Source organism: Streptomyces sp. KR80, assembly GCF_052245555.1.
GTDB lineage: Bacteria > Actinomycetota > Actinomycetes > Streptomycetales > Streptomycetaceae > Streptomyces.
Genome location: NZ_JBQQCD010000008.1, coordinates 1 through 229,895, shown reverse-complemented (window position 1 = coordinate 229,895; position 229,895 = coordinate 1). Strand labels below are relative to the sequence as shown.

Sequence of the window (229,895 nt, the reverse complement as noted above, 5' to 3'; positions counted from 1 at the left end):
TCAGTCATCGTCGTCATCCTCGTGGTCGGGCCGGGAGGACGCCGATTCGAGGGCCTTACGGGTACTCGGCCCGTAGACGCCGGGAGGGTCGTCCTTGATACCTGCCCTGCGCTGGAACCTGCGAACCCGCCTCGTGACGTCCTCGTCGTACACGCCGTCCGCGGGGCTCATCCACAACCGTTTCTGCAACTCGACCACTTCGGGCCCGTGGTCGCCCTCCTTGAGTACGGGCGGCACCGCCTCGCCACCGCCGACCGATCCGCCGGAGGACACGTTGCCGGTCTCCCCGCCGTCCGTCGGGTTCCCGCCTCCCGCCGGAGGTTTCGGTTCCTTCGACGCCCCGCCGCCGCCGGCGCCGCCCGTGTCCTTGTCCGTCTCGGCGCTGCTGCTCGCGGTCGCCGCGGACGCAGTGGGTGTCCCGGCATCGGCGGATCCGGAGGGGGTGCCGGTCTCCTCGACATCGAGCGAGGTGTCGTTGGTGGCCACCTGAGTGGGATTGCGCGGCGTGCTCTCGTCGCCGGACCTGGTGTCGTCGTCGCTCAGTCCGGTCGTGAGCAGGAAGACTCCTAAGACGGCGAACGCGACGGCAGAGGCCGTCATCGCGGCCTTGCGCCGACCCCGGCCGCGGGGGCCTTCGTCGCCGCCCGGCTCCACGACCGTCTCCGCAGCCCATGCCGGTTCCGGCTCGGCTTCGGTCTTCCGTGCCGTTCCGCCATCGCGCCGGGCCCCGGAGAGCGATGGAGAGGTCCTGCGAACCGATCTCTCCGGCATCGTCCGTGGCCGAAAGGGATCAAAGGCCGCCGCTACCGCCTCTTCCGCGGTCCGCGGCGCACACTCGCACCCCCGGTGAGCGGTCGCCCCACACATGGAGCACTTCTTTGCCGCCACCGCGGTCCTCCTCAGGGGAAATTGCTCCTTGGTCGGCCACAGATTATGGGGAAGAAAGAGCCCGCTTACAAGCGCATGAAGCATGGGTGTACAGGTTCGGCACGCATTTCACGAAGCGCGGAGATGTCGGTTTTCTGGCTGCCGGTGTCGATATTCGACCGTCGCCGAATTTCAGCAACAAGGTTGTTTAAATTCCCGCACTCCGGCATCTCGATGTGCGCCCTCGATCGCCTCTCGGTTCCGCTCGCTCCGACGTACTGGGCGCGCGGTGAGCCTGACCCGGGCGCGTCGGGGAACCCGGTACGCCTGCGGTCGACGGCGCCCTGAACAGCGAGGAGGCCCGATGCGTACCAGCGCGGAGAACCATCACCGGGGCCGACGGGACCCGCGGCCCGACCCTGCCCGTACGAGCCCGTCACCGGCCTCACCGTGGCGACCGCCGCCAGCCCGCTCCTCGTCGCTGGAGGAGCCCATCGACGTTCTCGACGCTCCGCCGACGGCCCGTACGGCGGTGGCATGGATCCCGCCCCCGGAACTGTGGCCGCCGATCCAGGACATCCGCCGGGAGTACGACCCGCAGATCCACCGCTGGCCGCCGCACGTCAATCTGCTCTTCGGCTTCGTGCCGGAGTCCGACTTCGAGCAGGCGGCCCCGCTGCTCGCCGCGGCGGCGACCGAGACGACGGCCTCCACCGTCCGGCTGGCAGGGCTGCGCACCTTCCGGCACCCGAACTACGTCACCGTATGGCTCGACCCGGCGGCGGCCGGCAAGGCACCGTGGACGGACCTGCACCGCGCTCTGCAGCGGCGGTTCCCGCGCTGCAACGGGCGCGCCAAGGGCTTCACCCCGCATCTGTCCCTGGGCCGGACCCGGGATCCGCGGCGGGTCACCGCCGACTGCGCCGCCCGGCTCGACGCCATGACGGCGACGGTCGGGGAGTTCGTCCTGCTCTCGCGCCGGGCCGACGAGCCGATGCGGCCACGGGCCACGGTCGCTCTGGGCACGGGCGAAGTCCACTGGCTGTCCCGGCCCGGCCCCTGGCGCACCGCCCCCGGAAGGAGCGGCTCGGGATCCCCGGGCGGCTCGTACGTCCGCCATGCGTTACTCGACCACCTCACGGTGAATGGGACTCCGACTCTTCACGTTCTGAAAAACCCCTGGTCGGTATCCGGGCCAACGCTTCTCCACGGAGATCGCCGGAGATAATCACCTCGATTCCCCCCGGCGTGGCCGGCAGAGCAATTCCTCTCCGAGTTCCGGTACGCGCCTGGGGCCGCCGCGTCTGCTCGCTGATCCACGCCCCACCGCAGGCGAAGCCGTAGGACTCCGGCGTGGCAGCGATGAGTTTTCCGGGTCGGCCGGGTCTGATCAGGTGTACGCACACGCGGCGCCGGCCGCATGTCGACACCGCCATCACCTTGGAGGGAGAAGACAATGAGCAAGCTGGTCGTATCGACGTTCGTGTCCCTGGACGGCATCATGCAGGCCCCCGGCGGCCCGAACGAGGACCTCGAGGGCGGCTTCGAGCACGGCGGCTGGTCGGTCCCGTACTTCGACGAGGACCTGGGCCGCATCATGGTCGAGCAGTTCGCCGGGATGGAATCCCTGCTGCTGGGGCGCAAGACCTACGAGATCTTCGCCGCCCACTGGCCGCACATCACCGACGAGAAGGACCCGGTGGCCACCAAGCTCAACGCCATGCCCAAGTACGTGGCATCACGGACCCTGGACAAGGTGGAGTGGCACAACTCGCACCTGCTCCAGCGCGATTCCCAGGGGGACGTGGCCGAAGCCGTCGCCCAGCTCAAACAGCGCTCCACCGGCGAGATCAACGTCCAGGGCAGCAGCGACCTCATCAAGACCCTGCAGCGGCACGATCTGGTCGACGAGTACCGGCTGCTGATCGAACCGGTGGTTCTCGGCACCGGCAAGCGGCTCTTCGCCGACGGGACCGCACCCGCCGCGATGAGGCTCACCAGCACCCGGCCGAGCAGCACCGGGGTCGTGTACTGCACCTACGAGCGGGTGGGCAAGCCCAGTTACGGCACCTTCGATCTGGAGAACTACCCCGAGAAGGCACGAGAGGTGAAGATCGTCGACGAGACGGCATCGGACTAGAACTCGCGGTCGCCCACGCGCGGGTCGCGGGCGACCGCACCTCGGCACGGGCGTCCCCGGACCCGGGATGGGCACGGCTTCGATGCGGTCCGCAGGAGGCCGTGGTGGCCCCGTACCCGCGCGTGAGCGGGGCACGGGGCCGTGCACCGGAAGCTGTGTCATCGTCAGGACGTGAGTACCGGCTCCTTCATGGGGACCTCCGGCGCATCCGCCACGTCCGCACCCCGCTCGTCCGTATCACCCGCGGCAGCGCCCTCGACGTGCTGCTTCGGGCGGACCGGCAGCGCGAACATCGCCAGGAAGATCACGGCCAGGAATCCCGCCACCCACCACAACGAGTGCTGGAAGGCGTCGGTGAACGCCCGGCCCACCGCACTGGGTACCAGCCGGTCCTCCTCGATCGTGCCGAAGAAGACGACCGAGACCAGCGCCAGGCCCAGCGCGTTGCCCATCTGCTGCGTGGTGTTGATCAGGCCGGATGCCGAACCGGCGTGTTCCCGCGGCACCTCCGACAGCACCGCGTCCGTCAGCGGCGCCACGATCAGGCCCATGCCCACGCCCATGACCACCAGCGGCAGGGCCATCTGCCAGGACGCGATGGACGTCCCGTACCGCCCGGCCTCCCAGATGTAGAGCAGCAGACCGCACCCCATCGTCAACGCGCCCGCCTGCAGCACCTTCCGCCCGAAGCGCGGCACCAACTTCTGTACGGACACGCCGGCCGCCGTCGACACCGCCAGCGAGAACGGGATCCCCGTGCCGCCGGCGCGCAGCGCGCTCCAGCCCAGGCCGACCTGCATGTACAGCGTCCAGACCAGGAAGAAGATGCCGCACACGACCCCGAAGGTGAGCTGCACCGCGATGCCCGCCGCGAAGCTCTTGACCCGGAACAGGGACAGCTCGACCAGCGGCGAACCGTCCTTCCGCGTCTTGTACTTCTCGTACGCCACGAAGACCGCGAAGACCACGAGCCCGCCCGCCATCAGGACGTACCCCCACAGCGGCCAATCCAGCTCGTACCCGCGGGTGAGCGGGTAGATCACCATCAGCAGGCCGAGCGTGACCAGGACGACGCCGACAAGGTCGAGCCGCAGGGCCCGCGGCGTCTTGGACTCGGCGATGAACGTCACGCCCAGCAGCAGGCCTGCGAGGCCGACAGGCAGGTTGATCAGGAAGATCGGCCGCCACTCGAGGCCGAAGAGGTTCCACTGGGTGAGCAGTGCGCCCAGCATCGGCCCGGACACCGCGCCGAGCCCGACGACCGCGCCGAACAGTCCGAAGACCTTGCCGCGTTCGTGCGCCGGGAACGTGGCGTGCACGATGGCGAGGACCTGCGGCACCATCAGGGAGGCCGCCGCGCCCTGCAGGACGCGGGACGCGACGAGCATCTCGGGGTTGGCGGCGAAGCCGCAGAGGGCGGAGGCGAGCGTGAAGCCGCCGATGCCGATCAGGAAGAGCCGCTTGCGGCCGTGGATGTCGCCGAGCCGGCCGCCAGTGATCAGGCCGGCGGCAAACGCGAGGGCGTACCCGGCCGTGATCCACTGGATCTCGCTGAACGAGGCGCCGGTGTCCTTCTGGATGCTCGGGATCGCGATGTTGACGATGGTCACGTCGACGAGGTCCATGAACGCCGCGGTCATCACGATCGCGAGCGCGAACCACCGCCGCCGGTCCGTCCCGGCCTGCTGCCGCTGAAGGGATGGTGAAGTCATGCCCGGAACGGTAGAGGCAATGTAGGACAGATCATGTCCTACTCGGATGCCATTCTGGACTCCCTGACGGACACTCCGGCACGGCTGCTGACCCTGCTCTCGCTCCTCCAGACGCCGCGTGAATGGTCCGGCAGCGAACTGTCGCTACGTCTCGGCGTCAGTCGCCGTACCATCCGCCGGGATGTCGACCGGCTGCGCGAGCTGGGCTACCCGGTGCAGGCCACGATGGGCGCGGAGGGCGGATACCGCCTGGTCGCGGGCAAGGCCATGCCGCCGCTGGTGCTCGACGACGAGGAAGCGGTGGCCATTGCGGTCGACCTGCGCGCGGGCGCGGGCCACGCGATCGAGGGCGTGGAAGAGGCGTCCGTACGGGCGCTGACCAAGCTGGAACACGTGCTGCCGTCCCGACTGCGGCGCCGGGTCGCCACACTCCAGGCCGCGACGATCCCGCTGACGTGGACGGGGGACGGCGCGATTGTCGACCCGCACACGCTGACGGTGATCGCGGCCGCGGTCACCGGGCAGGAACGGCTGCGGTTCGGCTACCGCTCGGGGGAGGGCGCGGAGAGCCGACGGCAGGTCGAGCCGTACCGGCTGGTGTCGACGGGTCGCCGCTGGTACCTCGTCGCATACGACCTCGACCGGGCCGACTGGCGTACGTTCCGGGTCGACCGGGTCACCGATCCGCTCCCGACCGGGGCCAGGTTCGCGCCACGGGAGCTGCCGGCGGGGGACGCCGCGAAGTTCCTTGCCCGGTCCATGTCCCGGCAGCAGCCGGAGCTCGGCCTAGACGTGACGTTCGAGGCGCCCGCCGCCTTCGTGGCGGCCCGGCTGCCGGCCTCACTGGGAACGCCGGAGCCGCTGGGGGACCACCAGTGCCGGGTACGGGCCACCGTGTCGGACTCCCTGGAATGGCTCGGGCTCCGACTCGCCCTGGTGGACTGCGAGTTCCGGATCCACGAGCCGTCATCCCTGGCGGAGTACCTCCACCGCCTCGCCGCCCGCCTGACCCGCGCGTCCGCGCCATCCGGCGCCGTCAGCGAAGCCGACGGGAGGCGCTGAAACGACAGGCGCCCGCCTCGGCCAAACGGACGAGGCGGGCGCCTGTCATGCATGCCCTCGAAGCAGGTTCTGTGTGTCCGAGGGGGGACTTGAACCCCCACGCCCGATAAAGGGCACTAGCACCTCAAGCTAGCGCGTCTGCCATTCCGCCACCCGGACGAGGTGGACCGCGGTCTCCCGCGGCGACATCCACCACGATACCAGGGGTTCGCCGGGCCTTTCACCTGCGTATCCCCCCGGGATGCGGACCGATCGTGCACATCCTGACACATACAGTAAGGAGCTGCCGGGCCCTGGCGGTCTCATCGCGGGCGCGCCCTCTCCCCGCCGTCCACCATGACGGACCCGCCGACCGGGATTCCCCCGCTGACGCGACCGGCACGGCATCGGCCGGCCTGCGGCCCCCCGGGCGCTACGCCGCCGCCGGCATGAGGTGGTAGTCGGGGAAGTTGCCGGGTGGCCGCTCGCCCGCCGGGCCCTGGGTCACCGCGCGTACGAGCAGCTCGCCGCCCACGAAGGCGCCCCGCCAGGACGCTCCGAAGCCGCCGAAGAGCTCGTCCCGGTCGCCGCGCGAGCGCGGCTTGCCCAGACCCACCTTGAAGGCGCGCACCTCCGAGGCGAGACGCCGCGCGGTCTGCTCGCTGTCGCAGGAGAGGGTCGCAACCAGCGCGCCGTTGCTGGCGTTCATCGCCGCCAGCAGCTCCGCCTCGGTGTCCACCAGGACGATGGTGTCGACCGGGCCGAAGGGCTCGGCGTGGTGCAGGGGCGAGCTGGGCGGCGGGCCCAGGAGCGTGACCGGCGGGAGGTACGCCGAGGTGTCCTGGCCCGGGAGGAGGCGGGCGTCGGCCAGGCTGCCACGGTGCAGCGGCACGGCTCCCCGGTCGATGGCCTCGGCGACCTGGTCGCCCAGCTCCTTCGCCTTGGCGGCATTGATGAGCGGGCCGAAGTCCAGCTCGGGCAGCGGATCGTCCGGGGAGGCGACGGCGAGCGGGTGGCCCAGGCGTACGGAACGTACGGCGGGAAGATAGGCCGCCAGGAAGGCGTCGAAGAGCGAGCGCTGGACGACGAAACGCGGATATGCCGTACAGCGCTGCTTGCCGTAGTCGAAGAGCTTGGGGATCACGGCTGCGAGCGCACCCCAGTCGCTGTACTCCCAGATCCCCCAGCAGTTGAGCCCCTCCTGCTCCAGAATGTGCCGCTTGCCGAGGTCCGCGACGGCGGTGGCCACCCGCCCGCCGGTGTCCCGGCCGCCGACGAACGACACGCAGCCGATCTCGGGTGAGCGGACCAGCGCCTCCGACAGCTCGCCGCCGCTGCCGCTGACCAAGGTGACGGGGACACCCTCGCGGTGGATGAGGGCACAGGCGAGGGTGAGGCACGCCGAGCCGCCGTCTGTCGGCGTCTTGGCGATGACCGCGTCTCCGGCGAGGGCCTGGACGAGCATGGCGTGGACGAGCACGCTCATCGGATAGTTCCAGCTCGCGATGTTGCTGACCGGCCCGTCGAGCGGGGCGCGGTCGCCGAGCATGGACTCGATGTGGTCGAGGTACCACCGCACTCCGTCGATGGCCCGGTCGACGTCGGCCTCGGCGAGCCGCCAGGGCTTGCCGATCTCCCATACGAGGAGGAGGGCGAGGAGCTCGCGGTGCTCGGTGAGGGCGTCGAGGGCAGCGGCGATACGGGCCCGGCGCTCCGCGAGCGGTACGTGCCGCCAGGCCCGGTGCTGGTCGAGGGAGGCGCGTACAGCCTGCTGGGCGGTGGCGGCGTCGAGCCGGGGCGGCCCGGCGATGGGGGTGCCATCGACAGGAGTGACGGCAGGCAGCGGGCGGCCGTCGGCCTTCCAGCCGGCGCCCCAGAGATTGAGCACGCGGTCGTCCCGGAAAGCCTCGGGGGCGGCTGCGAGGCAGCGCTGCCAGGCCTCGGACCAGGCTGTTCCGGGCTTGAGGGTGAGGGTGGTTGCCATCGATGTCTCCGCTCTCGTTGCACAGACGGGGCGGGCGAGTGACGCGGCACCGGTCACGGCTCGGACTCCGCGCCAACTATGAGTGAGCTCACTCGAGCGGCGATCCGATTTCGCACGAGCGCCGCGGTCTCCGAGGGCGTCCTGCCCACGGGCACGCCGGCGGCCTCGAGGGCGGCCTTCTTCGCCCGGGCGGTGCCGGATGAGCCGGAGACGATGGCGCCGGCGTGCCCCATGGTTCTGCCCTCGGGTGCGGTGAAGCCCGCCACATAGCCGACGACCGGCTTGGTGACGTGCTCGGCGATGTACGCAGCGGCCCGCTCCTCCGCATCCCCGCCGATCTCGCCGATGAGCACGATCAACTCGGTGTCCGGGTCTGCCTCGAAGGCGGCGAGAGAGTCGATGTGGCCGGTGCCGGTCACCGGGTCGCCGCCGATGCCGACGCAGGTCGAGAAGCCGATGTCCCGGAGCTCGTACATGAGTTGGTACGTGAGCGTCCCGGACTTGGAGACGAGCCCGATCCGGCCCGGGTCGGGTGCGATGTCGGCAGGGATGATGCCGGCGTTGGACTGGCCGGGGGTGATCAGGCCGGGACAGTTGGGGCCGATGACCCGGGTGCCGCGCGCCCGGGCGTACGCCTGGAAGGCGACCGCGTCGTGGACTGGGATGCCTTCGGTGATGACGACGGCGAGAGCCAGCCCTGCGTCTGCTGCCTCGATGACCGCGGACTTGGCGAAGGGCGGGGGGACGAAGACGACGCTCACGTCCGCGCCGGTCTGGTCGAGCGCGTCCCCCATGGAGCCGAACACCGGAATGCGGTGGTCGTCGAAGGCAACGGTCCGGCCGGCCTTGCGCGGGTTGACCCCGCCGACGATCCGGGTGCCGGCGGCGAGCATCCGGGCGGTGTGCTTGCGTCCCTCGGCGCCGGTCATGCCCTGGACGACGACCTTGCTGTCCCTGGTGAGGAAGATGGCCACGGTGTCCGCCTCCTAGCGGGCTGGTGCGGTTGCCAGTTCGGCCGCGCGGCGGGCCGCGCCGTCCATGGTGGTGACCTGCTGTACGAGGGGGTGGGCGAGCTCGTCGAGGATCGCGCGGCCGCGGGCCGCGCTGTTGCCGTCCAGCCTGACGACGAGGGGCCGGGTGAGCCGGACCGAGTCCAGCGCGCGGACGATGCCGTCCGCGACGGCGTCGCAGGCGGTGATGCCGCCGAAGACGTTCACGAGGACCGACTGCACCGCCGGATCGGCGAGGATCACGGCCAGCCCGTCGGCCATCACCCGGGCCGATGCGCCGCCGCCGATGTCGAGGAAGTTGGCGGGCTGCGCACCGCTGCCCGCCACGACATCGAGGGTGGACATGACCAGCCCCGCGCCGTTTCCGATGACGCCGACCTCGCCCGCGAGCTTGACGTAGTTGAGGCCCTTCGCAGCGGCCTCTGCCTCCAGCGGGTGCAGGCCGTCGTGGTCCGGCTCCTCGCCCCAGCGGCTCTGCCGGAAGCGGGCGTTGTCGTCGAGGGTCACCTTGCCGTCCAGCGCCACGAGGGCGCCCTCGGGCGTCCGTGCCAGCGGATTGACCTCGACGAGGAGGGCGTCCTCCGCCACGAGGACGGTCCACAGTGCCTGCAGGATCGGTACGGTCCCGTCAGGCAGGCCCGCGGCCCGGGCGATCTCCACAGCCTTGGCCTCCGTCACGCCCTCGTCCGGGTCGATGCCGATCCGGGTCACGGCTTCGGGCCGGGCCGCCGCGACCTCCTCGATCTCCATGCCGCCCGCCGCGGAGGCGATCGCGAGGAAGCGCCCGGCGCCCCGGTCGAGGACGTAGGAGACGTAGAACTCCTGCTCCGCGTCGACCGGCCGGGCCAGCATCACCCGCCGGACCATGTGCCCCTTGATGTCCATCCCCAGCATCTGGCGTGCCGTCAGCTCGGCCGCGGCCGGGTCGGCGGCGGGCTTGACCCCACCTGCCTTGCCGCGCCCGCCCGTCCTCACCTGTGCCTTGACGACCACGCGCCCGCCGAGCCTCGTCGCTGCCGCGCGGGCCTCGCGTGCCGTGGCGACGACCTCGGCGTCCGGCACCGGGACGCCGTAACGGCCGAGGAGTTCCCTGGCTTGATATTCGAACAGGTCCATGCCCGCTCCTCAGATCGCAGCGCCGGTACAAGCCGTGTCGCACACCCCTGGACATCGCCCCGCCGATGCGGGATAACAAGCTTCATACAGTATTCGTCGACTGTATGCAATGTACCGCTCCAGGCGGTCGGAGACCGACGAAGGGACGAGCATGGCCATGCCCGACGACAGCAACGACCTCATATCCGGCGGGCACTTGGTCGCCAAGGCACTCAAGGCGGAGGGCGTCAACGTCATCTACACCCTCTGCGGCGGCCACATCATCGACATCTACGACGGCTGCGTCGACGAGGGGATCGAAGTCGTCGACGTACGTCACGAACAGGTCGCCGCCCATGCCGCCGACGGCTACGCACGGATCACCGGCAAGCCCGGCTGTGCGGTCGTCACTGCGGGCCCCGGCACGACCGACGCCGTCACCGGCGTCGCGAACGCCTTCCGCGCCGAGAGCCCGATGCTGCTCATCGGCGGACAAGGGGCGCACACCCAGCACAAGATGGGGTCCCTCCAGGACCTGCCGCACGTCGACATGATGGCGCCCATCACGAAGTTCGCCGCCACCGTGCCCGACACCGCTCGCACCGCCGACATGGTCTCCATGGCCTTCCGCGAGTGCTACCACGGCGCCCCCGGCCCGTCGTTCCTCGAGATCCCGCGCGATGTGCTGGACGCCAAGGTGCCGGTGGCGAAAGCCCGCGTCCCGAAGGCCGGTCACTACCGGGCCTCGACCCGTACGGCCGGGGACCCGGAGGCGGTCCAGAAGCTGGCCGAGCTGCTCGTGCGAGCCGAGAAGCCCGCGATCCTGCTCGGCAGCCAGGTGTGGACGTGCCGGGCCACGGACGCGGCCATCGACCTCGTACGTTCCCTCAACGTGCCCGCATACATGAACGGCGCGGGCCGCGGCACCCTGCCGCCCGGCGATCCGCACCACTTCCAGCTCTCGCGCCGCTACGCCTTCGCGAACGCCGACCTGATCGTCATCGTCGGAACGCCCTTCGACTTCCGGATGGGCTACGGCAAGCGGCTGTCCCCCGCCGCGACCGTCGTCCAGATCGACCTCGACTACCGGACCGTCGGCAAGAACCGCGACATCGACCTCGGGATCGTCGGCGACGCCGGACTGATCCTGAAGGCCGTGGCCGAGGCCGCCTCCGGTCACGTCTTCCATGGGCACGGCAACGGCAGGGCGGGCAAGCGCAAGGAGTGGCTGGACGAGCTGCGCGCCGCCGAGCAGACCGCCATCGAGAAGCGGCTGCCGCAGCTGAGGTCCGATGCCTCGCCCATCCACCCGTACCGGCTCGTCAGTGAGATCAACGACTTCCTCACCGAGGACTCGGTCTACATCGGCGACGGCGGCGACATCGTCACCTTCTCCGGCCAGGTCGTCCAGCCCAGGACTCCCGGTCACTGGATGGACCCGGGCCCGCTCGGCACCCTCGGCGTCGGCATCCCCTTCGTCCTGGCCGCCAAGCAGGCACGCCCGGACAAGGAGGTCGTGGCCCTCTTCGGCGACGGCGCCTTCTCCCTCACGGGCTGGGACTTCGAGACCCTCGTCCGCTACGACCTGCCGTTCGTCGGAATCATCGGCAACAACTCCTCGATGAACCAGATCCGTTACGGCCAGGCGCAGAAGTACGGCCTGCAGCGCGAGCGGGTCGGCAACACCCTCGGCGACGTGCCGTACGACCAGTTCGCCCGGATGCTCGGCGGTCACGGCGAAGAGGTCCGCGACCCGGCCGACATCGGCCCAGCGCTGCGCCGCGCCCGCGAGTCCGGCAAGCCGTCGCTGATCAACGTCTGGGTCGACCCGGACGCGTACGCCCCCGGAACCATGAACCAGACGATGTACAAGTGAGGTGACTCCCGTGTCGAAGGCACTCGACGGAGTACGCATCCTCGACATGACGCATGTGCAGTCCGGGCCGTCCGCCACCCAGCTGCTCGCCTGGCTCGGCGCGGACGTCGTCAAACTCGAGGCTCCCACCGGCGACATCACGCGCCGGCAGCTGCGCGACATCCCGGACGTCGACAGCCTCTACTTCACGATGCTCAACTGCAACAAGCGGAGCATCACCCTCAACGCCAAGACCGAGCGCGGCAAGGAGATCCTGACCGAGCTGATCCGCCGCTCCGATGTGCTGGTGGAGAACTTCGGGCCGGGCGCCGTCGACCGGATGGGCTTCGCCTGGGACCGCATCCGGGAGATCAACCCGCGGATCGTCTACGCCTCGATCAAGGGCTTCGGCGAGGGTCCGTACACGAAGTTCAAGGCGTACGAGGTGGTGGCCCAGGCCATGGGCGGATCCATGGCCACGACCGGCTTCGAGGACGGGCCGCCGCTGGCGACCGGGGCGCAGATCGGCGACTCGGGCACCGGAGTGCACGCCGTCGCCGCCATCCTCGCCGCGCTCTACCAGCGCACTCGCACCGGGCGCGGCCAGCGCGTCAACGTCGCGATGCAGCACGCGGTCCTCAACCTCTGCCGCGTCAAACTCCGCGACCAGCAGCGGCTGGCGCACGGGCCGCTCGCCGAGTACCCGAACGAGGACTTCGGCGACGAGGTGCCGCGCTCCGGCAACGCCTCGGGCGGCGGGCAGCCCGGCTGGGCGGTCACGTGCGCGCCCGGCGGCCCCAACGACTACGTCTACGTCATCGTGCAGCCCGTCGGCTGGCGCCCGCTCGCCGAGCTGATCGGCCGGCCCGAGCTGGCCGACGACCCCGAGTGGTCCACGCCCGAGGCGCGGCTGCCGAAGCTCGGCAAGATGTTCCAGCTCATCGAGGAGTGGAGCAGCACCCTGCCCAAGTGGCAGGTGCTGGAGGCCCTCAACGCCCACGACATTCCGTGCGGCCCGATCCTCTCCACCAAAGAGATCATCGAGGACGCGTCCCTGGTCGCGAACGAGCTGGTCGTCGAGGTCGAGCACCCCGAGCGCGGGGCCTTCACCACCGTGGGCTCTCCACTGAAGCTCTCCGACTCCCCGGTCGAGATCACCGGCTCGCCGCTGCTGGGCGAACACAACGAAGAGGTGTACATCGGCGAGCTCGGGCTCGGCGACGAGGAAGTACGGCTGCTCAAGGCGAACGGAGTCATCTGATGCCCTATGACAAGGCGGCCGTACGGGCCGTTCTCGACGCCGCGCGCTCCGAGGGGCGTACCGCGCTCACCGCCCCCGAGGGCAAACTCATCACGGATGCGTACGGCATCCCCACGCCCGCCGAGGGCCTGGCGACGACAGCCGACGAGGCCGTCGCCCTCGCCGACCGGATCGGCTTCCCCGTCGCCATGAAGATCGTCTCTCCGGAGATCCTGCACAAGACCGACGCGGGCGGTGTGCGGATCGGAGTGGCCTCGGCGGCGGAGGTGCGCACGGCGTTCGCCGCGATCGTGGCGGGTGCGCGGGCGTACGACGCGAACGCCCGGATCAGCGGTGTGCAGGTGCAGCAGTTGGTGCCGGCCGGGGGCCGGGAAGTCATCGTCGGCGCCGTCACCGACCCGACCTTCGGCAAGGTCGTCGCCTTCGGGCTCGGCGGGATCCTGGTGGAGGTGCTGAAGGACATCACCTTCCGGCTCGCCCCGGCGACCCGCGACGACGCGCTGTCGATGCTCGACTCGATCCGCGCCGCCGAGGTGCTGCACGGGGTGCGGGGCGGGGGTGCGGTGGACCGGGAGGCGCTGGCCGGTCTGGTCGTACGGGTCTCCGACCTGGCCGCCGACTTCCCCGAGATCGCCGAGGTGGACCTGAATCCGGTCTTCGCCACGGCCGACGGGGCGATCGCGGCGGACGTACGGATACTCCTGACGTACAGCCCCGCACCCGAGCGCCGCCGGCACTCGCGCGAGGAGATCCTGTGTGCGATGCGCCGGCTGATGGAGCCACGCTCGGTCACGGTCATCGGAGCCTCCAACGAGACCGGGAAGATCGGCAATTCGGTGATGCGGAACCTCATCGACGGCGGCTTCCCCGGTGAGATTCACCCGGTGAACCCCAAGGCCGATGACATTCTGGGCCGCAAGGCGTACAAGACAGTGATGGATGTGCCGGGCGAGGTCGACGTGGCGGTCTTCGCCATCCCCGCGAAGTTCGTGCCCGCCGCTCTGGAGGAGGTCGGCCGCCGGGGCATCCCGAACGCCGTGCTCATCCCGTCCGGCTTCGCCGAAACCGGTGAACACGAGCTCCAGCAGCGGATCGTGGACATCGCGGAGCGGCACGGGGTACGGATGCTGGGGCCCAACATCTACGGCTACTACTCGCCGTGGCAGGACCTCTGCGCCACCTTCTGCACCCCCTACGACGTGAAGGGCCCGGTCGCCCTCACCTCCCAGTCGGGTGGCATCGGCATGGCGATTCTCGGCTTCGCCCGGACCACCGGCACCGGTGTCTCGGCGATCGTGGGGCTCGGCAACAAGTCGGACGTCGACGAGGACGATCTGCTCACCTACTTCGGCGAGGACCCGCACACCCGCTGCATCGCCATGCACCTGGAAGACCTCAAGGACGGGCGGGCGTTCGTGGCGGCGGCTCGGGAGACCGTGCCGAAGAAGCCCGTGGTGGTGCTGAAGGCGGGCCGTACGGCGGCGGGCGCGAAGGCCGCGGGATCGCACACGGGTGCGCTTGCGGGCGACGACGCCGTGTACGACGACATCCTGAGGCAGGCCGGGGTCATCAGGGCGCCCGGTCTCTGCGAGATGCTGGAGTACGCGCGGGCACTGCCCGTACTGCCCGCCCCGCAGGGCGACAACATCGTGATCATCACCGGAGCCGGCGGATCCGGAGTGCTGCTGTCCGACGCGATCGTCGACAACGGACTGTCCCTGATGGAGATTCCGCCCGACCTGGACGAGTCGTTCCGACAGCACATCCCGCCATTCGGCGCGGCGGGCAACCCGGTGGACATCACCGGCGGCGAGCCGCCGTCGACGTACGAGGCGACGATCAGGCTGGGGCTCGAGGATCCGCGCATCCACGCGCTGGTGCTCGGCTACTGGCACACGATCGTCACACCGCCGATGGTGTTCGCGGAGCTGACGGCGCGCATCGTCGAGGAGTTCCGGGCCCGGGGCATCGAGAAGCCGGTCGTGGCCTCGCTGGCGGGCGACACCGAGGTCGAGCGGGCGTCGGCGTACCTCTTCGAGCGCGGCGTCGTGGCCTACCCGTACACCACCGAGAAGCCGGTCGCGGTGCTCGGCGCCAAGTACCGCTGGGCGCGGGCCGCGGGACTGCTGGCTCCACCACCACGCTTCAGGCCGCAGCTGACGTAGCCGCATGGGCGAGTCCCAGAAGCGAAGAGAACCGGACAGGGGGCGCTGGCCAGGCTCTTTCACAGCAAGGGGTTCGACATGACAACAACCGACGTCCTCACGTCCGTCTCGTGCAGGGAGGTGACGGACCGCAACGGCCGCGTGTACCGGATCGGTGAGAGCGACCGGGACATCATGGGGCGGCCGCGCTGGACCATGGTGCTGTTCCCGTGGATCGGCATGATGGGCATCAGCTCGGCGGAGTACGCGTTCGCGTCCGCCGAGGACACCCTGCACACGGCCCATCACTGGAACTCGCAGCATATCTTCTGGATGCTCGGCGTCTGGGTGTTCTTCCAGGCCGCCGTGGCGTTCCCGGCCGGGAAGATGCGGGAGAACGGCACGCTGCCGGCCCGCTGGGCGATGGTCCTGGGTGCCGTCGGCACCCTGATGGGCTATCTGTCGCTGGCGTATGCGCCACACGTGATCGTGGCGTACATCGGCTTCGGCGCCTTCAGCGGCATGGGCGCGGGTCTGGTGTACGCGACCTGCGTGAACATGGTGGGCAAGTGGTATCCGGAGCGCAGGGGCGGCAAGACCGGCTTCGTCAACGGTGGTTTCGCCTACGGCTCGGTGCCGTTCGTGTTCCTGTTCACCCAGTACATGGACCTCAGCAACTTCCGGGGTGTGCTCCTCGGCGTCGGTCTGTTCCTGTCGCTGGTCGTGGCGGTGAGCGGCTGGTTCTTCAAGGACCCGCCCAAGAACTGGTGGCCGGAGCAGGTGGATCCGCTCAAGCCGCCGAACGACCCGCGGGCGCGGCGGTCGCTGGAGAAGAACCCGCCGGCGGTCAAGCAGTACACACCCAAGGAGGCCTGGCAGACCGGCCGGGTGGCGCTGATGTGGTTCTGCCTGCTGTGTACCTCGGGCGTGAACATCTTCGGCATCGCCTTCCAGGTGGACTATGGCGACGAGGCGGGCTTCGCCGGCGGCATCGTGGCCACCGCCATGTCGCTGAAGGCGATCGTCAACGGCACCGGGCGCGGCGTGATCGGCTGGCTCTCCGACCGCCACGGCCGCAAGCAGTGCCTGATCTTCGTGTGCATCGTGCTGGGCCTGGCGCAGTACGGGATCATCTGGTCCGGTGAGATGGGCAGCCTGCCGCTGTTCCTGATCTTCTCCAGCATCTCCGGCTTCGGCGGCGGCGCGATCTTCCCGATGTTCGCGGCCATGACCGCCGACTACTTCGGCGAGAACAACAACGCCTCGAACTACGGGATGGTCTACAGCTCGAAGTTGGTCTCCGGCCTGCTCGGCTCCGGCGTGGGTGCGATGGTCGTGGGCGCCTGGGGCCACGTCGGCGCCTTCACGCTGGCCGGCTCGATCTCGCTGTTCGCTGGCTTTGTCGCGGTGTTCCTGCACCCGCCGGGCCGACCGCGGCTCCGGCACATCGCGCCCAACCCGCAGCCGATCAGCCGAGAGGTCATGTGAACGACGCCCGTCCCGGGATCCGCTCAGGCGGGCCCGGGGACGGGCTTTCCGGGTCCGGCGGGACCGGCAGTCCTGAACGCGCGAACGCGCCCCGGTTCAGCCGGAGTTCATCCGGTGGTAGGAGGCGCGGGTGTGCTCGGTGTGGGCGCGCATGATCTCCGTGGCCCGCTGCTCGTCGCGGGCCGCGATGGCGTCGATCAACTCGCGGTGCTCCACCCAGGACTGCTTGCCGCGCTGCCGGGCGACGGGGGTGAAGTACCAGCGCACGCGTCGGCCGACCTGCGCGGCGAGCTCGGCGAGAACGGCGTTCGCCGCCAGCTCCATGACCTTCGCGTGGAAGGCCGCATTGGCGTCCACGACGACGTCCACGGCATCGCGCTCCACGGCCCGTTCGCCCTGCAGGCACAGCTCCTCGAGTTCCGCGATGCCCGCGGTCGTCGCATGGGCGGCGGCGAGCCGGGCGGCCTCGGCCTCCAGAAGGGTGCGCACGGAGAGGAGCTGGTCCGCCTCCTCCTCGGTGGGCTCGTGCACGAACGCCCCCTGGGCGGGGCGGAGATCCACCCAGCCCTCGTTGTTGAGCCGCTGCAGCGCCTCGCGGACCGGCTGCCGCGACACCCCGAGGTGGCCGGCGAGCTCGCTCTCGACGAGATGCTGCCCCGGCTGCAGGGCGCGCGTCGTGATCAGCTCCAGCAGCGCTTCGTATACCCGCTCGCGGAGCGGACCGGGACGTTCGAGCCTGGGCACAGCTCCGTGCGGAAGTCCTGCGGACAGCATCGAGGCCCCCTCGGGGTTCGGAGACAAGCCGGGACTGATTGGCTATCGTCTACAGTCTACCGAGTACGCGGGGACGGCTCGAGGTGTGCCCCTTCGCCGCTCCGCCCCCCGTCAACTCCCCTCGGAATGTGACCGGTCGTGCAGATGGCCGCTGTCCGACACATCCGCCGGACAGCGAGGTACCGTCCACTCGTACGACTGCCGCACAGGACTCTCGTAGAGCAGGGGGGCTCCACTCGTGAATCAGACCGCCGCCGCTCCCGCCGCGATCCGCCGTGCCCGTCCGGAGGAGCGGGAGACCATCAGCCAGTTGCTGGGCGAGGCGTTCATGGACGATCCGGTGAGCGCCTGGGTCTTTCCGGACGAAGCCCACCGGCGCACTGTCCAGCCCCGCTTCTTCGGCGTCTTCCTGGACGCCGCACTGCGCGACGGCTGGGTGGACGTCACCGACGACCTCTCGGCGGCGGCGCTGTGGCTGCCCGTTTCGGCAGGAGCCGAGGACGGGGACGCGGACCGGGACACGGACGGGGGCGACATGGCCGAGCGCATGGCCGCCGCCGACCCGGGCAACGAGCGCACCGCTGTCATCGGCCGGTTGACCGGGGAGGCCCATCCCCACGACCGCGACCACTTCTACCTCCCGGCCATCGTGGTGACTCCCGGCCGGCAGAGCGAGGGCCTCGGCACCGCCCTGCTCACCACGGTGCTGGAGCACTGCGACCGGGAAGGCGTCCCCGCCTACCTGGAGGCGAGCAACGCCCGCAGCAAGGCGCTCTACGAGCGGCTCGGCTTCGCCTTCACGGGCACGAGGGTCGACCTGCCGGGCGGCCCCCCGATGTGGCCGATGTGGCGCGACCCCCGCCCTTGAGAGTCGCACAGCATTCCTCGCCCGAGCGTCACGGACAGGGATCCACGTCCGGATAGGGCACCGCCCCGGAGGTCTTCCACAGCGTCTTGGAGAGCGCGTCGACCCATGTCCCGTCCCGGTAGGAGCGGTCGAGTGTCTTGTTGAGGAACTCGCACATCTGCTGGTCGCCCTTGCGATAGCCCACGCCGTAGCGCTCCTCGCTGAACGGCTCGCCGACGACCTCCAGCTCATTGGGCTTCTCGGCGGCGTAGCCGAGCAGCAGCGCCCCGTCCGTGGTCACGGCGTCGACCTTCTCGTCGAGGAGCTGTTCCACGCATTCGGTGTACGTGCCGTACGGGACCGGCTGGGCCTGATACTTCTCCTCGACGTTCTTGATCGACGTGCTCCCGGCGGCCGAGCAGACCCGCTTGCCCTTCAGATCCTTCGGCCCGGAGATGCTGGTGTCGCCCTTCCGTACGAGCAGTTGCTGACCGGTGACGTAATACGGCCCGGCGAGGCCGACGATCTTGCGGCGCTCGGGAGTGATCGAGTACGTGGCCACCACGAGATCGACGGTCCCGTTCTGCAGGAAGCGCTCGCGGTTCTTCGGCAGGGCCTCGACCCACTGGATCTTCTCCGGCTCGATGCCGAGCTTGCCCGCGATGATCTGCGCCACCTCGATGTCGAAGCCCTCAGGGCGGTCCGATCCGGGCTTCTTGAAACCCACACCGGGCTGGTCGAACTTCACCCCGATTTTGATCTTGCCCGAGGTGTGCAGCCGCTCCATGGTGCTGCCGGCCGGAAACGTGGGGTTCGGCTCGACCCATACGGGCTCATCGGCTTCGGTGTCCGTGCCGCCGCAACCGGTGAGGGTGAGAACTGCGGCGAGGCAAACGGTGATGCCCGCGGCGAAGGCCTTTCTGCGGACGGCCATGTGGTGCTCCAAGCGTGGTGAGGTCGGGCAGCCGACGGGCCGAGGCCTCGTGTGGCTCGATCCCCACCTCGCCTCCCTCCCGCCGAAGCGTGCACTGTACCTGGCGCAGCGCAGCGCCACCGGTATCAGACCGGCCGCCGGCCCTCACATCAGACGCCGACGTCATACCCTTGACCCCACCAAGAGCATACTGTAGACAATATTCTGTCTACTCCACATCGGCAGAGCTCCTCGGCCTCGGTCCCTCAACCGAACGGAGCCTCATGGTGAAAGTCGCAGTTGTCGGCGCCGGAGCCATCGGCGCGTACGTCGGCGCCGCGCTGGATCGCGCGGGCGTCGAGGTGCATCTCATCGCCCGCGGTGCGCACCTCGAGGCCATGCGACGCGACGGCGTGCGGGTCGTCAGCCCGCGGGGGGACTTCACGGCGCGACCTTCCACCACCGGAGATCCCGCCGACGTCGGGCCGGTGGACTACGTGTTCCTCGGCCTGAAGGCCCACTCCTATGCCGCCTCCGGCCCCCTGGTGCACCCGCTGCTCGGCGACCGGACCGCCGTGATCGCCGCTCAGAACGGCATCCCCTGGTGGTACTTCCACGGGCTCCCCGGCCCGTACGCCGGGCATCGCATCGAGAGCGTCGATCCAGGGGGTGCGGTCAGCGCCACGCTGCCACCCCACCGAGCCGTGGGCTGTGTCGTCTACGCCGCGACAGAGCTCGCCGCCCCCGGCGTCGTACGGCACTTGGAAGGAACCCGATTCTCCATCGGTGAGCCCGATGCGACGGTGTCCCGGCGCTGTCTCGACTTCAGCGAGGCGATGCGGGCCGGGGGCCTCAAGTGCCCTGTGGAGCAGGACCTCCGGGACGACATCTGGATCAAACTGCTCGGCAACATCTCCTTCAATCCGATCAGCGCCCTCGCCCGCGCGACCATGGGCCAGATCTGTCGGCACCGCGACACCCGCGCACTGGTCGAGGCCATGATGCGGGAGACCCTGGACGTGGCGGCCGCGGTCGGTTGCCGTCCCAAGATCTCCATCGAACGGCGGATCGCGGGCGCCGAGCGCGTCGGCGACCACAAGACCTCCACCCTCCAGGACCTGGAGAAGGGCAAGCCGCTCGAACTCGACGTGCTGCTCGCCGCGGTCGTCGAGCTCGCCGATCTCACCGGCACGCCCGTGCCCACCCTGCGCGCGGTCCACGCGCTCGCCGATCTGCTCGCCGAAACCAGTGTTCAGCACACTGCTGCCTGAAGGAGCACCCGTGCCCCGTCACCGCGATCGAAAGCCCAAGCAGTATCAGCGCCTCACCCACCCGCTCGTACGGGACGGCAGCGGCGGGTTCCGGCAGGCCGGCTGGGACGAGGCGCTCGACCGGGCCGCAGCCGGCTTCGAGCGCGCCGTGGCGGACCATGGACCCGACGCCTTCGGCATGTTCTCCTGCGCCCGCGCCACCAATGAAATGAACTACGTGGCGCAGAAGTTCACCCGTGTGGTCATGGGCACCAACAACGTGGACTCCTGCAACAGGACCTGTCACGCGCCCAGCGTCGCCGGGCTGTCGGCGGTCTTCGGCTCCGGCGGCGGCACATCCTCCTACGCCGAGGTCGAGGACACGGACCTCATCGTGATGTGGGGCTCCAACGCCCGCTTCGCGCACCCCATCTTCTTCCAGCACGTGCTGAAGGGGATACGGAACGGGGCCCGGATGTACGCCATCGACCCCCGGCGCACCAGCACTGCTGAATGGGCGGAGAGCTGGCTCGGGCTCAACGTGGGCACGGACATCCCGCTCGCCCACGCCATCGGCCGCGAGATCATCCACTCCGGACTCGCCAACCGCTCCTTCATCGAGCGCGCGACGACGCGCTTCGAGGAGTACGCGGCCGAGGTCGAGCCGTGGACGCCGAGCCTGGCCGAGAAGGTGACGGGGGTGCCCGCGGCCGCGATACGGGACCTGGCGCACGGGTACGCAACCGCCGAACGCGCGCAGCTCTGCTGGACGCTCGGCATCACCGAACACCACAACGGCACGGACAATGTGCGCGCGCTGATCAACCTGTCGCTGCTGACCGGCCATGTGGGGCGCCACGGCTCCGGGCTGCAGCCGCTGCGCGGCCAGAACAACGTCCAGGGCGGCGGGGACATGGGCGCCATCCCCAACCGACTCCCCGGCTTCCAGGACATCCTCCAGGCGGAGGCGCGGGAGAAGCTCGAGTCGGCCTGGGGCACGGTCATCCAGCCCCGCTACGGGCTCAACCTGACCGAGATGTTCGAGGCCATGGAGACCGGGGCGCTGCGTGCCGTCTACTGCATCGGGGAGAACCCGGCCCAGTCCGAGGCGGACAGCGAGCAGGCGATGGAGCGGCTGAAGGCGCTCGACCACCTCGTCGTCCAGGACATCTTCCTCACGAAGACCGCCGAGCTGGCGGACGTCGTGCTCCCCGCGACGGCGGCCTGGTGCGAGACAGAGGGGACCACGACCAACAGCGAGCGGCGCGTCCAGCGGGTGCGCAAGGCCGTGGACCCGCCCGGCGAGGCGCGCGAGGACATCGACATCATCTGCGAACTGGCACGACGCCTCGGCCACGACTGGAAGTTCACCGACGCGGAAGAGGTCTGGAACGAACTGCGGTCCGTCTCCCCCGACCACTTCGGGATGAGCTACGAGCGGCTGGAGGAGCACCAGGGAATCCAGTGGCCGTGTCCCGACCTCGGCCGGCTGGAGCCGAGCTATCTGCACGGGCGGCTGTGGGAGTCAGACCCTGCCCGGCGCGGCATGCGCGCCCCCTTCGGCCTCGTCCGGCACGATCCTCCGGTCGATCTCACGGACGAGGCGTATCCGCTCCGCCTGACGACCGGTCGGCGGCTCGACTCGTACAACACCGGTGTGCAGAGCGGCAGTTTCACCTCACCGCTGCGGCGCGGCGAATACGTGGAGCTCTGCCCGGAGGACGCGGAGCGCTACGGCGTTGTGGCGGGCGAGGACGTGCGGGTCGTTTCGCGGCGCGGGGCCGTGGTGGCACCGGTCTGGATCGATACGGGACTGCGGCCCGGGCTGGCCTTCATGACCATGCACTTCCCGGACGAGGTCGACACCAATCAGCTGACGATCGAGGCCAATTGCCCGATCGCCGGCACGGCCGAGTTCAAGGCCTCGGCCATCCGGATCGAAAAACTGCCCGTCGTGCCGGCGACCCCCGGGACGGCGGAGACGGCCCTGTCCACGACGGCTGGAGCGAGGTGACCGTACGAGATGGACCTGCGCTTCGGCGACAGCAAACCGACGGACGAGGAGAAGGCCGCCGTCGACGCGCTGCTCGGGCCGCCCGCGTCCGCCTGGGAGGGCGCGGACCGCACAGACACGGATCTGCGCTGGGCGCGCGGTGGCCGGCAGGCTCGCGACCGCCGCGACCTGCTGCTGCCGGGTTTGCACGCCATCAACGACCGGGTGGGATGGATCAGCGAGGGCGCGCTGGACTACCTGTGCCGACGGCTGACGGTGCCGCCGGCGGAGGCGTACGGAGTGGCCACGTTCTACTCGATGTTCGCGGTCACACTGCGTCCCGCGACGGTGGTGCACGTCTGCACGGATCTCGCGTGCACGAGCCGCGGCTCGGCCGCGCTGTGCGCGGGCCTGGAGACCCGCCTCGGTCCACCGGGCCGGCCCCGCGACGGCGCCGTCTGGCAACCGAGCCCCTGCCTGGGCCTCTGCGAGCGCGCCCCGGCGGCGCTCGCGATCCGCGCGGGCCGCCCCACCACGGGGGCCGCGGCCCGGACACCACGCCCCATCGCCAAGCCCAGTTCGGCACCGCCGAACTCCGCCGCCGGACGACTCGCCGTCGCGGCGGACAGCACTCCCCGCCGCGCCGTCGAGCAACCGCCACACCCGACGGCCGGTTTCGCACCGCCGGACTCCGCCGATGGTCCACCCGCCGCTGCGGCGGAAGAGTTCCCCCCGGCCGCCGGAGGCAAGCCACCGGCCCCCGCCGGAGGGTCCGGGGCGGCAGCCCCGGTTTCGGGAAAGAGCGGGGTCGGGGAAGTCATCCGCCGCGACGACGCGCAACCGGATGACAGCGGACCGGCGGCCATCGGACCTCCGCAGCCGACGGCCAGTTTCGCACCGCCGGACTCCGCCAATGGTCCGCCCGCCGCTGCGGCGGAAGAGTTCCCCCCGGCCGCCGGAGGCAAGCCACCGGCCCCCGCCGGGGGGTCCGGGGCGGCAGCCCCGGTTTCGGGAAAGAGCGGGGTCGGGGAAGTCATCCGCCGCGCACACTTCGCGACAGCCGTGATCGCCCCGGCCACGGTGGAAGCCGTGGCAGCGGCCGCGTCGGCGCCGCAGGACGCGCCAGCGGAGCCGCCCGCCGCGGCTGCCGTGCCGCAGGCGACGGGTGCGGCCGCGCGGGCCGCGGAGCCCGCGCCCCGCGCGGAAGTCCCGCAGGCCGGCGACCCCGGACTCGTCCTGCTGCGTCGGGTCGGCGTCGTCGACCCCGCCAGCCTGGACGACTATCGCGCGCACGGCGGATACACCGCTCTGCGGCGAGCGTTCGCGCTCGGCCCCGCGGCCGTCATCCGCGAGATGACGGACGCCGGGCTTGTCGGGCGCGGCGGGGCGGCGTTCCCCACCGGACGGAAGTGGGAGGCCACCGCCCGGCAGCCCGACTACCCGCACTACCTCGTCTGCAACGCCGACGAGAGCGAGCCCGGCACCTTCAAGGACCGAGTCCTGATGGAGGGCGATCCGTACGCGCTGATCGAGGCGATGACCATCGCCGGCTACGCCACAGGTGCCCGCCGCGGATACCTCTATCTGCGCGGCGAGTATCCGCGCGCTCTGCGACGGCTGGAGCATGCCATCGCCCAGGCCCGAGCCCGCGGCCTGCTCGGCCAGAGCGTGCTCGGCCAGGGCTACGTCTTCGACATCGAGATCCGGCGTGGCGCGGGCGCGTACATCTGCGGCGAGGAGACCGCGATCTTCAACTCGATCGAGGGCAGGCGCGGCGAGCCGCGCAGCAAGCCGCCGTTCCCGGTCGAGAAGGGCCTGTTCGGGAAGCCGACCGCCGTCAACAACGTCGAGACACTGGTGAACGTCCTGCCGATCCTCGAGCGCGGCGCCGAGGCGTACGCATCCATCGGCACCGGGAACTCGACCGGCACCAAGCTCTTCTGCGTCTCGGGGAACATCGTCCGCGCCGGCGTCTACGAGTTGCCGTTCGGGGCCACCCTGCGCGAGCTCTACGAGATGGCCGGCGGTGTGCCGGAGGGCCGCGGCCTGCGGGCGGTGCTGCTCGGCGGCGCGGCCGGCGGCTTCGTACGGCCCGACGAACTCGGCATCCCGCTCACCTTCGAGGGCACCCGGGCCGCCGGGACCACCCTCGGCTCCGGCGTCGTCCTCTTCCTCGACGACACCGTCGAACTGCCGCGCCTCCTGCTGCGCATCGCCGAGTTCTTCCGCGACGAGTCCTGCGGGCAGTGCGTGCCCTGCCGTGTCGGGACCGTACGGCAGGAAGAGGCTCTGCACCGCATCGCCGACCGCACGGGCGCGGCGGCCGCCGCCGACATCGAGCTGCTGCGCGAGGTCGGCCGGGCCATGCGCGACGCCTCGATCTGCGGTCTGGGACAGACCGCCTGGAACGCCGTGGAGTCCGCCATCGAACGGCTGGGGGCCTACCGATGACCGCGATACCGCTTCAACCACCCCGCCGCCTCGTCGAGTTCACGCTCGACGACCGGTCCGTCCGGGTGCCGGAGGGCTCGACGATCCTCGACGCGTGTCGGGCCGAGGGCAAGGACGTACCGACGCTCTGCCAGGGTGACACGCTCACGCCCAAGAACGCCTGCCGGGTGTGCGTCGTGGAGGTCGAAGGATCCCGGACCCTCGCGCCCGCCTGCTCGCGCCGCGCCGAGCCGGGCATGACGGTCCGTACGGACACCGAGCGGACCCGCCACAGCCGCCGGGTGGTGCTGGAGCTGCTCGCCTCGTCGGTGGACTTGTCGACGACGCCGCGCGCGGCCGAGTGGATCAAGGAGTACGAGGCGGAGCCCGAGCGTTTCGGGCCGGCCGCGGCCCGGATGAACGAGGAGCCGAAGGTCGACAACGATCTCTACGTCCGCGACTACGACAAGTGCATCCTCTGCTACAAGTGTGTGGACGCCTGCGGTGACCAGTGGCAGAACACCTTCGCCATCGCCGTCGCGGGCCGCGGCTTCGACGCCCGCATCTCGACCGAACACGACACGCCGCTGCCCGATTCGGCCTGCGTCTACTGCGGAAACTGCATCGAGGTGTGCCCGACGGGCGCCCTGAGTTTCAAGAGCGAGTTCGACATGCGCGCCGCCGGGACCTGGGACGAGTCCCGCCAGACGGAGACCACAACGATCTGCGCCTACTGCGGCGTGGGCTGCAACCTCACCCTGCACGTGCAGGACAATGAGATCGTGAAGGTCACCTCCCCGCACGACAACCCGGTGACCCACGGCAACCTCTGCATCAAGGGCCGCTTCGGCTACCAGCACGTTCACAGCGTTGATCGAAACGAGTGAGACTGATCATGGGACGGGTCACCGAGCGCCGACGCGTACTGCGCATCCGGGGCGAGTCCGTCGGCACGCGCCCGGACACGCTCGTCGCCGAGGAGCCGCTGGAGATCCGGCTGAACGGCAAGCCACTCGCGATCACCATGCGCACGCCCGGCGACGACTTCGCTCTCGCCGCCGGTTTCCTGGTGAGCGAGGGCGTACTGGCCAGCGCGGAGGAGCTGGCGAACATCGTGTACTGCGCGGGCGCGACCGCCGCGGGGGCACCCCTGGGGGCACCTCCCGGCCGAAGGCTGGGGGAGGTAGCTGGGGGAGGCTCGAACACGTACAACGTGGTGGACGTGCAGCTCGCGGCCGGTGTCCCCGTCCCGGACATCACTCTCGAGCGGAACGTCTACACCACGTCGTCGTGCGGTCTGTGCGGCAAGGCGAGTCTGGAGGCCGTACGGACCACGGCCCGCTGGCCGATCGCCGACACTCCCCCGGTCCGGGTCGAGCCCGCCCTGCTGTCCTCCCTCCCCGACCGGCTGCGGGCGGCGCAGCGGGTCTTCGACCGGACCGGGGGCCTGCACGCCGCGGGCCTGTTCTCCGCGAAGGGCGAGCTGCTGGACCTGCGGGAGGACGTCGGCCGGCACAACGCGGTGGACAAGCTGATCGGCCGTGCCCTGCAGTCGGGCGGGCTGCCGCTCTCCCGGACGATCCTGCTGGTGTCGGGCCGCGCGTCCTTCGAGCTGGCACAGAAGGCGGTCATGGCGGGCATTCCGGTGCTGGCCGCGGTCTCGGCCCCGTCGTCGCTCGCGGTGGACCTGGCGGCGGAGACCGGTCTGACGCTGGTCGGCTTTCTGCGCGGCAACTCCATGAACGTGTACGCGGGCGAGGAGCGCCTCGCCCTGCGGGCCGCGGCCACCGGGCGCTGAGGCGCACACCGCCCGCTGCACGGGCCGGAGGACCGGCCGGCGGGGAGCGCCCCCTGCGCCGGCCGGTCCCCGCCGCCGCCCATTTCCCCCGCGTATCGGCCATTGACCCCAACTTCCTTTAAATCTTAAGGAGCTGACAAAGCGTCGGCTCGGGGGACACTCCAAGAGGGGCCGTACTCCGGAAGAGCTGAGTGGCGCAGGGGTGCTTGTCGGGGTGTTACTTGGCACGTACCTTCGAAAGATCAGGACATATGACGTGGGATGTCCTGTTGATCGGCTGAAGGGACGTGTCATGCCGTCATATCTTCGTTCCCCCACAAGAGTCAGAAGAGTCCGATGGCATCGCGTATGGGCGTTAGTCGCCACCGTGGTGCTCATCTCACCAGCGGTTACCGTAAGGGCCGCGGCCGCAGAGGAATCCCGGGCCGCGGCCCGTGCCGACTTCGAGCAACAAGTCCTGTTCAAGGCCTCGCAGGACCCCGGGTACTCCTGCTTCCGCATTCCGGCGATCGTGAAGACCAACAGCGGCACCCTGCTGGCCTTCGCCGAGGGCCGGGTGGACAACTGCGGAGACGCCGGAGACATCGATCTGGTTCTCAAGCGCTCCACGGACGGCGGGCGTACCTGGAGCCGGCTCCAGGTGATCGACAAGGGCGCCGGCGACACCCACGGCAATCCGGCTCCCGTCGTCGACCGCAAGACGGGCCGCATCGTGCTCGCCACCACGTACAACAAGGGCCGCGACGACTCCCGGCCCTGCGACGTGCCCTGCGACCGCCGACCGCATCTGCAGTACAGCGACGACGACGGCAAGACGTGGTCGCGACCCGAGGATCTGACCGCGTCCATCCGGCGACCGGACTGGAACTCCTGGTACGCCACCGGGCCGGTGCACGGCATCCAGCTGGCGCACGGCCCTCACGCGGGCCGCCTGGTGCTGGGCATCAACACCGAGACCCACGACGGCACGCGCATCAGCTCCAACCACGCGGCTCTGGTGCACAGTGACGACGGGGGGCGGAACTGGAAGATCGGCGCGGTGGACACCTGGCCTATAGCGCTCGACGGCACGTTCCGTCAGAAGCCGTCCGAGCTGACCCTGGTGGAACGCGCCGACGGTGCGCTGTACGTGAGCGGGCGCGAGCAGGACGGCACGGACCTCGGCCACCGCACGTACGCGGTGAGCGAGGACGGCGGGACGAGTTTCACCAGGCCGTTCCGGGCGCTCCCGGACTTCTACACGCCCATGGTGCAGAGCTCGGTGCTACGGCTGCGCAGTAGCTCGACCGACGGTTACAGCAGGCTGCTCCTCTCCGCCCCGGCCGACCCGGACCGTCGCCGCACGATGATGATCCGGTCCTCGTACGACGAGGGGGGCACGTGGGAGAGCGTGGACCGGGGCAGGACGGTGACCGCCGACTGGTCCGGCTACTCCGACATGGTCGGCGTCTCGAAGGACGTGGTCGGGCTGATGTACGAGGGCGGGGCGGTCGACGCGCGGGACGAGATCCGCTTCGTCCGGTTCACCGAGTCCTGGCTGGGCCCACGGCGCGGACCGGATCCGACGACCCCGGACCTGGCCCCCAACGCCCGGGGCGCGGCCGTGCTCGGCGGAGCCCCGAGTACAAAGGGCCGGTTCGGGAATGCCGTGGCCTTCGACGGTGCCGACGACGCAGTGCGGCTGCCGTTCCGCAGCTCGCTGCCGCTCGGCGCCGGTGACTTCACCGCGAGCCTGTGGTTCCGCTACAAGGCCACCAGCGGTGACCAGCCGTTCCTCTGGATGGGCGGGGTCGGCAACCGGCCGCAGGTATGGCTGCGCGGCGAGCCGGCGCGTAACCGGCTGATCGCCCTCATCACCACGGTCAACGGCGCGGCACCGCCCGCGACGGCCTGGGTGGCCACGACCGGGGCGCTCAACGACGACCGCTGGCACCACATGGCGCTGCGCCGCACCGGCGGGCGGCTGATCCTGACCATCGACGGGAAGGCGACCTCCGTGCCCGACGTGCCGGGCACGGTCAGCCGGTCCTCGACCTTCGGCGTCCACCTGGGCCAGAAGGCCGACAGCCGCGGTTGGCTCACCGGCTCGCTCGACGAGGTCCGCGTCTACGACCGGGCCCTGTCCGACCAGGAGCTGGAACGGGTCCGCACCTCCAACGCCCCGATCCCCGATCCGCCCGTCCTCTCGCTCCCCCTCGACCGGATCGACCCGCCCTCCTAAAGAAACGTGGACCCGCCCGGCCGGAACCGGTCTCCCGTCCGGGCGGGTCCCGGGATGCCCCGCGATCGCCGGGAACCCGGAACGAGCGGGCGACGTCTAGGACGGTGGACCCAGTGCTCTCCCCGTCCGGCGGTGGGCTGAGTACGACGGCGACAGGACCTCCACCCCCGGGGCCCCGGCACCAGCCCCCGGCCCCCACCGCTGAGCGGCCCCCGCGGCGAGCGGCTCGGCCTGGCGAACCAACACGCTGTAGAGAGCTCGTGACAGACCGGGGTGGATTCGGTGGAGATTCCGCGCGCGGGTACTTACTCAAAAGTCAGCACAAGGGCCCGATCCACCGGCAGCGCGCACACGTCACCGCCTGACCAGCGCATATGCCGTCTTAGCGGGATGGGCCACGGGGCTCCCCTCCTCGCCCGGGATCGGGTACCGTCGCGGCGCTGTGCGGAGCACTTAGGAGCAAGTCGTTGCGCGAGATCACCGTTCCCCCAGTGGCGACGGAGCCTCCCCTCGGAGGCCTGGCCGATTCCGTGTTCGATCATGCCGCGGAGGATCCCGACCGGGTGGCCCTCGGCCATAAGATCGACGGGCACTGGCAGGACGTGACCGCGGCCGAGTTCCGCGACCAGGTGGTCGCCCTCGCCAAGGGTCTGCTCGCCCAGGGCGTACGGTTCAACGACCGGGTGGCGATCATGTGCCGCACCCGCTACGAGTGGACCCTCTTCGACTTCGCGCTCTGGTCGCTCGGCGCCCAGTCGGTGCCGATCTATCCGACCTCCTCCGCCGAGCAGGTCTTCTGGATGATGTACGACGCCGGCGTCTCCGCCGCCATCGTCGAGCACGAGGACCACGCCATGACGGTCGGCTCCGTGATCGACCGGCTGCCGCGGCTCACCCGGCTCTGGCAGCTGGACGCGGACGCCGTGGGCGAGCTGATGGCCGCGGGGGCGCACATCGACGACGAGGTGATACACCGGCACCGGCTCGCGGTGACCCCGGACTCGGTCGCCACCGTGATCTACACCTCCGGCACCACCGGCCGCCCCAAGGGCTGTGTGATCACCCACGCGAACTGCATGACCGAGTCCGACACCCTCATCGCCGGCTGGGAGTCGGTGTTCCGCTCCAAACCCGGCGACGAGGCATCCACCTTGCTCTTCCTGCCGCTCGCGCATGTCTTCGGGAGGATGGTGCAGGTCACGGCGATGCGGGCCCGGGTGAAGCTCGGCCACCAGCCGAACCTTACCGCGGCCGAGCTCATGCCGGACCTGGCGGCCTTCAAGCCGACCTTCATCCTGGCGGTGCCGTACGTCTTCGAGAAGGTCTTCCACGGCGCGCGACGCAAGGCCGAGGCCGACGGGAAGGTCGGACCGTTCGACAAGGCGGTCGATGTCGCGGTCCGGTACGCGGATGCCATGGAGAACAAGGACTTCGGCACCGGGCCCGGCCCGAGCGCCGCGCTGCGCGTCCAGCATCAGCTGTTCGACAAGCTCGTCTACAGCAAGCTGCGCGACGCCATGGGCGGCCGGCTCAAGTCCGCGATGTCGGGCGGCTCGGCCATGTCCCGGCGGCTCGGGCTGTTCTTCGCCGGCGCCGGCGTGACCGTCTACGAAGGCTACGGCCTCACCGAGTCGACCGCCGCGGCCACCGCCAACCCGCCGAACCGGACCCGCTACGGCACGGTCGGGAAGCCGATCCCCGGCACCACCGTGCACATCGCCGACGACGGGGAGATCTGGCTGCACGGCGGGCACGTGTTCAGCGGCTATCTCAACAATCGAGACGCGACCGAGGCGGTCATGCGGGACGGCTGGCTGGCGACCGGCGACATCGGCGCCCTCGACGAGGACGGCTATCTCACGATCACCGGCCGGAAGAAGGAGATCCTGGTGACCTCGGGCGGCAAGAGCGTGTCGCCCATCCCGCTGGAGGAGCGGGTCCGGGCCCACCCGCTGGTCGCGCAGGCCATCGTGGTGGGCAACGACCGGCCGTACATCGCCGCACTGGTGACCCTGGACCCGGAGGCCGTGGACCACTGGCTGGAGATGCGCGGCAAGCCGAAGCTGGGCCCCGCCGAGCTGGTCCGTGACCCGGACCTGGAAACCGAGATCCGGCGTGCGGTGGTCGCGGCGAACACGTTGGTTTCGCAGGCCGAGTCGATCCGTACATTCCGGATCCTCGCGGGGCAGTTCTCCGAGGCGCACGGGTTGCTCACGCCCTCCCTGAAGCTGAAGCGGAAGGCCGTCGAGAAGGCGTACGCGTCCGAAGTGGACGCGCTCTACCACGCCTGATGAGGGCGTGCCGCGGCCACTGACGGGCCATCAGGGCGATCCGGTGCGGATGCGGCCGCGATGCCGGGAATGCGGCTCGGCCGTTGATCGTTGATCGTGGAGTAGCTGTACGACGACACGACGACGTAAGGATCGACGCTCGTGAGCAAGGTCCCCTTCATCACCCTGAACAGCGGCGTCACGATGCCCCAGCTGGGCTACGGGGTGTGGCAGATCCCGGACGACGAGGCGGAGCAGGCGGTGGGCACCGCCCTCGAGGCCGGATACCGGAGCATCGACACAGCCGCCGCCTATGAGAACGAACGGGGCACCGGCAAGGCCCTCGCCGCCTCCTCCATCCCCCGCGAGGAGCTCTTCATCACGACGAAACTGTGGAACAGCGCGTCCACGACGTGGACGCGTGACAACGTCCTGCGGGAGTTCGACGCCTCCCTGGCCCGTCTGGGCCTAGACTACCTCGACCTTTACCTGATCCACTGGCCTCGGCCGATGCGGGATGACTACCTCACCATCTGGCGCACCTTCGAGGAGATCGCCGAGACCGGCCGCGCGAAGGCCATCGGCGTGTCGAACTTCCAGCCCGCGCATCTGCGGCGGCTGCTCGAGGAGACGTCGGTCGTCCCTGCGGTGAACCAGATCGAGCTCCACCCGCGGTTCCAGCAGGCGGAGCTGCGCGCCTTCCACGCCGAGCACGACATCGCGACCGAAGCCTGGTCACCGTTGGGCCAGGGCAAGGGCCTGCTCGAGGTTCCGGTGATCGTGGCGATCGCCCGCAAGCATGGCAGGACTCCGGCCCAGGTGGTTCTGCGCTGGCATCTTCAGCTCGGCACCATCGCGATTCCCAAGTCCGCGACCCCGTCACGTATCAAGGAGAACATCGACGTCTTCGGCTTCGAACTGGACACCGAGGACCTCGCGGCGCTCTCAGCCCTGGATTCGGGTGACCGGCTCGGGCCGAACCCGGACGACTTCGACTACAGCTGACCGCGTTGGGACATCGGCCGGGCGGCTGGTGTGCCAATCGCCGCTGATGGGGCGGTAGATGGAGGAGCGGGGCGCCAACGGGCCCGGCCCGGTTCCGAATTAATTCTTGAGTAAGTTAATTATTGCCTCTATGTTGCGGGTGTGCTTCTGACGCGCACTGCAGGCGCTTCCCCCTCCACCGCGTCGACGGCCGTGTTCGCCACGGTGTTGACACAGGGGCCGATCAGCCGAGTCCAACTCGCCCGCCGGTTGGGCCTGTCGTCCGCTGCCGTCACGAAAGCGGCCAGGCCCTTCCTGGACGCCGGATACCTCCAGGAACTCGCCGCCACCGAACGAAGCGGGCCCGGCGCCGGCCGGCCCGCCAGCCCGCTGGCGGTCAGTCCGGACCGCGAGTACTTCGTCGGAGTGAAGATCACTGCCGACGAGCTGATCGGTGTGCTCTGCGACTTGCGCGCCGGGCCGCGCGTCACCGCGCGCAGGTCACTCTCCGGACGCGGCGTCAGGAGCGTGACCCAGCAACTGGACGGCCTCGTCGAGGAACTGCTGAGCGGCTCGGACACGTACCGGGACCGAACCCGCTCCCTGGGGATCGCCGTCTCCGGGGACGTGGACCGGGTCACCGGCCGGGTCCGGTACTCCCCCTTTCTGGGCTGGCGAGACGTGGCCCTCGGCGAAGCGGTCGCTCGCGCCACCGGGCTCCAGGTCACCGTCGAGAACGATGTGAAGGCCCTGACGGTGGCCGAGCACTGGTTCGGCGACGGCGTGGGCACCGACCACTTCGCGCTGGTCACCGTCGGCGCCGGGATCGGCTGCGGCCTGGTCGTGGGCGGACGACTGCTCGCCGGCTCTTACGGTGTGGCGGGCGAGATCGGGCATCTCTGCGTCGAGACGGCGGGTCCGCCCTGCCACTGCGGCGGCCAGGGGTGTGTGGAGGCCATCGCCGGCACCGACGCGATCGTCGGAGCGGCTCGCACCGCCGCTACGCGGGCCGACCTGACGATGGACCAGGCCACCGAGCTGGCCCGGGCCGGCGACCCGGCGGTCACTGCCGTCTTCGCCCGAGCGGGGCAGGCCATCGGCCTGGGCCTGGCCGCACTGGCCAACCTGATGGGCCCCGAACGGATCGTCGTCTCCGGGGAAGGCCTGGCCGCGTACGACCTGTTGGAGAGCCACATCCGCCGGAGCTTCGCCCAGCAGACCTTCGGCGCTGCCGGACAGAGCCCGTTGCACATCCGTCCCCTGCCTTTCGACGAGTGGGCCCGCGGCGCCGCCGCCGTAAGCATCCAGTCCCGCGTGTTCCCCTGATCCGATCCGTCCGGGTGCCCCCTGCCCCGGCTCAGCGAGGTGTGATCCATGAGGTCGTCTTCACGTGCACTCCCGTACCTGGCCCTGGCCGTCGCGGCGGCCGGGACCGCGCTCGTCCTGCCGCCGGCCTCCGCAGCCGCCGGACGAACCGAGGCGGCGCCCGCGCCCGCGAGCGCCAAGCCCGCCGGTATAGCCGACAAGCCCTATATGGGCTGGAGCAGTTGGAGTCTGCAGTCCACCACGTACCCCGGGGTGAACCCCAAGGGCAAGTACAGCTTTCTCAACGAAGCCAACGTGCTCAAGCAGGCCGACGCCATGGCCGCCGAGCTCAAGGAGTACGGGTACGAGTACGTCAACATGGACGCGGGCTGGTGGATGACCTGGGACTGGAAGCCGGGCTACGACGCGTTCGGACGGCAGAAACCTGACCCACAGCGGTTCCCCCGTGGCATGAAGTACGTTGCCGACCGGATCCACAGCAAGGGCCTGAAGGCCGGCATCTACCTTCCCGTCGGCCTGGAGAAGCCCGCCTACGGCGGCGGGAAGGTGCCGATCCGGAACGCACCGGGGTGCACCACCCGCGACATCGTCCATCCCGACCTGCGGACGACCAACGGCTGGGACAGCTCGTACAAGATCGACTTCTCCCGGCCGTGCGCGCAGAAGTACATCGACTCCCAGGCCCGGCAGCTCGCGGACTGGGGGTACGACTTCCTCAAACTCGACGGGGTCGGCCCCGGCTCGTTCAAGCAGGGTGAGAACTACGACAATCGCGCCGACGTCGCCGCCTGGAAGCAGGCGCTGGCCCGTACCGGTCGCCCGGTCCATCTCGAGCTCTCCTGGTCTCTCGACATCGACTACATCGCGGACTGGAAGCGGCACTCCAACGGCTGGCGGATCGACACCGATGTGGAGTGCTACTGCGAGACGCTGGTCACCTGGACGAACTCCGTCGACGACCGCTGGAAGGACGCACCTGCCTGGGCCCCGCACGCCGGACCCGGCGGCTGGAACGACTTCGACGCGGTCGATGTGGGCAACGGCGCCATGGACGGACTCACCCGGAACGAGCGGCGCAGCTACATGACGCTGTGGGCCATCTCGGCCGCTCCCCTCTACACCGGTGACGACCTGACCCGGCTCGACTCCTACGGCCTGTCGCTGCTCACCAACCGCGAGGTCATCGCCGTGGACCAGCAGGGCATTCCGGCCCGGCGGGTGTCCGTCACGGGCGACCGGCAGGTCTGGGGGATGCGCAATCGGGACGGCTCCTACACCGTCGCCCTGTTCAACCTCGGTGGGGCGTCGTCGAACGTGACGGCCCGCTGGTCGGACTTCGGCTTCTCCGGCAGGGCCTCGGTCCGCGACCTGTGGAGCCATGAGGAACTGGGCAGCCGGAACGACAGGATCTCGGCCACGCTGCCGGCGCACGGGTCACGGCTGTTCAAAGTAACCCCGGAGAACACCCAGTTCGGGGCCACCGCCGACAAGGCCGAGTCCCGTAGTGGCACTCTCCTCGGGCGGGCGAGGATCACGGGCTGAAACAACCCCGTCCCGCGCTGGACGCGGGCAGATGAGAAACCTCCCATGCACGGCTCCGGTCGCGGCGACCTCTCGACCCCTGGCCCCGCTTCGCCGAAGATGTCGCTGCCGCCACCAATCCGCGTACGCTCCCACTCCGAACAATGAGTGGAGCCTGCACGGACGCGGGCGAGCCCGCGTGGAGCCGGGACGGCGGCCGACCGCCCGGCATTTGGAGGAAACATGAGGCCTGCTGATCTCCGCAGCCATCCCCGCCCAGGCCCTGCGGGACCCGATCTGCAGGAGCTGCTGGGCATGGTGGCCCGCGGTGACCAGGAGGCGTTCAGCCGTCTTTACGACGCGGTCGCGGGGCCGGTGCTCGGACTGGTCCGCGGCGTGCTGCGGGACCCGGCGCAGTCCGAAGAGGTGGCTCAGGAAGTGCTGGTGGAGGTCTGGCGGACCGCGGCTCGCTTCCGGCCGGACCGAGGCAGCGCCATGACCTGGGTCCTCACGCTCGCCCACCGCCGCGCCGTGGACCGGGTGCGGGCCGCGCAGGCGACGACGGACCGGGAGCACAGGGCGGCGCTGCTGGCGCAGACCCCCGCCTTCGACGAGGTCACCGAACAGGTGGAGGCCCGGCTGGAGCGGGAGCAGGTGCGCCGCTGCATACGCACCCTCACCGAACTGCAGCGCCAGTCGGTGACGCTGGCGTACTACCGGGGCCTCACCTATCGCGAGGTCGCCGAACTGCTGTCCCTGCCGCTGGGGACCGTGAAGACCCGGCTGCGCGACGGGCTCATCCGGCTGCGCGACTGCCTGGGGGTGAACGCATGACCACCGCGAATCTGCACACCCTGACCGGTGCCTATGCGCTGCATGCGCTGCCCGACGGGGAACGCGAGGAGTTCGAACGGCACCTCGCCGGATGCGCCTCCTGCGCACAGGAGGTCCGGGAGCTCTCCGCCACCGCCGAACGGCTGGGCCTGGCCGCCTCGTTGGTGCCACCGCCGCAGATGAAGGAGCGGGTGCTGTGGCATGTCGCCACCGTGCGGCAGGAACCGCCGTACGTCCCCGGGCAGTTGCGGTCGGGCCGTGCCCGGCGCCGCGGGCGATCCCTGTCCCGCTTCGCGCTGGCGGCATGTCTGGCCGGGGCCGCGGCGCTCGGCGGCGTGGCGGTCTGGCAGCACCAGGCCGCTGAGCAGGCCCGGCAGGAGGCCCGGCAGGCCCAGCGGCAGACCGAGGAGCTGGCCCGGGTCCTCGCCGCTGCAGACGCCCAGGCCAGCAGCGGGAAGCTGGCGGGCGGCGGGACCGGCACGGTCGTGGTCTCCCGCAGCCGGGACAAGGCCGCCTTCCTCGCCGACGGCATGCCCACGCTGCCGGACGACAAGGTCTACCAACTCTGGTTCAGCGACGGCGGCACGATGCGGCCCGCAGGCCTGATGCCGTCCCCGGCCGGGACCGCGGCCGTACTGATGGACGGCCCGGTGGGCGATGCCTCGGCCATGGGCGTCACCGTCGAACCGGCGGGTGGATCCGAGCAGCCGACGACCGACCCGCTGGCCGTGGTGGAGTTCCGTGCCCCGGGTGCGGCCGCGCCGGCCCAGGGCGCATAGGGGTGCCGAATGCGCGTGTCGATCGTCCTGTTCACGGCCGACCTCCGGCTGCACGACAATCCCGTGCTGCGGGCGGCGCTGCGCGGTGCCGACGCCGTGGTCCCGCTGTTCGTCGTCGACGCCGGTGTGCGCAGGGCGGGCTTCGACACTCCCAACCGCCGGGCGTTTCTCGCCGACTGCCTGACCGACCTCGACCAGGGGCTGAGCAGGCTCGGCGGCCGGCTCGTGGTGCGTACGGGCGATGTGGTCGAGCAGGTGTGCCGGGTGGCGGACGAGGCCGGTGCGCGCCGGGTGCACGTCGCGCGCGGGGCGAGCGGCTACGCACTGCGGCGCGAGGCGCGGCTGCGGGCGGCCCTGGAGGACGAGCGGTGCGAACTGCGGGTGCACGACGCGGTGACCACGGCGCTCGCCCCCGGGTCGGTGACACCGTCGGACACCGGTGACCACTTCGCGCTGTTCACCGCGTACTTCAGGCGCTGGGAGCGCGAGCCGCTCCGCGCTGTGCTCGGCGCGCCGCGTGTGGTGCGGGTGCCGGAGCGGATCCGGTCGGACGACCTGCCGTCCCGCCGGGATCTGAAGGGTGTCTCTCCGGGGCTCGCCAGGGGTGGGGAACGGGAGGGACGCAGACGGTTCAAGGCCTGGCTGGCCGGGGCGCTGGACGGCTACGCGGAGCGGCGTGCGGACCTGCCGGCCGACGCGACCTCGCGGCTCTCGGCGCACCTCCACTTCGGCACGCTCTCGGCGGTGGAACTGGTGCACCGCGCGCGGAAGGCCGGTGGTGCGGACGCCGGCGCCTATCTGCGGCAGCTGGCGCTGCGGGACTTCCACCGCCAGGTGCTCGCGGCCCGCCCCCGTGCGTCATGGCAGGACTACCGCACCAGGAACGCCCCTTGGCGCGGCGACACCGAGGCGATCGCGGCGTGGCGGGCGGGCCGGACCGGGTATCCGGTCGTGGACGCCGCTATGCGGCAGCTGCGGTACGAGGGCTGGATGCACCACCGTGCCCGCCTGCTGGCGGCGAGCTTTCTGACCAGGACGCTGCACATCGACTGGCGGGTGGGCGCCCGGCACTTCCTCGATCTCCTGGTGGACGGGGATGTGGCGAACAACCAGCTCAACTGGCAGTGGGTGGCGGGGACCGGCACCGATCCCCGGCCGGACGAGGTCCGGTGCCCGCTGGCCCAGGCCCATCGGTTCGACCCGCACGGCACGTACGTACGGCGTTGGGTGCCGGAGCTGGCCGGGGTGGAGGGCCCGGCCGTGCACCGGCCATGGCGGCTGCCGGAGGAGACCCGCAGCCGCCTCGATTACGCCGAGCCGATCGTGGCGCCGGACGAGGTGCTCGCCCACCACCACGAGGCGCCGTCCGGCGCCTGACCCTCAGACCCCGCGGGCGCCGGGGCGCGGTCGCGGCGGCCGCTGGAGGCGAGGTGGCGGGCGGCACCCGTCAACCGGTGGTGTCCTCCTTCGTCAGCAGCAGTTGCTGCACGTCCAGGTAACGCGACCGGAATCCGGCCTCGGAGTACGCCAGATAGAACGTCCACATCCGGCGGAAGGTCTCGTCGAATCCGAGGGCGGCGACCGCTGCGTCCGTTCGCTGCTCGGTGAAGCGCTCCCGCCACAGCCGCAGGGTCTCCGCGTAGTGCCCGCCGAACGCCTCGCGCCCGGCCACCCGCAGCCGGGTGTGCGCCGCGATGAGCTCCTCCATCACCTCGACCGAGGGGATCCGGCCACCGGGGAAGAGGTACTTCTGGATCCACGTGTGGGTGTTCAGGGAGGCCAGCATCCGGTCGTGCGGCATGGTGACCGCCTGCAGGGCCACCCGCCCTCCGGGGACGAGCAGGCGGTCGAGCGCGGTGAAGTACACCGGCCAGAACTCCGCGCCCACGGACTCGATCACCTCCGCGCTGACGATGGCGTCGTACCGGCCGACGACCCGCCGGTAGTCGCGCAGCAGCACCGTCGCACGGTCCGCCAGGCCCGCCTCTTCGATGCGTCGGCGGGCCAGGTGGTACTGCTGCTCCGACAAGGTGACGGAGACGACCCTGGCGCCGCGCGCTGCCGCGCGGATGGCCAGTTCGCCCCAGCCCGTACCGATCTCCAGCAGCTGGGTGCCCGGTCCGACGGCGGCAAGGTCCAGCAGCCGGTCGATCTTGCGGTGCTGGGCGGCGGGCAGCTGCCCCCATACGGCAGGGAGGCAGGGGAAGACGGCCGACGTGTACGTCATGGTCGGATCGAGAAAGCTCGCGAAGAGCTCGTTCGAGAGGTCGTAGTGGGCGCGGATGTTGCCGGGGGCCTGCTCGAGCGTGTTGCGCTGCGACTCCGGCGGGCGGACGGCCCAGTGCTCGCGCAGCCGCTGCAGGGGAGCAGGGACGAGTGTGGCGATGTGCTCGGCGAACACCGTCAGCACGCCGACGAGGTCGTCGGCCTCCCACTCCCGCGCCAGGTACGACTCGCCGAAGCCGATCAGGCCGCTGGTGCCGATCCGCCGGTGAAAGGCACCGGGATCGTGCACCTGCATCAGCGGGCTCAAGGGGCCGCCGCTGCCGAGGATCCGTCCGCCGGGCAGTCGCACCCGCAGCGGCAGCCGGGCGAACGCCCGACGGACGATCAGCTCGGCCGCCAGGGCCCGTACGCGGGAGCAGCGCGGCACGGTCGCCACGTCCGGCCAGCGCTGCGGGTCCACCGCCGTGGCCGCTGCCGGGGTGTACGGGGTGCTCGAGGACACGGACACGCTCACTACAGGCCCCTCCTGGGCTCGGTGACGGGGACGTGGCTGTGCGGGGCCGAGCCCGGTCATCGGTCATTCGGGGCAGCGGTGCGGATGGATTGGTCGCGGCCGCGGTCTTTCGGGGACGGCCGATTCTCACCCTTCCGGGTGCGGCTTCCGGGGGCGGCTTCGGGGTCCGGGCCTCGGGTCAGCCGGCCGTGCCGCCCACGCCGTGCTCGGCCGCGATCTGCTCGACGCGGTGGGCCAGGTCGAGGTCCAGCTCGGTCACCTTGCCGCCGACGCTGTGGGTGTTCACCGAGACCCTGAGCTTGTTGTACGAGAGCGTCAGATCGGCGTGGTGGTTCAGCGTGTCCTGGACGCGGGCGATCTGCCCGACCATGGCCGCCGCGGAGAGGTGTCCCTCGAAGGTGTAGGTCCGCTCGATCCTGTCCCCGGCCAGTGCCCAGCCCGGAAGCTCGGCGAGCGCGTCCTCGATCTCCTTGCGCGACAGCGGTTCGGGGGCCATGTCGGCTGCCTTCCCTGCGGTGGATGCGACATTCCCAGCGTGCCACCGAGCGGGGTCGGTTTCGCGCCAATGTACTCCCAGGGCGGACCTGCGCTTCCAGGTGACGGGGGTGGCTTCTATGCTCCTGCGCCGGACGGACACGTTACCGGCGGTAGCAGGGGGAAGCATGGCGCGCAGCGGCAGCACCAGACGGACGTTCGTCGTCGGCGCGGCAGCGGCAGGCGGGACGGCGGCACTGGCCGGGCGCGCGGCGGCAGCGCAACGCACAAGCCCCGGCGGCCGGTCCGTTGCCGTGCTCGGCGGCGGTGTCGCCGGACTGACGGCGGCACACGAGCTGGCGGAACGGGGCTTCACGGTCACCGTGTACGAGAAGAAGGCGCTGGGTGGCAAGGCCCGCAGCATGGACGTGCCGGGCAGCGCGAAGGGCGGACGCAAGCCGCTCCCCGCCGAGCACGGATTCCGTTTCATCCCCGGGATCTACCACAACCTGCCCGACACGCTGCGGCGCATTCCGTTCCCGGGCAACGCGGACGGGGTCTTCGGCAATCTGGTCGCGCCGCGGGAGATGATGTTCGCCAGGACCGGCCGCGAGAACATCCGTTTCCCGATTCCCTGGGTCGGCAACCCACCGCCTGTACTCACCCCCGACGAGATCCGGCGGGCGCTGACGGCCCTGCTCGACACGGCGTGCCATCTGCCGCCGCACGAGACCGCGTACTTCGTCAACCGGGTACTGGTCTTCCTCACCAGCTGTGACGAGCGGCGCAACGAGGTGTGGGAGCGCACCCCGTGGTGGGACTTCGTCCGGGCGGCGCAGATGTCCGAGGACTACCAGCGCATCCTGGCCGTCGGCATCACCCGCAACATCGTCGCGACGAAGGCGGAGGAGGCCAGCACCCGGACGGTGGGCACGCTCGGCGAGGCCTTCGTCTTCAACGCGCTGGGCCGGGGTGCTGACGGGCCACCGGACCGGATCCTCAACGCGCCGACCAACGAGGCGTGGATCACCCCCTGGGCCGACCATCTCGCAGGCCTGGGCGTCGAGTTCCGGATCGGCTGGACCGTACGCGAGCTCGCCTTCCACGCAGGAAGGATCGCTGCGGCGATCGTCGACGACCCACAGGGCGTTCGGCGGAACGTGACCGCCGACCACTACATCTCGGCCATGCCGGTGGAGCACGCCCGGCGGACCTGGAACGCGGAGCTGCGGGCCGCGGACCCACAGCTGGCCAGGTGCGACCGGCTGCCGACGGACTGGATGACGGGCATCCAGTTCTATCTCACCGAGCCGACGCCCATCCTGCACGGCCATCTCAACTGCATCGACTCGCCCTGGTCCCTGACGGCCATCGCCCAGGCACAGCACTGGCCGGACCGCGACTTCGGCACCGACTACGGCGACGGCCGCGCCCGCGACTGCCTGTCCGTCGACGTCTCGGAGTGGGACCGGCCCGGCATCCTGTACGGGAAGACGGCCAAGCAGTGCACCCGCGAGGAGGTCGCCCGCGAGGTGTGGGCCCAGCTCAAAGCCGCGCTCAACGACACCGGCCAAACGGTCCTGAGGGACGGCGCGCTCCACTCGTGGTTCCTCGACCCGGCGGTGGACGGCATCGGCACCCCCGATCCGCGCAACGACGAGCAGCTGCTCATCCACCCGACGGGCACCTGGTTCAACCGGCCGTCCTCCCGTACGAAGATCCCCAACCTCTTCCTGGCCGGTGACTACGTCGCCGTGGACATCGACCTCGCGACGATGGAGGGCGCGAACGCGGCGGCGCGCCAGGCGGTCAACGCCCTGCTGGACACGGCGGGTTCGGGGGCCGAGCGGTGCGCCGTGAAGCCCCTCTACCGTGCTCCGGAGTTCGAAGCACTCAAGCGGCACGACAAGTTCCGCTACGGCCTGGGGCTGCGGAACGCCTTCGATCTCGGCTGACGCCGCAGCCTGTGCCCTGATCTCGTCGACGCCCTTCCTGCCGCCCGGCCGTCACCGCGGTTCGGCGGTCGCCATCGCCGCAGCATCCCAACCCTCGGCTCCCTGGGGGCTCCAGGGCCTGGACCCCGTAATTCGATCGTGCGTTCTATTGGAGGGCGTACACTGGCCGCTATGGCGGTCTCTTTGCAGGGTTCTCTCTTCGACGCGGTCGAGGAGCTCGGTCTCGGGTCGCTGGATGCCGCGCGGCGCACGCCGCTGACCCACGGGGCGTGGATCGACGTCCTGCCCGGCTGGCTGCACGGCGCCGATGTGCTGTTCGCGGCGCTGGTCGACGGCGTGCCGTGGCGTGCCGAGCGGCGCCATATGTACGAGCGGGTGGTCGACGTGCCGCGGCTGCTCGCCCACTACGAGGCGGACGATCCGCTCCCCCACCCCGCCCTTGCCACCGCCCGTACCGCCCTGAGCAGGCATTACGCCGCGGAACTGGGTGAGCCGTTCCGCACCGTGGGCCTGTGCTACTACCGCGACGGCCGGGACAGCGTGGCCTGGCACGGCGATCGGATCGGCCGTGGCGCCGCGGAGGACACGATGGTCGCGATCCTCTCCGTCGGAGAGCCGCGCCACCTGCACCTGCGGCCACGGGATGGCTGCGGCTCCACCATCCGGCAGGCGCTGGGCCACGGCGACCTGATCGTCATGGGCGGGTCCTGCCAGCGGACCTGGGACCATGCGATCCCCAAGACGGCCAAGCCGGTGGGGCCCCGCATCAGCATCCAGTTCCGTCCCCGCGGCGTGGCCTGACTCCGTTCCCGCTCAGCCGGCGAACCGCCTGAGCCGGCCGGCGACTTGGGCCGGGCACTTCGGCCGGGCCCGGCTCAGCCGACCCTCCCCCAGCTACCTCCCCCAGCTAACGCTGGGAGGTGCCCCCAGGGTGGGGGGTACCCCCGGCGGTAGTCCCCTGGGCCTGGCGGCCCGGGCGGAGGTACCCCCGGCGTTAGCTGGGGGAGTGCCCCCAGAGGGAGTGCCCTCTCCGCCGACTCGTCCGGCCGGTCGATCGGCACCTGGGGCCCGCACGCCTCGTCGAGCCAGCGCCGCAGGACGCCGTGCAGTTGCTCCGCGCCCGCCAGTTCCTCGCCGTCCGCCACCGGCGGCGACAGCTCCACCGGCCAGAGCAGGAACGGGCGTGACTGACCGCCGCCCAGCCCGCCGTGCGAGCCGATCTGCTCCTCAAAGGCGTGGACCTCACCCGTCTTCGGGTCGTATGCGGAGTTGACCATGATGTCGGCGGCGTGCGGGAAGCCGGCCGTGCGCCGTACGACCGCTTCCGCACCGGGGCCGAAGCGGGCGAGCGGATTCTCGACCCCCTCCCCCATCAGCTCCCCCGTGTCCAGCCGGAGTTCCGCCCCGCCCGCGCCCAGAACCGCCGGGCCGAGCTCCTCGCTCCGTACGAGGACGAATCCCACCCCCGGGTGTTCGGCCAGCGTGCGCAGCAGCGCCGGCTGCCGGGTCTCGATCTCCTCCCGGCTCACCCGCCCGGGCAGCCCGGGGAAGGAGACGAGACCGAGGTTGCCCGAGGCGAGCACGATCGGGCCGGCGATCCGGTCCCGCCGGGGGCGGCGCACCTCCGCCGCGTCCTCGCGCTTCTCCGGGCGGTGCAGTGCCGCGCGTGCCGCGCCCCGCGCCTCCGCCCCGCTCGCCGTCCTCCCGGCCCTGCGCGGCACGGGCAGCCCGCACCCGGCGCGTACGAGGTCCTGGAGGGTGAGGCCGTAGCGGTCCGCGAACGTCGCGCCGGGGCTCTGCCCGTGGTCCGAGAGCAGCACGATCCGGTACTCGCGCGGAGCGTGCTCCGCGACCTTCGCGATCAGCCCGATGGTCCGGTCGAGGCGGGCCAGCACCTGCTCGGCGTCGCGGCTGCGCGGTCCGCAGTGGTGGCCGACCTCGTCGTAGCCGACCAGGTCCGCGTAGACGGCCGTACGCCCGGCCAGCATGTCCCCGATCACCGCCGCGACGACCACATCCCGCTCCACGACCGTCGCGAAGGCCCGGATGAAGGGGTACAGCCCGCCCCGCCCGACCCGGGGCCGCTCGCGCCGGAGCCACGCGCGCGTGGACTGGCCGAGCTCGCGGAGGACCTCGGCGACGAAGGAGCCGGCGGTCCGGGTGGCGTTCGCCGGATCGGAGAAGTACGCGAAGTAGCCCGCGCGGGAGCGGTTCTCCTTGCCGCGCCGGGCCGAGACGGCGAGCACCAGCGCCAGCTGATCGGCCCCGCCGCTGAACAGATTGCCGCGACTCGCCCCGTCACCGGCGAGCAGACCGCGGTCCGAGGTGCGGGCGATCGCCCGGCGCTGCAGTTCGGCCACGCTGCTGGGCCGCCCGCACGCCATCACCTCGCCGCTCTCCTTCTCGTACCAGCGGAAGGCAGGCACGTCGAAGTTCGAGCCGTGCAGGATGCCCAGCTGGCTGGCGCCGGTCTGGCTGGACCAGTCCGTGCGCCACGGGGCGAGTCGGTGGCCGCCGTCGGCGCACCACGCGGCGACCGTCTGCATGAGCGGCGGCTTCGACCGGCCACCGGGCCCCGGACAGGGGCGCTCCCGCACCGCGTCGGCCAGAACGTCGTACCCCACGCCGTCGAGCTGGAGGAAGAGCGCGCCCGGCGCCTTGGAACGGCCCGGGCCGGCGTCGCCGCGCCGCCTGCGCCGGTCGGCGAGCCGGTACAGCCGCCGCCGGTACGCGTCGTCGTCCCGCACGGTGAGAGCCGTGCTGGTGGCGGAGGCGACGGCCGACATGACGGCGGCGACCACGACCGCGGTCTCGGGCTCCACCGCGCCCCCGCTGGTCCGGCACCAGCCGCAGCGCGACCAGCAGCACGGACCCGTTGAGGAAGAACACCAGCAGGCCGAGCACGAAGGCCGGTACGAGCAGCAGCGCCCGGACCAGCACCGGCCAGACGAGGGCACTGAGCAGCCCGAACGCCCCGGCTCCGAGCGCGGCGGTCACCGCGATCCTGGTGGCGCTGTCGCCATCGGCGGACTGGAGCCGGAAGTCGGGGAGGAGCCCGGCGAGCACGAGCATCGTCAGGGTGCTCACGCCCCAGACGACGAGGACGCGCAGCGCGGCCCCGCCCAAGGCCCGCCATCTTCCTTCGACCATGGCGCCCCACCTCGGTGTCTCCACCCGCGCCCGCACGCGGGCCCGCTCCCAGCGTGGCACACCGTGCGGCGCCGCTCCGGAGCCGCCCGGACCGGGGACCGCCAGCCTGCCGTGCCGCCTCGCGGCAGCACCCGGGCCGACCGCGACCCGAGGACCAACGCCTCCCACCGCTCCGGGTCGTTGGCCTCCGCCGTTCCTGACGTCCGGAGCGCTTACGCTCGAGAGTGCGGAGCGCGGGGAGCGACGGAAGGTGGCGCATGCCGGTGGAGGTCACCTGGTGGGGGCATGCCACAGCGACCGTGGCGGACTCCGGGGTCCGGGTGCTCACCGATCCCCTCTTCGTCCAGCGGCTCGCACATCTGCGCCGCCGCCGGGGGGCGCTCCCGCCGCCCGAGGCCGCCGTCGCGGACGTCGCCGTCGTCTCCCATCTGCACGCCGACCACCTTCATCTCCCTTCGCTCTCCCGCCTCCGGCCCGGCACCCTGCTCGTCGTACCGCTCGGGGCGCGGCAGGCGGTGCCCGGGCTGCGACGGCTGTCGGACGATCGCGGACGGCTGCGGGTCGCCGAGGTGGCTCCGGGCGACGAGGTCGCGGTCGGCGATGTGGTCATCCGCGCGGTGCGGGCCGCGCACGACGGGCGACGGCTGCCGTACGGGCCGCATCGGTCGCCCGCTCTCGGCTATGTGGTGCGCGGCCAGGCTCGGACGTACTTCGCGGGCGACACCGGGCTCTTCGACGGGATGGCGGACGAGGTGGGGCCGTGCGATGTGGCGCTGCTGCCGGTCGGCGGCTGGGGTCCGTACCTCGGCCCGGGGCACCTCGACGCGACGCGCGGCCCAGGCGCTGGCCCGCATCGCGCCGTGCAGCGCGGTGCCGGTGCACTACGGCACCTACTGGCCGATCGGCCTGGACGCGGTCCGGCCGCATGAATTCCACGCTCCGGGCGATGAGTTCGTACGGCATGCGGCGCTGCTCGCGCCCGGGGTGGCGGTGCACCGGCTGGGGCACGGGGAGAGCGTGCGGCCGGAGCTCGCGCGGTGATCCGCGATGCGGTGCACGACGTGAGCGATGTGGTGCACGAGGTGATGAGCGCGGTTCCGCCGGAGTCGACTCAGCAGGCGGTGGGTTATCCGTCGCTGTTTCTGCTGGTCGTACTCGGTTCGCTGGTGCCGGTGGTGCCGACGGGTGCGCTGGTGAGTTCGGCGGCCGTCGTGGCTTTCAACCAGACGGCGCCGTTCTCACTGCTGCTGGTCTTCGGGGTGGCGGCACTCGCGGCGTTCCTCGGGGACATCGGGCTCTACTGGCTGGGCAGTCGTGGAGCCGACTCGAGGAATGGCTCGCGCCGGCTGGACCGGCTGCGGGAACGGGCCACGCCGGAGCGGCTGGAGACGGCCCGGCGTAGGCTCGATGAACACGGGGTGGCGGTGCTGGTGGTCTCCCGGCTGCTGCCGGCGGGACGGATTCCGGTGATGCTGGCGTGTTTGCTCGCGCAGCTGCCGATCCGGCGGTTCCTGAAGGGAGACGCGCCGGCGTGCCTGGCGTGGGCCGCGGCGTACGGCCTGATCGGCATCCTGAGCGGGTCGCTCTTCGCCGAGCCGTGGGAGGGCGTGGTGGCGGTGGTGGCGCTGACCGTGGTGATCAGCGCGACGCCGTCGGTGTGGCGGCGGGTGACGTCGCGTCGGGCCGGCGCGAGCTGAGCTGCGCAGGCCTTCCCTACGAGCGGGACTCGGGCCCGTGGGTTCAGCAGGTCGGTAAGTCGCTAAGTCACCAGGTCACCAGGTCACCAGGTCGGCAATCAGCCGGCGTCGGCTGCTCACGCGTCCCGTCCGCCGCTGACGCCCGGCGCGCTGTCCTGCGGCGCACCGCCCTGTGGAGTGTTGTGGTGCGTCGAGTTGTCGTGCGTTCCTGCGAACTCGCCGAAGACCGCTGCGAGCCGTCGCAGCGCCTCCCTCACATGCGGCAACGCCAGCGGATCCGGCGCGGCGAGCGCCGCAAGCCGCTCCTCGTCGGTGGCGCCCAGCAGCGTTCCGGTGGACAGCCGTACGCGCAGCGAGTCCGGGCCGTCCCCGAAGCGGTGCCCGCCCGGCACCGGCTCACCGATGCGCTGCGTGAGGTGGTCCTCGAGTTCGACCGAGTCCGTGATTCCGCGGGCGGAGAGCGCGGGGCGCAGCGGGTCGAGGTCGACGTAGAGCTGACTGCCCGCCTGGGGCGGTCGGCACAGGACGCCCGCGCGGGTGACGACATCGAGGACGGCGGAGGCGAGGGCGGCGTGCAGCCGGGCGGAAGCGAGCACCCGGGCCCGTACCGGCTCGGGCTCGGTCAGGGCGAAGGCCATGGCGGCGGCGACCGGTCCGGCGAGCACGGCCCGCAGTCCGGCCATGGCGTCCAGCGTCGCGGCGTGCAGCTCGGCGCCGCGCCGGGTACCGGGGAAGCGGGCGATGGCGGCGGGCCAGCCGTGCGGCAGGAGGGCGGAACCGAGATCGGCGATCACGACGACGTCCGCCGGGAGCATCTCGGCGGGGCTCAGCAGGACGGTGTCGCCGTCATGGTGCACGGTGTCGCGGTGGGTCTCGTCGCTGACGATCAGCAGGCCTTCGGCGACGGCCGCCTCGCACACCTCGTGCATCAACTCCGGTGGCGGAACGGTCCCGGAGGGGTCGTCGGCCACGGACAGCACCAGGCCGCGCGGGTCACCTCCCTCTTCGCGCACCCGGCGTACGGTCTCGAGGAGCGCGAAGGGGTCGGGGACGCCACCGCACTCGGCCGGGGTGGGCGCGTGGTACGCGTGCCGGCCCAGCAGCCGGACCTGCGGCACGTACCACGCGGCGCACGGCCGGGAGAGCAGTACGTCGCCGCCGGTGGCGGCGAGCAGAGCGAGAAGCAGCGGTTCGGCTCCCGGCGCCGCCGTGACGTGGGAGGTGTCGGTCATGAGCCCGCGCCGGGACCAGTAGCCGCAGGCCGACTCGAGCACCGCGGCGTCGCCCCCGACGGGCTCCTGCTCCCTCCCGGCCGCGGCGGCGAGCTGCTTCGCGAGCTCCGGGAGCACCGGCAGCCCGGGCGAGGACGCCGGGGGCCCGAACGGAGCCGGCCCCCGCCCCTGCGCTGCGGTCCGCTGCATCCCCTACCTCCAACGGCTCGATCCGGCCACCCTCCCCCAGCCCACCATCCCAGAACAGCGGAGCGCGGCAACAAGACGACACGGGCCGTGCCGAAGCCCAGGCACCGGTCGCCGAAGAGCGGCCCCACGCCGTCCTTGCGGGACCGGCGTGGCACGACCCGCCGAGGTGCCGGCATGGTGGCCGGGCACTGGTCGGCGGACGGCCGCCGCGAACCGCCGCCTCCGGGAGACCGCACCCGACTGCGGTCGCGCCCGCCGGCGCAACGCTCGCGGGGCCGTGCCACCGCCTCGCGCTCGACCGCGCCCGCCGCGCCAGGCGTTGGCCAGAGCCGCCGCACGCCGTGTGGGCGTGCGGCGGAAAGCGCACCCGCAGCGGTTACCGTTGGCTCATGGCCGAGACGTCGGAGTTCGGAGCGGAACTGTCGGACCTCCGCAGCCGGATCGAGGAATTGCGGTCGGCGCGCTCGCTGCCTCCCGAGGAGCGCGGCGCCGCCCTCGACGCTGCCCTGTTCGAACTTCAGCACGTCGCCGAGGTGCTGTGGCCCCGTTACGAGGAGCTGGCCGCGGCGGTGCAGCGCAACGGCGGCCGGCGCGACGAGCCGGAGGTCCGGCTGCTGCGCGGTCTGTTCCAGCGGCTGCCGCTCCCGGTCGCGCTGGTCGACCACACCACGGTCGTACGGCGGCTGAACGTCGCCGCGGTCGAGCTCTTCGGCGTCCGGACCGGTTACGCCACCGGGCGCGCCCTCACAGGCCAGCTGGCGCACGACGGGCGGGCCGCGTTCCGGTCCCAGGTGGCCGCGGTGGCCCGCGGCGAAGGCGACCGCAGTCTGGAGGTGCGGCTGTTGCCGGTGGACGGCGCCCGCCACCGGGACGGCGGCGCGCTGCGGGCCACGCTGACCGCGCTGCGCCCCCCAGGTGAGCCCCGACCTGCCGTCCTCGTCGTGTTCCAGGACGCGGCGAGCACCGACGCGCCCGACCGGGGGCCCGTGCCGCAGGCCAAGCCCGCGTCGCAGGGCGTCCCCCCGGCCGCCGCCGCCACGACGTCGCCGGCGGACGGCGAGCGGGCCGAGCCGCGTCCCCGTGTGGCCAAGGCACCCCGGCCCGACCTCGCCGAGATCTCCCGCCACGCCGAGTTGATGGACCTGCTCGACGACATGACGGCGGAGCTGCTCCGCATCGAGCCGGCCGGGCGGGCCACCGTGCTGGACGGCGCTGCCCGGCTGCTGTACACCCGGTTCGCCGACTGGGTGATCGCCGACCTCGCCGAGGGTCGTTCCGGGGAGGAGTCCGGCGGCTGGCCCCTGCGCCGGATCGCCGTGCTCGGCCCCGACCACGAACAGCAGGCGTCCCTGATACAACAGGCTCCCGCCGACTGCCCGCTGGTCGTGGACGCGGTCCGGGACGGCGTCTCGGCGTTGCGCGTCCGCCCGGACGACCCGGACGCCTTCGGCCATGACGCCTCGGGGGCGTCCGTCCTCGTACGGGCCCATGTGACGTCACTGCTGTGCGTGCCGCTGTGCCTGCCGCCTTCTTTCGGGGAGACGACGCCCCCGCTCGGGGCGCTCACGCTGTTCCGTACGCGGGGGCGGCGGGCCTTCGAGATGGCGGAGGCCGGGGTGGTCGACCGGATGTCACGGCATCTGGCTGTGGCGCTGCGTCAGGCGGGGCGCGAGGCCCCGCCCCTCCCGACGTAGCCTGTTTCCCGGGGTCTTCGCGGCCGGCGTCAGTTCGAATCGGCCATCACCTGGTCGCAGAGCGATGCGCAGGTGCGGCTGATCAGCCGTGAGACGTGCATCTGAGAGATGCCGAGCTGTTCGGCTATCCGGCTCTGCGTCATGTCGCAGAAGAATCGCATGTACAGGATCTGTCGCTCGCGCTCCGGCAGTCGGCTGAGCTTCGGCTTCAGTGCCTCCCGGTCGATGACCAGGTCGTAACCGGACTCCTGGTCGCCCAGCGTGTCGACGAGCGAGTAGCCGTCCTCCGAGCCGGGCAGCTCGGCGTCGAGCGAGAGCGGGGTGTAGCTGTCGAGGGCCTCCATGCCGATGCGGACTTCGTGTTCGGTCATGCCGGTGTGGTCGGCGATCTCCCGGATGCTGGGGCCGCGCCCGTCGAGCGAGTGGGACAGCTCGCGGTGGGCGAGGCGTACGCGATTGCGCAGTTCCTGGACCCGGCGGGGCACGTGCAGGCCCCACATGTGGTCGCGGAAGTGGCGCTTGACCTCACCGACGACGGTGGGCACGGCGAAACTCTCGAACGCCGTGCCGCGCTCGGGGTCGTAACGGATCACCGCCTTCACCAGTCCTAGGACGGCTACTTGTTCGAGATCTTCGAGGGACTCTCCACGGTTGCGGAACTGGCGGGCCAGTCGCTCGGCCATGGGTATCCAAGCCTCCACGACCTGCTGCCTCAGTGCCTCCTTCTCGGGCCCGTCGGGCAGGTGGGCGATTTCCTGGAACTCGGCCGAGGTGTCAGGCGCGTCGTCGTGGGGGTGCTTCGCTGAGGGGCGCTTGGCCTGTACTCGTGCGGTCGTCATGGGGAACAGCTCCCTGGACGGCGGTCTGTATTCACCACAGGAGCGGTTTGCGCCGGTGCCCGGGACAAGACGCACCCGGGGCGAGCGCAGAGCCGCTGCTCCCGCGGGCGTGCCTTCGGTCCGAAGCACGGTGTTCGCTTGCCCGAGCGGACAGGGGACAAACTGATCACGGAGCGGGCCCCGTGGGTTTTCCCGGGGGCCGCCTCGCCATCTGAGGTGTCCGAAATGCCGGGCGGGTCTCCATCTACGGTAATCCCGCCGGACCGCTACTGCATCCGAGCCATGGGGCGCTGATCAGGCGCTCGTGGCGGCCTCGTCGCGTGCGCACGACGCACCGGCCGCCCCGCGGGGTGATCCGCGGCGCGGCCGGTGGCTGGTGCGGTGGCTCGTACGGGTCTCGTGCGGGCTCGTGGGGTGGCCGCTCAGGCGGGCCAGGTGCCGGTGAGCCGGCGGACGCCCGTCGCGCCGCCGCGCTGGACGGTCGCCCGTACACCCGCGCTGATCGCGCCCTGAAGGGCCGCGGCGGGCAGCAGCTCACGCCAGGTGGCGTCCTCGTCGGTGGCCTTGGGCGCCTGGTCCTGGCCCGGAAGATGCTTCCAGACGGCCTTGAAGATCGCGCCGGCGATCATGCCGCCGATCAGGCCGGCCACAGTGGCCAGCACTTTGTAGATCACCCTGCCCACGGCTCAGCTCCTCCCGCCGCCCAGGCGGCGGGACCTGCCGCGCCTGCCACGGACGACCAGCACCGCGACGAGGGCCAGTCCGGCCACGACGGCGGCCGGTGCGGGCCGGCGCCGCCCGGTGTCCGCCGCTTTCGACGCGACGGCCCGGACCGGTGCGGGGGTCTTGTCCTGCACCCGGTGGGCGGCGTCGGACGCGGTGTGCCGGACCTGCTCCCTGACGTCCGCGGCCTTGTGCTGCACGCGGCTCTTCACGTCGGCCTTGGCCGCCAGCTGCTCCACCGTTGCCGCCAGCCGCTCGCGGGCCTCGATCACCTGGCCGCGCATCTCCTCGGGGGTGTGGCTCATCGGTGCGCCCTCTCCCTGATCTCTTCGACGTCTGCTCTGACTCCGCTGATCGCCTGTTCGGGCTTCAACGGTGTGGCACGGCGGGTCACCCACCTGCCGAGCAGAGCGAGGACGGCCGCCACGAAGAAGAGCATTCCGGTCAAGATCAGAGCGGCGGCCCAGACCGGGATCGCCACGGCGAAGGCGGCGATGACCGTAGCGACCAGGGCCTGGAGGCCCAGCAAGGCGAGCAGTCCGGCGCCGCCGAACAGCCCGCCGCCGAGGCCGAGGCGCTTGCCCTTGCTGGTCATCTCCGCCTGCGCGAGCCGCAGCTCACTGCGGACCAGCTCGGACAGCTGTTCGCTGGCCTGCTTGACGAGCACGCCCACCGACTGCTGCCCGTTCGGCGTGGCGGCCATCCGCTGTTCCGCACCTACGGCGGGCTGCCCGGGCGCCGAGCGGCCGGCCTTCTCCGCACGGGCCCGGTGCTTGGTGCGATGCAGGGTGTGGGTCACCTGGTCTCGCCTCCCTCGTGCACGGTGAACGACTGGACCTTGATCAGCCGCCCGGACGGGCGGCCTCGTGGCGCCGACGGTGTCAGTACGAGTTCCTCGTACCGGCTGAGTGCCAGAACGATGCCGAGCATCGCCATCGGTATGAGTAGGGCGAGCAACACCATGGGATTCGTCCTTCCCTGGGCGCCCGCCGGGCTCATGCTGAAGGCGGCGGGTCTGCGGACCGAGTGACCCGGCCCGCACAGATCAAACGTTTCCGGGTGATCGGGCCCGGGGCACTCCCCCAGCTACCGCTGGGGGAGGAACGTCCACCCGAAGACCGATGGCCCACCACGACTCCGGGGACTCCGGGGACACGGCTCGGGCCCGGGTTCGTTGACGTTCCCGGGCCCGAGCCCCCTGCTCCCAACTCACGGCCGCTCGGCCGAGCTCCGGGTCCCCTGTCCCGCACCGTCCAAACACACCTGCGCCATGCGTCTCCTCCGACCCTCTGCTCTCAGGTGCACCGGGACCGGGCGCCCCGCCGGGTCCGCCCGGACACCACCTGCCGGTCGGGATGGCGCCGCAGATACTCCGCCTCCAGCTCCGCCATGCGCGAGCTGTGCGCCACCAGGGCGTCAGCGGATCCGTACAGCAGGGTCTCGTGGCGGGTGCGGTGGATGGTCTCGAGCTCCTTGAGCAGGTGGTGATCGTCGAGTTCGGCCGGATCGACGCCGCCGCCCCGCCGTCGAGGGTCGCCCATCGGGCACTCCTTCCGTCACCTGCGTGAACCGGACCGGCCACGCAGCGCAGCCGTGTTGCTGCCCGAGGGCCGGGTACCCGGTCGGCGCGGCCGACACCGGTCCGCGGGGACCAGTGGGGATCCGTACGGAGGGAGCGTGGTGCAGCTCGCGTCGCCGGCCCGGTCACGGACGAGGCGCTGTTCGCGGCGGTTGCGGCGACCGGTGTGAGCCGGGGGGAAGAGCACAAGGACCAGGAGGTCGAGATGGAGCGAGGAAGCAACCGGCTCAACGTGCACCGGGACGACGAGATGAAGCACGAGCTGCAGGGACTGCTGCGCTCCGGGCACCCCACCCGGTCCGAGGAATGGCACGACCCCGAGCCCGCGGCCGACGACGACCCGGAGGTCGCGGCGGGTCCCGTCCCGGTGCGGGGAGCCGTCGGTGACGCCGAGGCGCTCCGGTTCGAGCTGGCACGGCACCTCGGCCGTACGCCCTTCCCGGCCAAGCGGCGGCAGCTGCTGCAGACCCTGACCGAACGGCACGCACCCGACCGGCTGATCGAGGTGGTCAACCAGCTGCCACCGGACCGGACGTACGGCAATGTGCAGGAGGTGGTCACGGCTCTCGGCCGCCGCACGCGCGCGTGACGGGACGTCCGACGCCGGACCTGCGAGTCCGGGCTCCGGGCCCCTCGCCATGGAGGGGCTCACGTCGGCCGCATAGCCCATCCGGCGACGGGTACAGCGGGCAGCATCACGGACTCCGTACCAACCCAGCACCACCGTACGAGAGAAGGCGAACTGCCATGGCACAGTACGTGAGGGATGTCATGACCCCGGCCGTGACGGCTGTGCGCCCCGACGCGTCGCTCGTCGAGGCGGCCCAGTTGATGCGCGCCCAGGACATCGGAGATGTGCTCGTCGCCGAGGACGGCCGGCTGATCGGGATGCTCACCGACCGGGACATCACGCTCCGCGCTGTCGCCGACGGTGTGGATCCGCTCACGGTGAGCGCCCAGTCGGTGTGCACCCCCGAGCCGGTGACGGTCCGTCCGGACGACACGGTGTCGACGGCGGTGACCCTCATGCGGACCCACGCGATACGGCGACTGCCGGTCGTCGAGAACGACCTGCCGATGGGCATGGTGAGCATCGGCGACCTGGCTCAGGAGCAGGAACCCGACTCCGCCCTGGCGGACATCAGCCGGGCAGCCCCGGACAGCTGGCCGGGCACCTTCCCCACCTGACCGGCCCTGGACGGTGACGACGACCCATCGCACTGCCGTCGGCGGGTAGGCGTCGTGCATGGCTGATCCGACGAGTCGAGGCAGACCCGGCATCCGCACGTTCCTGAGCGTGCAGGACCGCATGCTCTTCGAGCGGGTGGCGTCCCGCCACTGGCCTGGGGCGGAGCCGGTGCTGCCCCGGCTGAGCCGGAGTGCCAACCACGGTCTGCTGTGGTTCGGCATCGCCGCCGGGATGTGGGCGGCGGGCGGCGGACCGGGGCGGCGGGCGGCTGCGCGCGGGGTCGCCTCGCTGGCGCTCGCCTCGGCCACGGTCAACACCCTGGGCAAACAGGCAGCGCGCCGGGCACGCCCCGTCCTGGACCAGGTTCCGCTGATCCGGCGGCTGCGGCACCAGCCGTTCACCACGTCCTTCCCCTCGGGGCACTCGGCATCCGCGGCGGCCTTCGCGGTGGGAGCCGCGATGGAATCGCGCCGCTGGGGAACCGCACTGGCGCCCGTCGCGGCCTCGGTGGCCTTCTCGCGGGTCTATACGGGGGTTCACTATCCGAGCGATGTGCTGGCCGGCGCGACGCTGGGCGCGGGTGCGGCGTTCGCGGTGCGCGGGCTCGTACCGTCGCGGTTCCAGCTGCCGCCGCCGGCCAGGCCGCGCGCCGATGCACCCGCGCTGCCCGAGGGCGCTGGCCTGGTCGTCGTGGTCAATACGGCATCCAGAGCGCTGCCGACCGCCCTCGGGGACCCGATACGGCAGCTGCGCGCGGCGCTGCCGAGGGCGAAGGTGGTGCGCTACGAGGCGGATGCCGGGCCGCTGCGGACGGTGCTGGACGAGGCCGCGCGGGATGCACGGCGGCGCGGTGGAGCGCTCGGGGTCTGCGGCGGCGACGGCACGGTGAACGCGGCGGCGACGACCGCACTGAAGCACGCCGTGCCTCTGGTCGTCGTGCCGGGAGGGACCTTCAATCACTTCGCCGGCGATCTGGGGATCGAGACCGTTCAGGACGCCTGCGCCGCGGTGGCCTCGGGCAGCGCGGTGCGGGTGGACGTGGGCCGGATGACCCCGGAGACCGGGCATCCGGCCCAACCGGTCCACTTCCTCAACACCTTCAGCCTCGGCAGCTATCCGGAGCTGGTGCGCGTGCGCGAGTCCTGGGAGGACGAGCTGGGTGGCCCGTTGGCGAGCCTGCTCGGCGTGGTGCGGGTGCTGCGCACCTCCCGGCCGGTCACCGCCGAGGTGAACGGGCGGCGGCGGTCGATGTGGCTGCTGTTCGCCGGCAACGGGGCCTACCGTGGCGTCGGCGTCGGCGTCGCGCCGGTACGCCGCTACGACCTGGCGGACGGCCTGCTCGACATCCGCATCGCGCACGCCGGGCACTTCGCCCGTACCCGGTTGCTGACCGCGGCCGTCACCGGGGTGCTGAGACGCTCACCGGTGTACGCGTCGGCGCGCTGCCGACGGCTGCGGATCTCGGGGCTGCCGGCGGGCACGGACATGGCGTACGACGGAGAGGTCGGGCCCGCCCCGCCGGCGTTCGTCATCGACACGCTGCCGGAGGCGTTGACGGTCTACCGCCCGGCGCCGGAGTGACCAGCCGGCGCCCGAAGCCATGACCTGTCCGTATCGTGATACGCCACTCTCGAATAACGAGATGCCCGGGATATCCTGGCGACACCTGCTGACGCACAGTCGAGAGGGGAGCCGCCATGCCGGAAACCGCACCGGAAAGGGCCCGAGGGAACGCTCCGGAGCATGCTCGGGGGAATGCGGCGGGGCGGTCGGCCGTCTACACGCACGGTCACCACGAGTCAGTGCTCCGCTCGCACCGCTGGCGCACCGCGGCCAATTCGGCGGCCTATCTGATCGGCGAGCTGCGCCCCGGCCTCTCCCTGCTCGACGTGGGCTGCGGTCCCGGCACCATCACGGCCGATCTGGCGGCGCTGGTCGCACCCGGCAGGGTTGTCGCCGTCGACGCGGCGGCGGACATCCTGGACCAGGCCCGCTCGACCACTGCCGAACGAGGCCTGGAAACCGTCGAGTTCGCCTCGGCCGACGCGCACGACCTGAACTTCCCCGACGACTCCTTCGACGCGGTCCACGCCCACCAGGTGCTCCAGCACGTCGCCGACCCCGTACGAGCGCTGCGCGAGATGCGACGGGTGTGTCGGCCCGGCGGCGTCGTCGCGGTGCGCGACAGCGACTACGCGGCGATGACCTGGTATCCGCAGGTGCCGGGCCTGGACGACTGGCTGGAGCTGTACCGGCGGGTGGCGCGCGCCCATGGCGGCGAGCCGGACGCGGGCCGGAGGCTGCTCTCCTGGGCGCGGCAGGCCGGCTTCGAGGACATCACCGCCACGGCCGGGACCTGGTGTTACGCGACGCCCGAGGAACGCGCCTGGTGGAGCGGCCTGTGGGCGGACCGTACGACACAATCCGACTACGCCCGGCGCGCGGTGGACGGCGGCCACGCCACGAAGGCGGACCTGCAGCGGATCGCGGACGCATGGCGCACCTGGTGCGAACGGCCGGACGGCTGGTTCGCCGTGCTGCACGGCGAAGCACTCTGCCGGTAGCCCGCAGCGGTGTCGTCCCCGAACCGGAGGAAGCGATCTCGTGCCCCGGCGGGGCCAACTAGGCTCGTCCGTATGGAGATCTTGGGAACCACCTTGCGTGTGTGCGTCGACGACCTCGAGGCCGCAGTCGGTGTCTATGAACGCCTGACGGGCAGCCGGGCCCAGCGTTTCCAGCGCGGCGGTGTCTCCGTCGCTGCGGTGGGCGCCTTTTTGCTGATGAGCGGGCCGGAGCACGAACTCGAAGTGCTCCGGAAGGTCGTGGCCACGCTCGCCGTGAAGGACGTGGACGAGGCGTTGGGGGCGCTGACGGAGGTGGGCGCCGAGATCATCGCCGGTCCGCTGCCGACTCCGGTGGGCCGGAACCTGCTGGCCCGCCACCCCGACGGTTCGGTGTTCGAGTACGTCGACCGCGGCGGGCCGGGTCCGACGGAACGTCAGCCGGCCGGCCTGTCACGGTAGTCGTACCGCCGCGGCAGCGGGTGCTCGGCGCGGGCGCGTACCTGTGCCTCGCTCGTCACGGGGCCGTCCCCGGCGACGAGCCGCTCCGCGACCGCGTACCAGGTCTCCTCCAGAGCCTCCCCGCCCGCAGGCAGATCGGCCATCGCGAATCCCGCGTCGAAGACGGCCCGGGCGGCGGGGGCGTCGTCCTGGGCGAGCAGCAGCTGTGCCCGCAGGAGCTGGAAGCGGCCACGCTCGCGGATCCCGGGCGGCATGGACTCCAGCACGTCGCGCGCCTCGGCGGTCCGCCCGCACGCCAGCAGCGCGGCCATGGCCTCGTGCCCGAGCACGGCGAGGATCCGGTCTGGGTGCCCTGCGTCAGGCCTTTCGGGCGCCGCGCCTGCGCCTGATCGTGTGTCGGTGTCGGCGTTCGCTCCCGACTGTGCCGCGACGATACGGACCGCGCGCAGCAGGCGGTCCGCTGCGCGGTCCGGGGCACCCGACTCCGCGTCCGCAACCGCCAGGCAGCGCAAGGCCCACTGCGTCTCGGCCCGGGACAGCGAGCGTTGCCAGCTGCGCGCCGCCTGGGCGCGGTCACCCGCGTGCCACTGGGCGACTCCCAGGTGGTACTCGGCCGACGCGCCGGGCCGGGCCTCCTCCAGAAGAGCCCGCCACGCCGGGGAGACGAGCGAGGTGCCCGGGTCGTTCGCCGGGCCTGATTCCGGCAGTGCACCGGTGAGCAGCAACTGCAGCCAGGGCCGCTGCTCGTCGCCGAGGGTGGACTCATGGAAGGGGGTGCCCGGGAGTTCGTACGCGGCGCGCGCCACTTCGAGCGCGCCCCATCCCGAGCCGGTCGCCAGGCTCTCCTTCGGCTCGTCGTCGACGCTCGGGAGCCACGCGGTGTACGCCGCGTCGACGCGCCGCGGTGCCTGCTGCAGGCGGGTTTCCGCCTCGGCATGGGCCGCGGCCCAGTTCCCGCCGTGGACGGCCGACGGCTCCGCAGTCAGTGGCCCGTACGCCTCGAGCCAGGACAACTCGGCGCCCGCCTCGAGAAGAGCAGCCGCGGGGACGGCCGCGGTGGACCACCGGGCGACGGGGACCGGCCGGTCGTGGGGGTTGCGGATGCGGACGCCGACGTAGAGGAAGTCCGCATCGTCCGGCAGCCATATGTCGACTTGGAACGGCGTGTCGCAGCTCCGCTCCCACTCCCACAGCCGCAGCATCTCCCCGCCGTCGGGAGCGGGCAGCCGGGCGGCGTGCAGCGCGGCGCAGGAGGAGGCGGCGTGGCCGCATGGGCCGACGCTCCACTCGAGTCCACCGGAGAACCAGGCGCCGTTGGGTGCGAGGGTGGCGGACCGGAACACCGAGCCAGGGTCGAGGAGTTCCCGCCCGCTGGGCTTGTGGTGGAGGGAGTGGAGGCGGCCGCCGAGGCCGGGAAGAACCGTGGCTCGCAGCCGGTCGTTCTCGACGACGATGGCGTCGAGGTCGAGGGGGCGGGGGTCGTGGCCGTCGTCAGCGAACTGCCGGGTGGGCAGCCCCGGGCGAAAGTGCTCGTCGACGATCCAAGGGAACTCTCCCGCTGCCCACCGTGGGGGGCTTGTCCCCCAGGCTCCGTCCTGTCGGGGGTCCCCACGCTGGTCGATGCTGTGGAGTGCGTCGAGCGGCTGCAGTGCGGCCAGGGGGTTTTCCCGTCCGAAGGGAACACCGGGCAGGGTCAGTACGGTCCGTCGTACGGTCGTGGGCACGGCAACCTCGCTCCCTCGTCCGGGGGCCGCCGCCTCGCCGGGCGCCCCCCGATGACCATGGAACACTTTCGCGGGCAGACTGAACAGGCCGTCTGTCGGCGGGAGTTGAGCCGATGGTCGAAAACAAGCGGAGGTCGGAGCAGCTAGGTCCTGTCCGGTCGATCAGGCCGGACCGGGCCTAGGCGGTCACCGCAAGGTGGTCGTCAGTGTGGAGCGGGCCGGTCGTCGATCATCTCGGCGGTGATCGCCCAGCGCTCGTGGTCCCGCCACGCGCCGTCGATGAAGAGGAAGTCGGGCGAGAAGCCCTCCAGCCGGAAGCCCAGGCGCCGGACGAGCCGGCGCGACGCCTCGTTGGCGGGCTGGATGTTGGCCTCGAGCCGGTGCAGGCCCAGCGGCCCGAACGCGTACCGCACGACCAGACCGAGCCCTTCGGTCATCCAGCCCCGCCCGGCGGCGTGCACAAAGGCGCCGTAACCCACGGAACCGCACTGGAAGCCGCCGCGGACGATGTTGTTGATGGCGATGCCCGCGGCGATCTTGCCGGTGGTCCGCTCGCAGACCACGAAGCCCTCGTTGGTGGGCAGGGCGAACTTCGCCGTCCATCGCCGGTACTCTTCGGCGTTGGTGGGCATGAAGGCCCAGGGGTGGTGCAGTTCCGCGCTCGCCCGCACGCCCGCAGTGAACTCCTCCTGGTCTTCCGGCGTGATGTACCGGATTCCCACATGGGTCCCTGCGGCGAGAAAGGCGAGGTCGGGCATCGGCCCATCATACGGACCCCTGCGCAGGGCCCCGCCGGCGTTGACAGCCGGTGTCCCCTGTCCGTGTCCGTGGTCCGTGTCCGCGCCACTGTCGGCGTCCGCATCCGTCAGGGGCAGCGCTCCCGAGACGGTACGACCATGACCTTGATCGGCTTGCCCGTGAACACCGCGCCCGCGGCCGGACGGTGGGAGCACACCCGCCAGCCCGAAGGGGAGCGGACGATACGCCCCTGACCGCTGACATCGACGGCATGAACGACGGTCCGGGTGCCGGCCTCGTCGTGGACACGGGACAGCGGTCGGCCACGGAAGTCCGGCATCGGCAGACCCGTCGGCATCGTGGTGTCCCGCGGGCCGGTGCCGGGACAGGGCTCGTCGAGCCTGACCACACCGAGGGTGATCTCGGCCGTGGGCTCGACGGGGCCGGGGCGTGGTTCCTGGGTGCACACCTTCCACTGCTGCCCGACCACCTGCCGGCGGTCCCGTCCGAGGGCGTCGTACGTGCGGGGCTCGGCGAAGCCCGCGGCCCGGGCCGCGGCGCGGGCGGCGTGCACCCGCCTGCCGACCATGTCCGGCAGCGGCCTGGGCCCGGCCGGAACCGTGGGGCCGGGGCCCGCCGCAGCGTGAGGAGGCGTGATGGCAGGCTTTTTGGTGATCTTGACGGTTTCCGTGGTTCTGGGGGGTGCTCCGGACACCGCTGGGGCGAACGTGACGGCGAACGTGGCGACGAGGAGCGGCCCGAGGGCCGCGGCTCCCCTCACTTTCGCCGTCCGAAGAGATAGCCGCCGCACAGGAAGCCGATCAGGGCCGTCATGAGCAGCGCCAGCCACAGCGGCATGACGACCTCGGGGATCAGCACACGTATCTTGGTCTGCCGGGTGTTCTCGAAGATGAAGACGAGGCCGAGCACCGCGACGACGGTGAGCGCGATCCTGGCGGGAGTCATGAGGTCGGCCCAGCGCCCTGCCCCGCGCCCGCCGCCCGGTTTTCTGCCCGTCGAAGTCTTGGCGTTCATGTCCGGGAACCTTCTTCCGGGATCTCGTCCGGCCACCCCCTCGCCTTCAGCATGCGCCTTCCTCGACGGCGGCCGCCCGCGGGCCCGGTCCCTACGGGGACGGCCGTTGATCCGGACGGGTGAGGGGGCCGCCGAGGTGTACGGCGCAGGCGGCCGCGTAGTCGGGCGGGACGGCCACATCGCCCAGGAGCCAGCCCGGCGGATGCACCGGGGCCGCCACGGCCCCGACGTACGTGACGGAGGGGCTTTCGGCGAGGCCGGTCCCGGTGCCCTTCAGATATGCCTCCTTGCGGGTCCAGCAGCGGGCGAAGAAGGCGGGACGAAGGTCGCCGGCCAGCGCCGCGAGCTCGCTGCGCTCCCTGGGATGCAGCGCCGTCGCGACCTCCTCCACCGTCGCGGACGACGGCACCAGCTCGACGTCGACCCCGACCGGGGTGTCCGAGAAGGCGAGCAGCACCAGATCCCCCGAGTGGGAGAGCGAGAAGTGCGGTGCGGTTCCGGCCACCGCCGGGCGGCCGTGCGGGCCGCCGCAGTTCGGGCAGGGTTCCCGGAGCAGCTCGACCCCCGCCGGATCGCTGCCCAGATAGGCGCCGAGCAGCCGCCGCAACGCCACATGGGCGACCCGGTAACGGTCACGGTCCACGTCCCGGTGAAAGCTCCGGACCCGCCGCCGCTCTTCCGTGTCGAGCAGCCGCTCGTCCTCGGCGGCCCACCGGGCCTGTGCGGACACGCCCACGGACCACAGCTGCGGCGGACCCGAGGCCGCCGCCCACGGGCCGGGCAGCGGATCCACACCGAAGCGGCGAGGGAGCAGCGGCTGGGCGACCCGCCCCGGCGCGTCACCGGCCCGTGGGCCCGGCAGCGAGGTGAACGCCCCGGGACCCGGGCCGGACCGGCGGTCACCGTCGCCCACGGCGCCGGCCGGCGGGCCGGCGGCGGTCATCGTCCGGTCTCCTGGTCCATGCCGGACGACGATACCCGCGCGCCTGGAGAGGAGAGACCGGCCGCCTCCAGAGGGGGCACGTCCGGCGCGGTGAAGCCGAAGGTCTGGGCATAGAGCGAGAGTTCCGCCTCCAGCGCCCGGATCATGGTCTCGGCACGGCGGAAGCCATGTCCCTCCCCCGCGAAGGTGAGGTACGTGTGGGGGACTCCCCGCCCTGCCATTTCCGCGATGAATCGCTCGCACTGAGCGGGTGGACAGATCACGTCGTCCAGTCCCTGCAGCAGGAGAAAAGGGGCTGCGATCCGGTCGGCGTGGTGCAGGGGCGACCGGTCGCGGTAGCGCTCCGGGACCTCGGCCGCCGGCCCGACGAGGCCCTCGAGATACTGCGACTCGAAGTCGTGCGTCCCATCGGTGGCCCAACCCAGCAGATCCAGCACGGGGTAGCTGATCGTGCCGCAGGCGTAGACGTCCGTACGGGTGAGGGAGGACGCCGCCGTCCAGCCGCCGGCGCTGCCGCCGCGGATGGCGAGACGCGCGCGGTCGGCGGTGCCCTCCTCGGCCAGCGCCTCGGCTACAGCGGCGCAGTCCTCGACGTCCACCACTCCCCACTGCCCGCGCAGCCGGTTGCGGTAGACCCGCCCATAGCCCGTCGACCCCCCGTAGTTGACCTCGGCGACCCCGATGCCCCGAGAGGTGAAGTAGGCGATCGCAAGGTCGAGCACGAGGGGAGCGCGGCTGGTGGGCCCACCGTGCGCCCACACCACGTAAGGCGGGAGCTCGCCGGCCGGAGCGATGTGGTCCGGACTGTGCGGAGGGTGGATATGGGCGTGGATCTCCCGGCCGCCCGGTCCGGTGAAGGTCCGCATCTGCGGGTCGGGGTAGTACGCCGGGTCGACAGGGTCGTGATGCTCCGCGCCGATCACGCGCGTCCGGCCGGTGGCGGTGTCCAGTTCCACCACCTCGTAGGCGCTGCGGGGACTGGCGGCGACGCCGACGACCCGGGTGTCCTCGGCCGCGAGAGTCGGGGTCCACTCCGTCCACGGTCCTGCCACATCGCAGAGGTCGCCGGTCTCCGGGTCCAGAATCCCGAGCGAGGTGGCCCCACGCCCGTGCACCACGGCGATCAGGCCGGTGGGCAGCGGGGCGAACCAGCAGGAGCCGATCCGCCAGAGCGGCCCGCCGAACTCCTCCGCGCGCGGGCACAATTCGGTGCTCACAATCGTCCCCTGCGCGAACGCGTCGGGATCGATCCGTCGCAGATTCCACCAGCCGGTGATGTCGGTGACGAATATCAGCGCCCCGTCCGACGCCCATTCGACCTGGGCGACGGACTCGGCCGTCCCGGGTCGCTCGCTGCCGCCGACGATCGTCCGGGCCCCGATGAACGTGCCTTCCTCGGTGACCTCCGCGAGCTTGACCACCGTCCGGTCCCAGGGCATCTGCGGATGGTCCCAGGCGATCCAGGCCGCCCGCCGCCCGTCAGGAGAGAGCTTCGGTCCGGTGACGAAGCGGTTCCGGTCGTCCGTGAGTTCCCGGATCCGCTTGCGCTCGTCCGCGGCCGAGCCGTCCAGGGGGACGGCTGCGATGACGCGCCGGACGTCGGTCGGCCCTTCGCCGGTGAACTCCTCCAGCACACACCAGACTTCGCCCCGGTCGGGGTGGAGGTGCGGATCGGCCCAGCGCAGCCCGCCTCCCACCGTCGAGACGGGGGTGAGCGGGCGTGGCTCCGGAGCGTCGGGAGCGTCGGGCTCGAAGGCGTAGAGCCGCTGATCGGCGAAGTCGACGAAGACGACCAGGGGTCCGCCCTCGGCGCGGGGGACGGCGACCCACGGCTGTCCGCCGTACTCGATGACCCTGCTGCGGACGTTCCAAGGTGCGGGCAGGACCGCGTGCACGGTCCCGTCCGCGCGCCGCCGGACCAGCGCCCGCCGGCCGCCCTCGGCCGGACGTGGCTCGGTCCACCACACCTCCTCGCCGACCGTCCCGAGGAACTCCGGCCTCCCGTCGTGGGAGGCGGCCAGCGCGGCGTCGATGGGCGACCGCCAGGTGCCGTACGGGGCCGTGGTCACCATGTCCTCACGCCTCCAGGAAGCTGCTGGTCGTCCCCGCGTCGGCGGCCGGGAAACCGCCGGTCGCCAGGCTTCCGCCCGTCGTGGTGCCGTCCGTCGTGGTGCCGTGCTTCGGGCTGCTGTGCTTCATGAAGTGGTCGAGCACCCGCACTCCGAAGTGCAGCGCCTCGACCGGGACCCTTTCGTCCACGCCGTGGAACAGCGCGGCGTAGTCGAAGCCCTCGGGCAGCTTCAGCGGCGAGAAGCCGTAGCCGGTGATGCCGAGCCGGGAGAACTGCTTGGCGTCGGTGCCGCCCGGCATGCAGTACGGCACGGTGCTCGCACCGGGGTCGAAGAGCTCGACGGCGTCTCGCAGGGCCCGGTACGTCACCGAGTCGACCGGAGCCTGCAGGGCCACCTCCCGGTGCCGGAACTCCCAGTCCACGTGCGGGCCGGTGAGCCGGTCGAGGGTGGCTCGGAACTCCTCCTCGGTGCCCGGGAGCATCCGCCCGTCGATGCATGCGGTCGCGCTCCCCGGAATGACGTTGATCTTGTAACCGGCCTCGAGCATCGTCGGGTTCGCGCTGTTGCGTACGGTCGGCTCGACGAGCGCCCCGGCCGGTCCCAGCTCCGCGATGAGCCCGTCGACCTCCCGGGCGAGGTCCCCGGGGTCGGTGGCGGACAGGTCGGCCTCGACGCCGTACAGCTCCGCCAGCTCGGTCAGTGCGGCACGCACGGTCGGAATCAGCCGGACCGGCCACTCGTACTCCCCGACCCGTGCGACCGCCGCGGCCAGTCTGCTCACCGCGTTCGACCGGTTGACCTTGGAGCCGTGGCCCGCCCGGCCGCGGGCCGTCAACGTGAGCCAGGCCGTGCCCCGCTCCCCCGCCGCGATCGGGTAGAGCCGCATGCCGCCTGCGTGGAAGGTGAACGCCCCCGACTCGCTGATCCCTTCTGTGCAGCCCTCGAACAGCTCGGGGTAGCGGTCGGCGAGGAACCCGGAGCCGTACTCCGCGCTGTCCTCCTCGTCCGCGGTGAAGGCCAGCACGATGTCGCGCCGTGGCTTGATCCCGGTGCGGGCCCAGGCCCGGACGACCGCGAGGACCATCGCGTCCATGTTCTTCATGTCGATCGCGCCACGGCCCCACACCACGCCGTCCCGGATCTCCCCGGAGAACGGGTGCACGCTCCAGTCGGCGGGCTCGGCGGGTACGACATCGAGATGGCCGTGCACCAGCAGCGCGTCTTCCGCCGGGTCGGTGCCCTCGATGCGGGCCACCACATTCGTGCGCCCCGGGGCACCTTCCAGAAGAGCCGGCTCCAGCCCCGCCTCGGCGAGCCGCTCGGCCACATACTCGGCCGCGGGCCGTTCGGTGCAGTCGCCGCCCCCTCGGTTCGTGGTGTCGATGCGGATCAGCTCGGCGGTGAACCGCACCGCTTCGTCGAGCGCCCGGGGGTCGATCGCGTCAGCCATACTGCTCCTCCACAGCGGACGAGACGATGGTCGTGACCGCCTTGAAGCAGCGGATGCCCTCGTACATGGTGTCCGTGGTGTACCCGACCCGGCGCTCCCCGGTGGCCTCCACGCCCGGCACGACTGTCGCCGCACCGGCCAGATGCTCCGCGTCGAACTCCAGCTCCATCGCGAACGGCCCGCCCCTCGCCGGGTCGTGCCGCACCGCGAGCGCGGCGGCCTCCTTGGCGGCTGCCTGGATGTCCGCCGCCGTGCGCGCCGGCGGACGGCACACCGCGGCGTACCGCGAGACGTAGTCCTTGACCGCCACGCCGTGCGCCCGCGGCGCGTACGCCGCGGCGTCCTCGCAGGTGCGGTCGTCGCCGGTCACCAGCACGACCGGCACCCCGTACTCCGCCACCACCAGGGAGTTGAGCAGGCCCTCGCTCGCGCGGGTGCCGTTCACCCACACACCCGTGATGGAGTTGGCCAGATAGGTGTGCGCCAGCACTCCTTCCGTCCCCGCGCCGGTGTGATAGCCGACGAACGCGATGCCGTCCACGTCCCCGTGCTGCACGCCCTCGACCATGCTCAGGGACTTGTGCCGCCCGGTCAGCATCTGAGCGCGCTCATCGAGCCGCTCCAGAAGCAGATTGCGCATCGTCCAATGCGCTTCGTTGACCAGCACCTCGTCGGCACCACCGGCGAAGAATCCGGCGATCGCCGCATTGACGTCGGACGTGAACAGGGAGCGGCAGCGCTGCCACTGCTCACTGCCCGGAAGCACATCGGCAGGCCAGGTGACGCCCGTGGCGCCCTCCATGTCCGCGGAGATGAGGATCTTCATGCCTGTAAGTTACGCGGTCCAACAGGGCTCTGACGCCACCTGTGGAAAACTCGGCACGCCGCCCGGGTCCACACCGCTACACAGGACATCGCCGCAGGTCAGACCGTACGGCCCAGCACGAACCAGCGAGCCGGCAGCTCGATTCGCGTGCCGTCCTCGAGGTATTCAGTCTGTGCGAGCGCTGTGTCGCCCTGCGCCAGCACCTCCAGCCCGGCCTGCCGCAGCAGCCGCGGCACCTCCGCGTCGTCCGCCTCCGCGGGCTTGAGCCCGTGTTTGAAGACCCGGGCGAGCTTCGGCGGCGGACCGTCCGGCGACTGCACCGCACGCTGCAGCACCGCCTTGGACGCTGACGTGAGTTCTGCCACGAAGGCCCGGCCGGCCGTGCCGACCATGCCCGCCACGGCGGCCGCGACACCCGGGCGGTCCTGCGGCTCGCTCTGATGGATGACGGCACGCATATAGACGTTGGTGTCACCGAGCTGCTCGTGGAGCTCCCGTACGTCGTCCACGTCGGTCAGATTGAGCTGCCGGAACTCCGCGACGCTCTCGGAGTCAGCGCGGCGCGCATGCTCGATCGCAGCGGACGAGAGATCCACGCCGATCGCCCGGGGGAACCGGGTGGCCAGGTAGCGGGTCTGGGTCCCGTTGCCACACCCCAGGTCGACAATGGGCAGCGACGGGTCCGCATGCGGTGCGAACCACTCCATGTGCGGAATCGCCGTGACCGACGGATCGGAATCCCAGATCGCCTCGCCCGGAGCATCGGAGGTGTCCCTCCAGTAGCTCTCCCACGCCTCCCTGTACCGCTGCGACACACTCATGGTGCTCCCTGGATCCGACGGTCCGTCACGATCTTCTACCGCCATGGACGGACCTGGGCAAGAGACGCCGACGATCCTTCACCGGCTGTTCGAGCGAGCCCCCTGCGCCGCCGACGGCGGCAGGGCCTGCTCGAACCACACGGTCTTGCCCCGGAAGCGCGAGCTGGTGCCCCACTCCGTCGTCAGCGCGTCCACGACGCGCAGCCCGCGGCCGTACTCCTCGTCGCGGTCGGCGTGGAGCAGCGTGGGCACCTCACGGTCGTCGTCCGACACCTCGCACAACAGCGCGTCCGCGAAGACCAGCCGTAGCGTCACCTGGTCGGTGTGCGCATGCCGTACGGCATTGGTGACGACCTCGCTCACCAGCAGCTCGGTGGGCTCCACGAGGTCGCCAAGACCCCACCGCGCGAGCTGCTCGCGGACCAGCCTGCGCGCCCGTCCGACTTCGCTCGGCTCGAGGGCGAGACGGCAGCTGACCACATGGTCCACCGGGATGCCGTTGAGCCTGGCCATCAGCAGGGCCACGTCGTCCTTCCGCCCGCCGTGGCCCTCGTCCCAGGTGGACACCGCCAAGGCCCGGATGATGGTGTCGCAGGCGGCGTCCATGGACGCGGCGGGGTGGGCGGCCGACTCGCACAGGGCGACCAGCCCCGCCCTGATGTCCTGGCCTCGCATCTCCACCAGGCCGTCCGTGCACAGGATGAGCCGGTCGCCGGGCGCCACGGGCACCGTGGCCGTCTCGAAGGGCACGCCGCCCACACCGATCGGGGCACCGGTCGGCAGCTCCAGCAGCTCGCTCCGGCCGTCCTCGGCGCGGACGAGAACCGGTGGGATGTGCCCGGCGTTGGAGATCAGCAGCTCAGAGCGGACGGGATCGTAGATGGCGTAGACACAGGTCGCCAGGTAGTGCTCGCCCAGGCGGCGCGCCAGGTCGTCGAGATTGCGCAGCAGCTGCGCGGGCGGCAGGTCGAGCGCGGCCATCGTCTGCACCGCGGTGCGCAACTGCCCCATCATCGCCGCCGAATTGAGGCCGTGGCCCATGACGTCACCGACGACCAGGGCGGTACGTGAGCCCGGCAGCTTGATGGTGTCGAACCAGTCTCCGCCCACCCGCCCGAGCCGGGTGCCCGGCAGGTAGCGGGTGGCAGTGTCACAACCCGCCATGCGGGGGGTGACCTGGGGCAGCATGCTGTCCTGGAGGGTCTCGGCGACGCTCTCCTGGTAGGTGTACATGCGCGCGTTGTCGAGGACCAGCCCCGCGCGGGCAGCGAGTTCGGCCCCTGTCGTCCGGTCCATGTCGTGGAACGGCTCCCGCCCGGGGCGCCGTAGCAGGACCATGAAGCCGAGCACCACGTTGCGGGCCTTGAGCGGCGCGATCAGGATCGACCGCCCGTTGATCAGCGGCCGCAGATCCCGCTTCTCGAACTGCGCGGCGATCCTGTCGCCCAGTTCGTCGTCGATCCGCGGGATGAGCACCGGCTCACCCGTGACCATGCACTGGAAGAACGGGGTGTGCTCGGGGAAGGTCATGGCCTCACCGACCGGCACGGTGTCGTCCCAGCGGCCCGGCTCGTCGTTGTGCTCCACCCAGACCCGGTGCCAGACGGTGGTGACGTCGGGCGTCCCCTCGGGGAAGCTCTCTCCGGCGAGAATCTGGGCCCGCAGATGCGTACCCGCGAAGTCGGCGAATCGTGGCACCGCGGCACTGGTGACCTCGCGGATCGTCCGCGCGAGGTCCAGGGAGGAGCCGATGCCGCTGCTGACCTCGTTGAGGAACTCCAGCCGCTCGCGCACGGCGGCGTATTCGAGGTCCTGCTCGGGCGTCGTCGTCCGCCCAGGGGGGAGCGGGGTGACGACCGTATCGCCTCCGACGCCGGCGGCCTGCCCGCCCGGACGGCGTAAGACCCGGCGCGGCACACCCCAGTCCGGGCTGACGGGCACCCGGTGGTGGCGGCTGAACTCCAGGATGGGATAGCCGAGTTCCAGGACCTGCGCCACGATCCGATTGCTCTCCGCGACGCTCATGCTGGGGAGGATCTCGGGAAGCCGGCTGGCCAGCTCGTCGGCGCCGGGGAACTCGGTGTGCAGGGCGAAGCCGGGGGCGATGCTCTCCCCGAGGGGGTCGTCCAGCCCACCCGTGCCGCGGAGACGGCGGGCGTCCGCCGCGAGCACGAGCAGACGCTCGGGGCCCGGGCCGACGAGGGGGTAGGCCCACCAGAGCACGTCCAGCGCGCCCGCTCCCTCCGGCTCGCCGCCGCCGTGCCCGTTGGTGACACGGCAGGGGCCGGTGACCGGCTGGGGGTCGGGGACACCGCGGGCGTCGGTCGTGGAGAAGCGGGCACGGCCCGCGGCGGGATAGGAGCTCATTCCGCTGAGCGAAGCGTCGAGATCGGGGCCGAGCTCCTCGTACGGCCCGTACCCGCCCTGTTCGGCCAGCGCACCGGACACCGGCAGCAGATCGCCGACCGGCACCCCGATGGCCTCCCGCCTGCCGACCCCGAAGAGTCTCGTGGCGCCGGAGCTCCAGTGGGACACCAGGCCGTCGTCGTCCATGACGACAACGGCAAGCGGAATCCTGCCAGGTGCGGCACTCTGCTGCGGCACACGCGGCGGAACACCACGGTCCATGGCGGGGAGGCTCCTTCCCTGTCGCAAGATCTGCGGCACCGTCACCACAGTACGGCCGAGTAGGAGCACCGCGCGGCTCAACGCGAGAAGAGGTGGTGCGCCCCGGTCGCGGCGAGCGCCGCTCCGTGCCGCGAAGTGCGCCGCGGGCAGCGGAGGGCCCCGTCCTTACGCGGGCGTGCGGTCCGGTGGACGCGGCCATCGCTCCTCATCAACGACCGTCCGACGGATCGAGTTTCACGCGCTTTCACCTGCGCGAGGGACTTCGGGTCGAAGCCGTTGGACTCGCGTCGGCGCTCGTGCGGGCGGCGCCGCCGACGCGGGGTCGTGCGGCAGGCTCGGGACGCGAGGAGTCAGTCCTTGTGGCCGAGTTGCAGATCCCGTTCCGTGCGCCCGCCCCGGGCGACCTGGAGGACCGTGGCCACCGGAGGGTAGCCCGCGGCGATCAACGTGTACTCGCCCGCTGAGAGGTCCACGAAGCGGAAGGTTCCGTCGACGCCGGTCGTCAGCGTGTCGACCACGTTGCCCGCCGCGTCGAGCAGGGTGACGCGGGCGTCCCCCACCGGCCGCCCGTCGTGGCACCGCACGGTGCCCCGCAACACCGCGCCGCCCGCCAACTCGACGTCCTGCCGGGTCTCGCACGACGCCTGCACGGTCACGGGCAGCGCCGCCGGACGGAACGCGGGGGCGCCGGCTGCCAGCACATACTCGCCCGCCACCAACTCCGCCATGACGTAACCGCCTTCGCGGCCGCTGCGCGTCGTCGCGACGACCTCGCCCCAAACGTCCGTCAGCGTCACCGTCGCGTCGCGCACCGGGGTGCCGTCGGCGGTGGTCACGGTCCCCACGAGGCGACCCGCCCCGCCGAGGACGACGTCGAGTTCGACCGGTCGTTCCCCGACCGTGACGCTCAGCGCCCGCGGCTGGTGTCCGGCGGCCGCCGCGACGAGGACGAACGCACCCGAGTCCGGTGTGCTCAGTGCGTACCGGCCGTCCTCCCCGGACGCCCCTCGTCCGATCTGCCGTCCGGTGACGTCGATGAGGGTGAGCGCGGCGCGCGGGACCGCGCTTCCGTCGTGGTGCCGGACCGTGCCACAGACCGGCACTCCGGCGCGGTCGGCCCCTCGCTCTCCGGCCGGAGCCGACCGGGCGGGCGGAATGATCGGGGAGTCGCCGGCTCCGGGCTCGTTGTGGGACACCAGGGGTTTCTCCTTGAGGAGGAAGGCGAGCAGAAGGCCGAGCAGGAGCACCGGCACGAGGTACAGGAAGAGGCGCGGCAGTACGTCGGCGTAGGCGTGGACGTAACGGTCACCCAGCGCCGCGTCCATGGCACGGACCAGCTGCGGGGTGATGGTGTCCAGCCCTGGTAGGCCGACCGCAGCCGCGACATCGGCCCCGCCATCGGACCCCGCCCCCGTGCCGGACGGGAGCTCCTTCGGGTGGCCGTCGGCGAGGCGGTGAGCGATGAGCGTCCCGAAGACCGCCGCGCCGACCGAACCCCCGAGCTGCCGGAGACAGGTGCCGGCGCCGGTGGCCGCTCCCAGGTCGGACGGCGCCACCGAGTTCTGCACGGCCAGGATCAGGACCGGCATAACGAGCCCGATGCCGACGCCGAGGACCGCCATCCACCAGCTGTAGTCCCACCGCGGGGTATCCGCGTCGAGCCGGGACAGCAGCCACATCCCGACCGCCGAGACCGCGCAGCCGAGCACCGGATAGGCCCGGTAGCGCCCGGTACGGGCGATGAGATGGCCGGTGGCGATGGAGGCCAGCACGATCCCGCCCATCATGGGCAGCATCAGCAGCCCGGACTCGGTGGCGCCGACGCCGTGGACCAGCTGCAGGAAGGTGGGCAACTGGCCGGCGGCACCGAGGAGGGCGGCCCCGAGGACCGCGCCGATGAGCCCGGTGACGGTGAAGACCGGGTCACGGAATAGCCGCGGCGGCACGATCGGCTCGGGCACGCAGTGCTCCACGACGACGAAGAGCAGTGCCGTGCCGAGCGCGCCGCAGGCGAGCCCGGCGATGACGCGCGAGGTCCACGCGTGTTCCGTGCCGCCCCAGGTGGCCAGCAGGACGAGACAGGCGGTGGACGCGGCGAGGAGGAGTGCGCCGAGGACGTCGAACCGCCGTTTGACGGCGGGCTTCGGCAGGTCGAGCACCAGCGCGACGACCACCATCGTGACCAGTCCGATGGGCACGTTCGGGTAGAAGCACCAGCGCCAGGAGGCGTGGTCGGTGAGGAAACCGCCGAACAGCGGGCCCGCCACCGGGGCGAGCCCGAAGACGGCTCCGATGAGGCCCAGGTAGCGGCCTCGTGCGCGGGGCGGTACGAGGTCGGCGACGATCGTCTGAACACCGATCAGGAGACCGCCGCCGCCGATGCCCTGGACGGCACGGAAGGCGATGAGTTCGTCCATGGTCCGCGACCGGCCGGCCAGCGCGGACCCGATGACGAAGACCAGGAGCGCGAACTGGACGACGCCCTTGCGCCCGAAGAGGTCGCCGAGCTTGCCGTACAGCGGAAGCCCGATGGTGAAGGCGAGCAGGTACGAGGTCGCAGCCCAGGACGTCCGGTCCAGGCCGGGCAGCTCCCCGACGATCTCCGGGAGCGCGGTCACGACGATCGTCTGATCGAAGGCGGCCGGGAGCAGGGTGAGCATCAGGGCGAAGAAGAGCGTCCGCACCCGGCGCGGCCTGAGTTCGGCGGCCTGTGCGGCTCCGGCTGCTCCGGGGCCCGCGTCGTCGTCCAGGTCCAGGTCCGGGGGCGGGGCCTGGGCGGGTGCGGTGGCCGGCTCGCCGCCCTTCACCACTGTGGTCCCGCCCACGTACAGCTCCCCTCGTCGCATCTGCGCCGCCGCCCATTGTTCGCATTACGCAACAACAGCGAGCAAGCACGACGATTCACCTAAGGAACCGCAGGGACAGGTCACCAACTACGTTGCCCCGGGCGCCTTTCGGCGCTCATCAGCGGCTTTCGCGCCGCGCCGGGTGCATCCGGCCCACACCTCCGCTACCGCGAAAACCACTCGATCGGGCTACTCCCCCACCACTCCGGAACGCCTGCTCACTTCTCCACTTCGGCCGCGAGCCGGGCGAGCACCGCATCGTAGATCCGGCCAAGACCCTTGGGCGCGAAGGTCTTCTCGAAGAAGCCGCCGATACCGCCCGCTCCCGTCCAGACGGTGGTGACGACGACCTTGGCCCGACCCTCGCCCGCAGGCGTGACGGTCCACGTGGTGACCATGGAGGAGTTGCGGTCCTTCTCGACGAGCTGCCCGGCGGTCGGCTCGGAGACCTCGAGCAGACAGTCGCGGACCCGCTTGCTGGTGGCCTGGAGCTTCCAGTGCACCAGCGTCCCCTCGCCGTCGCCGCCCTCGCGCACTTCGTACTCGCTGAAGTGCTCGGGCAGCAGCCTGGCGCGGGTGCCTGTGTAGTCGGAGATCGCGCGGAACACCGCCTCGGGGTCCGCCGCAACGATTCGCTCCGTCGTGGCCTCGACCTGCGCCATCGTTCTTCCTTCCCGTCGATTCAGCTGGCCCGCGCCTGCGTTCGGCGGGCGCCACCCAAGCCAACCACCGGCGGTGCGCCTGCCCAAATCGGGGCCACCACTGGCGCAATTCGAACGCACGTTCTAGCATGCCGTGATGTGCAGGGAAAGGGAGGCGCCATGCGCTGGGACGGTCTGAGCAGTGGCAGTACGAGCGCGGCGGCGCCCTCGCTCTTCGGCGTGGACGCGGTGACCCGCACCTTCGACACCCCCGAGTTCCGCGGAATCACCTTCCACGAGATCCGGGCGCGCTCGATCGTCAACCGCGTGCCGGGCGCCTCCCGGCTGCCCTTCGAGTGGACGGTCAACCCGTATCGCGGCTGCACCCACGCCTGCGTGTACTGCTTCGCGCGCAAGACGCACGGCTATCTCGACCTCGACACCGGGACCGGATTCGACTCCCAGATCGTGGTGAAGGTCAATGCGCCCGAGCTGCTGCGCAAACAGCTCGCCTCGCGACGCTGGCAGGGTGACCACATCGCGATGGGCACGAACGTCGACTGCTATCAAAGGGCCGAGGGCCGCTACGGGTTGATGCCCGGCATCCTCGCCGCGCTGCGCGACTACGCCAACCCCTTCTCGATCCTCACCAAAGGGACGCTGATCCTCCGCGACCTCGACCTGTTGCGGGAGGCTGCCTCGGTGACCGAGGTCGGCACCTCCGTCTCGGTCGGCTTCCTCGACCGGGAGCTCTGGCGCACCGTCGAGCCGGGCACCCCGTCACCGGAGCGCCGGCTGGACGTCTGCCGGACCCTCGCCGACCACGGCATCCCCTGCGCCGTCCTCATGGCCCCGGTCATCCCCTTCCTCAGCGACTCACCGGAGCAGCTGCGGGCGACGGTCCGCGCCATCGCGGCCGCCGGCGCGACCTCGGTGACACCGCTGGTGCTGCATCTGCGGCCGGGAGCCCGCGAGTGGTTCATGGCGTGGCTGGGACGGCACCACCCGCACTTGGTGAGCCGGTACGAGGCGATGTACGCGGCCGGCGCGTACGCCCCCACGTGGTATCAGCGCCGCATCACCCGACAAGTCCACGAGTTCGCCACGGAGTTCGGCATCGGCCCCTCCCGCGCGGGAGCGTCCCGTCGCATCGAGCCACCGCCGGCCGCCCCGGAGCCCGCTGTTCCCGAACCGACGCAGCTGACGCTTCTCTGACGGCCCGCCCATGACGGGATATAACGGCCAGTCAGAAAGCTCCGGCCACCGTACGCTGGCGCTCATGCTGCAGATTCGGGAGATGGCCGAGGCGGACATAGCAGCGGTGGCGGCCGTCCGGGTGCGCGGCTGGCAGTACGCGTACGCCGGGCTGATTCCACGGCCGTACCTGAACGGGCTGTCCGTCGCGGAGGATGCCGCCCTGCGCCGCGAGCGCTTCACCGACCGGCAGGACAGGGTCGACAACCTCGTCGCCGAGCGCAAGGACAAGGTCGTGGGCTGGGCCTGCACGGGCCCCTGCCGGGACGAGGACGCCGACCCCGGCGACGGCGAGCTGTACGCCCTCTATGTACTGCCCGAGCATCTGTCCACCGGCGTCGGCCGCGCGCTGCTGGAGGAGTCCCTCGCGCGCGCCACCGACCGCGGTTTCCCCCGGCTGCGCCTGTGGGTGCTCAAGGGCAATGCGCGGGCCCGCCGCTTCTACGAGATCGCGGGGTTCGAGCCCGACGGGACCGAGGTGCCGTACGAGGTCGGCGGAGCCGTCGTGCCCGAGGTGCGCTACGTGCGCCCGCTGGGGGCCGGACCGCGCTGACACAGCGACCGGCCCCGGCTGGGGTAGCCCCGGACGGAGCCTGGGGGAGGCCGGCCACGGGCAAGGGAGGGTCACGGGGTACGGCGACGGGGCAGCCGGGCCAGGGCCGCGGACGCCGCCGCGGCCAGCCGCGGGTGGCCGCGAGCCGCCTCGAGCACCTCGGCCGCGCGGACATCGCCCAGCGCGCCCAGGCCCTCCACGCAGGCGAGCGCGACCCGCCAATGGGGATCGCGGGGCGACAGCAGCCTTTCCAGGGTGGCGATGAGCGCCGGTACGGATTCCGGGGCACACAGCACGGTCAGCAGCCGGACGGGGTGCAGGGCGTACGACGTACGCAGCGAGTTGGTGGCGAGGGCCGCCGCCGCCCGGGCCGTACGTGGGTCGCCGAGCCGGGCCAGCGCGTACGCCGCCGTCGCACAGCGCGGCGGATCGCGGTGGTTGAGGAGCAGCACCAGCGTCTCGAAGGCGCGGCGGTCGCCCGAACAGCCCAGCACGAAGGCGGCGAACTCCCGTTCCTGCAGGGGCCGTGCGGGTTCGGTCAGGGCGCGCGCCAACTCGGCGCGGGCCGGTTCGCCGAGCCCGGAGAGAAGCGCGAACCCGACGCGGTCCGGCTCGGCTCGAGCCGAGTCGGCGGCGGAGCGCTCGGGTCCCGGTGCTGCGCCGGGCCGGTCGGCGGCAGGCCCGCCTCGTACGAGAGCGACCAGGTGCTCGTACTCCGCCTGCCGGCCCACCCTCGCCGCCTCGCCGCGCAGCCGCTCCTCCAGCGCGCGGAATTCCTCTTCCATGTCCAGCACCCTCCCCCAGTGGCCCTCGCCACACCTCCCACCGGCCCACTTCCCCTGGCGCACTCGGTTACTCACGAGTTAAGCTCTGGGGACGAGCACACCCGCTCGGGCGGCCTGGTGACGCAGCCGCCATGTGCAGTCGGTTCTGCACGCAGCACGTAGTACGGCATGGCCTCGGGACAGGGCCCGCCGCTTTTCCCGCCGGGCAGCACTGCCCTCCGTGCGGCAGATCACGCAACTCCCTCCTGCGGTGCGGCTATTCCGCACCCCGGACTGCCACGCACCCGAAATCCCTCAGTCGTCACTCTCCCCGCGGCCCCGCCCGGGGAACACTCTCAGGAGTCTCGCGATGGACCGACTCTCCAGCCCGGATCCCTCCTCCGCCCCCTCCACTCTCGGCACCATCGCCGTCGTCGGCCTCGGCACCATGGGCACCGGCATCGCCGAGGTCCTCGCCCGCGCCGGCCGCGAGGTCATCGGGATCGACATCAGCGAGGCCGCCGCCGTGCAGGCCGTGGCCGCCCTGGACGCCTCCACCGCCCGCGGCGTGCAGCGCGAGCGGATCACCGAGCGTGAGCGGCAGGACGTGCTCGCCCGCTTCCGCACCTTCACCGACCTGCAGGCGGCGGCCGAGGCCGACCTGGTGATCGAGGTCGTGCCGGAGGACTACGACCTCAAGCGCGAGATCTTCACGGCGCTCGACTCCGTCGTCCGGCCCGACACCATCCTGGCAACCGGCACCAATGCCCTGTCAGTGACCCGGCTCGCCGCCGACTCCGCCCGGCCCGAACGCGTCCTGGGACTGCACTTCTTCAACCCGGCGCCCGCGATGAAGCTGGTCGAGGTCGTCTCCTCGGTGCTGACCGCGCCCACCGCCGTCGCGGCGGTCACCTCGCTCGCCCGGGACCTGGGCAAGGAGCCGGTGGCAGTCGGCGACCGGCCGGGCTTCGTCGCCGACGGCCTGCTCTTCGGCTATCTGAACCAGGCCGCCGCGATGTACGAGGCGAAGTACGCGACCCGCGAGGACATCGACGCGGCGATGCGGCTCGGCTGCGGTCTGCCCATGGGCCCGCTGGCCCTGCTCGACCTGGTCGGCATCGACACCGCACGGACCGTCCTGGAGGCGATGTACGCCGCGTCCGGCGACCGCCTCCACGCCCCCGCCCCCATCCTCAAGCAGCTCAGCGAGGCCGGGCTGACCGGCCGCAAGTCGGGCCGCGGCTTCTACACCTACGAGGCGCCGGGCAGCACCGCTGTCGTGCCGGACGCCGAGACCCCGGCCGAGTCCGGTGCGCCGGGCGCCGGCCGTACGGTCCGCAGCGTCGGCGTCGCGGGCTCGGGCACCATGGCCGGTGGCATCGCCGAGGTGTTCGCCAAGGCGGGTTACGACGTCGTGCTCGCCGCTCGTAGCCAGGACAAGGCGGACACCGCCAAGGCGCGTATCGCCAAGTCCCTTGGGCGGTCTGTCAACAAGGGGCGGCTGACGGCCGAGGCGCGCGACGCGACCCTCGCCCGGATCACCACGGCTGGTTCCCTGGAGGCCTTCTCGGACGTGGACCTGGCCGTCGAGGCGGTGGCCGAGGAGCTGGAGATCAAGCAGCAGCTGTTCACCGCCCTCGACAAGATCTGCAAGCCGGGCGCGGTCCTGGCGACCACCACCTCCTCACTGCCGGTCGTCGCCTGCGCGCGCGCCACGTCGCGGCCCCAGGACGTCATCGGAATGCACTTCTTCAACCCGGCGCCGGCGATGAAGCTGGTGGAGGTGGTCCGTACCGTCCTCACCGCGGACGATGTGCACGCCACCGTCCGCGAGGTGTGCGTCAAGATCCGCAAGCACGCGGTGGACTGCGGCGACCGCGCCGGTTTCATCGTGAACGCCCTGCTGTTCCCGTACCTCAACAACGCGGTCAAGATGGTGCAGGAGCACTACGCGTCGCTCGACGACATCGATGCGGCGATGAAGCTGGGCGGCGGCTATCCGATGGGCCCCTTCGAGCTGCTGGACGTGGTGGGCCTGGACGTCTCGCTCGCCATCGAGAAGGTGCTGCACCGCGAGTTCCGCGACCCGGGCCTGGCGCCCGCGCCGCTGCTGGAGCACCTCGTCGCAGCGGGATGCCTCGGACGCAAGACGGGGCGCGGCTTCCGCGAGTATGCGAAGGCCTGACCCGGGCACGCAGTGGGGCGGGCTGCTGGGTCCGGTCAGTCCGCCCCCGCACGGTGTCAGTTCGCCGTGTTACGTTCCCCACATGTCCCAGCCCGTTAAGTCCCCTCGTCCCCAACCCGTCGAAGGCCCGGAGAGCCCCGGCAGCCGCCGCGCAGCGACGCAGCGGCTCACCATGCGCCGCAAGTTGGCGGCCGCGGCGATGGAGCTCTTCGCGACGAAGGGGTACGAGGCGACGACGGTCGACGAGATCGCGGCCGCGGCGGGAGTCGCCCGCCGGACCTTCTTCCGGCACTTCCGCTCCAAGGAAGAGGCGATCTTCCCGGACCACGACGACACCCTCGTGCGAGCGGAGGCGGTGCTCGAGGCGGCGCCGCCGCACGAGCACCCGCTGGACACGGTCTGCCGGGGCATCAAGGAGGTCATGCGGATGTACGCGGCCTCGCCGGCGGTGTCCGTGGAGCGTTACCGGCTGACCCGCGAAGTCCCCACCCTCCGGGAGCGGGAGATCGCCTCGGTCGCTCGCTACGAGCGGTTGTTCACCCGGTATCTGCTGGGCCACTTCGATGAGCGCGCACACCGCGACGGCGACGACGACCCGCTGCTGGCCGAGGTCGCCGCCTCCGCGGTGGTCACGGCGCACAACCATGTGCTGCGGCGCTGGCTGCGCAGCGGCGGCCAGGGGGATGTGGAGGCCCAGCTGGACCATGCCTTCGCGATCGTCCGGGAGACCTTCGGCAGCGGAATCGGCGCTCTGGGCCGACCGGCGGCGGAGCGGGAGCAGTCGGCCGCGGCGTCCGCTGAGGGGGACGTGCTGGTGACGGTGGCCCGTACGGACGCGCCGCTCAGCGAGGTCATGCGCACGATCGAGCAGGCGCTGGCCGCCGGCGGACAGCAGACCGGGGCGAAGTGAGTGCTCCCCCTGCGTGAGTCCGGCGGTGATCTTCCACCATGTGGTGGAAGATCAAGGCCCAAGCGGCTGACCACGCACCGCCCGGGCGCACATCGTCACGCTGTCGCAGGAGAATGCGACCCGAGCGCACACAAATCAACACTGTAGGCAACGGCCGCCCCGGATGGGGCGGCCGTTGTTGCTCATACGTACCTGCGGGATGACATCTGAGAGAAATTATTGGCACGCAGTGTCTTGTCCTATGGCACGCCGTGCCATACGTTGTGAGTGTCCGGGCGGCCGGGCGTGCAGAGATCTCTCGTACGCCCGGCTGTCCCCGCAAGACATCTTGCGCGCCCGGACGCCTGCGTCACAGGCACTCCCCGGCTCCGCTGGTGGGACGGACCCCCACCAGCGCCACCGCACCGCCACAGCACCACCGTGAGCCGAACCGACGGCACCAGTACCACCCATAAGCGACCCGAGCGTTCCCTCAAGCGTTCCGCAACGCTTCGCCGGAGGCCCCAAAGTGAACCAAATCCTGGACGCAATCCTCTCGCCGGACAGCACCGCTGCCGACTTCGCCGCCCTGCCGCTCCCCGAGTCCTACCGGGCGGTGACCGTCCACAAGGACGAGGCGGAGATGTTCGCCGGAGTCGAGAGCCGGGACAAGGACCCGCGCAAGTCCTTGCACGTCGACGACGTGCCCGTGCCCGAGCTGGGACCCGGCGAGGCCCTCGTCGCCGTGATGGCCAGCTCGGTCAACTACAACTCCGTCTGGACCTCGATCTTCGAGCCGCTGCCGACCTTCGGCTTCCTCGAGCGCTACGGCAGGCTGTCGCCGCTCACCAAGCGGCACGACCTGCCGTACCACATCATCGGCTCCGACCTCGCGGGCGTCGTGCTGCGCACCGGCCCGGGCGTGAACGCCTGGCAGCCCGGTGACGAGGTGGTGGCCCACTGCCTGTCGGTGGAGCTGGAGTCGGCCGACGGCCACAACGACACCATGCTCGACCCGGAGCAGCGCATCTGGGGCTTCGAGACCAACTTCGGCGGCCTCGCGGAGATCGCTCTGGTCAAGTCCAACCAGCTGATGCCCAAGCCGAAGCACCTGAGCTGGGAGGAGGCGGCGGCCCCCGGCCTGGTCAACTCCACCGCCTACCGCCAGCTGGTCTCGCGCAACGGCGCCGGCATGAAGCAGGGCGACAACGTGCTGATCTGGGGCGCGAGCGGCGGCCTCGGGTCGTACGCCACCCAGTTCGCGCTGGCCGGCGGTGCCAACCCGATCTGCATCGTCTCCAGCGAGGACAAGGCGGAGATCTGCCGGAAGATGGGCGCAGAGGCGATCATCGACCGGAAGGCCGAGGGCTACAAGTTCTGGAAGGACGAGCACAACCAGGACCCGAAGGAGTGGAAGCGCTTCGGCAAGCGCATCCGCGAACTCACCGGCGGCGAGGACGTCGACATCGTCTTCGAACACCCCGGCCGCGAAACCTTCGGCGCGAGCGTCTACGTCACCCGCAAGGGCGGCACCATCGTCACCTGCGCCTCCACCTCCGGGTACAACCACGAGTACGACAACCGCTACCTGTGGATGTCGCTCAAGCGGATCGTCGGCTCCCACTTCGCCAACTACCGCGAGGCGTGGGAGGCCAACCGCCTGATCGCCAAGGGCAAGATCCACCCGACGCTGTCCAAGACGTACACCCTGGACGAGACCGGCCAGGCGGCGTACGACGTGCACCGCAACCTCCACCAGGGCAAGGTCGGCGTGCTGTGCCTGGCCCCGCAGGAGGGCATGGGCGTGCGCGACGAGGAACTCCGCGCCAAGCACATCGACGCGATCAACCGCTTCCGGAACGTCTGAAAGCGGCGGGGCATGACTGAGCGTCAAAAAGACCGCCCGTGGCTGATGCGGACGTACGCCGGGCACTCCACGGCCGAGGCGTCCAACGAGCTGTACCGGCGCAACCTCGCCAAGGGCCAGACCGGCCTCTCGGTCGCGTTCGACCTGCCGACGCAGACCGGCTACGACCCCGATCACATCCTCGCCCGCGGCGAGGTCGGCCGGGTCGGGGTCCCGGTCTCCCACCTCGGTGACATGCGGCGGCTGTTCCAGGACATCCCGCTGGAGCAGATGAACACCTCGATGACCATCAACGCCACGGCCATGTGGCTGCTGGCGCTCTACCAGGTGGTCGCGGAGGAGCAAGGACTCGACAAGGCTGCCATCGCCAAGCTGTCCGGGACGACGCAGAACGACATCGTCAAGGAGTACCTGTCGCGCGGGACGCATGTCTTCCCGCCAGGACCGTCGCTGCGCCTGACCACCGACATGATCACGTACACGGTGGCCAACATCCCCAAGTGGAACCCGATCAACATCTGCAGCTACCACCTGCAGGAGGCCGGGGCCACACCGGTGCAGGAGATCGCCTACGCGATGTCGACGGCGATCGCCGTGCTCGATGCCGTACGGGACTCGGGCCAGGTGCCGGCGGAGAAGTTCGGTGACGTGGTGGCGCGGATCTCGTTCTTTGTGAACGCGGGCGTCCGCTTCGTCGAGGAGATGTGCAAGATGCGCGCCTTCGGCCGCATCTGGGACAAGGTCACGCGCGAGCGCTACGGCATCGAGAACGACAAGCAGCGCCGCTTCCGCTACGGCGTCCAGGTCAACTCCCTGGGCCTGACCGAGGCACAGCCGGAGAACAACGTCCAGCGCATCGTCCTCGAGATGCTGGCGGTCACCCTCTCCAAGGACGCTCGCGCCCGTGCCGTCCAGCTCCCGGCCTGGAACGAGGCACTGGGCCTGCCCCGCCCCTGGGACCAGCAGTGGTCGCTGCGCATCCAGCAGGTCCTCGCCCACGAGAGCGACCTCCTCGAGTACGACGACATCTTCGCCGGCTCGCACGTCATCGAGGCCAAGGTCGACGCCTTGGTCGAGGAGTCCCTGGCCGAGATCGACCGGATCCAGGAGATGGGCGGTGCGATGGCCGCCGTCGAGTCCGGCTATCTCAAGGCTCAGCTGGTCGCCTCGCACGCCGAGCGCCGCGCCCGCATCGAAGGGGGCGAGGAGAAGATCGTCGGCGTCAACTGCTTCGAGTCGACCGAGCCCAATCCGCTCACCGCCGACCTCGACACCGCGATCATGACGGTGGACCCGGCGAACGAGGCCCGGGTGGTCGCCGCGCTGCACGAGTGGCGCGACAACCGCGACGAGGCCCGCGCACAGGAGGCGCTGTCCGCCCTCAAAGCGGCCGCCGCAGGCGACACCAACCTCTTCGCCGCCACCCTCGAGTGCGCCCGCGCCGGTGTGACGACGGGCGAGTGGGCCTGGGCCCTGCGCGACGTCTTCGGCGAGTTCCGCGCTCCCACGGGCGTCAGCAGCGCGCCCGTGGCCGTGGCCGCCGTGGCGGGCAGCCCGCTCGCCCAGGTCCGCGAGAAGGTGGCCCGGACGGCCGAGGAGCTGGGCAGCGGAAAGCTGCGGCTGCTGGTCGGCAAGCCCGGCCTCGACGGCCACAGCAACGGCGCCGAGCAGATCGCCGTACGGGCCCGGGACGCCGGGTTCGAGGTGGTCTACCAGGGCATCCGGCTCACCCCCGAGCAGATCGTCTCGGCGGCCGTCGCCGAGGATGTGCACTGTGTCGGCCTGTCGATCCTCTCCGGCTCGCACGCCGAGCTGGTGCCCGACGTGCTGGAGCGGCTGCGGCAGTCCGGCGCCGGTGACATCCCGGTGATCGTCGGGGGGATCATCCCCTCCGCGGACGCCCAGGCGCTCCGTGCGGCCGGAGTCGCGGCCGTCTTCACCCCGAAGGACTTCGGTATCACGGAGATCATCGGCCGTATCGTCGACGAGATCCGCACAGCGAATAAGCTCGACCCTCTGGAGGTCCCCGCATGACCGGCCACCCGTCTCCGGCCACCGCCGTCAACCGCTTGCGGCCGCGCCGCTCCTGCCTCGCCGTGCCGGGCAGCAACCCGCGGTTCCTGGAGAAGGCGCAGGGCCTCCCCGCCGACCAGGTCTTCCTGGACCTGGAGGACGCGTGCGCGCCGCTGGCCAAGCCCGAGGCCCGGCACACCATCGTCAAGTTCCTCAACGAGGGCGACTGGACGGGCAAGACGCGGGTCGTGCGGGTCAACGACTGGACGACACACTGGACCTACCGGGACGTGGTGACGGTCGTCGAGGGCGCGGGCCCGAACCTCGACTGCATCATGCTGCCGAAGGTGCAGGACGCCGAGCAGATCGTCGCGCTCGACCTGCTGCTCACCCAGATCGAGAAGACGATGGGCTTCGAGGTCGGCAAGATCGGCATCGAGGCGCAGATCGAGAACGCCAAGGGTCTGGTGAACGTCGACGCGATCGCGGCCGCCTCCCCGCGCGTCGAGACGATCATCTTCGGCCCCGCCGACTTCATGGCCTCCATCAACATGAAGTCGCTCGTCGTCGGTGAACAGCCGCCCGGCTACCCGGCGGACGCCTACCACTACATCCTGATGCGCATCCTGATGGCGGCCCGTACGCACAACCTCCAGGCGATCGACGGCCCCTACCTGCAGATCAAGAACGTCGACGGCTACAAGGCGGTGGCCCAGCGCGCCGCGGCCCTCGGCTTCGACGGCAAGTGGGTCCTGCACCCGGGCCAGGTCGAGGCGGCCAACGAGATCTTCTCGCCCTCCCAGGAGGACTTCGACCACGCCGAGCTGATCCTGGACGCGTACGAGTACTACACGTCCGAGGCCGGCGGCAAGAAGGGCTCCGCGATGCTCGGCGACGAGATGATCGACGAGGCGAGCCGCAAGATGGCGCTGGTCATCTCCGGCAAGGGCCGCGCCGCCGGCATGACCCGTACATCCACGTTCGAGGCCCCGGAGGCGTAAGCACCATGCAGTTCGGACGCACCTACGAGGAGTTCGAGGTCGGCGCGGTCTACCGGCACTGGCCGGGGAAGACGGTCACCGAGTACGACGACCACCTCTTCTGTCTGCTCACCATGAATCACCACCCGCTCCACATGGACACGAACTACGCCGAGAAGACCACGGACTTCGGCAAGAACGTGGTGGTCGGGAACTACATCTACTCGCTGCTGCTCGGCATGTCCGTGCCGGACGTCTCCGGAAAGGCGATCGCCAACCTGGAGATCGAGTCGCTCAAGCACGTGGCCCCGACCTTCCACGGCGACACGATCTACGGCGAGACGACCGTGCTCGACAAGACCCCGTCCAAGTCCAAGTCGGACCGCGGCATCGTCTACGTCGAGACCAAGGGCTACAAACAGGACGGCACCCTCGTCTGCGTCTTCCGACGGAAGGTGATGGTGCCGACCGAGACTTACATCAAGGAGCGCGGCGGCGAGCAGCCCGGCCGGCCCGAGCTGAAGGCACAGGAGAAGTGATGAGCCGTCTCGCGCAGACCCACGGGCTGACCGACATCCAGCAGGAGATCCTGTCCACGGTCCGTGACTTCGTCGACAAAGAGATCCTGCCGGTCGCGACCGAGCTGGAGCACCGGGACGAGTACCCCACCCAGATCGTCGAAGGGCTGAAGGAGCTCGGCCTCTTCGGCCTGATGATTCCCGAGGAGTACGGCGGCCTCGGCGAGTCGCTGCTGACGTACGCCCTGTGCGTGGAGGAGATCGCCCGCGGCTGGATGAGCGTCTCGGGCATCATCAACACCCACTTCATCGTGGCCTACATGCTGAAGCAGCACGGCACGCAGGAGCAGAAGGACTACTTCCTGCCGAAGATGGCCCTCGGTGAGGTGCGCGGGGCCTTCTCGATGTCGGAGCCGGGCCTCGGCTCCGATGTGTCCGCCATCACATCCAAGGGCGTGCAGGACGGCGACGAGTACGTACTGAACGGCCAGAAGATGTGGCTGACGAACGGCGGTTCGTCCACGCTCGTCGCGGTGCTGTGCCGTACGGACGAGGGGCTGTCCCCGGAAGAGGCCGCCGCCAAGCCGCACAAGTCGATGACCACCTTCCTGGTCGAGAAGGAGCCGGGCTTCGGCGAGGTCAGGCCGGGCCTCACCATTCCCGGCAAGATCGACAAGATGGGCTACAAGGGTGTGGACACCACCGAGCTCATCATGGACGGACTACGAATCCCGGCAAATCGCGTCCTTGGCGGACAAACCGGACGTGGTTTCTATCACATGATGGACGGTGTCGAAGTCGGCCGCGTCAATGTCGCCGCACGGGGCTGCGGCGTCGCCCAGCGCGCCTTCGAGCTGGGCGTTTCCTACGCACAGCAGCGCCACACCTTCGGCAAGCCGATCGCTCAGCACCAGGCGATCCAGTTCAAGCTGGCCGAGATGGCTACCAAGGTCGAGGCCGCGCATGCCATGATGGTCAACGCAGCACGCAAAAAGGACTCTGGGGAGCGTAACGACCTCGAGGCAGGAATGGCGAAGTACCTCGCCTCCGAGTACTGCAAAGAGGTCGTGGAGGACGCCTTCCGCATCCACGGTGGCTATGGCTTCTCGAAGGAGTACGAGATCGAGCGCCTGTACCGAGAGGCGCCGATGCTGCTGATCGGCGAAGGAACCGCCGAGATCCAGAAAATGATCATTGGTCGTCGGCTGCTCGAGGAGTACCGATTGCAGGGGTGATTGTCCATCTTGGGGCATGTTCTTCGAGAAGAAGATCACACCCGGCCGTCGGTCTTCGCACACCGACTCGGCTGCTCGCTTGCCCAGTTGCCACGCGTTACCGATAGCATCCCCGGAAAGCCGCCGTCCCCCATCACAGCGCGGCATCATCCGCTACGAAGGTCATCCATGCCCCACAGCCAAACCTCTGCACCACGCGGCCGGGTCCGCCTCGCGCGCGGAGCATCGCCGTGGCTCCTTCCGACTGTGGCCACCGCAGCCCTCAGCCTGTCCCGAGCCCGCCGCTCGGGACGGTGGGCTGCCCTCGCTGTGCCCACCACTGCGCTGGCGGCGGGCATGCTGTGGTTCTTCCGCGACCCCGAGCGCGAGATCGCCCAGGGCCGGGTGATCTCTCCGGCCGATGGTGTGGTGCAGAGCATCATGCCGTGGAAGGACGGGCGCACCCGCGTCGCGATCTTCATGAGCCCGCTGAACGTCCACGTCAACCGCGCGCCGCTGGCCGGCACGGTGACGTCCGTCGAACACATCCCCGGCGGTTTCGTTCCGGCGTTCAACAAGGAGAGCGAGAACAACGAGCGGGTCGTCTGGCACTTCGACACCGAGCTCGGTGACATCGAGATGGTGCAGATCGCCGGCGCCGTGGCCCGGCGGATCGTGCCGTACGTGCCGCAGGGCACGAAGGTGGAGCAGGGCGAGCGGATCGGCCTGATCCGGTTCGGCTCGCGCGTCGACATCTATCTTCCGGAGGGCGTCGACGTGGCGGTCGAGGTCGGTCAGCCCACCATCGCGGGGGTGACTCGCCTTGACCGTGATTGATCCCGAGCCGCAAGCCGGGCCCTCGACCTGGGTTCCCGAGGTCGAGGCCGACTCAGACGAGATGGACGACATGCCGCTCTCCATGCGGTTGTCGATAGCGGACACCCTGACACTCGGTAACGCCACGTGCGGCTTCATGGCGGTGTACTTCACCACCACCGGCGTGCTCATCCCGCACCTGACGGGCAGCGAGGACGGCGGGATCGCCCGGCACAGTGCCGCGACGGCCGTGATGCTGATGCTGCTGGCCTCGGTTTTCGACCTCTTCGACGGGCTCGTGGCGCGCAAGCTGCGCAGCTCGGCGATGGGCGCGGAGCTCGACAACCTCTCGGACCTGATCAGCTTCGGCCTCGCACCGGCGTACTTCGTGCTGGTCTGGGGGATGGTCGCCGACGACGCGCACCAGCGGGTGTCGGCGGTGGCTGCGATCTTGGTGCTGCTGGCGGTGGTGCTGCGGCTTGCGAGATTCTCCTGCGTCACGCTGCGTGACGGCATCTTCCAGGGCATGCCGAGCCCCTTCGGAGCCCTGACGGTCGTCTCGATCGTGCTGCTCGAGCTCCCGTTCATTCCGACGCTGCTGGCGATCATCGGGGTGGCGTGGCTGATGGTGAGCCGGGTCGAGTACCCGAAGCCGCGGGGAATCCTGGCCGTGGCCATGCTCGGCTGGATCGTGGTCAGCATGGGGCTGCTGGCCGCCTGGGCGTTCGACGCCCCCGGCGGGCAGGTGCTCCTGCAGACCGGCTGCGCGCTCCAGCTCGTCACGGGCGCGGTGATCCCGCTCTTCGCCACGGCGCGGCGGGTGAACACCTTCCGCGACAACCGCCGCGAAGCGCGTGCCGCGCAGCTACCGTAGCCGTCTGATCACCGCGAGGGCCCCGAGCCGAAGGCTCGGGGCCCTCGTCGGTTACCGCCCGAGTTCGGCTGCTGCCAGGCGTTCGGCCAGGCGCTCCAGGAGCGGGCCCGCATGCGCGATGCAGACGGCCGGGTCGGGCTCCAGGTCCGTCAGGGCGTACGCGCGGGCGATGCCCGCCGCCGCGAGCGCCTCGTCGCTCAGCACCCGGCGCCCGCACACCGCGACCGCCCGCTTGCCCCGCGCCCGGGCCGCCGATGCGACGCCCGCCGGGGCCTTCCCGTGCAGGGTCTGCTCGTCCAGGGAGCCCTCGCCGGTGATGACGAGGTCAGCCCGCTCCAGTGCCGGGGCGAATCCCAGCACGTCGAGCATGACCTCGATACCTGGGCGGAAGCTCGCGCCGAGACCGACGAGGGCGCCGTAGCCGATGCCGCCCGCGGCGCCCGCACCGGGCGACTGGGCGTACTCGGCGGCGTTCGGCCCGATGGCCTCCTCCAGGACCCGCGCGTAGTGGGCGAGGGCGGCGTCCAGGATGGCGACGTCCGCTTCGCTCGCGCCCTTCTGCGGGCCGTAGACGGCCGGGGCGCCCTTCGGCCCGGTCAGCGGGTTGTCGACGTCGCTCGCCAGAATGATCTCGGTGCCCAGGATCCGGGGGTCGAGGCCGGAGAGGTCGGCCGTGACCAGGTCGCGCAGAGGTCCGCCGCCGGGTGCCACCGGCTCGCCGTCGCGGTCGAGGAAGCGCGCGCCGAGCGCGGCCAGCATGCCCGCGCCGCCATCGGTCGTGGCGCTGCCGCCGACGCCGAAGACGATGGAGCGCGCGCCCGCGTCGAGGGCAGCCCGGAGCAGCTCCCCCGAGCCGTACGTCGTCGCCGTGAGCGGTGCGAAGGTGCCCGCGGGCAGGTGCTGGAGCCCGGAGGCCTCCGCCATCTCGACGACGGCGGTGGCGTCGCGCAGCGCGTAGGCCGCCGTGAGCGGGGTGCCGAGCGGACCGGTCACCCGTACCTCGCGGCGTTCGAACCCGGCGGCGACCGCCGCGTCGACCGTTCCGTCGCCGCCGTCGGCGACGGGCAGCGACTCCACGCGAACGCCAGGGGCCACCCGGGACAACCCGGCGCTGACGTGCTCGGCCACCTGCACGGCCGTCAGCGACCCCTTGAACTTGTCCGCGGCGATCAGGACGCGCCCGGTTACAGATACTGCTGCGTTCGCCACTTACTACCCCTTGCCATCGAACACGCAGTCGCGCCGCTGCGACCCTATCCGAGCACGCACCCGCTGCCCAAGGCAGCAACCACCCGGACCGGGCGTTTTACGGCAGATGCGGACCGCCGGGACCATCGCCGCACGGGAGCGCTAGGCTCCCGCCCGTGACCATGGACTACGCCACGTACATCGCCGGGCTCCCGAAGGTCCTCGCCGGGGCCGGCGTCATCTTCCGCGACGCACAGGGCCGGATCTTGATCGTCGAGCCGAACTACCGGTCCGACGGTGCCTGGGTGCTGCCCGGCGGCACCGTCGAGTCGGACGAGGGCGAGAGCCCGCGCCAGGCCGCCCGCCGCGAGGCGGCGGAGGAGATCGGCCTGGACGTCGAGCCGGGCGCACTGCTCGCCGTCGACTGGGTTCGTGGGCCGGGCCGCCCGCCCCTGGTGTCGTACCTCTACGACGGCGGAGTGCTCGACGAGGCGCAGCTCGCCGCCATCCGGCTCCAGGAGGCCGAGCTGCTCTCCTGGCGACTGGTGGAGCCGGAAGCCGCGGAGGGCTACTTCGACTCCGGTATGGCGCGCCGCGTCCGCGCCGCCCTCGCCGTACTCACGGCGGGCACGGGCCCGGTCGAGCTGGAGGACGGTCACCCCGCCCCAGGAGTCCGCGTCTGACCCACCCACGCTCAGCGTGGCCCGGCTCACGCCTTCACAGCGTCCCAAGAGCCGTGGATCGCTCGCCGGTTGCGGGCATCGCTGGACTACCCTCGCGGCATGAGCAGCGGCGAGGCGAGGGGGCAGGAGCGGGGGCGGCCGCTGGTCGCCGTTCTCAGCGGGGCGGGGATCTCCACCGACTCGGGGATCCCCGACTACCGCGGGCCGAACGGACTGTGGCGGCGGGAGCCCGAAGCCGAGAAGCTCGTCACGTACGGCCCCTACATGTCCGACCCGGACATCCGGCGCCGGTCCTGGCAGATGCGACGGAACAGCCCCGCACTGCGCGCGCTGCCGAATGCCGCGCACCACGCCGTGGCCCAGCTGGAGCGCTCCGGCGTCCCGGTGCGGGTGATCACGCAGAATGTGGACGGGCTGCATCAGCTCGCCGGGCTGCCCGCCCGCAAGGTCCTCGAACTGCACGGCACCGCGCGGGTCGTCCAGTGCACCCGCTGCAAGGTCCGCTCGCCGATGACCGAGGCCCTGGACCGTGTCGCGGCGGGTGAGGAGGACCCCCCGTGCCTGGCGTGCGGCGGGATCCTGAAGTCGGCGACGGTGATGTTCGGCGAGCGGCTGGATCCCCAGGTGCTCGGCGAGGCGATGGCCGTGGCCAAGGCGTGCGCGATCTTCATCGCGGTCGGTACGAGCCTCCAAGTGCAGCCCGCCGCCTCCCTCGCCGGCATCGCGGCGGAACACGGCGCTCGGCTGATCATCGTGAACGCCGAACCGACACCGTACGACGACCGAGCCGACGAGCTGGTGCGCGAGCCGATCGGCACCGCACTGCCCGCCCTCCTGGCGCGTCTGGCGGCAGAGGCCTAGCAGAGCCGGGCCCCGGCCCTTCCGGCCTCCAGGTAGAGAAGGCCCGCCTGCCGTCATCCGGCCGCGCGTCTGCACGCGAGGATCCGGCATCGGCGTCGGCGGCGATGGGGAGATCCCGCAAACCCCCGGCTTTACCGCCGAGTTGATCGGCATCATGGGTACGTGACGGATTACACCGAGATTCTGCTGGCCGACGACACCTCCGTACGAGTGGAGCTGGCGCCCGTAGGCGATGCCCGCAACGGTGCGAGCCGCAGCCTCCCCGGTGGCATCGACGGTGTGACCCCGGCCGGGCGTGCTGCGCAGACCGCCGCTGCCCTGGCCACCGATACGTTGCGCGCGGTGCTGCGCCCCCTCGGTCCGCTGCTGCAAGAGGTCCACGATGCGGTCGCTGCCGCGCCCGACCGCCCACAAGAGATCAACGTGCAGTTCGGCGTGCAGATCGGGCAGGACCTCAAGCTCGGGATCGTCGGAGCGGGCGGCCAGGCGAGCCTGACCGTCTCGGCGACCTGGCAGCTGTCGGGCCGTACGGACTGACCGTGGGGTGGTTCCGCATGGCGGGGACCGACTCGCGTCCCCCTGCCGTCTCGATACTGAGCCGGGTGGACGGCGAGCCGGTCGGCTCGGGTGTGCTGCTGGCCGAACAGCACGTGCTGACCTGCGCCCACGTGGTCAACTGTGCGGTGGGCCATGACACGTTGGCCCCGGAGCACCCCGGCCCGGTCTCGTTACGGATCCGGGTGTACGGACCGGACAGCACCCACACGTGCCAGGCCGAGCTGACGAGGTGGATCGCCCCGCGGACCGGGGATGGGGGTCTCGGAGCATACGAGTGGAACGGCGACCTGGCCGTGCTCCGCCTGGACTCCGCACTGCCCCACGCCATTCGGCCGCCCCGCTGGCATCCGATGGCGGAGAAGCAGCGGGTGCGCGCCTGGCACGGCGGCGCGGAGCGCGGCTCCTTCGCCGACGTCGAGGTGACGGAGTGCAACGGCCGCTTCGGGTACGTCGACGGGCTGCGCGACAAGCTCGCCGTCGACCGGGGCTACAGCGGTGGGCCGCTGTGGTCGAGCCGCGAGCAGGCCGTGGTCGGTCTGGTGACGGCGAGGCTCACCACCGTCGGCGACCTGCGGCGCGCCTGGGGCATCCCCTGGCAACGGATCCGGGAGGAGCTGGACCGCGCGGGGTTGACGCATCTCGCCACGCAGCCCGACGACGAAGTGCGCAGGGACCCCTGTTACGCGGAGCTCGTCGCGCTCCTGGACCGGCCGCTGCCCCACCCCGACGACTGGGCGCGCTGCGGGAGACTCGTCGCCTGGGAATGCGGGCTCGACCTCTGTGGCGACGGGATGCCGTCCGCCCACGACTTCGCCCGCCTGGTGCTCACCCACGAGCGCGCGCTGCCCGCCCTCGTCGGCGTGCTGCGCCGCACCGCCCCGGACCTGGCCGACGAACTCCTGGCCGCGAGCCGCGCCACCCGTCGGCCGCGGATGCTCTCCCTTGGGGAACACGCAGAGCTGGTGCGACAGCTGGAGGAGCTGGATGTGGCCTGCGCGGCCCGGGTGCCGGCCGCCGCACGGGCAGCTCTGCCGCGGACCGTACTGCCCGCCGTGCTGCTGTCGAGGGCGTCCAGGCTGCAGGGCATGGGTGATCTCGTGGGGTATCTCGAGGGTCTGCCCCGAGACAGTGGGCCGACGGCGAAGGGCATGGGAACCGTGCCGGGACTCCTTCGCGCCGTGGAGTTCCTCGCCGTCATCTGCCCTTCGGAGCAGCGGCGGGCGCTGCGCGGGTGGAGCGAGGGGGTCGCCGCCCGGCTGGGCATCCACGAATCCACCTTGTGGGACCGCCGTCGGGACGCCGAGGACTGGGCCGGGCAGCAGCTGCACCGGACCGCGCCCCCGCGGGTGCTGGTGGAATTCTCCTCGTGCGGCGGAGCCGACGGCGGGGACCGCTACCGGCTGCGCCTGTGGTGCGACGACGGGACCGGGCCTCGCCGGGTATCGGAGGAGGACGACCGGCCACGCAGCGCAGAAGAGGCGGCGCGCGAGATCTTCGATGCTCTCGGCCCGCTCCACCCGCAGGAGCCGGACGGTTCGCTTCCGGTCATCGAACTCGTCGTCGACCGGGATGCTCTGGAGCTGCCCGCCGACGAATGGCGGGACCCGGGCCTGGGCGGCCTGCTGACCCGTGTGCTGGGTGCGGAGTATCCGCTGGTCGTGAACTGTCCGGAGCTGAGGGAGCTCGGCGGCCGGCGGTTCGAGGCCGAATGGCGGCAGCGCTGGGGGCGCCTGGACGAAGGCGGCGCGGTGAGCGTCACGGGGTCGGGAGCCGATCCGAACGAGGTGTACGGCGTGCTGATGGAGCAGCGCCATGCGGCACAGGTCATGGTTGACGTCCCGGCGCGGTCGCGGAGCGCGGTCGTCCAGGTCTGTCTGATGGTGGGTGTGCCGGTGGTGCTGTGGGACCGCGGCGACGCATCCGGCTCCCCCGCGGTCGGCTACGCGTCGGGCGTACCGGCTCGTGCTCTCCCCGAAGCCGTACGGGTCTACCGCGCCAAGACGCTGCAGCGGCCCCGGGATTACGCGGGTCGGCCGGTGCTGGCATGGGCCGACGCCGACCACCCGCCGCCGAAGCTGGAGCTGGCCGATCCGACGGAGTCCCGATGAGCCACCGAACGACTCGCGGGACGACCCGCAGGCACCTGCACGACCCGCTCGAGACGGAGGATGTTCGATGAGCACGCAGGAGGACTGGCGGCTGTTCCGCGGGGACGGGCAGCGGCGCGAGGTGGTCATGCCACCGGCGCCGCCGTGGCGCCGCTTCGGCGGGGACACCGCCGAGCCCGGCTCCGACGGGGCTCGGCGGCCTCGCCCGTATCTGATCTCGCCGGTCCACGCCGACGTGGTCAACGCCGCTCTGCATCTGCGTCGTCCGCTGCTGGTCACGGGTCACCCGGGCACGGGCAAGTCCTCACTGGCGCGTGCCGTCGCGCACGAGCTGTCCCTGGGGGAGGTTCTGCACTGGCCGATCAGCAGCCGCTCCACCGTCCAGGACGCGCTCTACCGCTACGACGCGATCGGGCGGCTGCGGGAGACGGCGCTGAGCCGTGACCGGGGCGAGGACGAGCCGTCCATCGGCAGCTTCGTCCGGCTCGGGCCGCTCGGCACGGCACTGGTGCCGCGCGAACAGCCCCGGGTGTTGCTCGTCGACGAGCTCGACAAGGGCGATGTCGACCTGCCGAACGATCTGCTGACGGTCTTCGAGGAGGGCGAGTTCGAGATTCCGGAGCTGGCGCGGCTGCGCGAGGACCAGGCGGTCGTGGAGGTGCTCACGGCTCAGGCCGACGAGCGGGCGCAACTCGTACGGGGACGGCTGCGGTGCCAGGAGTTCCCCATTGTGGTCATCACCAGCAATGGTGAGCGGGACTTCCCGCCCGCCTTCCTGCGCCGGTGCATCCGCCTGGACTTGCCGACACCGGACGAGGCGCGGTTGCGGGCCATCGTGACGGCGCACCTCGGCGAGGGGGCGGTCGCGGAGGTCGACGATCTGCTGGACGCCTTCCTGCGGCGACGTGCGGCGAAGGAGCTGGCCACGGACCAGCTTCTGAACGCCGTGTTCCTGCGGGCCGGTGGCGTGGATCTGTCGGCGGACGGGCTGCTGGACGCGGTACTGCACCGGCTGGGCGGGGCGGTGTGACCCGTGACGAGGCCGGCGGCGGACGACGACCGCGGCGGCGGCGGCGAGCAGGAGCGAACCGGCTCGAGCCGTCGAGCCGCACAGCCCCCTGCGCACGCTCGACTGGGGCGGCTTGACGCAGCGCTCTCGGTCCTCGCCGGCAGCGGCGTCGAGCTCTCGCAGGAAGAGCTCCTCGACGTCCTGTGGCTGGCGAGCCGGCTCCCCGCGGGAACGGCGGCCGCGCCACTGCAGGGTGCCCTGACCGGCACGGTTCCACCGGGCTCCGTCGTGAACGCTCCCCTCACCGGCGAGCCCGGCCGTGCAGGCACCGCAGCACCGGATGGCATCGCGGGAGCGGGGCGGACTTCGGCGCTGCCCGGATCGCCGGATCCTCTTCGGGCTCGACGGGACGAGCGTAGTGACCTTTACGCCTCGTCCGGATCTGCCCGGTCGCAGGGCCTGCCGGGGGCGGACGGCGCGGTGCCGCTGCGGGCTCCGGAAGCCAAGGCGCTGCAGGCCGAGTTGCCGATCGGCCGGGCGCTGCGGCCGCTCAAACAGTACCGGCAGAGCCCGGTCCGGCAGGAGTTCGACGAGGGCGCGACCGCCGCCGCGCTCGCGGAGACCGGCCTGCCGGACGTCGTCACCCGCCCTGCGCGTGAACGCTGGCTCGACCTGGCATTCGTCGTCGACGACGGCATGTCGATGCTGCTGTGGCGCCGGCTCGCGACCGAGCTGCGCACACTGCTGGAGCGCGCGGGCGCCTTCCGGGTCGTACGAGTGCACGGCCTGCACGCGCGCGGCGCCGATGCTCCGCGGCTGCGCTCCAGACCGTACGACCCCGACGCGTCCACGCTTCCGGTGTCCGCCCTGGCCGACCCGACCGGGCGGACGCTCGTGCTGGTGATGAGCGACGGCATGGGAGCCTCCTGGCACGACGGACGGATGGCCGCAGTCCTCGAGCGATGGGCGGGCTGCGGGCCGACGGCCGTGGTGCACGCGCTGCCGTCCCGCCTCTGGGACGGCTCGGGGATCCGGGCCACGCGCCGACAGGTGACGACGCGTCGGCGTGGCTCGGCCAATACGGACTGGACGGTGACGGATCCGGTGCTGCCCGTCGAGTTGGCGCCGTTCGACGGGACGCCGGTGCCGGTGCTCGAACCGGATGTGGCGGCGCTCGGCGGGTGGGCTCGGCTGATCTCGTCTCCGGGTGGCACGGGGGTGCTTCCGCTACTGGCCCGGTCCCACCCGCGCCGGACCACCGGCGCCGCGGCGCCGGTGGACGGCCTACGCCTCGTTCAGCACTTCCGGGACGCCGCCTCTCCCGAGGCGTACCGGCTGGCCGCGCATCTGGCCGCCGTCGCCCCGGTGTCCGTGCCCGTCATGCGGCTGGTGCAGGAAGTGGTGCCCTGGCGGGCCGATACCGGGCACCTCGCCGAGGTGTTCCTGGGCGGGCTCATGCGGCCCGCCGTGGCGGAGGGCCCGGAGTCCGTGCTGCCGCAGCACCGCGCCTTCGCCTTCACGGATGCGGCCCAGAGTGCGCTGCTCGACGCCGTTCCGGTGGCCGAACTCCTGGACACGGGGCAGGCTGTCGGCCGCCGTCTGGAACAACTCGCAGGCCGCTCCCCGGACTTCCCCGCGTGGCTCGCCCAGCCGAACGGCCCCGACAGTCTCCCCCCAGGAGCGCGCCCCTTCACCGCGGTGGAGCGCCGCCTCGCGGCCCGCCTCGGAGCGCCGCGCCGTCCGGCCCGTCCGCCGGCCGAGTCCGCGGACGACCGCCCCCCGATGACGGGCGAACGGCCGTCCCTCGGGCCGGGCTGGGAGCGGCTGTCCACCCCGCTCACGATCGGCCCGTTCACACTGCACGCATGCAACGCAACCGGCGCACGAGCCCTGGCCTACCTGGGCCGCGACCAGCACGGCACAGAAGCCGTCGTGCGTACCGCCCGTCCGTTGTCCACCCGCGCACAACACCGGCTGCTGAGCGTGGCGGTAGAAGCCATGCGGCGGATGTCCGGCCGCTACGCCCCCGCACTCCTCGGCCACCACACACTGGACGACAGCACGCCCTGGCTGGCCGAGGAGTTCATTCGCGCGGCGGACGGCTCACCGGCCCCGAAGCTGAGTCACTTCCTCAAGCCTTCCCGACGACTGAGCGCGCATGAGTCGATACGGCTCGCCTGGCAGGTCTCCGATGCGGTGAGTGTGTGCCATCGAGTGGGCATGGCGCTCGAGGACCTCCATGCGGGCACGGTGCTGGTAGCGAGCGGTGGGGTGGTGTTGACCGGCTGGACGTCAGCGGTCATCGAGGCATGGGAGCCTTCCCCTCACCACTACACCCGCTTGATGCAGGACAACGTCAGCTTGCTCGGCTCGATTCTGGCGCAGCTGGGCGGCGGGGTTCCCATGACCGCGCTCGGGAAGGTGGACTACTCCCCGTCGTTCCCATCGCTGCTGCCGAGATGGCAGGGACCGCAGTACACGCCGGCACGCAGGATCGTCCTGCGCTGCCTGTCGGACTCCGTCGAGGACCTGCCGACAGCGCAAGAAGTCGCCGACGTATTCGCTCAGTTTCTGCCCCGCGCTGTGCAGACATCACCACCCGCGGTTGAGAGGTCCCGGCCAGGTGGTCCGAGGAGGCCCGAGTATGTGTTCGGTGACACGCTCATGAGCGGCATCCCGCACGTCGGGCCGTCCGGCCCCCCGTTCTCGGTCAGCCCGACACCGTCGAGCGCGGCTGCCTCCGCAGGTGGATCGACCGGTGGGCTTCTCGCCAGGATCAGCTCCCTCTTCAAGAGAGGCGGCAGGGCCTCCGAGGCAGAGCAGGAGCGCTCTGAGGCAGAGCTGGAGCGGCTCCTCCAGCAGATCCGCACACCGCTGCAGTCGTGTCACCGCATCGCCGTGATCGGCTCCGGTCGCAGGGTGGGCGCGACCACCACCATGGCGGCCCTCGGAACGATCCTCGCGGCTGAACGGCGGGACAGAGTCATCGCCGTCGACACCAGCGGCAGGGGTTCCCGCACCCGCGCCAAGCGCAGCGTCGACGGGTCATGGGAATCGAACCACCGGGTCGGTCGGGAACCGCAGGCCACGTTCGGCGACCTGATCCGATCGCTGCCGGACGTTCAGAGCTACCTGGATGTGCGGTTGCTCACCTCGCAGGCGCCCTCCGGTCTGGACACTCTGGCCCGCGATCCGGACGCTCCCGTGACTCCAGGGGACTACCGCCGTGCGATGGACATGCTGAGCCGGTACTACTCGATCATCCTCAGCGACATCGTCCTGACGTCTCACCCCGACGGTACACAGGACAGCGTCAGTCCCGGCGACCAGTTGATCGTCGTTGTCGACCGGTCCGAGATCTCCGAGACAACGGTGGGCGGGACCTTGGCCGCCTTCGACTGGCTGGTCGACTCGGGGCACGGTGCCCACCTGCGGCATGCCATCGCGGTCGTCTCCGACGCACGGGGCAACGGCCCGCCCACCAAGGCCAACCCGATGGCCCCGCTCCGCGACTCCTTCCGAGGAGTCGTAACGGTGCCATACGACGAACACCTGGCTGCTGACACCGAGCTGGACCTGCAGCAGCTCCACCCCGACACCCGCGCCGCGTACTACGAGCTCGCCGCGCTGGTGGCCGAGGGCTTCCCGGAGCCTCCGCCCGTCATCGGGCGCAAGCGCTGATCGGGGCCTGCGCGCGCCGCGCGCCGGATGGTGGGGACTGAGGCCGTCCGGCGCTTGACGGGACGTCAGCTGCCGTCCGCCGCCCGCAGCCTCCGCCACACCGCCCGCGCCGCGTGGTGGCCGCACATGCCGTGCACCCCGGGACCAGGGCTGGTTGCGGAGGAGCACAGGAAGACCGCCGGGTGCGCGGTGGCGTACGGGACGCGGGCGAGCTTGGGACGCAGCACGGACTGGAGGCCGTCGAAGGCGCCGCACGCGATGTCGCCGCCGATGTAGTTGGCGTTGCGGTCGGCCAGCTCCGGCGGCCCGGCGACGGCGCGGGCGAGCACCAGGTCGCGGAAGCCGGGGGCGAAGCGCTCGATCTGCCGCTCGATGACCTCGGTGCCGTCGCCGGTCCAGCCGTGCGGGACATGGCCGTACGCCCAGAAGGTGTGCTTGCCCTCCGGGGCACGGCTCGGGTCGACGACGGTGGGCTGGGTGGTGATCAGGAACGGGACATCGGGGGGCAGCCCGCGGACGGCACGCTTCAGCGCGGTGCCGATCTCCTGTGCGGACGGGCCCACGTGGACCGTGCCCGCCCGCCGGGCCTCCTTCGCGGTCCACGGAACGGGTCCGGATAGCGCGTAGTCGATCTTGAAGACGCCGGGGCCGTAGCGGAAGTGGTCGTAAGCGCTGCCGAGGCCGGCGATCCGGGACAGGGCGGTGGGCGAGGTGTCGAAGACGTACGCGCGGGCCGGCGGGAGTTCGTCGAGGCGTTTCACCGTGACCCCGGTGTGGATCGTGCCTCCCAGGGCGCGCAGATAGCCGGCCAGTGCGTCGGAGATCCCCTGGGAGCCGCCGCGCGCCACTGGCCAGCCGTGCACATGCGCGGCGAGTGCGAACATCACGGCCTGCCCCCCGGTGGTGAGACTGCGGGGCGAGGCGATGGCGTGGCCACCGAGTCCGGCGATCAGGGCGCGCGCCTTCGGGTCGCGGAAGCGGCGGCTGAGCAGGGCGACGGGCTGTGGGCCGAGCAGCGCGAAGTGGGCGAAGCGTGCCGGGTCGCGGGGCAGCCCGAGCCACGGCGGGCGCAGGAAGTCAGCGGCCAGCGTGTCCCAGTGGCCGATGAAGGGGGCGATCAGGCGGCGGTACGCGCCGGCGTCCCAGCTGCCCAAGGACGCGGCGGTCTCGCCCACGGAGTGGGCGAGCACGGCGGCGGTGCCGTCGGGGAAGGGATGCGCCATGGGCAGCTCGGGGTGCAGCCACTCCAGCCCGTACCGGCTCAGCGGCATCCCGTTGAACGCGGGCGATCCGGCTCCGAACGGGTGCACGGCGGAGCAGGGGTCGTGCCGGAAGCCGGGGAGGGTGAGCTCTTCGGTGCGGGCTCCACCGCCGACCGCGTCCCGTGCCTCGTACAGCTCCACCGAGTAGCCGCGGCGGGCGAGTTCGACGGCAGCGGTCAGCCCGTTGGGCCCGGCCCCCACCACGACCACATCGAGCATCGACGGCACCGCGAGACTCCTTCGTCATCCGACGGCCGGCCCCGGTGCCGCATCTCACGATCACCGGACTCCGCCCAGGATAGGCGGCGGCCGTGACACCCGGTCGCGGATCGGTGTCCTCCGCCCGGTCCCCAGCCCACGCAGCCGGGGCGGCTGGTGCGTTTTAGGGCTGTTCGTCCCATTTCCTGGGCTGTGGACGGTGCGCCGTGTCTCAGGGCTCCTCCCCCGGTTCCACCACCGCCTCATCGCCGGGCCGGGCACCGCGCAACAGGTCCAGCACCCGGCGGGCCGTCGCCGCGTCCCGGGCCGCGGTGAACGGCAGGGTGTTCCCACCGGCGATCCGGAAGGGCTCGCCCGCGACCGTGGCACTCGCCCCGCCCGCCTCGGCGACCAGCAGCAGCCCTGCGGCGTGGTCCCACGGGTTCTCCCAGCCGAACGCGACCGCCCCGAGCACACCCTGCGCCACGTGCAGATACTCCAGCCCCGCCGAGCCGCACGGCCGCGGCGCCACGCCGCTCACCACAAGCCGGGCGAACGCCTGGTCCTCCTCCAGCGAGGTGAAATCGGGATGCGAGGTGGCGATCTCGAGCACGGCATCCGGATCCGCGCTGCCGGAGTGCAGCCGCTCGCCGTTCAGGTACGCGCCCCTGCCGCGCACGGCCACGGCCATCTGGTCGAGAGCCGGGGCGTACGTCCAGGAGGCCAGCACCTCTCCCTGCTCGGCAAGCGCGACCAGCGTGGCGAAACCGGGGTCGCCGTGGACGAACTGCCGGGTGCCGTCGACCGGATCGATGATCCACACCGGAGCGTCGCCGTGCAGCGCACCGAGGACCGCCGGATCGGCGTGGACGGCCTCCTCCCCCACCACCACCGAACCGGGCAGCAGGGTGGTGAGCGAAGCCGTGAGGTGCTCCTCGGCGAGCCGGTCGGCGACGGTCACCAGGTCGTGCGGCCCGTTCTTCTCGATGATCTCGTGGGCGGCGAGCTGCCGGTAGCGCGGCATGATCTCCGCGGCGGCGGCCTTGCGCACCGCCTCCTCGATGGCGGACAGGTTTCGGGCGGCCTCGGCCCCCGTGACGAAATCACCGATCATGCGTCCATCGAACCATGCGCCGACGACACCGTCCGTGTCCGGCAGCGAGACGTACGGTGACCTCCGAGTTAAGGCCCGACGGCGGACCAGGCCGGTCGTTGTCAGCGTCCTGCGGACGGCTGGGCCTTCGCGCGGGCGAGGGCCCGGTCGAGGACGACGAGCAGGGCATCCCGTACGGAGAGCCGGTCGCGCGCGTCGAACACCACGACCGGGACGTCCGGGCCGACCGCGAGTGACCAGCGGATCTCGTCCGCGGAGCAATCCTCCTGGCCGGGAAAGCGGTTCACGCCGAGGACGAAGGGCAGCCCGGCCTCCTCGAAGTAGTCGACCGCCGGGTAGCAGTCCTCCATACGCCGGGTGTCGACGATGACCAGCGTGCCCAGGGCCCCGCGGACCAGATCCCCCCACATGAAGCCGAAGCGGTCCTGGCCCGGCGTGCCGAACAAGTAGAGCTTGAGGCTGTCGTCGAGGGCGAGCGAACCGAAGTCCATGGCCACGGTCGTGGTCCGCTTGTCCGGCGTGAGGCGGTTGTCGTCGATGCCGGCGGTCACCGACGTCATCACGGCTTCCGTGGTGAGCGGCGGGGTGTCCGAGATGCTGCCCACGGTGGTGGTCTTCCCGGCACCGAATCCTCCTGCGATGATGATCTTGACCGGGAGCGGCGGGCGCTTCGGTCGCCCGCCGGGGTGTTGTTCAGGAGATTTCACGGAGACCACGGATGACCCTCCGGAGGGTGTCGACGTCCTTCGAGGCATCGAACTCGGGTAGGTGGGCGATGACATGGCCATCCGCGTACAGGTCGGCGACCAGGACACGGACCACGTTCAGATGGAGGCCGAGCCGGGCGGAGATCTCCGCCACGGACAGCGGCTCGCGACACAGCGAGATGATGTCCCGACGTTCAAACGCCGCGTGCGGGCTCTCGGCGAGCCCCCAATCAGTCGCCACCACTTGCGTCTCGATGGCGATCGCATCACTCGAGCCGCGCGTCCGGCCCTGAGTGATCAGGAACGGCCGGGGTGTCAGGTCGAGCGGAAGACCGGCGGCAGCGGAGGGCTGGGGAGGCGAGGTGTTCCAGGCCTCGCCTCCCTCATGGGGGTACGACTCGGCGGGATGACCGGTCATGCCTGGAGATAGTCCTTCAGTTCGTCGATGAGCTGGGGGGTGAGCACCTCGCCGGCCCGGTTGGCGAACATCGTCATCTCGTGGGCGACATTGCCGAGATCCGCTTCCTTGGACGCGATGGTGCCCAGCACCGAGCCGCTGCCGATGGCGGAGATGAGCAGATAGCCGTCGGCCATGTCGACGATGACCTTGTTCACCTCACCGAGGCGATAGGTCCCGGCGACACCGCTTGCCAGGTTCGTCATTCCGGACACGAGCGCCGAGAGTCGGTCCGCATCGGCGCGCTCGCCCGCGTTGCACACCGCGATCATCAGCCCGTCGGACGAGACGGCGATCGCGTCCCGTACCCCCGCGGTCTGCTCCGTGAAGCGGTTCAGCAGCCAGTTGAAGTTCTCGGCTTCCGCGCTCAGTCCGGCAGACGGATTCACCAGCATGTCATCCCTCATCTCGATGTATCTCGGCTCTGGCAGCAGCCATCGCCCGGGCCGCTCCGGCGTCGAAGTCCTCGACCATGGCGCGCGCGGCCTCGGGGTCGCCGGCAACCGGACCGGCGGCGACCGGTCCGGCCTTCGGAGTGAATGCGCCGGGCGGCATCCGGGCTCTCGGCACCCTGCGGGTCAGCCGGGGCCGACCGGGCTCTCCGGGCTTTCGCTCCCGCGCCTCCGCGGGCGGAGGCGGCGCTGTGCTTGTTGCTGCGGGTCGCTGCTCGTTTTCCGCCAGGGGTGGACAGTGGTATAGGCGAGTGGCACCAGGTGGGCCATTGCGAAACACAGCGTCAAGGTCCGACGGTAGCCTCGCATCGGTCGTCTTCTGACCGGAACGAGCCTGGGCATCGGTGCACCAACTTCCGGGAGGGCAGCAATGAACGTCCTCTCTGGGAAACGCCGTCATTCCCAGCGGGGTTCAGCCACTGGGACCCTACTCTCGGGGTGCGCGGCTGGACCAGAGTGTGACGAGCACCGGGGAGAGAAGATTCCGCACCTCCCGTCAAGCCAGGTTCAATGGATCACGACCGGCTGGCACCGATCGGCGACGCGAACACCGCGGTGCGCGGCACGCGCGGCGGCATGCGGTAGTAGACCGTAGACATGACAGCGCAACGCAACGCCGGCCCCGGCTCCCGCGCCCGCAGCGGGCTCGACGACAAGATTCTCGGCGGCTGGCTCGGCCGTATCGCCGGGAACATGCTCGGCAAGCCCGTCGAGCGCGGTGACCACTGGACGCGGGAGCGGATCGCCCGCTATCTGCGCCGCACCGACGCGCTTCCGCTCACGGACTACATCCCGCCCCCGCCTCCCGGAACTCCGCTCGAACCAGGCGAGTTCGAGCTCCGCCCCGAGTGGCCGGAGTGCACCCGTGGCAACATCCGCGGCAGCGCCCGGGACGACGACGTCGACTACTCGATCCTGGGCCTGCACCTGCTGGAGACCCATGGCTTCGGGTTCACCACCGAGGAGGTCGGCGAACTGTGGCTGCTCCGGCTGCCCTACCTGCAGACCTTCACCGCCGAGCGCGCTGCGTACCGCAACCTCGCCCAAGGCCTGAAGCCGCCGGTGACCGCCACCGTCGACAATCCCTACCAGGAGTGGATCGGTGCCCTCATCCGCGCCGACATCCACGGCTGGACCTCCCCCGGCGACCCGGCTCGAGCCGCCGCGCTCGCCCGGCGCGACGCGGTCCTCTCCCACACGGGCAACGGCGTCTACGGCGCCATGTGGGCCGCCGCGCTGGTCGCCGCCGCCTTCACCGCGTCCTCGCCGCGCGCCGCACTCGACGCGGCACTCGACCAGATCCCGCCGGGCTGCCGGCTGGCCCGTACGATCCGGCACACGGCCGCGCTGCACGAGGCGGGTGCCGACTGGGAGGACACCCTGGACGAGCTGGAACGCGAGACGGGCCGCCTCCACTGGATCCACACCGTGCCCAACGCCGGAGTCCTCACGGCGGGACTCCTCTACGGGGAGGGCGACTTCACCGCCACCATCGCCCTCACCGTCCGCGGCGGCCTCGACACCGACTCCAACGGGGCGACGGCCGGGTCGGTCGCGGGCGTGCTGTGCGGCGCGTCCGCGATCCCCGCCCAGTGGACCGACCCGCTGGAAGACCGCGTCCGCAGCGCGGTCTTCGGCTTCGACGGGGTCCGGATCAGCGAACTCGCCGAGCGCACGGGTCGGTTGGCGACATGGCCGGGCGGGGCGCTGGAGGAAGCGCCGGGAGGGGCTTGAATGAGCCGGACGTACGTGGCCGCTCGAGCGTCCCCGTGCCGCCGTGGTGGATCGTCTCCGACGGCGACGGACTCAGCGCCCCGGCCGGCCCTCCCAAAGCGGCCCGCTTGACCTTGTCGTAGCGTCAACGTTTCTCCTGGGCCGTTGTGCTGGTCCTCGACCTCTGGGGCATCTTCTTCGCCCTGGCCCTGCAGGCCGCCTGCGTGGTCCGCCCGCACGTCGTCGGCGCGGACGGCTCGCTACGCGTACGGTACGGCGCCTTGGTCGACATCCGCGTGCCCGCCGGCCGCATCGCGTCCGCCCGCCTCGAGCGCCGCTACCCCGAGGGCCGGATGCTGCAGCTCGGCGAGGACGGCACACTCGACCTGATCGTCGGCGGCCAGACCACCGTGACGGTCGAACTCACCGAGCCGGTCGCCCTTCTGCGTCCGCTCGGCAGGCCCGCCCAAGCCAGGATCCTGCGCTTTTACGCCGACGACCCGCGCCCCGCCGTCGCCGCACTCCGGCGGACTGCCGGGCCCGGTCCGGCGTCTCCGGCGCCGAGCCGCATCACAGGGCGGTCCGGCGGCTGAGGAGTACGGTGGACCGGCGGCGGCAAGCGGGCCGATGGGTCCCTTTTGCGTTGCGTGCACAAGGGAGGATGGAGGCACGCCGTGCACGGGGAGTACCACGGGGCGTACAGGGTGCCGTGGGCGGACCACGACTGGCAGCTCATCCACGAGGGCCCCCAGTCCCCTGCTCTCCACATGGCGCTCGACGAGGTGCTGACCACTGAGGTCGCCCTGGGGCGGCGGCCGCCGACGCTGCGGATGTGGGAGTGGGCCTCCCCCGCCGTGATCATCGGGAGTTCCCAGTCGCTGCGCAACGAGGTCGACGCGGCGGCCGCCGAGCACCACGGCATCACCGTCGTACGGAGGATCAGCGGCGGCGGCGCGATGTTCGTCGAGCCGGAGAACACCATCACGTACTCGCTCTACGTGCCCCAGGAATTCGTCCGCGGCCTGTCCTTCGCCGAGTCCTACGCCTGTCTCGACGCGTGGCTGCCCGCCGCGCTCGGGAGCATGGGCATCGAGGCCCGGCACCAGCCGCTGAACGACATCGCCACCGAAGCCGGAAAGATCGCGGGTGCGGCGCAGAAGCGGGTGGTGGCGGGCGACGGAGCCGTGCTGCACCACGTGACCATGGCTTACGACATCGACGCCGCCAAGCTGCTCGCGGTGCTGCGGGTCGGCCGCGAGCGGATCTCCGGCAGGGGCACGCGGAGTGCAGAGAAGCGCGTGGACCCGCTCCGCCGCCAGACGCGCCTCCCCCGTGCCGCGGTCGTCGACCGGCTGATCGAGTCCTTCCGCGACCGGCACGGCCTGAGCCTCACCGACGGCAAGGTCACGGCGGAAGAGACGGCGCTGGCCCAGGAGCTGTCCCGGCGGAAGTTCAGCTCGCGGGACTGGACCGCGCGCGTGCCGTAGTCGGGCCGTGGGCCCCCGCATGAGGGCCGCGTAGGCGAGCGGAGCCCCGGTCGCCTGCCCCCGCGGCGACACCCAAGCGATGACCGCCCATCTACTGTGAGGTCATTACTTCTCCGTGTGCAATGGGGACATGGACAGCATCAGCGCCGCGTACAGCACCAGCGACGTGCCGAGGCCAACCGCCCAGCCGTAGTCGGCGAGCGGCTGGAGGAAGGGGATCAGGCCGTCCTCCGGGAAGGGGCCCTTGCCGGGGGCGTGCCAGTAGCGGCCGCCGGGACGGTAGAGGTCGATCAACTTCCCAGCCCTGGAGGGACCGGGTTTGTCTGCACGGTCCCTTCAAGCCGGGTCGCGCTCCCGGCTGTCCCCTACGACAGGACGGCCACGGGTCGCATCTACCAGTTCGGGGGGTTATATCCCTTGTGGTACGGGTGTGTTGACGAACACCCACGCCGAGCGTGCGCGGTTGCGCACGTTGACCCCGGCGACGACATCGGCAGGGCCAGCGAGCCCGCACCGACGACAGGAGAAGCTGTCCCGGGTGGGACGGTTGTGTCTCGCGGTGTGTCCGCATCGGGGGCACATCTGCGAGGTATAGGCCGCGTCCACTTCGATCAGCGGCACACCGGCGCGCTGGGCCTTGTAGGCGATGTGCTCGCCGAGCTGGTGGAACGGCCATGAAGAGAGCGCGGCCCGCTGGTCGCGGGAAGGCCGTACCCGGTCACGGATGCCATCGAGACGTTCGAGGGCGATGCCGCGTCCGGTGCGTTGTGCGACGGCCACGATCTCCTTGCTGATCTTGTGGTTGGCGTGGGTGGCGTGGCGCTGCTCTCTCTTTGTGCGTCGTTTGGCGCGCCGCCTCGCCGAACGGGTGTTCTTCGCCTGCAACTCGGCGCGCTTGCGCGCCTGCCAGCGCCGGTATCGTCCAAGGCGACGGCCGCAGTGGTTGTGCCCGTCGCTGGTCGTGGCGAGGTTGACGATGCCCCGGTCCACACCGAGCCAGTCGACGGGCTCGTACTGTTCGGCTTCGGGGACTTCGCAGGTGGCGACCAGGAACCACTTCCCGTTGCGATGGACGAGGTCCGTTTCGCCTTTGCGATGCTCCCGCAGCGTCTTGAGCTGGTCCGCGTTGCCCCTGAACGGCACGTGCTTCATGCGGCCCGCGGTGGTCCAGATGCTCACCGTGCTCGCGTCGTGCTGCCACGACAGGATCCGGTCATCGAACGGCTGGGCCGCATCCAGCCGGAAGGTGATCGGCTTGGACTCCGCCTTCACCCTCCGCACACACCCCGGCCGGCCCAGGGTCCCCGCCCGGATCGCGGCACGCAGCGCCGTGTAGGCATCCACCACCTTCTTCAGCGTGCGGACCACAGGCTGCGCACCGAGACCGAAGTCGGCCTTCAACTCGGCGTACACCAGCTTCTGCAGGTCGTTGCGAGAGAACAAGCCCGACTCGAACGCCGCAGCCGACGCGCGGTCAGCAGCCCGGTTGCAAGCATGCAGCGTCGCCTCCAGCGCCACCGCCTGTTCCGGCGACGGCAACAGCTTCACCTGCACCACCAACTTCACGCCAGCACCGTAACGGCAGGCACTGACAATGCCCGCTGACCAGCAACGCAGCGAAGTCCGCCGGTTCGCGGCTCCAACCCCCGGACCATTGGGGTACCCGGGCAGCAGCGTCCATGAGCTACCGCCCGTCGGCCCGCGATCAGCCGGTGAATGCGGGAATCACGCGCTCGCCGTAGGCGTCGATGGTGCTCTCTCGTGCGTCGTGCATGGCGTAGACCGCGAACTGGTCGACGCCCAGGGCCCGGAGGGCCGCCAGCTTCTCGATGTGCGCCTCGGGCGGGCCCAGCAGGCAGAAGCGGTCGACGATCTCGTCCGGGACGAAGTCGGTCGACGGATTCCCCGCCCGCCCGTGGTGGCTGTAGTCGTAGCCCTGGCGCTGTTTGATGTACGTGGTGAGGGCGTCCGGCACCAGATCGGAGTGCTCGCCGTAGCGGGAGACGAGGTCGGCGACGTGGTTGCCGACCATGCCGCCGAACCACCGGCACTGTTCGCGCGCATGCGCGAGGTCCTCGCCGACGTACGCGGGCGCGGCCACGCACATGGTCAGGGCGTCCGGGTCGCGCCCCGCCTCCTCCGCCGCGGTCCGCACCGCCCGCACCATCCACTCCGTCAGATACGGATCGGCGAGCTGGAGGATGAAGCCGTCGGCCTGCTGTCCGGCCAGCGCCAGGGCCTTGGGGCCGTACGCCGCCATCCACACCGGCAGCCTGCCGCCCTTGACCCAGGGGATCCGCACCGGGCTGCCGTCCACGAGGGCCTCGCGGCCCTCGGCGAGGTCCCGGATCACGCCGATCGCCTCGCCGAGCCGGGCGAGCGTGTTCGGCCGGCGGCCCGCGACCCGCATCGCGGAGTCGCCGCGGCCGATGCCGCAGACCGTACGGTTGCCGTACATGTCGTTGAGGGTGGCGAAGGTGGAGGCGGTGACCTCCCAGGTGCGGGTCCCCGGATTGGTGACCATCGGGCCGACGATCATCCGCTGGGTGTGTTCCAGGATCCGGCTGTAGATGACGAACGGCTCCTGCCACAGCACCGCGGAGTCGAAAGTCCAGCCGTAACGGAAGCCGTTGCGCTCGGCGCGGCGCATGAGGCCCACGACTTCCGAGGCCGGCGGATCGGTCTGCAGGACCAGTCCGAAGTCCATGTCGCCTCCCTAGGCGAGGTACTGACAGGTGCCACGCGGCACGTACTGGCCATGACCGGCCTGCCCGGTGAACTCCCGCTCGGTGAGCACGGCTTCGCCACGCGAGAGCACGGTGTCCACCCGGCCGGTGATCCGCTTGCCCTCGTACGCCGAGTAGTCGACGTTCATATGGTGGGTCCGAGCGGAAATGACCTGCTCGGCATGCGGGTCGTAGATGACGACGTCGGCGTCGGCGCCCGGCGCGACGGTGCCCTTGCGGGGATAGAGGCCGAACATCCGGGCCGGGGTGGCGCAGGCGATCTCGATCCAGCGGCGGCGTGAGATGTGCCCGTCGAGGACGGCCTGGTGCAGCAGGTCCATCCGGTTCTCCACCCCCGGCAGCCCGTTGGGAATCTTGGAGAAGTCGCCGCGGCCGAGCTCCTTCTGCCCCACGAAGCAGAACGGGCAGTGGTCGGTGGAGACCACCTGGAGATCGTTGGTACGCAGGCCCCGCCAGAGGGCGGCCTGGTGCTCACGCGGCCGCAGGGGCGTCGAGCAGACGTACTTGGCGCCCTCGAAGTCCGGCTCGGCGAGGTTGTCGGTGGAGAGGAAGAGGTACTGGGGGCAGGTCTCGCCGAAGACGCTGAGCCCCTTGTCGCGGGCGTGGGCCAGCTCGGCGACGGCCTCCTCGGCCGAGACGTGGACGACGTACAGCGGGGCCCCCGCGACCCGGGCGAGCTGGATGGCGCGGTGCGTGGCCTCGGCCTCCAGCAGCACCTTGCGCACCTCCCCGTGGTACCGGGGGTCGGTGCGCCCTTCGGCCAGGGCCTGTTCGACGAGGACGTCGATCGCGATGCCGTTCTCGGCGTGCATCATGATCAGCCCGCCGTTGCCGGCGGAGCGCTGCATGGCGCGCAGGATCTGCCCGTCGTCGCTGTAGAAGACCCCGGGGTAGGCCATGAACAGCTTGAACGAGGTGATGCCTTCCGCGACGAGGAGGTCCATCTCCTTGAGCGTGCCCTCGTTCACATCGGAGAGGATCATGTGAAAGGCGTAGTCGACGGCGCAGTTGCCGTTCGCCTTGGCGTACCAGGCGTCCAGTCCGGCGCGCAGGGCCTGTCCCTGGGTCTGCACCGCGAAGTCCACGATCGTGGTGGTCCCGCCCCAGGCGGCGGCGCGGGTGCCGGTCTCGAAGGTGTCCGACGCAAAGGTGCCGCCGAAGGGCAGCTCCATATGGGTGTGCGCGTCGACGCCGCCCGGGATCACGTACTTGCCGGTGGCGTCGATCGTGCGGTCGGCGGTCCAGCTCTCGCCGTACGTGCTGCCGTGCGCGGCGAGGGCGGCGATCCGGCCGTCCTCGATCAGCACGTCGGCGTGGACCTCGTCGGCGGCGGTGATGACGAGTCCGCCGCGGATGACGGTACGGGCGCCGCTCATGACTGACCCCCTTCGATGTCGGCCTCTTCGATCTCGGCCTGGACTTGGCGCAGGGCGTCCTCGAGGAGTGCCGCGCCTTCCTCTGCCTCGGCGACGCTCAGCGACAGCGGCGGCGCGATGCGCAGGGCGTTGCCCTCGAGACCCCCCTTGCCGATGAGCAGACCGCGCTCCCGCGCGTGCTCCAGCGCGAGGGTCGCGGCCTGCGCCGAGGGCGAGCCGTCCGGGTCGACCAGTTCGACGCCGATCATCAGGCCCCGGCCGCGTACTTCCCGTACGACGGGCAGGCCGGCGGCGACCGCCCGCAGCCGCTCGATGAGCAGCCCGCCGACGCGCCGGGCGTTGCCCTGGAGGTCGTGTTCGATCAGATAGGTGAGGTTGGCGAGGCCGGCTGCCATGGTGATCGGGCTGCCGCCGAAGGTGGAGATGGAGTTGGCGTCGAGGCAGTTCATGACCTCGGCTCGGGCGACGACGCCACCGATGGACATGCCGTTGCCGATGCCCTTGGCGAAGGTGAGCATGTCGGGCGGTCCGCTCGCCGCGTGCGCCTGCCAGCCCCAGAAGTGGTCGCCGGTCCTGCCCCAGCCGGTCTGCACCTCGTCCGAGATCCACAGGATGCCGTGCTGCTGCAGGACCTCGCGGAAAGCGGCGAACAGCCCGTCGGGCGGGAGGGTGAACCCGCCGACGCCCTGCACCGGTTCGGCGATCAGCGCCGCGACCGAGCCGCGCTGGGTCTGGGCGAGCATGTCTTCCAGGTCGGCCACACAGGCCTCGATGAACTCCGGGTCGGACAGCTGGGCGTACGGGCCGCGGCTGCGGACGCCGCCGTGCACGTACAGCGTCTGGAGCGGGGAGAGGCTGGTGGGGGACCAGGCTGCGTTGCCGGTGATGCCGATGGTGGAGAACGAGCGGCCGTGGTAGCTGTTGCGCAGCGCCAGCACCTGATTCGACCGGCGGTAGTTGGTCGCCAGCAGCAGGGCGGCGTCATTGGCCTCGGTGCCCGAGGTGGTGAAGAAGACGCGTGCGTCGGGGATACCGGAGAGGGTGGCGATGCGCTCGGCCAACTCCACCATGGGGCGGTTGAGGTAGAGGGTGGAGGAGTGGATGATGCGCCCGGCCTGTTCGCTGACGGCCTTGGTCACCTCGGGCAGGGCGTGGGCGGTCATCGTGGTGAGGATGCCGCCGAAGAAGTCCAGGTAGCGCTTGCCGTCGGCGTCCCAGACGTGGCGGCCCTCGCCGTGGGTGAGCTCGATCGGCTCGCGGTAGAACAGGGCCAGCCAGTCCGGCATGACGGACCGGTGACGGCCCAGCAGAGCGGGATGGGAATCGGGCGCGGGAAGGGGATTCACGGCGTCACCAGCCCGTCGTAGGCGTCCGGGCGCCGGTCGCGGTAGAAGGCCCACTGCTGCCGGACCTCCTCGATCAGGTCGAAGTCGAGGTCCCGCACGACGAGCTCCTCCGCCTTGTCGCTGGCGACGTCGCCGACGAACTGGCCCCGCGGGTCGACGAAGTAGCTGGTGCCGTAGAAGTCGTTGTCGCCGTACTCCTCCTGGCCGACGCGGTTGATCGCGGCGATGAAATACTCGTTGGCGACCGCGGCGGCCGGCTGCTCGAGCTGCCAGAGGTAGGAGGACAGACCGCGGTGGGTGGCCGAGGGGTTGTAGACGAGCTGTGCGCCGGCCAGGCCCAGCGCCCGCCACCCCTCGGGGAAGTGACGGTCGTAGCAGATGTAGACGCCGACCTTCCCGACGGCCGTGTCGAAGACGGGCCAGCCCAGATTCCCCGGTTTGAAGTAGTACTTCTCCCAGAAGCCCTTGACCTGCGGGATGTGGTGCTTGCGGTACTTGCCAAGGACGGTGCCGTCGGCGTCGATGACGGCGGCGGTGTTGTAGTAGAAGCCGGATTGCTCGACCTCGAAGACGGGCACGACGATCACCATTCCGGTCTCGCGTGCGAGGTCCTGCATCCGGCGGACGGTGGGGCCGTCGGGCACGGGCTCCGCCCAGCGGTAGTGCTCGGGCTCCTGGACCTGGCAGAAGTAGGGCGAGTTGAAAACCTCTTGGAAGCCGATCACCTTGGCGCCCTGCCGGGCGGCCTCCCGGGCGTGCTCCTCGTGCTTCGCGATCATGGACTCGGTATCGCCGGTCCAGGTCGCCTGGACCAGTGCGGCGCGGACGACATTGGCCATGAGCTGCTCCTTCTCCCCCAGAGCTTCGCCTGGGAGGTACCCCCATCGCTGCGCCGGGCCGCCGGGGCCCCGCACTTCCGCTGACGTCAGAGAGCCTGCAGCCACTTCTACGCACGTAGAAGTGGCACGTAGATGGAGAACGTAAGCCGCGTCACAGCCCTAGGCAAGACCATCGCCATAACGCGGATGAGTCGATCAAGTTTCGTACCTCAACGGGCCACATCGGACACGCTCGGGCCTCGTGTCAGGCCGCACCGGGAGCATCGGGAAGCCCCGCGACACGCAGCTCGAGCGCGAGATCGCGCCGCCGGTGCGGCGAAACGGCGTCGGCGGCGTCGAGCATGAGCGGTACGAGCGTCGCCGGGTCGGCCTCCGCGACCCGGGCGGCCTCGTCGGCGGTACGGGTCCGGAGCAATGCGGTCAGCAGGGTCTCGACCTCGGGGTCCCGGCCGGCGGCGCGCAGCGCGAGCACGGTGTCGGCGACCTCTGCGGCGGGGCGGGCCACGGCCTGGCGGAGCAGGGCGTGGCAGTCGTCCCTGCGGTCCGCGTCGGCGAGCGCGGCGGCCGAGGCGGCCAGGGCCGGAGGCGGCAGGCACGCGGCTTCCCAGAGGAGAGTCGGGACGTCGTCGGCCAGGCCGGCCCGCTCCAGGCCGGTGACGAGGAGCGGCAGGCGCTCGGCGGGCCAGGCGGCGGCCTCGCACAGCAGGACATGCGCCTCGCCGCCCCGGCCGGAGGCGCGCAGCGAGGCGAGGCGGGCGACGGCCTCGCCGGTGGCGCGGCGGGCGGCGGCGAGCTCGTCGGGGGCGGCGGGGGTCTGGACGTCTCGGGACGGCCCGTCGGCGGGGGTCCGGACGTCTCGGGGCGCCCGGTCGGCGCGGCCCCGCCGCTTGGCGGGGCGGGCGCCCTCCTTGCCCCATGCCTCTTCGGCGTCCGGACCCGCCGCGGAGCGGGAGCCCCGGGGTCCCGAGGGGCGGGCGGCGCGGGAGTCCCCGTCCCCGTCAGCCCCGCTGTCGTACGCCCCGGCGAAGCGAGCTCCGCGTAGCCCGGCGGCGCCGGCGCTGGGCGCGGGGGCGGATACGGGGGGCTGTACCTCGGGCGCGGCCGTCGGCGCGGCGTCGGCCCCGGCCAGTCCGGCAAACCGCGCGCCCCTTAACGGCGCCTTGCGCGGTGCCGTGCGTCCGGGCGCCTCGGCCGCGCCGCGGTCGGAGGTGTCGGTCACCTCCTCGCGGTGCTTCCGGTCGCCCCGGTCTTCCTCCTCCTGCGGATGGGGGGCGGGCGTCTCCTCCCCCGCTGCAGGACCCCCCGCCACTGCCTGGCGCGGGCGCAGCGGGTGACGGCGGTGCAGAAGCCGCGGAAGCCGACGCGGACGGTGTGGACGGTGTGGACGGGAACGAGGGCCGACGGCCTGACGCCGGGTGGTCGTCGCCATCGCCACTGGCCTGTGCGCCGGTACGGAACCACGGCAGGTCGCCGTCCGACGGCTGGTCGGCACCTCGGTCCAGCGCGGTGAGACGGCCTTGCAGCTCGTCGCAGCGGGCCGCCGCTCGCCGGTGGTCGTCCCTGGCCCAGGCCAGGTCCACCGCGACGCGGTCAGCGTGGTCCGGGGTGTCCGTCGCCGCCAGTGTGGCAGTCAACTCCCGTTCGCGCACGGCCGCGTACTGCCGCTCGCGCAGCATGACGTCCAGCCGGTCGAGCAGCGCCTCCCGGCCGCCGATCCACCGGTCGTACGCCGCCCCTGAGGCGCGGTGCAGCCGCTCGGCGCGGGCCCGTTGTCCGTCGGCCGCGGGGGCGCCATGACGCGCGGCGTAGTCCTGGAGCAGGGCTTCCACCACATCCCACGGCAGGATCTCGCTGCCCTCGAGGCAGGCCCGGATCCCCTCCGCATCGCGCTGCGCAAAGACCCCGTACCAGCCCTCGTCGGGGTCGAGCCCGCTCAGGAGTTGGTGGAGATAGGCCGCGAACTCCCCGACGGCGTCAGGGAGTTGCCCGTCCAGCATGACCCGCCCCTCTCTCCCGGGCCGCCGGAGTTCCCGGGTCCGCTGTGATTCGACACCCGCTGTGTTACAGGAAGGGACACTGCAGTGCTACGGCGAGTTTTCATCGGGCGCACAAAAGCATGTCAGAGACTGATGGCGACCGCAGTGTGCGGGCGCTTCCCGAGGCGGAGGAGCGCGGCCCCGTCGTCGACGATCCGGAAGCTCCAGCCGTACTTGCGGGTGAGGAGCTTCCGCACCCGCCGCAGCCCGTCCGCGTCGAGCAGCTTCGCCTCGCCCTCGGCGCTCGGCGCGCCCGGCGCGATCCGGCCGCGCACATCGCACGCGGTGACGGTCACCCGGCCGTTGTTGCGGATGCGCTTGATCTTGCCGGAGTCAGTGCGCGTCCAGACGAACAGCTCGCTGCCGTCCGAGACCGCCCAGACGGGGGTCGCGACGGCGGCCCCGTTCCGGCGGTAGGTGACGAGGCTGACGTACGGGCTGCGGCCGAGTTCGTCCACGGCCGACTGCGAAGTGGGGGTCATGACGCCGACTCTAGGCCCTGTCCGGTCGATCAGGCCTGGGGGCACCCCCCAGATATCCCTGGGGGAAGGACCGAGATCAGCGACCGCCGCGGTGGGGCCCGGTCACCGCGGCGACGGCCGCACGACCATCGCCGAGCCACCCCCGCGCCGCACCTTCTCGGCCGCTGCGAGCCACCGGCCGTCCGGCAGGCGCTGGACACCGGTCGCCGCGCCGATCTCCGGGTTCTGCCGGAAGGCGTGGCCGAGCGCTTCGAGTTCGGCCCGCAGCGGGCTGTTCCACAGCCCGGGTTCCAGGTCCGTCGTGGCGCCGTTGCGCTGGCTGGCGCGCGGGGCGGCGATCGCGTCCACGAGCGGAAGACCTCGGTCCAGATGACCGGTGAGGGTCTGGAGCACCGTGGTGATGATCGTGGCTCCGCCCGGGGAGCCGAGGGCGAGGAGTGGACGGCCGTTCTGGAGAACGATCGTGGGGGACATCGACGATCGCGGCCGCTTGCCCGGTCCCGGCAGGTTCGGATCGTGGACCGCCGGATCGGCGGGGGCGAAGGAGAAGTCGGTGAGCTCGTTGTTGAGCAGGAAACCCCGGCCCGGCACGGTGATGCCGCTGCCGCCGGTCTGCTCGATGGTCAGGGTGTACGCCACGACGTCGCCCCATCGGTCGGCGACCGTCAGATGTGTGGTGCTCTCGCCCTCGTACGGCGTCGGGGCGGCGTTGTCGGCCGCTTTGCAGTCGGTGGGATTCCGAGGGTCGCCCGGCGCGACGGGGCTGGTCAGGACGGCGTCGTCGCGGATCAGGCAGGCACGGGAGTCCGCGAAGCGCTGGGACAGCAGCTCCTTCGTCGGGACGTCCTCGAAGGCCGGGTCACCGACCCAGCGGCCCCGGTCGGCGAAGGCGATCCGGCTCGCCTCGATGAATCGATGCAGATACTGACGGTCGCTCAGCTTGCTGAGGTCGGTCCGTTCCAGGATGTTGAGCGCCTCGGCCACCGTGGTGCCACCGGACGACGACGGCGCCATGCCGTACACGTCCAGCCCGCGGTACGAGGCACGGGTCGGCGCCTGGGCCTTGGTCGCGTACCGGCGCAGGTCCTCGGGCCGCAGGTCTCCGGGCCGGACAAGCCTTTCGGCGTCCGGGTCGACCGGCGGCTTGCGGACCGTGCGGATGACGTCGCGGCCCAGCTGCCCTTCGTAGAAGGCGTCGGCTCCCTTCGTCCGCAGTTCGGCGTAGGTCCGGGCGAGGTCCGGGTTCTTCAAGGTCGAGCCCAGTGCCGGCAGTTGTCCGCCGGGCAGGAAGAGCCGTGCGCTGGCCGGGAAGTCGCGGAAGCGCGCTTCGTTGTCGGCGGTCTGCCGGCGGAAGGTCTCGTCGACCGTGAAACCCCTCCGGGCGAGCCGCTCGGCCGGCTTCAGCAGCTCGCCGAGCGACGTGGTCCCCCAGGCGTCCAGCGCCGCGTCCCAGGTGGCGGGCGTGCCGGGGGTGCCGACGCTGAGCCCGCTGGTGACCGCCTCGGCGAACGGGACCGGCTTGCCGTCCTCCAGGAAGAGGTCCTTCTCCGCGCTGAGCGGAGCGGTCTCCCGCCCGTCGATCGTGTGGACCGCGCGCCGCTTCGCGTCGTAGTGGACGAAGTAGCCCCCGCCGCCGATGCCCGCCGAGTACGGCTCGGTGACGCCCAGCGCCGCTGCGGTGGCGACCGCCGCGTCCACCGCATTACCGCCGCGCCGCAGCACCTCGATCCCCGCCGCGGTCGCGTCCGGATCGACGCTGGAGACCGCCCCTCCGTACCCCACCGCCACCGGGGACTTGACGGGCGTACGGGCCTCGCCGCCGCCCGGCGGAGCCGGTGGCGCGGCCGCGGCCACGGACACCACGGCCACCCCCGCGGCCAGCAGTGACAGTCGTCGAACCACGGAGCGACGCATGGATACCTCCACTCGGGCTGACTTGGCCCAGAGCCTAATCTCGGCACTGGCGGCCGTCAGCAGTGCCTTGGGCGTCGAACGGGGATGCCCGGCACCGCTACCATCCCCGTCCATGAACGATGACGTCCGCAACATCGTCCTCGGCGTGCTCGCCGCCGGTATCAGCGCCGGCCTCGGCTGGTTGGCCCGTACGTACCTATGGCGGCGCAGACTCCAGCGCAAGCAGCGCTTCTTCGGGCTGCCCACGAACTCCGAGTGCCTGCTGGTGGTCAACCGGTCCGCGGGCACCGGCGACTGGACGGTCGCCCGGCGGGATGTGTTCGCCCTGCTCGAACTGTCCGCCATCGTCAAGGACTGCGGTGCGAACCCGCACATCGTGCCGCATGACTCGATAGGGCAGGGCTTCGGGGAGCGCACCGAGTTCTGCATCGGGGGGCCGGTGTCGAATCTGCGGATGGTGGCGCATCTGCGGTCGCTGCTGCCGGGTGTCGAAGTCAACACGGACAGCGAGCCGGGGCCGGACCGGGGAGCCTTCCGGATCGGCAGCGAGCGCTACCGGATGGAGAAGGGCAAGGTCGAGCATGTGCTGCTGGCCCGGCTGACGGCCGGTCAGGATGCGCGCCCGGTCTTCCTCGCCTGCGGACAGCACTCCAACGCCAACCATGCGGCGGTGCGTTACCTGGCGCGCCAACACGACCGGCTGGCCCGCAAGTACGGCAACGACTCCTTCTGTCTGCTGCTCAAGGCAGTCAACTCGCAGGCGTACGGCCCCGATGTGGTCGAGCTCGTCTCCGACGTCACCCGCGCCGCCACCACCCCCTCCCCGATGCCGTCGTCGAAGAGCTCGCACCGGGCGGCTCGTTGACGCCGACGTCAATTGTTACCGACGCGTAATTCACGATTCTATTACCAGCGGTAAGCCCTTGAGGTTACTGTCGGGTCACTTCCGTGCTGACACCTCTGTCAGCACCGACGTGAGGAGCCGACCCATGGGACAGCCCCGACACTCTCGCCCCCCTCGCAGGAGCTTGCGCACCTCAGCCGCCGGCGCCGTCTCGGCGGCCGTACTCGCCGGCAGCGCCTTCAGCGTCGCCCCCGCCGCCGAGGGCGCCCCGGCCCGGACCACGGAACTGGCCCAGAGCCTCACCTCCGCCGACGCCGACACCAGCTCGGCGAGCGTACGGTTCGTCGACATCGAGGGCGACGGGGGAACCGTCCTCAAGGCCAATGTGTTCACCCCGGCCGCTGCCGACGGCGACCCGCACCGCCGCTTTCCCTTGATCGTGCTGCCCACCAGTTGGGGCATGCCGCAGGTCGAGTACATCGCTCAGGCGAAGAAGCTCGCCGAGTCGGGCTACGTGGTGATCGGATACAACGTCCGCGGCTTCTGGCAGTCCGGCGGGCAGATCGAGGTGGCCGGTCCGCCGGACATCGCCGACGCCTCCAAGGTCATCGACTGGGCGCTGGCCAACACTCCGGCCGACCCCGACCGAATCGGCATGGGCGGGGTCTCCTACGGCGCCGGGATCAGCCTGCTCGCCTCGGCCTTCGATCCGCGCGTCAAGGCCGTGGTCGCCCTGAGCGGCTGGGCGAATCTCATCGACTCCATCTACAGCGGCCGGACCCAGCACGTCCAGGCCGCGGGGATGCTCGGCGCCACCGGCTATCTGACCGGCCGTCCCAGCCCTGAAACGGAGCGCGCCCTCAAAGACTTCCTCTCCTCCAACCTGGACCGGGAGGAGGAGATGATCGCGTGGGCGAAGAAGCGCTCCCCCGCCACCTACCTGGACCGGATCAACGCCGGCGGCGCCGCCATCATGCTCGGCAACGCCTGGGGGGATTCCATCTTCCCGCCCAACCAGTACGCCGACTTCTACGAGAAGCTGACCGGCCCCAAGCGCCTGGAGTTCCGGCCCGGGGACCACGCCACCCCGGAGGGCTCCGGGCTGCTGGGGCTGCCGAACGACACCTGGGACAGCGCCCACCGCTGGTTCGACCACCACCTGAGGGGCGTGGACAACGGCGTCGACCGCGAGCCGCCCGTCCAGCTCAAGTCCCGCTCCGACGGCGCCTACGAGGGGTACCGCAGCTGGTCCGATGTGCCGTCCGGGACGCGCCGCCTACCTCTCGGAGAGAGCGAGCGCATCCACGCGAACACCGACTCCGGCGCCAACGGCGGAACGATCTTCCTCTCCAGCGCTCTGGACCAGTTCCTCAAACTCCCGCCCATGGCCTCGGTGCCGCTGCTCCCCCGCTCCTTCGCCGCCGTCTGGCAGTCCGAGCGGTACGCCGAGCAGCAGCGCATCCGCGGCACGGTGAAGCTGCACACCACGGTCACCAGCACCCACTCGAGCGGCACCGCCGTCGCGTACCTCTACGACGTGGGCCCGCTCGGCCTCGGCAAGCTGGTCACGCACGCGCCGATCACCTTCCACGACCGTACGCCCGGCAAGCCGTTCGGCGTCGACCTGGAGCTGTTCTCCACGGCGTACGACGTCCCGGCCGGACACCGGCTCGCGCTGGTCGTCGACACCGTCGATCCGCTCTACATCGAGCACAACCCGGACGGCGCGAGGCTGACCTTCTCCTCGCCCGCCCAGGACCCGTCGTATCTGGAGGTGCCGCTACGTGGCGCCGGGTCCTGAGAGCACGGTGCTCGGCCCGGCTTCCGCCACCTTCGCCGCCCGCGTCTTCACGCTGCGCCGCTCCCGCTTGGCGACCCAGTTGGCGACCCAGGACAGCAGCATGCACAGCCCGATGTAGATCGGCGAGATCACCAGCACCACCGGGATGAAGGGCAGGCCGTAGTCGAGATCGGTGGCGATGAGCTTGCCCGCCTGGAGGAACTCCTCAAAGGTGATGAGGAAGCCGAGCGAGGTGTCCTTCAGCGCCACCACCAGCTGGCTGATGATCGCGGGCAGCATGGCACGCACCCCCTGCGGGACGAGGACGTACGTCATGACCTGCGTCTTGCGCAGACCGAGGGAGTACGCCGCTTCCCGCTGCCCGCGATCCACCGCGTTGATGCCGGTACGGAACACCTCGGCGAGTACCGAGCCGTTGTAGAGCGTCAGTCCGGTGACCAGCGCGGGCAGCGGCTGCACCTCCAGCGCCACGAAGACGAAGAAGATCATCACCAGCACCGGCATGGCACGGAAGAACTCCACGAACAGCGTGGCCAGCCAGCGCACCGGCCGGAACTCCGAGAGCCGTCCCGAGGCGAGCACCCCGCCCAGGGCGAGGGAGAGCACAGCCGCGAGGCCGAACGCCTTCAGCGTGTTGCCGAGCCCTTCCAACAGCAGCTCCTGGATGCCCTCGTACTGGAAGGGCCGCCACTTCTCCCCCTCGAACTGGCCGGTGTCGTCGAGCAGGTAGACGATCCAGACGACGAGCGCGAGGATCGCGACGACCCCCGCGATGCCGTAGCCGCGGTGGCGGACCCGAGCCTTGGGACCGGGGACGTCGTAGAGAGCGGTGGCGGTGGTGGTCATCGGGGGATCCCCCAGCGCTTCTCCAGCACGTTGAACAGCGCGCTGATGGTCAAGGTCAGAATCAGATAGCCGGCGGCGATCCAGACGAAGGACCACACGACGCTGTAGCCCAGCTCAGCCAGCGGCTTGTACACCCCGAGCAGCTCGGTGACGCTGAACGAACCGGCGATCGCCGAGTTCTTGGCGAGCGCGATCAGGGTGGAGCCGATCGGCGGGATCACCGCGCGGAAGGCCTGCGGCAGCACCACATTGCCGAGCGACTGGGTGAAGCCCATGCCGAGGCTGCGGGCCGCCTCGCCCTGCCCGACCGGCACGGTGTTGATGCCCGAGCGCACCACCTCGCAGATGAAGGCGGAGGTGTAGCAGCCGAGTGCGAGGACGGCGAAGGTCTGGAAGGGCAGCACCAGGCCGAAGCGCGGCAGGCCGAGCAGCACGGCGAAGAACAGCAGCGTCAGCGGGGTGTTGCGCAGCACGTTCACCCAGACCGTGCCGAAGGCCCGCAGCGATCCGACGGGCGCGACGCGGAAGGCGGCCATGACGATGCCGAGCCCGAGGGCCAGCAGCGAGGCGAAGATCGTGAGCTGTACGGTGCCCCAGAAGCCCTCGCCGTAGAGCGACCAGTTGTCGAGGAGTGCGTCCATCGGCAGGTCCTTGAAATCATCGGATCGTGAACTCAGCCCGCCGGGTAGCGGTCGATCGGGGGCGGCTCGGGGGCAGGCTTTCCGGAGAGTCCGAGGGTGGCGTCGTACGCCTTCTTCCAGTTGCCGTTCTTCTGGTTGGCCTCGATGGCGTCGTCGAGCGCGAAGCGCAGCGCGTTGTCGTTCCTGGGGACGCCGATGCCGTACGGCTCGTCGGAGAACGTCTCGCCGACCACCTTCAGCTCGTCGGGCACCTTCGCCGCGTAGCCCAGCAGGATCGTGTCGTCCGTGGTGACGGCGTCCACCTGGAGGGTGAGGAGGTTGTCCACGCAGACCGAATACGTGTCGTACGCGACGGGGTCCGCCTCCGGGTACTCCTCCTGGATGCGCTGCAGCGGGGTCGAACCGGCCGCGGAGCAGACGATCTTGCCGTCCAGGTCCTGCGGGCCCTCGATATCGGTCTCGTCGGTGCGGACGAGCAGGGACTGCCCCGCCATGTAGTACGGGCCCGCGAACCCGACCTGCTTCTTGCGCAGATCGTTGATGGTGTACGTGCCCACGTAGTAGTCGATCTGACCGTTCTGCAGGGCGGTCTCGCGGTTCGCGGAGGCGATCGTCTTGAACTCGATGGTCTTGGGGTCGAAGCCGAGCGAGGCGGACATCATCTTGGCGATCTCGATGTCCAAGCCCGAGTAGACACCGGTGGCCGGGTCCTTCTCACCGAGGAACGGCTGGTCTTCTTTGGCGCCGACGACGAAGTGGCCTCGGTCCTTCGCACTGCGCCAAGTCGGGGAGTCGGGCAGCTCGAAGCCGCGGTTCACCTCGTAGCGAGGCAGCTGTTCGGGCTGCGGGCCCTTGACCGGGGGGCTGCCCTCCTTGCCGCAGGCTGCTGCCGAGAGCAGGGCGAGCGAGGTGAGCGCGGCGAGGACGAGCGCGGCGATCGTACGGTTCATGTCCGTCACCTCTCCCGCTCAGTGCTTGAGGATCTTGGACATGAAGTCCTTGGCGCGGTCGCTCTCGGGGGCGGTGAAGAACGCCTCGGGGGCGCGGTCCTCGACGATCCGGCCGCCGTCCATGAAGACCACGCGATTCGCGGAGGCGCGGGCGAAGCCCATCTCGTGGGTGACGACGACCATCGTCATGCCCTCGCGGGCGAGCTGCCGCATGACCTCCAGCACCTCGTTGATCATCTCCGGGTCGAGAGCGGAGGTCGGCTCGTCGAAGAGCATCACCTTCGGATTCATGGCCAGGGCCCGGGCGATGGCCACCCGCTGCTGCTGGCCGCCGGAGAGCTGCGCCGGGTACTTGGGTGCCTGGTCGGCCAGGCCCACGCGGTCGAGCAGCTCCATGGCTCGCCGCTCGGCGTCCTCCTTCTTCCGCCTGCGGACCTTGATCGGAGCGAGGGATACGTTCTCCAGCACCGTCTTATGGGCGAAGAGGTTGAAGGACTGGAAGACCATGCCGACGTCGGCGCGCAGCTTCGCGAGCTCCTTGCCCTCCTCGGGCAACGGCTTCCCGTCGATCCTGATCGTGCCCGACTCGATGGTCTCCAGGCGGTTGATCGCCCGGCAGAGCGTGGACTTGCCGGAGCCGGACGGGCCGATGACCACGACCACCTCCCCGCGGCCGACGGTGAGGTTGATGCTCTGGAGGACGTGCAGCTGTCCGTAGTGCTTGTTCACGTCGCGCAGCTCGACCAACAGATCGGCTGTGGAGACGGTCTCGGCTCCTTCGGTGGCCATACCCAGCCCTGCCCACTCTCAGCTGTGTCGCGGTCTGGGCAACGTATCCAGCCACATGTGGCACGGCGCCTCGACACGCACCGAGGGGGGAATATCCGTATTGTGTTGCCGCCGCCGTGGTGCCGGACCTGGGCGGCTATAGGTGCGCCGGGACTCAGTCCTCGGATGCCTCCGCGTACACCTGGGACAGCTCGGGCGCCCCGCTGACCGCCCAGTCGAGACCCGCCTCCACGACGTCGATCTCCCGGCCGGAGGCGAGTCTGACCACGGGCTGCCCGTTCGGCCACACCTGCCAGGCCGCGCCCGGCACCGTACGGACGATCACCGTCCCCAAGTAGAGGCCGGCGTCGTTGCCCAGCCAGGGAAGCTCCTCGGGGTCGTCGCGCCAGCGCGGCAGCAGCTGGTCCAGGGCCTCCAAGGAACGGGCCGAGTCGTCGAGTTCGAGCCCCACGGAGGACGCCTGGCTGCGCAGCAGCCCGCACTCGGAGAGGAGTTCGGCCACCCCTTCGGCGTCGGCCTCGGCGTCCTCGGCCGCGCCCATCACGGAGACGCCCCGCGCAGGACCATGTCGCTTGCGCCAGTTCTCCAGGAAATGGATGTTCATGCCACTCAGGTTCGCATTCGGAGCACGTTCCGCACCACAGGCACGCTCCGTGGCGCAAATTCAGCCGGAGTTCGCTGCCGGGATCATTGACGGCCCTCACCCGCCTTCCTACGTTCATCGCGCACCTGTCGGATCACATTCGGATGCGGGAGGGGACGGCCATGCTCGTGGCAAGACGTGGGACTGCGACCGGGATCGCGATCGTCGTGGGAGGAGCGGCCCTCGCCCTCACCGCGGCGGCCGCACCCGCCGTCGCAACGGAACGCCGCACGGAGCCGCTCCCCCTGGAGCGGCTCTTCGACAACCGGGCCGTCAGCGATGACGCCCGGCCGTCGGAAGCCGACTTCGACGGAGCCGGGCAGTCGCTCTCCGCACAGGACCTGACGGCCGCGGGCTGGACCTCGGGCCGTACCCTCGCCATCGACGGGGCCCGCCTGACCTGGCCCCGATCCGCCCCCGGGCGGCCCGACAACGTCCGGGCGAACGGGCAGGCGGTCCAGCTGACCGGCCGGGGTGACGCGCTGTCCTTCCTGGTCGCGGGGACCGGAAGCCCCGGCGGGGCGACCGGCACCGGCACCGTTCACTACCAGGACGGCTCCCGCACGGCGTTCGCCCTCTCCGCGCCCGACTGGCGCACCGGACCGCTGAGCACCAAGGTCGTCGCGCTCCCGCACATCAACTCCCCGAGCGGACAACGGACGGAGAAGGTCCGGCTGTACGCGGTCACCGTGCCGGCCGCGCGCGACCGTGAGATCGCCTCGGTGGTGCTGCCCGCGGATCCCGGGCCGGACGCCGATCTGCACGTCTTCGCGGCCGCCGTGCGCTCCCCGGCACAGGGGTGGACCGGAAGCTGGTCGGCGAGCACCGGCGGTTACGCGAATGCCGGGCCGTGGACGGACCAGACGCTGAGGCTGGTCGTCCACACCAGTACGGGCGGGCCCCGGGCCCGTATCCGGCTCGCCAACACCTTCGCGGCCGCGCCGGTGCACATCGGGCATGCGTCGATCGCGGTGCAGCGCGCCGGGGCGGCGGCGACGAGTGCACCGAAGCGCCTCGCGTTCTCCGGGAAGCCGGGCACCCAGATACCGGCGGGGGCCGAGGTGTTCAGCGACCCGCTCGGCTTCGCCGTACCCGCCCAGGCGAATCTGCTGGTCAGCATCCATCTGCCGGGCACTGTGGCGGCGGTTCCGGTGCACGCGCGTGCCTTCCAGCACTCATATGTGAGCGCAGCGGGCAGCGGCGACCGTACGGGCGACAGCGGCGGGGCGGCGTACCCCGGCACGATCACCTCCTGGCCGTTCCTGACCGGGCTCGACGTGGGCGGCGGGCCCGGGTCCGTAGTGGCCCTCGGCGACTCGATCACCGACGGGGACAAGTCGACGGTCGACGGCAACCGGCGGTGGCCGGATGTGCTGGCCCGGCGGCTGCAGGCACAGTCGCAGGTGCCGCGGTACGGGGTGCTCAACCACGGGATCTCCGCGAACCGGGTCGTCACCGACCGCTACCCGGGCGACGGGGTCAGCACCGATACGGGCGGGGTGAGCGCGCAACACCGGCTGGACCGCGATGTGCTGGCCCAGACCGGGGCCCGCACGGTCGTGGTCTTCGAGGGGATCAACGATGTCCGATGGGGTACCTCGGCGGACGAGGTGATCGCCGGGCTGCGGTCCATCGCAGACCGGGCGCGCGCCCGCGGGCTGCGGGTGGTCGCGGCGACCGTCGTGCCGTGCGAGGGGTACCCCGGCTGCACGTCGGAGGTCGATGCGCGGCGCACCGCCGTCAATGCGTATCTGCGGAACAACGGCGGGGCGTTCGACGCCGTGCTGGACTTCGACGCGGTGATCCGCGATCCGGAGCGGCCGCAGCGGATGCTCCCCGCCTACGACAGCGGCGACCACCTGCATCCCGGGGACGCCGGGCTGCGCGCGATGGCCGAGTCGATCGACCTGCGCAAGCTCGTACCGTAAGCGCACGTTGTGGGCATTCGTTCCGCAGGGCTGGGGGCACCCCCAGCGGTAGCTGGGGGAGGGTGGGCACAACGCGACCACCGGCGTGCAGCCCCGTACGAAACGGAAGCCCCTCGGCGGGGGTTTGCGTACGTCGCCGGGTGCGGGCCGGTGTGTGCCCACCCGTTCCGCCTGGGGGCACCTCCCAGCGTTAGCTGGGGGAGGAACGAATGCCCACACACCGGCTCTCAGAGCTCCAGGTCCACCACGACCGGGGCGTGGTCGGACGCACCCTTGCCCTTGCGCTCCTCACGGTCGACGTAACCGTCCTTCACCGCGCCCGCGAAGGACTCGTTGCCGTAGACCAGATCAATGCGCATGCCCCGGTTCTTGGGGAAGCAGAGCTGGCGGTAGTCCCAGTAGGTGTACGGGTGGTCGTACTTCAGCGGCCGCGGCACGACGTCGGTCAGGCCGAGTCCACGCAGCGCTTCGAGCGCGGCCCGCTCGGCCGGGGTGACATGGGTGAGGCCCTCGAAGGCGGACCGGTCCCAGACGTCGTCGTCGGTCGGCGCGATGTTGAAGTCGCCGAGCACCGCGAAGGGGCGCTCCGCCGCCGCGTCGCCGGTCACGGCGGCACCGAGCGCCTCAAGCCACTTCAACTTGTACGCGAAGTGCGCATGGTCCACCTCGCGTCCGTTCGGCACGTACACCGACCAGACGCGGACGCCGTCGCAGGTCGCCGCTATGGCGCGGGGCTCCTGCGCACCGTCGTAGTCCGGGCCACCCGGCAACCCGGAGGTCACGGCGTCGAGGCCGACCCGGGAGACCACCGCCACGCCGTTCCACCGGCCGTCCGCGTTGACCGCCGCCTCATAGCCGAGCTCCCGCAGCTGCTGACGCGGGAACTGCTCCTCGGTGCACTTGGTCTCCTGCAGGCACAGGACGTCGGTGCCGCTGCTCTCCAGCCAGGCCAGCAACCGTGGCAGCCGGGCGGTGATCGAATTGACGTTCCAGGTGGCGATGCGCATGGACATGAATGTACCGCCCGGCAACGACAGCCAGGCCCCGAGTCAACGGCCGGGATGACCGGGCCGGGGCACCGGGCCGCGCCGGAGGGAGAGCGTCAGACGGAGAGCGTCTCGCCCGGGGCAAGCCGGCCGTGCCGCGCTCCGCCGACGCCCGGCCCGTCCGGGCCCAGCATCCGGTCGTACACCGGCCGGGCGATGTCGGTCAGCAGACCGTCGTGGATGTCGATGGCCCGCTGCGGCTTGACCTCGCGGAGGTAGTCGATCACCTCGGCCACCTTGTTCCAGGGCGCGTGCACCGGCAGCATCAGCGTCTCGACCGGACGGCCGGGGACGGTGAGCGCGTCGCCCGGGTGGAAGAGGCAGTCGTCCACGAGATAGCCGACGTTGGTGATCCGCGGGATGTCCGGGTGGATCACGGCGTGCAGCTCGCCGTGCACCTCGACCTCGAATCCCGCGGCCGTGAAGGTGTCACCGTGACCGACGGTGTGCACCCGGCCCGGGAACGCCGCGGAGATCTGGTCGGCGACGCTGCGCAGGGTCCAGATCTCGGCAGCGGGATGGGCGTCCAGGGCGACCCGCAGCCGGTCCTCGTTGAAGTGGTCGAGGTGCTCGTGGGTCACCAGCACCGCGTCGGCGCCGACCGCCGCGTCCTCCTCGCTGAAGGTTCCCGGGTCGATGACGAGCACCTGGCCGTCCTTCTCCAGCCGGATGCAGGCGTGCCCCTTCTTGGTGAGCTGCACAGCGGTCCTCCGTGACTCGTGATCTCTACCGGCACCATCCTGCCCGCTACCGCTCGGGTGTGGTCTCCTGCCGTATGACCTTCTGCGCCACCCGGAACGCCGAGTTCGCGGCCGACACGCCGCAGTAGACCGCAGTCTGCAGCAGGACCTCCTTGATCTCGGCGGGGGTGAGTCCGTTGCGCAGCGCGGCGCGGGTGTGGAACGCCAGCTCGTCGTGGTGGCCGCCGGCCACCAGCGCGGTGAGGGTGATGACGCTGCGGGTGCGGCGGTCGATGCCGGGCCGGCTCCACACCTCTCCCCAGGCGTAGCGGGTGAGGAGGTCCTCGAAGTCGCGGGTGAAGTCGTCGGCGCCGGCCGCGATCCGGTCCACGTGGGCGTCACCGAGCACGTCACGACGCACCTTCATGCCCGTGTCGTACGGGTCGGGTCGGCCGGCCGGGACCTCCGGCGGGGCCTCCCCGCCGGTGAGTTCGGCGATCGGACCGATCGGCGGTACGGCGGGCGCGAGGGTCTGCGCGGGCGCCTCGGCCGGCTTCGCGGCGGGCACACTGATCGCCGGGACCGTGTCCTGCCACGACGTGGTGACATGACGGACCAGCAGGTCGGTGACGGCGGCGGGCTGTTCGACGGGCGCCAGGTGGGCGGTATTGGGGACGAGCGCGAGCCGGGCGTCCGGTATTCCGGCGACCAGCACGCGGGCGTCGGCCTGCGTGGTCACCCGGTCCTCGGACCCGGCGAGCACCAGCGTGGGCACGGCGATCCTGCCCAGCTCCGCACGGACGTCGAAGGAGGCCAGCGCCTCACATGCGGCGATGTAGCAGCCCGGGTCGGTGGTGCGCACCATCTGGACCGACCACTCGACGATCGCCTGCTGCGCGGCCGAGAAGCCGGGGGTGAACCAGCGGTCGGGGACGGAGTGGGCGATCGGGTCCAGCCCGTTGGTACGGACGATCACCCCGCGCTGCCGGTACTCGTCGGCGGTGCCGAAGCGGGGGGCGGCGGAGATCAGCGCCAGCGCGGCGAGCCGCCCGTGCCCCGAGGTCTGGGCCCCGTCGGACTGCCGGAGTGCCAGCTCGGCGCCGACGGCGGCGCCGATGCCGCAGCCCCCGTAGCCGAACCGCTCGACGCCCAGCTCGTCGAGGGTGGCGAGCACGCGGTCGGCGAGATCGGTGACCGAAGCGGCGGGGTGGGCGGGAGCACCGCCGTGACCCGGCAGGTCGTACCGCAGGACACGCCAGTGCCGGGTCAGCTCGGGTACCTGCCGGTCCCACATGTGCCAGGTGGTGCCCAGGGCGGGACCGAGGACGAGGACGGGGGCGCCCTCGGGGCCCTCGATCCGGTGCTGCAGGGGTGGAAGGGTCTTCGTCTCGCTCACCCGTTCAAGCTATCCGGCGGTTCTGTCACAACAAAGTCGCACCCGTACCGGTGGCTCTGTCCCGCGCGCCGGAGCCGAACCACGCCGCACACCCGGCCTCGCCGTCGGCGTCGCACTTCCCTCGGACGCCCTCGTCGCTTCACCGGGGCGGTGTCCGCCGCCCATGCGGCCTGGGGGCACCCCCAGCGAGAGCTGAGCGGCACATCCGGCAGCGGGCGCCCGGCTGTCTCAGGGGGTCACGGTGGAGACGATGTAGACCTTGGGGTGGGCCTTGTTGCTGAGGTCGACGGTGATGTTCTGGACGGGCCGCGGGTCGGGCTCGGTGTTCACCAGACCGGCCCAGTTCTCACCGGAGCCGAGGCTCCAGCCGACGGTGGCGGCCTCCTTGGCGGTCACGGCTCCCTTGCCCTGCTCCAGGGCAGCCCTGCTGGTTCCGATCCTGCCCAGGAACCGGTCCAGCCCTTCATTGGACGTGATGAACTGCACGTACAGCTTGCTGATCTTCCAGGAGTTGGTCTCGTACCAGGCGACGTCGGCCGAGTACGGCGGAATCGGCACATGGTAGATACGGCGCGTGACCTTCGGCGGCCAGCCGGCGGTGAGGCCGGTGGCCGCGGCACGTCCCTCCTTGTCCCTGCCGCTGTCCCGGCTCTGCTCGGCGGAGATCACCAGATAGCCGGCGGGGACGCCGATGAGCAGCACGACGACCAGCAGGGTGAGTACCCGGCGGCGAAGACTGGGGCCCTGTGGCCGCTCCGAATCGTCACCGCCGCCGGAACCGTCGCCGGAGCCACCGCCGGGCGGCGGCACCTGTCGGGGTACGGCCGGGTGGTCGGCCATGGTCATCGTCGGCTCCCTCTGACGGCCTGGGCGTAGCGCTCGTAGCGCTCATAGCGCTCGACGCGGCGGCGGTTGGCGCGCCGGAAGCGGCGGGCGACGAGTCGCGCCAGGTCGGCGGCGCCGACGAGGCCTGCCTCATTGCCGAGCTGAGCCTTGATGATACGGGCTTCGGGTCGGTAGCCGCGGCCGGTCAGGTGGCGGCGGAAGGCATCCCGCGCGGGGCCGATGAGCAGGTCGTCGGCCGCGCTGACGCCGCCGCCGACGACGAAGCAGGAGGGGTCGAGGGCGGCGGCCAGGTTGGCGATGCCCACGCCGAGCCACTGGCCGATATCCTGCAACAGCTCGACGCACATGGCGTCGCCCTCACGGGCCAGCTCGGTGATCAGCGGCCCGGTGATGTCGGAGATGTTGCCCTTGACGCGGTCGATGATGTTGTACGCGACCGGGGAGTCGGCCACGGCGAGCTCGCGGGCCTCGCGGACCAGGGCGTTGCCGGAGCTGTACTGCTCCCAGCAGCCCCGGTTGCCGCACGGGCAGCGGTGGCCGCCGGGCACCACCTGCATGTGGCCGAACTCACCGGCGACGCCGTAGCGGCCCCGCTTGACCTGGCCGTCCTCGAGGATGGCGCCGCCGATGCCGGTCCCGAGGGTGATCATGACGAGGTGGTCCTCGCCGCGGCCGGCACCGAATCGCCACTCCGCCCAGGCGGCGGTATTGGCGTCGTTGTCGACCATCACGGGGACGGCGAGCCGGGCGGCGAGGGCGTCGCGCAGCGGCTCGTCGCGCCAGGACAGGTGCGGCGCGAAGAGCACCCGGGAGCGGTCGGCGTCGACCCAGCCGGCCGCGCCGATGCCGATGGCGTGGACGTCGTGCCGATCGGAGAGGTCGAGGACCAGCTCGACGATGGTGTCCTCGACGACCTTGGGGCTCTTGGACTTGTCGGGGGTCTCGGTGCGCAGCTTCTCGAGGATGTTGCCGTCGGCGTCGACGACACCCGCGGCGACCTTGGTGCCGCCGATGTCGATGCCGACGGTGTTGACGCGGGGCGCCGTGAGGTGCGAGCGGCGCTCACGGGTGCCGACGGCGCGGAACACCGTGGCGCGGGCCGAGCCACGGTGCACGAACTCGCGGTAGGTGCTCATCGCATGACCTCTTCGCGTACACGGGGCGTGCGGTCGCTGCGGGTGCCGGCTCGCAAGGGTCGTCTCGTCCCGGAGGGTCTCGGGAGGCCGCGCGTGTGGCCTCGGGTGATCGTGGATGGTCGTGGGCGACGCTGCCGATTGTGCCGCATGAACGGAGCCGGGGCTTCCTGATGCCCTCTCCTCGCCCGGTGCCCGCGCGCGGGGGCGGGGGGCGGTTGCGGGCGGCCCGCGGGGCGATGTGTGGAGTCGCCCGGGGGTGTCCGAGGAGGGCGTCCGTGGTGGGGTGCCGCTCAGCCGCGGACGAGCAGCTGGAACTCGAAGGCGTAGCGGGAGGCGCGGTAGATGTGCGAACCGAACTCGACGGCGCGACCGGTGTCGTCGAAGGTCGTCCGCTGCATCGTGAGCAGCGGGGCCCCTTCCGGCTCCCCCAGTTCCTCCCCCTCCTCGGCGCTCGCGGCCCGCGCGCCGACCGCCTGGCGAGCGCTGTGCAGGGTGATGCCCGCCTCGCGCATCAGACGGTAGAGGCCGGTCGCCTCCAGCCGCTCGGTGTCGAGGGGCAGCAGACCTACGGGGAGGTGGTTGCGCAAATGGGCCACCGGCTCGTCGTAGGCGAAGCGCAGCCGCTCGATCAGGATCACGTCGGCCCCTTCGGAGACACCGAGAGCCGCGGCGACCTCGGCGGTCGCGGGCTCGGTGGCGTTGTGCAGGACGCGGGTGGCGGGGCGCTGCCCTGCGGCTTCGAGGTCGTCGAAGAGGCTGCTCAGCTCGAGCGGGCGCTTGACCTGACTGTGCACCACTTGAGTGCCCACACCCCGGCGGCGTACGAGAAGACCCTTGTCGACCAGCGACTGGATGGCCTGCCGGACAGTGGGCCGGGACAGGCCGAGGCGGCCGGCGAGCTCGATCTCGTTGCCGAGCAGACTGCCCGGGGCGAGCCTGCCCTTCTCGATCGCCGCCTCAAGCTGCTGGGACAGCTGGAAGTAGAGCGGGACCGGGCTGCTCCGGTCCACCCTGAGCTGGAGAGACCCTGTCGGGTGCGTCTCGTGCTTCGCCACGGGGCGAGCGTAGCCGTCAGGGCACATGACGGGAAGTCGTGAAGTCCGATTGTCCGGACATGCAGCTGCCGGCGGCTGGCGATCCCGGCAGACCGCCCCGCCGCTGGCGGCTTCCCACGACCACAGTGCGTGCCGAGGGCCCGGTCCGGGACGGCCGTCCCGGACCGGGCCACCCCTCGGCCCCGCGTGCGACCGTTCCGCTCCCAGCCGGTCATCCGGGGTGGATCCGCCCGTCCCGCAGCTCGTAGCGTTCGGTGGCGGAGCAGCCGATCGAGGGGGTGACCAGCAGGCTCACCGCGATCGGGGCGGGGTTCGTGCTCGCGGTCGTGAACTCGCAGACCGCGTGGCTGCCGGTCAGCGGATACCAGAACCAGCCGTCCGCCTCGCCGACGGTGACCCGGTCCGTCTCCTGCCACGCACCGCCCCGGTCGGCGTACACCTGCAGGCGCACCGACGCGGCGTACGGGTCCTGCGTGGACCGCAGCGCGGTCAGCGTGATCTTGTGGTCCCGCCCCAGGACGGACGAGGCGATCTGCCGGGCCTCCACTGGCTGCCGCCCTCGGTCGCCGACGGCCTGGGCCCCGGCCGCACTCACCGTGCCGAGGGCGGCCACCGCCGCGGCGAGGGCGACACCCCGCCGAGCGAGCGTACGGATGTCGGGCGTCGTCATGCTGTCCCCCATGCGCGCGGCCGAGAGGGTCGGAGAAGCCCTGCCGCTCCCCCATGACGGCCCGCTCTCCCCACGCACAGAAACAAGACCCCCGAAACCTCTTATGGGTTGTACGGCGTCCCGTCAACCGGTCCGCGCCGCCGCACGGGTGAGCAGCAGCAGGGCGTCGACGAGGTCCTCCGCGGACGAGCCCGTGGCCAGCCGGCGCAGCTGCTGCCCGAAGACCATCGCGACGGCCGTACTCGCCAGGCGTTCGGCGTCCGGCACGCCCAGTGCGTTCAGGATCTGCGCGGCCAGGCGGTCGTACGCGGCGAAGCACTCCGCCGCGGCGGCGCGCAGTCGCACGTCCCGACCGGCCTGGACGTACAGCTCGAAGGGGGCGATGTGCCGGCTGTCGAACTCCATGCCCCCCGCGACCTGCCCCACCACCGCGGCGGCCCGCTCGACGTCGATCCCCTCGGACCGGCACTGGTCGGCGAGTTCGGTGAAGCGCCGGGTCTCCTCCGCGACGAAGTGCAGCAGGCTCTCCCGCAGCAGCTCGTGCTGGGTCTCGAAGTGGTAGGTGACCGAGCCGAGGGAGACCCCGGCCTCCTTGGCGATCCGCCGGTTGGTGACCGCCGCGACGCCGTCCCGGCCGATGATCCGCAGGACGGCGTCGATGATGTTCTGCCGGGTGTCGGCGGGCTTGGGCGTGGCAGTCATGCCGGTCATTGTCCCACCCGGGCGCGCGCCGCGGCCCGTGCCTTCGGGGTGCTCGCAGCGCCCGCAGCCGAGCTGCGGGTACGAGCAGCGCGGGCGGCGCCATCGCTCTCCCCAGGCCCTTGGCGGGGGTGCCCCCACGCCACTAGACACGGCCCCCGTTCGGCTTCTCGCCCGGCCACGGCTGGGGGGAAGTCGCGGAAGTCCCCTTCGGAGCGTTCCCCGCGCCACCGCCGCCGGTGGTCCACACCGGCGCGGCGCCCTTCGGCTCGCTCGCGGCCGGAGTGACGGCGGGCCGCTGCTCGTACCAGCGCTGGTCGTCCTCGAGTTGGGCCGCGAGCGAGATCAGCAGCTCCTCACTGCCCTCCGTGCCCAGCAGTTGGGCACCGACCGGCAGCCCCTCGCTCGTCAAGCCCGCGGGGACGTTCACGCCGGGCCAGCCGAGGACGTTCCACGGCCAGGCGTACGGGCAGGCCGCGGCCATCGTCGCATCCGTTCGCAAGGCGTTCAGCCCGTCGAATGCGCCGATACGCGGTGGCGGGGCGGCGGTGGTCGGGGTGAGTACGACGTCGAATCCACCCCTGTCGTAGATCGCGCCGATCCTGCGGTGCTGGTGGGCCTCGCGGGCGCGGGCGATGCGCAGGGCACGGCCGCCGAGCCGCTTGCCGGTGCGGACCGCACCGCGCGTGCGCGGGTCGAGCCGGCCGGGCTCGGGGTGCAGAGCGGCGATCTCCGCGACTCCGGCGGTGGCCCGTGGTACGAAGCTCAGCCCGATCAGGCCGTAGCGGGGCCGCGCCTCCTCGACATGGTGGCCCAGGCGGGCGAGCGCCTCGGCGATACGGGTGACCGCGCGGCGCACGTCGGGGTGGACCGGAGCGCGGGTGGCGGTCAGCGGAGGCCGCCAGGCGAGGGCTATGCGCAGCCGACCCGGTTCGCGGCCCGCGGCCTCGAGTGCGCTGACCGGCCGGGGCCGGTGCAGGTCCTCCGGGTGCGGGCCCGCGACGGTGTCCAGGAGCAGGGCGGCGTCCCGGACCGTACGGGCCAGCGGGCCGAAGACCGCCAGGCCTTGGAAGGCGTCGGTGTAGGGGTACAGGGACACCCGGCCGCGCTGGGGCTTGATGCCCACGAGGTGCGTCCACGCCGCGGGGATCCGGATGGAGCCCGCGCCGTCGGATCCGAGAGCGGCGGGGACGAGTCCGGCTGCGACGGCCGCGGCGGATCCTCCGGAGGAGCCGCCGGGGGTGTAAGCGGTGTTCCAGGGGTTGCGGGTGGCGCCGAAGGCCGGGCCCTCGGTGAAGGGCCACTGGCCGAGTTCGCAGGCGTTGGTCTTGCCGACGATCACTGCTCCGGCCGCGCGCAGCCGCCGCACCGGCTCGGCGTCGGCGACCACCGGTGCGAACTCCCCCTGACAGCCGAAGCGCGTCGGCAGTCCGGCGACGTCCGTGTCGTCCTTGACCGCGATCGGCACACCCAGCAGGGGCAGCCTCTCCCCCGCGGCGAGCCTCCGGTCGGCCTGCTCCGCCTCCTCCAGTGCGGCTGCGGCGCGTATACAGCGGAAGGCGTTGAGCGTGTCCCGGGTACCTTCGATGCGGGTCAGCGCGTCCCACACCAGCGCCACGGACGTCGTATCGCCCGCTGCCAGCAATCGGGCCTGTTCTACGAGTCCGGTGAATGTACCTGTGGACACGGTGCCCCCTCCTCTTTATCGTTCGTTCGAACGAACAGTCCTCGGGAGGCTACTCGCATGCGCATCACCGGATCAACCGTTCTCCTCACCGGCGTGACGGGCGGCATCGGTCAGACCCTCGCTCGCGAACTCGCCCGGAAAGGCGCGAAGTTGGTGCTCACCGGGCGCCGCGCCGAGGCTCTCGAGCCGCTCGCCGCCGAGCTCGACGCCCGCGCCGTCGTCACCGACCTCGTCGACCCGGCGCAGGTCACCCACCTCGCCGACGCCTGCGCCGACGCCGACATCCTCATCGCCAACGCCGCCCTGCCCGCCAGCGGCGAACTCCTCGACTACACACCCGAACAGACCGACCGCGCCCTGTCCGTCAACCTCCGCGCCCCGGTCATGCTGGCCCGGCTGCTCGCCCCGCGCATGGTCGAAGCGGGCCGGGGCCACCTCGCGTTCGTCGGATCGATCTCCGGCAAGGCCGCCACCAAGTCCTCGTCCCTCTACAACGCGACGAAGTTCGGGCTGCGCGGCTTCGCACTCGGGTTCCGCCAGGATCTGCACGGCACCGGGGTGGGGGTGTCGCTGATCCAGCCCGGATTCGTACGGGACGCGGGCATGTTCGCCGCCACGGGCGCCACCCCGCCCGCCGGTATGCGCACGGTCTCCCCCGGCCAGGTGGCGGCGGGGGTCATCCGGGCCATCGAGCGCGATCTGTGTGAAGTCAACGTCGCACCCCTGGAGATGCGGATGCTCAGCGCCATCGCCGGCCAGTTCCCCGGCTTCGCCGAGAAGGTGCAGCGCAGGTCGGGAGCCGAGCGCACGGTCGGGCAGATCGTGGACGCCCAGCGGACATCCCGTTGAGAGAAGCGGCGGCCGCTCGTGGGGGAAAGCGGCCGCCGCGCTTAGGGTGCGGCTCGTGCGCCGGAGGCGCGTCCGGCGGATCCGGTCAGCACACCTAGGGCCTGGCCGGCCTGATCGACCGGACGGGACCTAACAGCCGTAGTCGACGAGGTCGAACGAGCGGTAGTGGTCCGCCGTGTAGTAGTCCTCCTGCGCCGCCTCTCCGGTGACGATGCGCCGCGCCCCGCGGTCCGGCGATCCAGGCGTCTTGACCGTGTACTCGTGGTAGTAGCCGGTGTCCTGATCGGGCAGCAGGCCTTCACGGTTCTGGAAGACGGTGCCGTCCTGGGGGTACGGGTACGGGCCGCCGGCCTCGATCAGGTCGAGGGTGTCGTGCGCCTGGGGCGGCAGGTCCGAGTAGCAGATGTCACCAACGGCGGCCTGGGACACCGCGGTTCGCGCAGGCACCGAGTCGGGTGCCGCCGACGCGGACGAGGCGAGCACGGGGCCGCCGATGAGCAGGGTCGAGGCGAGGGCGCCGAGCGCGCCAATCCTGGCGATACGTGGGGGGATTCGCATGCCTCACAGCATGACGCGCGTAGCGACTGTCATGTCAACGCCAAGGTTCCGAGGTTTTCGCAGAGTTCACAGAAGCGGCACTCTCGTAACGATCGCGCGCCTGTCGTGTGCCCCGGGCTCGATGACGAGGCCGGGGCCGCCCTCCGTTCGGAGGCCGGCCCCGGATCAGCCCGTACGGGGAGGTGTACGGGCGTCAGCCGCCCAGTTCCTGGTGGCGGGCGGCCAGCCGTTTCGCGCCCTCCGCCGTCAGGGAACCGTGGAGGCGCAGGCGGGCGATGCCGCCGTCCGGGAAGATGTCGATGCGGACGTGCGTGGCCGCAGGAGCCGGCGCGTCGAGGACGAAACGGTGCACCGCATCGGGCTGCAGCCGGGTGCGGGGCAGGAGCTCGGTCCAGGCGGGGGACGCGTGGTCCGCAGGGTCCGCTCCGGTGGCGGCGTCCAGGGCGTAAAGGGCCGCCCAGCCCGCGGCGTTGCCCTTGAGATATCCGGTGTCGATCTCCACAGCTCGGATCTCGGCCTGTTCGGTGAGCGAGTACCGCACCCAGTCGTTGCCCTTGTCGCGGCGGCGGCGGGTCTCCCAGCCGTCGTCCATCTTCCGCGAGCGCCCCGGCTGGATGGTGTTGGTCGGCGGCGAATAGAAGCGGTCGGAGGCGTCCTGCACCGCGCCGCCGTTCTCCAGGGCCACCAGGTCGAAGGTGCCGAGCGAGGCGAGCCACTCCGGGTCGGGCGCGACCTCGCCGTGGACGCGGAGCCGGGCGATGCCGCCGTCGGGGTGCTGTTTGACCCGCAGGTGCGTGAAGCGCTGCTCGAGGTCGACGACGAAGCCGTTCGCCGCATGGCCGCCGATGGCCGTACGGGGGACGATCTCGCTCCACCTCACGTCCGGGGCGAGCAGCTCCTCCGGGGAGGGGGAACCGGTGACCGCGGTCCCCTCGATGCTCACGGCCTGCGGGTAGTTGCCGCGGAAGTGGGCGGTGTCGACGATGATGCCGCGGATCGCGCCCGGGGCGCCGAGCCGCACGAGGGCCCAGTCGTGGTCCTCCTCGGTCGGGTGCGGCCGGTCGGCACCCGCACCGCGCCGCCGCCGCGTCTCCCAGCCGTCCATCACCTTGCCCTTGTGCCCGAAGTGCTCCGGGTCGAAGTGGGCGGGTTCGGGGATCAGCAGGTTCTCGCGCTCGGCGAAGAACTCGTCGTTCGCGGCGATGACACCCGCGCCCAGCCGGCGGTCTGCTAGGTCCGCGAGGTGGGTGAAGGGGAAATCCGCGGTCCGGTAGTCGGCGTACGGGTCGCCGCCGCCGTACGGGTTCGCGTCGCCGGTGAAACGGGCCACCTGGGCTGATCCAGGCTGTTCGGCGGTCATGCGTTTCGCTGCCTTTCCAGAAGTCGGCCGATGGGCTCGGTGGTGCTGCCGTGGTCCGCGATCCGTTGCCCGCGCAGCCAGGTGGACCGGACGACGCCGTGGAGCGTTCGCCCGGCGTAGGCAGTGACCGGGTTGCGGTGGTGCAGCGCGGCGGGGTCAACGGTGAAGGTCTCGTTGGGCGCGAGCACCGCGAAGTCCGCGTCGCGGCCCGGCTCGATGGCGCCCTTCTGTCGCAGTCCGGCCAGTTCCGCCGGTGCGGTGGACATCCAGTGCGCGACCTCCTCCAGGCCGCGCCCCCGTTTACGGGCCTCGGTCCAGATCGCCGGCAGGCCCAGCTGCAGGGAGGAGATGCCGCCCCAGGCCTGGGCGAAGTCGCCGGTGTCGAAGCGCTTCAGGTCGGGTGTGGACGGCGAGTGGTCGGAGACGATGCAGTCGATCGTCCCGTCGACCAGGCCCTGCCACAGCGCGTCCCGGTTGCCCGCCTCGCGGATGGGCGGACAGCACTTGAACTCGGTGGCGCCGTCGGGCACTTCCTCGGCGGTGAGCGCGAGGTAGTGCGGGCAGGTCTCGACCGTGAGCCGGACACCCTCGCGCCGCGCCCGGGCGATCACCGGCAGCGCGTCCGAGGAGGACAGATGGAGGATGTGGACCCGGGTGCCCAGCCGCTTGGCGAGGGCGATCAGCCCCTCGATCGCGGTGTTCTCCGCCGCCCGCGGCCGGGATGCGAGGAAGTCGGCGTAGCGAGGACCGCCGGTCTGCGGCGCGCCCTCGATGAGGTGCGGGTCCTCGGCGTGCACGATCAGAAGTCCGTCGAAGCTCGCGATCTCGCCCATCGCGGCCTCGAGTTCACCCGGGGTGAGCTGGGGGAACTCGTCCACGCCGGAGTGCAGCAGAAAGCACTTGAAGCCGAAGACGCCCGCGTCATGAAGGGGCTTGAGGTCCTGCAGATTGCCGGGCACGGCGCCGCCCCAGAAGCCGACGTCGATATGGGCCTTCCCCTGGGCCACGCTCCGCTTGACGTCGAGGTGCCGGGCGGTGGTGGTGGGCGGGATGCTGTTGAGCGGCATGTCGATGAGGGTGGTGACACCGCCGGCCGCGGCCGCGCGGGTGGCGGACGCGAAGCCCTCCCACTCGGTGCGACCGGGGTCGTTGACGTGCACATGGGTGTCGACGAGTCCGGGGAGCAGGACGTCGTCGGCCAGGTCCTCGAGCCGGGCACCTGCTGGCAGTGCGGCGTCGTATGGCAGCAGGGCGGCAATCCTGCCGTCGGCCACGGCGACGCTGGCGGCGCGCATCCCTTCGGGAGTGACGACGCGCGTCGAGCGCAGTACCAGTTCCACCTCGGACACCCAGGGTCCTCCTTGCCTTCCCCACGACGGCTCGCGATGCAAAGCTTCCACAAAGCGGAATTCAACGATCTGTTGAAGTGAGTCTTCACTCCGCGACTTCGTCCGTCAAGAGCGACTCGGCACGCCCCGCACCGCACCCTCCCGACGCGACCGGAGGCGTGCGCCCGTCGCCTCGGATCCGGCCTCGCAGCTTTGGGGGTTTCCACAAACTGAAAGCCTGATTCCGCAAAGAGGAATGGAGAGACGCCCTATTGCGTTGCCCGAGCGAACTGGGAACCCGCCAGGCCACCTCGGGCAAACAGCCCGTGACCGGCGGGAACGCACCGTCATGGCCGATGTGGAGCCCGCCGAACCCCGGTAAGCTGCCGTTTTGCCGGTCGTGCCGCGCCGCAGCCACGCGGTGGCCGGCTTCTCCTCCCCGAAAGGAACGCGACGTGCCGCCGTCCAGCGACAGCACCGCCGAAGCCGCCAAGCCCGCCACCACGGGCGGCGTGCAGTCTCTCGAGCGCGCCTTCGATCTGCTCGAGCGGATGGCCGACGCCGGCGGCGAGGTCGGGCTGAGCGAGCTCTCCGGCAGCAGCGGGCTCCCCCTGCCCACCATCCACCGGCTGATGCGCACCCTGGTGGCCTGTGGATACGTACGGCAGCAGTCCAACCGCCGCTACGCGCTCGGCCCGCGGCTGATCCGGCTCGGAGAGAGCGCCTCACGGCTGCTCGGCACGTGGGCGCGGCCCCACCTGGCGCGGCTGGTCGAGGAGACGGGCGAGACCGCGAACATGGCACTGCTCGACGGCGACGAGGTGGTGTACGTCGCGCAGGTGCCCTCGCGCCATTCGATGCGCATGTTCACCGAGGTCGGCAGGCGGGTGCTGCCGCACTCCACGGGTGTCGGCAAGGCGCTGCTGGCAGACGCCCCCGCCGGGGAGGTCCGGGCACTGCTGGCGCGGACGGGCATGCCGGCCGCGACGGAGAAGACCATCACCACACCGGACGCCTTTCTCGAGGCGTTGGAGCAGGTCCGTGCCGCGGGCTATGCGGTCGACGACAACGAGCAGGAGATGGGGGTGCGGTGCCTGGCCGTTCCCGTGCCGGACTCGCCGACGGCCGCCGCCATCTCGGTTTCGGGTCCGTCGGGGCGGGTGACGGAGGCGGCGACCGAAAAGATCGTGCCGCTCCTGCAGGAAGTGGCCGCGGAGCTGTCGGCCGCGCTCGCAAGTACGGGCAATGGGAACGGGAACGGAAACGGCGCCGGGGGCTCCACCCTCTGATCGCTGTCGGGTCCAACCCGGGCCTGACCGCCGTCGGGTCCAACCGGCATCGGGCGAAAGAGCCGGGGCGAGCGGTCCAGCGACCGGGGAGCCTCCTGCGGGCCGCCTCCCACCCGCCCCGGTGCCTCAGTCGCCGGAGCGAGGGCGCGGCACATCGCTGAGGCTGTCGATCACCTCGCGCATGTCGGCCAGGGCCGGTGCCAACGCGCTCACCGAGCCGAGCGCGCCCGCCACCAGCAGCAGCGAGCGCCGCAGCCGCTGCACCTCGGGCGCCCCATCACGCACCATCGCGTCCAGGGCCGCGAGTTCGTCCTCGGCCACGCCTCGGTCGGAGAGATCCGCCGGGTGCCCTGCGAGTTCGCGGCGCAGCCTGGAGACGGCTGCGCACAGCTGATCCACCCGCGGGTCCTCCGTCCGCGGATCCCGGCCATTCCCGGCCACTCGCCTGTGCTCCACTGCTACGGCGCCCTCCACTGCCACGGTGCCCGTCGGCGTCCCTCCCGCGGGCACTCTCCCCCTGCCGTCGGCCGGGGGATTCGCCCGGGGCACCCCCATCCGGGCCACTGGACCCATGGGGACGACCTCCCCCAGGGGGACTCCCACCGCTCGGTCGCTCCGCCTCACACTCACACCCCCTCATGCGCGCTCGGGCCGGCCTCACGGCGCGTTCCCACGACGCGAGAGGCGGTCGCGGATCAGTTAACGCCACTCTCCGCACCGAGCGCTACACAGAGGGCGAAAATTCAGCCCGGGAGGTTGAAGGGATTCGGCGGGTCCACGGGTGATCCGACGCGTCCCGCCGCCCGTACGTGCGCTATGCAAGAGCGCATGGCATCTGCACCCATGGAATCCGCGCCGTCGGCCTCGCCCGCCTCACCGGCCACACCCGGCGCACGGTCCGGCGCGACCGTCGCCGGGCTGCTGCTCGCCGCGGGGGGCGGCCGCAGGCTGGGGGGCCGCCCCAAGGCACTGCTCGACTTCCGGGGGCGGCCGCTGGTCGAACACGCCGCGGCCGTCCTGCGCGACGGTGGCTGCCACCCCCTGCACGTGGTGCTGGGCGCCTCGGCCGAGCTCGTACGGGCCCGGGCCGAACTCCCCGGCTGCGTCCTGGTCGTCAACCGCGACTGGGCAGAGGGCATGGGCTCGTCGCTGCGTGCCGGGCTGGCGTCCCTCGTCGGCACGGGGGCCCGAGCCGCCCTCGTCGGACTGGTGGACCAGCCCGGGGTCGGCGCGCGCGCGGTGGCGCGGGTGCTCGCGGCGTACGAGTCGCCGTCGAGCCTGGCCGCGGCGACGTACGGCGGGCGGCGCGGCCATCCCGTACTCCTCGGTGCCGAGCGGTGGCCGGAGGTGATGACGGACGCGGTCGGGGACCAGGGCGCGCGGACGTATCTCCGGCGCCACGAGCGAGAGATCGCGCTCGTCGACTGCTCGGACATCGCCGCCCCCGACGACATCGACACGCCAGAGGATCTGCGACTGCTCGGCCGGCCCTCTGGCTCCGGGGACCCGGATGCGTAGCGTGGATGGGGTGGCACTCCGAGCCACCTCAGGCGGCTACGAGCCCCAAAGAAAAATATCTCGATGTCAACAAACCTTGTACTTCCACCATGAGGAAACTATTCTCCACTGGTCAGAAGCGCCCTGAATCTCGGACGGCGCCCGCGACCGCATTTCTGAGCTGACGGCACTCCGTGCCGTCCAGCCGGCGACCCGCGGCCCTCCGGGCACCGCCCGCCGAACGGAGTGACCAACCCCATGTCCACACCAGCGTCGTCCACACCGGCCCTCGTCGACGCCGATCCCAGTCGAACACCGGCGCGGCAGGAGGAGGTTCTGACCGACGCGGCCCTCGACTTCGTCGCCGAGTTGCACCGCCGCTTCACCCCCCGCCGCGACGAGCTTCTCGCGCGCCGCGAGGAGCGCCGCACGGAGATCGCCCGGACCAGCACGCTGGACTTCCTCCCGGAGACCGCCCACATCCGCGACGGTGACTGGCAGGTCGCCCCGACGCCGGCCGCCCTCGAGGACCGGCGGGTGGAGATCACCGGCCCCACGGACCGCAAGATGACCATCAACGCGCTGAACTCGGGCGCGAAGGTCTGGCTCGCCGACTTCGAGGACGCCTCGTCTCCCACCTGGGAGAACGTGATCCTCGGGCAGCTCAATCTGATCGACGCCTACGAGCGTCGCATCGACTTCACCAGCCCGGAGGGCAAGGGGTACGCCCTGAAGCCCGCCGAGGAGCTGGCGACCGTCGTGATGCGGCCACGCGGCTGGCACCTGGACGAGCGGCACCTGCAGGTCGACGGCCGCGCCGTGCCAGGAGCCCTCGTCGACTTCGGCCTCTATTTCTTCCACAACGCCCGGCGCCTCATCGACCTGGGCAAGGGCCCGTACTTCTACCTCCCGAAGACGGAGTCGCACCTGGAGGCCCGCCTCTGGAACGACATCTTCGTCTTTGCGCAGGACCGTCTGGGCCTCCCGCAGGGGACCATCCGTGCCACCGTGCTGATCGAGACGATCACCGCCGCGTACGAGATGGAGGAGATCCTCTACGAGCTGCGCGACCACGCCGCCGGGCTCAACGCGGGCCGCTGGGACTATCTCTTCTCCATCGTCAAGAACTTCCGTGACGGCGGGCCCCGGTTCGTCCTGCCGGACCGCAACGCGGTCACGATGACCGCCCCGTTCATGCGCGCCTACACCGAACTCCTGGTGCGCACCTGCCACAAGCGCGGCGCGCACGCGATCGGCGGCATGGCGGCCTTCATCCCGTCGCGCAAGGACCCCGAGGTCAACCGGGTCGCCTTCGACAAGGTCAGGGCCGACAAGGACCGCGAGGCGAACGACGGGTTCGACGGCTCGTGGGTCGCGCACCCGGACCTGGTGCCGGTCGCCCGAGCCTCCTTCGACGCCGTGCTCGGCGAGCGGCCGAACCAGAAGGAGCGGCTGCGCGAGGACGTCCACGTCACGGCCGAGCAGCTGATCGACATCGCCTCACTGGATGCCAGGCCGACGTATGAGGGTCTGCGCAACGCCGTCTCGGTGGGCGTCCGTTACATCGAGGCCTGGCTGCGGGGCCTCGGCGCGGTCGCCATCTTCAACCTGATGGAGGACGCGGCGACCGCGGAGATCTCCCGTTCCCAGATCTGGCAGTGGATCAACGCCGGCGTGGTCTTCGAGAACGGCGAGAAGGCCACGCCGGAGCTGGTCCGCAAGGTCGCAGCCCAGGAACTGGCCGCGATCCGCGAGGAGATCGGCGCGAAGGCCTACGCGGCGGGCCGCTGGCAGCAGGCCCACGATCTGCTGCTCAAGGTCTCGCTCGACGAGGACTACGCCGACTTCCTCACCCTGCCGGCGTACGAGTTGCTGAGCTGATTCCGGCTCAAGTCCTTCTGGTTTTGGGGGCCACCTCCCTGGGGCCCCTCCCAGGGGCAGCTGGGGGAGTTAGCTGCGGGAGGGTGTACGACAGCCCTCCGGAGCTGATAGGAAAGCTTCCTATTGATTCCCCCCGGCACCCCCCATCCGGAGGACGCTTATGCGTACCCATGCCAAGGGCATAGCCAAGGGTCTGCGGCCCGCCACCCGCATCGTGCTCGGGCTGGCTCTGCTCGCCGTCCCGGCCACCGCCGTGGCCACCACCGTCGGTCCCGACGAGAAGAAGCCGGCCACGCACGCCCCGGCCGAACAGGCGGCTCCCGGGCTCGACGACCCGGCGAAGAAGGAAATCGCCATGAAGCTGGTGTCCAGCGCCGAGAACTCCTCGCTGGACTGGAAGGCGCAGTACAAGTACATCGAGGACATCGGTGACGGCCGCGGCTACACGGCGGGCATCATCGGCTTCTGTTCCGGCACCGGCGACATGCTCGACCTGGTCGAGCTCTACACCGAGCGCAAGCCGGACAACGTTCTCGCCACGTACCTGCCCGCGCTGCGGGAGGTGGACGGGAGCGACTCCCACGAGGGCCTCGACCCGAACTTCACCCAGGACTGGGAGAAGGCGGCACAGGACCCGGAGTTCACAAAGGCGCAGGACGACGAGCGCGACCGGGTCTACTTCAACCCGGCCGTCGAGCGGGCGAAGCAGGACGGTGTCGGGACGCTGGGACAGTTCGCGTACTACGACGCCATCGTCATGCACGGCGACGGCGGCGACCCGGCGAGCTTCGGCTCGATCCGCAAGAACGCAATGAGCAAGGCGAAGACGCCCGCTGAGGGCGGCGACGAGGTGACCTATCTGCACGCCTTCCTCGACGCCCGGGTGGAAGCGATGAAGATGGAGGAGGCCCACAGCGACACCAGCCGTGTCGACACGGCCCAGCGCGTCTTCCTCGACAAGGGCAACCTCAACCTGGACACGCCGTTGGACTGGAAGGTCTACGGCGACAGTTACCACATCGACTGATCGCCCTGCAGCGGGCGGCTGAGCCGCTCAGGTCGAAACACCGAAGCCGTGAGCAAGCGACCCGGCCGACCACGCCGGGTCGTTCACGGCCGGGACGTGGACGCGCCCATCCGGATCAGGTCGTCCGCTGCGTCGTTGACCGGCTGCGGCGTACCGGTGAGGTCCATGACGAAGAGCGGAACGTGGAGTTCGTCGGCGCGGGCGCGGGCGTCGCGCGCGTAGCCCGCAAGGGAGAAGAAGACACTGGTCGCCGAGGCCCCCAGGCCGTGCAGCCAGAGGCACTCGACGTCGCGCAGAGCGGAGGGCCGGGTGGTGGGGTCGACCTGAGCGACGACGCCGCGCCCGCGCAGGTCCACCTGCGATGTCATCCGGTCCTCAGCCAGGACCACGTCCTGGAAGCCGAGCCACTTCAGGTACTGCGCGGCCGCGGTGACCGCGTCCTGGCTCGTACGGATCGTCACCGGCCGGAACGGAGGGCGCAGCACCGCCGACGACTTCGCCTGCGTACGGGCGGGGGCCGAGGCGGAGGTGTCGGATCCGAAACCGCCCGTCCCCGTGGTGGTCAGACCCGGCGCGGGCACCGGGACGTCCTCGGACTGCGGCGCCACGGGCACGCGCAGCACGATGCCGCACGGGCAGCCGAGTTCCGGATACGGCCAGGAGGACTCCTGGGCACAGGACGGGCAGCGGAGCGCCACCCAGGCGTCGGCCCAGGTGTGGTGACGTAACGGCTCCGCCGGGCGGCCCTGGTCCACCGGCATGGTCAGCGGTGCACCGCAGGCACAGGGGAAGGTGAGCGGGGAGAAAGAGTGCTCACGGCGGCACCCCGGGCAGCGCACCGGCACGCTCTCTGCCATTTTCGGCTCCTGCACGGCTGTCGTGGAAGGGACGTCGGCACCATGCTCCACCAACCCCCTTTCCTGAGGGAAGGATTGGGCCAGCTGTTCGTATGAGGTGGTACCCGTCCGACGGCACGAGGCCGGCGTGAAGACGGAACTTTCGCGCCGCCGGACGGAATCGGTGGCGTCCGGGATGCCGTCAGCGCAGCGGTGCGATGGCGGTGGGCGCGTGACCCGGCTCGGTGGCGATCTCCTCGAACTCGTTCACCTTGTCGATGTCGGCGGCGGCCATCGAGATGTTGGTGACCCGCTCCAGGATCGCCTCGACGACGACCGGGACGCGGTACTCGGCGGCCAGCTTCTTGGCCTCCTCGAAGGCCGGCAGCAGCTGGTCGGGCTCGGTGACCCGGATGGCCTTGCAGCCCAGGCCCTCGGCCACCTTGACGTGGTCGACGCCGTAGACGCCCAGCTCCGGGGAGTTGATGTTCTCGAACTCCAGATTGACCTGGAAGTCGATGTCGAACATCCGCTGAGCCTGGCGGATCAGGCCCAGATACGAGTTGTTCACCAGCACGTGCACGTACGGGATCTTGTGCTGGGCGCCGACCGCGAGTTCCTCCAGCATGAACTGGAAGTCGTAGTCACCGGAGAGGGCGACGACGGAGGCCTCGGGGTCGGCGGTGGCGACACCCAGCGCGGCCGGGATGGTCCAGCCGAGCGGGCCGGCCTGGCCGCAGTTGATCCAGTGGCGCGGCTTGTAGACGTGCAGCATCTGCGCGCCGGCGATCTGGGAGAGGCCGATGGTGGTGACGTACCGGGTGTCCGGACCGAAGGCCCGGTTCATCTCCTCGTACACCCGCTGGGGTTTGATCGGCACGTTGTCGAAGTGGGTACGCCGCTGGAGCTGCGCCTTGCGCTCCTGGGCGGAGGCGGCCCATGCGCTGCGGTCCGGCAGCCCGCCCTCGGCCTTCAGCTCCTTCGCCACCTCGACGAACAGCTCCAGCGCGGCTTTGGCGTCCGAAGCGATGCCGTAGTCCGGGGCGAAGATCTTGCCGATCTGGGTGGGTTCGATGTCGACGTGGACGAACGTCCGGCCCTTCGTGTAGACCTCCAGGCTGCCGGTGTGGCGGTTGGCCCAGCGGTTGCCGATGCCCAGCACGAAGTCCGACTCGAGGAACGTGGCGTTGCCGTAGCGGTGCGAGGTCTGCAGACCGACCATGCCGGCGTTCAACTGGTGGTCGTCGGCGATGGTGCCCCAGCCCATCAGGGTCGGGATGACGGGGGTGCCGGTCAGTTCGGCGAACTCCACCAGCAGCTCGGAGGCGTCGGCGTTGATGATGCCGCCACCGGCGACGATCAACGGCCGCTCCGAGGCGTTCAGCATTGCGACGGCCTTCTCGATCTGAGCGCGGGTCGCGGACGGCTTGTAGACCGGCAGCGGCTGGTACGTCTCGGGGTCGAACTCGATCTCGGTGAGCTGGACGTCGAGCGGCAGGTCGATCAGGACCGGGCCGGGACGGCCGGAGCGCATCAGGTGGAAAGCCTGCTGGAAGACGCCGGGCACCTGAGCGGCCTCCAGGACCGTGGTCGCCGCCTTCGTGACGGGCGCCGCGATCGAGGCGATGTCGACGGCCTGGAAGTCCTCTTTGTGGATCCGGGCGGTGGGTGCCTGACCGGTGATGCACAGGATCGGGATCGAGTCGCCGATCGCGGAGTACAGGCCGGTGATCATGTCGGTGCCGGCCGGGCCCGACGTGCCGATGCACACACCGATGTTGCCCGGGTTGGTGCGGGTGTAGCCCTCGGCCATGTGCGACGCGCCCTCGACGTGGCGGGCGAGCGTGTGGTGGATCCCGCCACCGGCCTTGAGAGCCGCGTAGAAGGGGTTGATGGCTGCACCTGGCACGCCGAACGCGTTGGTCACGCCTTCGCGCTTGAGGATCTCAACTGCCGCGCGGGCGGCGGTCATACGAGGCATCGCGTACTCCCTGAGTGAGCAACAGAGTCGGGGCCCTCGCGCCAGGGGCTGGAGGGTGAGGGGGTTGACGTGCCGGGTCCGCGGCGGCGACGGCACTCGCCCATCCCAGCGGGGAGTGCTACCACCGCACTGGCATGCCGCCGCCGCGGGCCGGAACGGTGGCGACCGCGGTCAGGTATCGCGGTCGCCCCCGGCCCGTACCGACCGACCACCCCTCATCGGGCCGGTCGGTACGGGGGTGCGGGTCGCCGACCTTCCGCCACCTTTCGCGCGGCACGGTCGGCGCGCGCGGTTCAGTTGTCCCGCAGCTCGCGGACGGCGGCCTCGACGCGCTTGCCGTAGTCCGGGTCGGCGGCCTGGAAGTGAGCGAGGTTCCTCTCGATCACGTCGTCGCGGCTGACCTGCGACAGGCCGCCGGCGATGTTGGCCACCAGGCGCTGCTTCTCCTCCTCCGACATCAGCCGGTAGAGCTCGCCGGCCTGGAAGAAGTCGTCGTCCTTGGCGTGCTCCGGGGCTGCGTGGGTGCCGGTGTGGCCGGAGAGGGCGAACGGGGCGGCGAGTGCCTCGCCCGTCTGAACCGGACCGTCGTAGGAGTTCGGCTCATAGTTCTTGGCGTGGCGGCCCTGGGAGTTGGTGGCCATGAAGCCGTCGCGGCCGTAGTTGTCGGCGGTGCCCCTAGGAACGGCCTTCGGGGCGTTCACCGCGAGCTGGGTGTGGTTGACGCCCAGGCGGTAGCGGTGCGCGTCGGCGTAGGCGAACAGCCGGCCCTGGAGCATCTTGTCCGGGGACGGGCCGATGCCGGGCACGAAGTTGTTCGGCGAGAAGGCGGCCTGCTCGACCTCGGCGAAGACGTTGTCCGGGTTGCGGTCCAAGACCAGGCGGCCGACCCGCTGCAGCGGGTAGTCCGCGTGCGGCCACACCTTGGTGAGGTCGAACGGGTTGAAGCGGTAGTTCGGCGCCTCGGCGGCGGGCATGATCTGCACGTACAGGGTCCAGGAAGGGTTCACACCGCGCTCGATGGCCTGCAGCAGGTCGGTCTGGTGCGAGTTCGGGTCCTTGCCCGCGAGCTCGGCGGCCTGCTCGCTGGACAGGCACCGGATGCCCTGGTTGGTCTTGAAGTGGTACTTGACGAAGAAGGCCTCGCCCTCGGCGTTGGTCCACTGGTACGTGTGCGAGCCGTAGCCGTTCATGTGGCGGTACGAGGCGGGGATGCCGCGGTCGCCCATCAGCCAGGTGACCTGGTGGGTGGCCTCGGGGGCGTGCGCCCAGAAGTCCCAGACGTTGTCCGGCTCCTGCTTGCCGGTGAACGGGTCGCGCTTCTGCGAGTGGATGAAGTCGGGGAACTTCAGCGGGTCCTTGATGAAGAACACCGGCGTGTTGTTGCCGACGAGGTCGTAATTGCCCTCCTCGGTGTAGAACTTCACGGCGAAGCCGCGCGGGTCACGGACGGCGTCCGCGCCGCCGAGGTTGTCCGCCACGGTCGAGAAGCGGACGAAGAGCTCGGTGCGCTTGCCGACCGTGTTCAGGAAGTCGGCGCGGGTGTAGGCGGTGACGTCATCGGTCACCTCGAAGTAGCCGTACGCACCCGAGCCGCGGGCGTGCACCACACGCTCCGGGATGCGCTCCCGGTTGAAACGGGCGAGCTTCTCCAGCAGGTGCTGGTCCTGGAGGAGGAGCGGGCCGCCGACGCCGGCGGTGGCGGAGTTCTGGTTGTCGGCGACCGGGGCGCCGGACTCGGTCGTAAGCACGCGCTTCGACATGGTGACCTTTCGTATATCGTGGGTGGCGTCCCTGACCGGGACTCGGGTCCGCTGGACGGGTGGCCCGGACATCAACAGCACGCGTAGGCACGAGCCAGTGCCAAGTCCCGGCCCACCGGAGGCGGTTGCGTGAAGCCCGACTGGGGAACCGGGAGGGAATCGTCCTGCGGGGCGAGCATCGTCAAAGGACAGGTGTCGGCGCACCTCCCTCGCTGTCGCGGCCCGGTTCGCCGGGCTGCTCAGTGATTCCCAGAGGTCGGGCGGCAGCAGCGCCTTGGGCGCGACAGGACAGAGTCAGCGCCGCTGCCGCCCGGGTCAAGGGTGGGTTTGGCCTTCGGATCAACCCTCGGTGGAGTTGCCGGAGAGGCGCTCGACCGAGCGCAGCAGGGCGGAGTGGTCCAGGCCGCCGTCACCCTGGGCACGCAGGGAGGCGACGAGCTGCGCGACGACGGCCCCCACGGGCAGCGCCGCGCCGACGTTGCGAGCGGCGTCGGTGACGATGCCCATGTCCTTGTGGTGCAGATCGATGCGGAAGCCCGGCTTGAAGTCGCGCTTCAGGAAGTTGTCCTTCTTGCGGGTGAGGACCGTGGAGCCGGCCAGTCCGCCGTTCAGGACGTCGAGCGCGGCGGCGAGGTCCACACCGGACTTCTCCAGGAAGACCACGGCCTCGGCGCAGGCCTGGATGTTGACCGCGACGATCAGCTGGTTGGCGGCCTTTACCGTCTGGCCGGAGCCGTGCGGGCCGCACAGGACGATGGTCTTGCCGAGCGCCTCCAGGATCGGCTTGGCCCGGTCGAAGTCGGCCTGCGCGCCACCGACCATGATCGACAGCACGGCCTCGATGGCACCGGCCTCGCCGCCGGAGACCGGGGCGTCCAGGACCTTGATGCCCTTCTGGGCCGCCGCCGCTGCCAGGTCGACGGAGGTCTGCGGCGTGATCGAGGACATGTCGATCAGCAGCGTGCCGGGGCGGGCGTTCTCCAGGATGCCGTCCTCGCCGTAGGCGATCGCCTCGACGTGCGGAGAGGCCGGAACCATGGTGATGACGACATCGGCGTCCTTGACGGCCTCGGCGACGGAGGACGCCGCGGTGCCGCCGGCGGCCGCGAGGCGGTCGAGCTTCTCCTGCTCGAGGGTGTATCCGGTGACCGAGTAGCCGGCCTTGATCAGGTTCTCGGCCATGGGGGAGCCCATGATGCCGAGGCCGATCCAGGCGATCTTCGGAAGTGTGGTGGTGCTCATGGCGTCCTCTCGCTGAGGTGGTGCGTAGGTGGGGGGCGCCTTCAAGGCGCGAATTCCTGGGACGGCGCGGGGCGCCGCGTGCGCGTGCGTGCAGCGCTATGCGGCGCGGCTCTCGGCGGGGAGCCAGTCGAAGGCGCCCTGGGTGGAGGCCTTGTACTCGAGGCCGATCCAGCCGTCGTAGCCCGCCTTCTTCAGGCGGCCCAGCAGGTCGTCGAAGTCGAGATCGCCGGAGCCGGGGGCGCCGCGGCCGGGGTTGTCCGCGATCTGCACGTGCCCGGTCTTGCCGGTGTACCGGTCGATGACCTCGTGCAGGTCCTCGCCGTTCATCGACAGGTGGTACAGGTCCATCAGGAACTTCGCGTTGCCGAGGCCGGTGGCCGCGTTCACCTTGTCCACGACCTCAACCGCGGCGGGTGCGCTCACCAGCGGGTACAGCGGCGATTCGGGCTGGTTGAGCGCCTCGATCAACAGGACGGCGCCCACCCGGTCGGCCGCCCGGGCGGCCGACACCAGGTTCTCCAGCGCCAGGGAGTCCTGAACCTGCGGGTCCACGCCCTCGACGCGGTTGCCGTAGAGCGCGTTGAGGGCGGTGCAGCCCACGGACTGCGCGAAGTCGGCGGCGACGTCGATGTTCGCCCGGAAGCGGTCCGACTCCGCACCGGGCAGCGACAGTGCGCCACGGTCCGGGCCCGGGAGCTGTCCGGCGTAGAAGTTCAGGCCCACCAGCTGGGTGCCGGCGTCGTTCAGGGCGTCCCGCAGGGCGGCCAGCTCGGCCTGCTCGGGCGTGGGCAAGTCGATCCAGGGCCACCACAGCTCGACCGCCGTGAAGCCCGCCGCGGCCGCGGCCGCAGGGCGCTCCAGGAGCGGGAGCTCGGTGAAGAGGATCGAGAGGTTCACATCGAAGCGCTGGTCGCTGAGTCCCATGAGGGGTTGGCGCTCCTTCCGTATCGCGGAAGTTAGTTTCTGCTTAACGGAAGCCTGCATCCGAGCTGGGAGAGCTGTCAAGTGGGGATGTCGGATCTGTTGCGCGGAGCGCTAGGTTGAGGGGCGTGAGATTGAGGGTTGAGTTCACGACCGAGCCGTTCGACCTGGACGAGCCGCCGGTCCACGCCGTCGTCGCCCGGGAGGTCGTCCAGTCGGCCGAGCTGGACGCCGTGGATGTCGGCCCGTTCGGCAACACGGCGGAGGGTCCGGCCGGCGCCGTGCTGACCGCCGTGGACGAACTGCTGCGCAAGTCCCTGGAGGCGGGCGCCACGCGGGTGTCGCTTCAGGTGAATGTGGTCGGGGAGGGCGAGGCATGACCGGGCCCGCCGACCACCCGTTCATCGCGGCGGTCAAGCCGCTGGTCGACGCCATGGGGGGCGAGATGGTCGCTCCCGAGCACGCCGAAGGTGACGACGTCGTCCTGGCCTGGGAGGGCCGGGACCTGGTAGCCGTGCGGTTGCCCCATCTCTCCGACTCGCTCGATCACATCCTCGCCGACCTGGAGCGCCGCCACGGCGTACCGCTCTCCGAGCTGGACCGGAAGACGAAGCAGTCGGTCGTCCGGATACTGGAGGCGCGTGGCGCCTTCTCCGTACGGCACGGCGTGGAGACGGTCGCCTCCGCCTTGGGGGTCAGCCGCTTCACCGTCTACAACTACCTGAACAGGGAAAACGCGGCGAAGGGCGGCTAGCTGCGACGAGCGGATCCGCAAGGGCCGTCGTCCGGGGTCGCCGGATGACGGCCCTCATCATGTCGTGGGCTTCAACAGTTTGGCAGATGATTTCAACAAAGTGTTGACGAGGTGTTGATGAAGGGCGTTAGCTAGGTCGCAGCCCGTTCAGCACCAGGCCACGGAGGCTTTCCCGTGACGTCGAGTCCAGAGCGCTTGTCGGGACCCCCGGCGGGCCTCGCCCGGTTCAACACCTCAGAGGACGGCGCGGCCGGCGCCGCGCTGCACGAGGTGTGCTCCAGCGCGGCCTGGGGGAGCAAACTGCTCGCCCAGCGCCCGTACGCCACGACCGACGCCCTGCTCGCCGCGAGCGACGCCGCCATGGCCGAGCTCACCGCGGCGGACCTGGCCGAGGCCATGGCGGGGCACCCGCCGATCGGACGGCCGAAGCCCGGCGACCCGACCTCCTCCCGCGAGCAGGCGGGGATGGCCGGCGCCTCCGCGGAGCTGAAGGCCGAGCTGCTCGAGCTCAACCTGGCCTACCAGGAGAAGTTCGGGCACGTCTTCCTGATCTGCGCCACCGGCCGGACCGGTGAGCAGATGCGCGACGCGGTCCGGGCCCGGATCGGGAACTCGCCCGAACAGGAGCGGGAGATCGTCCGCACCGAGCTGGGCAAGATCAACCGCATCCGGCTGACGCGCCTCGTCGAGGAAGAAGGAGTCTGAAGGTCGTGAGTGAGCGAAGTGAGCGAACACATCGCGACGTGCGCATCGTGCGACGCCACCCCGAGCGCAGCGAGGGGTTGGCATGAGCACCGAGACCGCGGCTTCGCCGAGGAGTTCCGTGTCCACTCACATCCTGGACACCAGCATCGGCCGCCCCGCCGAGTCCATCGCGGTGCAGCTGTCCGCGCGCAGCGGCAGTGCGGGCGAGTGGACCGTGCTGGGAGCCTCCGCGACCGACGCGGACGGGCGCTGCAAGGATCTTCCGGCACCGCCGGAGGGCACCACCCACGTACGCCTGGACTTCGAGACCGAGGCGTACTTCGCCAAGAAGCAAGCCGAGGAACAGCAGGACGCCCCCCGCGTAAGGGACAGCGGAGCCTTCTTCCCGGAGGTGGCGATCACGTTCGCCGTCCAGCCGGGTGAGCACTATCACGTGCCGCTGCTGCTCAACCCGTTCGGCTACTCCGTATACCGAGGGAGCTAGCACCGACATGCCCACGATTCTCGGCCAGAATCAGTACGGGAAAGCGGAAAACCGCGTCGTCAAGATCACGCGGGACGGCGACACCCACCACATCAAGGACCTCAACGTCTCCGTCGCCCTCTCCGGCGACATGGACGAGGTCCACTACTCGGGCAGCAACGCCAACGTGCTGCCGACCGACACGACCAAGAACACCGTCTACGCCTTCGCCAAGGAGTACGGGATCGAGTCGGCCGAACAGTTCGGCATCCACCTGGCCCGCCACTTCGTGACCAGCCAGGAGCCGATCCACGTGGCGCGCATCCGCATCGAGGAGTACGCCTGGGAGCGGATCGCGACCTCCGACAGCAACTCCAAGTTCATCGGCGCCGACGAGGTCAAGCACTCCTTCGTCCGCAAGGGCCAGGAGATCCGCACCGCCCAGATCACCTTCGACGGCGAGTCGTGGCAGGTCATCTCGGGTCTCAAGGACCTCACGGTGATGAACTCCACCAACTCCGAGTTCTGGGGCTACGTCAAGGACAAGTACACGACCCTGCAGGAGGCGTACGACCGCATCCTCGCGACTCAGGTGTCCGGGACGTGGCGGTACAACTGGACCAGCGACGAGCAGCGGATGCCGAACTGGGAGAGGTCCTACGCGCAGGCCCGCAAGCACATGCTCGAGGCCTTCGCCGAGACGTACTCCCTCTCGCTGCAGCAGACCCTGTACCAGATGGGTTCGCGGATCATCAACAGCCGCTCGGAGATCGACGAGGTCCGCTTCTCGCTCCCGAACAAGCACCACTTCCTCGTCGACCTGGAGCCGTTCGGCCTGAAGAACGAGAACGAGGTGTATTTCGCTGCCGATCGCCCGTACGGCCTCATCGAGGCCACCGTGCTACGCGACGGCGTCGAGCCGCAGATCCCGGTGGACCTGACCAACCTCTGACCCTGGGGGTACCCCCGGCGTTAGCTGGGGGAGCCCCGACGCGCGCGCCGGCGTCGGTTCCCGGGAGTGACGGACGACGGACTCCCGGGGACCTCAGGGGAGAGCGGGGGCATCTGCGCACCACCGGCGCCCGGCGGCCGCGACCACGCGGAAGCGGAGCGCACCACGGGTCCGGTCGTCACCCCGCTCGACCCCCGGGCCCGTCCATCGCTAAGGGAAGATACGAGGAACCACCATGGCAGCACCGCGCATCGTGATCGAGAACTGCGCAATCGCCACCGTGGACGGACACGACACCGAGTACGCCTCGGGCCATGTTGTCGTCGCCGGCAACCGCATCGAGTCGGTGGGCGCGGGCAAGGCGCCCGAGAACCTGGAGCAGGTGGTCCGGCGGGTCGACGGCACCGGCCACCTGGCCACACCCGGTCTGATCAACACCCATCACCACTTCTACCAGTGGATCACCCGGGGCCTCGCCCAGGACGCCAACCTCTTCGACTGGCTGGTCACGCTCTACCCGGTCTGGGCCCGCATCGACGAACCGATGGTGTACGCGGCGGCCCAGGGCTCCCTGGCGATGATGGTCCGCGGTGGCGTGACCACCGCCATGGACCATCACTACGTCTTCCCCCGGGGCGCCGGGGATCTGCTCGGCGCGGAGATTCGCGCCGCGCAGGAGATCGGCGTCCGCTTCACCGCCACCCGTGGCTCGATGGACCGCGGCAGGTCGGACGGCGGCCTGCCGCCGGACTTCGCCGTCGAGACCACCGAGGCCGCGCTGATCGCCACCGAAGCGGCGATCGACACGTACCACGACCCGTCCTTCGACTCGATGCTGCACATCGCGGCCGCCCCCTGCTCGCCGTTCTCCGTCTCCACCGAACTGCTGCGCGAGGCCGCCGTGCTGGCTCGCCGCAAGGGCGTACGGCTGCACACCCACGGCTCGGAGACCGTGGAGGAGGAGAAGTTCTGCCACGAGCTCTTCGGCATGGGCCCGACCGACTATTTCGAGTCGACCGGATGGCTCGGCGAGGACGTGTGGATGGCGCACTGCGTCCACATGAACGACTCCGACATCGCCGCCTTCGCCCGCACCGGCACCGGCGTCGCCCACTGCCCGTCCTCCAACGCCCGGCTGGCGGCCGGCATCGCCCGCGTCCCCGACATGCTCGCCGCCGGTGTCCCGGTCGGCCTCGGCGTGGACGGCACGGCTTCCAACGAGTCCGGCGAACTGCACACCGAGCTGCGCAACGCCCTGTTGATCAACCGCCTCGGCGCCCATCGCGAGAAGGCCCTGAACGCCCGTCAGGCCCTGCGCCTGGGGACGTACGGCGGCGCCCGCGTCCTCGGCCGTCAGGACCAGATCGGCTCGCTCGAGCCGGGCAAGCTCGCCGACCTCGTGCTCTGGAAGCTCGACGGCATCGGCCACTCCTCGATCGCCGACCCCGTCGCGGCCCTGGTTTTCGGGGCGGCCGCCCCGGTGGCCCTGTCGCTGATCAACGGCAAGCCGGTGGTCGAGGACAACCGCCTCACCACCGTCGACGAGGACGCCATCGCCCGCGGTACGCGGCACGAGGCACAGCGGCTGGCGCGCATCGTCGCCGCGGACTGACGTTCGCCGGCCCGACGGAGGAACCCCTCCGTATCAGCACCCGGCCGGGAGGGACGGCTCCCGGCCGGGAGGCTACGGACCCGAGCGGGGCCCGTAGCCGCCGTTCTCGGGGGGCGCGGTCCCATACCGCGTCCCCCGGGACGGTGACCCCCGCCTGGTCCCACCGGATCTCCGCCGCGCCCGGCCCGACCGTCCACTCCACGAGGAGGGGTGCGAAGCCCGCGCATCGGGGTCAGGCTGGATGGAGAGACCCCCGGGGCCGTCGGCACCGCGGAGCGGCGTCCGTCGCCCGGACACGCAGGTCATGTCGACGGAGGGACCACCATGCTCAGCACCCACTACGTGCCCGGTGCGCCCAACTGGGTCGACCTCGGTACCCCCGATATGGACCGGGTCACCGCGTTCTACGGCGCGCTGTTCGGCTGGCAGGCCGAGTCGGCCGGCCCCGAGTCGGGCGGTTATGTGCTGCTCCGGCTGGGCGGCAAGGCGGCGGCCGGTCTCGCACCGCTCACCGAGGAAGGCGCCCAGACGGCCTGGACGGTGTTCTTCCACACCACCGACGCCGACGCCACGGCGAAGGCGGTCGAGCAGGCGGGCGGTACGGTCCGCGGCGGGCCGATGGACATCCTCGACCAGGGACGGACAGCCGGTTTCACCGACCCCGCCGGCGCACGGTTCGCCGTATGGCAGCCGCGCGAGCATCAGGGGCTGCATGTGGTCAACGACCCGGGCAGCCTGTGCTGGGCGGAGCTGCACACGCCCGAGCCGGACGGCGCCCGCGACTTCTACGGCTCGGTCTTCGACTGGCAGGCCCAGGACATGCCGTTCGCCGGGACCACGTACACCGTGCTCACCCCGGCCGACGGCAGCGAGAAGTCCTCGTTCGGCGGGATCATGCCGCAGGCGCCGCCGGCCGGGGTACGGGCCCACTGGCTGCCGTACTTCGAGGTGGCGGACTGCGACGCGACGGTCGTCAAGGCCGAGCAACTGGGCGGCTCGATCGCCGTGCACCCCGTGGAGGCCCCCGACGTGGGCCGCTTCGCCAGGCTGTCCGACCCGTGCGGCGCGGACTTCGCGGTGATCACCAGCGCGCCGTCCTCCTGAGCACTCGCCCGCCCCGACCGGTCGCGCGTTGCCGGTCTCCGGGCGACTGGGGCCGGCGTCAGGACCGTACGATCCGCAGGTCGTGCGCGGCGTCCGGAGCGGCGAACTCCAGCAGCCGCGCCCCCTCGGCCTCCAGGTCCGTACGCTCCGGGCGCGACAGCGGCTCGAACGGTTCGGCCACGAGGACGGCGCGGTCGCGCTCCCGCTCGATGCGCCAGACACCCCGGATGAACCCGTCGACGAGAAAGACGCAGAAGGCCTGGTTGCCCTGCCAGATCCGGTCCCGGTAGGCATCGGCGACGATGCGCGAGCGGTCCTGGTGCGACAGGAAGAGATTGTCGAACTCGGGCAGGAAGCGCGTCGGCCCGGGCGTCTCCGGATCCGGCAGAGGTCCGGCCGGCACATCGAACAGCTCCACCCCGTGCCGGTCGCGGAAGATCCGCAGCCGAGGCCGCATCCGCTCCGCGACTTCCCGCAGCCGGGTCAGCCCCGACCAGATCTGCATATCCCGCACGGAGGCGGGCCCGAACGCGGCCAGATAGCGCACCAGCAGCCGTTCCAGACCCTCAGGGGTCGCCTCCCCCACCTCCTCGCCCAGCCACTGCCGGACTGTGGTGTGCCGGGCCAGTCCGGCAGTCCCCCACAGCGCCCGGGGCGTCACCTGGACCAGCGGAAGGACGGTCCGCGCGGCCATGGAGAGGGCAAGCGGGTCCCGGTCCGGCCACAGCTCGACAAGCGCCTTGCCGAGCTCGTGAAACATCAGCGGCCGCTCCTCGACCAGCTTCCGCGACACCTCCGCCAGCCGCGCCATGTCCACGCCCGCCAGCCGCTTCCCGAAGCTGCCCCGGAACCGCCGCTCCTGCATCTCCTGAAGGACGGGCTGCAGTTCCAGGCAGTCGGAGGCGGTGACGAGGTGGAGGGTGGAGCGCTGGAGTGCGATGCGTACCGCACCGCGGGAGGCGAGGAGATCGGAGAGCTCCGCAGGGCGAAAGCCGGCCAGCCGCGCCCACAGGGCGTAGTACGGCACCTTAGGGACCTGTCCGTGGATGCCGACGAGGTGCTCGACGGCATCGGCGACCGGCATCGGCGACCTGCGGAGCAGCAGCTGACGCTCCAGGAGGGCCCGGTTCAGGGCGCGGGTGCCGAGGACTCGGGAGGCAGCGGTGGTGTCCGTGTTCTTGGTCATGCCCGCACGCTAGGACGGCTTGCGGACAGGTTCCGTCCGCATCCGAAGCCGGACTGTGAGGACACAGGCGACCGCAACAGCTGCGGAGCCATGGGTCAGTCGCCGATCCGTACGACGGCCAGGGTGATGTTGTCCGGACCTCCGGCGTCCATGGCGGCCTTCCACATCTCGAAGGCCGCCCGCCCGTCCGCGTGCTCGCGCAGCACGCCGTCGAGCTCGTCGTCCGGCACCGGGTCGCTCAGTCCGTCGGTACAGACGAGGTGGCGCCGGCCGGGGGACAGCGGGGCGCTGGACACATGCGGGTCGACCGGGCTGAAGTCGGGGGTGCCGCCGAGCGTCTGCGTGACGACCGGGGTGGTGCGCTCCCCCGGCGCCAGGGGCGGGTTGTCGTCGATGCTGATCTCGCGCAGCGCCTGCTCCCCTTCCCCGGCTTCCTCGGCTTCCCCGGCGCCGTCCAGGGCGTACACCCGGCTGTCGCCGACGTTGAAGGTGAACACGGTCTCCGGCGTCAGCACGACGCCGGCCACCGTGGTGCCCATCATGATCAAGTCGGGGTCGTCGTCGGCGGCCGCGTAGACCGCCCGGTTGCAGCCCTCCAGGGCCTCTCGCACGGCCTCCTCGCTGTCCAGGTCCGGTCCGATCCGGGACAGCCTGCGGACCACCATCGCACTGGCCACCTCACCCGCCGGGTGCCCGCCGAGCCCGTCGGCGACCGCGACGACGAGCGGGGTGCCGAGCGGGAACAGCAGCGTCTGCGGGCTTTCGGTGACCGTGCTGCACAGGGTCCACGGTCCGACGACGAGGCTGTCCTCGTTGCGGTCGCGCAGCAGCCCGGTGTGGCTCAGCGCGCTCACGACGATGTAGGCCATGGGCAAGTCATCGCCTTCCCGACGCATCCGGCACGCCCTCTTCCTCCATTGTGCTGCGGACGCCCGTCGACCGCGCAGACGAACCGGCCTGCGGCGCCCACAACGCTTCGCCCGCGGCATTCGCGGCGTATATCCTGCTCGGTGATCCGTGAACCACGGATCACCGAGCAGTGACATGTGTGCGAGGCAGGAGGTGAGGCTGCGATGAGCGGCGAACCTCCCAGTCGTACGCCGCGCCGCACCGGCCCGCCCCCGCGCTGACGGGTGGCCGGGGAGCGGTGCGCGCGGTGTGCCGAGTCGGCCCAGCCCCGTTCCCCACCGAAGGGACACACCCATGTCCGAGCGCCGTCCCCGTCCCCTGCTCTCACCGAAGAAGCCCGGCTGGCTCCGCCCCTCGTCGACGCGTCCCGCAGCCGGCTCCCCGCCCGCCGCCGCTCCCTCGCGACCGGTGGACACCGCACCCGAGGGCCGCGCGGGAGAGGAGAGCAGCGTCGTGCACGCCGCGCTGTACCGCGACGGCCGCCGGGTGAGCACGCCCGCCTCCCTGGCCGACACCTTCCGGCAGTTGAGCGAACAGCAGGGCGACATGGCGTGGATCGGGCTCTACCGACCGACCGAGGCCGAGGTGATCTCCCTCGCGGAGGAGTTCGACCTCCACCCGCTGGCGGTCGAGGACGCCCTCGAGGCCCACCAGCGTCCGAAGCTGGAGCGGTACGGCGACACTCTCTTCGTCGTCCTGCGCGCCGCCCGCTACCTGGACGACCCGGAGGACATCGACTTCGGCGAGCTGCACGTCTTCGTCGGCGCCGACTTCGTGATCACCGTCCGGCACGGCGCCGCCCCGGACCTCTCGGCGGTGCGCCACCGGATGGAGGCGGCGCCCGAACTGCTGCGCCTGGGCCCGGAAGCGGTGCTGTACGCGATCCTCGACGCGGTCGTCGACGGTTACGCGCCGGTGGTGGCGGGTGTGCAGATCGACGTGGACGAGATCGAGACCGAGGTCTTCCGTGGCGACCCCGAGGTGTCCCGACGGATCTATGAACTCGCCCGCGAGATGGTGGAGTTCCAGCGCGCCACGCGTCCTCTGGTGGGCATGCTCAACGGCCTCATGGCGGGGTTCACGAAGTACGGCACGGACGAGGAGCTGCAGCGCTATCTGCGGGACGTGGCCGACCACGTCACCCACACCAGCGAGCGCGTGGACGGCTTCCGCCAGGCCCTGGCAGACATCCTCACGGTCAACGCCACCCTGGTCACCCAGCAGCAGAACGCGGAGATGCGGGCGATCGCGGAAGCGGGCTTCGAGCAGAACGAAGAGATCAAGAAGATCTCCGCCTGGGCGGCCATTCTCTTCGCCCCCACCCTCGTGGGGACCATCTACGGCATGAACTTCGATCAGATGCCGGAGCTGGACTGGACGTTCGGGTACCCGTTCGCCCTCACGCTGATGGCGGTGGTCTGCGTGAGCCTGTTCGTGGTCTTCAAGCGCCGCGGCTGGCTCTGACCCGTCGGCCCGCGCCTGCCGGACTTCAGCCCCGCGCCAGCAGAGTGTCGAGCACCGAGTCCAGGTAGCGCCTTCCCTCCTCCCCGGCCGGTACGGTCTCCGGCACCGCGTGGGTGAGCTGCGTGTGCCCGAGGTATCCGGTGTACGCCAGCAGCCCGCGGCGGCGCGCCTCGTCCGGGGGGAAGCCCAGTTCGGCGAAGAGCTGTGCCAGATAGTCGACGCGGCGGTCGGTCACCCGGCGCAGTACCGCGGCGACCCGCGGATGCCCGGCCGTGGCCAGCAGGGAGACCTCGAGCGGATCCTCGGCGGCGAGCTCGGACGCCTCGGCGAAGAGCCTGCGCAACCGCTGCTCCGGATCCGGCTCGGACTCCAGGCCGGCGATGACGGCCTCGGTGGACTGCTGCTCCCAGCGGTCGAGCGCGGCCTCGATCAGCGCCTCCCGGTTGGCGAAGTGCCAGTAGAAGCTGCCCTTGGTGGTGCCCAGGCGTGCGGCGAGCGGCTCGACCGCGACCGCGGCGAGACCGCCTTCGCCCATGGCCGTCAGCGCCGCGTCCGCCCAGTCCTGCGCGGTCAGCCGCTTCCGCCCGCCCCCGCGGGGGTCCCTGTCACGCCGTTGCATCATGACCATACGCTATCGTACGGTCGACAACATACGGCAGCGTATGGAGGCGCGCGATGCGCATGTTCCGCACGATCCGCAATGTCCACGAACGCACCGTCGAGGCCCCCGCCCAGGCCGTCGGGGCCCTGCTCGACCGGCTCTCCTCGCCCCACGACCCGGCCTGGCCCGCCCCGGCCTGGCCGCCGATGCGCTTCGACCGCCCGCTCGGCGTCGGTGCGGACGGCGGCCACGGCTTCGTCCGCTACGGCGTGACCGCGTACGAGCCAGGCCGCCGGGTCCGCTTCGACTTCAACCCGCCCATGAGCGGCCACCACGAGTTCGTCATCGAGCCCCTGGGACAGGACCGCTGCCGCCTGCGGCACACCCTGGAGGCGGAGCGCCGCGGCGCGATGCTGCTGGGCTGGGCCCTGGCGGTGCGCTGGATGCACGACACGGTGCTCGAGGAGCTCTTCGACAACGTCGAGCGGTGCGCCACCGGGACGGTGCGCAGCCCCGTCCGCCGGTCACCATGGGTCCGGCTGCTCAGCCGGCTGATGTGGGAGAGGGCGGCCGCCACGGAGATTCCGGCCGGCGCCCGCCTGGCCCGTACCGCCTTCGAGCGGACCGACTACGGCGACGCCTGGCGGATGAGGATGCGCCCCGGGATGCCGCAGGACCCCGAGTCCTGGCGAGGTGTCCTGCGCGGTGCCCCCTTCCCGGTGGTGGGCCGCGAGGGCGGCGAGATGCTGCTGGGCGAGGACGCCGGACACCTCGACTTCCGCGCCTCGATCCTCGTCGACGACCGCCATGTCACGCTCAGCACGGTCGTGCGGATCCACAACTGGCGCGGCCGGCTCTACTGGTCCCTGGTGAAGCGGGTGCATCCCTTCATGGCCCGCACCATGCTCCGCCGCATCCACCGCCGGCTCGCCCTGGCGGCGCCCACCGCCGCCGAACGCGGGCAGCGTCCGGCCAATCCCGCGGTGCCGCAGACGAATTGAGCCGTCACGTGCCGGTAGGACGCCTGCCGGCCGGTCACGGGGGTGCCGGCCGGCAGGGGGAGTGCCGTACGTGCGGCAGGGCCGGACCGGCCGTCACCAGTCGGGCTGCGGCGGGGTCTTGGCGGGCTGGTCGTCGAGTTGTTTCAGCGCGTGACGGATGGCCTCGTCCAGCTGTGGATCGCGGCCTGCCGCCCAGTCCTGGGGCGTGCACACGACCTCGACGTCCGGGTCCACTCCGTGGTTCTCCGCGCCCCAGCCGGGCCGTCCTTCGAACCAGAAGGCGTGCCGCGGCAGGACCAGCCCGGTGCCGTCCACCAGGGAGAAGTTCCAGTCCATGCCGGTGACCCCGCCCCAGGTGCGGATGCCCAGCACGGGGCCGATCCCCAAGGACTGCACGGCGAGGGTCGCGATGTCCCCGTCCGATGCCGTGAATTCGTCGGTGACCACGACGACCGGTCCGCGCGGAGCCGCCGTGGGGTAGCTGACGGCGCAGCCGTTCCGGGCCACCTTCCAGCCGATGATCCGCCGGGACAGGATCTCCATGATCAGCTCCGAGGTGTGGCCGCCGCGGTTCTCCCGCAGATCGACCACCAGCCCTTCCCGGGCGATCTCGGTACGGAGCCGGCGGTGGAGCTGGGCCCAGCCCTCGGCCTGCATGTCCGGGACATGCAGATAGCCGAGCCGGCCGCCCGACGCCCGGTCCACATGGTCGCGGCGGTCGGCCACCCACGCGTGGTAGCGCAGCGGGCCCTCGGTGGACAGCGGGACGACCACGACGCTGCGGTGCGGACCACCCGAGGCGGGCCGTATGCCCAGCTCCACTGGGCGGCCCGCGGTGCCCGCCAGCAGCGGCCCCGGTCCCCGCAGCGGGTCCACCGGGACACCGCCCACCGAGAGCAGCCCATCCCCCTCCCGTACGTCCACGCCGGGCGCGGCCAGCGGGGACCTGGCCTGCGCCACCGACGGCTCGCCCGGTAGCAGGCGCTCGATCCGCCATGTCCCGTCGGTGTCCCGGACCAGGTCGGCGCCGAGCATGCCCTGGCGCCCTGGCGGGTCCTCGATCGTGGCGCGGGGGACCACGTAGGCGTGGGAGGAGCCGAGTTCGCCGTGCACCTCCCAGAGGAGATCCACGAAGTCGTCGTAACAGCCGAGTCGGGCGACGAGGGGACGGTAGCGGTCGAGCACGCCGTCCCAGTCCCTGCCGCCCATGTCCGAGCGGACGTAGAGGTCCCGGATCAGCCGTCCGTCTTCGGTGTAGGCCTGCGTCCACTCGGCGACGGGGTCGACGACGGTCCGCACCCGCGTCAGATCGACGCCGGTCTCCTCGCCCGGCCGGTCCGCGGGCGCCACCGTTATCCGGCCCGAAGCGGTGGACACCACCCGGGTGCCGTCGCCGCTGACGGCGTACCGGTCGACCCCGCGGCGCAGCTCGACGAGGCAGGACGAGCGGAAGTCCCAGCGTTCCAGAGTGTCCTGCGCGGGCACGCCCGGGGCCGCCGGACCGGTCTCGCCGAGGAGGCCGGCCACCGGGGCTTTGCGTATCCACAGCACACCGTCCTCCGCCGCGCGCAGCTGTTCGTAGTCGCCGGCCGCCACAGGGAAGGGGTCGACCCGGTCGACGAGTCCCTCCGGGTCCACCACCGTGGGCCGGGCGGCCGGGTGGCCGGGGCCGCCGCCGCTCTGCGGACCGAAAGGGGAGGCGGTCGCCGCGGCCAGCGTCAGCAGCTGCGGACGGGTGCCGGTGATGAACGCCAGGTCGAAGGCGTGCATCTGGTAGACGGGGTCGAAGGTGCGCTCGGACAGGAACGCCAGGTGACGGCCGTCGGAGGTGAACGCGGGCGAGTAGTCGCAGAACCGCAGCGCGGTGGCCTCGACGACGGTGTGCTTGTGGGTATCCGCCAGCTTCAGCTGCCGCAGGCCCCCTGCGCCCGGATGCGACCAGGCGAGCCAGCAGGAGTCCGGGGAGAACACCGGTCCCGTCGCCTCCCCGTGGTCGCTGCGGTCCACTTCGGTGATCTCGCCGGAGGCGACATGGACGAGCAGCACTCGGCCGTCGTGTGTGGTGACGGCCAGTCGGCGGCCGTCCGGTGAGGCCGCGAGCTCGTGCACCCGCCCCAGCCTCCCCCCGCCGATCCGGTACGGCCGGAGTTCGCCGCGGGGTACGCCGCGCGGTGCCCCGGCTGCCGGGGAGAGCGGAGCGATCTCGAGGGCTTCCACGCCGTCGGCGTCGGTGACCCACGCGACTCGGCCGGTGTCCCCGAGCACTCGGGGAAGGCGGGCCCGCACCCCGGGCTGTGCGGACAGCGTCCGTACGGGCCCGTCCGGGCGGTCCAGCCAGTGGACGGCACCGCGTACGGCCAGGACGGGCCCACGGCCCACCCGGTCCGTGCCGAAGTCGTCCAGGGCGGCCGAGGCGTCGACGGTGTACGGCGTACACGCCGTCCGCGGTCCGCCCAGGCGGACGTCCACGCGCACCGGTTCCGCGCCCGGTGCGAGCCCGTCCAGCAGCCACAGCTCTCCCGCGCACTGATAGACGATCCGGGTGCCGTCCGTGGCGGCGTTGCGGACGTAACAGGCGTGGTCCGTATGGCACTGCAGATCGCTGCCGTCCGGCCGGCTCGACCACAGTTGGCCGCTGCCGCCGTGGTCGGAGAGGAAGGCGATCCGTCCGCCTCGCGGTGCCCCCACCACCCACATGGGGCATTCGACATTGCCGTCAATGCCTCCGGTGCCGCCAATGGGGGCGTGGATACGGGTGAACTCCCCGCTGCCCAGCGGGTCGATCCACAGTCTGCCGACGGCTCCCCCGCGATAGCGCTTCCAGAAGGCCGCCTCCTCGAACATCGACGGCGTCTGCAGCAGCACCGCCCCGCCGGGGCCCAGGGCCACCCCGCCCACGGGGCCGTACGGCAGGCGCCGGGCGGGGCCGCCGTCGACGGGCACGGCCCAGGCCCAGCCGCGCCGCGTGGAGTGCCCACCCGCGGTACTGATCACCAGCACCTCCCCGTCCGGGGTCCAGCCCGCCACCCGGGTGCGCTTGTCGGCCCAGTACGTCAGCCGGACGGACGCGCCGCCCTGGGCCGGGGCCAGATACACCTCGGGGCAGCCGTCACGGCTGGACGTCCAGGCGATCCGGTCTCCGTCCGGGCTGATGCGCGGACGGCTCACCGGCACTCGGTCCGCGCTGATCCGCCATGCACGCCCGCCTGCGGCGGGAACGGTCCACACATCGTCCTCGGCGACGAAGGTCAGCAGATCACCGTGGGGATGGGGGTGGCGCAGATACGCGTCGGCGCTGTCGGTGCGGTGCTCAGTGTCCGGCAAGGGTTCTCCCGAAGTGACGCGGTGGTGTGGTGGTTCAGCACAGGCGGTCGTCAAGAGCGGCCGTGCCCTCCTGCAGATGGCCGAGGAGGAGGTAGAGCTGGCTGCGGCGGCCCTCCGCGGCCAGCCCGAGTGCGGTGTCCACCGCGGGGGCGTCCATGCCGAGGACGATCCCGCAGCCGAGTCCCCGTGCGGTGGCGGCCAGATGGACGCGCTGGGCGACGGCTCCCGCCTCCGCGTGTGCGGCACGGTAGGCGCGGGGCCCGAAGGCGGCTACCGCCGCCGCGGGTCGCCAGTCGAGGACGAGGACGGCCGCGGCGTGCGGCACGGAGTAGTTGGACATCGCGTAGTGGCGCTGCTCCAGCAGCACAGCGCCGGAAACCGGGGTGAGCGCATGGCGGTCGGGGTCGTAGGCGTGGACACCCGGGCTCAGACCCCGGACACGGTTGGCGACGACGGTCAGGCGGGTCAGGCGCCGTGGCTCGCCGTCGGACGGATCTTCCCCGGCATCTTGCGCGGGGGTTTCCCCGGGGGTTTCCGCGGGGTCTTCCGCGCCCTGCCGGGGGCCGTCGACCGCGTCCTGGAGCAGGGCGCCCAGTGCTGTCCGGCTCAGCGCCCGGGCGCCGTTGAACCGGCCGCCCGCCGAGGAGCGGCGGGCCAGGACGGCGGCCACACCACCGGCCGGCGGCACCGGGCGCACTCGGGGCAGCGGCACCGCCTCCCCGGAAGGCGGCCGAGGGCTTCCCGTACGGCGCTGCGGAACCGGACGGCTGGACTGCGATACAGCCCGGTGGACGGCTTGCGCCAGGGCGAACGTCCGGGTCCTGCGGGAGCGTTCGTACCGCGGTAGCCGTGCCGCCCGGGCCGGCGGAGTGGACCGGCCCGCCACCGCACGGGGTCCGGACCGCCACGGCAGCGGAAGGACGGCGACGACGGACTCCTCCTGCGGATCCAGGCCGAGCAGCCGGTTCAGCGGCTCCTCGTCGAACCACAGCCGCCCGCGGCAGCCGATCCCCCGCTCCCGGCACACCATCTCCCACGTGCCGAGGAAGGCTCCGAGGTCCAGTGTCATCAAGTGGTAGGAGAGATTGTGGTACTTGAAGGAGTTCTTCCAGAAGCGCAGCGTGCACAACAGGAACTGGTCGCTGCTGTCGGGCTCCTCGTTCTTCATGCTCAGGGCGGTGCATACGGCGTGGCTCGGGTCGCCCCACGACAGGCGCTCCAGTGCGTGCAATCCGGAGGCGTAGTGGAAGACCCCGGGCGGCAGCGGACCGGCCGGGCCCGTCGCCCAGTAGAGCTCCAGCGGGTAGGTGGCACCGCCGGACGGCGTGCCGCGTCCCCAGCGCGCGCCCGTGAGTCGTGCCCGGGTGCCGCTGTCGCCGTTCCAGTCGATCTCCCAACGCCGGGACAGCACACCGGCGGACAGCCGCAGGCAGTGGGCCAGCGAGGGCAGTCCGAAGCCGCCGGCCCCTGCGGGCTCGGCGTCGACGTACGGGAGCGGGATCCGCTCGGCCGACGGGTGGAAGGTGTGCGGGGAGGGGCGGTCCGCCCAGTCCGGAGTGAACCCCGGCGGCTCGATGGGGTGGCGGACGCGGCGGTGCACCGCCTCGACGTATTCCAGGACGCACTGCGCGGCGTCGGTCTCGGGCATCGTCGTATCTCCTGCTCCTGGTGGAGTCCGGGCGTCCGGTCCGGTCAGAGGAACGGGTGGGGGTGGCGGTGGATGTCCGCGTCGCGCAGCGGTGCCGGCCGCAGCCCGGCACGCCACGCGGCGGTGCGCAACCGGTCGCTGTCCAGGGCCCGCTGCCGCTCCCAGCCGAAGTCGAGCGGGAGCAGACCAGGGGCGATCACCACCGCTGTGCTCAGCCCGATCACTTTCTGCTCGGGACTGGTCTGGTCGGCGACGATCACATCGCCGCCCGTGACCCGGCCCACCAACCGCGCACAGTGCCGGAGATCCTCGAGAAGGTCGGTACTCGCGGGCCTGGTGCGGGTCCAGTCCGCGAACACCTCGTCCAGGGCGCGGGGTTCGGTGGTCGACGGCTCCCATAAGAAGGCCGCCCGGTCCGCCATCTCGGGCAGGCCGTAGAGGAGACCGTGGTCGTCGAGCTGCCTGACCAGGGCGTAGTCCGCGACCATGGCACGCAGCGACTCCTGCTCCGCCTCGACCCGGGCGGCGAAGCCCGGCAGATAGGTGGCGACTTCGCGGACTGCCGACACCACGGCGTCCTGGGGATCGAGGGCCGACCCTGCCGAAAGACACAGCTGGCCGAAGCCGCCGTCGCGCCGCCGGGCCACACAGAGGACGACGGGAATCGGCAGGTCGACTCGTAGGTCGAACAGACGGAGCTGATAGCCGAGGCCTGCGATCCGGTCGGCGAGGGCGGTCGTCCCGAGGCCGACGCAGCTCGCCGGATCGATCTCCTCAAGGTGCCTGGCACTGAACCAGGTGAGGAGGAAGGCGTCTCTCTCGACGAGTTCCAGCAGCCCGTAAAGCACGGCTTCCTCCAGGCAGCTACCGGTCGCGCAGCCGCTGGACGAACCGGCGACGAAGGCTTCGCCTGGGCGGCCGTGCCCGTAGTAGGCGAGTTGCTCGGGCACCAGGAGTGCGGTGTCGTCGAGCACGGCGTGTCCCCAGACCCAGTCGAGTCTGCGCTCGGGGTGAAACGGCTGGTATGTGCCCGCGTTCCGGGCGTAGAAGTCGTCGCGGTACAAGGGGACACTCCGCGGGTCGAGTGCGGGCACTGCCAGGTCGCGCAGCTCTCGCAGGGAGGCCCGGGCGGCTCTGCTCCGCCCGCGCGGGCTCTGCCCCGCGTATCGCTCCAGGGCCTCCAGGAGTCCCAGCACTTCGCTCTCCGCATACGTCTCGGCATGGCCGCCCCACTTGATCTCGTAGAGCGGTGCGCCGTCCGTCGACTCGCCGCCCAGGCGCAGCAGTCCGCCGACGGGAGCGTTGACGGCCGCGTCGAGGATGGGGATCGCGGCGGATCCGAGCGCCCCGCACACCGGATTCACCAGGGCGTCCTGCGGTATGCGGTACTCCCGCCAGCCGCGCATCCGGGTGCTGCCGGGGCGGGGCCATGGGCGGGAGGAGGGAAAGCCCGTCATCGCAAGAGGCGTGTCCGGCCACCTGGAGGCGCAGTCCGGGCAGTCCGGCTCGGCCAGCAGCGAGTGCCGTGTCGTCCGGCCGGTTGCGAGGTCCACCTCGAGTACGGCGGCGAGTTGGCTGCCCCGGCCGGTCCCGGCCCGGCCGCCCTCGGCACGGGCGGTCCGTTCCGTCGCGAGCCGCAGCAGTGCGGCGGCGACCGCCGATGTCCCCCACGCGACGAGCACGGGATGGAGGGGGCCGACGACGTGATGGTCCCCGTTCCGTTCCAGAGCTTGGCGCTCCCGTACGGGCCGGAGCCGTATCCACCGCCGGTGCAGGCAGGTGCTGCAGGGGCGCCCGTCCGAGGACCGGTCGTGGACCGGGCCGACCAGGGCCGTGGCGCCGTGCAGCCGCACCGGGAGTACGAGGGTGTCCCGTGCCGCGGTCCGTTTACCACGGGCGGCTGCGGCGGACAGCCCGAACACCCCGATCTCCACGGTGCCGTGGCCTCTCGCGGCCGGCGCACTGGAGAACACCGGGTCGTGGCCCAATGCCTGCCGGAGGGCTTCCTGGCCGAGGTCGAGCGGAGTTCCTGTGGGCAGCGTCACGATGTCCATGGGCGTCAACAATGTTTGCCGTGTTCTCTCGGGTGCGGCCTGGTGACGGGCCGGACGGGGCCCGTCACCACGCCATGGAGGGTGCCCCCAGGGGGAGGTGCTGGGGGCGATCACGTCAGGAAGAGAGCTGCGGAGCACCGGCGCAGCCGGTGCAGCACCAACCGGGCCCGGAGGCGACGATCGCCTTGTCGTCCACGGAGACGGCCTCGAGCTCGAAGTCCTCGATGCTCAGGCTGTCGAGGTCGATTTCCTCGATGTTCATGGTGCTCCTTCCTCGTAGCGGCCCCCGGGGCGGATGCCCCGGAGTGCTCCCGTCGGTCTCCCGCCGGGAAGTCGGGGTTCAGGAGATGACCAGGACCCGGCCCGTCAGGGCCAGGGGGGTGGTGCCGGGAGTGCTGGGTGTCGTATCCACGAGCAGCGCGTCGCGGCCGGTGGTGCGCAGGGACGCCAGCAGGTCGTCCAGGCTCTCGGCGGCGGATCGGCTGGAACGAGAAGAGCGGGGACCAGAAGAGCTGGATTCGAGAGGCCCCGGGTCATGGTCCCGATCCGGCTCGGACTCTGACGCGAGGTCAGGTTCAGGGCGCATGGACGGCCACCCGCTCGGGCAGACGAGAGCCCTGGAGCTCTCGGCCCACTCCGACGGCAGGGGGTGCTGGAGACAGCCGGAGAGCTCCACGAGCGCGGTGCACACGGCGTCGCCGCGGCTCAGCCCCGCCGCCGCCACCTGCAGGGGGGTTCCCGTCGCCGGGGCCGTGGCACCTGCCGCGACGACATGTACGGGGGTGTCGCCGGGCAGTTCCGCCACGTACAGGCCGCCGCTGAGGCGCCGCAGGGCGGGCAGGAACGGCAGACCGAGTTCCGCGGGACTCCCGCTCCCTCCCCCGGCCTGGGCCGCGAACGGCTCCAGCACCCGGGCCGGTACGGCTCCCGTGAGCCATCCCCGGAGCCGGTCGTGCAGCAGGGCCGAGACCAGGCCCCGGGTCGCGACCTCCGCGAACGTCGCGCCCACGCCGTGCCCCGCCACGCCGCCGGCCACGGCCGGCCCAGGGGCGGCAGCTGCCAGGAGATCCGCGGGGATCCACACCACGGTGTGGTGGTGCAGCGACAGCGCGGGCACCCAGGGCACGCTCTCCTGGTCGTCCGGGATCCGCGCACCGGGCGCAAGCAGCGTGAACTGCTCTGCAGACAGCACGGATTCGCCCTGGTCTGCCAGCTCTTTGCGGGTGCACCTCCTGGCCGGCCGAGAGAGCGGCGCGACGGCCGCCGCCCGGCGTACGGCGCGCTCCACCGCGTCCGCTCTGGCCCGCGTCACCGACTCGGCGTGGTACCCGAGGACCGCTCCGCCCGGGGTCCCGTTGCAACGGACTCTTCCGATCTTGACGAGGGTCTGGGGTACGGCACTGTCGCCGAAACCGCGCAGCGGGCCCACGGTTTCGGCCATCGCGCCCTCGTAGCGTGCCGAACGCGCCGCGATGTCCCCTGCAAGGTCGCGGTCTCCTCCGGCAAGGGCCCGCAGCAGCTCGCCGGGATCCTCGGCCTCGTCCGAGCGCGAGCAGCCGGGGCAGGCGGGGTGCGCCGCCAGAGGTTCCCGCCGGCTCTCCAGGGAGAGCGGCTGCTGGACGACGACTCCTGCCGCCAGATCGGTGCCGATGCAGCCGGAGAGGTGCTTGAACAGCTCCGTCGCCAGCTCGCTGCCGGTGGCGGCGGCCACTGCTGTGTGGAGCTGGGACGTCGCGTCTGACAGGCCACCGGACAGTTTCTCGCGCCAGGCCGCGGCAGCCGCCTCGGGAGGACCGAATTCAGCTAATTGCAATTGCAGGCATGTCCAGCAAGGACCGTCACCGGGCGGGACGAGTGGGCCCTTGATGAGCACACCACCGAATTGCCGGGCGGCAAGAAATACCCGCTGGCCTTTACGGGCATGGTCGGAAATCTCGTCGAGCAGCGGGAGCGACGCACCCTGCGGTGTGATGACGACGGCGTCGGGTGACCATTGTTCGATCGCCGGCACAAGGAGTTCGTCGCCGACCGGCCGCAACCGGTCCAGCTGCGGGGGAACGCCGGCCTCCGACAACTCGCGGACCTCGCGCTCCAGCCCGTCCCCGGCGCCCCGTACCGCGGACGAGGGCTCCGACAGCGCCAGCCGCCGTACCCCGTTGCGCAACAGCGCGACCGCGGCCGCACGCGCGGCGACGCCTCCCCCGACCACCAGCACACGGGCCTCCCGCACCTGGCGGAAGCACGCTTGCGGCCGGTCCGAGTAGTGGGCCAGGAAGGAGATCTGCTGGGCGAACCGGCTCCGCTCCGCGTCGGACAGCAGGCCGGACGGCTCCGGTCGGCGCTCCCGCACGAAGCCGCTGTCCACGAGCCGGCCCAGCAGGTGCTCCGCCGTGCTGCGCTGCGGTTCACGGAGCCCCGAGAGCAGCTCGTCCAGGGCGCACCCCGCGGCGAGCCGCGGTGCCAGCGCCGTGAGCCACCGGTAGGCGGATCTGCCCTTGAGGAAGAAATCCCCGCCGGCACCTCTGAGGAACACCCCGTCAGCGGTCTCCAGGAATACCGCGTCTTGCCGCAGAAATAATTCAGCAGTGGATTTCAAGGAAACGCCGTTCATGCCTTTCGACACGTCCCTGATTCCCTTCTCCGGACCGCTTCCGACGCTTCGAAAGAGTATCAGCGTGACCACTTTCCGTCGTTAGCAGATTCCAACAGGATTCCCAGGTGCAAATCTCAGGGGTTTTGGACGATCGCACCAAAGACGCCGAATTCCGTTGAACGCAAAAAAGACGCTGCCCCCGCAGACGGGGGCAGCGGGGGCAGCGCCTTCGGACGCTGGGGCTCCTGTAGGCGCCTCGGAGGGCACCTCAGAGGTCGACGGCGGTGTCAGGCCACCGAGTCGATCCGTCCCAGCGACGGTGTCGTGTCGTGGTGGATCGGAGTGTGAGCACCCGTCAGCGGGACGCCCGTGCCACCACGGCGGTTCGCGACGATCTCCGCGGCGATCGACAGAGCCGTCTCCTCGGGTGTCCGGGCGCCGAGGTCGAGGCCGATCGGGGAGCGCAGCCTGGCCAGCTCCAGTTCGGTGACGCCGACGTCGCGGAGCCGCCGCTGACGGTCCAGATGGGTCCGGCGGGAGCCCATCGCACCGACGTAGGCGACCGGGAGTCGCAGTGCGCGCTCCAGGAGCGGGACGTCGAACTTCGCGTCATGGGTGAGCACGCACAGGACCGTACGGCCGTCCAGTTCCTGGGAGTCCAGGTAGCGGTGCGGCCAGTCGACGACGATCTCGTCGGCCTCGGGGAAGCGCTGTGCGGTCGCGAAGACCGGGCGGGCGTCGCACACCGTGACGTGATAGTTCAGGAACTTGCCCACCCGGACCAGGGCCGCGGCGAAGTCGATCGCGCCGAAGACGATCATTCGCGGCGGCGGCACGCTGGACTCGACGAACAGCACGACCGGCCGGCCGCAGCGGCTGCCGTCGGCGCCGATCTCGACGGTCTCGGTCCGGCCGGCGTCGAGCAGCGCACCGGCCTCGCCCGCCGCCGTACGGTCCAGTTCGGGGTGACCGCCCAGGGTCCCGGAGAAGGAGCCGTCGGGCCGTACGAACAGGGCGCCGCCTATGAGTTCGGCCGGCCCGTCGACGATCCGCGCGACCGCCGCCGCCTCCCCACCGGCGGCGGCGGTCAGCGCGGCGGCGAGCGTCTCCCGGTTGGTGCTGTCCACCGAGGAGTTGCCCGCACGTACCGGGGTGACGAGGATGTCGATGACCCCACCGCACGTCAGACCGACGGCGAACGCGTCCTCGTCACTGAAGCCGAAGCGTTCGACCACGGACTCGCCGGTCTCGAGCGCCTGCCCGCACAGTTCATAGACCGCGCCCTCCACGCAGCCGCCGGAAACGGAGCCGATCGCCGTGCCGTCGGCGTCGACCGCGAGGGCCGCGCCGGGCTGCCGGGGCGCGCTGCCGCCCACCGCCACGACGGTGGCGACGGCGAAGTCACGTCCCTGCGCACACCACCGGTTCAGCTCGTCGGCGATGTCCAGCATGGTGATCACCTCTCCTTCAGGTTGCGTGGAGGGCACGGAGGGCGCTACTTGACGCCCAGGAAGTGCTCGATCGGGTTCAGGGCGAAGTAGATGAGGAACACCCCGGTCAGCGCCCACATGAAGGCACCGGGCTCACGCCACTTGCCCTGCGCCGCCTTGATGACGCAGTAGGCGATGACGCCCGCGCCGACTCCGGCGGTGATCGAGTACGTGAACGGCATCAGCACCACGGTCAGGAAGACCGGGATGGCGACCGCGCGGTCGCCCCAGTCCACGTGCTTGGCGTTCTGCATCATCATCGCGCCGATGACGACCAGGGCCGCTGCCGCGACCTCACCCGGCACGATCTGGGTGACCGGGGTGAAGAAGAGGCACGCGGCGAAGAACAGGCCGGTGACCACGGCGGACAGGCCGGTCCGGGCGCCCTCGCCGACACCGGTGGCCGATTCGATGAAGACGGTCTGTCCCGAGGCGCCCGTGCCGCCGCCGATCGCACCGCCCGCGCCGTCGATGAACAGCGCCTTGGACAGCCCCGGCATCCGGCCCTTCTCGTCCGCCAGCTTGGCCTCGGTGCCGACGCCGATGATGGTGGCCATCGCGTCGAAGAAGCCGGCGAGCACCAGCGTGAAGACGATCATGCCGACGCCCATGACGCCGATCTGTTCCCAGCCGCCGAACTCCACATTGCCGAGGAGCGAGAAGTCAGGCATGGAGACCGCGCTGCCGTCGAGCTGCGGGGCACCGCCCTTCCACACCTTCGGGTCGAGGCCGCCGAACGCGTTGACGGCGACCGCGATGACGGTGCCGATGACGATGCCGATCAGGATGGCGCCCGGGATGTTGCGAGCCTGCAGCATGAAGATCAGCAGCAGCGTGACCGAGAAGATCAGGACGGGCCAGCCGGCCAGTTCACCACCCGCGCCGAGGGTGAGCGGCGTGGCCTTGCCCGCCTGCACGAAGCCCGCCTTGACCAGGCCGATCAAGGCGATGAAGCAGCCGATGCCGATGGTGATGGCGTGCTTCATGGCCAGTGGTATGGCGTTCATGATGAGCTCGCGGAGCCCGGTGACCACCAGGAGCATGATCACGACGCCGTACATCACACACATGCCCATGGCCTGCGGCCAGGTCATGTTCGGGGCCACCTGAGAGGCCACGACGCCGGAGACGCTGAGCCCCGCCGCGAGGGCGAGCGGCACCTTGCCGATGAAGCCCATCAGCAGGGTGGTGGCGGCCGCGGCAAGCGCCGTCGCGGTGATCAGCCCGGTACGGGCCAGGGTGTTTCCGCTGGCGTCCGCGTCGGACAGGATCAGCGGGTTGAGCAGGAGGATGTACGCCATCGCCATGAAGGTGGTGATGCCGCCGCGCACCTCACGCGCGATCGTGGATCCTCGGTCCGAGATGTGAAAGTACCGGTCGAGCCAGGACCGGCCGGCGGATGGGCGCGAGCCGGAGCCCGCCTCCTCCGCCGTGGTCTGCGGCTCTACTGACGACTGGGTCATGGGGCCTACTCCCAAGGTTCAAAGGGGCACCCGCCTGCGTGGGGGGGCAGTGTTTGTGCGGGATTTGGGATGTATTGAGTTGGCTGCACGACCCGGGGGAACGGCCCGAGACGAACGGGGTCTTGCTGGGTACTGCCTGGGTGTGACCGCGAGCGGTGCGGTGTTTGTGGGGACTCCGGGCGGTGCGATCGGGATTCCCCGTGCCGAAGGCCGAGGGAGGACACATTCCTTCCGCACAGCCCGGAGAGTCGTCAGGTCCCGGTGAGGTGCTCGGGACGTACGGGTACGCGGGCCAGCGCCAGGCCGGTCGCCGCGCGGATGGCGGACACCACGGCCGGGGTCGAGGACAGCGTCGGCGCCTCCCCGATCCCGCGCAGGCCGTACGGCGCGTGGTCGTCGGCCAGCTCCAGCACGTCGACCGGGATGGTCGGGGTGTCGAGGATGGTCGGGATCAGGTAGTCGGTGAAGGACGGGTTGCGGACCTTGGAGGTCTTCGGGTCAACGACGATCTCCTCCATGACCGCGAGGCCGAGGCCCTGGGTCGTACCGCCCTGGATCTGCCCGGTCACGGACTGCGGGTTGAGCGCCTTGCCGACGTCCTGTGCGCAGGCCAGCTCGATCACCTTGACCAGGCCCAGCTCCGTGTCGACCTCGACCACGGCGCGATGCGCGGCGAACGAGTACTGGACGTGGCCCTGGCCCTGACCGGTGTGCAGATCGAAGGCCTCGGTCGGGCGGTGGCGCCACTCGAGCTCGATGTCGACCACCTCGCCCTCGAGGACCTCCACCAGATCGGCGAGGACCTCCCCACCGTCGGTGACCACCTTGCCGCCCTCCAGCAGGAGTTCGGCGGTGGCCCACGCGGGGTGGTAGGAGCCGAACTTCCGCCGGCCGATCTCCAGGACCGTCTCCCGGACGGCTCCACAGGTGTTCTTCACCGCGCCACCGGTGACATAGGTCTGGCGGGAGGCGGAAGTGGAGCCGGCCGAGCCGACCTGGGTGTCGGCGGGGTGGATGGTCACCTGGGTGACACCGAGCTCGGTGCGGGCGATCTGGGCATGGACGGTGACACCGCCCTGACCGACCTCGGCCATCGCCGTGTGCACGACCGCGACCGGCTCGCCGTTCACGACCTCCAGGCGGACCCGGGCCGTCGAGTAGTCGTCGAAGCCCTCGGAGAAGCCGACGTTCTTGATGCCGACCGCGTAGCCGATACCGCGGACCACGCCTTCGCCGTGGGTGGTGTTGGACAGACCGCCGGGCAGGGCACGCACATCCGCCGTCTCGCCGGCGCTCTCCCACTGCTTCTCGGGCGGCAGCGGCATCGCCTTGACCCGGCGCAGCAGTTCGGCGACCGGCGCCGGAGAGTCGACCAGCTGGCCGGTGGGCATGATCGTGCCCTGCGACATGGCGTTGAGCTGGCGGAACTCGACCGGATCCAGGTCCAGTTCGGCCGCAAGCCGGTCCATCTGCGCCTCGTACGCGAAGCACGCCTGGACCGCGCCGAAGCCGCGCATCGCGCCACAGGGCGGATTGTTGGTGTAGAGCGCGATGGCCTCGATCTCGACGTCGTCGATCACATACGGACCGACGGAGAGCGACGAGGCGTTGCCGACGACGGCCGGGGAGGCGGAGGCGTAGGCACCGCCGTCCAGCACGATCCGGCACTTCATGTGCGTGATCTTGCCGTCCCGAGTGGCTCCGTGCTCGTACCAGAGCTTGGCCGGGTGCCGGTGGACGTGCCCGAAGAAGGACTCGAACCGGTTGTAGACCATCTTGACCGGCTTGCCGGTGCGCAGCGCGAGCAGGCACGCGTGGATCTGCATCGACAGGTCCTCACGGCCACCGAACGCGCCGCCGACGCCGGAGAGCGTCATCCGCACCTTCTCCTCGGGCAGGCCGAGGACGGGGGCGATCTGCCGGAGGTCCGAGTGCAGCCACTGGGTGGCGATGTAGAGGTCGACGCCGCCGTCCTCAGCGGGCACGGCGAGGCCCGACTCCGGACCGAGGAAGGCCTGGTCCTGCATGCCGACCTCGTACTCGCCGCTGACGATCACATCGGCGCGCTCGGCGGCGGCTGCCACGTCGCCACGGATGATCGGCTGGCGGTGGACGACGTTCGGGTGGGGCACATGGCCTGCGTGGTGGTCGTCGCGGCCCGGGTGCAGCACCGGCGCGTCCTCGGCGAGCGCCGACGCCTCGTCGGTGACGACCGGCAGCTCCACGTACTCGACCTTGATCTTCGCGGCGGCGCGGCGAGCGGTCTCCGGGTGGTCGGCGGCGACGAGGGCCACCGGCTCGCCGTGGTGGCGCACCCGGCCGTTGGCCAGGACCGGGGTGTCCTGGATCTCCAGGCCGTAGTTCTTGGTCTCGGTCGGCAGGTCGTCGTAGGTCAGGACGGCGTACACGCCGGCCTGCTGCAGCGCCTCGGAGATGTCGATGGACCTGATCTCGGCGTGCGCGTGCGGACTGCGGAGGGTGTGGCCCCACAGCATGTCCTCGTGCCAGAGGTCGGAGGAGTAAGCGAACTCACCGGTGACCTTCAGGGTGCCGTCGGGGCGCAGCGTGGACTCGCCGATGCCGCCCTTGGTCTCGCTGCCCTGGGTGAGGTTGGTGGGTGTACGAGTGACGCCCATGGTGGTCAGGCCCCCGTTCCCGCAGTCGCCGACTGATCCGCCTCGCCGCGGGCGGCCGCAAGGCGGACCGCGTCGAGGATCTTCTCGTAGCCCGTGCAGCGGCACAGGTTGCCGGACAGCGCCTCGCGGATGTCCGCGTCGGAGGGCTGGGCGTTGCGCTCCAGCAGCTCGTCGGCGGCGACGAGGAGGCCCGGGGTGCAGAAGCCGCACTGCACGGCGCCCGCGTCGATGAAGGCCTGCTGGATCGGGGACAGATCGGCGGCCTCGCCGGTCTGGCTGTCGGCGGCCGCCCGTGAGCGGAGCTCACTATTGGACGGGCGCGACTCCCACCTACGGGCGGCGTCGACTGTCGTACCGCAGGCTCCCGACGCGCAGCCCTCGGCGCGCTGCTTGGCGTAGTCCGCCAGGCCCTCGACCGTGACGACCTCGCGGCCCTCGACCTGGCCGGCGGCGACGAGGCAGGAGCAGACCGGCACGCCGTCGAGGCGGACCGTGCAGGAGCCGCACTCGCCCTGCTCACAGGCGTTCTTCGAGCCGGGCAGCCCCATGCGCTCGCGCAGGACGTAGAGCAGGCTCTCGCCCTCCCATACGTCATCGGCCTCGTACGGGCGGCCGTTGACCGTGAAGTTCACGCGCATCGTTCGATCCCCTTCTTGTTGCCGAAGCCGCGGTACGCGTCCCAGGTCCAGCCCAGGGTGCGACGGGCCATCACGGCGACCGCGTGGCGCCGGTACTTCGCGCTGCCGCGCACGTCGTCGATGGGGTTGCAGGCGCCGGAGCAGAGCTCCGCGAACTGCTTGGCGACCGACGGGGTGATCGTCTTGCCGCTCTCCCAGAAGCCGCCCTCCTCCAGCGCGGCGGCCAGGAAGGCCTCCGCCTCGTGGGCGCGGACGGGAGTGGGCGCGGCGGAGCCGATGCCGGTCCGTACGGTGCGCGTCTCAGGGTGCAGCGCGATGCCGAAGGCGCACACGGCAATGACCATCGCGTTGCGGGTGCCGACCTTGGAGAACTGCTGCGGGCCCGCCGCCTTCTTGATGTGCACCGTCTTGATCAGCTCGTCCGCCGCGAGGGCGTTCCGCTTCACGCCGGTGTAGAACTCGTCGATCGGGATGAAGCGGCTGCCGCGCACGGACTCGACCTCGACTTCGGCACCCGCGGCGAGCAGGGCGGGGTGGGCGTCACCGGCCGGGGAAGCCGTCCCGAGGTTGCCGCCGACACCGCCGCGGTTGCGAATCTGCGGGGAGGCCACGGTGTGCGAGGCCAGGGCGAGACCGGGGAGCTCGGCGCGCAGCTGCTCCATGATCTGGGTGTACGACACGGAGGCGCCGAGCCGGACGTTCTCCTCGCCGACCTCCCACTCCCGCAGCTCGGGGATGCGGTTCAGGTCGAGCAGGTACTCGGGCCGACGGTGGTCGAAATTGATCTCGACCATCACATCGGTGCCGCCCGCGATGGGCACGGCTGTGGGGTGCTCGGCCTTCGCGGCGAGCGCCTCCCCCCAGCTGGCGGGGCGAAGGAAGTCCATCCGTGGCTCTCTTCTTCGAATTCGGGTCGGGCGGGACTAGCGGGGAGGACGTATGGCCACCCTCCTGGGGGCACCTCCCCGGGGGCACCTCCCCGGGGGCACCTCCCAGCGGTAGCTGGGGGAGGTAGCTGGGGGAGGTAGCTGGGGGAGGTAGCTGGGGGAGGTGGCTGGGTGAGGGTCCTCGCTGGTCGTTCATGTCCTGTTAACGCGGCGTGCTGTCAGTACACCGAGGTACGCCCTCCTGGGTGCAGTCACCGAAACCATGAAGCGATTGGCTGGCCGTGTGCTCAGTCTTGTAGATTCGAACGAAAGAGGGGGATCGGAAAGCTCGCGGCTTTGTCCCCTGGGCTTCACCTCGGGGCCCCCGGTAGCACACGACAGATCGGCGGCGACGAGATGCGGCTGCGCGCACTCCTGGAGACCGATGCCCTGGGCCTGCGGCTGCTCAGCGGCGAGGACGAGCTCGACCGCACCGTGCGTGGCGTGATGACCACCGATCTGCGCGATCCCAGCCGCTATCTGTCGGGCGGCGAGCTGGTGCTGACCGGCCTCGCCTGGCGCCGTAAGCCGGAGGACTCCGAGCGGTTCGTCCGGATCCTCGCCCAGGCGGGGGTCGCGGGGCTCGCGGCGGGCGAGGCCGAGCTGGGAGCGATCCCCGACGACCTGGTGGTGGCCTGCGCCCGCAACCGATTGCCGCTGTTCGCCGTCCACGAGTCCGTGGCCTTCGCCAGCATCACCGAGCATGTGGTGCGCCAGGTCTCCGGCGAGCGCGCCGGGGATCTGGCGGCGGTCGTGGACCGGCACCGCAGGCTGATGACCTCCGGGCCCGCGGGCGGCGGCCCCGAAGTGGTGCTCGACCTGCTCGGCAGCGACCTCGATCTGCGCGCGTGGGTGCTCTCGCCCACCGGCCGGCAGATCGCGGGATCGGGCCTGACCGACCCCGGACACCAGCTGCCGCCGGAGGCGTGCGCCGCCCTGGCGGGGGAGCATCTGGCGGCGACCCGCACCGGTCGGCGCGCGCCGTTCCGGCACATCACCGGGGGTGGCACGTACTCACTCTTCCCGATCCGCAGCGGGGGGCAGCATCCGGCGGCGGGCGGTGGCCGGGCCGCTCCGGGCTCCCGGGACGTGCGCGAGACGGTGCTCTCGGACTGGCTGCTGGCCGTCGAGGCGGACGCCGGAGACTGGCCGGCCGAGCGGCTCGACCTGCTGCAGGGCGTCACCCAGCTGATCGCGGTGGAGCGCGACCGCCGCGACGCGGCCCGTACGGTGCGGCGCCGGCTGGCTCAGGAGGTGCTGGAGCTGCTGCACACCGCGGCGCCGCCCGCCGAGGTCGCGGCCCGGCTGCGGGTCGCCGCTCCCGTGCTGCTGCCGGGGCTGGGCAGCACGCCGCACTGGCAGGTGGTCGTGGGCCGGGTCGAGTGGGAGGACGGCGACATCGACTCCGGCCCGGTCACCCAGTCGCTCCTCGAAGAGATCCTGGTCGACCCGCAGGCGGAGGAGCCGGAGCCGTCGGACCGGATCGCGGTGGCGCACACCGGGGACGAGGCGATCGCGCTGGTACCGCTGCCGTCGGTCGACACCACCGACGGCACCTCCGTGGCGGGTCTGCAGGCCGACGAGCTGCTGACGGCGGTCGGCGGGCCGCTGAGCCGTGGACTGGACGGCGACGGGCGGCTGACCCTGGGTGTCAGCGCGGTGGTGCACTCCGCGGAGGGGCTGCGCGGCGCGCTCGAGGAGGCCCGGCACGCCCGCCGGGTCGCGGCGGCGCGGCCCGGCCGGGTCTGCGCGGCGGGACACCAGGAGCTGGCCTCGCACGTCCTCCTGCTGCCCTTCGTCCCGGACGATGTGCGCCGCGCCTTCACGGCCCGGCTGCTGGATCCGCTGCGGGACTACGACCGGCGCCACCGGGCGGAGCTGATCCCGACGCTCGAGGCGTTCCTGGACTGCGACGGCTCCTGGACCCGCTGCGCGACGCGGCTGCACCTCCATGTGAACACGCTGCGGTACCGGGTGGGGCGGATCGAGCAGCTGACGGGGCGTGATCTGTCGCGGCTGGAGGACAAACTGGATTTCTTCCTGGCGCTCCGGATGAGTTGAGCGTCGCTCTCCCGGTGGTTTGTGAATCCGTTCACTCGTCCCCCTTGGCTGTGCGACGGAATCCGTGCTGAGATTCGCCCACGACCTAGGGCTCGACGGCGCGCGCAAGGGGAGGGAATGTGGCGGATACCGCCATGTCACATTCGGGACGGCCGGAGTCAGTCGAGGGGGAGGACCGGCACCATCCGCGCCGGGTCGCCGTATGGCGACTGCGGTCGCGCGGGTGCTGGGACGACGCGGCGGCGCTGCTCGCGCCGCACGCCGCGGGCGACCCCTCGCTGTCGTTGCAGCGGGCCGCCCTGCTCGTCGAGCGCTGTCTGTTCACCGCCGTCGGATGGGCCGAGGCCGAAGAGGCGCTGCGCGCGGCGGAGGCGGTGGCGGGCTCCGCCGACGAGCGCGGCGCGGCGGCCTGTGAGCGGGGCCATCTCGCGTACGCGGCCACGGTGCTCGGGGTCCGCGACCGGGCCGACGAGGCGCGCGCCGCGCTCGGCAGGGCCGCGGCGCTGGTCGCCCCCACCGCGCCCGGGCGACCGCTGCTGGACTTCCGGCGCGGCCTGATCGCGGAACACCTCTCGGACACCCCGCAGGCCGCGCAGGCGGCCTATCGCCGCGCCCACGCGGGGGCCACCGCCCAGGGCGACCTACTGCTGTGTTCGTTCACCTGGCGGCACCTGGCAGGGCTGGCGCTGCGCGAAGGGGAGCTGGCCGAGGCCCGGCACGGGTTCGCGGAATCCCTGCGCATCCGAGAGGAGTTGGGCTACCTCATCGGTACGGCCCCGGCACTGGCGGCCCTCGCGGAGGCCGAGCCGGAGCCCGAAGCCTCCCGGCTGCGTGCGGAGGCGGCCCGCCTCTTCCGCCTCCTGGGCTCCATCCCGACCTGGTTGGCCCCTCAACTGGAACCCCCGGCTCCGCGGGGGGTCGTGGCGTAGGCCGAAGCCGCTTCCCGCGATGCCCGTGCGGCGCGGAGCCAGCGGCTCGCCTGCGGGCGGCCGGCTCCGTGGTGAGCGGTTCAGGCTGCGGTGTCAGAGCGGGAGATCGTCGGGCAGGACCCGGAAGGCCTGGTGACGACCGAGGGGGCGCACGGCCCGGAAGTCTCGGCGGTCGAGAGTGAGGACCGCATCGGTGTCGTAGTCGGCAGCCAAGGCGACGTTCACGGCATCCGCAAGATCGAGGTCGAGCCCGTTGTAGCGGGCACGCACGGACTGCGCGGCCCCAAGGTGGTCCTCTGTGATCTCCGGTACGACGATGCGGCCCCTGCGCATCCAGTGCCGGATGTCGTCGATCGCGCTGACTGCTGCCTCGCGGCCGAGTTCACGCGTGGCGACGTGGTCGATCTCGGCAAGCAGCACAGGGGACATGACGAGGAGCCCGGCGCCCATGATCGCTTCATTTGCCGCCCGGTGCTCGGGGTGTGCGGAGTCGAGCGCGGCCAGGAGACCGGAGGTGTCGACAACGACGATCACGCAGCGGTTCCGGATTCGGTTTCGCGCTGGACCGCATCCGCCACGGCGCCACGCACGTCGTCCTTGGTGGGCGTGCGGCCGTGGCCTGCGAAGGTGCGGGAGAACAGGGGCTCGTCCCAGACGCGATTGGCCATGGCAGCGAGGTGAATCCCCTGGCGGATGATCTCGGCTTCGCTGATCCCGCGACGCTTCGCCGCTTCCTTGATGATGGCGAGGTCTTCCGGGTCGGCGTAGACGTTGGTGCGCTTCATCGACATGTACCAAGAGTAGCGTATGTACCAGACTGATGTATGAACTCTTGTCTGGCTGTCGCTGCACTCGGCCCGGCCGAGCGGGGTCAGCGCGTGCGGCGGGCGCCCGTGAAGTGCTCGCGGACCAACTGCTCGACGACCGCCAGGTCCCGCGCGGCCAGCGCGTCGAGCAGCGCGGTGTGCTCGGCCGCGTCGGCCAGCAGATCGGCGGCGCGGACGATGGAGCCCACGCCCACCGGCGCCTGCGCCCGGCGATGCAACTCATCACCGATCAGAGCGAGTTGGCGGTTGCCGGAGAGGGAGAGCAGTGCGCGGTGGAAGGCCTGGTCGCATTCGGCGTAGCGGACGCGGTCACCGCGCGCCGCGGCGGCGACGGAGTCCGCGGCGAGCGGACGCAGCTGCTCGAACCGCTCGGCCGGGACCGTGCCGGCCAGTGCGAGCATGACGGGCACCTCGATGAGCGCCCGCACCTCGGCCAGCTCTTCGAGATCGCGGGCGCTGCGCTGCGCCACGCGGAAGCCGCGGTTGGGGACGACCTCGACGGCGCCCTCGGCGGCGAGCTGCTGCATCGCCTCGCGCACGGGGGTCGGCGACACCCCGAACCGCTCGGCGAGCGCGGGCGCGGAGTACACCTCGCCAGGGGTCAGCTCGCCGCCCACCAGGGCCTCGCGCAGTGCGACGAGAACCTGTCCGCGGACGGAGTGGCGCCGCGGCACCCTACGCGGGGTCGCGGGAGCCGGGACCGTGGGCCCCGGTGCCCCTGCGGTCCTCGCCGGACGGGCGGGACCGGAGGGCAGCAGGGGAGCCGGAGGCTCGCTGTGGCCGTGCTCGCCGCGCGCCGCCTCATCTGCCCGGAACCCTTGGGGCACCCCATCCATGGCTGCCGCCCGCACCCCCGGCGCCGAATGCACCTCCCGGGAAGCCCCCGCCCCGGAACGCTCAGACGCCGAAGACGGTTCCTCTGCCCGGCCTTCTTCCGGTGCGGGCACGCGCGTACCCGTCCGCGAACGCGGACGAGGAACCTCGGCTCTTGCCTGCTTCATCGCGGTCCTCTCTCGCACGTTCTGCAGAACGATAGGCCGCCCCCGGCGCAGGTCAAACCTCGATCACATCGGGTAAGGTAAGGCTAACCTGCTAACGATCGCCGATCGGTGGTTCCGCATGCCCTCCGCAACGGCCGCTCCGGCCGCCCCAGCCTCCTCACCCGTCGCCGCGGCGTACGCCCGGCTGGCGGAGGCCCTCCCCGAGCTGCGGGTGACCGAGGAGCCGCCGCGCTCCGGCGGAGGCTGGGTCCGGGCGACAGAGCTGGCCGCGGGTGGCCCCGCCCTCGACGCCTTCCTGGCTTGGGACAACGCGCAAGTGCTGCGGGACTACGGGCAGCAGGCCCGGCCGGATGTCGTCGCGACCTTCGGACTGCACCGGTACGCCTGGCCCGCCTGCCTGCTGATCACCGTCCCCTGGTTCCTGCTGCGCCGCGTGCCCAGGCTCCCGGCCGGCCAGGTGTCCTTCCAGCGCGCCCTGGGACGGGTGACCGCGCGGATCCGGGACGTCGCCTGTCTGCCGGACGACCCGGCCGCCGCGCTGCCGAACTCCCGGGTCGTACCCGACGAGGACGCCCTGCGGGCCGAGGTGCGGGAGGCGGTGGCCGAGCATCTCGCGCCGGTGCTTGAGGGCTTCCGGCCACGGATGCGGCGGGGACCGCGAGCCCTGTGGGGCATGGTGACGGACGAGATCGTCGAGGGCCTGTGGTACGTCGGGCAGCTGCTCGGCGAAGAGCGCCGCGCCATGTCCGAATTGGAGCGGCTCCTGCCGGGCTCCACGGCGCCTTACGTCGGAGCGGCCGCCTTCCGGGAGCTGACCGGACCGAACGGCGAGGCGCTGCCGACCCGCGACCGGGCCAGCTGCTGCCTGTTCTACACGCTGCGCCCCGAGGACACCTGCGTGACCTGCCCGCGCACCTGCGACGCCGATCGCATCGCACGGATCACCGCGAACTGAGCCCCCGAACCCACGCCCCCGCGCCTCGGGGTCGAACACAACTCCCTGTCTCCTTATGGGAGTTCGAACCGTTCGGTCCTCATCGCACGCACCCGGCCTCCCTTGGCGTCCACTTGCGCCGAAACCCCTTGGCACAAGGACGGATTCCGCCAAGATGACGCCGACAGTGCCGGACCACACGGCAGAGCGTGACGCAAAACGAGGCGAGGGGCGCCGATGACACTGACCGACATATCGCTGAGCTGGCTCCTTCCGGGCATGGTGCTGCTCGCCGGCATGCTGGTGGCGGTGGTGGTCCTCACCCGCGGTCGCCGCACCGCGGAGGACGGTGCGGCCTCCGACACCTGGGAACGCAGCGAGGAGCGCCGACGACGGAAGGAGGCTGTCTACGGCACCGCCTCCTACGCCCTGCTGTTCTGCTGCGCCGCGGTCGCCGCCGCACTCTCCTTCCACGGGCTGGTCGGCTTCGGGCGGCAGAACCTCAACCTCTCCGGCGGCTGGGAGTATCTCGTCCCGTTCGGCCTCGACGGCGCCGCCATGTTCTGCTCCGTGCTCGCCGTGCGCGAGGCGAGCCACGGCGACGCGGCGCTCGGATCGCGGTTGCTGGTGTGGCTCTTCGCCGGTGCGGCCGCCTGGTTCAACTGGGTCCACGCGCCCAGGGGCCTGGGCCACGACGGCGCCCCGCAGTTCTTCGCCGGCATGTCACTCTCTGCCGCCGTCCTCTTCGACCGGGCGCTGAAGCAGACCCGCAGATCGGCGCTGCGCGAGCAGGGGCTCGTACCCCGGCCGCTGCCGCAGATCCGGGTGGTCCGGTGGCTGCGCGCGCCTCGCGAGACCTTCGCCGCCTGGTCGCTGATGCTCCTGGAGGGCGTACGGTCGCTGGACGAAGCCGTGGAGGACGTGCGCGAGGACCGGCAGCAGAAGGAGCAGCGCCGCCATCACCGGCGCGACCAGGAGAAGTTGGAGCGAGCCAAGATCAGGGCCCTCAACCGGCAGCACCGGATGTGGGGCCGGGCCCGCGGCGGGCGCCAAGTGGACGCGCCGGGACTGACCCAGCCCTCCGCCCAGGTCGGCGCGGAACCTGCCATAGCGGGACGCCTGACGCCGCCATCGGAGCAGGGAGCACTTCCCACGCACTCACGTCCGGCTCTCCAGGCCCTGAGCGGAGGTGACGACGAGAACGGCGGCCGGCAGGACCGGCCGCGGACCGTCGACCTCACCGCCGAGGACGACACGCTGACGATCCCCCGGCTCGACTCCCTGGAACGCAAACTCAAGGACCTCGAGCAGCAATTCGGCTGAACCGCTGACCCGGGCGGCGGGCCCGGCCCGGCTCCCACGCCGTCAGGCCGGCCCGCCCTCCAGCTCGAACCACACGACCTTGCCCGTCCCTTGTGGCCGGACACCCCAGGCGTCCGCCAGCGACTGCACGAGCAGCAGGCCCCTGCCACCCGTGGCTTCCCCACCCGACTTGCGCGGTACCGGCCGCCGGGTCACGAAGTCGCGGACCTCGACCCGGAGCCGGTACGCCGCCTGGGCCATCCGGCCGCGGACGAGGGTCGCCGTCACTTCCGCGCCCTGATCGGTGTGGACCAGGGCATTGGTCACCAGCTCGCTGATGAGCAGCTCGGCGACATCGGCTTGGTCCCGCTCCCCCCATGCCTGACACCGGAGCAGTTCGCGCAGTGCCGCGCGCACCTCCGACACCGCCGTCAGGTCCGAGTGCCTCAGACGTCTGCTCAGTACGGACTCCACGCGCTGCTGCGCCATCCACCCCGCCCCGTTGCTCGAATCGGTCCGAACCAGTCGAACTGGTTCACGCTCATGCATGCCCCGTTCACGCACGGCAATGCCCGGCACCGCCGGGAGAACAGTGCCGGGCATCAGGGGAGGACGGTCGCTGCGGGTGACCCCGCTGGCACAACAGTCGACAATCAGGACATTCCACCTGTAGCACCCGAGCACGTCGCCGGAGCGTCCGTTCCACCCGTACGGCGCACGGACTCCGCGCGCTGGGGGCACCCTGGGGGCACCCCCAGCGGTAGTCCCCCTGGGCCTGACGGCCCGGGTGGTACCCCCAGGGGGAGGTAGCTCGCTGTCTTCGCGTCAGGAATGTGGACGGTTATGGATTTTGGCGCGGATGGACCTCCCGGTCGCGCCTGTTCATGGGCGCCTCTCCATGGGCGTCCAGTCCGCCTTCCTCCTCCCCCGCGTCACCGCTCCCAGACGGCGGCGGCCGTACGGTCGTCCGCGTATCCCTTGGCGCGCAGCTGCACATCGGCGAGGAATGCGACGAGGCCCGGCGGGTCGGCGGCGGCCCAGCGCTCGGCGAGGAGTCCGGCGAGGGCGGGCTCGCCGCGCAGCGGTTCGGCCAGGCCGCTGCTGCACAGCAGCAGGGTGTCCCCCGGGCGGGCGACCGTCTCGCGGAAGCGGAAGGGCTCGGCGTGCGGCGAGGGCCGCGGGCTGTCCGTGGGGGTACCACCCGCGTCGGCGGCCGTGGGGGAGGATGGCGGCATGCTGCCGAGGTCGACGGTGAGGCGATCGTCGCCCGACAGCGCGGAACCGTGTCCGGCGACCGGTTCGCCGTATTCCGCATCGTCCGGGACGGCAGGCTCGATGTCCTGCCAGGCCCCGTCCCGCAGGCGGAACAGACCGCCCTCTCCGATGCCGAAGAACACCCGCGTACGGCACCCGGAGTCGGCCGGGGTCAGCAGACAGCGCAGGGTGGCGGAGTACTCGGCGGAGTCCAGGCCGAGCTCTGCCGCCCGGGCGCGCAGTCGGCCGTAAGAACGGTCGGTGAGCCGGTGCAGCCCGGATTTGAGCGGGCCGCGCCGGCCGGCCCGTATGTCCTCGGCGAGCCGGGCGTGGCTGCGGCCGACGGCGGAGCCGATCCAGCGGCAGGCGTCCGCCGCGGCCCGGTGCGCCCCCGTCGCGGCCCGCGCCCCGCTGGCCACGGCGGTCAGCAGCAGCGCGCGCTCCCCGCTGCCGAACCGGGCGATGAGCAGCGCATCGCGGCGGGGCTCCCCGCGGTAGCGGGCGGAATCTCCGCGCAGGGACGCCGCCCGCAACGTGACCGAGCCGTACCGGGCTCCATCGAGCACGGTGTCGGGCACGAGGGCGCCCAGATCCTGCGGATCGGCGACGGGCAGCGCGACCGGCTCCGCCTCGTACGTGGGCGGCCGGTCCCCGACGAACTCCCCCTCCTGCGGCGGTCGCGGCCCGTCCAAGGTGCCGGGCGGCGAGCCGGACTCCCGCGACTCGACGGCGCCCCGCCCGCCGGCGGGGAGATCCTGCTCCGGCTCGTCCGCCGAGAGGTCTGATAACCGCTCCGTGGTGCCGGAGGGGCGCTGCCCGGTCGGCGGGGAGTACGGCTGTGGGCCTGGACCTTCGGAGGTGGACGGTGGCTCCCAGGGGGTACGGGCGCCGGGGATCGGGCGTCCGGTGCGGGGGCTTGGGGACGGCTCCGCACGGGAGTCATCGTCCGCGTCGGCCCGGCCGCGCGGGCTCCAGGTCGGCTCCGGCCACTCCTCAGGGGCCGGTCCCGCGGGTGAGGTGTCGGGGAGGCCGGGCGAGCCCTGCCACCACTCCCCCTCCTCCGCCACGCGCTGCGCGGGGTCGGGCTCGGTGGGGTCCGCCCGGCCGACCGCCCGTGCGGCCGAGTCGAAGCGGTCGTCCAGTGAGTCCGCCGCGGCGGCGGGCCCCGTGTCCGACGTCCGCTCGTCGTACAACTCCCGCCACCAGTCGTCCTCGTGGCCACTCCGCTCCCCCTGCTGGCTCATGCCGTTATTGTCCCGCCCCACGCCCAGGGGGGAAGGGCGCCCGGGAGAACCGCCGAGGTGTCCCGCATGCCCGGATCTCCGGCCTGTACTGCGGTGCAGACACCTTGGCAGAGTGACCCGTGATACGGGGATGATGTCCGGCGGCGGTGTGTGCCTGGCCGATTTCCGCCGACACCGACCACCACCGTCTCGAGGGCCAGGCAGGGGGAGTCAGATGCTGACTGCGATCGGGCTGGACGAAGTGCAGGAGTCGGCGTACCGCGCACTGGTAGGTCTCGGCGCCGCCAAGGTCTCCGACCTCGCGCACCGGCTGACCCTGCCGGAGGAGGAGGCGGTCCGCACGCTGCGCAGGCTGGAGCGCCGGGGACTGGCCGCCCAGTCCTCCGCCGGCCCGGACCGATGGGTGGCCGCGCCACCCGCCGTCGCGCTCGGCGCGCTGCTCACCAGGCACCGTCATGAGCTGGAGCAGGCCGAGCTGGCAGCGGCGCTGCTCGCCGAGGAGTACCGCGCCGAGGCCACGGAGTCCGAGGCGCACGACCTCGTGGAGGTCGTGCAGGGCGCCAGCGCCGTCGCCCACCGGTTCCTCCAGCTGCAGCTCGGCGCGACCGAGGAGGTGTGTGCCCTCGTCGCCGGCGCGCCGACGGCCGTGACCGGCGCGGAGAACCACGCCGAGGAGCAGGCCACGCGCCGCGGCGTCCGGTACCGCGTGGTGCTCGAGCGCGAGGTGCTGACCGGCCCGTCCGGGATCGCCGAGCTTCAGAGGGCACTCGGCCGGGGTGAGCAGGTGCGGGTGATCGACCGGGTGCCGACCAAACTGCTGATCGCGGACCGCGCGACCGCGATGGTCCCGCTCACGCACCGGGCCGGCGAGCCCGCCACGCTCGTCGTGCACGCCCGCGGGCTGACGGAGTCCCTGATGGGGTTGTTCGAGAGTGTGTGGCGGGAGGCGCTGCCGCTGCGCCTGGGCACGGACGGGGCGCCGTACGAGGACGGGCCGGACGGTCCGGACGGCGTCGACCTGGAGATTCTGTCGCTGCTGCTGGCGGGGCTGACGGATGCGAGCGTCGCCAAGCAACTGGACCTGGGGCTGCGCACCGTGCAGCGCAGGGTGAAGCGGCTCATGGAACTGACCGGTGTGGCGACCCGGCTGCAGCTGGGGTGGCACGCGTACGAGCTCGGCTGGGTGGCGCGGGAGGACCGCCGGACCGGCCGGTCCTGACCGCGCCCGGGCCAGCTCGCTCCGGAAGCGCGGTCGGACACCTTCCGGCACGCTGGGGCCATGGAGACCTGGCAACTGGTCGCAGTGGGACTGGTGATGCTGCTCGGTCTCCTCGGCGTGCTGGTCCCGGGGGTGCCGGGCCCTCCGGTCGTCTGGTCCGGGGTGCTGTGGTGGTCGTTCACCGAGAAGACCGCGACCGCCTGGTGGGTGCTGATCGTCGCGTCCGCAGTGCTGCTACTCAACCAGGCGCTCAAGTGGCTGCTCCCGGCCCGCCGGATGAAGGAGGCGGGGATTCCGTGGCGCACCCTCTACATCGGTGGGGCGGCCGGTGTGGCGGGCTTCTTCCTGCTGCCCGTGGTGGGGGCGGTGATCGGCTTCGTGGCGGGCCTCTACGGCGCCGAGCGGGTGCGCCTGGGCAGCCACGGCAACGCCTGGACGTCGACGCGCACGGCGATGCGGGCGATCGGCCTGGCCGTGCTGATCGAGCTCTTCGCCTGCCTGGTCGTCGTGGGGATCTGGACGGGTGCGGTGATCGCCGGCTGAGGCCTCGCGCAGTTCGGGTCGGAGTACTGAAGTCGGATCCACCGCCCGATCACTGATCGGACCTCTCCGCCACTGTTGACGATCACCTCCGCCATCTCTACCTTCCGACGGCAGATAGCTCGGATGAATCCTGGAACGAGCAGCCCTGGGAGGCAGCATGGTCACCGTCGGCGAACCGTCCCCGTCCCCCAGTCCCAGCAGACGGGCCGTCCTCGCCACCGGCACCGCCCTCGGCAGTGCCCTCGCCCTCGGCTCCCAGGACCGGCAGGCCGTCGCCGCGCCCGCCACGGCCCTGATGGCTCCGGCGGCCATCCGCGAGGAGGACGTCTGGCGCCGCGTCCTCGACGACGCCGACATGGTCTGGGAAAGACTGCCCGCCACCTGGTACGAGGGCCCGTATCTCGGCAACGCCCTGCTCGGCTCCGGCATCTACGCCGAGCCCGGAAAGAACGCGATCCGGTTCAACGTCCAGCACAGCGAAGTTCAGGACCACCGCCCCGAATTCGGCTCGCTCTTCGGCCTCGCCCGGCTGCCGATCGGCCACTTCACCCTGGAGCCCGTCGGCACCATCACCGCGGTCGACTGGCGGCTCCGCCTCCACGACGCCGAACTCACCGGCACGATCACCACCGACGCCGGCACGCTCACCCTGCGCGCGCTGATCCACAACACCCGCTCCGTCCTGGTGGTGGAAACCACCACGACCGGCGGAGAGCGCGACCACCGCTGGGCCTTCCACCCCGCCGAGGCGATCAGCCCGCGCGCCGCCTTCAAACCGCTGCCCGAGGGCTACACGGCCAATCCGCCGGCCCGCATCGAGCAGCACGCCGGCGCCACCGCCGCCGTCCAGCCGCTGCACGCCGGCGGACAGCATGCGACGGCCTGGCAGGAGCGGCAGCGGGGCAGCCGGCGCACCCTGGTCGCGGCCGTGGCGCACTCCCACCCCGCGACGACCGCGCGCGACCGCGCCGTGAAGGCCGTACGGAGCGCCGCCGCCCTGCCGTACGACGCGCTGGCCGATACGCATCGCCCCTGGTGGCACCAGTACTACCGGAAGAGCTTCCTGTCCGTTCCGGACGCCCGGCTGCAGCGCTTCTACTGGATCCAGCTCTACAAGGTCGCGGCGGCGGCCCGCGCGGACGCGCCCGTCATGGCGACCTGCGGTCCCTGGCTGGAGCCCACCCCCTGGCCCGCCACCTGGTGGAATCTCAACGTCCAGCTCGAGTACTGGCTGATCCACGGCTCCAACCACCTGGAACTCGACGCCGTGACCCGGGCCTTGAGCGAGTACCGGGAGAACCTCTCCAGCCAGCTCGACACCCCCTATCGCAAGGACTCCGCGGGCATCCCCCGGACGACCGACATCCATCTGCAGAACGGCGGGAACGCGGCGAACGGCGGCTATGCGGTCGGCATCCCCGGCCGCAACCCCCCGACCCCCGAGGTCGGCAACCTCACCTGGGCGCTGCACAACGTCTGGCTCAGCTACCGCCACACCATGGACCAGTCCGTCCTCCGCGACACCCTCTTCCCGCTCCTGCGCAAGGCGATCAACTACTACCTGCACTTCCTGGAGCCGGGTTCGGACGGGAAGCTGCACTTGCCCAAGACCTTCTCGCCCGAGTACGGCGTGGACGCCCCCGACTGCAACTACGACCTGCAGCTGCTGCGCTGGGGCTGTACCACCCTGCTCGAAGCGGCCAGGACGCTCGGCATCGACGACCCGAAGGCCCCGCGCTGGCGCGAGGTCCTCACCAAGCTCACGCCGTACCCCGTCGACGAGAACGGCTTCATGATCGGAGCCGGGGTGCCCTTCGCCAAGTCGCACCGCCACTACTCCCATCTGCTGGCCGTCTATCCGCTGTACGAGGTGACCTGGGAAGACCCGTCGCAGTGGAAGCTGATCGAGACCTCGCTGAACCACTGGGTCGGCTTCGAAGGCGCGCTGCAGGGCTACACCTTCACCGGCGCGGCCTCGATGTCCGCGCAGATGGGGCGGGGCGAGGACGCGATCAACTATCTCGGCGAGCTGATGCGCCGCTTCATCCAGCCCAACACCATGTACAAGGAGTCGGGTCCGGTCATCGAGACCCCGCTGTCCGCCGCCCAGTCGCTGCACGACATGGTCTGCCAGAGCTGGGGCGATGTGATCCGGGTCTTCCCGGCCGTTCCCGCGGCGTGGCGCGATCTCGTCGTGCACGACTTCCGCACCCAGGGCGCTTTCCTGCTCAGCGCGGCCCGTGAGGCGGGGCGCACCCGGTGGGTGCGGCTGCGCAGCGAGGCCGGTGCACCCTGCGTCGTACGGCATGGGATCCCGGGCGCGACCGAGGTGCGGGATGAGGACGGGCGCCCGGTCCCGTACGAGGATGCGGGCGGCGGTGCGATCCGCATCGCCCTGCGCAAGGGGCGAACGGCGCTGATCACGGCGGAGGGCGACCGGCCTCCGATGCGCATCGAGCCGGTCGCGCCGAACGAGCCCGCCCCGCGCTGGGGACTGCCGGGCTGAGCCCGCTCGGCGCGATGCCGCGCGGACTACGCCGGTGCGAGGGCCGGGTAGTCGGTGTAGCCCCGGTCGTCGCCGCCGTAGAAGGTGGCCGGATCCGGCGTGTTGTACGGCCCTCCCGCCGCGAGCCTGGCCGGGAGATCGGGGTTGGCCAGGAAGAGGGCGCCGAAGGAGATGATGTCCGCCGTGCCGTCCTCGATCAGGGCCAGCTCCGCCTCTCCTGTCACCCGCTCCGGGGTGTGGGGGTTGAGCACGAACGTGCCGGAGAAGTTCTTGCGGAGGCTGTTCGTCAGCGTGCGGTCCGAGCTCTCCAACAGGTGCAGATACGCCAGGCCGACCGAGTCGACCGCCTCGACCAGCGCACCGTAGGTCTCCTCGACCCCGTCCTCGGAGATGTCGTTGAAGGGGTTCCCGGGAGAGATCCGCAGACCGGTGCGGTGCGCGCCGATGGCCTCGGCGACCGCTCGGGCCGTCTCGACGACCATCCGGAGGCGGCCGTCCAGGGAGCCGCCCCAGCGGTCGGTGCGCCGGTTGGTGCCGGTGGCCAGGAACTGGTGCAGCAGATATCCGTTGGCCCCGTGCAGCTCCACTCCGTCGAACCCGGCGGCCACCGCGTTGCGCGCGGCTGATGCGTAGTCGGTGATGGTCCGCAGGATCTCGTCCTCCGTCAGCTCCTTGGGTGTGACGAAGTCCTGCAGGCCGTCCGAGGTGAAGACCTGGCCCTTCGCGGCGATCGGCGAGGGGCCAACGGGGGTCAGGCCGTCGGGCAGCAGGCTCGGGTGGCCGATCCGGCCGGCATGCATCAGCTGGGCGAAGATCCGCCCGCCCGCAGCGTGCACCCGGTCGGTGACCTTGCTCCAGGCCTCGACCTGTTCGTCGCTGTGCAGTCCCGGAGTGTTGGGATAGCCCTGGCCGACCACCGAGGGCTGGATGCCCTCCGTGACGATCAGTCCGGCGGAGGCCCGCTGGGCGTAGTACTCGGCCATGGAGGCGGTCGGGGCGGCCCCAGGGGCGTCCGCGCGGTTGCGGGTCATCGGGGCCATGGCGATCCGGTTCTTCAGGGGAAGGCCGGCGAGGTCGATCGGGTCGAAGGCGATCGTCATGTGAGGCTCCTGGTCACGGTATGCAGATGCAGGTCAGCGACTTGCTTGCTCGGGCAACAAAGGGCCTGCCGTGTGCTATTCCCGGCTACTGAGGTCTGATCGGCGCATTTCATTGGCCGGGCAGGATAATGGGCTGTGAAGGGAAGGAGACGGCCATGACATGGGCAGCGTGCGGGGCGGAGCCCGCGGGTCCGGTCAGCCGGGCGATCTTCCGGGTGGCCCGGCTGCACCGGCTGCTCGCCGGGCAGTTGCTACGCAGCTTCGGCCTGCACGCCGGACAGGAAGTTCTGATGATGCGGCTGTGGGAGACGGGGCGGCAGCGGCAGAGCGAGCTCATGCGCGTTCTCGACCAGGACGCCTCGACGCTGACCCGGATGGTGCAGCGGCTGGAGCAGTCCGGGTTCGTCCGCCGCTGCCCGGACCCGGGCGATCGGCGGTCCATGATCGTCGAGCCCACGCCCGCGGGCATGGCGCTGCGCGCCCAGGTCACCGCGGCGTGGGAGGAGTTGGAAGCCACCACGCTCGACGGTCTGGGCGAGAAGGAGCGGCAGGCGGCCGAGCGGCTGCTCGGCCGCCTGGAGGCGAACCTCTGCCGGGCCGTCGGGCGTGATCAGTCCCTGGGTGCCGCCACCGGGCCGGCAGCCGGGCCGGTGGAGACCCCCTGAGCCGTACCCGGCGGGCTACGACCCGCCCTGGGGGCGCGGGCCGCGTTTGCGCTCCATCATGTGCCGGCCCAGGGCCTGTTTCTGCTTCCAGCCGCGCCGGAGCTCCGCCCGCAGCCGGGCGTCGGTGCGGGCGGCGATGTGCGCGTTCTCCCGCAGCAGTTTGCGGTAGCTCTCCAGCCTCCGCTCCGGTAGCGCTCCGCCGTCGACCGCCTCGAGCACGGCACACCCCGGCTCGACGGTGTGGGAGCAGTCGGGGAACCGGCACGCCTCGGCCAAGTCCTCGATCTCGGCGAAGACCTGCGTGACGCCGGCCTCGGCGTCCCACAGCCCGACCCCGCGTAGCCCTGGGGTGTCGATGAGGACGCCACCTCCGGGCAGCGGCAGCAGATCGCGGGTCGTGGTGGTGTGCCGGCCCTTGCCGTCGGCGTCCCGCGTGGCCTGGACGGCCTGGAACTCCTCGCCCAGCAGGGCGTTGGCCAAGGTGGACTTCCCCGCCCCCGACTGGCCGAGGAGGACCGCCGTGCCCTGGCGGAGGAGAGCGGTCAGCACATCCAGGCCCTCGCCCGTGGACGCGCTGACCGGCAGCACGTCGACTCCGGGCGCCACCGCCTGCGTATCGGCGACGAGATACGACAGACCCGCCCGGTCGGGCACCAGGTCGGCCTTGGTGAGCACGACCACCGGCTGCGCGCCGCTCTCCCAAGCCAGGGCGAGGAATCGCTCGATCCGGCCGAGGTCGAGCTCGGCCGCGAGCGAGACGGCGATGATCGCGTGGTCGACGTTGGCGGCGAGGATCTGACCCTCCGACCGCTTGGAGGACGTGGAGCGGACGAAGGCGGTGCGGCGCGGCAGCAGCGACCGTACGACCAGCTCGCCGAGGTCGAGCGCCGCCCAGTCGCCGGTGCAGACGATCCGCACCGGATCTCTCGACCACACGGCGGCGGCGGCGTCCGCCCGTACGGTCACGATGTGCACGCCGTCAGCGGCGACGACATCACAGCGGCCGCGGTCCACACGGACGATCCGGCCGGGCACCAGCCCGGCGGCGGCGTACGGGGTGAAGTCCGCGTCGAACCCCTCGTCCCAGCCGTAGGGGGCGAGCAGGTGCGCGGCGGTGAACTCGTTCAACGGGATGGCCCTTCGAAAGGGGTGGTCCCGGCTGAGCGCGCCGACCGGGCGCGAGGCCCGCGGAGGCCGCGGAGGGAAGTGTGTGAGGTCAGCCGGAGACCACGGTGGTGGGGAGGATGGTCTGCTGGATGCGGGCAGTGCCCTTCACGGCGACCGTCATCGTCCTCACCTCCTGCTGAACCTCACGGCAGTGTTGAACCTCGCGCGCCTCCGGACGGTTGGGCCCGGTGCCGGCTCGCTCGGTGCGACGGCGGACCGAACGTCGCCGTCGGGCCGACCCTAGCCGCGGCGCAGACCCCGGTGCCACCGCTTTTCCCGCCGCCGGACCGCGCGGCAAATCCCCTCCCGTCGCGCCCCCGCCGGGCGGCTCATGGCGCGTCGTGGTGTCCCGCTCCCTCGGCGGCCGACTCCTTGCCCGGCGAGCCGTCGCGCTCGCCGCGCTCCCGCTTCGCGTGCAGTCTCGAGCGGATGTCGTCCGGGGGCAGGAACTGCGCCCAGCGTTCGGGGAATTCGGACGGCGGCTCGGTGTCCGGCCAGTCCATGGACTCGTCCCAGTCGCCGTCCAGCCCGTCCACGTCGTCCCCGCGGGCGCGGGCCGCGCGCTGCGCCGCCGCCCGGGCGATCAGCTCCGCGGCCGCCTCCTCCCGGACCCGCTCGTTCGCCTCACGTGCCGCGGCCGTGGCGACCGACGGCCAGACCCGGTCGATCGCCGCGTTCACCGCCGCACCGGCCAGCACCGCGAAGGCGGAGACGCCGATCCAGAGCAGGACCGCCACGGGCGCGGCGAGCGAGCCGTAGATGGTCGGTCCTTCGACCGTGCTGATGAGGTAGATGCGCAGCAGGAAGCTGCCGAGCACCCACATCGCCAACGCCACCAGCGCACCCGGAATGTCCTCCTCCCAGGGGGAGCGGACCGGTACGGACACGTGGTAGAGCGTGGTCAGGAAGACCACCGAGAGGACGAGGACCACGGGCCAGTACAGGACCCGTACCACCGCCTCGCTCCACGGCACGATGTCCATGACGGCGTCCGGACCGGCCACCATCAGCGGCAGCACCACCGCCCCGACGCTCAGCGCGATCAGATAGAGCAGAAACGCGAGCAGCCGGGTCTTGACGATCCCGCGCACGCCGTCCAGCCCGTACATCACGGTGATCGTGTCGATGAAGACGTTCACGGCCCGGGAGCCGGACCACAGGGCGAAGGCGAAACCGAGCGAGATGACGTCCGGTCTGCCACCGCTCGTGACGTCGTCCAGCAGCGGCCGGGCGATCTGGTCCACGCCCCGGTCGGAGAGCACCGTCCCGGACGCGGTGAGGATGTTCTGCCGGATGTTGTCGATCGTCTCGGTCCCGATCCAGGAGTCCAGGTAGCCCAGGAGCCCGATCAGGCCGAGGAGCAGCGGCGGCAGCGACAGCAGGGTGAAGAACGCCGCCTCCGCGGCGAGGCCGAGGATGCGGTACTCGATGCAGGAGTTGACCGTGTCCTTCAGAAGCAGCCATGCCACCTTACGCTTGGACACATGCGGATAAAGGGCACGGGCACGACGCAGGCGGCCAGTAGACCGCCTGGGGGATGACTCGGCTGCTTGCACCTCCTTAACGTATCTGCCATGGGAGCCTCGACTCACACCGTCACCAATCAACCCCCGCCTCTGGTCGGCTACGACGTCTTCGCCTCGGACGCCGCCCTCGCCGAGGGCACCGCTCGCCATGCCGGAAGCGACCGGTCGGCCGGAATCCTGCGGGAGCTGAGCGAGCTGGGGCAGTCGGCCGGCTCGGCCCAGGTCCAGGAGTGGGCCAGGCAGGCCAATGACCAGCCACCCGCCCTGCACACCCACGACCGCTACGGCCACCGCATCGACGAGGTCGAGTACCACCCCTCGTATCACCGCCTGATGGGCAAGGCGCTCGCGTACGGGCTGACCGACGCCTGGTCTCGGCCGGACGGGCACCTGCGCCGCGCGGCGGGCTTCCTGGTGTGGACGCAGACCGACGCCGGCCACTGCTGCCCGGTGTCGATGACCCACGCGGCGGTCCCGGCGCTCCGGGCGGAGCCGGAGCTGGCCGCCGTATGGGAGCCGCGGCTGTCCTCGCGGGTGTACGAGCCGGAGCTGCTGCCCCCGGAAGGGAAGCCCGGCGCCCTGTTCGGGATGGCCATGACGGAGAAGCAGGGCGGTTCGGATGTGCGGGCGAACACCACGCGCGCCGAGCCGCTGGACGCAGCAGGCGAGTACGTCCTCACCGGGCACAAGTGGTTCTGCTCGGCACCGATGTCGGACGGCTTTCTGGTCCTCGCTCAGGCTCCGGGGGGCCTGACCTGCTTCCTGCTCCCCCGCGTCCTCCCGGACGGCACCCGCAACTCCTTCCGGATCCAGCGTCTGAAGGACAAGTTGGGCAACCGCTCCAACGCCTCGTCCGAGGTGGAGTTCGACGGGACGACCTGGGTGCGCCGGGTGGGCGAGGAGGGCCGCGGTGTCAGCACCATCATCGGCATGGTCGCGGCGACCCGGCTGGACTGTGTGATCGGTGCGGCCGGGCAGATGCGGCAGGCGGTCACCCAGGCCGTGCATCACGCCGCGCACCGCAGCGCCTTCGGCGGCCCGTTGATCGACAAGCCGTTGATGCGCAACGTTCTGGCGGACCTGGCGCTGGAGTCGGAGGCGGCGACGACCCTGGCCCTGCGGCTGGCGGCGGCCTACGACGCGGCGTACCGCCCCGGAACCGGCGGTGGTGAGGCCGATGGGGGCGACGAGGGCGAGCGGATGCTCCTCCGGCTTGCGGTGCCGGCTGCCAAGTACTGGGTGACCAAGCGCTGCACTCCGCTGGTGGCCGAGGCCCTCGAATGCCTGGGGGGCAACGGCTACGTGGAGGAGTCGGGGATGCCGAGACTGCTCCGCGAGTCGCCGCTCAACTCGATCTGGGAGGGCGCCGGGAACGTCCAGGCGCTCGACATGCTGCGCGCCCTGCAGCGCGAACCCGCCGCACTGGACGCCTTCCTGACCGAACTCGGCCGGGCGCGCGGCGCCGACCACCGGCTGGACGGCGCGATCAAGGACATGCTCGCCGAACTGGCCGATCTGAGCGGGATCGAGAGCCGGGCGCGGCGGCTGGCGGAGCGGATGGCGCTCACGCTGCAGGGGTCGCTGCTCGTACGGTTCGCACCGCCGGCGGTGGCCGACGCGTTCTGCGCCTCCCGGCTGGGACGGGACGGGGGCGCAGCGTTCGGCACGCTCCCGCACACCCTGGACCTGGCGTCGATCGTGGACCGGGCGCGGGTGCCGGTCTGAGGCTGCCCTTCGCCAGGGCTCGCGCGGGGAGGTGCCGGCCGCTCCCTCCGGAACCGAGGGTGGTGCTGCGCCGACACGGCACCACCCTCGTCCGGGGAACGCCACCGCTGCGGACAGCCGTGCGCATCGAGCGGCGTACTGGCCACTCTCGTCCCGAGGGGAGCCGGGGACAAACGTTGCGAGGAGTTGCAGGACTTGCTCCCAAGGGGTGTGGGGAGCCGGATCCGGCGGGAGGATAGGGAGGTTGCAGCGATCAGACCGGTCTTTCGGAGAAACGATCCGTGAACGACGAACCGCTGGACATGACCCGGCTCTCCGCCATGGAGCCACACCACGCCTCCCACCTCCTCAGCGGCGTCCACGCGGCGGCGCTGTCCGGCGAGTCGCCGCCGTATCGGCCGCGCAAGGTGATCAGCGAGTCGTGGCGGCGCGTGCGGCGGCACGGCCTCGACCCCGACCAGGGCGCCCACTCGGGGCTGCTGGCGCTGGACGAGGTCGAGCACCGGCGCCAGTCCTCGCCGCTGGGCGCGGTGCTGCCGACCCTGCGCGACGGGCTGAAGGCCGCGGCGGACGAGGCCTGGCACATCATGGTCATCACTGATGCCGAGGGCCGCGTGCTGTGGCGGGACGGCAATCTCGCGGTGCAGAGGAAGGCGGACCACCTCGGCTTCAGCGTGGGTGCGAGCTGGACCGAGGAGGTGGCCGGGACCAACGCCATCGGGACCTCACTGGTCGCCCGCGGCCCCGTTCAGGTGCACTCCGCCGAGCACTTCGTCCGCGTCTATCACCCGCTGTCCTGCGCCGCAGCTCCGGTACGCGACCCGCGCGACGGCCGGCTGCTGGGCATAGCGGACATCAGCGGCCCGGCCGCCGCCATCCGTCCCGCGACCCTGGCGCTGGTGACCGCGGTCGCCAGGGTCGCCGAGGGGGAGATGCGGGAGCGGCACCGGGAGTCGATCGACCGGCTGCGGTCGCTGGCCGCACCGGTGCTGGCCCGGGTGGGCGGCCGGGCGCTCGCGGTCGACCGCAACGGCTGGACGGCCGGAGTCACCGGCATGCTGCCGGTCGACCGGGTGCCCCTGCCCAAGGCCTTCGGACCGGGACGGGTCTGGCTCGCCTCGCTCGGCATGTGTGCGGTGGAACCGCTGCCGGACGGCTGGCTCGTGCGGGTCGAGGAGTACGGGCCGGGCGGCAGGGAACAGGGGACGGAGGCGAGCCGCGTCGTCCTGGACCTGCGACAGCCCCGGCAGTGGACGGTGTCCGTCTCCGGCGGGGCGGGCAGCTGGGCCCAGGATCTGACGCCGCGCCATGCGGAGCTGCTGTACGTCCTCGCCCGGCACCCGGAGGGACGCACGGCCGCGCAGCTGGCCGCGGATCTGTTCGGGGACGCCACCCGCACGGTGACGGTACGGGCCGAACTGTCGCGGGTCCGGCGAACACTCTCGGGAGTGCTGGACCACCGGCCGTACCGCTTCGCCGACGGAGTCCGCGTGGAGTTGCTGGAACCCGCCGAACCGGAAGACCTGCTGCCGCATTCGAGCGCCCCCGCGGTGCTCGCCGCGCGCTCCTCACCCCGGGTGCCCTGACCGGTCCGGGGTCGCCACGACGACCTCTCGCGCGCCCCACTCCCCCTCTCAGCGGAAGTCCCCGCGTGTGCGCCGGCGTACCAGGCACCAGCCGACGGCCACCGCGGACGCGACGACTAGACCGATGCCGAGCCCCACCGCCAGCGGATGCACGCGCTCGGAACTGCCGACACCGGCCCGGACACCGTGCTCGGGGACTGCGGCCGGAACACTCGGCGAGGCACCGGGGGCGAAGCGCGGCGCCGGTCCTGCATCGCGGCGCGGGGTCGTCCCCGGGTCGTCCTCGCCGCCCGCCGAGTGGTCACCGGCCGCGCCGCTGTCCTCCTCGACGGCGGTCGGGCTCGTCATCGCGCCTCCATCGCCCTCCTGCACGTCGGCTCCGGCGGCGTCACGCTCCCCCGCCGCCCCCGGCTCCCCTCGCCGGACGACCTGGAAGTGACCGCCGACGATCGTTTTGCCGCCGCAGGTGGCGGCGACAGTGTGCCGGCCGGGCTCCACCGCCGCGAAGACCTCCGGGCGGGCGACCGAGGCCGCCGCGTGCGGCATGCCTTCGAGCTGCGTGCGCGCGAAGGCGTTGGACTCGACGATGGCGTCGTACGCCCTTCGGACGCCGCGGCAGGACCTGCCGTCGACCGTGACTGTCACGGAGCCGCCCTGCTCGACCGTGTCCGGTCGCACGACGATGTTGCTCGGGCCCGCGTCCCCGGGGTCCGCCGCGGCGAGCGGAGCGGGCACGGCGAACGCCGCTCCGGCCAGGACGGCGGCAGCGGCGGTGCGGGTGGCGTGCAGCATGGACTCCTCCGGTGGACGTGCTCCGTGCGGCCGTCCCGGCCGCGAGGGGAGGGAGGCACCTCCCTGGGGGCACCTCCCAGCGGTAGCTGGGGGAGGTAGCTGGGGGAGGTCCTCCCACGGGCGCGGGCGCGCACCTTCACGCTCGCGCCGCTCTCCTTCGCACGCATGCGGCGGTACGCCATCCGGCGGCGGCCGCGAGGCGCTGCCGGGAGCGCACTCGCGAGCCCGCCACCCGTTCGCCCGTCTGTTGTCGCAGCGCGAACGTGCCCGGCCTACCGTGCGGTTCAGACGTATGGTGCCCCCACCCGTACGGCGCGGGCCGAGGGGAGAGACATGCCGGCGACGGACCGCCAGATCCGCGGCGCCTACGGGCAGGAGCGGAGACAGAGCTCACCCTGGGGCCTGATGGCGCTCGTTCTCCTCGTCGGTGTGGCTTTACTGCGTAACGGGGTGCACGAGGCGTCCGGGCCGCCGCAGCCGACCGGTGACTCCGCAGCTGTCTCGGTCCTGGGGCTTCCCCCGTCGCCCGCCGCGCTGCCCGGGTCCCCGCCGGCGCGGGTGAAGATCCCCGCGATCAGAGTGGACGCCCCGCTGACGGCGGTCGGTCTCGACGCGGAGGGCTGGCTCGCTTCCCCGCCGACGAAGGAACGGAATCTCGCAGGGTGGTTCAAGGGCGCCGTCACCCCGGGTGAGAAGGGGACCGCGGTCGTCGTCGGGCACGTGGACAACGCCAGGGGACCGGGCGTCTTCTACGACCTCGGGGCCCTGAAGAAGGGCCACCGCGTCGAGGTGGTCCGGAAGGACGGGCGGACCGCCGTGTTCGGGATGTACGGCATCGAGGTGTTCGCCAAGGAGTCCTTCCCCGCGCCCCGGGTGTACGACGACACCGGGCATCCTGAACTGAGGGTCATCACGTGCGGCGGTGACTTCTCCGAGGCGGGTGGCTACGACGGGAACGTCGTCGTGTTCGCCAGGCTGGTCCAGGTGCGGTGATCCGGCTGCAGCGGACGGATGCCACGGCCCGTGGCCGGGTCGAGGAGGACACCCCGGCCCGTGGCGAACGCGCGTCCCGCCCCTGTCATCCTGGAAGCGAGGGTCTGCGTGACCGGCGACACACCGTCTCGCCAAACGGGACATAGCTGTCCACATAATGGATACCGGTGGACGCTCCAAAGGCCCGCGTGACACCCTTCCGTCATGTCTCGAGCTGGAATTGCCTTGGTGAGTCGGCGGCACGTCGACCTCGGCCGCATGTCCAGCGCCATCTGTCCGGCGGGCTGATGCTGCATCGATGAGGGGCTTCCGGCCCCGGACAGCACCCGCACCCAACGCCGTTACCACCGCCGCAGACGAGCGAACACCCCTGATCCCCGCTAGCGTGTGTGATCTCCCACCGCGCCGCGGATGCCTGCGTCCGAGCAGGTCAGGAGCGTGCCGCGAGCCGTCAGCCGCCCTGTGAACCGCCCCGAAGGACGTAACCCCATGGCCGCCAGCCCAGATCGCGCCACCGCTGCCACGACCCGCCGCAAGGTCGGCCGCCACCGCGGCGAAGGTCAGTGGGCCAAGGGTCATTTCACCCCGCTCAACGCCAACGAGCAGACCAAGAAGGACGACGACGGTCTCAATGTGCGGACACGCATTGAGACGATCTACGCCCACCGCGGCTTCGACTCGATCGACGGCGCCGATCTCCGGGGCCGGATGCGCTGGTGGGGCCTCTATACCCAGCGCAAGCCGGGCATCGACGGCGGCAAGACCGCGATCCTGGAGCCGGAGGAGCTGGACGACGAGTACTTCATGCTCCGCGTCCGGATCGACGGCGGCCGGCTGACCACTGAACAACTGCGGGTCATCGGTGAGATCTCCCAGGAGTTCGCCCGCGGCACCGCGGACATCACCGACCGGCAGAACATCCAGTACCACTGGATCCGGATCGAGGACATGCCCGAGATCTGGCGGCGGCTGGAAGGCATCGGCCTGTCCACGACCGAGGCGTGCGGCGACACACCGCGCGTCATCCTCGGCTCGCCGGTCGCCGGCATCGCCGCGGACGAGATCATCGACGGAACCCCGGCCATCGAGGAGATCCACCGCCGTTTCATCGGCAACAAGGACTTCTCCAACCTGCCGCGGAAGTTCAAGTCCGCCGTCTCGGGGTCACCGCTGCTGGATGTGGCCCACGAGATCAACGACATCGCGTTCGTCGGCGTGAACCACCCCGAGCACGGGCCCGGCTTCGACCTGTGGGTCGGCGGCGGTCTGTCCACCAACCCCAAGATCGGCGTCCGGCTCGGCGCCTGGGTGCCGCTGGACGAGGTGCCGGATGTCTACGGCGGCGTCATCGGCATCTTCCGCGACTACGGCTACCGCCGGCTGCGCACCCGCGCCCGGCTGAAGTTCCTGGTCGCCGACTGGGGCGCAGAACGGTTCCGCCAGGTACTGGAGGACGAATACCTGCAGCGGAAGCTCGTCGACGGCCCCGCGCCGGACCAGCCGGTGGAGCAGTGGCGCGACCACGTCGGCGTGCACCGCCAGAAGGACGGCCGGTTCTACGTCGGCTTCGCCCCGCGCGTCGGCCGCGTCGACGGCACCGTCCTGACGAAGATCGCCGAACTCGCAGAAGCGCACGGCTCCGGCCGGGTCCGTACCACCGTCGAGCAGAAGATGATCGTGCTCGATGTGGCGGAGGACCGGGTCGCGTCGCTGGTCGAAGAGCTCGAGGCACTGGACCTGCGGGTCAAGCCGTCGCCCTTCCGGCGCGGCACCATGGCCTGCACCGGTATCGAGTTCTGCAAGCTCGCCATCGTGGAGACCAAGGCGCGCGGCGCGTCGTTGATCGACGAGCTGGAGCGCCGTATCCCCGAGTTCGACCAGCCGATCACCATCAACGTCAACGGCTGCCCGAACGCCTGCGCGCGTATCCAGGTCGCGGACATCGGTCTCAAGGGCCAGCTGGTCCTGGACAAGGACGGTAACCAGGTGGAGGGCTTCCAGGTGCACCTGGGCGGTGCCCTCGGCCTCGAGCCCGGATTCGGCCGCAAGGTGCGGGGCCTGAAGGTGACCTCCGCCGAGCTGCCCGACTACGTCGAGCGCGTGCTGAAGCGGTTCCAGGAGCAGCGCGAGGACGGAGAAAGGTTTGCCCAGTGGGCGGCCCGGGCCAGTGAGGCGGATTTGTCGTGAGCAGGGGGCACCTCCCAGCGGTAGCTGGGGGAGCACGCGCGGCCGCCGGGCCGCAGACAGCGACGACCCCCGCACCTCTGCGCCGCGCGGGCGGAGATGGGGGCACCGCCCAGGCGTCAGCTCTGGGGGAGAGCAAAAGGGGCGCAGCATGAGTGAGCGTGCCGCACCGTTCTACTGCCCGTACTGCGGGGACGAGGACCTGCGTCCGTCCGAAGAGGGCCACGGCGCTTGGGAATGCGCCTCGTGCAACCGCGCGTTCCGTCTGTCGTTCCTCGGGCTGCTGGCCAGGGGCCTGCAGCGGAACCGCGACGAAGGGGGCACCACGGCATGACAGTCGCACAGCAGCGCACCGCAGTCGAGCTCCAGGAGCTGGCCGAGCAGGCGGGCCGCGACCTGGAAGAGGCGTCCGCGCTCGACATCCTGCGTTGGGCCACCGACACCTTCGGCAGCCGCTTCTGCGTCACCTCCTCCATGGAGGACGCGGTCGTGGCACACCTCGCCTCCCGCGCCCACCCGGGCGTGGATGTGGTGTTCCTGGACACCGGCTACCACTTCCCGGAGACCATCGGCACCCGCGACGCGGTCGAGGCGGTGATGGACGTCAACGTCATCACCCTCACGCCGCGCCAGACGGTCGCCGAACAGGACGCCGCGTACGGGCCGAAGCTGCACGACCGCGACCCGGACCTGTGCTGCGCCCTGCGCAAGGTCAAGCCGCTGGAAGAGGGCCTGACGGCGTACGACGCATGGGCGACCGGCCTGCGCCGCGACGAGTCCCCGACCCGGGCGAACACCCCGGTCGTCGGCTGGGACGTCAAGCGGCAGAAGGTCAAGGTCTCCCCCATCGCCCGCTGGACGCAGGACGACGTGGACGCCTACGTCACGGAGCACGGCGTGCTCACCAACCCGCTGCTGATGGACGGCTACGCCTCCGTCGGCTGCGCGCCCTGCACCCGCCGGGTGTTGGAGGGCGAGGACGCGAGGGCCGGCCGCTGGGCGGGCCGCAGCAAGACCGAGTGCGGGCTGCATGGCTGATGACGGACCAGGAGATATCGATGAGCGGGCCAGAGTTGGGCGCCACGGTGTGGCTCACGGGTCTGCCGAGCGCGGGCAAGACCACGATCGCCCACGCGCTGGCGGAGCAGCTGCGGGGCGAGGGGCACCGGGTGGAGGTGCTGGACGGGGACGAGATCCGCGAGTTCCTGTCCGCCGGGCTCGGCTTCTCCCGCGAGGACCGGCACACCAACGTGCAGCGGATCGGCTTCGTCGCCGAACTGCTGGCCAGCAACGGCGTGAAGGCGCTGGTCCCGGTGATCGCGCCGTACGCGGACTCCCGTGAGGCGGTGCGCAAGCGCCACCAGACAGAGGGCACCCCGTACCTCGAGGTGCATGTCGCGGCCCCCGTCGAGGTGTGCTCCGTGCGTGACGTGAAGGGTCTGTACGCGAAGCAGGCCGCGGGCGAGATCTCGGGGCTGACCGGGGTCGACGACCCGTACGAGGAGCCGGAGTCGCCGGACCTGCGGATCGAGTCGCAGGACCAGACCGTGCAGGAGTCCGCCGCCGCGCTGCATGCACTGCTCACCGAGAGGGGTCTCCTGTGAGCGCCCGCCCGTCGCCCACCACCGCCCTTGCAAGGAAGGCGCCAGGCGCCCTTTCCTTTTGCGCGGCCGCCCGGCCGCTGATGACGACGATTGCCGCGCCTCTGCGCCGCGCGGGCGGAGATGGGGGCACCGCCCAGGCGTCAGCTCTGGGGGAGAACGAAAGGGGTGCAGCATGACGACCGTCGCCGGCACAGTCGAGGACACCGACAGCCCGTACGCGCTCAGCCACCTGGACGCTCTGGAGTCCGAGGCGGTGCACATCTTCCGCGAGGTGGCGGGTGAGTTCGAGCGGCCGGTGATCCTCTTCTCCGGCGGCAAGGACTCGATCGTCATGCTTCACCTGGCGCTGAAGGCGTTCGCACCGGCCGCGATCCCCTTCTCGCTGCTGCACGTGGACACCGGGCACAACTTCCCCGAGGTCCTCGACTACCGCGACCGCACGGTGGCCAAGCACGGGCTGCGCCTGCATGTCGCGTCCGTGCAGGAGTACATCGACGCGGGCAAGCTGCGCGAGCGCCCCGACGGCACCCGCAACCCGCTGCAGACCGTGCCGCTCACCGAGGCAATCCAGGAGCACCGCTTCGACGCCGTCTTCGGCGGTGGGCGGCGCGACGAGGAGAAGGCGCGGGCCAAGGAGCGGGTGTTCAGCCTGCGGGACGAGTTCTCGCAGTGGGACCCGCGCCGCCAGCGGCCCGAGCTGTGGCAGCTCTACAACGGCCGCCACGCGCCGGGCGAGCACGTCCGGGTCTTCCCGCTGTCCAACTGGACCGAGCTGGACGTGTGGCAGTACATCGCCCGCGAGAACATCGAACTTCCCGAGATCTACTTCGCGCACGAGCGCGAGGTCTTCCGGCGCAGCGGCATGTGGCTGACGGCCGGCGACTGGGGCGGCCCCAAGGACGGCGAGACGCCTCAGAAGCGCCTCATCCGCTACCGCACGGTCGGCGACATGTCCTGCACCGGCGCCGTCGACTCCGACGCCACCACGCTGGACGCCGTGATCGCCGAGATCGCCGCATCCCGGCTGACGGAGCGGGGCGCGACCCGCGCCGACGACAAGCTGTCCGAGGCCGCGATGGAAGACCGCAAGCGCGAGGGGTACTTCTAGCCATGACGAGCACCACCAGCACCTCCGAGCAGCTCGCCGGCCTGTCGGCGACCACGCTGCTGCGGTTCGCGACCGCCGGGTCCGTCGATGACGGCAAGTCGACGCTCGTCGGCCGGCTCCTGCACGACTCCAAGTCGGTCCTCACCGACCAGCTGGAGGCCGTGCAGCGCGCCTCCCTGGGCCGCGGGCAGGAGGCCCCGGACCTGGCGCTGCTGACCGACGGGCTGCGCGCGGAGCGGGAGCAGGGCATCACCATCGACGTGGCCTACCGCTACTTCGCCACCCCGCGGCGGCGGTTCATCCTCGCCGACACCCCCGGCCATGTGCAGTACACCCGCAACATGGTCACCGGTGCCTCGACGGCCGAGCTGACCGTGATCCTGGTCGACGCCCGCAACGGCGTGGTCGAGCAGACCCGCCGCCACGCGGCCATCGCCGCGCTGCTGCGGGTGCCCCATGCCGTGCTGGCGGTCAACAAGATGGACCTGGTCGACTACGCCGAGCCGGTCTTCGCCGCGATCGCCGAGGAGTTCACGGCGTACGCGACCGAGCTGGGCGTCCCGGAGGTCACCGCGATCCCGATCTCGGCACTCGCCGGCGACAACGTGGTGGAGCCGTCTGCGCACATGGACTGGTACGGCGGCCCGACGGTCCTGGAGCACCTGGAGACGGTTCCGGTCAGCCACGACCTGAGCCACTGCCACGCCCGGCTGCCCGTGCAGTACGTGATCCGGCCGCAGACCGCCAAGGACCGGGACTACCGGGGGTACGCGGGCCAGATCGCCGCCGGTACCTTCCGCATCGGCGAGGTGGTCACCGTGCTGCCGTCGGGCCGCACCTCGCGGATCTCCGGCATCGACCTGCTGGGCAAGCCGGTCGACGTCGCCTGGACCACGCAGTCGGTGACCGTCCTGCTGGAGGACGACATCGACATCTCGCGCGGCGACCTGATCGTGCCGACTAAGGACGCGCCGACGACCACGCAGGACATCGAGGCGACCGTGTGCCACGTCGCCGACCAGCCTCTCACCGTCGGTCACCGCGTGCTGCTCAAGCACGGCACCCGCACGGTCAAGGCGATCGTCAAGGACATCCCGTCCCGTCTCACGCTCGACGACCTGTCGCTGCACCCGCACCCGGGACAGCTCGTCGCCAACGACATCGGCCGTGTGAAGATCCGCACCGCGGAGCCACTGCCGGTCGACTCCTACGCCGACTCCCGCCGCACGGGTTCGTTCATCCTGATCGACCCGGCCGAGGGCACCACGCTCACCGCGGGCATGGTCGGCGAGTCCTTCGCCTCCCCGGAGCCGGTTAAGGACGAGGCCGATGACGACGGGTGGGACTTCTGACATGACCACTATCGATGTGTTCTCCACGTTCGCGAAGGAGGGCGGCCGCGTAGGCAGCGGTGTCCTCGGCAGCGGTACGGGCGGAGTCGGACGATGTGTGTGCTGACGACTGAGCACCACGCAGCCGTGCATCACCATCGACTCCGACATCCCCCCTGAACCGCCGGGCGTCACCTGACGTACGCACCGGCCCCTACGAGAGGAACCCCTCCCGTGTCTGCCGATCGCACCACCCGATTTCGACCAGCCGGTCACCGATGGTTCGCGGCTGCCGTCACCCTCCCGCTCCTCATCGGCGCCCTGGGCGCCTGCGGCTACGGCTCCAAGGCACAGAAGGACGACCCGGCCCCGGTCGCGAAGGGCAAGAAGCTCGGCGGCCTCGACCGGGTGCGCATCGGCTACTTCGCCAACACCACGCACGCCACCGCGCTCGTTGGTGACGCGAAGGGCTTCTTCCAGAAGGAGCTCGGCGGTACGAAGGTGGAGCCCGCGGTCTTCAACGCGGGCCCCGCCGAGATCGAGGCACTCAACGCCGACTCCATCGACATCGGCTGGATCGGTCCCTCCCCGGCGATCAACGGCTACACCAAGTCCCAGGGCAACAACCTCAGGATCATCTCCGGTTCGGCGTCCGGCGGCGTATCGCTCGTGGTCAACCCGGAGAAGGTCAAGTCCCTGGACGACCTCAAGGGCAAGAAGATCGCCACCCCGCAGCTCGGCAACACCCAGGACGTAGCACTCCTCAACTACCTGTCCGAGAAGGGGCTCGAGGTCGACCCCGAGACCGGCAAGGGCGACGTGTCCGTCCTCCGCGTCGACAACAAGGAGACGCCCGCGCTCTTCGAGAGGGGCGACCTGGACGGCGCCTGGGTTCCCGAGCCCACCGCCGCCAAACTCGTCGCGAGCGGCGGGAAGGTCCTCCTCGACGAGCAGAAGCTCTGGAAGGACGGCAAGTTCGTCATCACGAACGTGATCGTCTCCCAGAAGTTCCTCAAGCAGCACCCGGACGTGGTCGAAGCCGTGCTGCGCGGCTCGGTGCGGACCAACGCCTGGATCCGGAAGAACCCCGACGAGGCGAAGCAGGTCATCAACGCCAAGCTGCAGAAGGAGGCCGGCAAGGCGCTGCCCGACGAGGTCCTCGACCCCGCGTTCGAGCATGTCGACCTCACCGATGATCCACTCGCCTCGACCCTGCAGACCGAGGCCGACCACGCGGTCAAGGCAGGCCTGCTCAAGGACCCGAAGCTCGAAGGCATCTACGACCTCACGCTCCTCAACAAGGTGCTGAAGGCCGAAGGACTGCCACAGGTAGACGACGCCGGTCTCGGCGTCCAGTAAGCGGACCGACGACCTCCCCCAGCTTGACGCTGGGGGCACCCCCACCCAGGAGGTGACACCCATGCCCACCACACTCATCAAGGCCGCGAGAATCGCCGACACCGACCCGGTCGTCCCGTCCTACGCCGCCCGGATCGAGCACGTCTCGAAGTCCTTCGGCCGGCCCGGTGCCCAGCAGCTCGTACTGGACGACATCACCCTCGATGTCGCTCCGGGTGAGTTCGTCACCCTTCTGGGAGCCTCCGGCTGCGGGAAGTCCACCCTGCTCAATCTGGTCGCAGGGCTCGACAAGCCGTCCGCCGGGACCATCGAGGTGCCCGGCGGACGAGCGGCCCTGATGTTCCAGGAGCACGCCCTCTTCCCTTGGCTCACCGCGGGCAGGAACGTCGAACTCGCTCTGAAGATGCGGGGCATGCCCAAGTCCGAGCGCCGCGACGAGGCCGAGCGGCTGCTTGAGCTCGTCCGGCTGAAGGGCGCGTACGGCAAGCGGGTGCACGAGCTGTCCGGCGGTATGCGGCAGCGCGTCGCGCTGGCCCGGGCGCTCGCCCAGGACAGCCAACTGCTGCTGATGGACGAGCCGTTCGCCGCGCTCGACGCGATCACCCGCGATGTGCTCCACGAGGAGCTGACCCGGATCTGGGCGGAGACGAGCGTCTCGGTCCTCTTCGTCACCCACAACGTCCGTGAGGCCGTCCGCCTCGCGCAGCGCGTGGTGCTGCTGTCGTCCCGCCCGGGACGCATCGCCCGCGAGTGGCAGGTCGACATCCCGCAGCCGCGCCGCATCGAGGATGCCGCGGTCGCCAGCCTGTCCGTGGAGATCACCGAACAGCTGCGGGGGGAGATCCGCCGACATGGCCAGCACTGATACCCGACCCGACACCACCCAGGCCCGGGTCTCGGCGGACGGCGGCGATCTCGCCGGCCTGGAGGCTGGCCTCGACGCCCTCGACAGTACGGTGATCAGCCGGCAGCCGCTCGCTCGTACCGTCGTGGCCAAGGCGCTTCCGCCGCTCACCGCGATCGTCGTCGTCCTGGCCGTCTGGCAGCTCGCGTATGTACTCGAGGTCCAGCCGCATCACATGCTGCCCAGCCCGCTCGAGGTCTGGGGCGTCCTCGCCGAGCGGTGGTACGAAGGGACCATCCTGGACACCATCTGGCAGAGCGTGTCCCGTGGTGCGCTTGGCTTCGCCGCGTCCCTGGTCATCGGCACGCCACTCGGTCTGATCGTCGCCCGGGTGAGGCTGGTGCGGGCCGCGATCGGCCCCATCCTCTCGGGACTGCAGTCGCTGCCGTCCGTCGCCTGGGTCCCGGCCGCGATCATCTGGTTCGGCCTCACCGACGCGACCATCTACGCCGTCGTGCTGCTCGGCGCGGTGCCGTCCATCGCCAACGGTCTGGTCGCCGGTGTCGATCAGATTCCGCCGCTGCACCTCCGGGCGGCCCGGGTCATCGGGGCCACCGGGCTGCACGGAGTACGGCATGTGCTGCTGCCCGCCGCTCTGCCCGGCTATCTCGCCGGTCTCAAGCAGGGCTGGGCCTTCTCCTGGCGCTCCCTGATGGCCGCCGAGATCATCGCCAAGTCCCCCGACCTCGGCGCCGGTCTCGGCCAGCTGCTGGAAACCGGCCGGGTCTTCTCGGACATGTCCACCGTCCTCGCCGCGATCCTGCTCATCCTGGTCGTCGGCATCGGCATCGAGCTGCTGGTCTTCGCCCCCATCGAGCGGCGGGTGCTGCGCAGCCGGGGCCTGCTCGTGAGTACCCGCTGAGGAACCGTACTGTCATGCACCACCCCGTTCTGCTGATCGTCGCCCACGGCAGCCGCGACCCGCGGCACGCGGCGACCGTCACCGCGCTCGCCGAGCGCGTACGGTCGCTGCGGCCGGGGCTGCGGGTCGAGACCGGTTTCCTCGACTTCAACGCCCCAAGGGTGCCTCAGGTACTGGAGCGGCTGGCGGCTGAGGGTGAACGGGATGTGGTGGCGCTGCCGCTGCTCCTCACCCGTGCCTTCCACGCGAAGTCAGACATCCCGTCGGTTCTGCGTGAGGCCGAGGCCCGCCTCCCGCGGCTGTCCATTCAGCAGTCGGACGTCCTCGGCCCGTCCCCACTCCTCACCGCCACCCTCGAACGGCGGCTGTACGAAGCCGGGGTGCGCCCCGGCGACCGACGCTCGACCGGGGTCGTCCTGGCCTCGGCGGGCTCCTCCGACCCGGAGGCGATCGCAGTGATCGCTGACATCGCGCGGGAGTGGCGGCACACCGGCTGGTGCGCCGTGCGGCCTGCGTTCGCCTCCGCCTCAGTCCCCGTGACGGGGGTCCCCCGCACCGAGGACGCGGTGCGGCAGCTGCGCGCCGAGGGCATCGAGCGCATCGCGGTCGCGCCGTATGTGATCGCCCCCGGCCGGCTGCCCGACCGGATCGCGGCAGGCGCGCGCGGAGCCGGGGCCAACGTGCTGGCCGGCGTCCTCGGCCCGGCCCCCGAGCTGGCCCGGCTCCTGCTCCAGCGCTATGACGGGGCGCGAGCGGCACGCCGGCCGGCCGCGCTGATCGCCTGAGTCACGGTCTGCCCAGCAGGTCGCCGAGCAGCGCGACGAGCGCTTCGGCTCCGGATCCGCCCGGGTCCTTGGCCGGGTTGTAGCAGCCGAGCGAGAGGCCCGCGAGATTCCGGTCGGTGGTCAACGGCTTCATGAGCTCGCTGAGTTCACTGAGGGTCAGCCCTCCGGGCATGAGGTAGTCGGTTGCAGGGAAGACCCGCTCGTCCAGGACGTCCACGTCGAGATGCACCCAGTAGCGGCCCGGTGTGCCGGCGGCCAGTCGGTCCCGAGCCTCCGCCCCCGCCTGGGCCATGCCCTGCCGCCGTAGGTCCGCGGGGGCCAGTTCCGCCCGTAGTCCGGCCTCTTCGGGCAGCGTGGAGGACAGTTCAGCGGCTTCTGCGCGGTCCCGCGGCCCGAGCAGGGCGAGCCGGTCGGATGCCACGAGGGGCGCGGCCACTTCGGCGGACCATGCCTGCGGGCCGGTGCAGATGACCACGGCGAGCGGCATGTCGGCAGGCTCGCCCGTGGGCGATGTCCGTCCGTCGTAGAGGTCGAGGTGTCCGTCCAGATAGGCCAGACCCACGGTTCCCAGGGCGTCGCGGGCGCCGGCCAGCGCTCCTGGCAGCAGGCTGCAGTCGCCGCCGAGCATGAGCGGCACCGGGCCGTCGCGGACGAGCGCGCCGATCCGTGTCCGCAGCGCCCGGGTCGTGGCACGCACCGACGGCCACCCCAGGACACCGGTCTCCGCGTCCCTGTCGCGCCCGACGAGCCGCACGTCGAGGTCACCGAGATCCGTCACGGCGGCGACGGCCTTCGCCAGGCCGGCGGCACGCAGGGCGGCCGGCGCCAGTTCGGTGCCGAGGGGCGGGTCGCCGGGTTCGGGCATGCTCACACAGTCGATGGGCACTCCCACCAGCGCGATCTCGCGAGCGGCGGTCACACGGCCAGTTTCGCCGTGCGCGGGTGTGGCGGCAATCCGACGACCGGCCGCGGCGACCGGCGCCGTACCGGAGCCCGGTGCCTTCTCCTGGCGGCAGCACTCCGGACGCCACCACTGAGGGCCGGCTCGGTCAGCTCTCCGTCATCAGCACGAGCTTGGTGACGGTGTTCCAATTACGGGCGGTGGCGGTGACGCCGAGGTCGGCGGCGCCGAGAACGTCGGCCAGCTTGCTCCTGCCGAGCCCGTTCGGGCAGTGCAGAAAGATCTCGCGCTCTCCGAGGCGGAATTCGTCCGGCAGATATCCCTGCGGATCGATACCGCTCAGCCGTTCCGGGTCGACGGGCCCGGACAGGAAGATGACCACCAACTTCGAGGGCTCGAACGAGGAGCGCGGAAAGGGGTTGCGCTCCACAACTCCGCGGAGCTCCGCCGCGCTGAGGACGACGCACCGCACCTCGAAGCCGAAACTCTCCTCGATCGCCTGCTGGATTTCGCGGCTCAGGGCGGCCGGGGCCTTCTCGGAAGCGGTGAACACGGCGTTTCCGCTCTGCAGAAGCGTGCGGACCTCGCCGTACCCCTGATCGGTCAGCAGCTCGCGCAGAGCCGCCATCGGGACCTTCTTGTGGCCACCCACATTGATGCCGCGCAGCAGCGCCACGTACGTCGTCACGCGGGCACCCTACGGGAATCCGGCCCGCCCTGCCCCCGCACACGGGTGCTCACCGTGCCGCGCAGGGTGTGGACGCGCGGCCCTTCTCGTACACCGTCAGTCCGCGGGACAGCCGGAGCGGGACCAGGAGGAGCTCGACCACCAGGGCCTTCCAGGCGTAGTAGAGGTTGACGACCTTGGTCGGGTAGACGCAGGGGATGTTCATCAGGACGCCGAGGACGGAGAGTCTGCGGCGGTGGGCCGCGTAGACAAGAGGGGGTGCCGTGAGTAGGACTTCGGCGGCGACCCACCACGCCATCGCCGATGCCAGAGACTGTTCCGTCGTCGCCGCGAGGACGAAGGGCGTCGCCCACCACAGCGGCGCCGTGAGGATCTCCAGCAACGCGAGCAGGATCCACAGGGCGAGCAGCGGCTTTCTGGTGACGAGTGACCCCATGTGCAGGCGCACGTTCTGACAGAAGCCCGCCATCCAGCGCCACACCTGCTTGCGCAGGTACCTGAGGGTTTCCGGGTCGGCCGCCCAGGCCACCGCCTCGCCCACGTAGACGGCTCTTCGGCCCTCGATCTGCCGGGACCAGGTGAAGTCCATGTCCTCGACGATCGTGCGCTCGGGGAAGCCCCCGGACGCCACAAGGACGTCGCGCTGGAATGCCGAGCAGCAACCCGAGCAGACCATGGGGCTGTTGGCGCGGTTCTGGATCGGCCGGTGCCAGTGGAATCCGAAGAGGTACTCGACCGATCGACCGCGCTCCCAGACCGTTCGCGTGAAACGCGTCTGCACATTGCCCGCCGCCACGACCACGCCCGGGTCGTCGAACGCCGGCCCGATCCGCTCGATGTAGTCCGGGGCGAGCACGGTGTCGGCGTCGACGGCGAGCACCAGATCGGTGTCGCAGTGCGGCAGTGCGTAGTTCTGCGCCTTCGCTTTGCTGCCGAGGTTGCGCGGCGGCCGCAGCACGGTCACGCCGAAGCCCGCCGCCACCTCTCCCGTACGGTCGGTCGAGCCGTCGTCGACGACGATGACCTCATCCGCCGGGACCGTTTGCCGGGACAGGGACTCCAGAGTGGCCGGAAGGCCCTGCTCCTCGTTGTGTGCCGGGACGATGACCGTGACGCTCCGCATGGCTGATTCCCCCGAGTTTCAGAACTCCGCTGCCCACGACCGTGGCCAGTCCGATGACGCCGTAGACGACGGTGCTGAAGCCGATAAACGGCAGACCCCCGTGCATCCCGATTCCCCCGCCCCCTGCTTCCCCATGACGTGACGTCGGTTCGTCACGTCGTTCATCACTGACAGTAGCCGTCTTCGCCACATTGCGCTCCACCGCGCTACGTCCTGTGGATAACTCGGCCTCGATCCGCGCAGCGCCCCGAAAAACGGAGCCGGCCGCTACGCCCGTGGGGGAAGGCGCGGCGGCCGGCGTTCTGCCGTGTGCTGCTGTGCTGCTGTGCTGCTGTGCTGCGCGAGGAGTTACTCGACGACCTTCAGGAGCTTGTTCGCAGTGCCCTCGCTCGGGTTGGAGATCTTGTCCGGCGTGGCTCCCTCGGTCAGTGCGGTGGCCACCTCGTCAGGAGTGGCCTCCTTGTGGCTGCCGAGGTAGACGGCGGCGGCGCCCACGACGTGCGGAGTGGCCATCGAGGTGCCCGAGATGGTCTTGGTGCCGTCGTCGCTGTCGTTCCACGCGGAGGTGATCTCCGAACCCGGCGCGTAGATGTCCACCACACTGCCGAAGTTGGAGAAGTCGGACTGCTCGTCGTTCTCGGTGCTGGAGGCGACGGTGATCGCTTCCTTCACACGGGACGGGGAGCCCTCGCCTGCGTCGGCCGACTCGTTGCCGGCCGCGACACCGAAGGTGACGCCGGCGGCGATCGCCTTCTGCACCGCCGCGTCCAGGGCCTCGTCCGCCCCGCCGCCCAGGCTCATGTTGGCCACAGACGGGCCCTGGTGGTTCTTGGTGACCCAGTCGATGCCGGCGACGACCTGCTCCGTGGTACCGGAGCCCTGGTCGTCCAGGACGCGGACGGCCACGATCTTGGCCTTCTTCGCGACGCCGTGCTCGGCACCGGCGATGGTGCCCGCGACGTGGGTGCCGTGGCCGTTCCCGTCGTCTGCCGATTCGTCACCGTCGATGGCGTCGAAGCCGTGGCTGGCCCGGTCCTCGAAGTCCTTGTGGCTGACCCGCACCCCGGTGTCGATGACGTACGCGGTGACGCCCTCGCCGGCGGCGTCGGGGTAGGTGAACTTCTTGTCACCCTCGGTGTCGGCCTGGTCGATGCGGTCCAGGCCCCAGGACGGCGGGTTCTCCTGGGTGGCGTTGATGCTGAACTTCTTGTTCTGCACGACCTTTCCGACGGACGGGTCGGCGGCGAGCTGCTTGGCCTCGGTCTCGGTCAGGCCGTTGGCGGAGAAACCGTTGATCGCGGACGAGTAGCTGCGCTTGAGCTTGCCGCCGTACTCCTCGGCCAGGTCGCTCTTGTCGGCCTTCTCGTCGAGAAGGACGATGTAGCTGCCATCGATGGCGGTTTCGGCGTTCGCGCCGTAGATCTTGCCTTCGGCGGGGGCGGCACCGGCCGGGAGGGTCAGCAGGGTGGCCCCGCCGATCACTGCGGCCGCGGCGGATATCGCCACGGCGAGCCGACGCCTGCTGTAACGCTTGTGTGTAGCCATGAAGAGGGGTCTCCTCGATTGCTGTGTGGGGGGTTGAAGTTGCTGCAATCGCCCCGGTGCACGGGAAAATCCGCACCCGGGTGGCTCGAAACCCTGTCTTATTGGCGCGTACAATTCAATGCCCGTTGACCGGTGTGAGATATGCAACAACCTTGCATAATCCAGAACGCCGGGCAAAACGGACAAAGTTGAGGCGGCCGGCCTCAACTTCTGGGCGAAATCAGGCCGTCGTCTCGAACGATTCAAGCGTGCGCGTGAAGTCGCGCGTGGACAGCAGCAGTTTATAGATGATGGCCAGCTCGAAGACCAGCAGCAGCACGCCCGCACCGACGGTCACCGCGGCGACGGAGTCGAGCGCCGGGGCGACGATGAAGACGGCCATCTGGAACTCGATGCCACTCACCAGATGTGTTCGGATGCGGTGGCGCAGCAGGAACGACCGGAAGCGGAGGTACCACGGGAAGCGGTGTCGGAACTCCTGGTGGAGGTCGACGACCTGGACTGGACGCCGCTCCGGCGCGGGCACCGCCCCCGACTCTTCCTGTACGGCCGCGTCCCGGGCCATCAGGTCCTGTTCGAGGTCTGACTCGGGATTCTGCCGGAGCAGGTCCTCCATGAAGGAGAGCTCCTTCTCGTCCTCGGCGCGCCGGGCCTCCCGGACCCGGGCCTTGATCTGCTTGCGCATCCCGTGACGGATCTTGAAGATCTGCAGGGCGTCGACATAGCGCAGCATGTCAAGGAAGACGACGGCGAGCGCGAGCCAGAGATAGACGACCTGTCCGGTACGGGCGTACTGGCCCCCCATCAGAGCCACGGCGCAGGCGAGGACGCGCACCCGGTCGAAGACGTAGTCCAGCCAGGCGCCGAACACCGAGCCGGTGCCGGTGAGCCGGGCGAGCTTTCCGTCCATGCAGTCGAGGACGAAGCTCAGGTGGTAGAGCGCGGCGCCGGCCAGCAGCCACCCCCAACTGCCGACTGCGAAACACCCGGCGGCGCCGAGGCCGAGAAGGAGCGCGAGCCAGGTGATCTGATTCGGGGTGACCCGGGTCCACATCGCGGTCCAGCGCACCAGTGGAGTGGCGACCGGGTCCACGAGAAGAACGGTCCACCAGGCATCGCGCTTCTTCTCCGTGGTGCGGCGCACCTCGGCAAGGGACGGTATCTCTCGGTCCATGGTCAACTTCCCGGCGGCAGGTTCGAGTTCACCTGACGTTAGGAACGCCGCCATCCAAGAGACAAGATTCGCCCAGCACAACCTTTGCCAGGGGTCATCCGTCTTCCTCTGCGACGGGGTCCATGGACGTTTCAGGCCACCGCTCGGGCCGGGCTGCCGCACAGAGTTGCTCCCTGACCGCTGCCCATCCCGGCATCGCGCCGGGTACGCAAACAAAGCCGACGTCACGATGCGGCGCGAGCCTGCGAGACTGATCCGGTCAGTGAAGTGGACCGTGGAGGTCGGCATGGCGCGGGTGCCCGAGGCGCCCTTCGACGAGGAGCGGGCGCGCGCCGTCCTCGCACACGCGGGGTTCCCGGAGCGGGACGCGACGCTGCTGGCGCTCGGCGAGAACGCCGTGTTCGGACTCGCCGGAGGCGGGCCTGTCGTCCGCGTGGGCCGGAGCGCCGAGCTGCTCGACCGGATGCGGCGCGAGCTGCGCACCGCCGTCTGGCTGGCGGAGCAGGGGGTGCCGACCGTACGTCCCGCCGATCCGCAGGCGCGGCTGACCGAGGGGCATCCGGTGACCGTGTGGCACCGGCTTCCGCCCGCCGTACGTCCGGCGGGCGCCGCCGATCTGGCCGCGCTGCTCCGGCTCGTGCACCGACTGCCCGCTCCTCCCTTCCCGCTGCCGCGGCGTGACCTGCTGGACGGGGTGGAGCGCTGGCTGCGGCTCGCCGGCGAAGCCGTCGACCCCGCCGACGCCGCCTTTCTCCGGGAGCGCCGGGACCGCTTCGCACAGGCGATGACCGGCCTCGCCCCCCGGCTTTCGCCCGGCCCGATCCACGGGGATGCGCTCCCCCGCAATGTGCACATCGGCCCCGACGGCCCGGCGCTGGTCGACCTGGAGACGTTCTCCCATGATCTGCGGGAGCACGATCTGGTGGTGATGGCGCTGAGCCTGGACCGATACGGCCTTCCCGCGGAGGAGTACGCGGCCTTCTCGGCCACCTACGGCTGGGACGTACGAGAGTGGGATGGCTGCTCCGTACTGCGCCGCGCGCGGGAAACCGCGAGCTGCGCCTGGATGGCCCAGCACGCCCGGGGGAATCCGGCCGCCCTCACGGAGTTCCGTCGCCGGGTCGCGTCCCTGCGAGCGGACGACCCGACCGTACGCTGGCGCTCCTTCTGAGATCACTTGGCCCCTCGGATCACCTGGGGCAGAATAGGGGAATTCAGACAAACCGCCCGACGTTCATGGCAGAGAACGGAGCGGAGCGGAGCCGAGGGCATGAACGGCGTGATCCCCGACAGAGACCTTCCCCACGACGTGGTGATCGTGCCGCTGGACGACGCCCGCGCGGTCGACCCGACGCTCACCGGAGGCAAGGCGGCCCCACTGGCCCGTGCAGCGCGCGCGGGCCTGCCCGTCCTCCCGGGTTTCGTGATCGTGTCGCAGCAGCGGACCGGCCCGGGCACCAGCACCGGCCCCGGCACCGCGGGCCCCCCTCTCACCCCGGGCCTTTCGCTGCGCGCAGCCTGGGAGGAGCTGAGCGAAGGTGGCCGCCGCCCACTCGTCGTGCGCTCCTCCTCGGTGCACGAGGACTCGGAGACCTCCTCCATGGCCGGTCGCTTCACGTCGGTCCTGGACGTGGCGGGGTGGGACGCGTTCACCGCGGCGGTCCGGACGGTCCTCGCGTCGGCCGACGCTGCGGCCGCGGAGGGACCCGAACGTGGCCGGGGCGAAGCGAGTGTTCCGCGAGATGCTGGCGCCGACGGGACCGATGCCGGCGACGCGGCGATGGCCGTCCTGGTCCAGCCGATGGTGCATGCGGTCGCCGGGGGCGTGCTGTTCGGCGCGGACCCAGTGGAAGGGCGCACCGACCGCACGCTCATCAGCGCCGTGCGCGGCGGGCCGGATGCCCTCGTCGGCGGCTCCGTCTCCGGCACCCGCTATCAGCTGAGCTCCCTGGGCCGCCTGCTGCACATCGAGCCGTACGAGCGGCGCGGGGACCGAACGCTCGGGGCGGGGCGGCTGTACCGGCTGGTCCGGATGGAACGACGGGCGAGGCGGATCTTCGGCGGACCGCAGGACATGGAGTTCGGATTCGACTCGGCGGACCGGCTCTGGTTGTTCCAGAGCCGTCCGATCACCGCGATGGCCGCGTGTCCGCCGCGCGGTGCGCGGCTGCTCGGCCCCGGTCCGGTGGCCGAGACGTTCCCGGGCGTGCTGCAGCCCATGGAGGAGGACCTGTGGGTGGCACCGATGGCGCGCGGGCTGACCGCGGCGCTGGACATCGCAGGTGCGGTGCCGCGCCGCCGGCTGGCGACCCGTCCGGTGGTCACCACCGTGGGCGGGCGGGTGGCGGCCGACCTCGGGCTGCTGGGCGCCGTACCGCCGCGGCACCCCGCCCTGGCGCTGCTCAATCCACTGCCCGGGGCGCGACGGCTGTCCGCGGCCTGGCGCGTCGGACGGCTCAGCGCGACGCTTCCGGCGCTCGGCATCGATCTGCTGGCCGACGTCGACAAGCAGCTCGCCTCGATGTCCTCCCCGGCGCAGGCCGGCCGCAGCGAACTCGTCGCCGCGCTCGCCTGGGGGCGTTCGACGCTGGTGGCACTGCATGCCCAGGAATCGCTGGCGGGTGCTCTGCTGGGCTCCGGGAGCGGCCTGACGGCGGTGGCCGAGGCCCTGTCCGTCCTGGACGAGGCCAGAAGCAACAAGATCCCCGACCACGAGGTCGTCCTGCGCAGCCCCGTGGTGCTGGCCCTCACGCCGCCCGCGCTCGGAGTACCTCCCCGACTGCCCACGACGGTCGGCCCGGCCGGCTTGCCGCGCGGCGTGGGCGCCCTGCCGCTGCGCGAGGGCCTGCGGCTGCGCATCCGGTGGGTCCAGGAGATGCAGTCGAGGGTGATGTGGGAGCTGGCGGAACGGATGGTGCGTACGGGCAGACTCCAGGACCGGGCGAGCATACGGCTGCTGCGCTGGCCCGAGCTGATGGGCGCGCTGGAGGGCAAGCCGCTGCCGGCCGATCTGCCGGAGCGCACTCCGCGGCCCGACGCGCAGCCGCTGCCGGCGGCGTTCCGGCTGGCGGACGGCGTACCGGTGGCCGACACGACCCGCGACCGCCGTTCCTCGGCAGGCCAGGGTGCAGGCGGCGGCCGGGGCAGCGGCACCGCATGGGACGGCACCGGCGTACGGCCCCGCGACGCCGTCCTCGTCACGCGCACCCTGGATCCCGCGCTCGCCCCGCTGCTGCCCGGCCTCGCCGCACTGGTGGCGGAGACCGGCAGCGCACTGTCCCACCTGGCGGTGCTGGCGCGGGAGAACGGTGTGCCGACAGCGGTGGGAGTGCCGGGGGCCCTCGAGCGGTTCCGGCCGGGGACCCGGCTCGCGGTGGACGGCATCACCGGTGAGGTACGGGCGGAGGCGGGCGAACAGCCGACGGCCGTGACACGGGCGACGGTCAGCGCCATCGCCCTGAGGGAGAGCGAGGTGACCCGGCCATGAAGTGGGTGGCCTACATCATCGGAACCCTGACCACGGCGGGGGCCGCCGTCTACCTCGCCGTCTACCTGTACCGGTGGGAGTGGCAGCGGGCGGTGCTCGCCGGGGTGCTGCTGATCGTCGTCGAGGTGTTCCTGGCGTGTGTCGTGGTGATCGACCGGATCTCCCGGCTCGAGCAGCGCATCTCGGCCTCCGAGCGCAGGTCGGACACCGTTCGGCAGCGGCTCGATCAGAGTGCGCAGCTGCCGGACCCGACCTTCCGCTGGCTCGACGGGGACGGACGCCTGCCGTGGAGCGGCAGCTCGAACAGCACCTATGTCTTCATCCCCGTCCTGCTCGCCACCGGGGCGCTGCTCTCCGCCCTCGCCTGGGTGGTGCAGCGGATCGCCACCGTCGTCGTACGGCCCGCGGCCAACCGCCGGCTCTCCGGCCGCCTCGCACCACTGGCCGCGCCCCCGCAGGGCATCGCCGGCCGGCCGGCCGATCTGGAGGACGGGCCCGCACTCGGTGGCTCGCCCCGGCGCGTCTGGTTCACCGCGACCGTGTCGCTGATCGTCGGCACGCTGCTCGCCGGAATGGTCGTGGCACTCGCCGGAGCCACCCAGACCAGGCCCCAGGAGCGCCCCGACGAGGCGGCGACCACCTTCCTGCTGCAGCTCGCCGTGCGCGATGCGAACCCCGACCAGGAACGGCGTGAGCTGCGCGCCCAGCAGCTGTGGGAGAGCTGCCGCGGTGCGACACCCACCCCGCTCAAGAACGCTCCGCTGAGTCATGTGGAAGGGAATGTCTACGCGGGCGTGGTCAGTCCCGCCCTCACGGATCACAACAAGATGCGGCTGCGTGGCTGCCTGGTGGACGTGCAGATCGACCGGGCCCACTTCACGCTGGTCGGCGAAGGCGATATCGACCACCGGTGAGCAGACGGGCCACGGCTGATCCGATGCTGCGGTACACCCTCGCCGAGGGGGCCACCAGGCGACCTCTAGACACAGAACAGGCAATTGGTACAATTAGGTGAATTGCTGCTCCGAAAAGAGGACGGGGCGGCCCAATCAGCCCCCCGATCCTTACTGGTGGTCCTGCCGACGTGCTGCATCAGCTCGCCCGACTCCCCCGCATTCCCCGCCCATCCCGGCCCTCCGGCTCGTCGACGCCCCGCGGGCGTCGCATCCTGATCCGCATCATGCTCGTCGCGGTTCTCGGCTATCTCGCTCTCTGGCTGACCGGCGTGCTCGGCACGCTGGCCGCCACCGCTGCGTCGCGCCAGTTCGAGCCGCAGGGCATCAGGATGTCCGGCATCAACCACTTCGAGAAGGTGGACGACCGGATGTGGCGCGGCTCCGCACCGGGCCGCGCGGGGTATGAGGCGCTGGCCGACAAGGGCTTCGACACCGTCATCGACCTGCGCGCCGAGAACCTCACGGCCCAGCAGATCGCCGGCCCGGAGAAGGCCGGACTGAAACTGGAACGGATACCCATCCGCGACGGCCAGACCCCGACGGAGGCGCAGGTCTCCAGGTTCCTCCGCGCGGTCGAGGAGTCCGACGGTCCGGTGTTCGTGCACTGCGGCGCCGGCGTCGGCCGCACCGGCTCCATCACCGCCGCCTACCTGGTCCGCACCGAGCAGGCGGACGCCAAGGAGGCCGTGGTCCGTACGCTCGCCGTCGGCCCGCCCTCGCCCGAGCAGATCTACTACGTGCTCAACCTGACCAAGGAAGCGAGCGAGCAGCCGCCGCTGCCGATCCAGGCGATCAGCCGTCTCGTGGACGCGCCGCGCCGGATCATGTCCATCTTCTGACCTCTTCCGCCGCATCCGGCAGGCCCCCGGCCCGCCTCCAGGGCCCGCCTCACCCAGGACGAATCGTCAGGACGGCAGCACCCGCAAGGGCCAGCTGCCGTCCACGATCGCCTCCGGGTCGCGTTTGCGCAGCCACCTCTGATAGCCGGCCGCCCAGCGCGCGTACCAGCTCACCTGATTGCGGTGCAGCGCCCAGGGCTCCAGCTCCGCCACCCGCGCGTGCCGCTCGGCGAGCGCGCAGGCGACTCGGACCGCCGCCACCGCGTCGGCGCTCGCCTGATGAGCGGCGGCGAGCACCACGCCGTACTCCCCGCAGGCCGCGACCAGAGTGCGCTTCCCCTTGCGGTACCGGTCCACGGCACGGTCGATCGTGTACGGATCGACGATCGGGCCGACCTCTCCCCCGCCCAGCCGCTGGCCGAGCGATGGCAGCCCGTGCCGCCGCAGCTCCGCCGCGAGCATCGTCAGGTCGAAGGCGGCGTTGTACGCGACCACCGGCACCCCCGCCGACCAGTATCCGGCGAGCGCGTCGGCGATCTCGCCGACCACCTCCCGGGCCGGCCGCCCCTCGGCCGCCGCCCGCTCCGTCGTGACACCGTGGATCGCCGCCGCCTCTTCCGGAATGGGGACCCCGGGGTCGGCCAGCCACTCCCGGTGACGTATCGGCTCCCCGCGCTCGACCTCCACGACCGCCCCCGTGACGATCCGCGCATCCTGCGGATCGGTCCCCGTGGTCTCCAGATCGAAGCCGATCAGCAACTTCCGGTGCCAGCTCATCCGGACGCCCCCCTTAAGTTGTCGCGCTCCCCCAGTGCTTCCACCCTCCCACGCGGCACTGACAGTCGAACGGCGAGGCCGGGGACGGCACTCGGGTACCGACGGACACCGACGGACTCCGAGGACTGACGACAGGACTCACGACAGGAAGGACTCAGGACACCGGACGCGAGTCCGACCAGACGCTCTCGAACTCCTCGCGATAGGTCTGGAACAGCCCGTTGTCCGCGTCCTTGTCGCCCTCCCGCACGACATGACGGCCGCCGCCGCGCAGCACCATGACCGGCGCCTCCATGCCGCGTGCCCGGCGCAGATACGACTGGACCACCGCGAGGCCGTCCGGCCCGTCGCCGTTGACCAGATAGGCGGTGAAGCGGGGCGTCTCGTCGAAGACGCGGATCTCGAAGCCCCCGGTGTCCCGCAGCCGGGCCCGTACCCGGCGCATGTGCATGATGTTCATCTCGACCGAGCGGCTCAGCTCGCCCTTCTTCAGGGCGAGTTCGCGCTCCCTGCGCCGCACCGCACTGCTCGCGGGGTTGAGGAACAGCAGCCGCGTCCTGCAGCCCGCCTCGGCCAGCCGCACCAGCCTGCGGCCCGAGTAGTTCTGCACCAGGAGATTCAGGCCTATGCCCACGGCGTCGAGCCGCCGGGCGCCCCCGAAGAAGTCCTCGGCGGGCAACTGACGCTGGAGCCGGACCCGATCGGGGTGGATCCCGACGACATCCGCGTACCGGTCGCCGACCAGGTCCTCCACGGCGTCGACCGGCAGCCGGTCCGCCGACGGCGAGCCCGCCCCGCTGCCGAGGATCTCCAGCAGCCGCGCGGAAGCCCGCTCGGCCTGGGCGAGGACCGTTTCGGAGAGCGCGCGGTTGCGGGAGACGACATTGCGCGCCACCTCCAGCTCGTCCAGGGCGAGTTCGAGGTCGCGGCGGTCGTCGAGATACGGGTCGAAGCAGGGCCAGTGCTGGACCAGCAGCTCGCGCAGCTGCGGCAGCGTGAGGAAGCTGAGGACGTTGTCGTCGGCCGGGTCGAGCAGATAGCCCTTGCGGCGGCTCACCTCGCGGACGGCGACGGCCCGCTGCACCCACTCGTGCCCGGCCGGCCCCGCGGCGGCGATCACCCACTCGTCGCCGTGGACGGGTTCGTAGATCGGGCGGAGCACCGCGGCGACCACCGCGCGTAGACGCTGTTCGACGAGGTTCAGCCAGATGTAGGCCCGGCCGGCCCGCCGGGCGCGGGTACGCACTTCGGTCCAGGCGTCGGCGCCCCAGTCCAGCTCCGCTCCGATCTCCATCGGCCGTGCCAGGGACACGGCGCCCGGGGGGACGTCATTGGTTCCGCCCTGCTGACCTCCGTCACCAGGGGGCAGCTCCAGCCCGCCGCCCGAGCTCACCTGCGCACCGCCTTCCGCCCCCCCAGTTCCACGATCAAGGAAGAGTACTGCGTGCGCGGAGGGCGGTGCACCCTCATCCGTTCACTCGTCCACCAACTCTCCCCAGGCATGGGCCGGTTGTCCGTTCTGGCTGTCAAGGCCGGCCGGAGTGAGGGGATTCATGGCCGTCACGTCACGTGGCGCGAGCAGGAATGCCTGCCACTGGACCGGCATCGGGAATGGTCCGCGTCGGGTGCGACGTGATGGCAGCCGACGTTCACCCATACGACGGGTTGCCGGAGGGACTATCCGTTGACCCGCCGCTCGACGCCGGTCGGCCCCGGCCCGGCCGTCACGTTCTCGCTCGCCGAGCGCAACCCCGGGCGGCGAGCCGCCGCGTCACCCGGTAGGACGAGCCGTTGTCGTAGGAGGTCGCCCCGCTTTCAAGGAGGATCTGACGAAAGTGCCGCACACGTCCGATGATGGGGCGAGGATTCCTGTTCTGCTGTTCGGCCCAGGGATTCGCCGTGTCGCGGATCCCGGATCAGAAGTGGAAGAGTCGACATCATGCAGGTCTGGCCGGGACAGGCGTACCCGCTCGGAGCCACGTACGACGGCGCCGGAACCAACTTCGCGGTGTTCTCCGAAGCCGCCACCAGAATCGAGCTGTGCCTGCTGCACGACGACGGCTCGGAGACCGCCGTGGAGCTCCGCGAATCCGACGCCTTTGTGCGGCACGCGTATCTGCCGGGCATCATGCCCGGCCAGCGGTACGGGTTCCGGGCTCACGGGCCGTACGAGCCCGCCCGCGGCCACCGCTGCAACTCGGCGAAGCTGCTGCTGGACCCCTACGCCCGGGCCATGAGCGGCCGGATCGACTGGGACGAGGCGGTCTACGGCTACCACTTCGGCCGACCGAACGAGCGCAACGACCTCGACTCGGCGCCGCACACGATGGCGTCCGTCGTCGTCAATCCCTATTTCGACTGGGGCGACGACCGGCCGCCGCGGACCGACTACCACCGGACCGTGCTGTACGAGGCCCATGTGAAGGGGCTGACGATGCTCCATCCGGGGCTGCCGGAGGAGCTGCGCGGCACGTACGCGGCCCTCGCCCACCCCGCCGTCATCGAGCACCTCACCGAACTCGGCGTGACCGCGCTGGAGCTGATGCCCGTACACCAGTTCGTCCACGACAACCGGCTGGAGGACGCCGGGCTCGCCAACTACTGGGGCTACAACACCATCGGCTTCTTCGCCCCGCACAACGCCTACGCCTCGTGGGGCGACCGCGGTCAGCAGGTGCTGGAGTTCAAGTCGGCGGTGCGGGCCCTGCACAAGGCGGGCATCGAAGTCATCCTCGACGTGGTCTACAACCACACCGCGGAGGGGAACCACCTCGGCCCGACGCTGTCCTTCCGGGGGCTGGACAACGCCTCGTACTACCGGCTGGCCGAGGACCAGCGCTACTACATGGACACCACGGGCACCGGGAACTCGCTGCTCATGCGGAGTCCGCACGTACTCCAGCTGATCATGGACTCGCTGCGCTACTGGGTGACCGAGATGCATGTGGACGGGTTCCGCTTCGATCTGGCGGCGACCCTGGCCCGGCAGTTCCACGAGGTGGACCGGCTGTCGTCCTTCTTCGACCTGGTACAGCAGGATCCCGTGGTCAGCCAGGTGAAGCTGATCGCCGAGCCGTGGGACGTCGGCGAGGGCGGCTACCAGGTGGGCAATTTCCCGCCGCTGTGGTCCGAGTGGAATGGCATGTACCGGGACACCGTCCGCGACCTGTGGCGGGGCGAGCCGCGGACGCTGGCCGAGTTCGCCTCCCGGCTCACCGGTTCCTCGGACCTGTACCAGAGCGACGGGCGGCGGCCGATCGCCTCGGTCAACTTCGTGACCTGCCACGACGGCTTCACGCTGCGCGACCTGGTGTCCTACGACCAGAAGCACAACGAGGCCAATGGGGAGAACAACCGGGACGGCGAGAGCCACAACAGGTCGTGGAACTGCGGGGCGGAGGGGGACACCGACGACCTCGCGGTGCGATCCCTGCGCGCCCGGCAGCAGCGGAACTTCATCGCCACGCTGATGCTGTCGCAGGGCGTGCCGATGGTCAGCCACGGCGACGAGTTCGGGCGTACGCAGCACGGCAACAACAACGCGTACTGCCAGGACAACGAGATCTCCTGGGTGCACTGGCCGGCGGAGGACGGCGACCGGAGCCTGCTCGAGTTCACCCGTTCGATGGTGTGGCTGCGGCGCGACCACCCGGTCTTCCGCCGCCGCCGGTTCTTCCACGGCAGGCCCATGGAGGGCACCCACGACGAGCTGTCGGACATCGCGTGGTTCACCCCGCAGGGCAAGGAGATGACCCAGCGCGACTGGCAGCAGGCGTCCGCCCGCTCGATCACGGTCTTCCTCAACGGCCATGCGATCTCCGAGCCCGGACCGCGGGGTGAGCGGATCAGGGACGACTCCTTCCTGCTGATGTTCAACGCGAGTCCCGAGGTCAGGCACTTCGTGGTGCCGGTCGATCACGGGCGGCAGTGGCAGGTCGTGGTGGACACGGCCCGTATGGAGGGAGTGGCGCCGGGCACGGGCCGCAAGGTGAAGGCGGGCGACCGCTTCACGCTTCTGGACCGGAGCCTGCTGGTGCTGCGACGACCGGCGTAGTGGCGCCGCGGCTTCCGGGTGTCGCGCCAAGGGACCGGTGCACTCGGATGCCCGGGCAGAAGGCACAAAATGCCACTGCGCGGGTACGTGCCTTTCATGACGTCCGAGCCCGACCCCGCCGCGCCGCCCACCGCCACGTACCGGCTCCAGCTCCAGCCCGGCTTCCCCTTCTCCGCCGCGGCCGGTGCCGTGCCCTACCTCGCCTCGCTCGGCGTCTCGCACCTCCACCTGTCGCCCGTCCTGGAGGCCGTCCCGGGCTCCACGCACGGCTACGACGTGGTCGATCACTCGGTGGTACGGGCGGAGCTGGGCGGCGAGGAGGGGCTGCGCGCGCTGTCCCGTACGGCGCGGGAGCACGGCCTCGGGCTGGTGCTCGACATCGTGCCGAACCACATGGCGGTGACCGTGCCGGAGCGGCTGAACCGGCCGCTGTGGGAGGTGCTCCGGGACGGGCCCGACTCGCCGTACGCGCGCTGGTTCGACATCGACTGGGAGGCGCACGGGGGACGCGTGCTGCTGCCGGTGCTCGGCGGGCGGCTCGGCGAGGAGCTGCGGCACATCCAGGTCGACGGAGACGTCGTCCGCTACCACCGCCATGAGTTCCCGGTGCGGCCCGGCACCGGGCATCTGCCGCTGCCGGAGCTGCTGGACGCCCAGTGGTACCGGCTGGGCTGGTGGCGCCTGGCCCGTACCGAGCTGAACTACCGCAGGTTCTTCACCATCTCCGACCTGATCGGGGTCCGCGTGCAGGACCCGGAGGTCTTCCGGGCGACGCACGCGAAGGTGCTGCAGCTGCTCCGCGAGGGCGTCGTGGACGGCCTGCGGATCGACCACCCGGACGGTCTCGCCGACCCCCGGGAGTACCTGGGACGGCTGGACCGGGCGACCGGGGGGCGGTGGACTGTCGTGGAGAAGATCCTGACGGGCGATGAGCAGCTGCCCGCGGACTGGCCGGTCGCGGGCACCACCGGGTACGACGCCTTGCGGCAGGTCGACGGCCTGTTCGTCGACCCGGTCGGCGCCGCCGAACTGGCCGCCGGCTACCGGGGTTTCACGGCCCAGGCAGACGACCGGGGTGGTGAGTGGGCCGCCACCGCGCGCCACGCCGCGTACCGGGTGGTCACCCACGAGCTGGCCACCGAAGTCTCCTGCCTGGCCCGGATCGCTGCCCGGATCTGTGCGGCGAGCGCCGAGCTGCGCGACCACGCGCCGTGGGCACTGCGCACCGCGATCCGCGAACTGCTGGTCCGCATGCCCGTGTACCGGCCGTACGCCGTCGTGGGACGGAGGGCCTCCGAAGGCGACGCCGAGATGATCCGGGACGTCGCGGAACGCGCGCGTGGTGCCTTCGCCGTGCCGGAGGAGGCGGACACGGTGGATCTGATCCGAGACCTGGCGCTCGGGCTGCTCGGCACCTCACCCGACCACGCCGCCTTCTGCTCGCGCTTCGCGCAGACGTCGTCCGCGCTGCGCGCCAAGTCGGTGGAGGACAAGGCGTTCTACCGCTACGCGCCGTTGCTGTCGGCGGCGGAGGTCGGTGGGGACCCGGGGAGTCCGGCGGTGTCCGTGGCGGCGTTCCACGCCTTCTGCGCCGGGCTGCAGCGGGACTGGCCGGCCACCGGGACGGCGCTGTCCACGCACGACACCAAGCGCAGCGCGGACGTACGGGCGTGGCTGGCGCTGCTGACCGAGGCGCCGGACCGGTGGGCGGACCTGGTGGAGCGCCTGACGAAGGAGACGGCACGCGGAGGTGGCGTACGCGCCCCCGACCAGCATGTGGCCTGGACGGCGTGGCAGCTGGCCTTCGGGCTCGGTCCAGCCGATCCGGACTCCGAACCGGCGGCGCGCGACCGGCTGATCCAGGCAGTGCTGAAGTCGGTACGGGAGGCCGGGCTGCGGACGTCGTGGACGGAGGCCGACCCGGCGTACGAGGCCGCGGTGGAGGCGTTCGTCGGCACCGGTCCGGGCGGGCGGCCCCGGGAGGCACTCGCGCGCTTCCGCGGCTCGCTGATGGAGGCCGCCCGCGCGAACGTCCTCGGCGCGGCCCTGCTGCACCTGACCATGCCGGGGGTCCCGGACGTCTACCAGGGCACGGAGACGGAGTACCGGGCGCTGGTGGACCCGGACAACCGCCGGCCGGTCCGCCTCCCCACCACGGTCCTGGCCGGGCTGGACGAGGGGCGACCGCCGCGGAATCTCTCGGAGGAGAAGGTGCGCCTCACGGCTGGTGCCCTGCGGCTGCGGCGTCAACACCGGGAGTGGTTCGGCCGTTCGGGCGGGTACGAGCCGCTGGCCGTCCACGGCGCGGCGGCCGCGCACTGTGTGGCCTTCGCCCGCGCGGGCCGGGTGGTCACGGCGGTCACCCGGCTGTCCCGCCGCCTGGAGGAGTCGGGCGGCTGGCGTGACACGGAGCTCTCGCTCCCAGAAGGCGACTGGACGGACCTGCTGTCGGCGCGGACCGTACGGGGCGGCGGCGTCCTGGCCACCGAACTGTTCGCGGACGCGCCGGTGGCGCTGCTCGTCCGCTCCTGAGTGGCCGCAGGCTGCCGCCGGCCCACGCCACCCGTGGGAGACCGACCCGGTCCTCAGACCTCGTCGATGACCAGCCAGCTGCCGTCGGCCGCCTGCCAGTGGGAGAGCCGGGACATGTCATCGGTCCAGGGAGTACGTCCGCGCCACTCCAGGTCCTCCGGCGGCTCGCCCGCCGAGCGCCCGCCGGGGTCGATGACCAGCTGGACCTCGGAGACCTGCTGAGCGCGGGCCTTCTCGGCGGAGAGGGGCTCCGCCGGCCGCACGTACACCCGGCCGTCCGGCGCCACCCAGAACTCGCCGTAGTTCCCCTGGATCAGTTCGGGTGCCTCGATCGGTACCTCACCCCGCTCGAGGGCCTCCCGGACCGCCGCCAGTGCTGCTTGGTGCGCCCTGGTCCCGGCGGTAGCTTTCCTCGCCATGTCTCCATGGTCTCTCGGCAGCGGACCGTCCGCACACCGCCCGGCAATCCGACGGACAGCGGATACCTGCCCTCTACACGTACGTGTCAGCGATCGGCCAGGCGGAGGCTGATCCGGCCGAAGGTCATCTGGTCACCGGGCTGCACCACGGCCCGCCCGATCACCCGGCGGCCGTTGACCCAGGTGCCATTGGTCGAGCCGAGGTCGCGCAGCACCCAGCTCCCGCCCTTGCGGACGAGCTTCGCGTGCACCCGGGAGACCCCGTCGTCGTTGGAGACCGCCCGGCGCCCACATCCCCGCAGAAGGACCCTTTTCTGACGTCAATTCCCGTGTTCGGCAGGCGAGTTCGTGACACCATGCTGTGTCCGCGATCACGCCCGGACAGGGCCTGGCTACCCGTGTCACCACGGGCGTCCCGCGTGCCGGAATGGGGGATCCATGCCGCAGGCCGTTCAAGCTCCACAGGTGCCACCCGCAGGGCTGGCGGAGGTGGCCGATCTGGCCCATGAGTGCTGGCTGCGGCCGTCGGCAGAGCCCGAGCGCCCGCTGCCGGTGATCGTCCTGCTGGGGCGCCCCGGCAGCGGCAAGACGTACGCCCTCGACCACTTCGAGGCCGTCACCGATGGCGCGCCGGTCGCGCGGATCGACTTCGCCGCGGCCGCCGAGCAGCGCCCGCACGAGGTGTGCCTGCACCTGGCCTTCCTCCTGGCGCGCAAGCACCGCGGCAGCAAGCCGCTCCGCTTCCCGCGCCTGCTGCTGGGCCTGCTCGCGGTACAGCCGCAGCTGTCGCTGACCGATCGGGGCCAGGCCGTCCGCGAGCTACGCCAGGCGCTGCGCCAGGCCCGCAACCGCAGCGCCACGGCGGACGCGGGCGAAGGCATCGCCGGGCTCGTGGAGACCCTGGGCCTCTCCCCGTCCCGGGTGTCGACCTGATCGTCGGCGTGCTGCTGCGCGGCTTCGAGTACATGCCCGCGAGCACCTTCCTCAACCGGGCGCTGGCCTCGTACGGTTCGACCGGCCCCGGCAGCGCGCTGGAAGAGCTGGTCGAGCTCAACCGCCGCAACCGCACCGGCGTCCGCGCCGACGAGGACTTCGTGGACCGTCGGCTCTGCCTGGCCTTCCTCGACGACCTCAACGCCGGATACGCCCGCGGCCGGCGCCCCCACAGCTGCCTGGCCCTGCTGGACGACCTCGACCACAACCCGGGCAGCACCCGCTTCCTCGACGCGCTGCTGCGGCTGCGCACCGAGCGGGCCCGCAAGGGGCCGTCCGAACCCCTTCTTGTCCTTG

At 71.3% G+C, this 229,895-nt stretch carries 192 protein-coding genes, 1 tRNA gene and 7 pseudogenes; 100 read left to right on the top strand and 100 right to left on the bottom strand.

The features are described 5' to 3' along the window. A complete protein-coding gene (locus tag ACTWQI_RS14940; RefSeq protein WP_443270641.1) occupies positions 1-654 on the bottom strand; it encodes a peptidoglycan-binding domain-containing protein in 654 nt (217 codons plus the stop codon). Positions 655-1,231: 577 nt separating this feature from the next. Here ACTWQI_RS14940 and ACTWQI_RS14935 point away from each other — a divergent pair. Next, entirely contained in the window at positions 1,232-2,095 is an 864-nt protein-coding gene (locus ACTWQI_RS14935) for a 2'-5' RNA ligase family protein (RefSeq protein WP_443270640.1), read from the top strand. Positions 2,096-2,323: 228 nt separating this feature from the next. Then, positions 2,324-3,007, top strand: a complete 684-nt coding sequence (locus ACTWQI_RS14930) for a dihydrofolate reductase family protein (protein ID WP_443270639.1) — start codon at positions 2,324-2,326, stop codon at positions 3,005-3,007. Positions 3,008-3,171: 164 nt separating this feature from the next. On the opposite strand, the gene ACTWQI_RS14925 is transcribed toward ACTWQI_RS14930, so the two are convergent. Continuing rightward, positions 3,172-4,719 (bottom strand): MFS transporter, encoded by a 1,548-nt coding sequence (locus ACTWQI_RS14925; RefSeq protein ID WP_443270638.1) that lies wholly within the window; start codon positions 4,717-4,719, stop codon positions 3,172-3,174. 33 nt (positions 4,720-4,752) lie between these two features. On the opposite strand from ACTWQI_RS14925, the gene ACTWQI_RS14920 reads away from it, so the two are divergent. Next, the gene (locus tag ACTWQI_RS14920) at positions 4,753-5,781 is read left to right on the top strand and encodes a helix-turn-helix transcriptional regulator (protein WP_443270636.1); all 1,029 of its coding nucleotides are present in this window, start codon (positions 4,753-4,755) and stop codon (positions 5,779-5,781) included. Positions 5,782-5,855: 74 nt separating this feature from the next. On the opposite strand, the gene ACTWQI_RS14915 is transcribed toward ACTWQI_RS14920, so the two are convergent. From ACTWQI_RS14915 to sucC, 4 genes are all read right to left on the bottom strand, one after another. After that, a tRNA-Leu gene (locus ACTWQI_RS14915) sits at positions 5,856-5,940 on the bottom strand. Between the two features lie 253 nt (positions 5,941-6,193). After that, positions 6,194-7,744, bottom strand: coding sequence for an aldehyde dehydrogenase family protein (locus tag ACTWQI_RS14910; protein WP_443270635.1), 1,551 nt, complete (start codon positions 7,742-7,744; stop codon positions 6,194-6,196). A gap of 53 nt (positions 7,745-7,797) precedes the next feature. Continuing rightward, entirely contained in the window at positions 7,798-8,718 is a 921-nt protein-coding gene (gene sucD / locus ACTWQI_RS14905; protein WP_443270633.1) for a succinate--CoA ligase subunit alpha, read from the bottom strand. Positions 8,719-8,730: 12 nt separating this feature from the next. Next, positions 8,731-9,870, bottom strand: a complete 1,140-nt coding sequence (gene sucC, locus ACTWQI_RS14900; protein WP_443270632.1) for an ADP-forming succinate--CoA ligase subunit beta — start codon at positions 9,868-9,870, stop codon at positions 8,731-8,733. 157 nt (positions 9,871-10,027) lie between these two features. Here sucC and ACTWQI_RS14895 point away from each other — a divergent pair, with 157 nt between their 5' ends. From ACTWQI_RS14895 to ACTWQI_RS14880, 4 genes are all read left to right on the top strand, one after another. Beyond that, positions 10,028-11,725, top strand: coding sequence for a thiamine pyrophosphate-binding protein (locus ACTWQI_RS14895; protein WP_443270743.1), 1,698 nt, complete (start codon positions 10,028-10,030; stop codon positions 11,723-11,725). 10 nt (positions 11,726-11,735) lie between these two features. Further along, complete coding sequence (gene frc / locus ACTWQI_RS14890) at positions 11,736-12,965, top strand: formyl-CoA transferase (protein WP_443270630.1); 1,230 nt, start codon at positions 11,736-11,738, stop codon at positions 12,963-12,965. Beyond that, a complete protein-coding gene (locus tag ACTWQI_RS14885) occupies positions 12,965-15,130 on the top strand; it encodes an acetate--CoA ligase family protein (RefSeq protein ID WP_443270629.1) in 2,166 nt (721 codons plus the stop codon). Before frc ends, ACTWQI_RS14885 begins: the two co-directional genes overlap by 1 nt. A gap of 78 nt (positions 15,131-15,208) precedes the next feature. Further along, positions 15,209-16,597: an OFA family MFS transporter gene (locus ACTWQI_RS14880; RefSeq protein ID WP_443270627.1), complete on the top strand. Its 1,389-nt coding sequence runs from the start codon at positions 15,209-15,211 to the stop codon at positions 16,595-16,597. Between the two features lie 96 nt (positions 16,598-16,693). On the opposite strand, the gene ACTWQI_RS14875 is transcribed toward ACTWQI_RS14880, so the two are convergent. After that, positions 16,694-17,371, bottom strand: a complete 678-nt coding sequence (locus ACTWQI_RS14875) for a GntR family transcriptional regulator (protein WP_443270625.1) — start codon at positions 17,369-17,371, stop codon at positions 16,694-16,696. A 238-nt stretch (positions 17,372-17,609) separates the two neighbouring features. Between ACTWQI_RS14875 and ACTWQI_RS14870 the strand changes: the two genes are divergently transcribed. After that, positions 17,610-18,239 carry a GNAT family N-acetyltransferase gene (locus ACTWQI_RS14870; RefSeq protein ID WP_443270623.1) on the top strand — a complete coding sequence of 210 codons (630 nt, stop codon included), beginning with the start codon at positions 17,610-17,612 and terminating at the stop codon, positions 18,237-18,239. Positions 18,240-18,267: 28 nt separating this feature from the next. Here the strand turns inward: ACTWQI_RS14870 and ACTWQI_RS14865 are convergent, their stop codons facing one another. Next, complete coding sequence (locus tag ACTWQI_RS14865; RefSeq protein ID WP_443270622.1) at positions 18,268-19,152, bottom strand: glutamate ABC transporter substrate-binding protein; 885 nt, start codon at positions 19,150-19,152, stop codon at positions 18,268-18,270. Between the two features lie 266 nt (positions 19,153-19,418). Here ACTWQI_RS14865 and ACTWQI_RS14860 point away from each other — a divergent pair, with 266 nt between their 5' ends. The 13 genes and pseudogenes from ACTWQI_RS14860 to ACTWQI_RS14800 all read left to right on the top strand — a co-directional run bounded on the left by ACTWQI_RS14860 (position 19,419) and on the right by ACTWQI_RS14800 (position 37,914). Then, positions 19,419-20,402: a 2-dehydropantoate 2-reductase gene (locus ACTWQI_RS14860; RefSeq protein ID WP_443270741.1), complete on the top strand. Its 984-nt coding sequence runs from the start codon at positions 19,419-19,421 to the stop codon at positions 20,400-20,402. 10 nt (positions 20,403-20,412) lie between these two features. After that, a complete protein-coding gene (locus ACTWQI_RS14855; RefSeq protein ID WP_443270620.1) occupies positions 20,413-22,395 on the top strand; it encodes a molybdopterin oxidoreductase family protein in 1,983 nt (660 codons plus the stop codon). 9 nt (positions 22,396-22,404) lie between these two features. After that, positions 22,405-24,825, top strand: coding sequence for an NADH-ubiquinone oxidoreductase-F iron-sulfur binding region domain-containing protein (locus ACTWQI_RS14850; protein WP_443270618.1), 2,421 nt, complete (start codon positions 22,405-22,407; stop codon positions 24,823-24,825). Beyond that, positions 24,822-25,691 (top strand): 2Fe-2S iron-sulfur cluster-binding protein, encoded by an 870-nt coding sequence (locus tag ACTWQI_RS14845; protein ID WP_443270616.1) that lies wholly within the window; start codon positions 24,822-24,824, stop codon positions 25,689-25,691. The genes ACTWQI_RS14850 and ACTWQI_RS14845 overlap by 4 nt, the downstream gene beginning before the upstream one ends. Before the next feature lie 8 nt (positions 25,692-25,699). Beyond that, positions 25,700-26,602 carry a formate dehydrogenase accessory sulfurtransferase FdhD gene (fdhD, locus tag ACTWQI_RS14840; RefSeq protein ID WP_443270614.1) on the top strand — a complete coding sequence of 301 codons (903 nt, stop codon included), beginning with the start codon at positions 25,700-25,702 and terminating at the stop codon, positions 26,600-26,602. Positions 26,603-26,894: 292 nt separating this feature from the next. Further along, positions 26,895-28,823 carry an exo-alpha-sialidase gene (locus ACTWQI_RS14835; protein ID WP_443270612.1) on the top strand — a complete coding sequence of 643 codons (1,929 nt, stop codon included), beginning with the start codon at positions 26,895-26,897 and terminating at the stop codon, positions 28,821-28,823. Between the two features lie 467 nt (positions 28,824-29,290). Then, positions 29,291-31,114 (top strand): AMP-dependent synthetase/ligase, encoded by a 1,824-nt coding sequence (locus ACTWQI_RS14830; protein WP_443270611.1) that lies wholly within the window; start codon positions 29,291-29,293, stop codon positions 31,112-31,114. 141 nt (positions 31,115-31,255) lie between these two features. Continuing rightward, positions 31,256-32,098 carry an aldo/keto reductase gene (locus ACTWQI_RS14825; RefSeq protein ID WP_443270609.1) on the top strand — a complete coding sequence of 281 codons (843 nt, stop codon included), beginning with the start codon at positions 31,256-31,258 and terminating at the stop codon, positions 32,096-32,098. Between the two features lie 141 nt (positions 32,099-32,239). After that, positions 32,240-33,403, top strand: coding sequence for an ROK family protein (locus ACTWQI_RS14820; protein ID WP_443270607.1), 1,164 nt, complete (start codon positions 32,240-32,242; stop codon positions 33,401-33,403). A 48-nt stretch (positions 33,404-33,451) separates the two neighbouring features. After that, positions 33,452-34,936, top strand: a pseudogene (locus tag ACTWQI_RS14815) (glycoside hydrolase family 27 protein); the annotation flags it as partial. 231 nt (positions 34,937-35,167) lie between these two features. Continuing rightward, entirely contained in the window at positions 35,168-35,758 is a 591-nt protein-coding gene (locus ACTWQI_RS14810) for a sigma-70 family RNA polymerase sigma factor (RefSeq protein ID WP_443270606.1), read from the top strand. Next, positions 35,755-36,537, top strand: coding sequence for an anti-sigma factor (locus ACTWQI_RS14805; RefSeq protein ID WP_443270605.1), 783 nt, complete (start codon positions 35,755-35,757; stop codon positions 36,535-36,537). Before ACTWQI_RS14810 ends, ACTWQI_RS14805 begins: the two co-directional genes overlap by 4 nt. Before the next feature lie 9 nt (positions 36,538-36,546). Continuing rightward, positions 36,547-37,914: a cryptochrome/photolyase family protein gene (locus tag ACTWQI_RS14800; RefSeq protein ID WP_443270603.1), complete on the top strand. Its 1,368-nt coding sequence runs from the start codon at positions 36,547-36,549 to the stop codon at positions 37,912-37,914. Positions 37,915-37,984: 70 nt separating this feature from the next. Here the strand turns inward: ACTWQI_RS14800 and ACTWQI_RS14795 are convergent, their stop codons facing one another. Both ACTWQI_RS14795 and ACTWQI_RS14790 read right to left on the bottom strand, forming a co-directional pair. Then, the gene (locus tag ACTWQI_RS14795) at positions 37,985-39,271 is read right to left on the bottom strand and encodes a class I SAM-dependent methyltransferase (RefSeq protein ID WP_443270739.1); all 1,287 of its coding nucleotides are present in this window, start codon (positions 39,269-39,271) and stop codon (positions 37,985-37,987) included. A 184-nt stretch (positions 39,272-39,455) separates the two neighbouring features. Next, positions 39,456-39,773: a 4a-hydroxytetrahydrobiopterin dehydratase gene (locus ACTWQI_RS14790; protein WP_443270600.1), complete on the bottom strand. Its 318-nt coding sequence runs from the start codon at positions 39,771-39,773 to the stop codon at positions 39,456-39,458. Positions 39,774-39,939: 166 nt separating this feature from the next. On the opposite strand from ACTWQI_RS14790, the gene ACTWQI_RS14785 reads away from it, so the two are divergent. Both ACTWQI_RS14785 and ACTWQI_RS14780 read left to right on the top strand, forming a co-directional pair. Next, on the top strand, positions 39,940-41,706 hold the full coding sequence (locus tag ACTWQI_RS14785) for a hydroxysqualene dehydroxylase (RefSeq protein WP_443270597.1): 1,767 nt from the start codon (positions 39,940-39,942) through the stop codon (positions 41,704-41,706). A gap of 171 nt (positions 41,707-41,877) precedes the next feature. Beyond that, on the top strand, positions 41,878-42,507 hold the full coding sequence (locus tag ACTWQI_RS14780) for an alpha-ketoglutarate-dependent dioxygenase AlkB (protein ID WP_443270595.1): 630 nt from the start codon (positions 41,878-41,880) through the stop codon (positions 42,505-42,507). Positions 42,508-42,581: 74 nt separating this feature from the next. On the opposite strand, the pseudogene ACTWQI_RS14775 reads toward ACTWQI_RS14780, so the two are convergent. Continuing rightward, positions 42,582-44,856 (bottom strand): annotated as a pseudogene (locus ACTWQI_RS14775) (alkaline phosphatase family protein). 257 nt (positions 44,857-45,113) lie between these two features. Here ACTWQI_RS14775 and ACTWQI_RS14770 point away from each other — a divergent pair. Both ACTWQI_RS14770 and ACTWQI_RS14765 read left to right on the top strand, forming a co-directional pair. Next, positions 45,114-45,897: pseudogene (locus ACTWQI_RS14770) on the top strand (MBL fold metallo-hydrolase). 44 nt (positions 45,898-45,941) lie between these two features. Beyond that, entirely contained in the window at positions 45,942-46,553 is a 612-nt protein-coding gene (locus ACTWQI_RS14765) for a DedA family protein (RefSeq protein WP_443270737.1), read from the top strand. A 116-nt stretch (positions 46,554-46,669) separates the two neighbouring features. Here the strand turns inward: ACTWQI_RS14765 and ACTWQI_RS14760 are convergent, their stop codons facing one another. Further along, on the bottom strand, positions 46,670-47,974 hold the full coding sequence (locus tag ACTWQI_RS14760; protein WP_443270593.1) for an aminotransferase class I/II-fold pyridoxal phosphate-dependent enzyme: 1,305 nt from the start codon (positions 47,972-47,974) through the stop codon (positions 46,670-46,672). 389 nt (positions 47,975-48,363) lie between these two features. Here ACTWQI_RS14760 and ACTWQI_RS14755 point away from each other — a divergent pair, with 389 nt between their 5' ends. After that, positions 48,364-49,668: a PAS domain-containing protein gene (locus ACTWQI_RS14755; RefSeq protein ID WP_443270591.1), complete on the top strand. Its 1,305-nt coding sequence runs from the start codon at positions 48,364-48,366 to the stop codon at positions 49,666-49,668. Between the two features lie 29 nt (positions 49,669-49,697). Here ACTWQI_RS14755 and ACTWQI_RS14750 read toward each other — a convergent pair whose 3' ends face one another. The 6 genes from ACTWQI_RS14750 to ACTWQI_RS14725 all read right to left on the bottom strand — a co-directional run bounded on the left by ACTWQI_RS14750 (position 49,698) and on the right by ACTWQI_RS14725 (position 52,771). Next, entirely contained in the window at positions 49,698-50,507 is an 810-nt protein-coding gene (locus ACTWQI_RS14750) for a SigB/SigF/SigG family RNA polymerase sigma factor (RefSeq protein WP_443270589.1), read from the bottom strand. Positions 50,508-50,929: 422 nt separating this feature from the next. Then, positions 50,930-51,190 (bottom strand): DUF4235 domain-containing protein, encoded by a 261-nt coding sequence (locus tag ACTWQI_RS14745; protein ID WP_443270587.1) that lies wholly within the window; start codon positions 51,188-51,190, stop codon positions 50,930-50,932. A 3-nt stretch (positions 51,191-51,193) separates the two neighbouring features. Continuing rightward, entirely contained in the window at positions 51,194-51,535 is a 342-nt protein-coding gene (locus ACTWQI_RS14740) for a DUF3618 domain-containing protein (protein WP_443270586.1), read from the bottom strand. Further along, on the bottom strand, positions 51,532-52,029 hold the full coding sequence (locus ACTWQI_RS14735) for a phage holin family protein (RefSeq protein ID WP_443270585.1): 498 nt from the start codon (positions 52,027-52,029) through the stop codon (positions 51,532-51,534). Before ACTWQI_RS14735 ends, ACTWQI_RS14740 begins: the two co-directional genes overlap by 4 nt. Next, positions 52,026-52,193, bottom strand: a complete 168-nt coding sequence (locus tag ACTWQI_RS14730) for a hypothetical protein (RefSeq protein ID WP_443270584.1) — start codon at positions 52,191-52,193, stop codon at positions 52,026-52,028. The genes ACTWQI_RS14735 and ACTWQI_RS14730 overlap by 4 nt, the downstream gene beginning before the upstream one ends. A gap of 332 nt (positions 52,194-52,525) precedes the next feature. Continuing rightward, on the bottom strand, positions 52,526-52,771 hold the full coding sequence (locus ACTWQI_RS14725) for a DUF6158 family protein (RefSeq protein WP_443270582.1): 246 nt from the start codon (positions 52,769-52,771) through the stop codon (positions 52,526-52,528). Between the two features lie 243 nt (positions 52,772-53,014). Between ACTWQI_RS14725 and ACTWQI_RS14720 the strand changes: the two genes are divergently transcribed. The 5 genes from ACTWQI_RS14720 (at position 53,015) to ACTWQI_RS14700 (ending at position 57,021) form a co-directional block, all read left to right on the top strand. Continuing rightward, positions 53,015-53,398: a DUF2795 domain-containing protein gene (locus ACTWQI_RS14720; protein WP_443270581.1), complete on the top strand. Its 384-nt coding sequence runs from the start codon at positions 53,015-53,017 to the stop codon at positions 53,396-53,398. 158 nt (positions 53,399-53,556) lie between these two features. Continuing rightward, a complete protein-coding gene (locus tag ACTWQI_RS14715; protein WP_443270580.1) occupies positions 53,557-53,997 on the top strand; it encodes a CBS domain-containing protein in 441 nt (146 codons plus the stop codon). Positions 53,998-54,055: 58 nt separating this feature from the next. Further along, positions 54,056-55,579 (top strand): bifunctional phosphatase PAP2/diacylglycerol kinase family protein, encoded by a 1,524-nt coding sequence (locus tag ACTWQI_RS14710; RefSeq protein WP_443270578.1) that lies wholly within the window; start codon positions 54,056-54,058, stop codon positions 55,577-55,579. A 221-nt stretch (positions 55,580-55,800) separates the two neighbouring features. After that, entirely contained in the window at positions 55,801-56,562 is a 762-nt protein-coding gene (locus ACTWQI_RS14705; protein ID WP_443270577.1) for a methyltransferase domain-containing protein, read from the top strand. A gap of 72 nt (positions 56,563-56,634) precedes the next feature. Next, positions 56,635-57,021, top strand: coding sequence for a VOC family protein (locus tag ACTWQI_RS14700; RefSeq protein ID WP_443270575.1), 387 nt, complete (start codon positions 56,635-56,637; stop codon positions 57,019-57,021). Here the strand turns inward: ACTWQI_RS14700 and ACTWQI_RS14695 are convergent. From ACTWQI_RS14695 to ACTWQI_RS14640, 12 genes are all read right to left on the bottom strand, one after another. Then, positions 56,997-58,745: a DUF5107 domain-containing protein gene (locus ACTWQI_RS14695; RefSeq protein WP_443270573.1), complete on the bottom strand. Its 1,749-nt coding sequence runs from the start codon at positions 58,743-58,745 to the stop codon at positions 56,997-56,999. The genes ACTWQI_RS14700 and ACTWQI_RS14695 overlap by 25 nt on opposite strands. Positions 58,746-58,948: 203 nt before the next feature. After that, positions 58,949-59,503 (bottom strand): GNAT family N-acetyltransferase, encoded by a 555-nt coding sequence (locus ACTWQI_RS14690; RefSeq protein WP_443270571.1) that lies wholly within the window; start codon positions 59,501-59,503, stop codon positions 58,949-58,951. Between the two features lie 107 nt (positions 59,504-59,610). Further along, the gene (locus tag ACTWQI_RS14685; RefSeq protein ID WP_443270569.1) at positions 59,611-60,072 is read right to left on the bottom strand and encodes a hypothetical protein; all 462 of its coding nucleotides are present in this window, start codon (positions 60,070-60,072) and stop codon (positions 59,611-59,613) included. A 188-nt stretch (positions 60,073-60,260) separates the two neighbouring features. Next, complete coding sequence (locus ACTWQI_RS14680; protein WP_443270567.1) at positions 60,261-60,518, bottom strand: hypothetical protein; 258 nt, start codon at positions 60,516-60,518, stop codon at positions 60,261-60,263. A 91-nt stretch (positions 60,519-60,609) separates the two neighbouring features. After that, positions 60,610-61,461 (bottom strand): 4'-phosphopantetheinyl transferase family protein, encoded by an 852-nt coding sequence (locus ACTWQI_RS14675; RefSeq protein WP_443270566.1) that lies wholly within the window; start codon positions 61,459-61,461, stop codon positions 60,610-60,612. Beyond that, positions 61,458-63,533, bottom strand: a complete 2,076-nt coding sequence (locus ACTWQI_RS14670) for a S9 family peptidase (protein WP_443270564.1) — start codon at positions 63,531-63,533, stop codon at positions 61,458-61,460. Before ACTWQI_RS14670 ends, ACTWQI_RS14675 begins: the two co-directional genes overlap by 4 nt. Positions 63,534-63,537: 4 nt before the next feature. Next, positions 63,538-64,983 (bottom strand): M20/M25/M40 family metallo-hydrolase, encoded by a 1,446-nt coding sequence (locus ACTWQI_RS14665; RefSeq protein ID WP_443270562.1) that lies wholly within the window; start codon positions 64,981-64,983, stop codon positions 63,538-63,540. Beyond that, positions 64,976-65,809 carry a M55 family metallopeptidase gene (locus tag ACTWQI_RS14660; protein WP_443270561.1) on the bottom strand — a complete coding sequence of 278 codons (834 nt, stop codon included), beginning with the start codon at positions 65,807-65,809 and terminating at the stop codon, positions 64,976-64,978. Before ACTWQI_RS14660 ends, ACTWQI_RS14665 begins: the two co-directional genes overlap by 8 nt. 98 nt (positions 65,810-65,907) lie before the next feature. Next, positions 65,908-66,630, bottom strand: coding sequence for a class I SAM-dependent methyltransferase (locus ACTWQI_RS14655; protein ID WP_443270559.1), 723 nt, complete (start codon positions 66,628-66,630; stop codon positions 65,908-65,910). A gap of 78 nt (positions 66,631-66,708) precedes the next feature. After that, the gene (locus tag ACTWQI_RS14650; protein ID WP_443270557.1) at positions 66,709-69,258 is read right to left on the bottom strand and encodes a SpoIIE family protein phosphatase; all 2,550 of its coding nucleotides are present in this window, start codon (positions 69,256-69,258) and stop codon (positions 66,709-66,711) included. Positions 69,259-69,608: 350 nt separating this feature from the next. Then, entirely contained in the window at positions 69,609-72,083 is a 2,475-nt protein-coding gene (locus tag ACTWQI_RS14645) for an MFS transporter (protein ID WP_443270555.1), read from the bottom strand. A gap of 239 nt (positions 72,084-72,322) precedes the next feature. Next, entirely contained in the window at positions 72,323-72,766 is a 444-nt protein-coding gene (locus ACTWQI_RS14640; RefSeq protein ID WP_443270554.1) for an SRPBCC family protein, read from the bottom strand. Positions 72,767-72,925: 159 nt separating this feature from the next. On the opposite strand from ACTWQI_RS14640, the gene ACTWQI_RS14635 reads away from it, so the two are divergent. Beyond that, the gene (locus ACTWQI_RS14635; protein WP_443270552.1) at positions 72,926-73,960 is read left to right on the top strand and encodes an Rv2578c family radical SAM protein; all 1,035 of its coding nucleotides are present in this window, start codon (positions 72,926-72,928) and stop codon (positions 73,958-73,960) included. Positions 73,961-74,024: 64 nt separating this feature from the next. After that, entirely contained in the window at positions 74,025-74,552 is a 528-nt protein-coding gene (locus tag ACTWQI_RS14630) for a GNAT family N-acetyltransferase (RefSeq protein ID WP_443270551.1), read from the top strand. Positions 74,553-74,623: 71 nt separating this feature from the next. Here the strand turns inward: ACTWQI_RS14630 and ACTWQI_RS14625 are convergent, their stop codons facing one another. Continuing rightward, a complete protein-coding gene (locus ACTWQI_RS14625) occupies positions 74,624-75,337 on the bottom strand; it encodes a HEAT repeat domain-containing protein (protein WP_443270549.1) in 714 nt (237 codons plus the stop codon). A gap of 349 nt (positions 75,338-75,686) precedes the next feature. On the opposite strand from ACTWQI_RS14625, the gene ACTWQI_RS14620 reads away from it, so the two are divergent. The 9 genes from ACTWQI_RS14620 (at position 75,687) to pssA (ending at position 86,672) form a co-directional block, all read left to right on the top strand. Next, positions 75,687-77,501: a 3-hydroxyacyl-CoA dehydrogenase family protein gene (locus ACTWQI_RS14620; RefSeq protein ID WP_443270548.1), complete on the top strand. Its 1,815-nt coding sequence runs from the start codon at positions 75,687-75,689 to the stop codon at positions 77,499-77,501. Between the two features lie 82 nt (positions 77,502-77,583). After that, complete coding sequence (locus ACTWQI_RS14615; protein WP_443270546.1) at positions 77,584-78,411, top strand: TetR family transcriptional regulator; 828 nt, start codon at positions 77,584-77,586, stop codon at positions 78,409-78,411. A 508-nt stretch (positions 78,412-78,919) separates the two neighbouring features. After that, positions 78,920-80,257: a crotonyl-CoA carboxylase/reductase gene (gene ccrA, locus ACTWQI_RS14610; RefSeq protein ID WP_443270545.1), complete on the top strand. Its 1,338-nt coding sequence runs from the start codon at positions 78,920-78,922 to the stop codon at positions 80,255-80,257. Between the two features lie 12 nt (positions 80,258-80,269). After that, positions 80,270-82,291: a protein meaA gene (locus ACTWQI_RS14605; protein WP_443270543.1), complete on the top strand. Its 2,022-nt coding sequence runs from the start codon at positions 80,270-80,272 to the stop codon at positions 82,289-82,291. Beyond that, a complete protein-coding gene (locus ACTWQI_RS14600; protein ID WP_443270541.1) occupies positions 82,288-83,271 on the top strand; it encodes an HpcH/HpaI aldolase/citrate lyase family protein in 984 nt (327 codons plus the stop codon). The genes ACTWQI_RS14605 and ACTWQI_RS14600 overlap by 4 nt, the downstream gene beginning before the upstream one ends. A 5-nt stretch (positions 83,272-83,276) precedes the next feature. Beyond that, complete coding sequence (locus ACTWQI_RS14595) at positions 83,277-83,789, top strand: MaoC family dehydratase (protein WP_443270539.1); 513 nt, start codon at positions 83,277-83,279, stop codon at positions 83,787-83,789. Continuing rightward, entirely contained in the window at positions 83,789-85,003 is a 1,215-nt protein-coding gene (locus ACTWQI_RS14590) for an acyl-CoA dehydrogenase family protein (RefSeq protein ID WP_443270538.1), read from the top strand. The genes ACTWQI_RS14595 and ACTWQI_RS14590 overlap by 1 nt, the downstream gene beginning before the upstream one ends. A 168-nt stretch (positions 85,004-85,171) precedes the next feature. Beyond that, complete coding sequence (locus ACTWQI_RS14585; RefSeq protein ID WP_443270537.1) at positions 85,172-85,819, top strand: phosphatidylserine decarboxylase; 648 nt, start codon at positions 85,172-85,174, stop codon at positions 85,817-85,819. Next, positions 85,806-86,672 (top strand): CDP-diacylglycerol--serine O-phosphatidyltransferase, encoded by an 867-nt coding sequence (gene pssA, locus ACTWQI_RS14580; protein WP_443270536.1) that lies wholly within the window; start codon positions 85,806-85,808, stop codon positions 86,670-86,672. The genes ACTWQI_RS14585 and pssA overlap by 14 nt, the downstream gene beginning before the upstream one ends. Positions 86,673-86,723: 51 nt before the next feature. On the opposite strand, the gene ACTWQI_RS14575 is transcribed toward pssA, so the two are convergent. After that, positions 86,724-87,881: a glycerate kinase gene (locus ACTWQI_RS14575; protein ID WP_443270535.1), complete on the bottom strand. Its 1,158-nt coding sequence runs from the start codon at positions 87,879-87,881 to the stop codon at positions 86,724-86,726. A 161-nt stretch (positions 87,882-88,042) separates the two neighbouring features. On the opposite strand from ACTWQI_RS14575, the gene ACTWQI_RS14570 reads away from it, so the two are divergent. The 6 genes from ACTWQI_RS14570 to ACTWQI_RS14545 all read left to right on the top strand — a co-directional run bounded on the left by ACTWQI_RS14570 (position 88,043) and on the right by ACTWQI_RS14545 (position 96,760). Continuing rightward, complete coding sequence (locus tag ACTWQI_RS14570) at positions 88,043-88,543, top strand: NUDIX domain-containing protein (protein WP_443270735.1); 501 nt, start codon at positions 88,043-88,045, stop codon at positions 88,541-88,543. A 99-nt stretch (positions 88,544-88,642) separates the two neighbouring features. Beyond that, entirely contained in the window at positions 88,643-89,404 is a 762-nt protein-coding gene (locus ACTWQI_RS14565; RefSeq protein WP_443270532.1) for a Sir2 family NAD-dependent protein deacetylase, read from the top strand. 162 nt (positions 89,405-89,566) lie between these two features. Continuing rightward, on the top strand, positions 89,567-89,941 hold the full coding sequence (locus tag ACTWQI_RS14560; protein ID WP_443270530.1) for a CU044_2847 family protein: 375 nt from the start codon (positions 89,567-89,569) through the stop codon (positions 89,939-89,941). A gap of 17 nt (positions 89,942-89,958) precedes the next feature. Further along, positions 89,959-92,070 (top strand): VMAP-C domain-containing protein, encoded by a 2,112-nt coding sequence (locus ACTWQI_RS14555; RefSeq protein ID WP_443270528.1) that lies wholly within the window; start codon positions 89,959-89,961, stop codon positions 92,068-92,070. A 67-nt stretch (positions 92,071-92,137) separates the two neighbouring features. Beyond that, positions 92,138-93,100: an AAA family ATPase gene (locus tag ACTWQI_RS14550; protein WP_443270526.1), complete on the top strand. Its 963-nt coding sequence runs from the start codon at positions 92,138-92,140 to the stop codon at positions 93,098-93,100. A 3-nt stretch (positions 93,101-93,103) separates the two neighbouring features. Further along, complete coding sequence (locus ACTWQI_RS14545) at positions 93,104-96,760, top strand: SAV_2336 N-terminal domain-related protein (protein ID WP_443270524.1); 3,657 nt, start codon at positions 93,104-93,106, stop codon at positions 96,758-96,760. Positions 96,761-96,825: 65 nt separating this feature from the next. Here the strand turns inward: ACTWQI_RS14545 and ACTWQI_RS14540 are convergent, their stop codons facing one another. The 5 genes from ACTWQI_RS14540 to ACTWQI_RS14520 form a co-directional block, all read right to left on the bottom strand. Next, positions 96,826-98,250 (bottom strand): phytoene desaturase family protein, encoded by a 1,425-nt coding sequence (locus ACTWQI_RS14540; protein ID WP_443270522.1) that lies wholly within the window; start codon positions 98,248-98,250, stop codon positions 96,826-96,828. Positions 98,251-98,452: 202 nt separating this feature from the next. Next, complete coding sequence (locus ACTWQI_RS14535; protein ID WP_443270520.1) at positions 98,453-99,334, bottom strand: inositol monophosphatase family protein; 882 nt, start codon at positions 99,332-99,334, stop codon at positions 98,453-98,455. A 101-nt stretch (positions 99,335-99,435) separates the two neighbouring features. After that, positions 99,436-100,041, bottom strand: a complete 606-nt coding sequence (locus tag ACTWQI_RS14530) for a GTP-binding protein (protein ID WP_443270733.1) — start codon at positions 100,039-100,041, stop codon at positions 99,436-99,438. Next, complete coding sequence (locus ACTWQI_RS14525; protein WP_443270518.1) at positions 100,028-100,459, bottom strand: DUF742 domain-containing protein; 432 nt, start codon at positions 100,457-100,459, stop codon at positions 100,028-100,030. Before ACTWQI_RS14525 ends, ACTWQI_RS14530 begins: the two co-directional genes overlap by 14 nt. Next, positions 100,456-100,887 (bottom strand): roadblock/LC7 domain-containing protein, encoded by a 432-nt coding sequence (locus ACTWQI_RS14520; RefSeq protein WP_443270516.1) that lies wholly within the window; start codon positions 100,885-100,887, stop codon positions 100,456-100,458. The genes ACTWQI_RS14525 and ACTWQI_RS14520 overlap by 4 nt, the downstream gene beginning before the upstream one ends. 660 nt (positions 100,888-101,547) lie before the next feature. Between ACTWQI_RS14520 and ACTWQI_RS14515 the strand changes: the two genes are divergently transcribed. From ACTWQI_RS14515 to ACTWQI_RS14505, 3 genes and pseudogenes are all read left to right on the top strand, one after another. Beyond that, the gene (locus ACTWQI_RS14515) at positions 101,548-102,684 is read left to right on the top strand and encodes an ADP-ribosylglycohydrolase family protein (RefSeq protein WP_443270514.1); all 1,137 of its coding nucleotides are present in this window, start codon (positions 101,548-101,550) and stop codon (positions 102,682-102,684) included. 146 nt (positions 102,685-102,830) lie between these two features. After that, positions 102,831-103,256, top strand: a complete 426-nt coding sequence (locus ACTWQI_RS14510) for a hypothetical protein (RefSeq protein WP_443270512.1) — start codon at positions 102,831-102,833, stop codon at positions 103,254-103,256. 117 nt (positions 103,257-103,373) lie between these two features. Then, positions 103,374-104,150 (top strand): annotated as a pseudogene (locus ACTWQI_RS14505) (lipoate--protein ligase family protein); the annotation flags it as partial. Positions 104,151-104,255: 105 nt separating this feature from the next. Here the strand turns inward: ACTWQI_RS14505 and ACTWQI_RS14500 are convergent. The 7 genes and pseudogenes from ACTWQI_RS14500 to ACTWQI_RS14470 form a co-directional block, all read right to left on the bottom strand. Continuing rightward, positions 104,256-104,444 (bottom strand): annotated as a pseudogene (locus ACTWQI_RS14500) (nitrate reductase); the annotation flags it as partial. A 114-nt stretch (positions 104,445-104,558) separates the two neighbouring features. Further along, positions 104,559-105,716: an RNA-guided endonuclease InsQ/TnpB family protein gene (locus ACTWQI_RS14495; RefSeq protein WP_443270510.1), complete on the bottom strand. Its 1,158-nt coding sequence runs from the start codon at positions 105,714-105,716 to the stop codon at positions 104,559-104,561. Positions 105,717-105,855: 139 nt separating this feature from the next. Further along, complete coding sequence (locus ACTWQI_RS14490) at positions 105,856-106,857, bottom strand: TIGR03842 family LLM class F420-dependent oxidoreductase (RefSeq protein ID WP_443270509.1); 1,002 nt, start codon at positions 106,855-106,857, stop codon at positions 105,856-105,858. 9 nt (positions 106,858-106,866) lie between these two features. Beyond that, positions 106,867-108,273: a dihydropyrimidinase gene (gene hydA, locus ACTWQI_RS14485; RefSeq protein ID WP_443270508.1), complete on the bottom strand. Its 1,407-nt coding sequence runs from the start codon at positions 108,271-108,273 to the stop codon at positions 106,867-106,869. Further along, a complete protein-coding gene (locus ACTWQI_RS14480; RefSeq protein ID WP_443270731.1) occupies positions 108,270-109,559 on the bottom strand; it encodes an aspartate aminotransferase family protein in 1,290 nt (429 codons plus the stop codon). Before ACTWQI_RS14480 ends, hydA begins: the two co-directional genes overlap by 4 nt. Before the next feature lie 56 nt (positions 109,560-109,615). Continuing rightward, positions 109,616-110,458 (bottom strand): nitrilase-related carbon-nitrogen hydrolase, encoded by an 843-nt coding sequence (locus tag ACTWQI_RS14475; RefSeq protein WP_443270506.1) that lies wholly within the window; start codon positions 110,456-110,458, stop codon positions 109,616-109,618. Between the two features lie 244 nt (positions 110,459-110,702). Next, positions 110,703-111,677, bottom strand: coding sequence for a hypothetical protein (locus tag ACTWQI_RS14470; RefSeq protein ID WP_443270505.1), 975 nt, complete (start codon positions 111,675-111,677; stop codon positions 110,703-110,705). A gap of 196 nt (positions 111,678-111,873) precedes the next feature. Between ACTWQI_RS14470 and ACTWQI_RS14465 the strand changes: the two genes are divergently transcribed. Further along, positions 111,874-112,197 (top strand): hypothetical protein, encoded by a 324-nt coding sequence (locus ACTWQI_RS14465; protein ID WP_443270504.1) that lies wholly within the window; start codon positions 111,874-111,876, stop codon positions 112,195-112,197. A 54-nt stretch (positions 112,198-112,251) separates the two neighbouring features. Further along, positions 112,252-112,503 (top strand): hypothetical protein, encoded by a 252-nt coding sequence (locus ACTWQI_RS14460; protein WP_443270502.1) that lies wholly within the window; start codon positions 112,252-112,254, stop codon positions 112,501-112,503. Positions 112,504-112,577: 74 nt separating this feature from the next. Here ACTWQI_RS14460 and ACTWQI_RS14455 read toward each other — a convergent pair whose 3' ends face one another. Continuing rightward, a complete protein-coding gene (locus ACTWQI_RS14455; protein ID WP_443270500.1) occupies positions 112,578-112,976 on the bottom strand; it encodes a PPOX class F420-dependent oxidoreductase in 399 nt (132 codons plus the stop codon). 102 nt (positions 112,977-113,078) lie between these two features. Next, on the bottom strand, positions 113,079-114,890 hold the full coding sequence (gene ggt, locus ACTWQI_RS14450; RefSeq protein WP_443270499.1) for a gamma-glutamyltransferase: 1,812 nt from the start codon (positions 114,888-114,890) through the stop codon (positions 113,079-113,081). 112 nt (positions 114,891-115,002) lie between these two features. On the opposite strand from ggt, the gene ACTWQI_RS14445 reads away from it, so the two are divergent. After that, positions 115,003-115,755 carry a hypothetical protein gene (locus ACTWQI_RS14445; RefSeq protein WP_443270497.1) on the top strand — a complete coding sequence of 251 codons (753 nt, stop codon included), beginning with the start codon at positions 115,003-115,005 and terminating at the stop codon, positions 115,753-115,755. A gap of 124 nt (positions 115,756-115,879) precedes the next feature. Then, complete coding sequence (locus ACTWQI_RS14440; RefSeq protein WP_443270496.1) at positions 115,880-117,535, top strand: CocE/NonD family hydrolase; 1,656 nt, start codon at positions 115,880-115,882, stop codon at positions 117,533-117,535. Here ACTWQI_RS14440 and ACTWQI_RS14435 read toward each other — a convergent pair. The 5 genes from ACTWQI_RS14435 to ACTWQI_RS14415 form a co-directional block, all read right to left on the bottom strand. Then, positions 117,515-118,381, bottom strand: coding sequence for an amino acid ABC transporter permease (locus ACTWQI_RS14435; RefSeq protein ID WP_443270494.1), 867 nt, complete (start codon positions 118,379-118,381; stop codon positions 117,515-117,517). The two genes, ACTWQI_RS14440 and ACTWQI_RS14435, sit on opposite strands and share 21 nt — an antisense overlap. Continuing rightward, positions 118,378-119,022 carry an amino acid ABC transporter permease gene (locus ACTWQI_RS14430; RefSeq protein ID WP_443270492.1) on the bottom strand — a complete coding sequence of 215 codons (645 nt, stop codon included), beginning with the start codon at positions 119,020-119,022 and terminating at the stop codon, positions 118,378-118,380. Before ACTWQI_RS14430 ends, ACTWQI_RS14435 begins: the two co-directional genes overlap by 4 nt. Before the next feature lie 32 nt (positions 119,023-119,054). After that, positions 119,055-119,972 (bottom strand): glutamate ABC transporter substrate-binding protein, encoded by a 918-nt coding sequence (locus tag ACTWQI_RS14425; RefSeq protein WP_443270491.1) that lies wholly within the window; start codon positions 119,970-119,972, stop codon positions 119,055-119,057. An 18-nt stretch (positions 119,973-119,990) separates the two neighbouring features. Beyond that, positions 119,991-120,761, bottom strand: coding sequence for an amino acid ABC transporter ATP-binding protein (locus ACTWQI_RS14420; protein WP_443270489.1), 771 nt, complete (start codon positions 120,759-120,761; stop codon positions 119,991-119,993). Positions 120,762-120,915: 154 nt separating this feature from the next. After that, entirely contained in the window at positions 120,916-121,365 is a 450-nt protein-coding gene (locus ACTWQI_RS14415) for a DUF6278 family protein (protein ID WP_443270487.1), read from the bottom strand. Between the two features lie 161 nt (positions 121,366-121,526). Here ACTWQI_RS14415 and ACTWQI_RS14410 point away from each other — a divergent pair, with 161 nt between their 5' ends. Then, positions 121,527-123,332 (top strand): SGNH/GDSL hydrolase family protein, encoded by a 1,806-nt coding sequence (locus ACTWQI_RS14410; RefSeq protein WP_443270485.1) that lies wholly within the window; start codon positions 121,527-121,529, stop codon positions 123,330-123,332. 227 nt (positions 123,333-123,559) lie between these two features. On the opposite strand, the gene ACTWQI_RS14405 is transcribed toward ACTWQI_RS14410, so the two are convergent. The 9 genes from ACTWQI_RS14405 to ACTWQI_RS14365 all read right to left on the bottom strand — a co-directional run bounded on the left by ACTWQI_RS14405 (position 123,560) and on the right by ACTWQI_RS14365 (position 132,547). Beyond that, the gene (locus tag ACTWQI_RS14405; RefSeq protein WP_443270483.1) at positions 123,560-124,339 is read right to left on the bottom strand and encodes an exodeoxyribonuclease III; all 780 of its coding nucleotides are present in this window, start codon (positions 124,337-124,339) and stop codon (positions 123,560-123,562) included. 95 nt (positions 124,340-124,434) lie between these two features. Continuing rightward, entirely contained in the window at positions 124,435-125,079 is a 645-nt protein-coding gene (locus ACTWQI_RS14400) for an MBL fold metallo-hydrolase (protein WP_443270482.1), read from the bottom strand. 46 nt (positions 125,080-125,125) lie between these two features. Next, the gene (gene pcaDC / locus ACTWQI_RS14395) at positions 125,126-126,454 is read right to left on the bottom strand and encodes a bifunctional 3-oxoadipate enol-lactonase/4-carboxymuconolactone decarboxylase PcaDC (RefSeq protein ID WP_443270481.1); all 1,329 of its coding nucleotides are present in this window, start codon (positions 126,452-126,454) and stop codon (positions 125,126-125,128) included. A gap of 228 nt (positions 126,455-126,682) precedes the next feature. Next, positions 126,683-127,300 (bottom strand): hypothetical protein, encoded by a 618-nt coding sequence (locus ACTWQI_RS14390; RefSeq protein WP_443270480.1) that lies wholly within the window; start codon positions 127,298-127,300, stop codon positions 126,683-126,685. Next, positions 127,297-128,436, bottom strand: a complete 1,140-nt coding sequence (locus ACTWQI_RS14385; protein ID WP_443270479.1) for an ROK family glucokinase — start codon at positions 128,434-128,436, stop codon at positions 127,297-127,299. The genes ACTWQI_RS14390 and ACTWQI_RS14385 overlap by 4 nt, the downstream gene beginning before the upstream one ends. Positions 128,437-128,726: 290 nt before the next feature. Continuing rightward, the gene (locus ACTWQI_RS14380; protein ID WP_443270729.1) at positions 128,727-129,446 is read right to left on the bottom strand and encodes a GntR family transcriptional regulator; all 720 of its coding nucleotides are present in this window, start codon (positions 129,444-129,446) and stop codon (positions 128,727-128,729) included. Between the two features lie 256 nt (positions 129,447-129,702). Then, positions 129,703-130,161 (bottom strand): hypothetical protein, encoded by a 459-nt coding sequence (locus ACTWQI_RS14375; protein WP_443270477.1) that lies wholly within the window; start codon positions 130,159-130,161, stop codon positions 129,703-129,705. A gap of 123 nt (positions 130,162-130,284) precedes the next feature. After that, positions 130,285-130,863 carry a TetR/AcrR family transcriptional regulator gene (locus tag ACTWQI_RS14370; RefSeq protein ID WP_443270475.1) on the bottom strand — a complete coding sequence of 193 codons (579 nt, stop codon included), beginning with the start codon at positions 130,861-130,863 and terminating at the stop codon, positions 130,285-130,287. Between the two features lie 142 nt (positions 130,864-131,005). After that, entirely contained in the window at positions 131,006-132,547 is a 1,542-nt protein-coding gene (locus ACTWQI_RS14365; protein WP_443270473.1) for an amidase, read from the bottom strand. 57 nt (positions 132,548-132,604) lie between these two features. Between ACTWQI_RS14365 and ACTWQI_RS14360 the strand changes: the two genes are divergently transcribed. Then, the gene (locus ACTWQI_RS14360; protein WP_443270472.1) at positions 132,605-133,396 is read left to right on the top strand and encodes an SDR family NAD(P)-dependent oxidoreductase; all 792 of its coding nucleotides are present in this window, start codon (positions 132,605-132,607) and stop codon (positions 133,394-133,396) included. Positions 133,397-133,525: 129 nt separating this feature from the next. On the opposite strand, the gene ACTWQI_RS14355 is transcribed toward ACTWQI_RS14360, so the two are convergent. The 3 genes from ACTWQI_RS14355 to allB form a co-directional block, all read right to left on the bottom strand. After that, positions 133,526-133,954 carry a ribonuclease domain-containing protein gene (locus ACTWQI_RS14355; protein WP_443270470.1) on the bottom strand — a complete coding sequence of 143 codons (429 nt, stop codon included), beginning with the start codon at positions 133,952-133,954 and terminating at the stop codon, positions 133,526-133,528. 193 nt (positions 133,955-134,147) lie between these two features. Then, positions 134,148-135,314 (bottom strand): allantoicase, encoded by a 1,167-nt coding sequence (gene alc, locus ACTWQI_RS14350; RefSeq protein ID WP_443270468.1) that lies wholly within the window; start codon positions 135,312-135,314, stop codon positions 134,148-134,150. Further along, entirely contained in the window at positions 135,311-136,663 is a 1,353-nt protein-coding gene (allB, locus tag ACTWQI_RS14345; RefSeq protein ID WP_443270467.1) for an allantoinase AllB, read from the bottom strand. The genes alc and allB overlap by 4 nt, the downstream gene beginning before the upstream one ends. Positions 136,664-137,097: 434 nt before the next feature. Between allB and ACTWQI_RS14340 the strand changes: the two genes are divergently transcribed. Beyond that, the gene (locus tag ACTWQI_RS14340) at positions 137,098-137,931 is read left to right on the top strand and encodes an IclR family transcriptional regulator (protein ID WP_443270465.1); all 834 of its coding nucleotides are present in this window, start codon (positions 137,098-137,100) and stop codon (positions 137,929-137,931) included. A gap of 126 nt (positions 137,932-138,057) precedes the next feature. On the opposite strand, the gene ACTWQI_RS14335 is transcribed toward ACTWQI_RS14340, so the two are convergent. Next, the gene (locus ACTWQI_RS14335) at positions 138,058-138,387 is read right to left on the bottom strand and encodes a DUF5955 family protein (RefSeq protein WP_443270464.1); all 330 of its coding nucleotides are present in this window, start codon (positions 138,385-138,387) and stop codon (positions 138,058-138,060) included. Positions 138,388-138,774: 387 nt separating this feature from the next. Here ACTWQI_RS14335 and ACTWQI_RS14330 point away from each other — a divergent pair, with 387 nt between their 5' ends. The 3 genes from ACTWQI_RS14330 (at position 138,775) to ACTWQI_RS14320 (ending at position 142,336) form a co-directional block, all read left to right on the top strand. Then, positions 138,775-139,449 carry a nucleotidyltransferase family protein gene (locus ACTWQI_RS14330; protein WP_443270727.1) on the top strand — a complete coding sequence of 225 codons (675 nt, stop codon included), beginning with the start codon at positions 138,775-138,777 and terminating at the stop codon, positions 139,447-139,449. Positions 139,450-139,686: 237 nt separating this feature from the next. After that, positions 139,687-141,309: a malate synthase A gene (gene aceB / locus ACTWQI_RS14325; protein ID WP_443270462.1), complete on the top strand. Its 1,623-nt coding sequence runs from the start codon at positions 139,687-139,689 to the stop codon at positions 141,307-141,309. A 160-nt stretch (positions 141,310-141,469) separates the two neighbouring features. Continuing rightward, positions 141,470-142,336 carry a chitosanase gene (locus tag ACTWQI_RS14320; protein WP_443270460.1) on the top strand — a complete coding sequence of 289 codons (867 nt, stop codon included), beginning with the start codon at positions 141,470-141,472 and terminating at the stop codon, positions 142,334-142,336. Between the two features lie 83 nt (positions 142,337-142,419). On the opposite strand, the gene ACTWQI_RS14315 is transcribed toward ACTWQI_RS14320, so the two are convergent. The 5 genes from ACTWQI_RS14315 to ACTWQI_RS14295 all read right to left on the bottom strand — a co-directional run bounded on the left by ACTWQI_RS14315 (position 142,420) and on the right by ACTWQI_RS14295 (position 149,079). Then, the gene (locus ACTWQI_RS14315) at positions 142,420-143,193 is read right to left on the bottom strand and encodes a hypothetical protein (protein ID WP_443270458.1); all 774 of its coding nucleotides are present in this window, start codon (positions 143,191-143,193) and stop codon (positions 142,420-142,422) included. Between the two features lie 181 nt (positions 143,194-143,374). After that, entirely contained in the window at positions 143,375-145,153 is a 1,779-nt protein-coding gene (gene gcl, locus ACTWQI_RS14310; RefSeq protein ID WP_443270457.1) for a glyoxylate carboligase, read from the bottom strand. A gap of 293 nt (positions 145,154-145,446) precedes the next feature. Further along, entirely contained in the window at positions 145,447-146,913 is a 1,467-nt protein-coding gene (locus ACTWQI_RS14305) for a catalase (protein ID WP_443270456.1), read from the bottom strand. A 339-nt stretch (positions 146,914-147,252) separates the two neighbouring features. Next, positions 147,253-148,155 (bottom strand): 2-hydroxy-3-oxopropionate reductase, encoded by a 903-nt coding sequence (locus ACTWQI_RS14300; protein ID WP_443270455.1) that lies wholly within the window; start codon positions 148,153-148,155, stop codon positions 147,253-147,255. A 96-nt stretch (positions 148,156-148,251) separates the two neighbouring features. Continuing rightward, positions 148,252-149,079 (bottom strand): TIM barrel protein, encoded by an 828-nt coding sequence (locus ACTWQI_RS14295; RefSeq protein WP_443270454.1) that lies wholly within the window; start codon positions 149,077-149,079, stop codon positions 148,252-148,254. A 125-nt stretch (positions 149,080-149,204) separates the two neighbouring features. Here ACTWQI_RS14295 and ACTWQI_RS14290 point away from each other — a divergent pair, with 125 nt between their 5' ends. From ACTWQI_RS14290 to ACTWQI_RS14260, 7 genes are all read left to right on the top strand, one after another. Beyond that, a complete protein-coding gene (locus ACTWQI_RS14290) occupies positions 149,205-149,456 on the top strand; it encodes a hypothetical protein (protein WP_443270452.1) in 252 nt (83 codons plus the stop codon). After that, positions 149,453-149,830, top strand: coding sequence for a helix-turn-helix domain-containing protein (locus ACTWQI_RS14285; protein ID WP_443270451.1), 378 nt, complete (start codon positions 149,453-149,455; stop codon positions 149,828-149,830). The genes ACTWQI_RS14290 and ACTWQI_RS14285 overlap by 4 nt, the downstream gene beginning before the upstream one ends. A gap of 174 nt (positions 149,831-150,004) precedes the next feature. Continuing rightward, a complete protein-coding gene (gene uraD, locus ACTWQI_RS14280) occupies positions 150,005-150,535 on the top strand; it encodes a 2-oxo-4-hydroxy-4-carboxy-5-ureidoimidazoline decarboxylase (RefSeq protein ID WP_443270449.1) in 531 nt (176 codons plus the stop codon). Positions 150,536-150,617: 82 nt separating this feature from the next. After that, on the top strand, positions 150,618-151,019 hold the full coding sequence (uraH, locus tag ACTWQI_RS14275) for a hydroxyisourate hydrolase (RefSeq protein WP_443270447.1): 402 nt from the start codon (positions 150,618-150,620) through the stop codon (positions 151,017-151,019). A gap of 7 nt (positions 151,020-151,026) precedes the next feature. Then, positions 151,027-151,950: a factor-independent urate hydroxylase gene (gene pucL, locus ACTWQI_RS14270; RefSeq protein ID WP_443270446.1), complete on the top strand. Its 924-nt coding sequence runs from the start codon at positions 151,027-151,029 to the stop codon at positions 151,948-151,950. Positions 151,951-152,185: 235 nt separating this feature from the next. Beyond that, a complete protein-coding gene (locus tag ACTWQI_RS14265) occupies positions 152,186-153,562 on the top strand; it encodes an 8-oxoguanine deaminase (protein ID WP_443270444.1) in 1,377 nt (458 codons plus the stop codon). Between the two features lie 324 nt (positions 153,563-153,886). After that, positions 153,887-154,666, top strand: coding sequence for a VOC family protein (locus ACTWQI_RS14260; RefSeq protein ID WP_443270443.1), 780 nt, complete (start codon positions 153,887-153,889; stop codon positions 154,664-154,666). A gap of 58 nt (positions 154,667-154,724) precedes the next feature. Here the strand turns inward: ACTWQI_RS14260 and ACTWQI_RS14255 are convergent, their stop codons facing one another. After that, positions 154,725-155,852, bottom strand: coding sequence for a winged helix DNA-binding domain-containing protein (locus tag ACTWQI_RS14255; RefSeq protein WP_443270442.1), 1,128 nt, complete (start codon positions 155,850-155,852; stop codon positions 154,725-154,727). A gap of 95 nt (positions 155,853-155,947) precedes the next feature. Continuing rightward, a complete protein-coding gene (locus tag ACTWQI_RS14250) occupies positions 155,948-156,721 on the bottom strand; it encodes a PP2C family protein-serine/threonine phosphatase (protein WP_443270440.1) in 774 nt (257 codons plus the stop codon). Between the two features lie 334 nt (positions 156,722-157,055). Here ACTWQI_RS14250 and ACTWQI_RS14245 point away from each other — a divergent pair, with 334 nt between their 5' ends. After that, complete coding sequence (locus tag ACTWQI_RS14245) at positions 157,056-158,225, top strand: magnesium and cobalt transport protein CorA (RefSeq protein WP_443270439.1); 1,170 nt, start codon at positions 157,056-157,058, stop codon at positions 158,223-158,225. Positions 158,226-158,250: 25 nt separating this feature from the next. Here the strand turns inward: ACTWQI_RS14245 and ACTWQI_RS14240 are convergent, their stop codons facing one another. Next, complete coding sequence (locus tag ACTWQI_RS14240; RefSeq protein ID WP_443270437.1) at positions 158,251-158,853, bottom strand: TetR/AcrR family transcriptional regulator; 603 nt, start codon at positions 158,851-158,853, stop codon at positions 158,251-158,253. Between the two features lie 47 nt (positions 158,854-158,900). On the opposite strand from ACTWQI_RS14240, the gene ACTWQI_RS14235 reads away from it, so the two are divergent. Further along, positions 158,901-159,827, top strand: a complete 927-nt coding sequence (locus ACTWQI_RS14235) for a DUF2867 domain-containing protein (protein ID WP_443270436.1) — start codon at positions 158,901-158,903, stop codon at positions 159,825-159,827. A 93-nt stretch (positions 159,828-159,920) separates the two neighbouring features. Here ACTWQI_RS14235 and ACTWQI_RS14230 read toward each other — a convergent pair whose 3' ends face one another. From ACTWQI_RS14230 to ACTWQI_RS14185, 10 genes are all read right to left on the bottom strand, one after another. Beyond that, complete coding sequence (locus ACTWQI_RS14230; RefSeq protein WP_443270434.1) at positions 159,921-163,151, bottom strand: S41 family peptidase; 3,231 nt, start codon at positions 163,149-163,151, stop codon at positions 159,921-159,923. A 34-nt stretch (positions 163,152-163,185) separates the two neighbouring features. Beyond that, positions 163,186-164,799: a SagB family peptide dehydrogenase gene (locus ACTWQI_RS14225; protein ID WP_443270432.1), complete on the bottom strand. Its 1,614-nt coding sequence runs from the start codon at positions 164,797-164,799 to the stop codon at positions 163,186-163,188. Positions 164,800-164,843: 44 nt separating this feature from the next. After that, positions 164,844-166,853, bottom strand: coding sequence for a TOMM precursor leader peptide-binding protein (locus ACTWQI_RS14220; RefSeq protein ID WP_443270430.1), 2,010 nt, complete (start codon positions 166,851-166,853; stop codon positions 164,844-164,846). Positions 166,854-166,968: 115 nt separating this feature from the next. Continuing rightward, positions 166,969-167,115: a hypothetical protein gene (locus ACTWQI_RS14215; RefSeq protein WP_443270428.1), complete on the bottom strand. Its 147-nt coding sequence runs from the start codon at positions 167,113-167,115 to the stop codon at positions 166,969-166,971. Positions 167,116-167,193: 78 nt separating this feature from the next. Next, a complete protein-coding gene (locus ACTWQI_RS14210) occupies positions 167,194-169,386 on the bottom strand; it encodes a TOMM precursor leader peptide-binding protein (protein ID WP_443270426.1) in 2,193 nt (730 codons plus the stop codon). Positions 169,387-169,733: 347 nt separating this feature from the next. Further along, positions 169,734-170,897 carry an XdhC family protein gene (locus ACTWQI_RS14205; RefSeq protein WP_443270726.1) on the bottom strand — a complete coding sequence of 388 codons (1,164 nt, stop codon included), beginning with the start codon at positions 170,895-170,897 and terminating at the stop codon, positions 169,734-169,736. 44 nt (positions 170,898-170,941) lie between these two features. Further along, positions 170,942-172,399, bottom strand: a complete 1,458-nt coding sequence (locus ACTWQI_RS14200) for an NCS2 family permease (RefSeq protein ID WP_443270425.1) — start codon at positions 172,397-172,399, stop codon at positions 170,942-170,944. A 251-nt stretch (positions 172,400-172,650) separates the two neighbouring features. Next, positions 172,651-175,035: a xanthine dehydrogenase family protein molybdopterin-binding subunit gene (locus ACTWQI_RS14195; protein WP_443270423.1), complete on the bottom strand. Its 2,385-nt coding sequence runs from the start codon at positions 175,033-175,035 to the stop codon at positions 172,651-172,653. Between the two features lie 5 nt (positions 175,036-175,040). Next, a complete protein-coding gene (locus tag ACTWQI_RS14190) occupies positions 175,041-175,673 on the bottom strand; it encodes a (2Fe-2S)-binding protein (protein WP_443270421.1) in 633 nt (210 codons plus the stop codon). Continuing rightward, entirely contained in the window at positions 175,664-176,560 is an 897-nt protein-coding gene (locus tag ACTWQI_RS14185; protein ID WP_443270420.1) for an FAD binding domain-containing protein, read from the bottom strand. Before ACTWQI_RS14185 ends, ACTWQI_RS14190 begins: the two co-directional genes overlap by 10 nt. A gap of 396 nt (positions 176,561-176,956) precedes the next feature. On the opposite strand from ACTWQI_RS14185, the gene ACTWQI_RS14180 reads away from it, so the two are divergent. Together ACTWQI_RS14180 and ACTWQI_RS14175 are read left to right on the top strand one after the other, a co-directional pair. Beyond that, positions 176,957-178,660 carry a PucR family transcriptional regulator gene (locus tag ACTWQI_RS14180; protein WP_443270724.1) on the top strand — a complete coding sequence of 568 codons (1,704 nt, stop codon included), beginning with the start codon at positions 176,957-176,959 and terminating at the stop codon, positions 178,658-178,660. A 134-nt stretch (positions 178,661-178,794) separates the two neighbouring features. After that, on the top strand, positions 178,795-179,589 hold the full coding sequence (locus ACTWQI_RS14175) for a hypothetical protein (RefSeq protein ID WP_443270418.1): 795 nt from the start codon (positions 178,795-178,797) through the stop codon (positions 179,587-179,589). A 93-nt stretch (positions 179,590-179,682) separates the two neighbouring features. Here ACTWQI_RS14175 and ACTWQI_RS14170 read toward each other — a convergent pair whose 3' ends face one another. The 3 genes from ACTWQI_RS14170 to ACTWQI_RS14160 all read right to left on the bottom strand — a co-directional run bounded on the left by ACTWQI_RS14170 (position 179,683) and on the right by ACTWQI_RS14160 (position 181,417). Then, positions 179,683-180,123 (bottom strand): PIN domain-containing protein, encoded by a 441-nt coding sequence (locus ACTWQI_RS14170; RefSeq protein ID WP_443270416.1) that lies wholly within the window; start codon positions 180,121-180,123, stop codon positions 179,683-179,685. Beyond that, entirely contained in the window at positions 180,120-180,380 is a 261-nt protein-coding gene (locus ACTWQI_RS14165; protein WP_443270415.1) for a CopG family transcriptional regulator, read from the bottom strand. Before ACTWQI_RS14165 ends, ACTWQI_RS14170 begins: the two co-directional genes overlap by 4 nt. An 80-nt stretch (positions 180,381-180,460) precedes the next feature. Next, positions 180,461-181,417, bottom strand: coding sequence for an FCD domain-containing protein (locus ACTWQI_RS14160; protein WP_443270413.1), 957 nt, complete (start codon positions 181,415-181,417; stop codon positions 180,461-180,463). A gap of 118 nt (positions 181,418-181,535) precedes the next feature. On the opposite strand from ACTWQI_RS14160, the gene ACTWQI_RS14155 reads away from it, so the two are divergent. After that, entirely contained in the window at positions 181,536-182,372 is an 837-nt protein-coding gene (locus ACTWQI_RS14155) for a (2Fe-2S)-binding protein (protein WP_443270412.1), read from the top strand. 216 nt (positions 182,373-182,588) lie between these two features. Continuing rightward, a complete protein-coding gene (locus ACTWQI_RS14150) occupies positions 182,589-183,674 on the top strand; it encodes a DUF2637 domain-containing protein (protein WP_443270410.1) in 1,086 nt (361 codons plus the stop codon). A 42-nt stretch (positions 183,675-183,716) separates the two neighbouring features. Here the strand turns inward: ACTWQI_RS14150 and ACTWQI_RS14145 are convergent, their stop codons facing one another. Then, on the bottom strand, positions 183,717-184,142 hold the full coding sequence (locus ACTWQI_RS14145; protein WP_443270408.1) for an ATP-binding protein: 426 nt from the start codon (positions 184,140-184,142) through the stop codon (positions 183,717-183,719). Positions 184,143-184,585: 443 nt separating this feature from the next. Continuing rightward, positions 184,586-186,151: a protein phosphatase 2C domain-containing protein gene (locus ACTWQI_RS14140; protein ID WP_443270406.1), complete on the bottom strand. Its 1,566-nt coding sequence runs from the start codon at positions 186,149-186,151 to the stop codon at positions 184,586-184,588. A gap of 214 nt (positions 186,152-186,365) precedes the next feature. Here ACTWQI_RS14140 and ACTWQI_RS14135 point away from each other — a divergent pair, with 214 nt between their 5' ends. The 3 genes from ACTWQI_RS14135 (at position 186,366) to ACTWQI_RS14125 (ending at position 190,419) form a co-directional block, all read left to right on the top strand. After that, positions 186,366-187,370, top strand: coding sequence for a helix-turn-helix domain-containing protein (locus ACTWQI_RS14135; protein WP_443270404.1), 1,005 nt, complete (start codon positions 186,366-186,368; stop codon positions 187,368-187,370). 60 nt (positions 187,371-187,430) lie between these two features. Then, positions 187,431-187,913, top strand: a complete 483-nt coding sequence (locus ACTWQI_RS14130; RefSeq protein ID WP_443270402.1) for a DUF456 domain-containing protein — start codon at positions 187,431-187,433, stop codon at positions 187,911-187,913. Between the two features lie 157 nt (positions 187,914-188,070). Beyond that, complete coding sequence (locus ACTWQI_RS14125) at positions 188,071-190,419, top strand: glycosyl hydrolase family 95 catalytic domain-containing protein (protein ID WP_443270400.1); 2,349 nt, start codon at positions 188,071-188,073, stop codon at positions 190,417-190,419. Positions 190,420-190,445: 26 nt separating this feature from the next. Here the strand turns inward: ACTWQI_RS14125 and ACTWQI_RS14120 are convergent, their stop codons facing one another. Then, complete coding sequence (locus ACTWQI_RS14120; protein WP_443270398.1) at positions 190,446-191,519, bottom strand: alkene reductase; 1,074 nt, start codon at positions 191,517-191,519, stop codon at positions 190,446-190,448. A 155-nt stretch (positions 191,520-191,674) separates the two neighbouring features. Between ACTWQI_RS14120 and ACTWQI_RS14115 the strand changes: the two genes are divergently transcribed. Beyond that, positions 191,675-192,184, top strand: a complete 510-nt coding sequence (locus tag ACTWQI_RS14115; protein WP_443270396.1) for a MarR family winged helix-turn-helix transcriptional regulator — start codon at positions 191,675-191,677, stop codon at positions 192,182-192,184. A 15-nt stretch (positions 192,185-192,199) separates the two neighbouring features. On the opposite strand, the gene rsgA is transcribed toward ACTWQI_RS14115, so the two are convergent. Beyond that, entirely contained in the window at positions 192,200-193,312 is a 1,113-nt protein-coding gene (gene rsgA / locus ACTWQI_RS14110) for a ribosome small subunit-dependent GTPase A (protein ID WP_443270394.1), read from the bottom strand. Positions 193,313-193,680: 368 nt separating this feature from the next. Beyond that, the gene (locus ACTWQI_RS14105; protein ID WP_443270392.1) at positions 193,681-194,907 is read right to left on the bottom strand and encodes a YihY/virulence factor BrkB family protein; all 1,227 of its coding nucleotides are present in this window, start codon (positions 194,905-194,907) and stop codon (positions 193,681-193,683) included. A gap of 18 nt (positions 194,908-194,925) precedes the next feature. Here ACTWQI_RS14105 and ACTWQI_RS14100 point away from each other — a divergent pair, with 18 nt between their 5' ends. Next, positions 194,926-196,602: an acyl-CoA dehydrogenase family protein gene (locus tag ACTWQI_RS14100; protein WP_443270389.1), complete on the top strand. Its 1,677-nt coding sequence runs from the start codon at positions 194,926-194,928 to the stop codon at positions 196,600-196,602. 281 nt (positions 196,603-196,883) lie between these two features. Beyond that, complete coding sequence (locus ACTWQI_RS14095) at positions 196,884-198,188, top strand: GAF domain-containing protein (protein ID WP_443270387.1); 1,305 nt, start codon at positions 196,884-196,886, stop codon at positions 198,186-198,188. A gap of 48 nt (positions 198,189-198,236) precedes the next feature. Here the strand turns inward: ACTWQI_RS14095 and ACTWQI_RS14090 are convergent, their stop codons facing one another. Next, positions 198,237-198,980, bottom strand: coding sequence for a hypothetical protein (locus ACTWQI_RS14090; RefSeq protein ID WP_443270386.1), 744 nt, complete (start codon positions 198,978-198,980; stop codon positions 198,237-198,239). Between the two features lie 333 nt (positions 198,981-199,313). Between ACTWQI_RS14090 and ACTWQI_RS14085 the strand changes: the two genes are divergently transcribed. The 12 genes from ACTWQI_RS14085 to ACTWQI_RS14030 all read left to right on the top strand — a co-directional run bounded on the left by ACTWQI_RS14085 (position 199,314) and on the right by ACTWQI_RS14030 (position 210,110). Continuing rightward, positions 199,314-199,973 carry a class F sortase gene (locus ACTWQI_RS14085; protein ID WP_443270385.1) on the top strand — a complete coding sequence of 220 codons (660 nt, stop codon included), beginning with the start codon at positions 199,314-199,316 and terminating at the stop codon, positions 199,971-199,973. 204 nt (positions 199,974-200,177) lie between these two features. Then, positions 200,178-200,261: a putative leader peptide gene (locus tag ACTWQI_RS14080; protein ID WP_309471194.1), complete on the top strand. Its 84-nt coding sequence runs from the start codon at positions 200,178-200,180 to the stop codon at positions 200,259-200,261. A 201-nt stretch (positions 200,262-200,462) separates the two neighbouring features. Continuing rightward, positions 200,463-202,160, top strand: coding sequence for a nitrite/sulfite reductase (locus tag ACTWQI_RS14075; RefSeq protein ID WP_443270384.1), 1,698 nt, complete (start codon positions 200,463-200,465; stop codon positions 202,158-202,160). Positions 202,161-202,308: 148 nt separating this feature from the next. Further along, on the top strand, positions 202,309-202,491 hold the full coding sequence (locus ACTWQI_RS14070; RefSeq protein ID WP_443270382.1) for a hypothetical protein: 183 nt from the start codon (positions 202,309-202,311) through the stop codon (positions 202,489-202,491). Beyond that, entirely contained in the window at positions 202,488-203,195 is a 708-nt protein-coding gene (locus ACTWQI_RS14065) for a phosphoadenylyl-sulfate reductase (protein WP_443270381.1), read from the top strand. The genes ACTWQI_RS14070 and ACTWQI_RS14065 overlap by 4 nt, the downstream gene beginning before the upstream one ends. Before the next feature lie 20 nt (positions 203,196-203,215). Continuing rightward, positions 203,216-203,761: an adenylyl-sulfate kinase gene (gene cysC, locus ACTWQI_RS14060; protein ID WP_443270379.1), complete on the top strand. Its 546-nt coding sequence runs from the start codon at positions 203,216-203,218 to the stop codon at positions 203,759-203,761. A gap of 172 nt (positions 203,762-203,933) precedes the next feature. Then, complete coding sequence (cysD, locus tag ACTWQI_RS14055) at positions 203,934-204,869, top strand: sulfate adenylyltransferase subunit CysD (protein ID WP_443270378.1); 936 nt, start codon at positions 203,934-203,936, stop codon at positions 204,867-204,869. A gap of 2 nt (positions 204,870-204,871) precedes the next feature. Continuing rightward, positions 204,872-206,221, top strand: a complete 1,350-nt coding sequence (locus ACTWQI_RS14050; protein ID WP_443270376.1) for a sulfate adenylyltransferase subunit 1 — start codon at positions 204,872-204,874, stop codon at positions 206,219-206,221. Positions 206,222-206,434: 213 nt separating this feature from the next. Further along, on the top strand, positions 206,435-207,559 hold the full coding sequence (locus tag ACTWQI_RS14045) for an aliphatic sulfonate ABC transporter substrate-binding protein (RefSeq protein WP_443270375.1): 1,125 nt from the start codon (positions 206,435-206,437) through the stop codon (positions 207,557-207,559). Between the two features lie 61 nt (positions 207,560-207,620). Beyond that, on the top strand, positions 207,621-208,424 hold the full coding sequence (locus tag ACTWQI_RS14040) for an ABC transporter ATP-binding protein (protein ID WP_443270374.1): 804 nt from the start codon (positions 207,621-207,623) through the stop codon (positions 208,422-208,424). Next, a complete protein-coding gene (locus ACTWQI_RS14035; RefSeq protein ID WP_443270372.1) occupies positions 208,411-209,325 on the top strand; it encodes an ABC transporter permease in 915 nt (304 codons plus the stop codon). The genes ACTWQI_RS14040 and ACTWQI_RS14035 overlap by 14 nt, the downstream gene beginning before the upstream one ends. Before the next feature lie 14 nt (positions 209,326-209,339). After that, positions 209,340-210,110: a sirohydrochlorin chelatase gene (locus ACTWQI_RS14030; protein ID WP_443270371.1), complete on the top strand. Its 771-nt coding sequence runs from the start codon at positions 209,340-209,342 to the stop codon at positions 210,108-210,110. Position 210,111: 1 nt separating this feature from the next. Here ACTWQI_RS14030 and ACTWQI_RS14025 read toward each other — a convergent pair whose 3' ends face one another. From ACTWQI_RS14025 to ACTWQI_RS14005, 5 genes are all read right to left on the bottom strand, one after another. Beyond that, complete coding sequence (locus ACTWQI_RS14025) at positions 210,112-211,029, bottom strand: arginase family protein (RefSeq protein ID WP_443270369.1); 918 nt, start codon at positions 211,027-211,029, stop codon at positions 210,112-210,114. Positions 211,030-211,159: 130 nt separating this feature from the next. Next, a complete protein-coding gene (locus ACTWQI_RS14020) occupies positions 211,160-211,699 on the bottom strand; it encodes a DUF1697 domain-containing protein (RefSeq protein WP_443270368.1) in 540 nt (179 codons plus the stop codon). 49 nt (positions 211,700-211,748) lie between these two features. Beyond that, positions 211,749-212,822: a glycosyltransferase family 2 protein gene (locus tag ACTWQI_RS14015; RefSeq protein ID WP_443270367.1), complete on the bottom strand. Its 1,074-nt coding sequence runs from the start codon at positions 212,820-212,822 to the stop codon at positions 211,749-211,751. Between the two features lie 348 nt (positions 212,823-213,170). Then, positions 213,171-214,367, bottom strand: coding sequence for a S8 family peptidase (locus ACTWQI_RS14010; protein WP_443270366.1), 1,197 nt, complete (start codon positions 214,365-214,367; stop codon positions 213,171-213,173). A gap of 220 nt (positions 214,368-214,587) precedes the next feature. Next, positions 214,588-215,541: a CDP-alcohol phosphatidyltransferase family protein gene (locus tag ACTWQI_RS14005; RefSeq protein ID WP_443270364.1), complete on the bottom strand. Its 954-nt coding sequence runs from the start codon at positions 215,539-215,541 to the stop codon at positions 214,588-214,590. 286 nt (positions 215,542-215,827) lie between these two features. Between ACTWQI_RS14005 and ACTWQI_RS14000 the strand changes: the two genes are divergently transcribed. From ACTWQI_RS14000 to ACTWQI_RS13985, 4 genes are all read left to right on the top strand, one after another. Continuing rightward, entirely contained in the window at positions 215,828-216,712 is an 885-nt protein-coding gene (locus ACTWQI_RS14000) for a phosphotransferase enzyme family protein (RefSeq protein ID WP_443270722.1), read from the top strand. A 99-nt stretch (positions 216,713-216,811) separates the two neighbouring features. Further along, positions 216,812-219,028, top strand: coding sequence for a PEP/pyruvate-binding domain-containing protein (locus ACTWQI_RS13995; RefSeq protein WP_443270362.1), 2,217 nt, complete (start codon positions 216,812-216,814; stop codon positions 219,026-219,028). Then, on the top strand, positions 219,025-219,942 hold the full coding sequence (locus tag ACTWQI_RS13990; protein ID WP_443270360.1) for a hypothetical protein: 918 nt from the start codon (positions 219,025-219,027) through the stop codon (positions 219,940-219,942). Before ACTWQI_RS13995 ends, ACTWQI_RS13990 begins: the two co-directional genes overlap by 4 nt. A gap of 266 nt (positions 219,943-220,208) precedes the next feature. Continuing rightward, complete coding sequence (locus ACTWQI_RS13985; protein WP_443270358.1) at positions 220,209-220,823, top strand: protein-tyrosine phosphatase family protein; 615 nt, start codon at positions 220,209-220,211, stop codon at positions 220,821-220,823. Between the two features lie 66 nt (positions 220,824-220,889). Here ACTWQI_RS13985 and ACTWQI_RS13980 read toward each other — a convergent pair whose 3' ends face one another. Together ACTWQI_RS13980 and ACTWQI_RS13975 are read right to left on the bottom strand one after the other, a co-directional pair. Next, on the bottom strand, positions 220,890-221,600 hold the full coding sequence (locus ACTWQI_RS13980) for an exonuclease domain-containing protein (RefSeq protein WP_443270357.1): 711 nt from the start codon (positions 221,598-221,600) through the stop codon (positions 220,890-220,892). 154 nt (positions 221,601-221,754) lie between these two features. Beyond that, positions 221,755-222,993 (bottom strand): SAV2148 family HEPN domain-containing protein, encoded by a 1,239-nt coding sequence (locus ACTWQI_RS13975; RefSeq protein ID WP_443270356.1) that lies wholly within the window; start codon positions 222,991-222,993, stop codon positions 221,755-221,757. Between the two features lie 546 nt (positions 222,994-223,539). Here ACTWQI_RS13975 and glgX point away from each other — a divergent pair. Continuing rightward, positions 223,540-225,654 carry a glycogen debranching protein GlgX gene (gene glgX, locus ACTWQI_RS13970; protein WP_443270354.1) on the top strand — a complete coding sequence of 705 codons (2,115 nt, stop codon included), beginning with the start codon at positions 223,540-223,542 and terminating at the stop codon, positions 225,652-225,654. A gap of 96 nt (positions 225,655-225,750) precedes the next feature. After that, a complete protein-coding gene (treY, locus tag ACTWQI_RS13965) occupies positions 225,751-228,186 on the top strand; it encodes a malto-oligosyltrehalose synthase (RefSeq protein ID WP_443270352.1) in 2,436 nt (811 codons plus the stop codon). A 53-nt stretch (positions 228,187-228,239) separates the two neighbouring features. Here the strand turns inward: treY and ACTWQI_RS13960 are convergent, their stop codons facing one another. Both ACTWQI_RS13960 and ACTWQI_RS13955 read right to left on the bottom strand, forming a co-directional pair. Next, positions 228,240-228,605, bottom strand: a complete 366-nt coding sequence (locus ACTWQI_RS13960; RefSeq protein ID WP_443270351.1) for a hypothetical protein — start codon at positions 228,603-228,605, stop codon at positions 228,240-228,242. A gap of 86 nt (positions 228,606-228,691) precedes the next feature. Further along, a pseudogene (locus tag ACTWQI_RS13955) lies at positions 228,692-228,877 on the bottom strand (FHA domain-containing protein); the annotation flags it as partial. Between the two features lie 193 nt (positions 228,878-229,070). Between ACTWQI_RS13955 and ACTWQI_RS13950 the strand changes: the two are divergent. Further along, positions 229,071-229,538 (top strand): hypothetical protein, encoded by a 468-nt coding sequence (locus ACTWQI_RS13950; RefSeq protein ID WP_443270349.1) that lies wholly within the window; start codon positions 229,071-229,073, stop codon positions 229,536-229,538. A gap of 8 nt (positions 229,539-229,546) precedes the next feature. Further along, positions 229,547-229,895: pseudogene (locus ACTWQI_RS13945) on the top strand (hypothetical protein); the annotation flags it as partial.

What these genes read in the sequence shown, in the direction of transcription:
- ACTWQI_RS14680 (WP_443270567.1), bottom strand. Translation starts at nt 60,518, where the DNA reads ATGAACGCCAAGACTTCGACGGGCAGAAAACCGGGCGGCGGGCGCGGG.
- ACTWQI_RS14010 (WP_443270366.1), bottom strand. Translation starts at nt 214,367, where the DNA reads ATGGCTACACACAAGCGTTACAGCAGGCGTCGGCTCGCCGTGGCGATA.
- ACTWQI_RS14600 (WP_443270541.1), top strand. Translation starts at nt 82,288, where the DNA reads ATGACCGGCCACCCGTCTCCGGCCACCGCCGTCAACCGCTTGCGGCCG.
- ACTWQI_RS14425 (WP_443270491.1), bottom strand. Translation starts at nt 119,972, where the DNA reads ATGAACCGTACGATCGCCGCGCTCGTCCTCGCCGCGCTCACCTCGCTC.
- ACTWQI_RS14750 (WP_443270589.1), bottom strand. Translation starts at nt 50,507, where the DNA reads ATGACGACCGCACGAGTACAGGCCAAGCGCCCCTCAGCGAAGCACCCC.
- ACTWQI_RS14070 (WP_443270382.1), top strand. Translation starts at nt 202,309, where the DNA reads ATGAGTGAGCGTGCCGCACCGTTCTACTGCCCGTACTGCGGGGACGAG.
- ACTWQI_RS14320 (WP_443270460.1), top strand. Translation starts at nt 141,470, where the DNA reads ATGCGTACCCATGCCAAGGGCATAGCCAAGGGTCTGCGGCCCGCCACC.
- ACTWQI_RS14085 (WP_443270385.1), top strand. Translation starts at nt 199,314, where the DNA reads ATGCCGGCGACGGACCGCCAGATCCGCGGCGCCTACGGGCAGGAGCGG.
- ACTWQI_RS14445 (WP_443270497.1), top strand. Translation starts at nt 115,003, where the DNA reads ATGAACGATGACGTCCGCAACATCGTCCTCGGCGTGCTCGCCGCCGGT.
- ACTWQI_RS14185 (WP_443270420.1), bottom strand. Translation starts at nt 176,560, where the DNA reads ATGGACTTCCTTCGCCCCGCCAGCTGGGGGGAGGCGCTCGCCGCGAAG.
- ACTWQI_RS14850 (WP_443270618.1), top strand. Translation starts at nt 22,405, where the DNA reads ATGGACCTGCGCTTCGGCGACAGCAAACCGACGGACGAGGAGAAGGCC.
- ACTWQI_RS14375 (WP_443270477.1), bottom strand. Translation starts at nt 130,161, where the DNA reads ATGACGACGCCCGACATCCGTACGCTCGCTCGGCGGGGTGTCGCCCTC.
- ACTWQI_RS14125 (WP_443270400.1), top strand. Translation starts at nt 188,071, where the DNA reads ATGGTCACCGTCGGCGAACCGTCCCCGTCCCCCAGTCCCAGCAGACGG.
- ACTWQI_RS14015 (WP_443270367.1), bottom strand. Translation starts at nt 212,822, where the DNA reads ATGCGGAGCGTCACGGTCATCGTCCCGGCACACAACGAGGAGCAGGGC.
- ACTWQI_RS14245 (WP_443270439.1), top strand. Translation starts at nt 157,056, where the DNA reads ATGTCCGAGCGCCGTCCCCGTCCCCTGCTCTCACCGAAGAAGCCCGGC.
- ACTWQI_RS14845 (WP_443270616.1), top strand. Translation starts at nt 24,822, where the DNA reads ATGACCGCGATACCGCTTCAACCACCCCGCCGCCTCGTCGAGTTCACG.
- fdhD (WP_443270614.1), top strand. Translation starts at nt 25,700, where the DNA reads ATGGGACGGGTCACCGAGCGCCGACGCGTACTGCGCATCCGGGGCGAG.
- ACTWQI_RS14655 (WP_443270559.1), bottom strand. Translation starts at nt 66,630, where the DNA reads ATGAGTGTGTCGCAGCGGTACAGGGAGGCGTGGGAGAGCTACTGGAGG.
- ACTWQI_RS14140 (WP_443270406.1), bottom strand. Translation starts at nt 186,151, where the DNA reads ATGAGCCAGCAGGGGGAGCGGAGTGGCCACGAGGACGACTGGTGGCGG.
- ACTWQI_RS14285 (WP_443270451.1), top strand. Translation starts at nt 149,453, where the DNA reads ATGACCGGGCCCGCCGACCACCCGTTCATCGCGGCGGTCAAGCCGCTG.
- ACTWQI_RS14100 (WP_443270389.1), top strand. Translation starts at nt 194,926, where the DNA reads ATGGGAGCCTCGACTCACACCGTCACCAATCAACCCCCGCCTCTGGTC.
- ACTWQI_RS14195 (WP_443270423.1), bottom strand. Translation starts at nt 175,035, where the DNA reads ATGGGCGTCACTCGTACACCCACCAACCTCACCCAGGGCAGCGAGACC.
- ACTWQI_RS14565 (WP_443270532.1), top strand. Translation starts at nt 88,643, where the DNA reads ATGAGCAGCGGCGAGGCGAGGGGGCAGGAGCGGGGGCGGCCGCTGGTC.
- ACTWQI_RS14880 (WP_443270627.1), top strand. Translation starts at nt 15,209, where the DNA reads ATGACAACAACCGACGTCCTCACGTCCGTCTCGTGCAGGGAGGTGACG.
- ACTWQI_RS13990 (WP_443270360.1), top strand. Translation starts at nt 219,025, where the DNA reads ATGAAGTGGGTGGCCTACATCATCGGAACCCTGACCACGGCGGGGGCC.
- pucL (WP_443270446.1), top strand. Translation starts at nt 151,027, where the DNA reads ATGCCCACGATTCTCGGCCAGAATCAGTACGGGAAAGCGGAAAACCGC.
- ACTWQI_RS14175 (WP_443270418.1), top strand. Translation starts at nt 178,795, where the DNA reads ATGTCACATTCGGGACGGCCGGAGTCAGTCGAGGGGGAGGACCGGCAC.
- ACTWQI_RS14865 (WP_443270622.1), bottom strand. Translation starts at nt 19,152, where the DNA reads ATGGCCGTCCGCAGAAAGGCCTTCGCCGCGGGCATCACCGTTTGCCTC.
- uraH (WP_443270447.1), top strand. Translation starts at nt 150,618, where the DNA reads ATGAGCACCGAGACCGCGGCTTCGCCGAGGAGTTCCGTGTCCACTCAC.
- ACTWQI_RS14435 (WP_443270494.1), bottom strand. Translation starts at nt 118,381, where the DNA reads ATGACCACCACCGCCACCGCTCTCTACGACGTCCCCGGTCCCAAGGCT.
- ACTWQI_RS14225 (WP_443270432.1), bottom strand. Translation starts at nt 164,799, where the DNA reads ATGCCCGAGACCGACGCCGCGCAGTGCGTCCTGGAATACGTCGAGGCG.
- ACTWQI_RS13980 (WP_443270357.1), bottom strand. Translation starts at nt 221,600, where the DNA reads ATGAGCTGGCACCGGAAGTTGCTGATCGGCTTCGATCTGGAGACCACG.
- glgX (WP_443270354.1), top strand. Translation starts at nt 223,540, where the DNA reads ATGCAGGTCTGGCCGGGACAGGCGTACCCGCTCGGAGCCACGTACGAC.
- ACTWQI_RS14090 (WP_443270386.1), bottom strand. Translation starts at nt 198,980, where the DNA reads ATGCTGCACGCCACCCGCACCGCCGCTGCCGCCGTCCTGGCCGGAGCG.
- treY (WP_443270352.1), top strand. Translation starts at nt 225,751, where the DNA reads ATGACGTCCGAGCCCGACCCCGCCGCGCCGCCCACCGCCACGTACCGG.
- ACTWQI_RS14605 (WP_443270543.1), top strand. Translation starts at nt 80,270, where the DNA reads ATGACTGAGCGTCAAAAAGACCGCCCGTGGCTGATGCGGACGTACGCC.
- ACTWQI_RS14490 (WP_443270509.1), bottom strand. Translation starts at nt 106,857, where the DNA reads ATGGACTTCGGACTGGTCCTGCAGACCGATCCGCCGGCCTCGGAAGTC.
- ACTWQI_RS14370 (WP_443270475.1), bottom strand. Translation starts at nt 130,863, where the DNA reads ATGACTGCCACGCCCAAGCCCGCCGACACCCGGCAGAACATCATCGAC.
- ACTWQI_RS14295 (WP_443270454.1), bottom strand. Translation starts at nt 149,079, where the DNA reads ATGGGACTCAGCGACCAGCGCTTCGATGTGAACCTCTCGATCCTCTTC.
- ACTWQI_RS14115 (WP_443270396.1), top strand. Translation starts at nt 191,675, where the DNA reads ATGACATGGGCAGCGTGCGGGGCGGAGCCCGCGGGTCCGGTCAGCCGG.
- ACTWQI_RS14875 (WP_443270625.1), bottom strand. Translation starts at nt 17,371, where the DNA reads ATGCTGTCCGCAGGACTTCCGCACGGAGCTGTGCCCAGGCTCGAACGT.
- ACTWQI_RS14080 (WP_309471194.1), top strand. Translation starts at nt 200,178, where the DNA reads ATGTCTCGAGCTGGAATTGCCTTGGTGAGTCGGCGGCACGTCGACCTC.
- ACTWQI_RS14665 (WP_443270562.1), bottom strand. Translation starts at nt 64,983, where the DNA reads ATGGCTGACGCGATCGACCCCCGGGCGCTCGACGAAGCGGTGCGGTTC.
- ACTWQI_RS14810 (WP_443270606.1), top strand. Translation starts at nt 35,168, where the DNA reads ATGAGGCCTGCTGATCTCCGCAGCCATCCCCGCCCAGGCCCTGCGGGA.
- ACTWQI_RS14200 (WP_443270425.1), bottom strand. Translation starts at nt 172,399, where the DNA reads ATGACCCAGTCGTCAGTAGAGCCGCAGACCACGGCGGAGGAGGCGGGC.
- ACTWQI_RS14215 (WP_443270428.1), bottom strand. Translation starts at nt 167,115, where the DNA reads ATGAACATCGAGGAAATCGACCTCGACAGCCTGAGCATCGAGGACTTC.
- ACTWQI_RS14590 (WP_443270538.1), top strand. Translation starts at nt 83,789, where the DNA reads ATGAGCCGTCTCGCGCAGACCCACGGGCTGACCGACATCCAGCAGGAG.
- ACTWQI_RS14065 (WP_443270381.1), top strand. Translation starts at nt 202,488, where the DNA reads ATGACAGTCGCACAGCAGCGCACCGCAGTCGAGCTCCAGGAGCTGGCC.
- ACTWQI_RS14315 (WP_443270458.1), bottom strand. Translation starts at nt 143,193, where the DNA reads ATGGCAGAGAGCGTGCCGGTGCGCTGCCCGGGGTGCCGCCGTGAGCAC.
- ACTWQI_RS14150 (WP_443270410.1), top strand. Translation starts at nt 182,589, where the DNA reads ATGACACTGACCGACATATCGCTGAGCTGGCTCCTTCCGGGCATGGTG.
- ACTWQI_RS14715 (WP_443270580.1), top strand. Translation starts at nt 53,557, where the DNA reads ATGGCACAGTACGTGAGGGATGTCATGACCCCGGCCGTGACGGCTGTG.
- ACTWQI_RS14005 (WP_443270364.1), bottom strand. Translation starts at nt 215,541, where the DNA reads ATGGACCGAGAGATACCGTCCCTTGCCGAGGTGCGCCGCACCACGGAG.
- alc (WP_443270468.1), bottom strand. Translation starts at nt 135,314, where the DNA reads ATGACCGCCGAACAGCCTGGATCAGCCCAGGTGGCCCGTTTCACCGGC.
- gcl (WP_443270457.1), bottom strand. Translation starts at nt 145,153, where the DNA reads ATGCCTCGTATGACCGCCGCCCGCGCGGCAGTTGAGATCCTCAAGCGC.
- ACTWQI_RS14755 (WP_443270591.1), top strand. Translation starts at nt 48,364, where the DNA reads ATGGCCGAGACGTCGGAGTTCGGAGCGGAACTGTCGGACCTCCGCAGC.
- ACTWQI_RS14615 (WP_443270546.1), top strand. Translation starts at nt 77,584, where the DNA reads ATGTCCCAGCCCGTTAAGTCCCCTCGTCCCCAACCCGTCGAAGGCCCG.
- ACTWQI_RS14730 (WP_443270584.1), bottom strand. Translation starts at nt 52,193, where the DNA reads ATGGTGTTGCTCGCCCTACTCATACCGATGGCGATGCTCGGCATCGTT.
- ACTWQI_RS14630 (WP_443270551.1), top strand. Translation starts at nt 74,025, where the DNA reads ATGCTGCAGATTCGGGAGATGGCCGAGGCGGACATAGCAGCGGTGGCG.
- ACTWQI_RS14535 (WP_443270520.1), bottom strand. Translation starts at nt 99,334, where the DNA reads ATGATCGGTGATTTCGTCACGGGGGCCGAGGCCGCCCGAAACCTGTCC.
- ACTWQI_RS14725 (WP_443270582.1), bottom strand. Translation starts at nt 52,771, where the DNA reads ATGGGCGACCCTCGACGGCGGGGCGGCGGCGTCGATCCGGCCGAACTC.
- ACTWQI_RS14660 (WP_443270561.1), bottom strand. Translation starts at nt 65,809, where the DNA reads ATGAAGATCCTCATCTCCGCGGACATGGAGGGCGCCACGGGCGTCACC.
- ACTWQI_RS14420 (WP_443270489.1), bottom strand. Translation starts at nt 120,761, where the DNA reads ATGGCCACCGAAGGAGCCGAGACCGTCTCCACAGCCGATCTGTTGGTC.
- ACTWQI_RS14670 (WP_443270564.1), bottom strand. Translation starts at nt 63,533, where the DNA reads ATGGTGACCACGGCCCCGTACGGCACCTGGCGGTCGCCCATCGACGCC.
- ACTWQI_RS14525 (WP_443270518.1), bottom strand. Translation starts at nt 100,459, where the DNA reads ATGACCGGTCATCCCGCCGAGTCGTACCCCCATGAGGGAGGCGAGGCC.
- ACTWQI_RS14050 (WP_443270376.1), top strand. Translation starts at nt 204,872, where the DNA reads ATGACGAGCACCACCAGCACCTCCGAGCAGCTCGCCGGCCTGTCGGCG.
- ACTWQI_RS14925 (WP_443270638.1), bottom strand. Translation starts at nt 4,719, where the DNA reads ATGACTTCACCATCCCTTCAGCGGCAGCAGGCCGGGACGGACCGGCGG.
- ACTWQI_RS14220 (WP_443270430.1), bottom strand. Translation starts at nt 166,853, where the DNA reads ATGGACATCGTGACGCTGCCCACAGGAACTCCGCTCGACCTCGGCCAG.
- ACTWQI_RS14130 (WP_443270402.1), top strand. Translation starts at nt 187,431, where the DNA reads ATGGAGACCTGGCAACTGGTCGCAGTGGGACTGGTGATGCTGCTCGGT.
- ACTWQI_RS14805 (WP_443270605.1), top strand. Translation starts at nt 35,755, where the DNA reads ATGACCACCGCGAATCTGCACACCCTGACCGGTGCCTATGCGCTGCAT.
- ACTWQI_RS14700 (WP_443270575.1), top strand. Translation starts at nt 56,635, where the DNA reads ATGGAGATCTTGGGAACCACCTTGCGTGTGTGCGTCGACGACCTCGAG.
- ACTWQI_RS14455 (WP_443270500.1), bottom strand. Translation starts at nt 112,976, where the DNA reads ATGACCCCCACTTCGCAGTCGGCCGTGGACGAACTCGGCCGCAGCCCG.
- ACTWQI_RS14165 (WP_443270415.1), bottom strand. Translation starts at nt 180,380, where the DNA reads ATGTCGATGAAGCGCACCAACGTCTACGCCGACCCGGAAGACCTCGCC.
- ACTWQI_RS14635 (WP_443270552.1), top strand. Translation starts at nt 72,926, where the DNA reads ATGCGCTGGGACGGTCTGAGCAGTGGCAGTACGAGCGCGGCGGCGCCC.
- ACTWQI_RS14640 (WP_443270554.1), bottom strand. Translation starts at nt 72,766, where the DNA reads ATGGCGCAGGTCGAGGCCACGACGGAGCGAATCGTTGCGGCGGACCCC.
- ACTWQI_RS14585 (WP_443270537.1), top strand. Translation starts at nt 85,172, where the DNA reads ATGCCCCACAGCCAAACCTCTGCACCACGCGGCCGGGTCCGCCTCGCG.
- ACTWQI_RS14920 (WP_443270636.1), top strand. Translation starts at nt 4,753, where the DNA reads ATGTCCTACTCGGATGCCATTCTGGACTCCCTGACGGACACTCCGGCA.
- ACTWQI_RS13985 (WP_443270358.1), top strand. Translation starts at nt 220,209, where the DNA reads ATGCTCGTCGCGGTTCTCGGCTATCTCGCTCTCTGGCTGACCGGCGTG.
- ACTWQI_RS14570 (WP_443270735.1), top strand. Translation starts at nt 88,043, where the DNA reads ATGGACTACGCCACGTACATCGCCGGGCTCCCGAAGGTCCTCGCCGGG.
- ACTWQI_RS14000 (WP_443270722.1), top strand. Translation starts at nt 215,828, where the DNA reads ATGGCGCGGGTGCCCGAGGCGCCCTTCGACGAGGAGCGGGCGCGCGCC.
- ACTWQI_RS14145 (WP_443270408.1), bottom strand. Translation starts at nt 184,142, where the DNA reads ATGGCGCAGCAGCGCGTGGAGTCCGTACTGAGCAGACGTCTGAGGCAC.
- ACTWQI_RS14385 (WP_443270479.1), bottom strand. Translation starts at nt 128,436, where the DNA reads ATGAGCACCTACCGCGAGTTCGTGCACCGTGGCTCGGCCCGCGCCACG.
- ACTWQI_RS14720 (WP_443270581.1), top strand. Translation starts at nt 53,015, where the DNA reads ATGGAGCGAGGAAGCAACCGGCTCAACGTGCACCGGGACGACGAGATG.
- ACTWQI_RS14625 (WP_443270549.1), bottom strand. Translation starts at nt 75,337, where the DNA reads ATGGAAGAGGAATTCCGCGCGCTGGAGGAGCGGCTGCGCGGCGAGGCG.
- ACTWQI_RS14650 (WP_443270557.1), bottom strand. Translation starts at nt 69,258, where the DNA reads ATGGACCGTGGTGTTCCGCCGCGTGTGCCGCAGCAGAGTGCCGCACCT.
- ACTWQI_RS14075 (WP_443270384.1), top strand. Translation starts at nt 200,463, where the DNA reads ATGGCCGCCAGCCCAGATCGCGCCACCGCTGCCACGACCCGCCGCAAG.
- ACTWQI_RS14410 (WP_443270485.1), top strand. Translation starts at nt 121,527, where the DNA reads ATGCTCGTGGCAAGACGTGGGACTGCGACCGGGATCGCGATCGTCGTG.
- ACTWQI_RS14765 (WP_443270737.1), top strand. Translation starts at nt 45,942, where the DNA reads ATGAGCGCGGTTCCGCCGGAGTCGACTCAGCAGGCGGTGGGTTATCCG.
- ACTWQI_RS14250 (WP_443270440.1), bottom strand. Translation starts at nt 156,721, where the DNA reads ATGGCCTACATCGTCGTGAGCGCGCTGAGCCACACCGGGCTGCTGCGC.
- hydA (WP_443270508.1), bottom strand. Translation starts at nt 108,273, where the DNA reads ATGAGCGGCGCCCGTACCGTCATCCGCGGCGGACTCGTCATCACCGCC.
- ACTWQI_RS14675 (WP_443270566.1), bottom strand. Translation starts at nt 61,461, where the DNA reads ATGACCGCCGCCGGCCCGCCGGCCGGCGCCGTGGGCGACGGTGACCGC.
- ACTWQI_RS14305 (WP_443270456.1), bottom strand. Translation starts at nt 146,913, where the DNA reads ATGTCGAAGCGCGTGCTTACGACCGAGTCCGGCGCCCCGGTCGCCGAC.
- ACTWQI_RS14760 (WP_443270593.1), bottom strand. Translation starts at nt 47,974, where the DNA reads ATGCAGCGGACCGCAGCGCAGGGGCGGGGGCCGGCTCCGTTCGGGCCC.
- ACTWQI_RS14240 (WP_443270437.1), bottom strand. Translation starts at nt 158,853, where the DNA reads ATGGTCATGATGCAACGGCGTGACAGGGACCCCCGCGGGGGCGGGCGG.
- ACTWQI_RS14515 (WP_443270514.1), top strand. Translation starts at nt 101,548, where the DNA reads ATGACAGCGCAACGCAACGCCGGCCCCGGCTCCCGCGCCCGCAGCGGG.
- cysD (WP_443270378.1), top strand. Translation starts at nt 203,934, where the DNA reads ATGACGACCGTCGCCGGCACAGTCGAGGACACCGACAGCCCGTACGCG.
- sucC (WP_443270632.1), bottom strand. Translation starts at nt 9,870, where the DNA reads ATGGACCTGTTCGAATATCAAGCCAGGGAACTCCTCGGCCGTTACGGC.
- ACTWQI_RS14790 (WP_443270600.1), bottom strand. Translation starts at nt 39,773, where the DNA reads ATGGCCCCCGAACCGCTGTCGCGCAAGGAGATCGAGGACGCGCTCGCC.
- ACTWQI_RS14550 (WP_443270526.1), top strand. Translation starts at nt 92,138, where the DNA reads ATGAGCACGCAGGAGGACTGGCGGCTGTTCCGCGGGGACGGGCAGCGG.
- ACTWQI_RS14460 (WP_443270502.1), top strand. Translation starts at nt 112,252, where the DNA reads ATGACGCGCGGCGTAGTCCTGGAGCAGGGCTTCCACCACATCCCACGG.
- ACTWQI_RS14430 (WP_443270492.1), bottom strand. Translation starts at nt 119,022, where the DNA reads ATGGACGCACTCCTCGACAACTGGTCGCTCTACGGCGAGGGCTTCTGG.
- ACTWQI_RS14205 (WP_443270726.1), bottom strand. Translation starts at nt 170,897, where the DNA reads ATGCTGGACATCGCCGACGAGCTGAACCGGTGGTGTGCGCAGGGACGT.
- ACTWQI_RS14885 (WP_443270629.1), top strand. Translation starts at nt 12,965, where the DNA reads ATGCCCTATGACAAGGCGGCCGTACGGGCCGTTCTCGACGCCGCGCGC.
- ACTWQI_RS14180 (WP_443270724.1), top strand. Translation starts at nt 176,957, where the DNA reads ATGCGGCTGCGCGCACTCCTGGAGACCGATGCCCTGGGCCTGCGGCTG.
- ACTWQI_RS14800 (WP_443270603.1), top strand. Translation starts at nt 36,547, where the DNA reads ATGCGCGTGTCGATCGTCCTGTTCACGGCCGACCTCCGGCTGCACGAC.
- ACTWQI_RS14910 (WP_443270635.1), bottom strand. Translation starts at nt 7,744, where the DNA reads ATGGCAACCACCCTCACCCTCAAGCCCGGAACAGCCTGGTCCGAGGCC.
- ACTWQI_RS14405 (WP_443270483.1), bottom strand. Translation starts at nt 124,339, where the DNA reads ATGCGCATCGCCACCTGGAACGTCAATTCGATCACCGCCCGGCTGCCA.
- ACTWQI_RS14035 (WP_443270372.1), top strand. Translation starts at nt 208,411, where the DNA reads ATGGCCAGCACTGATACCCGACCCGACACCACCCAGGCCCGGGTCTCG.
- ACTWQI_RS14260 (WP_443270443.1), top strand. Translation starts at nt 153,887, where the DNA reads ATGCTCAGCACCCACTACGTGCCCGGTGCGCCCAACTGGGTCGACCTC.
- ACTWQI_RS14255 (WP_443270442.1), bottom strand. Translation starts at nt 155,852, where the DNA reads ATGACCAAGAACACGGACACCACCGCTGCCTCCCGAGTCCTCGGCACC.
- ACTWQI_RS14415 (WP_443270487.1), bottom strand. Translation starts at nt 121,365, where the DNA reads ATGAACATCCATTTCCTGGAGAACTGGCGCAAGCGACATGGTCCTGCG.
- cysC (WP_443270379.1), top strand. Translation starts at nt 203,216, where the DNA reads ATGAGCGGGCCAGAGTTGGGCGCCACGGTGTGGCTCACGGGTCTGCCG.
- ACTWQI_RS14265 (WP_443270444.1), top strand. Translation starts at nt 152,186, where the DNA reads ATGGCAGCACCGCGCATCGTGATCGAGAACTGCGCAATCGCCACCGTG.
- ACTWQI_RS14555 (WP_443270528.1), top strand. Translation starts at nt 89,959, where the DNA reads ATGGCGGGGACCGACTCGCGTCCCCCTGCCGTCTCGATACTGAGCCGG.
- ACTWQI_RS14620 (WP_443270548.1), top strand. Translation starts at nt 75,687, where the DNA reads ATGGACCGACTCTCCAGCCCGGATCCCTCCTCCGCCCCCTCCACTCTC.
- ACTWQI_RS14835 (WP_443270612.1), top strand. Translation starts at nt 26,895, where the DNA reads ATGCCGTCATATCTTCGTTCCCCCACAAGAGTCAGAAGAGTCCGATGG.
- ACTWQI_RS14135 (WP_443270404.1), top strand. Translation starts at nt 186,366, where the DNA reads ATGCTGACTGCGATCGGGCTGGACGAAGTGCAGGAGTCGGCGTACCGC.
- ACTWQI_RS14895 (WP_443270743.1), top strand. Translation starts at nt 10,028, where the DNA reads ATGCCCGACGACAGCAACGACCTCATATCCGGCGGGCACTTGGTCGCC.
- ACTWQI_RS14685 (WP_443270569.1), bottom strand. Translation starts at nt 60,072, where the DNA reads ATGGTCGGCAGGCGGGTGCACGCCGCCCGCGCCGCGGCCCGGGCCGCG.
- ACTWQI_RS14710 (WP_443270578.1), top strand. Translation starts at nt 54,056, where the DNA reads ATGGCTGATCCGACGAGTCGAGGCAGACCCGGCATCCGCACGTTCCTG.
- aceB (WP_443270462.1), top strand. Translation starts at nt 139,687, where the DNA reads ATGTCCACACCAGCGTCGTCCACACCGGCCCTCGTCGACGCCGATCCC.
- ACTWQI_RS14440 (WP_443270496.1), top strand. Translation starts at nt 115,880, where the DNA reads ATGGGACAGCCCCGACACTCTCGCCCCCCTCGCAGGAGCTTGCGCACC.
- ACTWQI_RS14030 (WP_443270371.1), top strand. Translation starts at nt 209,340, where the DNA reads ATGCACCACCCCGTTCTGCTGATCGTCGCCCACGGCAGCCGCGACCCG.
- ACTWQI_RS14930 (WP_443270639.1), top strand. Translation starts at nt 2,324, where the DNA reads ATGAGCAAGCTGGTCGTATCGACGTTCGTGTCCCTGGACGGCATCATG.
- ACTWQI_RS14360 (WP_443270472.1), top strand. Translation starts at nt 132,605, where the DNA reads ATGCGCATCACCGGATCAACCGTTCTCCTCACCGGCGTGACGGGCGGC.
- ACTWQI_RS14160 (WP_443270413.1), bottom strand. Translation starts at nt 181,417, where the DNA reads ATGAAGCAGGCAAGAGCCGAGGTTCCTCGTCCGCGTTCGCGGACGGGT.
- ACTWQI_RS14040 (WP_443270374.1), top strand. Translation starts at nt 207,621, where the DNA reads ATGCCCACCACACTCATCAAGGCCGCGAGAATCGCCGACACCGACCCG.
- ACTWQI_RS14190 (WP_443270421.1), bottom strand. Translation starts at nt 175,673, where the DNA reads ATGCGCGTGAACTTCACGGTCAACGGCCGCCCGTACGAGGCCGATGAC.
- ACTWQI_RS14355 (WP_443270470.1), bottom strand. Translation starts at nt 133,954, where the DNA reads ATGCGAATCCCCCCACGTATCGCCAGGATTGGCGCGCTCGGCGCCCTC.
- ACTWQI_RS14480 (WP_443270731.1), bottom strand. Translation starts at nt 109,559, where the DNA reads ATGCCGGACTGGCTGGCCCTGTTCTACCGCGAGCCGATCGAGCTCACC.
- ACTWQI_RS14935 (WP_443270640.1), top strand. Translation starts at nt 1,232, where the DNA reads ATGCGTACCAGCGCGGAGAACCATCACCGGGGCCGACGGGACCCGCGG.
- ACTWQI_RS14780 (WP_443270595.1), top strand. Translation starts at nt 41,878, where the DNA reads ATGGCGGTCTCTTTGCAGGGTTCTCTCTTCGACGCGGTCGAGGAGCTC.
- ACTWQI_RS14235 (WP_443270436.1), top strand. Translation starts at nt 158,901, where the DNA reads ATGCGCATGTTCCGCACGATCCGCAATGTCCACGAACGCACCGTCGAG.
- ACTWQI_RS13960 (WP_443270351.1), bottom strand. Translation starts at nt 228,605, where the DNA reads ATGGCGAGGAAAGCTACCGCCGGGACCAGGGCGCACCAAGCAGCACTG.
- ACTWQI_RS14330 (WP_443270727.1), top strand. Translation starts at nt 138,775, where the DNA reads ATGGAATCCGCGCCGTCGGCCTCGCCCGCCTCACCGGCCACACCCGGC.
- ACTWQI_RS14785 (WP_443270597.1), top strand. Translation starts at nt 39,940, where the DNA reads ATGGCGCGCAGCGGCAGCACCAGACGGACGTTCGTCGTCGGCGCGGCA.
- ACTWQI_RS14300 (WP_443270455.1), bottom strand. Translation starts at nt 148,155, where the DNA reads ATGAGCACCACCACACTTCCGAAGATCGCCTGGATCGGCCTCGGCATC.
- ACTWQI_RS14390 (WP_443270480.1), bottom strand. Translation starts at nt 127,300, where the DNA reads ATGACCATGGCCGACCACCCGGCCGTACCCCGACAGGTGCCGCCGCCC.
- ACTWQI_RS13995 (WP_443270362.1), top strand. Translation starts at nt 216,812, where the DNA reads ATGAACGGCGTGATCCCCGACAGAGACCTTCCCCACGACGTGGTGATC.
- ACTWQI_RS14155 (WP_443270412.1), top strand. Translation starts at nt 181,536, where the DNA reads ATGCCCTCCGCAACGGCCGCTCCGGCCGCCCCAGCCTCCTCACCCGTC.
- ACTWQI_RS14120 (WP_443270398.1), bottom strand. Translation starts at nt 191,519, where the DNA reads ATGACGATCGCCTTCGACCCGATCGACCTCGCCGGCCTTCCCCTGAAG.
- ACTWQI_RS14595 (WP_443270539.1), top strand. Translation starts at nt 83,277, where the DNA reads ATGCAGTTCGGACGCACCTACGAGGAGTTCGAGGTCGGCGCGGTCTAC.
- ggt (WP_443270499.1), bottom strand. Translation starts at nt 114,890, where the DNA reads ATGCGTCGCTCCGTGGTTCGACGACTGTCACTGCTGGCCGCGGGGGTG.
- ACTWQI_RS14740 (WP_443270586.1), bottom strand. Translation starts at nt 51,535, where the DNA reads ATGAGCCACACCCCCGAGGAGATGCGCGGCCAGGTGATCGAGGCCCGC.
- ACTWQI_RS14475 (WP_443270506.1), bottom strand. Translation starts at nt 110,458, where the DNA reads ATGGCCAATGTCGTCCGCGCCGCACTGGTCCAGGCGACCTGGACCGGC.
- ACTWQI_RS14690 (WP_443270571.1), bottom strand. Translation starts at nt 59,503, where the DNA reads ATGCCCGACCTCGCCTTTCTCGCCGCAGGGACCCATGTGGGAATCCGG.